Here is a 230,686-nt window from a genome sequence, read left to right as displayed (position 1 = left end):
TCCAAGGAAAGCCGCGGCCGCCGGAGGGGACGGTGGACCGGCCCATCGGCAAGGACCGTTCCCATCCGAACCGGCGGCGGGTGTCGCCGGGCGGGGATCCGGCACGGACGCGGTACCGGACGCTGGAGCCGGCCCCGGAGGCCACACTGGTAGAGCTGCAGCTGGAAACGGGACGAACCCACCAGATCCGGGTTCATATGAGCGATATGGGCTGTCCCCTGGTGGGAGACGCCTTGTATGGCGGCTCGACCCGGCTGCTGGGCCGCCAAGCCCTGCACGGGGCCAGCCTGGAATTCCCCCATCCCTGGACCGGGGAGAGGATTCGGGTGGAGGCTGAGCCGCCCGCGGATTTTCGCGATTGCTGGAAACGGCTTCTGTCGGGTTCGCGCCCCTAAGCAAAAAAATGGCATGTGAGCCCCCAACCTCCCATATATTGAGTAGAGAGACGGCCTGTATGGAACAAGCATGCTCTTATTCAAGAAGGGAGGAACAAGTGTGGCAGAACGGCAAACCGGACTTCGGTTCGATATCTATGAGCGCGTACACTTGGCGGACAATACGGTGGGGGTCCAAGAATTGGACGAGATCGAGCTCGTTCCGCACATTGCGGTGTATACGGAAGGCGAGCAGGCTTATTTGAAGGGGAATCTGTATCTGACAGGCTCCTACGTCGGAGACTCCGGCGGGGAGCAGAGAACGCTGGAGCATCTGATCCCGGTGGAGATCACCCTGCCTCTGAACCGGATTCAGGACGTGAACCAGGTATCGGTGGACATCGACAATTTCGATGTGGATCTGCTGTCTCCCCGGAGCTTGAACGTGACGGGCGTGCTGACCCTGCACGGCATCGAGATGCTGCCGGTACCCGACGAGAGCTGGAGGGAGGAAGAGGAAACGGTCATCGTGGCCAAAGCCTCCCAATTCGGCGACATCTCCACGTTCGGACGGGGAAGTGTGGAGCAGGAGCCCGAATCCGCTCCTTCCGCTGCCGAGCCCGCTCAGCCCGAGGCTCTTCTCGAGCTGCGTTCCGCCGAAGAGGAAGCGGAGCCGGAACCGGCAGCCCAAGAGGAGCCGATTGCTGCGGCCGTGGCAGAGCAGCCGGTCCGATCGGAAGCCGCCGAGGAGCCGGTAGGCGAGACGGAGGTCTACTTCCAGCCCGATGATATGGATGAGATCAATGAAGAGCCCGAAGCGAAGCTTCCGGAGGCCCAAGCCGACGAGGTCCACGAGGTGCTGCCGGAGCCTCACGCGGCGGAGGAAGAGAAGAAGGAGCTGAAGATCGCCTTCAGCAGCAAGCCGTCCAACGATCCGTCCTATCATCTCAAGTCGCTGATACATAACGGCGAATCCCGTTCGACGGCCGCTCCCGCTGCCGCGGAGCAGGACTTGGCCCCGACGCCCCGGACGGATGCGCTGGAGTGGAAGCGGCTCTTCGTCAGAGCGGAGGCGGAGGATCAGAAGTTCAGCCGCGTCCGGGTCTACATCGTGCAGAAGGAAGACACGGCGGAGTCCATTGCCGGACGCTACAACCTGAACCCGAGGGAGATTCTCCTGTACAATCGGGTGACGGAGCAGGAGCTGGCAGAGGGTAAAGCGCTGTTTATTCCGAGATAAAGAAAGCCGCACTGAACGGAAAAGAACGTTCCGATTCCCGCTGGGGGACGGAACGTTCTTTTTTTTTAGTACATATCCAACAGGAAACCCAGGTAGAACAAGAACAGCACGAACAGGATGAATACGTCCACCGGATTGGGGAACAGCAAGGTTCGGACGAACTGGATGCAGATCAGCGGGAACAGCACCCCGCGTATCGTGATCCTGGTCCGCCACCACCAGCGTTCGATTTTCCACCACCATCTTTGCATCGGTCCACGTCCTCTCCTTCGCCGCTTACGGTGACTGTCCCGGCAGCGGCAACCCCTATAGTTCCAGCTTATGAAACAAGCTTGGATTGTTGAACCGGGGGATGGGGATTTTTCTCGGTTATATCCCCGGAGCGCCGCATCCGGAGAATCGGGCGTATGCGAGAATTTTGTTCATAGACGGGGGGAGGTTTATTGACTAGGGTAGAGGGGAAAGTCACAACAGAAGGAGTGGCGCAGATGGTCCGGAATCTGTACAGGGCCCATTGCGGGAACCCGGCTGAAGCGCTCCGGTTCCTGAAGGACCGCGAGCCCTCGATCCGAACCCGGATGACGGAAGCCGGGGTGCCCATCTTATCCTTGCACCAGTGGGAGGAGCAGCTGTTCCTCTATTATGAAGCGGCCGGGAAGCCGGTGGCTCCGGCGGAGCTGCTGGAGGGGCTGGAGACGAGTCTATTGGTCTGGCCTGGAACCCAGGAGGAGCGACGTTGGGTGCCTCTGATCGATATCTTCCACTACCAGCGTCCGGTAGAGGCTGCGGATTGGTCCCGTATGGGGCCCAAGGAGCCTTACGCCAGAGTGGCGAGGCTTAAGCCGGAGCAGGCGGCCAGCTATATTTTCTACCATTATCAGCTCCAGGAGGAGAGGCCGGGCATCGGCAACAAGTACGGGATGATCGGCATGCATGAGAACCTGCTGTTCTTCTACTCGGAGCGTCCTGAAGTAGTCGAGAAGCCCGCTTACGAAGGCATACTTCGGACGGCGAATACACCGGGAGACTGGCCGTCGCTCATGGAGCCGCATTTTATCCTGTGGGAGGAGGCTCCCGGGGAACGGAAGATCTGGCTGGATATTCCCTGCCTGCTGGCGATTCAAGCGGAGGGGGCGGGGATGGCGGAGAGGGAGAGAACGAGATGAGACAAAGATTGGACTTGAACGGCGAATGGGATTTTATGCCCTTGTACGGGGAGCCGCAGCGCCGGGAGCTTCCGGCGGAGCTGCGATATGAGGATGTAAAGGTCCGGGTGCCTTCCAGCTGGAGAAGCAGCTATACGCCGGCCAGCGGCATTCCCTTCGGTGAGGTGCCGGCCCATGGCTTCCGCCCGTTCGATCTGTACGGCTATCCGAAGGAATGGGACCGGGCGGAGGCAGGGGTGCTGCACACCCGGTTCCGGGTTCCGGAGGAGATGGCCGGCCGGCGCATCTATCTTCGAATGGACGGCGTGATGCAAAAAGCCGCGGTATACGTAGACCGAACCCGGGTCGCCCTCTGGGAGGACGGCTATCTGCCGCTCCGGGTGGACATTACGGGGCTGGCGGCGCCGGGGGACCATGAGCTTCATGTGGTCTGCGGCAGCTTCGATACGGTCACCCTCCCTTCGGGGCAGCAAAAGGTCACCGGGCTTGTGGGCTCGTGGTTCGGGGCCATTGCCCGGGGAATATGGCAGGATGTGGCGCTGGAGTGTGAGCCTATGGACGCTATCGCCGATGTGACCGTCCGCACCTCGGTCCGCCGACGGCGGTTGGAGGTGGAAGCGGAGCTGCTTCTGCAGCCTGGCGTTCCGGAGTCCTCCCGTCAGATGAGTCTGATCCTTCGCGTGTGCGATCCGTCTGGAGGAGTGGTGCTGACGGCCCGGAAGGACCGTCTCCGGGAGCTGGAGCAGGCCGGTCCCGTCTCCGAAAGCGGACTGCACCCGGTCCGGTTCGAGCTGGATTGGGCCGATCCGGTGCTGTGGTCCCCGGATCATCCGCACCTGTACAGCTTGGTCCTGGAGCTGCAGCAGGGGGACGCCACTACAGATATTCTTCGGACCCGCTTCGGGTTCCGCGAGATCTGGACCGAGGGGCCCCGCTTTGTCCTGAACGGCATTCCCGTTCATCTTCGCGGGGATTCCTGGCATTTTCAAGGGGCGATCCAACAGACGGAGGAGTACGTCCGCAGCTGGTACCGCCTGTGCCGGGAATCCGGCGTGAACTGCATCCGTCTCCATGCGGAGCCCCACCCCTCGTACTATCTGGATATCGCCGACGAGGAAGGGATGCTGCTGGTGGACGAGACGGCCATCTACGGCTCCACCAAGTCCATGCAGGCGGACCATCCGCATTTTGTGGAGGCGTGTATGGAGCATGCCAAGCGGCTGGTCCGTCGGGACCGGAACCATCCGTCGGTCATTCTCTGGAGCCTGCAGAACGAGATGCGGTGGGTGGACGGCCGGGACGGCTACAAGCAGCATATTCCCGCTATGATGGAGGCCATGCGGCAGCTGGACCCGACCCGGCCCATTATCGTCGAGGGGGACAACCGGCTTCTGGGCAAGGAAGGGACCGAGGTGGAGAGCCGGCATTACAACATCGACGGCACCATCGACCAATGGGACCGGAGCGTGCCGCTGCTGTTCGGCGAGCATGGCGGCTGGTGGTACGTCTGTCCGCAGAACAGCAGCATGTACATGGGCTTGAAGGCGTACGCCAATCCGGAGGAATGCGTGAAGGGCATCGCCTGGAAAGAGCGGCTCTTCGTGGAGTATGCCCGCCGTTGCGATGTGCCCGGGATCGCCACCTTCAACTTCGCCCACTACTTCATGCGCAGCATGCCGGAGCGGGATATCCCGCTGGTCTGGACGGAGCTGGGCGGGCCGGGGACCAAGCCCAAGGTGATCCCGAAGTATTCGCTGACGCTCCACAACGGCCTGCTGCCCGAGTGCTATCCCGCTTATTCGCCGAATCCGTCCTATGAGATCATGGCGCCGGCCTTTAAGCCCGTGACCGTCATCCAGGCGGAATATAACGACAGCTTCTACGATGACGCGCCGGTGACCCGAAGCTTCGATGTTTATAACGACACGCTGGACAGCCATGAGGTCCAGGCCGAGGTGTACGTCCGCCAAGGGGCACAGAAGCTGCTGGAGCGCCGCTTTACGTGGCGGCAGGAGCCTGCGGAGCGGAAGCGGCTGGAGGTGGAATGGCAGCCGGCCGGGGTCCCCTTCGGAGACACGGAGACAGCCGTGCTGACCGTCGTGCTTCGCCATGAAGATCGGGTGGTGCATACCCTGGAGCAGGAATACCGGATTCGTTCGGCTGGACTCAAGAGAAGCCCGGTTCCGCTTCGCTGCAGAATGGGATCCTATGGCGTGGACAGCGGGCGCGCCGATTGGGCCGGCCTGCTGGAGGGCTGTATCCCCGTAACCTTGGAAGAGATCCGCACGGCAAAGGTGGAGGCGCTGGTCGTCGGCAGCTATGCGGAGGATGCGGACGGCAGCCTGGAAGCGGCCCTCCGGGCGTTCGTTCTCCATGGCGGCCGGGTGCTGCTCTTGGAGCAGTTCGATTGGTCCGTCGGCACGCTGGAGCTGACGAAGCAGGAATTTATCCGGGCCCATGCGGGCCACTACAGCCATCCCGTCCTGAAGGGGCTGAACGACAGGGACTTCATGTATTGGAGCGGCCGGGTTCTGGAGGAGGGGCCGGAGCCCATCATCCGGCAGAGCTTCGTCAAGCCGGTGGAGGGGGATTTCCGCCTGCTGCTGGAATGCAGCAGGGGGGACTTCGGCGATGGCGGGGATCTGTGGTCGCCGCTTCTCGAATACCGCCACGGCACCGGGCTCCTGGTGGCCTGCCAGCTGGAGCTGACGGCCAACTTCGGGCGGGTGCCGCAGGCAGCCGTGCTGCTGCGGAACCTGCTGGAGTACGTTGGCGGGGCTGCACCCGCACCTGCGGTACGGACCGCCGTCTGGGCGGAGGACGCGGAACGCAGGTTCCTGGACCAGCTCGGACTGGAGCATACCGCGGTGGGCTCAGCCGAAGAGCTGGAGGGCTTCCCGCTGCTGGCGGCATCCCCAGCGGTGCTCCGGCAGGCCGAGGCTTGCGCAGCGGTGAAGGCATTCGTGGAGCGGGGAGGACGGCTCGTTCTGCTGCCGGCGGCTCCATCCGATGCGGAGGCTCTGTCCCGGCTGTTGGACCAGCCGGTGGAGGTCTGCGCACACGAATCGTTCCATCTGGAAGCGGATGGAGCGCATCCAACGGTTGCAGGCTTCAGTCCGGTGGACCTGTTCGGCTTCGATAAGGTTCACTTGTCCCCGAGGGACGTCACCAACCGGCCGTTGGCTCACCACGGACTGGACTTGGCCGGGGCGGAGGTGCTGTGCCGAACCGTGGAGGGCACGCCGTGGAAAGATTACTTCGTGGACCGGCAGACGGCGGAATACAGCCGGCGGGCTCTGGTGGAGCTGGCGCGGGAGATGGCCCAGCCGTCCGCAGCCATGCTGGCGGAGGTGCCGCTGGGACGAGGCCGTGTGGTGCTGAGCCAGCTGGCGGCTGTGGAATCGGACGAGAAGAGCGTCCGATTGTACACTCGGCTCCTGGCGAATCTGGGCGCGGCCTTCCGGGACGTGCTTCTCCGCTCGGAGAAGGCGGCGGGCCACTACGCGGTGGAGGCCATGATGGCGCTGCCCTGTCCGCCCTACATCGACTACGAAGGGATGAAGGCTTATTACGCCGATCCGGAGTTCTCGCTGAACAATCTCGGCGAGGGGCTCTACGGCTGGATGAAGAAGAAGGAGAAGCATCCGCGCGACGGTTACATCCGCCTGGCGGACAGCCGGGGCGGAGTCTTTTTCCTGACGTGCTTCGTCCATGTGCTGGGGCATCCCGGGAGCGGCGTGGCGCCGGGCGTGTCCAGAGGATATTTGTCCGCCGAGACCAACGGGTCCTGCGAGTATTATCTGAACGGCGCGGCACTTACGGAGGCCGACGGCCTGGCCCTCCGGCTCCGGGGCGGGATCAACCGCCTCTTGGTTATCGCCCGCGGCGATGAAGAAGATCTTCGGCTGCGGCTGATCTTCCGGAATCCGGACGGCACGCCGATGACCCACCTGCAATTCCGCCTGACGGTGGATGAAGTGGAGCCGAAATAGACGAGAGAAGGAGATTGAATATGTTGAATACCACAGGGACTCCGGAGCTGCGCGCCGGATTGGAGCGGCAGATCGAACGGGTGGTCGAACAGATGATGGATATGAAGGGCTCCTTGAAGGAATCCGCCCCCATCGGCATCATCTCTATGGAGAACTGGGAATGGCCTCAGGGGGTAGGCTTGTTCGCCATCTATCTCTACTTCCAGGAGAAGCGGGACCCCGCCATGCTCCAGTACTTGACGGACTGGTTCGACCGCAAGCTGGCCGAAGGACCGCCGCTGAAGAACGTCAACACCATGTGTCCCATGCTGACGCTGTCTTATCTGGCAGAGGAAACCGGCAAGACCGCCTATCTGGACGCCTGCAAGGAATGGCTGCACTATGTGATGCACGACATGCCCCGCACGCCGGAGGGTGGCATCCAGCATGAAGTGACGGGGCAGCTGAACCCGGGCCAGCTGTGGGACGATACGCTCTATATGACGGTCCTGTTCGTGGCTCGGATGGGCATTCTGCTGAAGGATGACCGTCTGATCCAGGAGAGCATCCGCCAGTTTCTCGTGCATCTGAAATATTTGACCGACCCGGTGACGGGCCTGTTCTTCCACGGGTGGACCTTCGAGGGACACCATCATTTCGCCAAGGCGCTGTGGGCCCGGGGCAACTCTTGGTATACCGCCGGGCTGGTGGATTATCTCGAGATGTTGGAGCTGCCCTGGGGCGTGCAGGAATTTCTCGTTACGTCGCTGGAGCGGCAGGCGGCCAAGCTCCGGGAGCTGCAGGATGCCTCCGGCGGATGGCACACGCTGCTGGATGACCCGTCGTCTTACTTGGAGACCTCGGCCACGGCGGCCTTCGCCTACGGCATGCTGAAGGCGGTCCGCAAGGGGATCCTGGATGCAAGCTATGCGGAGTGCGCCTGGAGAGCCTTCGGTTATGTCGTAAGCCAGATCGACGCAGACGGCGTGGTTCAGGGCGTGTCCTATGGAACGGGCATGGGCCGGACCCTGCAGGATTACCGGGATATCCCGATATGCCCCATGCCGTATGGGCAGTCGATGACGCTGCTCCTGCTGGTGGAGGCGCTGAAGCACGGCTGATCCGGCGGCATTAACAAGAAAGGTGTATATGGCCTTCCCCCCGCTTTTACGATAAGATGGACGAAAACGACAGCGTATGTCCATGAACAGCGGGGAGAGAGCAGCATGCACAAGAAGTGGTTGTACCGTCTGATTCTGTCCTATCTTCCGATCTTCATCGCCGTAGTCTTCTGTCTGATCCTGGTGTTCTTCCTGGCCATGAACGAAACGACCAAGAAGCAGACGGTCAAGGCCAACCGGGTGTATGCGGGCCAGGTCATGCAGATCATGGACGCCACCCTGCAGAACATCGATACCATGGCCAGCAAAAGCCTGCTGCTGAACGATAAGGTCCGCGCCTACTTTCAAACCTCCTCCGGCATGGTGTCCTACGACTATTACGAGGTCACCAACACCATACTGGACTTCATGACGCCGCTGCCGATGATCGAGTCGGTCTATCTGTTCCGCCAGGCGGACGGCAAGGTCCTGATGCAGTCCTTCTCTTCGGAGCTGGACGAATTCGGGGACCGGGAATTCATCAAGGAGGCCATGAAGGAGCAGAAGCCCTATCTATGGAGCGGCGCACGGAACCAGGTTCTATTCACCGGCGGGGAACCCCGTCAGGTGGTGTCCCTGGTGAAGCGGGTGCCTTATTATTCCGGGGAGCAGGGGCTCATTGTGGTCAATATCCGCTTGTCCTCCCTTCAGGCGCTGGTCCGGGAGATGGAAATCGACGGCGGCGCCCAAGTCTGTCTGTCGGACGGCAGGGGTCTTAGCTTCGCCGGCAACGGTGCAGGATGCGCCCGGGATGGAGAGAAGGACACCATCCGCCAGGTGTCCCCCTACACCGGCTATCAAGTGCTGCTGGGCTTCCGGCAGGGAAGCTGGTATTCACTGATCTCGGATTTCATGACGGTATGGTATGTCCTGGGACTGATCGTCGTCCTGGGGGGCATCGCGGCCATGACCTATATCAGCCACCGGCATTACCGTCCCCTGGAGCAGCTGCTGGAGCGGGTCCAGACCTTCGGACAGCGGCACAGCAGCCTCCTGACCCGGACGGCGGAGGATGATGATTTCGCGTTCATCGACCATGCTCTCGTGAGCTTGATCGAGCAGACCAACGACTATGAGAAGCAGCAGGCCGAGGGCATCCTGTACCGGCGCGTGCATCTGTTCAAGGAGCTATTGGACGGGACGCGGGTGTTGACTCGGGAGAACCTAAGCTTGGAGACGCAGAAGCTGGGGCTGGCGTTCCCGCTGGGAACCGCCGTCTTCGGCATGGTCGAGATCGATTATTACGAGGCGTTCACGTCGCAATATTCCTTAAGGGACCAGTCGCTGTTCAAATTTACGGTCCGCAGCGCCATTCAGGAGATCGCCGAGGAGGAGGGCGTCATGCTCTGGACGGAGTGGATCGCTCCCAATCGGCTGGGGCTCCTTTATCCCGAGCCCCAAGGGGAGGCGAAAGGGAGCCCTGCCGGGGAACCGGCGCTGCGGGAGCTGACCCGGACCATGGCTGACCGGGCCCGCCAGTGGGTGGAGCAGTACCTGGCGTTCACCGTCACCTTTGGCTTCGGACCGCCTGTCCAGGACGCCTCCGAGCTGCCGGCTGCTTACCAGCATGCGGTAGCGGCGGCGGAACGGAAGCTGGTCTCCGGTCCCAACCGGGTCTACGTCTACGACGGGCGCAGTGCAGAGGGTGGGATCCGGATGGATGCCCTGCTGCAGGAGCTGAAGGAGGCCGCACAGCTGTTCCGGCTGGGCAATCCGGATTGGGAAGAACGCTTTAACCGGTCCTTCGCCTCCTTGACCTCCGGAGAGTACGGCAAGGAGGAGATTACCCGGATCGTGCAGACCTTCAAGGCCCAAGTGATCCGGGATATGGAGGAAGCGCCTCACGACCTGTTGGAGGCTTGGCGGAAGGGCCATCTGGAGGCATTCCAGTCGGTGCCGGAGCACTACGAGTGGATCGAGGAAGCGCGGCAGGCCCTCTTGGCGCCGCTTGCGGCTGCGGGGGCCGGGCTTCAGGCGCTGCGCGCAGGCCGGGAGCAGTATACACAGGCCGCGCAGATCCGCGCCTACATCGGAGAGCATTATACAGACCCGAATCTGTCCCTGGCCCAGATCAGCGAAGCCTTCGGCATGAACCTGAAGACGTTGAGCCGGATCTTCAAGGAGGAGTTCGGCGAGAAGTTCGTGGATTACCTGACGAAGCTCCGAATCGAGCGGGCCAAGCGGCTGTTGGAGGAGACCGGAGACTCCGTTCAGAGCATCGCGGAGCAGGTCGGGTACCTGTACCCCATGTCGTTCATCCGCGTATTCAAGAAGAGCGAGGGCATCACCCCCGGCGACTACCGCAAGGAGCGGGACAGCCGGAGGAGCCCATAAGAAGGATCGCCGCTAGCCATGCGTCTGCTGGAGGCTATCTAAACATGAAATAGCCCCGAAAGGGGCTATTTCTGTTAGCGGAAGCCTCGAGTGGTTCAAAATAGCCCTTTCTGGTACAGCAGCGGATGAGTCCGAGGCTTATGCGGACATAACCATCTTTCTCGATTATCGGAGACACCGGCATCACCGTCCTCTTACCACGCCTGCACCCTGCCTGCATCGTTCCCCGCCCTTCCGCCTCTGTAACGTCTCCCTCTCCCATCGAGCCTCAGTTCCCGAGCCCGCCACATCCGCCCCCCCATATCCCGTCGCTGAAGTCACCGCCCAAGCCGCCGCGAATATACGAGAATTCCGCTCCGGAGGGAGCGGGTTCCTATGCCGTATACAAGAATTTCGGATATTGTTGCTGCCCGTACCGTCGGGTATGTTGGACCTGTGCAGGACGGATCCCCCGGCCTGAAGGTATGGAAAAATCGATAGTCATATGAAGAAGAGGAGGTGTCAGCATGAAGGCCCAAACGTACAACAGCACGCACAGCGTACCGGAGGCAGCGGCGCAAGAGAGCCGGCCAACCAAGCGCCCCGTGTGGAAAACCCAGAGATTCCGCAACAACGTCCCCCTCTGGATCATGTTTCTTCCCATCGTCGCCTTTTATATCGTGTTCAAATATACGCCGATGCTGGGGCTTATCATCGCGTTCAAAAACTACAACTTCTACGACGGCATCTGGGGCAGCCCCTGGGTCGGGGTGGATAACTTCAACCATCTGTTCACCCAGTCCCAATCGGCTCAGATCATCCGCAACACGCTGTTCCTGAGCGTCCTGTCCGTATTCGTCAGCTTCCCGTTCCCGATCATGCTTGCCATCATGTTGAACGAGGTCCGTAAGATGTGGTTCAAAAAGGCGGTGCAGACTCTGGTCTACCTGCCGCACTTTTTCTCCTGGGTCATTGTCGGCGGCATCGTCATCACCCTGTTCTCCCAGAGCGGCGTCATCAACGGTCTACTGACCAAGCTGACGGGCGGCGAGCCCTTCGCCTTCCTGTTCCACGAATGGTCCTGGGTGTCCATCTTCCTGGGCTCCGGAGTCTGGAAGGACGCCGGCTTCAACGCCATCATCTATCTCGCCGCACTGACCACCATCGACCCGAGCTTGTACGAGGCGGCCAGCATCGACGGAGGCGGCAAGTGGAAGCAGATGTGGCACGTGACGCTGCCGGGCTTAAGCCCTACCATCGTCATCATGCTGATCCTGGCCATGGGCCGGGTGATGGAGGTCGGCTTCGACCAGGTGTACACTCTGCAGAACTCCATCGTCAGCAACATCTCTCAGGTCATCAGCACCTACATTTATGAAATCGGCCTGCAGGGCGGACAATTCAGCCTGACGGCAGCCCTCGGCTTGTTCGAATCGCTGGTCGCCTTCACCCTCGTCATCATCACTAACGCCATCGCCAAGCGCTTCAACAAGGCGTTGTGGTAGAAGGAGGATCCCATCCATGCGCATGTCAACCGGCGAAAAAGCGTTCTACACCATCAATTACATCATCCTGTCATTAGCAGGCCTTATCTGTCTTCTCCCGTTGTTGAATCTGGCATCCATCTCGCTGAGCGGCAAGGAAGCCGTCATGTCGGGCTTCGTCACCTTTTGGCCCAAGGACTTCACGACGGAATCCTACAACATCCTGTTCGAGGGCACTCCGATCATGCGGGCCTTCGGCAACAACGTGACCATCACCTTAATCGGGGTGGTGCTGAGCATGGTGTTCACCGTGTTCGCGGCGTACCCGCTGTCCCGCAGCTGGTTCTACGGCCGGCGCTACCTGACCTTAGGCATCGTCTTCACCATGCTGTTCCAAGGGGGCCTGATTCCCACCTACCTGGTCATCAAGCAGCTGGGCCTGGTGAATTCCTACGGCGCCCTGTGGCTGCCCGCGCTGGTCAGCACCTTCAACATGCTCATCATGCGCTCCTTCTTCGAGAGCATTCCCGAGGAGCTGGTGGAGGCGTCCCGGATCGACGGAGCCGGCGAATGGCGCGTCCTGTTCCAGGTCATGCTGCCGCTGTCCCTGCCCATGGTGGCCACCATCGCCCTGTTCTACGGCGTCTACTTCTGGAATGCCTTCTTCAACGTGCTGATCTATATGAACAGTCCCGAGAAGTACAACCTGACGGTCTTGATCCAGCAGATGATCAAGAGCCAGTCGGTTCTGCAGGACATCAACACCATGAGCCCGGATGAGGTCAACAACATTACGCCCGAGGGTATCAAGGCGGCGGGGATCATGATCATGGTCCTGCCGATGCTGATCGTGTACCCGCTGCTCCAAAAATATTTCGTCAAAGGGGTGATGATCGGCGCCATCAAGGGTTGACCGGACCCGAAGCAGGATGAAACGGCTGAAAACGTGCGATTGCAATTCCTGTGCAGTACAATCAAAGCTGGGATAAATCAGGGAGGTCAGTGAACCATGGCAAATCAGAAGTGGGTCAAAAGATCGGTTCTCGCAGCATCCGTCACCGCATTAGCCCTTACTGCCGCAGCCTGCGGCAGCGACAAAGAGGATGCCTCCAAGTCGTCCCCCTCGGCCTCGGCCGGCGGCAGCGTGGCATCCGCAGCCCCCGCCAAGCGGGGCAGCATCACCGTGTCCCTGTATGACCGCGGCACCGTTCCGGCGGAGGAAGGCACGATGGACAACAACCGTTGGACCAAGTGGGTCAACGAGAACGGACCGAACGAGGTCAAATACATCACGGTCCCGCGTTTTGAGTCCCTTCAGAAATTCAATGTGCTGTTCGCCTCCGGCTCTGCGCCGGATTTGATCTTCGAATATGACACCGCTTACCAGGGCCAGCTCTACAACCAGAAGCAGCTGATGCCCCTGGACGATCTGATCGCCAAGAACAGCAAGGAATACAAGGCCATGCTGGAGAAGTACCCGACGCTCAAGAAGGCCGGAACCATGGATGACGGCAAAATGTATCTGGTCGGCCGCGCCCTCGACGTGAACCCCCAGCACTACCTGTTCATCCGCAACGACTGGCTGAAGAAGCTGAATCTGAAGGCTCCGACCACGCCGGAAGAGCTGATGGCCGTCGCCAAGGCCTTCACCGAGCAGGATCCGGACGGCAACGGCAAGGCGGACACCCAAGGCGTGGGCTTGAGCTTCGTGGCCGGCATTGTCCTGAACCATATGTACGGCACCGGGTTCACTCTGTTCGGCACCGACCAGGTCCCGTGGATTCTGGAGAACGACAAGGTCACCCATAACTGGGACCGCATCAAGGCGGCCATCCAGTTCCAGAAGGATCTGTATGATGCCGGCGTCGCCGACAAGGACTTCGTCACCGATAAGAACGGCGAGAAGCAGAAGCAGGCTTGGATCACCGGCAAGCTGGGCATCTACGGCGGCAACGGTGCCGACCTGGCCACCTATGAAGCGCTGAAGAAAAATGTGCCGGATGCGGAGGCGGTGCCGATTGCGCTGCCCAAGACCCCATTCGGGCAGTTCAGCCCGCTGCTGTCCAACCCGATTCAGATGACCGGCATGGTCAACCGCGGCGCGAAGGATCCGGAAGCGGTCATGCGACAGATCGACTTCATGTCCAGTGAGAAATTCACCAAGACCATCGAGTTCGGCATCGAGGGCCAGCACTACAAGCCGACGGCCAACGGCTGCGCCGAAGCCATCGATCCGGCCAAGAACAAGAAGGAGCGGGACTACAACCGCGACATGAACATGCTCCAGCCGATCGTGGGCAAGTGCTACGGCTTGGACAACAAGGTCAGCCCGACTCCGACGGAGAAGTCGATGGGCGACATCGTGAAGATGGCCAAATCCATCTACATGAACCCGAGCACGCCAATGGTCGGCATCACCCAGAAGGCATATCTGCCGAACCTGCCGCAGGATCTGGCCACCATCAATACCAATGCCAACAAGACCATTCTCGACGCGGCCAACAAAGCAATCGTCAGCGGCAAGTCCTACACAGTCGACCAATTCATCACCGACTCCAAGTCGGTGTGGGAGAAGGCGGGCGGCACCAAGGTGGACGATTTCTACGCCCAATGGTACGACAAGAACAAAGGCACCGCGATCCTGATGGCGGACATCTACAAAATGGCGGCAGCCCAGCAGAAATAACAGCATGAAGGAGCAGCGGGAGGCGGACCTGACAAGGGACGCCTTCCCTTCTATCCGGACAGACGGAGGGACTTGAATTGAATGCGAATCACGCAGTGATAGAGGCCATGGAACGCAGCTTCAACGCGGCCGCCGCGGAGGCGGTGCTGGAGATGGGCTTGGTCCGGTACGACAGGCCGGGCCATACCCGGCAGATGGCCCATATGGCATACTGCCATGAAGGGCGCTACTCCGCCGGGTATTATGCCTTCGGCACGCTGCTGGGGAAGCTGGACCATGCGGAAGGTTTGAAGATCCTGGAGGCGCTGGAGGCGCTTCAGATCGCCGACCCGGACCACCCCCAGTACGGAGGCTTCCTCTGGTACCGGGAGGAGCGGGAGATCCAGGACTCCAACGCGGCCTTCTTCATCCTGATGCCGCTGGTGACGGTCCGGCTCTGCCGGCCGGACGCCTTCCCCTCAGAGCATCTGGAGCGGATCGACCGGATGCTCTCCCGCGCCGTCGTATGGTTCAGCCATGAGTGCAGGGAGCCGCAGATCTATTATCCGAACAAAATCCTGAGCGACGGCGCCATGCTGCTGGCTGTGGCCGTCTTCTCGAAGGATGAGAAGTACATCCGGGAGGCCGTCAGCTTCTTCGAGCGCTGGGAAGATTATACGGAACGGCGGGGCTGGGGCTGGGGCGAGAACATCAGCCTGGTGTACCAGAGCGTCATGATGAACGCCCTGCGGATCGCCGTCCGGGCTCTCGAGGGACGGTTCCCGGAGCTGGCCGGCAAGCTGTGCGCCCGGATGGAGGAGCTGAAGCGCCTGCTCCGGTTCCACAACGGGGAGGAGTTCGTCCCCACTATCCGGAGCTATAACTTCCAGGGCGAGACCGTACGCAAGAGCACGCTCTGGGCTATAGCGGGAGTCAGCAGCTTCGAGGAATACCGGGAGCATGTGTTCAACCTGAACGATCTGGTGGGCCTTCTGCTTTTCGAGGAGGAGCTGGAGAGGGCCATGACGCCAATGGAGGCGCCGCAGGTCCCCCGAACCTTGGTGGAGAAGGTCTTCGACCAATCCTGGTCTACCAGCTGGATCGGAGAAAGTCTGCGGGTGGGCAGCATCAACCGCTTCCCGATCCTTCCCGGCTGCTACCAGTGGCCGACCTGGGGCTTGGGCTGGCAATCCTTCCCCGTCAGCTTCAGCGTCAGGGAGCATCAGGTCTCCCACCTGCGCTGGTTCGTGGACAACGGGGAAGGGGTTCGGACCCACCCGATGGAGAATTACCATGTCGGGTATCTGAAGCCCGCTCTATTCCTGGAGCCTATCTACCCGGACGTGCGGACGAGAAGCAGCCAGTCCGGAGCGCTTCTGCTGGTGGTCCGCAGCATGGACCGGCTGAACAACCGGGTGGCGGAGCTGGCGGATGAGTGGGTGGTTCCCCGATTCGGGGGCGAAGTGCTGACCCTGACGACGGAAGCGGGGACCAGGACGTGGACGGTGCTCCGGTACCCTCATGCGGCGGTGGCCATCACGGCCTTGTCCGGGATTGCGGCCGGCGGGGAGGAACGGACGGCCGTACCGCTGGAGGTGGTGAAGGAGGCCGACCGCATCCGGATCCGGCAGGTGCTCTACCGGGGCAGCGATGGACATCTGCAGTGCCGGAGGGTGGAGGCCGCTTGGGCGGTGGCCGGCGTAGACCGGGGAATGTCCCTGGAAGAGCTGCAGGCTTATCTGGATACCTTGACCATCGATGACCGGACCGTCGTGGACCGGGAGGTCCCCCGGACACCGGACGCCATGCCGAGGCGCTGCTCCATACTCGTCCACGGTGTGGAGGAAGCGGTGCTGGTTGCGGATCCTTACGACACCCTCGCCTAAGCGGGGGTTGTCGCAAGGCGATTCCACATTCGAATCCATAAGATGAGGTGAATTGAAGTTGAGAAACGCGTTATGGATCAAGAAAATTGTATGCGCTTTCTTATGCATGGCCATCGTGCTGGGGGGATTCGCCCCTCTGTCCGTCTGGAAGGCTCCTTCCGCGTCGGCAGCCGGCGACGTGCTGGCGGACACCTTCGACAATACGGCCTTGGGAGCCAAGCCCGCCGGCTGGAGTATCGCTCCTCCGGCCGGAGTCTCGGTGGCCGTAGCGGAGGCGGACGGTCATCCGGGCCGGGTTCTGTCCTATGTGCAGAGCGCCAAGACCGCTTCGAGCTATTCCATCAAGCGAACCTTCACGAATACCTCCGCCAAAGCGGTCCTGACGTATCAGGTCCGTGCGGAGCAGAACAACCAGGTTATCTATCTGCCTAATCTTCAGTCCGGTACCGTCTCGATGGTACAGCTGGCATTGTACAACGGCAAGTTCGCTTACAAGAAGAAGGGCTCCAGCAGCTGGACCGAGCTGGATGCTTATTCGGCGGGAGCTTGGTATGACGTGAGAGTGGCGTTGGACTCCGACGCCCAAGTCTACGATCTGTACATCAATAACGTTCAGAAGCTGAGCCAAGAGCCTTACTTGGCCCAGGCCGGTCCCGTGACTGCTTTTAGCTTCGGGTTCTTTAAGGACAACGTCGGGGCCGCGTACTTCGATGAGTTCCACGTGTCCTCCTACAAGGCGGTGGAGGGGATTGCGTTTGCCAACCCGGAGTATGAGATGGCGGCCGGAACCACCCAGAACATTCCGCTTGTCTTCACTCCGACCAATGCCACCAATCAGAACGCCTCTTGGAGCTCCAGTAATCCGGCGGTCATGACGGTGAACGACAAAGGCGTGGTTACGGCGGTGTCGCCGGGTACGGCCACCTTAACCGCCACCTCCGCCGAAGGAGCGAAGACGGCAAGCACCACGGTACGCGTGTTCGAGGTCCCCATCACGGGAATCGCCCTGGATCCGGTGGCCTCTCCCTTGCCGGAGGGCTCCCGCTTGCTGCTCCAGGCGCACGTGAGTCCGGATCATACCACCGACCCCGCCGTTACCTGGAGCACGGACAATCCGGCGGTGGCTACCGTGGACCGGTATGGAGAGGTGACGGCAGTCGCTCCCGGACCGGTGAAGGTCACCGCTGCCAACAAGGACGGCACCATCAAGGGAGAAACGACGGTTACCGTAACCACACGCTCCGTGCAGCACCGCCTCTATGTGTCGCTGAGCGGCTCGGATACCAATCCGGGCACCGAGCAGGCACCCTTCCGCACCATGGCCAAGGCGCAGGAGGCTGTCCGAGCCTTGAATGCCGGCATGACCGGAGATATCGAGGTGTTTCTGCGGGGAGGAACCTACACTCTGCAGGGGCCGTTGGAATTCACACAGGCGGACTCCGGCATGAACGGATATTTCGTCACCTACAAAAGCTACCCGGGCGAGGAGGCCGTGTTGAGCGGCGGGAAGAAGATCACCGGGTGGACGTTGTATGATGCGGCCAAAGGCATCTACAAAGCGGACGTCGGCACGTCCCTGGCAACCCGGCAGCTCTTCGTGGACGGCATCCGTGCCGTTCGCGCGTCCAGCACCGGAGGATTGACCAATCCGGATAAGACGGCTTCCGGCTATGTCTCGGATGACACGGCCCTTGCCGGCTATGCCCATCCGGAGGAGCTGGAGCTGGTGTATAACGACCTGTGGACCAACTCCAGGGTCGGGGTGCAATCCGCGTCCGTGGCCGGCGGCCGGCTGCAGCTGACTCTAGACCAGCCCGCTTGGGATGCCGTCAAATCGCGCGGCCTGACCAGCGCCACCGTACCGGTGACGTATGAGAACGCTTACGAGCTCTTGGACCAGCAGGGCGAGTGGTACCTGGACCGCAGTGCGGGCGTGCTCTATTACAAGCCCCGCGCTTGGGAGAATATGAGCACGGCCGAGGTCATCGCCCCCGTCCTGGAGCGGCTGATGAATATCAACGGCGCTTCCGCCGACCAGCCGGTGCGCAACCTACAATTCGAAGGCCTCCATTTTACGCATACCACGTGGATGTTCCCCAGCACCGAATGGGGCTTGTCCGACGCCCAGAACAACCATCTGCGCTATCCGGGCTCGCCGGACCATCTGCCGGATGCGGCGGTTATGATCAGCTACGCGAATACGGTGAATTTTGAGCGGAACGATTTTTCGAAGCTGGGCATCACGGGAATCCGGATGGACGCGGGCACGCAGAACAGCCTGATCCGGGGGAACCGGTTCTATGACATCTCCGGCGGGGCCGTGAATGTGGGCCAGCCCATGACGAACGATCCGGAGAACTACAACCCGTCGGATCACCGGAGAATCATGAAGAATAACGACGTAGTGAACAACCTGATCCACGACATCGGGGTCGACTACAAGTCGGCAGCAGCCATCTCCGGCGGCTTCCCCGAATATATGGACATCAGCCACAACGAGATCTACAGCATTCCTTACAGCGGAACTCACCTGGGGTACGGGTGGACCAAGGTGTTCGACAACGTGCTGCGCAACGTGAAGATCGAGAATAACCTGATCTACGATCTGATGGGCATGGGTATCCGGGACGGTGGAGCCATCTACAGCCTCGGTATGACCGGAGGATCCGCGGGCAACAAAAACCTGGTGCGGGGCAACTACATCCGCAACCAGATGGATGACAGCGCCGTGCTCTACACGGACGAGGGCTCCACGGATTGGAGATTCGAGAAGAATGTCATCGACCTGAAGGGAACGCCTCCTTGGCACGGTACCATGAAGTGGGCTCAGGCGTGGGCGGCCACGATCCACAACAACGAATTCGTCAACAACTATACGACGACGGAACGCTATGTCGACAACGGCTACAACAACACCTGGGCCAATAACGTAACGTTCCCGGACGCGAGTTGGCCTGCGGAAGCTCAAGCCATCATCGCGCAATCGGGCATCGAGAGCGGCTATGCGGATATCGGCAGCACGGATGTGCGGCGGTGGAAGGCGGATGCCCTCGATCTGGCCGTCGGAGGCGCCGGACGGGTTCCGCTTCACGCAGCAGACGGCAAGGACGGCACTCAGAGCCTGGCCGCCGGCAGGATCTATTACGAATCGGCCGACCCCTCCATTGCAACCGTAGCGGCGGACGGTACCGTAACGGGTCTTGCGACGGGCAGCACGAAGATTAAGGCGAGCATCATCAACAACGGAATCCTGCGCACGGTGGAGGCTCCCGTGACCATCGGCGATACGCTTGCGGAGCTCAGCATCGTCGGAACCGTCGGCAAGAATGCCGCTTACCGGGAGGGGACCTCCGCCACGCTGCAGATTACCGGCAAGACGGTATTCGGCAGCAGCGTGCCGGTCGATCACGTGACGTTCCTCTCCTCCGATCCCGATGTGGCAAGCGTGACGCCGGATGGTGTCCTGACCGCCCATCATAGCGGGGATGCGGTTCTGACCCTGATGAGCGAGAAGCTCGGAGTCCCCGTAGAATCCCGTTACAAGATCCGGGTCTGGGCGTACGGAGAGGTCGAGGACTATACGCTCCGGGACGAAATCCGCGATATGTCGAACTGGTATGTATACCCCTCCTCGCAGACTCTGCAGGGAGATGCCTCCTCCATCACGATCCCGACTCCCAACAGCGGGCATGCCATCTATCAGGGACGGCAGTTCCAGAATGAAATGGTTGAGTTCGACATGACCATCAACGGAACCACCAGCTGGTATGCCGTCATGTTCGGCAAGCAAAGTCCCACCGCCGGCTACACCGCCGATAACAACTATGTGCTGGTCGTAAGCTCCGGCGGCATCGAGCTGCACCGCTTCAATTACGGTCCCCGGACGGTCATCTACGGCAACCTCCAAGGGTACACAAGCCTGGCAGGGGGGGCAATTCCGAATACCATGCTGCCCTTCAACCAGAAGAAGCGGGTACAGCTGGGCACCTTCGAGGAAGCGGCAGGCGTCCGGATCATCGTGAAGGTGGAAGGACAAGAGATCATGAACTTCCTGGACACGACGGACGGGAAGCTTCGCGGTCCCGGCTATCTGGGAGTCATCGCCAGAACGGGCAGTGTGACCTTGTCGGAGCCGGTGCCGCAGAAGAGCATGAAGCTGACCGGTCCCGCCAGCATCAACGGAGGCGAGGAGCTTGTCCTGACCTATGGCTTCCAAAATGTGACGGGCAGCGTGTATGCCCAATCCGCCATCGTGAACTATAATCCCGGCCACCTGGAGTATATCGGCGCTGAATCTCTGGTAAACCATGCGACGGTCGTAGGCTCTACCTACGGCTACGGTCAAATGAAGCTCACGGAGGTCGGTCTTGGAGCGGCCATGACCGGTTCGGATGATCTGGTGCGGCTGCGTTTCAGAGCGTTACCGGTAAATCAGACCGTTGCGTCCTCCGTTTACTTGTCGGATGCCCAGGTGGCGGACGGGAATGGCGTCGTTACCCCGATCGGGGCGGGAGCCGACTATTCCATAACGATTCGCAGCTTCGATAAGACCACGCTGATCCAGAAGATTGCCGAGGCTCAATCTGCTCTGGATAGCGCACAGATCATCGACACCTTGTGGGGCCACTACCGGCAGGACCCGGTGACCGCCCTGCGCAGCGCCGTCTCTGCAGCCCAAGCCAGCCTGAGCGGGATCGGCAGCCAGGCGGAGCTGAATCAGGCGGTGGATACCTTGAACCAGAGCTTGGCCGTCTTCCGGGCTTCCGTGAATACGACCCGGACCCTCGGTGACTTGGCCGTCATGGGCCGCAGCTACCGGGCAACGGCCGCATCCCCGGGATGGGACGCGGTGTACGTCTATGATCTGAACGGGGACGGCGTGCTGGATATCGCCGATATCACCGCCTTCGCCTGGGAAATGAACTAAAAAGGAGAATACCGGATGAACCGAAAACTTCGAATCCTAGGTCTGCTATGGATTCTATGCATCTCCCTTCTGCCCGTCCAAGTCTATGCCGCCTCCGCCCCCGTTCTTTCCCTCCGGTCGGAGGGAGGATCGGTCAAGGTGGACGATACCGTAACCGTGACGGTAGCGGCCCGGAACCTGACGGGATTGTATGGCAATGAAGTTCAGGTCGCATACGATGCGAACCTGCTGCAAGTTGTGAGCGTGAAGCATGAGATTCCCGGCGGCAACCCCATCACCCTACAGGCGGTGGGCCTCGTGACGATGGCCAACTTCTTCGTGGGCAAATCTGCAGGACTGTCCGGCGACCAGACCCTGTATACCCTAACCTTCCGCGCCAAGGCCCAAGGGGAAGCGGCCGTTGTCATCTCTTCCATGAAGCTGATCGGTACCGGCGCAGTGGCGATGCAGGGAACGGTCGGCAGCGGCAGCTCCGTTAAGATAACCGCGAAGGATACATCCGCCAACCCCAACCCAGGCTCCTCTTCGGGGACGTCCTCCTCCGCTCCGCCCAGCTCATCTCCCGGGCTTTCCGCCTCGTCGGCGCTGGTTGCGGACGCCGTAACGGGGAGCGACGGCGTGGCTGTGGCCCGGGTCGAGCCCGCCCAGCTTGCCGGCTATCTGGAAACGGCCTCCGCCCGGACACCGGTCATCGAAGTGAAGGCCGCTTCGGCCCAAGAGCTGAAGATCGTCCTTCCGGCCGGGCCGCTCCAGGCGGTCCAGGAAGGCAAGCGAATCACGGTAAGAACGGGAATCGCCTCGTTTACGCTGGCTCCCTCGCTGGTGAAAGCCTCCCAATCCGGCGATGAGCTGGTGCTGGAGATCGCCAGGGAGAATGCGGGAAATCTGCCGGAGGTGCTCCGCCGGCGCCTCGGCTCCGATGCTCCGGTTTACGACTTCAGCTTGAGCTTGAACGGCCGGACTATCTCCGTATTCCGGGGAGAGGAGGTAACGGTGGAGATCCCGTATACGCTTCGTGCCGGCGAGAATCCCCATCAAGTCGTCCTCTGGCATATCTCCGATGAGGGAGGGCTGGAGTCCGTCAAAACCGGCAAGTATGATCCTGCGACGGGCATGGCGGTATTCAAGCCGAAGCATTTCAGCCGGTACGCCGTTTCCTACCGCGATGTCGGCTTCCAGGACCTGAAGGACCATGCATGGGCGCAGGACGCCATTCTGCGGCTGGCGGCACTGGACGTGCTGCATGGCACCGGAAGCGGACGCTTTACCCCAGAAGGTCAAGTGACGAGGGCGGAATTCGTCACCATGCTGGTTCAGGCCTTCGGGCTTCAGGATCCCTCCGCACGGACGGACCTGCAGGATGTGAAGGAGGGGGCATGGTATTATCCGGCGGTGGCCAGCGCAGAGAAGATGGGAATCGTGAAGGGAATCGGCACCGACCGCTTCGGGGTTGACGAGCCGGTCAACCGGCAGGATATGGCAGTGCTCATCCATCGTACCGTGCTGTCCCAAGGCGGAGTCTTCGAGGCAGTGAAGGCGCCTGCCGCCTTCGCAGATCGTTCCAGGATCGCAGAATATGCCCTCCCATCCGTAGAAGCCATGCAGCGGGCGGGGATCCTCGAAGGAAAGGACCAAGGGGTATTCGCCCCCGCAGAGTACGCAACCCGAGCGGAAGCGGCCGTGCTGATCGGGCGGCTGCTTCGCTAAGCGAACCTGCTTTTCGTTCTGGTTTGTCCCGCAGGTATAAAAAGCCTTCTTCCCGGCCATCCTGTCAGGAAGAGGCTTGTCCCGCAAAAAGATTGACTCACCTGCGGTGCTCGTATATCATATAGTATATAAATTTTTGCCAGAAGCTTGGATGGGGAGTAGTAGCCGAAGTGCCCTTGCCAGAGAGCGGAGCCGCAGTGGCTGGAAGGTTCCGCAGGGATTGCACGCCGGTCGAAGTCGCCCCGGAGCTGCGGATTGGAGAGGGAGCCGTACCGGTTCATGAGGAACAGGGCCGCTCCGCGTACAATCAGCCGGCAGGCGGCCGTTATCCGCTTGGAGCGCCGACGTCTTTGCCGCCGATATGCGGCAGGGCCCGGAATGAAGGTGGTACCACGGAAGCAGAGCCTTTCGTCCTTTGGGATGAAGGGCTTTTTTTGTTGGTCAAGAAGAGAGAAACGACAATTGGAGGGAAATACGATGACGGACCAGCTCGACACAAAACCGGCGAACGGCATGCCGACGACTTACGATCCGAAGGATACCGAAGCCAAGTGGTATGCGTATTGGAAGGAGCAAGGCTATTTCCAGGCCGGCAAACGCACGGACAAGGACACTTATACCATCGTCATTCCGCCGCCGAACGTAACGGGGATGCTGCACATCGGCCACGCCCTGGACTTCACGCTGCAGGACATCCTGATCCGGATGAAGCGGATGCAGGGCTTCGACGCATTGTGGCTGCCGGGCTCCGACCATGCGGGCATCGCCACGCAGACCAAGGTGGAGCAGAAGCTGCGCGAGGAGGGCGTCACCCGGTATGATCTGGGGCGCGAGAAATTCCTTGGCAAGGTGTGGGAGTGGAAGGAGCACTACAACGGCATCATCCGCGACCAATGGGCCAAGATGGGCTTGTCCCTGGACTATTCCCGGGAACGGTTTACCTTGGACGAAGGGCTGTCCAAAGCGGTTCGAGAGGTGTTCGTCAAGCTGTACGAGAAGGGCCTGATCTACCGGGGCAAGCGGATCATCAACTGGGACCCGGCGGCCCGGACGGCGCTGTCCGATATCGAGGTTGAATATAAGGAAGTGCAGGGCGCGCTCTATCACCTGCGGTATCCGTTGAAGGACGGAAGCGGCAGCATCACCGTCGCCACCACCCGTCCGGAGACCATGCTGGGCGATACGGCCGTTGCGGTACATCCGAAGGATGAACGCTACAAGAATATGATCGGCAAGATGCTGGTGCTGCCGATCATCGGGCGGGAGATTCCGGTCATCGCCGATGAGTATGTCGATAAGGAGTTCGGCAGCGGCGCCGTGAAGATCACCCCGGCCCATGACCCGAACGACTTCGAGGTCGGCACCCGCCATGACCTGCCGCAGATCCTCGTGATGAACGAGTCCGGCGTCATGAACGAGAATGCCGGCAAGTACCAGGGCATGGACCGGTTCGAGTGCCGCAAGGCCATCGTGGCGGACATGAAGGAGTCGGGCGTGCTGCTCAAGATTGAGGAGCACGTGCACCAGGTCGGCCACAGCGAGCGCAGCGGCGCCGTCGTCGAGCCGTACCTGTCCACCCAATGGTTCGTCGCCATGAAGCCGTTGGCCGAGAAGGCCATTGATTCGCAGAAGTCCGGGACGGGCGTAACCTTCGTACCGGACCGGTTCGAGAAGATCTATCTCAACTGGATCGAGAATGTCCGCGACTGGTGCATCTCCCGCCAGCTGTGGTGGGGACACCGGATTCCCGCCTACTACTGCGAAGCCTGCGGCGAGCTGCACGTATCCCGTGACGCCGTTTCGGCCTGCGCCAAGTGCGGAAGCGGCAGCATCCGCCAGGATGAGGACGTGCTGGACACCTGGTTCAGCTCCGCCCTCTGGCCGTTCTCCACGCTGGGCTGGCCGGAGAAGACCGCCGATCTGGAGCGCTACTACCCGACGAACGTACTGGTAACCGGCTACGATATCATCTACTTCTGGGTGGCTCGGATGATCTTCACCGCCCTGGAGTTTACGGGACAGATTCCGTTCAAGGACGTGCTGATCCACGGTCTGGTCCGCGATGCGGAAGGCCGCAAGATGTCCAAGTCTCTGGGCAACGGCGTCGATCCGCTGGACGTTATCGAGCAGTACGGCGCCGACGCCATGCGCTTCATGATCTCCACGGGCAGCACGCCCGGACAGGATCTGCGCTTCCGCTTCGAGAAGGTGGAGCAGGCCCGCAACTTCGCCAACAAGATCTGGAACGCTTCCCGCTTTGCACTCATGAACCTGGAGGGCGTTACGGCCTCCGACGTGCATCTGGACCGCAAGCTCGGAACGGCGGACCGCTGGATTCTGCACCGCCTGAACGAGACCGTCCGCGACGTGACCCGCCTTATGGACTCGTACGAGTTCGGGGAGACCGGCCGACTCTTGTACAATTTCATCTGGGACGATCTGTGCGACTGGTACATCGAGTTCGCCAAGCTCTCCTTGTACGGCACCGACACGGAGCAAAAAAACAGCACCCAGGCCGTTCTCGGCTATGTGCTGGACCGGACGCAACGGCTCATCCACCCGTTCATGCCTTTCATCAGCGAAGAGATCTGGCAGCATCTGCCGCATGAAGGGGAGACCATCACGCTGGCCGAATGGCCGGTCTATGACGCCAAGCTGGAAGCGCCGGACGCCGTAGGCGAGATGAGCCTCCTGATGGACATCATCCGGACCGTGCGCAATATCCGCGCCGAAGTGAACGTGCCGATGAGCAAGAAGGTCGAGCTGCTCGTGAAGCCGGCGGACGAAGCGGCAAACGCCGTACTCTCCCGCAACGAGGAGTACTTGAAGCGGTTCTGCGGCACCTCGCTGCTGGAGATCAACCCGGCGCTTGCCGCCCCGAACAAAGCGATGACCGGCGTGGTTACCGGCGCCGAGCTGTATTTGCCGCTGGCGGGCCTGATCGATATCGCCCAGGAAATCGCCCGTCTAGAGAAGGAAGTCCAGTCCCTGAACGGCGAAGTGGAGCGGATCGAGAAGAAGCTGGGCAATGAGGGCTTCGTCGCGAAGGCCCCGGCGCGGGTCATCGACGAAGAGAAGGCGAAGCTGGCCGACTATGCGTCCAAGCGGGAGGTCGTGCTGGGCCGCCTGCAGGAGCTGAAAGAGGGATGAGTTCCATGAGCGAGGACCAAGTGCAGACGGCGGATCACGGGCTTGCGGACTACGCCGCCGCCGTGGAATGGATCACCGGGCTGGTGGCTTTTGGGATCCGTCCGGGCCTGAAGCGGATGGAGCTGATGATGGAGCGCCTCGGTCATCCGGAGCGCCGGCTGAAGTTCATCCACGTGGCGGGCACCAACGGCAAGGGCTCCACCTGCGCGTATTTGACCCGGGTGCTGGTGCAGAACGGCTATGATACGGGTACGTTCACCTCGCCTTACATTGAGAAGTATACGAACCGCATCCAATACAACGGCCGCGACATTCCGGAGGAGGACCTCCTCCGGCTGTCCCGCCGGCTGAAGCCGCTGGTGGAGGAGATCGCCGCAACCGAGCTGGGCTCGCCCACCATGTTCGAGGTGTCGACGGTATTGGCGCTCCTGTATTTTGCCACGGTGTCGTATCCGGATTATGTGGTCTGGGAGACCGGCCTCGGCGGACGACTCGATTCCACCAATGTCGTGACACCGGTCTTGTCCATCATCACCAATGTGGGCCACGACCATATGGAGATCCTGGGGGACACGCTGGGGCAGGTAGCGGCGGAGAAGGCCGGCATCATCAAGGCCGGCGTCCCTGTGATCACGGCGGTGGAGCAGCCTGAGGTGCTGGCGGTCATCGAGCAGGCCGCCAAGGCGAAGAACGCCTCCTTGTACGCCATGGGACGGCAGTTCCGGTTCGAGCCGGTATCCGAGTCGGTGGGCCGTCAGGCGTTCCGATGGGAGGGGCCGTTCCGGAGCTACGAGGACATGGCGGTGGGCCTGAACGGGTACCATCAATTGAAGAATGCCTCCGTGGCCCTGATGGCGCTGGAGGTGCTCCGGCAGTATAATGCGCTGGTGCTGGAGGACGAGGACGTCCAGGCCGGCTTCGTATCGGCCAAATGGCCGGGGCGGCTGGAGCTGGTCAGCGAAGCGCCCCGGGTGCTGCTGGACGGCGCCCATAATCCGGAGGGAGCGGAGACGCTGGCACAGGCCCTCCGGGGCGATACATTCCGGCGGAACAAGCTCCACTTTATGATGGGGATGCTCTCGACCAAGAATCATACAGGCTATCTCAGGCATATACTGCCATTAGTGGATACGCTTATCCTGACGGAGCCCGATGTTCCGAAGAAGCAGGATGCCGGCTCCCTGGCGGAGCTGGTCCGTTCCCTGCTGCCCGAAGCGGGGGTCTCCCCGGAGATCGTCGTGGAGCGGGACTGGAAGAAGGCGCTCAGCTTGCTGATCGACAAGACGGGGCCGGAGGATTTGGCCGTGGTCTCCGGAACGCTGTATCTGATATCCGACGTACGGACATGGATGATCTACAAAACCGATTCAGAAAAAGGTTGGTGAGCTGGCGTGAACACTTCGGAACACGTTCATTTTATAGGTATCGGCGGTTATGGAATGAGCGCCATAGCCAAGGTCATGCTGGAGATGGGATTCCGTGTATCGGGGTCGGATCTGGCGGCGCAGGAGCTGACGGAGAAGCTGGCGGCCAAGGGCGCCAACGTCTTCATCGGGCATGAAGCGGAGCATGTGAAGGGAGCCGATCTGGTCGTCTATTCGACGGCCCTCTCCAAGGACAATGTGGAGATGAAGCGGGCGGAGGAGCTCAACATTCCGATTATCCACCGCTCCCAGATGCTGGCGCGTCTCTTGAATACCAAGAAGGGCATTGCAGTGGCCGGCGCCCACGGCAAAACGACTACCTCGTCCATGATCTCGCTCGTGATGGAGAAGAGCGGGGTGGACCCCACCTACATCATCGGCGGGGAGATCATCAACCTGGGCAGCAACGCCAAGGCGGGCAAGAGCGACTACGTCGTGGCCGAGGCTGACGAAAGCGACGGCACCTTCCTGCAGTATTACCCGTATCTGGGGGTCGTCACCAATATCGAGGCGGATCACCTGGAGCATTACGACGGGGACTTCGGCAAGCTGAAGCAAGCCTATGTCCAGTTCCTGAGCCAGGTGAAGCCGGAGGGCAAAGCGATCCTGTGTGCGGATGACGAGCACCTGGCAGGCATGCTGCCGGAGCTGAAGTGCGAGGCCGTTACGTATGGCTTGGGCGATACGGCGGAGTATAAGGCGGTGGAGCTGGAGCTGGGCGACCGGAAGGTGCAGTTCACCGTCGAGCGACGCGGCCAGACATTGGGCACCATCAAGCTGTCCGTACCGGGCAAGCATAATGTGTACAATGCGTTGGCCACGCTGATCGTCTGTCTGGAATCAGGGCTCACCTTCGATCAGGTGGCGGAGGCCATCACCGAGTTCCGGGGCGCCAAGCGGCGGTTCCAGGTTCTGGGTGAGGTCAACGACATCCTCGTCATCGATGACTATGCCCACCACCCGACGGAGATCGAAGCGACCGTCAGCGCGGCGAAGGCGACAGGCAAACGGATCGTGGCCGTCTTCCAGCCTCAGCGGTATACCCGGACGTTCTTCCTGTTGGACCAGTTCAGCCGGGCCTTCCCGGAGGCGGACGAGGTCATCCTGACGGACATCTACAGTCCGGCCGGGGAGAAGCAGATCGAAGGCATCAGCTCCGCCCGCTTGTCCGAGCTGATCCGGGCGAACAGCAATCCGAATGTCCGGCATATGCCGACGAAGGATGAGGTGTTCGACTATCTGCAAGCGACGGTGAAGAGCGGCGATCTGGTCATCACCATGGGCGCCGGCGACATCTGGAAAGTGGCGGACCGTTTGGCCAAGGAGCTGCGGAGCCGTTACGGCGAAGAATAGAATAGACCCGCAGTAGACAGCCTTCCGTCAGGAAGCGTCCGGAGCTTGCACCGGCGCGCCTGCGGGAGGCTTTTTTGGCGGCGTAGGCTGGTCCGGGTGAAATTCCATGTTGTCCAAATTTCTATCATAATCGTGTCCGCCTTCTCATAGGATGGAGTATAGATGAGTGGACAAGGAGCGATTGGGCATGAATAAAGCCAGGATCACCTATCGGTTCGACCCCGACCGGGAACGGGAGAGAGAGTGGGAGCGGGAGCGTGGAGAAGGGCAGGGTCGAAGCGGCCGCGAAGAGAACGGCAGGGTCATTCCGCTCTATCAGGAGGAATACCGGGTGATGGAGGAGCAGGGGAACGAGCGCCAGGAGCTGCATCAGGCTTCCCCCGAGCCGCCGCACCGGTCCGACCGTGAAAGCGGCAGCCCTATTCGGGACTATCAGAGCTTGAATCAATATACGACGGATTATGGGGCATGGAGCAGCCCCTTCGACGCCGAGACCCAACGGATCGAGAGCCTGATCCGGGAGTCCAACGAGCGGGAGGGCCGCCGGCCGGCTGGTGAGCCCCCGGCGTCCTACGGGGAGCATTCCGGCCGCTTGGCCCCGGAATACGGGGAGCGTCTGCCGGATCATGAGCCCCGAGGCCGGGGCCGCGAGCCGGAGCCCCGCTATAGCGGCTCCACCGGCTACTACCCGATGCCGGAGCAGGGCTACGGCGAGTACCGGGACGAGCGCTACGACGGCCCCATCGTGACGGGACCAAGGTACGTGCGCCACACTCGTCCGCCGTGGCTGAAGATCTCCGCAGCCGTTGCGGGAGCGGCCGTTACCGGCGTGCTGCTGGGCTTCTTCGCCCTGTCGCTCTTCAGCGGCGCGGATTCGTCCGACAAGGTGTCGGATCCCACTCCGGCGGCAGCCGACAGCCAGACCGTGGTGCCGGTGTCGGGCAGCGTGCAGGGGACGGCGGACGCCACCAAGAACGCCGCCAGCGGAGGCACCGCCGTCTCCGCCGCTTCAGGCAAGGAGGTGGCCATGGCCTACGCGGGCCGGACATACTCCGTCCTGCAGCACGGGACCTTCGGGGCGCAGCAGGGAGCGGACCAGGTGAAGAATGACCTGGTGAAGAAGGGGCTGGCCGCCGCCACCGAGCAGGCGGATAAATTCTACGTCTTCGCCGGCATGGCCACGGACAAAGAAAGCGCTACGGCTCTCTCCCAGCGGTTGAAGGATTCCGGCAAGCTGACGGATATCTACGTGAAGGCTTATACGGTCCCAGCCGTCAGCAAGGTGCACTGGAACGGCAGCGCAGCCACGCTGAAGTCCTATCTGGAGCAGTCCGACAAGCTGCTGCAGACCATCAGCCTGCTGACGGTTCTGAACCTGGACAGCGCCCAGCCGGGTCCCATCGAGGCTTCCACCCTGCAGTCCTTGAGCACGGCCCACACGGCCTGGTCCCCGTTGTCCAACACCGTGGCGCAGGAGGCGGGCGATGCGAACAAAGCGTTGGTCCAGCGGATGAACAATGCCATGAACTCGGCCAAGACCTCCCTCGACGAGTATAAGAAGAACCCCTCCGCCGCCATGCTCTGGCAGGCTCAGACTTACACCATGCAGTTCGTCATTGCGGAGAAGGAGCTGCTTACGCGGATACAATAAACGACAAAGGACCGTTGCGCCCCCTAGAGGGCCAACGGTCCTTTGTCGCATCATTCGCTTAGTGCAGCATGCGGCTCAGCAGCATGCTCATCTCGGCGCGGGTGATGGGCCGCTCCGGAGCGAAGGTATCAGCGGTGTCGCCGCTGATGATCCCCTTCGACTTCAGCCGGTTGATCGCAGCCGCCGACCACAAGCCGGAGGGGACGTCCCGGAACACGGGCGTGCCCGCTTTTTGGCTGCTGCCCGGATAGATGATCCGGTCGATGACGGCAGCGGCTTCTCCCCGGGTCAGAGTCCCCTCGGGCCGGACGGTGCCGTCCGGATAGCCCTCCAGCACCTTGCGGTTCAACGCTCCCGTCATGATGGAGGAAGCCCAATAGGACGAAGGCAGATCGGACGGCCGGACGGCTGAAGCCGGCGTACATACGGACGTGCCGCCGCCATACGTGCTGCCGGTAACGGAGCTTCCGCCGGACGCCGAGCCGTTGCAAGCCGCCCCGCCGCTCAGATCCAGCCTGAACATCCGGTCCAGCATGACGACGAACTCGGCACGCTTCAGCGGCCGGTCCGGATAGAACCGCCCGTTCTCGCCCTTGACGATGCCCTTGTCCTTCAGCTCTTGAATGGCGGGATTGGCCCAGTGGCGGAGGGGCACGTCCGGATAGGCTCCGGGCTCGGTCCGCTCGGCGGGGAGATATTCGCTGATCCCTTCCGCCAGCCCTAAGGCCACGCTGCTCCGGAAGCCGTCATCCGCAAGCAGGGCCGCATCCGACGGGTTGGAGAGAAAGGCAGTCTCCACCAATGCGCTGGGTACCGAGCCCATCCGGGCCACATAGACGGCGGAGGGGACGAGCCCCTTGTCCACGGTGCCCGCTCGGTTCACCATGTTGTCCTGCAACGCCTGCGCCAGCTTCTTGCTCTCCGGCGTCAGCGCGGTCATGGCATCGCTGGCGGGATAATCCGACTGGGGATAATCCTTGTCGTAGTAGAGCACCATGCTGCCGCGGGTTCTGGAGTCCTTGTACGAATTGGCATGAACGGATACGAACAGGCTCGGCATGATCCGGTCCGTAAATTCCACGCGCTGAGCCAAGGTCAGCCCGGCATCCGTCTCGCGGGTCATGATGACCTCATACCCCCGCTTGACCAGCTCCTCCCGAAGCTTCAAAGCTATGTCCAGATTCACATCCTTCTCTTGAAGGCCGTTGACTCCGATGGCGCCGGGGTCCGATCCCCCATGTCCGGGATCCAAGACCACCTTAGTCGCGGCATAGGCGCCTGCGGGCTCCGCAGCCAGCAAGATGGCTGCAAGCAGTCCGCTAAGTATGTTTTTCGCTGTCGATCGCATCCGGTAACCCTCCCTATTCTATTGTACAAGGTTAGGACCCGGGAGTAAGCAGGAAAAGAGGACCATTTCTAGCTCCGTTCCATAGACTTGCTGCCATTTTTTATATAGAATAGAAAGATCATGACCGGACTGACGGATTCTAACGATGGAGTGGTCGATCTCTACCTATGAAGAAAAATACGTTCACGCTGATTGTCTTCATCCTCTTGGGCCTACTGGCAGGGAGCATCGTCTCACAGCTGCTCTCATCCGTCGAGGAGGTCTCCTTTCTGACCAAATCCACTGCCATTGAATGGCATCCGAAGGCAGATTTACAAATTTTGAAGTATGATTTGTATTTTCAGGTTAAACTAAATCTCATCAGTCTGATAGGGTTGGTTTGCGCCATCTGGATTTACCGCAAACTTTAATAATGGAAGGAAGATACGAGAGCATGACTGCACCATCTGGGGTAACTCTGGTATTGGCCTCGTCCTCGCCCCGCAGGCAGGAGCTGATACGCTCCCTCATGCTGCCCGCCGTCATTCGAGCCAGCGATGCGGATGAATCCGTCGAGGAAGGGATGGCGCCGGCCGCCATCGTGGAGGAGCTCTCCGTCCGGAAGGCCCGCGCAGTGGCGGACCGGCTGGCGGAAGAAGGGCAAGACCCCGGCCGCCGCATCGTGATCGGCTCCGACACCATCGTCGTGCTCGACGGGGAAGTATTGGGCAAGCCCGCGGACAAGGAAGACGCCGAAGGGATGCTTCGCCGTCTCCAGGGACGGGAGCATCAGGTATACAGCGGGGTGGCCTGCCTGGACCCGGCGAACGGCCAGCTGCTGGTCCGCCACCGGATGACCCGAGTGCATATGAAGCCGCTCCGGCCGGAACAGATCACCCGGTATGTGGAGACCGGGGAGCCTATGGACAAGGCCGGCTCCTACGCCATTCAGGGACTGGGCGCCACCATCGTGGACGAGATCGAAGGCGATTATTTCAATGTGGTCGGACTTCCCTTATCCCTGCTTGCCGCCATGCTGTCGGACATGGGTATCGAAGTTCTGTAGCGAGGTGGACTTCCCGGTGGGAGGTCCCCATATACTTGGTAGAGGGAATCAGGGGGAATCACATGGAATCGCCTTCTTATATGCTGCGCGATATCCCGGAGGAGGAGCGGCCGCGGGAGCGGATGGCCCGTCAAGGCGCCGGCGCCTTAAGCAGCGCCGAGCTCTTGGCCATCCTGCTGCGGACCGGGACGGTGGCCGAATCGGCGGTCCGGCTGGCGGAGCGGATTCTACGGGAATCCGGCAGCCTGCGGAGCTTGACCGATATGCGCCTGGAGCAGTTGACCGCCATCAAGGGCGTTGGTCCCGCGAAGGCGCTGCAGATCCAGGCCGGCATCGAGCTGGGCCGCAGGCTGGCCCGGAGCTCAGCCGAGGAACGTCCCGTCATCCGTTCGCCGCACGACGCGGCGGACCTCCTGATGGAGGAGCTTCGCTACTTGAACAAGGAGCACTTCGTCTGCCTGTTCCTGAATACGAAGAACCATGTGATCGGAAGGGAGACCATTTCCGTTGGCAGCTTAAGCGCAACCGTGGTGCATCCCCGTGAGGTTTTCCGTTCCGCCATCCAACGGAGCAGCGCCTCCATCATCTGCGCGCACAACCATCCGAGCGGGGATCCGACGCCGAGCCCCGAGGATGTGGAGCTGACCGCCAGGCTGGCGGAGGCCGGCGAGATCATCGGCATCGAGGTGCTGGACCATCTGATCATCGGCGACCGGAAATTTGTAAGTTTGAAGGAAAAAGGCCTCATGTAATATAATAAGAGTTGCGTCAAATTCCGGGTGTTCCAGACAAAGAACAAGACGAAACTTCAGGATGGTTGAGAAGGGAGAGCATACCATGTTTGGCGGTTTTACAAAAGATTTGGGTATTGATTTGGGTACGGCGAATACCCTTGTGTATGTCAAGGGCAAGGGGATCGTCGTCCGGGAACCATCCGTTGTCGCACAGCGAACCGATACGAGCAACAAGGCCATTGTAGCCGTCGGCGACTCCGCCAAGAAGATGATCGGCCGTACGCCGGGCAACATCCGCGCCGTACGCCCCATGAAGGACGGAGTTATTGCGGATTTCGAAACGACGGCTACCATGATTAAATATTTCATCCGCCAGGCGCAGAAGCAGCGCATGCTGTTCCCGCGCCATCCGAACGTGATGGTGTGCGTGCCGTCGGGCATTACGGCCGTGGAGAAGCGCGCGGTGGAGGACGCCACCAAGCAGGCGGGGGCCCGTGAGGCGTATACCATCGAGGAGCCGTTCGCGGCGGCCATCGGTGCCGATCTCCCCGTTTGGGAGCCTACCGGCAGCATGGTGGTGGATATCGGAGGCGGCACTACGGAGGTAGCCGTCATCTCTCTGGGCGGCATCGTGACGTGCCGGTCCATCCGGATCGCCGGCGATGAGATGGATGAAGCCATCACCCAGTACATCAAGCGCATGTACAATCTGGCCATCGGCGAGCGGACGGCCGAACAGATGAAGATGGAGATCGGCTCCGCCCTGAACGGCGACAAGCCCGAGCTCATGGAGATCCGCGGACGCGACTTGGTCAGCGGGCTGCCCAAGACGATCGCGGTCTCCTCCACCGAGGTGACGGATGCCTTGGCGGACACGGTGAACAGCATTGTGGACGCGGTGAAGGTCACGCTGGAGAAGTGCCCGCCGGAGCTGGCGGCCGACATTATGGACCGGGGCATCGTGCTGACGGGCGGAGGCGGACTGCTCCGCAATCTTGACAAGCTTCTGTCCCGCGAGACCGGCATGCCGGTTCTGGTGGCGGAGAACCCGCTGGACTGTGTCGCTATCGGTACGGGCCGCGCCTTGGAGAATATCCATCTGTTCAAAACCCGTTCGGGGCCGGCCCAGCGCTCCAGACGCTAGGCGGCGTATTGCGGGCTGCCGGTTCATTCGTCCGCAGGCAGAGCCTTTGACCGGGCTCGCCTGCGGGAACCCGGCAAATCCCCTTTGGGAGAAGGGGGAAACGAGGGGGAGCGAAGGTTTTGTTTCGACTATTCGGGAATAAGAAGCTGCTGATGCTCATGCTGGCCCTGATGGTGTTCATCGCCCTGATGGGATTGACGCTCGGCAGACGGACCGGGCTGACCTGGCCCGAGCGGTTTGTGAAGGATACGGTGTCTTGGACGCAAGGTTGGTTCTACAAGCCCGCTCGTTATGTAGCGGGTTTCTTTGAGGATGTGCACCATCTGCGTCAGACCTACGAGGAGAACAAGATTCTGCGGATGACCCTGTCCCAATACGCGAAGGATACGATGCGCCTGAACCTGCTGGAAGCCCAGAACAAGCAGCTGAAGGAGGTCTTGGGCTTCACGGAACGGCAGAAAGGGGCCGACAACTATAAGTACCTGGTGGCCGAGGTCATCTCGGTCAGTCCGGATCCTTACAGCAACACGGTGAACATCAATCTGGGCTCCATGGACGGCATCAAGGAGAATATGGCAGTCATGTCCATCGAGGGCTTGATCGGCCGGGTGTCCAAGGTGTCCAACTTCACCTCCAGCGTCCAACTGCTGGTGGATATGAACGGAGGGGCGGGAGGCTCGGCGGAACGCCAGCTGGAGAAGGGTATCGCCGCCACCGTCAAAGGCAAGGAAGACAAGGTGTTCGGCACCATCGAATACTACAGCAACGAGAAGCAAGGGCTGGTGATGACGCGCATCAGCCAGAACAGCGAGTCCGAGCTGGACATCGGCGACACGGTCGTGACCTCCGCTCTGGGACAGGTATTCCCCAAGGGCCTGGAGATCGGCAAGGTCACGGACAAAAAAATCGGCGACTTCGGCATCACCTACGTCGCTACGGTCCAGCCGAAGGCGACGGACTTCCGCCATCTGCGGGAAGTGCTGGTCGTCAAGGTTCCTGAGGTGGAATAGATGCGACATTGGATGCTTACCTTCCTGCTCTTGATCCTGTTCGTTCTGGAGGGCACCGTGCTGAAGTGGATCATTCCCTCCGTCTGGCAGGGCAATGTGGCGGTGTCCACTCATTTTACACTGATCGTCGTCCTGTTCTTCGGCTTGTTCGTCAACCGGCATCAGGCCTTGGCCTACGGCTTGGGCTTCGGCATGCTCCATGATGTCGTGTACTACGGGCCGACCATGATCGGCACCTATTCCTTCGCCATGGGCGTAGTCGGCTACCTGTCGGGGCTGATCTCCCTCCGGACCCGGTCCGGCATGCTGTACAGCATGTTCGTCATCACGCTCGGCAATTTTATGTTCGAGGCTATCATTTACGGATTGTACCGGTTATTCCAGATTACCAGGGATACGCCCCAATGGATGTTCTTCCATATCATGCTCCCCAGCGTGCTGATCAATCTGCTGTTCGCCCTCCTGGTATACGTTCCTCTTCGGAAATGGCTGGAGCTGATGGCTTCCCAGACGGTCAAAGAGGATTAATTTGGGGCGCGGGCAGGAATATCGGACCGGCAGACAGAAATGGTATAGTTCGGGGAGGGGGAACCAATGGCGGCTGTCAAACATCGGGTTACCATCAAAGGGGTCAAGGACGGCTTGGTGTTCCTGTTCGACGATACCTGCACCTTCGGGGAGCTGGTGGAAGACCTTAAGCATAAGCTGGAGAAAACCCATCAAAATATTTTGACCGGACCCCTGATCCACGTCTTCGTCAAATTGGGCAACCGTTATGCGACGGATGAGGAAAAGGAAGAGCTGCGGAGCATCATCGCCGCCCGGGGCAATCTTCTGGTTCAGTCCATCGATTCGGAGCCGGACAAGCTGAAGGCGCTGGAGGAAGGGCGGATCCAAGTCATCAAGAGCATCGTCCGGTCGGGCCAGGTGCTCCATGTGGAAGGCAACGTCATGCTGATGGGAGATGTGAACCCGGGCGGAATCATTACGGCCACGGGAGACATCTATGTCATGGGCTCCCTGCGTGGAATGGCCCATGCCGGCTTTTCGGGCAACGAGACCTCCATCATCGCCGCTTCCCATATGAGACCGACCCAGCTGCGCATCTCGCAGGTGATCAGCCGGCCCCCGGATGAATGGGGCGTCGGCGATACGTATATGGAATTCGCCTACATCAACAACGGAGTTATGGAAATCGACAAGATCCAACATCTTCACCGGATTCGTCCGGATGCTTGACGGGTGGTTACCCGATAGAGGAGTGAGCATATGGGAGAGGCAATCGTCATCACCTCAGGGAAGGGCGGTGTCGGCAAGACAACCACATCCGCCAATATCGGAACGGCGCTGGCGCTGCAGGGCAAGAAGGTCTGCATGGTCGATACGGACATCGGCCTCCGGAATCTAGACGTCGTGATGGGATTGGAGAACCGGATCATCTATGATCTGGTCGATGTGGCGGACGGCCGCTGCAGGCTGCCGCAAGCCCTGATCAAGGACAAGCGCTTCGAGGAGCTGTACCTGCTGCCTGCGGCCCAGACCAAGGACAAGCACTCCGTGTCCCCGGAAGCGGTGCGGAACATCGTGCTGGAGTTGAAGAAGGACTTCGACTTCGTCATCATCGATTGTCCGGCGGGGATTGAGCAGGGGTACAAAAATGCGGTGGCCGGCGCGGATAAAGCCATCGTCGTCACCACTCCGGAGAATGCGGCCGTCCGCGATGCGGATCGGATCATCGGCCTCCTGGAGAATGACGGCGTGCGCAATCCGAAGCTCGTGATCAACCGGATCCGCCCCAATATGATGAAGAAGGGCGAGATGCTGGACATCGACGAGGTGTGCCAGGTGCTCTCCATCGACCTGCTGGGGATCGTTCCCGATGATGAATATGTGATCAAAGCAGCCAACACCGGAGAGCCTACGGTGATGAATCCGACCTCCAAGGCCGCCATCGCTTACCGGAACATTGCCCGGCGCATTCTGGGGGACACGGTGCCTCTCATGCAGCTGGACGACCGCACCGGGTTCTGGATCAAGATGAAGAAGCTTTTCGGAATGGGTTGACGGGACATGTTGGAGAAATGGAAGAAAATCGATTGGTCCATCGTGCTGATTCTCGTACTGATGACGATCATCAGCTGCATGCTGGTCTTCAGCGCGACGGTGGACAATCCGAAGTATGGCCATGACTTTTATAAGAAGATCTACGTCAATGCCGCTGTGGGCTTCGTCGCCTTCTTCGGCGTGACGTTCATGGATTTCCGCTTGATTATCAAAACATCGCTGTTCAGCTACGTCTTCGGCATTCTGCTCCTGGTTGCCCTGTTCTTCTGGGGCATCGAGCGGGAGGGAGCCAAGGGTTGGTTCGAAACCCCTATGGGCGATTTCCAGCCGGCGGAGCTGATGAAGGTGATCCTGATTATCGCCGTTGCAGCTTACATGGGCCGACGGCAGGGAGAGCGTCTGGAGCTGCTGCGGGACGTGGTGCCCATCGGCCTCATCGTGCTGCTGCCCTTTACGCTCGTGCTCATCCAGCCGGATATGGGGAATGCCATGATTTTCCTCGTCATCCTGCTCGGTTTGTACTGGATCGGCAACATCAAGTATACGCACGTGCTGATCGGAACCACCATCGTGGTCGTCTTCATCGCAGGCTTCTTCTATGTCTTCAAGACCTATCATGACGATATTCAGGTCTATGCCAAGAGCCACGGCTTCGGCCACATGGTCGGAAGGATCGATACGTTCATCAATCCGGAAGCGGTGGACCCCAACAAGAGCTATCAGTATATCCGCTCCAAGATCGCCATCGGCTCCGGCATGCTCCGTGGCGACGGCTACCTGAAGGGCAACTCGGTCCACAACAACTTCGTGCCCGTAGCTTATACGGACGGCATCTTCGTGGTGGTGGCCGAGGAATTCGGCTTCATCGGATCATCGGCCCTGCTGCTGCTCTATTTCATCCTGATCTATCGAATGATTCTGATCTCGATCCAATCCCACGATCTGGCCGGCTCCTATATGATCGTCGGGATCGTGTCCATGTACGTGTTCCAGATCTTTCAGAATATCGGGATGTTCATCGGCCTGATGCCGCTGACAGGCATCACGCTGCCCTTCGTCAGCTACGGCGGAACGTCGCTGCTCATCAACATGCTGTCCATGGGCCTCGTCATGAGCGTCCGGCTCCATCAGGAGAAGGAATCGATGTTCGGCATGGACCGGTAGGCATAAGTAGAGGGAACCCAACAGACAAGACAAAGAAGGCTGGACTTCGGATACCTATCCGATTCCAGCCTTCTTTTTTGTTGGTTGCCGCTCTCATAGAGCAGACGGCGTGTTAATAAGGGAGCCGTGATGTAGCGTGCGGCTATCGTGCGGATACTAGGGCTGCGCAGTATAGCGGCAGGCGAGCAGGAGGCCGAGGGCTGCTGCTAGCGATCGAGCACCTGAAGTGCGAAGGCGTGCTGGCCCGAGAGGCTAACGGATGCCAGAGTGGTTATTTGCCCGATTGGAGGCGGCTGGGGATTCTAACGGATGCTACAGCGCTTATTTGCTGGATTATGGACGGCAGGAGCCTCCGGATAAGCAAATAAGAGCTGTCAGAACCGTTAGCAATCCCAACAGGCCGCAATCGGCAAAATAACGATGCACACAACCGTTAGCGCGCGTTGGCACGCAAGCTCGGCCGAGGGTCGCAGCTAGCGATCGGGCACCCGATTCGTGCGTTGGCACGCAAGCCGGCGCGAGGGTTGCAGCTAGCGACCGAGCCCTCGAAGCGCACAAGTGCCCGAGGGCCCTCGCATGATGCGCATCAGGCCGTTACTGCAGCGAGCCGACGGCGGCGCTGACCAGCTCTAGGACCTCTTGGGCGGTCCCGCATTCCAGCGCCTCGGAGGCCAGCTTGCGGGCATCCTCCAAGCGGAGCTTCGCGATCAGCGAGCGGGCCGGCAGGATGGAGGAGGCGCTCATGCTGAACTCATCCAGCCCCAAGCCGACGAGGATCGGAATGGCATTGCGGTCGCCGGCCATCTCGCCGCACATGCCGACCCAGCGGCCTTCCTTGTGCGCCGCGTCGATAACCATCTTAACCAGGCGCAGGATCGAAGGGTTATACGGCTGGTACAGGTACGAGACCCGCTCGTTCATCCGGTCCGCCGCCATCGTATATTGGATGAGATCGTTAGTGCCGATGCTGAAGAAGTCCACTTCCTTGGCGAATTGGTCCGCCAAGACCGCGGTAGACGGAATCTCCACCATGATGCCCAGTTGGATGCTCTCCGCGACCTCGATGCCTTCCGCCTGCAGCTTGGCCCGTTCCTCCAGCAGCAAGGCTTTGGACTGCCGGAACTCATCCAGAGTGGCGATCATAGGGAACATGATCCGCAGCTCGCCGTAGACGCTGGCCCGAAGCAGTGCCCGGAGCTGGGTGCGGAAGATGTCCTGTCGGTCCAGGCACAGACGCACGGCCCGGTAGCCCAGAAACGGATTCATCTCCTTAGGCAGCTCCAGATACGGCAGCTCCTTGTCGCCGCCGATATCCAGCGTGCGGACGACGACGGGCTTGCCCTCCATCTTCTCCAGAACCGCCTTGTAGGCTTGGAACTGCTCCTTCTCGGACGGCATCTTGTCCCGGCCCATGTAGAGGAATTCGGTGCGGTAGAGACCCACTGCCTCGCCCCCGTTGTCCAGGACGCCGGCGACGTCGGCCGGTGTGCCGATATTGGCTGCCAGCTCCACATGATGGCCGTCTGCGGTGGCGGTCGGCTCGTGTTTCAGCTTGGCCCACTCGGCCCGTTGGGCTTCATATTCCTGCCCCTTCCGGCGGTACAGCTCCAGGGTCTCTTCGTCCGGATCCCGGATGACGACGCCGCCGATGCCGTCCAGAATCAGCAGGTCTCCGTCCTGAACCTGCTCCATGACGGACTTGGTGCCCACGACGGCCGGAATCTCCAACGAAGGGGCCATAATGGCGGAGTGGGAGGTGCGTCCCCCGATGTTGGTGGTGAAGCCCTTCACATAAGTGCGGTTCAGCTGGGCCGTATCGGAAGGCGTGAGATCCTCTGCGACCAGGATCACCTCTTCGTCAATAGCGGCCAGGTCCGTGATCCGGACTCCCAGCAGATGTGCCAGCACCCGACGGGTCACGTCGCGCATATCCGCGGCTCGCTCCCGCAGGTATGGGCTCTTCATGTTCTCGAACATGGTGATGAATTCGGAGGCCACCTCCTGCAGCGCATACTCCGCATTGACCTGCTCGGTGCGGATCTTCTCCTCCACCGGTCCGATGAGCTCCGGGTCATTCAGCACCAGGAGGTGGGCTTCGAAGATCTCCGCCTTCTCCGCCCCAAGCCGCTCCAACGTCTTCTCCTTCAGGGTGTTCACTTCGCCGCGGGCTCGGTCCAACGCCTGTGCCAGCCGGGCGAGCTCGCCCTCGGCTTCCAATCCGTTCTTCTTCTCCACGGTCAGCGCCGCTTGCTGCATGATGAAGGCACGGGCGATGGCGATGCCCGCCGCCGCCCCGATGCCGGGAATATTAACCATGGACAACGCCCAGCCCTTCTTTGGTGAAGATTTCCTCGAAGGCGGCAAGCACTTGCGGCGCATCTTCTCCTTCCGCGATGAAGGTGATAGTGTCGTCGGTCTCGAGTCCAAAGGACAGTACGCCCAGGATGCTCTTCATGGTGACGCGCTTGCCCTTGGCTTCGGCGAATACATCGGATTTGAACTTGTTGGCGGTATTGACGAGTGCGGTGGCAGGACGGGCATGGATGCCGTCTTCGTTGGTGACTTTGAAGGTTTGTTGCATGAGAGTCATCTCCCTTTCAGGTTATAGTAGATTCTTATAGGATTAGCTCTGAACGGCTTCCAATACGCGGAGCTTGATGATGTTTTGCTCGCCCCGCTCCACGTGACCGGTCTTGCTTAATTCTACGCGGGCGCCCTCCGGCAGGTTGGTGAAAATAACCGGAGTCATGATGGACGGCGCAAGCTCCTTGACGGTCTCAAGATCAACGCGAAGGATCGGCTGGCCCGCTTCCACGCGGTCCCCTTCCTTCACGAGCACGTCGAAGCCCTTGCCCTTCAGCTTCACGGTATTGACGCCGAAGTGCACCAGCAGCTCCTTGCCCGTATCGGATTGGATGCCGATGGCATGCTTGCTGGGGAATACGTTGTAGATCGTGCCGTTCACCGGGGAGGAAACCGTCCCTTCGGAAGGCAGGATGGCGAAACCGTCGCCCGTCAGGCGCTGGGAGAACAGCTCGTCAGGCACATGGGAAATATCCATCAACTCGCCGGTCAGCGGAGCGACGATTAATTCCTCCGCCATCAGATCACCCGCACCGGCGGCCGGAGCCTCCGGCGCTGCCTTAGGAGCCGGGGCTGCCGTTGGCGTACGCCCCGACATGATGTCGTGGATCTGGGTCTTGATGATGTCCGAATGGGTGCCGAAGATGGCTTGGATGTTGTTGCCGACCTCCAGAACACCTGCGGCGCCCAGCTGCTTCAGACGGTCCTTGTTCACCTGGTCCTTGCTCTTCACCTGCACGCGCAGGCGGGTGATGCAGGCGTCCAGGTTGTCGATATTTTCCTTGCCGCCCAGTGCAGCCAAGATGTTGTTCGGCAGTTCTTCGGCGGAACCTGCAGCAGCTGCTGCACCATCGGCTGTCTCCGCATCCTCGCGTCCCGGAGTCTTCAGGTTGAACTTGCGGATCGCGAACCGGAAACCGAAGTAGTAGATGACCGAGAAGGCCAAGCCCACCGGCACGACCAGCCACCAGTCGGTCCGGTTCTGAATGACGCCGAACAGCAGGTAGTCGATGACGCCGCCGGAGAAGGTCATGCCGATCTTCACGTTCAAGATCTGCATGATCATAAACGACAGGCCTGCAAAAATCGTATGGATCCCGAACAGCACCGGGGCCACGAACAGGAACGAGAACTCGATCGGCTCGGTGATCCCTGTCAGGAAGGAGGTCAGCGCCGCGGAGCCCATGATGCCGGCGACGATCTTTTTCTGCTCGGGACGGGCTTCATGGTAGATGGCCAAGGCCGCGGCGGGCAGGCCGAACATCATGAACGGGAACTTGCCGACCATAAAGGTGCCGGCGGTGAGCTCCACGCCGTCCTTCAGCTGGGCGAAGAAGATTTTCTGATCACCGTGGATCAGATTGCCCGCCTTATCTACATACTCGCCGAACTCGAACCAGAACGGGGAGTAGAAAATGTGATGCAGGCCGAACGGGATCAAGGCCCGCTCGATCACACCGAATATGAAGGCCGACAGAGTCGGGTTGGCATTCAGCATGTTATGAGAGAAGTGGTTCAGCCCGCCCTGAATCGGGGGCCAGACGAACACCATCACGATGCCGAGCACCAGGGCGGATGCGGCCGTCGCGATGGGAACGAAGCGCTTGCCTGCGAAGAAGCCCAGATAGGAGGGCAGCTGGATCTTGAAGTACTTGTTGTACATGACCGCGGCCAAAATGCCGACGATGATGCCGCCGAAGACGCCGGTCTGCAGGGTGTTGATGCCGAGCACGTTGGCGTAGGACATGTCGGTCTTGACCATCTCCGGCGTGACGCTCTTGAAGACGCCCATGGTGACGTTCATGATCAGGTAGCCGATGATGGCCGCGATCCCCGCGACTCCTTCACCGCCGGCCAGGCCGACGGCAACGCCTACGGCGAACAGGAGGGACAGGTTGCTGAATACGATGTTGCCGGATTGCTCCATGACGTTGGCCAGCATCTGAATCCAATGGGCATCCAGGAATGCGGCCCGGGACAGCAGCTCGGGATTGTGCAGGACATTCCCGAGAGCAAGCAGAATGCCGGCGGCGGGAAGAATGGCTACGGGCAGCATGAGGGCTTTGCCGACCTTCTGCAGGACGCCGAATAGTTTCTTGAACATGGGAGGGACTCCTTTCGTGGGTTGCAGGATGTATGGGAAATGCCGAAGGTCTTAAACCAAAAAAGGCATGAGCAACGAAGCGCAGGTCCTTGCTGAGATCCCCCTCTAGAAAGAGGATTCAACAAGCCTTTCGCTTCTATGCTCATGCCTGATCGAATCAGTAACACGACATATTCGGTTGTAGACGCTTCGGTTTCGTTCTAGGGCGATTATAGCACGGAGTATTCGGCCCTGCAATCCGTTCGCATTTTATTCACAAACCCCGGGGAGTCGGTGGATAAAATGCTTAATCCGGCCTTTTTTCGGCCAGCCGCTGGAGATGAAGGGTCAAGTAAACGGCCTCCGCATCATAAACCGGCTTGTGAAGACGCTGCTGAATGACCTTCATCAAGGTCCACGCAAGCGAATACATTTCGGGGTATTCGTTCTTGATGACCTCGCTGATCTTGCCCGGCTCCTCCAGATTCTCCCCCCGCCGGATCCGCTCCAGCGCCACCATCAGATGACGGAGCAGCCGGGAATAATTCAGGCTGTCCTTCTGAACCTTGATCCCGAGCCGGGACTCGATAAGCTCGATGAGCTCGGCCACCAGCCGGGAATGCTCCTTGACCTCCGTCACATGCCGGTTCGTCAAGGCGCTGTAGATGTGCAGGGCGACGAAGCCCACCTCGTCCTCGGGCAGCTCGATGGACAATCGGCGGTTGATCTCCGCCACCACATGCTCCGCCATGGCGTATTCCCGGGGATAGAATTCCCGGGTTTCGTACAAGAACGGATTGATGATGGGGATCCGCTGCTTCAAGCGTTTCACCGCGAAGGCGATATGGTCCGTCAAGGCGATGTGGATGTGCTCGTTCAGGGGAGCGCCCGCATGCTGCTGGATGTAGAAGATCACGTCGTTCATCACCTCGATGAGCGACTCCTCCACCTGATGGATTAGAGACTTGTACTGTTCCATCTCCTTTTCCTTGGTCAGGATGAACATCTTCTCGATGGAGCCGAGGGGAATGTGGTCCTTGGGCTTCCGGTCGAAGCCGATGCCCTTGCCGATTACCACGGTTTCCCCGTGGGTCGGATGAATGGCTATGATGACGTTATTGTTCAGCACCTTCTTCACCTGAAGGCTATCCATACCCGGCCCCTCCCTCGCTCCTTGCTGCGATTAGATTACCAGAACGTCCCACCGGATTCAAGAGAAGTGGACAACTTGGCGGCCCCGAGGCGGTCCCCCAAGCTCATAAACGCCCCCGGACAGGCATAGGATGGAGTAACAGATGAACAAGCCTTAAGCGGGGGAGGCGGACGGTGTGGAAGTGAAAGCCAATGTCCAGAAGAGAAGACAAGACCGGATTCGGGAGCTGCAGGCCCGGAAGTCGGCGCATATAGAGGGCGTGCCGCCTTCGTCAGTCCGAAGGGAAGGGCCCGGTGACGGCAAAAGTACGTATGGCCGGCCGGAAGATGGCCTCGGGCCGCTCTGGCTTAAGGGGCCGCTTCCGCCGGAGCCGGACCACGGAGGTGATCCCGAGGTGGCCTGGAAGAACCGGGAGAAGGAGCTCCTGCGCTGGTACGCCGACGGGGATGCTCCACCTGGCGGAGCCTCCCCCGGCGAGGCTCCCGATCCCGGAGCCCCCGGCTCCGGCAGGTGGACGGGGCCGGACGAAACCCGGACCGGTGGAGGCAGGGCAGGAGGGAGAGGTCCCGCCGGCAGAATGTTCATGCTGAAGACCGGGGTGGCGGCCGTGTTGTTCCTCGGAGCCTTGGCCGTTACGCACTTGGACACGCCGTGGTCCGCCAAGGTGAAGGGCTACCTGGTATCCGCGCTTAGTGAGGATATGGATTTCGGTGCCGTTGCGGATTGGTATGCCCGAACCTTCGATGGGGCTCCTTCCTTTCTCCCGGCCTTCGGAGACAAGTCCAATGCGACCAAGGTCCACGCGCCCGTAACGGCTAAGCGGTTCAACACCCCCCCTGTGAAGGGGAAGGTCAAGGAAGGCTACACCGAAGCCAAGCAGGGCATATGGCTGTCAACACGAAAGGACGCCCACGTGGCGGCGGTGGATGACGGCCGGATCGAATTCTCGGGGGAGACGCCGGAGACCGGCCCGACCCTAGTCATCCAGCATGCGGACGGCTACCGGGTGACCTACGGCGGGCTCCAGCCCACCAAGTGGGAGGCCGGCGATTGGGTCAAGGCCGGCGACGTCATCGGAACGGCGCGGGAGCAGGAAGGGCAGGGAGCCGTCTACCTGGCGGTGATGAAGGACCAGCGCTACGTCGATCCGGCGGATGTGGTGACCTTTGATTAGATGGGGAGGGACAGCCTATCGGCTTCATCCGCTGTTTGTCCTCCTGATGCTGGCGTCGGTGCTCACGGGCTACTTCGCGGAGATGATGACCCTCTTCGGGGTGGTGACCATCCACGAGCTGGGTCATGTGGCGGCGGCGAAGAGCTTCGGCTGGCGGGTCCGGCAGGTACAGCTGCTTCCCTTCGGCGGAGTGGCGGAGGTGGACGAGTCCGCCAACGTGCCGGCCCGCGAGGAATTCGTCGTCGCCCTGTGCGGACCGCTGCAGAACGCCTGGATGGCCGCCTTTGCCTGGGGAATGAAGCTGGCCGGCTGGGGGGATCCCGCTTATTGGGACTACTTCCTCCAAGCCAACGTCATGATCGGCCTGTTCAATCTGCTTCCCGCCCTCCCGCTTGACGGGGGGAAGCTGCTGCAGAGCCTGCTGAGCTACATGATGCCCTATCACCGCACCTTATCGTTTATGACGGTCTTGAGCATCCTGATCGCGCTGATGCTGGGTACCGCCTCGCTCCTGCGCTATCCGTCAGGTGGCATTCAGCTGAATCTGCTGGTAATCGCCGTGTTCCTGTTCTATACGAATTGGTACGGGCACAAAAACCTGCACTTCCAGTTCCTGCGCTTCCTGGTCAACCGGGAGAAGCGGGCCGGAGCCCTCCTGGAGGCGGGCCGGATGCCGCTGCCCCTCCTGGTCCGTCCGGATACCCCTCCGATGGAGGTTTTCCGGCGCTTCATGAGGGAATCGCCCCATCTCTTGTATATCGTGGGCCAGGGCGGCCGAGTCCTTCGGGTGCTGCCCGAAGCCCATCTGCTGCAGGCTTATCTCAATCGGCTGGGTCCTCCCGTGGACCGCCGTGCAGGACCTGATTCCTTCCGTCCGCCGCGACCGCCAAAAATCGGTTAGTGCCCTGTGAAGGGCGGGTGTGCTACAATGTTAAAACAGACTTTTTCGCGGCGATGGGGTGAGGCAAGGCATGAAGCGGATAGTCGTTCGATATGAACCGGGGGCAAGCACTGTAGCCCTGATGGAAGACGGACAATTAGCGGAATTTTTCGTGGAGCAGCCGGAGGATCGCGAACGTGCCGGCAATATCTACAAGGGCAGAGTGGTCAACGTATTGCCCGGCATGCAGGCGGCCTTCGTGGATATCGGGCTTAAGAAGAATGCTTTCTTGTATATTGACGATCTGCTGCCGGTGCATCTGGAGAAGAAGCCGAAGGTGAAGCCCTCCATTACGGAGCTGGTAAAGGAAGGCCAGGAGCTCTTGGTCCAGGTCAAAAAAGAACCCTTGGGCACCAAGGGCGCCCGGGTGACGACCCATTTCACCATCCCGGGACGCTGGGTGGTGCTCCTGCCCGACGCCGATTATGTGGCGGTGTCCCGCAAGATCGAATCCGAGCAGGAGCGGCTGCGCCTGAAGAATGCCGGCAACCAGATCCGGCAGCCGGGCGACGGGCTGATCATTCGTACTGTGGCCGAGGGGGAATCCGAGGAATCGCTGGAGAAGGATCTGGCGATTCTGAACGGAATCTGGGCTGGACTCCTGCGGCGGGCGGAGGAATCTGTACCGCCGGCTCTCCTGTACCGGGATCTGGGCATGATTCACCGCTTGATTCGGGACTTGTTCTCCGACTCCGTGGATGAGCTCGTCATTGATGACGGTCGCTCCGCCCAGGAGATTGGGGCGCTCCTGTCCAGCTTCGCGCCCGAGCTGAAGGGGCGGGTCCGTCTTTTTCAGGAGGGCGGGTCCGTCTTGAAGCACTACGGGATCGAGGAGCAGCTGGAGCGGGCCTTCCGCCGGAAGGTATGGCTGGCCAACGGCGGCTATCTGGTGGTGGACATCACCGAGGCGCTGACGGTAATCGACGTGAACACCGGGAAGTATACCGGCACGGTGGATCTGGAGCAGACGGTGTTCGAGACCAACCTGGAGGCGGCGGAGGAGATCGCCCGGCTCTTAAGGCTGCGGGACATCGGCGGCATGATCATTGCGGACTTCATCGACATGGATGAGGAGCGGCACCGGAGGCTGGTGACGGAACGGCTGGAATCCTGCATGCGCAAGGACCGCACCAAGGTGCAGGTCGTCGGCTGGACCAAGCTGGGGCTGGTGGAGATCACCCGGAAGAAGGTTCGCCCGAACCTGGACGAGCTCCTGACCGAGCCCTGTCCGCAATGCGGCGGAGTGGGCCGGCTTCCCTCGAAGCAGCTTCCGTCCTTATCCCAGCAGAGGGATACCTAGCCGGGAGCCGCAGGAAATCTTTATGACTCCTATGGGTTGCGCAATCCGACGGATTGTGGTATTCTACTTTGGTATGTTGCAAAACATGCTGCAACCGCACGGGTCGGGTACCCAAGTGCCGCAAGGCCACCTTGACTCACGGCGAGTCTCTTCATGAGGAGGTGCAACGCAAATGTACGCAGTTATCGAAACTGGTGGTAAGCAATACAAAGTTCAACAAGGCGACGTATTGTACATCGAGAAGCTGAATGCTAACGAAGGCGACGTGGTGAAATTCGACCGTGTTCTGCTCGTAAGCAAAGAAGACGGCTTGGTGGTAGGATCTCCGCTCGTAGCCGGCGCTTCTGTATCCGCGAAAGTGGAGAAGCATGGCAAAGACAAGAAGATCATCGTTTTCAAATATAAGCCGAAGAAGAACTACCGCAAGAAGCAAGGCCATCGTCAGCCTTACACCAAGATCACCATCGAAGCCATCCAAGCTTAATTGGAGGCCCGGCGATGATTCAGGTGAAGATTGACCGAAGGAAGGACGGAACCATCCGTTCCTTCACCGTTAAAGGCCATGCCTTCTATTCGGATCCCGGCAAGGATATCGTCTGCGCCGGCGTATCAGCGGTTGCGGTAGGCACCGTCAACTCCATCGAGGCCTTGGCCGGCGTTGAGCTGGTCAGCCGCATGAAGGACGGATATCTTCAGGCCTCTGTTCCGGACCTACCGGATGGGGACACGCCTGGTCGAGTCCAGCTTCTGCTGGAATCGATGATTGTCATGCTGCGAGCCATAGAAGAGTCATACGGCGACTTCGTCGTCGTTCGGGATGCAAGATCATAAAGCAAGAAGGAGGTAGACATCCATGTTGAAGTTGAATTTGCAATTGTTCGCTTCCAAGAAGGGTGTAGGTTCCACAAAGAACGGTCGTGACAGCATCTCCAAGCGCCTTGGCGTGAAGCGTGCTGACGGTCAAGCCGTTACTGCTGGAAGCATCCTCGTGCGTCAACGCGGCACGAAGATTCACCCGGGCAACAATGTAGGACTCGGTAAGGACGACACGCTGTTCGCGCTGGTCGAAGGCGTCGTCAAGTTCGAGCGTTGGGGCCGCGACCGTAAGAAGGTCAGCGTCTACCCGGTCGAAGTGGCACCGGTTGCTGCAGCTGTTGAGGGTTAAGGAACGATAGAAGAACTCCGGCGGGATTTCACTGCCGGAGTTTTTTTATTACGAGCAGCCTATGCAGGTGGTTTTACCATTACTTGCCATGGGAGGTAGTGAAGTTTAAGGACAATCATGCTATACTTTGGAAATGGATATTTCCGAAGGAACGGAGAAGATGGGATGAGGCGTAAGTGGGGGTTGCGCAAGACGGCGGAATAAGCCGGTATAGCGGCGTTGGCCGGACTGGCGCTCTTTTCTTTTCCGCTCGTTGTCCGGCTCTTGCTGGCGTTTGCGGCAGCAGCCTGCACTTGGTTTTCGCGCAGAGCGGACAAGCAGGATCGGGAAGCGGAGCTGGCAGAACGGGATTCGCAATGGCGGGACCGGATGATCCGTCTGCTGGGGCACCATCGGCATGATTGGATGAATGAGATGCAGGTGCTGTACGGGTATGCCAGGCTGAAGCGCTATGATAATTTGCCGGATTATATGGACAAGATAAGAACAACGGGGCTGCATGAGAGCTATCTGAGCAAGCTGGGAATTCCCGAGCTGATCGTCTACCTTCTGGAGAAACGGATTGAGAACGGCAGCTGCACCGTAGAAGTGGAGCTGGAGCAGGAGATTGACCTTCGCAGGCTGAAGATGGGCGGGGAAGAGGTGTACCGTCTCATCCGGGGCGTCGTGGAGATCATCCAGCCTTGCGCCGCCCAGGAGGCGGGGGAAGCAGGACTGCTGAGCATCGGGTTCGACGAAGACGGGGACGAGCTTCTGGTGGATTTCGTCTACCAGGGGGACGGGGCTTGGAGCCGGATGGAGCAAGGAATCCGGGCGTTCCTGGCGGAGCGTGGCACTGGCTTGCAGATCAGAGAAGAGCAATTCGGGGAAGAGCAGGCTGTTGTGGCGTTAGCGCTTCCATTCCGTACATAGAAGAGGTGGCAGGATGTTTGTAGATGTAGCGAAGGTATTTGTCAAAGGCGGCGACGGTGGGGATGGAATCGTCTCTTACCGGCGCGAGTTATATGTGCCGAACGGCGGTCCGGCAGGCGGCGACGGCGGCCGGGGCGGAGATGTGATCTTCCGTGTGGACGAAGGACTCCGGACATTGATGGATTTCCGGTATCAGAGGCACTACAAGGCGCCCAAAGGGGAACGCGGCATGACGAAGAACCGCCACGGCGCCGGTGCGGAGGATATGGTCGTGCGGGTTCCGCCCGGGACGATCCTCGTGGATGACGACACCAAAGAGGTGATCGCCGACATGACCCGCCACGGTCAAGAGGTAGTGGTGGCCAAGGGCGGCCGTGGAGGCCGGGGCAACACTCGGTTCGCCTCCATCAGCAACCCGGCTCCGGAGATTGCGGAGAAAGGCGAGGAAGGCCAGGAGCGTTGGGTCGTGCTGGAGCTGAAGGTCATGGCGGACGTGGGATTGGTAGGCTTCCCCAGCGTGGGCAAGTCCACGCTCTTGTCCATGGTGTCTGCCGCGCAGCCGAAGATCGGGGCGTACCATTTTACCACGCTGACTCCGAACCTGGGGGTTGTGGATGTAGAGGAAGGACGCAGCTTCGTCATGGCGGACCTGCCCGGATTGATCGAGGGCGCCCATGAGGGGGTCGGTCTCGGACATGAGTTCCTCCGGCATATCGAGCGGACCCGGGTCATCGTCCACATCGTGGATATGTCGGGCTCCGAGGGCCGTGATCCTTACGAGGACTGGCTGAAGATCAACGAGGAGTTGAAGCTGTACAACGTGAAGCTGGAGCAGCGTCCGCAGCTCGTCGTCGCCAATAAGATGGATATTCCGGAGGCGGAGCTGTTCCTCGAGGAATTCAAGAAGAAGCTGGAGGAGAACCATGGGATCACCGAGGTGCTGCCCATCTCCGCCGCATCGCGCCAAGGGGTGCGGGAGCTCGTATTCAAGATTGCGGGTCTGCTCGAGTCCCTTCCGGAGACCGTGGAGGAGGAGCCCGAAGAGGTAGAGGAGCGGGTGGTCTACACCTTCGCCAATCGCCAGGCTGATCCCAATGACTTCACCATTCGCCGGGAGAACGATGTGTTCATCGTGGAGAGCGAAAGTATCGAGAAGATGCTCAAACGTTTCAACTTCGCATCGTACGATGCGGCTGTCCGTTTCGGCCGTACGCTGCGGAAGATGGGCGTCGACCAGGCACTGCGCGACCGTGGGATTGAAGAAGGGCAGACGGTGCGCATCGGGGAGTTTGAATTCGAATTTAACGATCAAGGATAAGCTGATGAAGGCGAGACCTTCCTTACGTCATGTTGATGTAAGGAAGGTCTTTTTTTGTTGTTTCCGTGACCAAACCGAACAATACATAAAATTAGCACATGTAATGTTCGTTAATGGAAAATAGACCTACGAAAATCAAGCATGTTCAATAACTTTCTTCACAAAAAGGTGAACTTTTTGCGGAAAAAGCATTGAACTTTTTGTGAACGCAATGTATATTTGAAGTGTGAGGAATACTAACATATAATAAGATATTAAGGAGGATGGAGAGGGATGGAAGTAAAGTCCTTTCGAAAAGCAGGTCATTTTCCGAGTTTGGTGTCAGCTTTTCTCTACTTTGATGTGAGTTTCATGATTTGGGTCATGTGCGGCGCTCTGTCTCTCTACATCACCAAGGATTTCGGGCTGACCGCCTCGCAGAAAGCGCTGATGGTCGCCATTCCCACCTTGGGCGGCGCCTTCTTCCGGATCCCGATGGGGATCCTGGCGGACCGGATCGGCTCCAAGAAGGCCGGCATGATCGGCATGGTGTTGACTTACATTCCGCTCCTGTGGGGGTGGCTTGGCGGCACTACGCTGAATCAGATTCACATGCTGGGCTTCCTGCTCGGCATTGCAGGCGCCAGCTTCGCGGTTTCCCTCTCGCTGGCCAGCAGATGGTATCCCCCGCAATACCAGGGCCTGGCCATGGGAATTGCAGGAGCGGGAAATAGCGGCACCGCACTCGCCACCTTCTTCGGTCCCCAGCTGGCGGCAGCCTACGGATGGCATAATGTGTTCGGCATGGCGCTCCTTCCGCTCACCATCGTGATGGTCACCTACCTGATCATGGCGAAGGACAGCCCAAACCAGCCCGAACCGAAGAAATTCTCCGATTATCTGCAGATGTTGAAATACGGCGACACCTGGTGGTTCTGCTTCTTCTACTCCATTACCTTCGGCGGTTTTGTAGGCTTCGCCAGCTATCTGAGCATCTTCTTGTTCGACCAATACGGCGAGACGGCGGTTCCGGGCGGCATTACCAAGGTTCAGGTCGGCTATCTGGTTACCTTGACGGTGATCGCAGGCAGCTTCGTACGTCCCATCGGCGGATACATCGCCGACAAGATTGGAGGGATGAGATTCTTATTGGTCCTCTTCGGTTTCATTTCCGTGCTTCTTTATTTCCTGTCTTCTCTTCCGTCCCTGGGGCTGGCAACGGCGCTCTTCGTGCTGACCATGATATGCCTCGGTATGGGCAACGGCTCCATCTTCCAGATCGTCCCCCAGCGCTTCCCGAAGGAAATCGGCGTCGTGACCGGCATCGTCGGAGCGGCCGGCGGACTCGGCGGCTTCGCGCTCCCGTTCCTGCTGGGCTATATTCGTGAAATGACGGGGACCTTCTCCACCGGGTTTATTGTCATCGGCTCTATCGTGGCGGTAGCCACATTCCTGTTCTACAGCAGATCAATCAGCTGGAGGCGTTCCTGGGCAACGGCGGAGACCGGTGTCAACTATTAAGGGATGACCCGTTCAAGCTCCCGCGGGCGACTTCCGGCTGAAAGGAGGGATAAAAGGATGAAACAGTGGATCAAAGCGGCGGGTACCGGCAAGCTGGGCTCCCGGAATCTGTCCTATGACGAGGCGGTTGCGGCGGCGCATGCGATTGCGAGGGGAGAAGCGACGGAGGCCCAGACGGCGGCCTTCCTGATGGCAGTGCGGATGAAGGGGGAATCGGATGACGAGATCATGGCGTTCATCGACGTGTTCCGCAGGTATTCCCTGCCTTACGCCTCTTACTCCGACTCGCTGAACAACGCCGGACCGTATGACGGCAGGCATCTGTTTCCGGTTACCATACCGGTTAGCCTCATGCTGGCCTCGGTGGGGTTCCCACAGGTGCTGCACGGCAGCGATTCTCTGCCGCCGAAGCTGGGAACGTCCATCCGGTACCTGCTCGAAGGCCTCGGCGTCCGTACGGAGCTGTCCGCGAAGGATTGGGAGACGGTATTCGGCTCTGTGAAGATCGGCTTCATCTGGACGGACCGGATGTGCCCGGCTCTGGCCCAGATCCGCAAGGTGCGGGAGGAGATGGGACTGCGCACGTTCATGAATACGGTGGAGAAGGTGCTGAATCCGGTGCAGTCCCATCAGATGATCATCGGCGTCAACCACCGGACGGCCATGCAGCACCTGGTGCAGATTCTGCCGAAGGCGGGACTGCAGAAGGCGATGATCGTCCAGGGCATGGAAGGCTCGGAGGATGTGCCAATCACCAAAACCAGCGCGATCCGCATCGTCACGCCATATGGCGACGAAACCACCGTCCTGGATCCCTCCACCTTCGGCTTCGGGGGATCGCCGCTTGGGCCCATCGATTCGGAAACTCAGCTGACCCTGCTTCACCGGGTCATCCAGGGGGATGAATCGCCGGAGCTCAGGAGCGAGAGGGATCACGTGATCTTCAATGCCGGCCTCCGGCTGTACTGGTACGAAAAGGTGGCCACCTACGAGGAGGGCTTCCAGCTTGCACGCCAGCTGTATGCCCGCAAGGAAGCCTGGAAGGTGCTGAAGAAGTGGAAGGATCTGACCAAGCTCTACGATCGGGATCCGAAGAGGCAGGCGAATTAGCCGGCTACATCCTTCCCGGATCCCGGACCGGCACCCACCGGATAACGGGACGGGGCTCCTCCGGATGTCCGGAGCCGGCATCCTCCAGCGTGGCCGTTCCCATCCATACGGCATCGGAGGGCTCCTCCGAAAGCCAATGGGCCAGGAGCGAACGGAACACGAAGGGAAGGTCCCGGTTCAGGATCTCCTCCTTCGGAATCCAGTGGAGCTCTCCTTCCTCGGTCGTCGCCACGTCACGGCGGTCGGTCCGCCCGGTGTAGACGAACTGCTGCCGGAGATCGGTGCCGTTCAACCGGAGCAGAATGTACTTCAGCTCCAGGTCCCGGATCTCCTCGGGGCGCAGCCCGGTCTCCTCCTCCACCTCGCGGAGGCAGGCGGCCCGGGGGTCGCCGAGCTCGGAGGGCTCCAGATGCCCGCCGACGCCGGCCCACATGCCGGGAGAGAGCGTACGGTTCGGAGAGCGTTTCATCATCAGCATATCGCCGCCGTTGAACAGCATGGCGACGGCCATCAATCGCAAGGTATACACGATCAGCACCTCGTTCAAGGGAATGGGAGAGCATAAATGCCATAAGTATAGCGGGTTCCCTCTGCAGCCGCAAGGCAGGCAGAAGGGGGAAACGCACGGAGAGGAGGGGGAAGGAGGATGTCCCGATCCCACTGCTGCTTCTGCAGCATGCAATGCGGGTTAGTGCTGGAGCAGGAGCCGGCGGGCGCTCTCTCGGGTTATAAGGTGAAGCCGGCCCAGGATTTCCCCGTGGCAACGGGCAGGCTGTGCCAGAAGGGGCTCCATGTTCTTCAGCATGTCAAGCACCAGGAGCGGATTCTGGAGCCTCACTACAAGGGCGGCCCGGGGCTGTCCAAGTGGCGTCCGACGGATTGGGAGACGGCGCTGGACCGGATCGCGGTAACGATCCGGGACTTGCAGAGCCGATACGGCGCCGATGCCGTAGGCGTATACGGCGGGGGCTCGCTTACCAATGAAGTCTCCTATCTGCTGGGCAAATTCACAAGGGTGGCGCTCCGCTCCAAATATATCGATTACAACGGCCGGTACTGCATGTCCTCGGCGGCGGCAGCCTCCAATCGGGCCTTCGGCATGGACCGTGGCATGACCATGCCGCTGTCGGAGATTCCGAAGGCTAAGTACATCATACTGGCGGGAACCAACGTGGCTGAGTGCCAGCCCACTTTCATGCCCTACCTCATGGAGGCCAAGAAGAACGGCGCCACCATCGTTACCATCGACCCCCGGAACACGCTGACCTCCAAGGTGGCGGACATTCACGTGCGCCTGCAGCCCGGGTTCGATTCGGTATTCGTCAGCGGCCTCCTGCATGTAATTCTGGCCGAAGGGCTGGAGGACCAGGCTTTCATTAAGGCCAGGGTCTCCTCCGGTCTGGAGGAGGTCCGTGCAGCCGTCAAGCCCTTCACTCCCGAGAAGGTGGAGCTGTATACGGGAGTGCTGGCCGCCGTGGTCCGCACCATCGCCCGTGGCTTCGCCAAGGCGGAGACCGGCGTGGTGCTGACGGCACGGGGGCTGGAGCAGCAGGTGAACGGTGTGGAGAATACGCTGCAGTACATCAACCTGGCTCTCGTTACCGGCAAAATGGGGCGCCCCGGCTGCGGCTACGGCGCGGTGACCGGGCAGGCTAACGGCCAAGGGGGCCGGGAGCACGGCCAAAAGGCCGACCAGCTGCCCGGCTACCGCCTGATCGAGGACCCGGCGGCCCGGGAGCATGTGGCGGGAGTGTGGGGAATCGATCCCGCCGAGCTGCCCGGCAAGGGTGTCTCCGCCTACGAGCTCCTGGAGAAGGTGGGCAGCGGCGAGATCAAAGCCCTGATCGTGCTGGGCTCCAATCCCGTCGTCTCCAGCCCCAACAGCACCAAGGTGGAGGAGATGCTGAAGAAGCTGGAGCTCCTGGTCGTCGTCGATATGTTCGAGACCGAGACGGCGAAGCTGGCCCATTGGCTGCTGCCAGGCCCCTCCTTCCTGGAAGCGGAAGGGACGATGACCAATCTGGAGGGCCGGGTGTTCCACCGCTCCAAGCTGCTGGAGCTGCCCGGACGCTGCAAGCAGGACTGGGTGCTCCTCTGCGAGCTGGCGGAGCGCCTGGGCCGGGGGGCATACTTCCGGTACGGCTCTATGGAGGACATCTTCGATGAGCTCTGCAGAGCCAGCGCCGGAGGAGCGGCGGACTACAGCGGGCTGAGCTACGGCAGGCTCCGGGGCAAGGAGGGCGTCTTCTGGCCTTGTCCCGCGCCGGATCATCCGGGTACGCCCATGCCCTTCGCCGAACGCTTCGCCCATCCGGACGGCAAGGCCCGGATGTTCGGCGTGACGCCGAAGCTTCCGGCGGAGCCCGTGGACGAGGAATACCCGTACGTCCTGACCACGGGGCGGCTCTCCAACCACTATCTGAGCGGCGCCCAGACCCGCCGCTCCGAGGGCTTGAATAAAAAAGCACCCGTGCCCGTAGCGGAGATCCACCCGTGGCTGGCGGAACGGATCGGCATGACCCACGGCAGCCGGATCAAGCTGGAGAGCCGGCGGGGCTCCGCCGTCTTCGACGTCAAGGTCACGGAGGCCATTCATCCGCGGACCATCTTCGTTCCCTTCCATTGGGGAGGGGAGCAGTCCATCAACCGCCTGACTCTGGACCGGCTGGATCCGGTGAGCCGGATGCCCGAGTTCAAGCTCTGCGCCGTCAAGGCGGAGCGGGTGGAGAATGCGGCCGCCGCTGCAGGCAAGCGGGCTTAGGCTACTTTCTCCACCGACAAAACCTCCAACCCGTGTTCGATACATGGGTTGGGGGCTTTTTGCCGTACGCCGGGTCATGGGGGGGGCCGGGTCGTATGCATCCGGGGGAAGCTATGGACGATCACCGCCGATGTGGTAAAATCAGTGTATTGCTTGTTCGGGATCCTCTGCATTCATAGCAGGAGCAGACAAGCCGGGCGAAAAATTCGCTCCGGCCTATTGCCGGATCCGTTAGATTCCGCTATAATGTCCACTATAGGTAAACAAAAGTCTTTTTGGAGAGGACGAATACGGTTATGCCGGAGACAAAACCTACAGATCGGTATTACCTGGTCCGGGAGGACATCCTGCCGGAGGCGCTGGTGAAGACCATGCAGGTTAAGGAGATGCTGGCCCAGGGGCATGCCAAGACCATCCACGAAGCCGTGGACCGGGCAGGACTAAGCCGAAGCGCCTTCTACAAATATAAAGACGGTATCTTTCCTTTGAGCAAGCTGGAGCGGGAGCGCATCGTGACCATTTCGATGGATCTGGAGCACCGCTCGGGCATCCTTTCGAAGGTATTGGCCCTGATCGCCAGCCTCGAGGGCAACGTGCTGACGATCCACCAGACCATCCCGCTGCAGGGGATGGCCAACGTGGTGATCTCCGTCGACACCTCGCTTATGGGCGAGCAGTTCGTTACCTTGCTCGATACCCTGCGCCTGCACGACGGTGTCAAACGGGTATCTATCGTGGGTCAGGGCTGAGAGCCCCGTGCCCTACCCGGAAGTCAACTAATGGGGGGAAGGATGACCGGCATTCGGGCCGGGGCATCCTTTTATCCCAACAGGAGGAATCATCATGACCATCAAAGTCGGCCTCTTAGGCCTAGGCACCGTCGGCACCGGCGTCGTCCGGATCGTGGAGGGACATCAGGAGGACTTGAAGCGTCAGACCGGCACCGGCCTCGTCATCGAGAAGGTATTGGTCCAGGATCTGACCAAGAACCGGTCCATCGCCTTGGACCGGGGGAAGCTCACCAACAGGCCGGAGGACATCATCTCGAATCCCGAGATCGACGTCGTCATCGAGGTGATGGGCGGCATCGAGCCGACCAAGGGTTTTATCCTGCAGGCCATCGAGAACGGCAAGCATATCGTGACCGCCAATAAGGACCTGATGGCGATGCACGGGCCCGAGATCATGGCACGCGCCGCCGAGAAGGGCTGCGACGTGTTCTATGAGGCCAGCGTCGCCGGCGGCATCCCGATCATCCGTACGCTGATCGAAGGCTTCTCTTCGGACCGGATCACCAAGATCATGGGCATCGTCAACGGCACGACCAACTACATCCTGACCAAGATGAGCAAGGAAGGCGCCGATTACGGAGAGGTGCTGCGGGAAGCTCAGCAGCTGGGCTATGCCGAAGCGGACCCGACCTCCGATGTGGAAGGGCTGGACGCCGCCCGGAAGATGACCATTCTGGCCACCCTCGGCTTCCGGACCGATGTTACCTTGTCGGATGTGTCCGTCAAGGGGATCAGCCGGGTCAGCAAGGAGGACATTGCCTACGGCAAGCGTCTCGGCTATGAGGTGAAGCTGCTCGGCATCGCCGAACGGGTGGACGATCAGATCAGCGTCAGCGTACAGCCGACGATGATAAAGAAGTCCCATCCGCTGGCTTCCGTCAACGGCGTATACAACGCGGTTTATGTGTACGGCGAGGCTGTCGGCGAAACCATGTTCTACGGTCCGGGCGCCGGGGAGATGCCGACGGCGACCTCCATCGTGGCGGACCTGGTAGCCGTGGTCAAGAATCACCGCCTAGGTGTGAACGGCCGTACCGTCAACATCGCGTATAATGAGAAGAAGCTGCAGACCGACGAGCAGATTACTTCGAAGTACTATATCCTGCTGCATGTGGCGGATAAGGCTGGCGTCTTGGCGAAGATCACCCAGGTGTTCGCGGACAACGAGGTCAGCCTGGAGTCGGTGAACCAGCAGCCGAACCCGGTCAACCCGATGGCCGAGATCATCATCATCACCCACCAGGCCAATCAGGCCTCCATGAAACGGGTGCTGAAGGTGTTCGATGAGCTTGAAGTCGTGCAGGAGATCAAGAGCGTGTACCGCGTGGAGGGCTAACCGGCCCGTTACGGGATCGACAGTTGAAGGAGCGTTCATCATGGGAAAGATCAATCCGGGAGTCCGGGTCCGGGTGCCGGCCAGCACGGCCAATCTGGGCCCCGGCTTCGATTCCCTCGGGCTTGCGCTGGACCTGTATACTTGGGTCGAGATGAGCAGGAGCGAGGGAAAAACGACGTTTCAATTATACGGGGAAGAGCTGGAGGGCAAGGGGATTCCCCTGGACAAATCGAACCTGATCTACCAGGTGGCCCAGCAGGTCTTCGCCCGAGCGGGTGTGGAGGTGCCCGAGCTGTCCGTCTCTATGTACAGCGACATTCCGCTGGCCCGTGGGCTCGGCAGCAGCGCCTCCGCCATCGTGGCGGCCCTGACCGCCGCCAATGCCTTGATCGGCTCGCCGCTGTCGGATGACGAGCTGTTCCAACTGGCCAGCTCCATCGAGAAGCACCCGGACAACGTGGGGGCTTCCCTCTTCGGCGGGCTGGTGGTGGCGTACTGGGACGGCATCCGGGCGGAGCATATCAAGGTGGCGCCAGATGAGAGGCTGGAGGTGCTGGTCGCCGTGCCGGACTTCCAGCTGTCCACGGAGAAGGCGCGCCATGCCCTCCCGAAGGAGGTCGCCATGAGCGACGCCGTGTTCAACGTCGGCCACTCCAATCTCCTGGTGGCGGCGTTGTGCACCGGCAGGCTGGAGATGATCCGGCTCGCTATGACGGACAAGCTCCACCAGCCTTACCGCAGCGCGCTGGTGCCCGGCATGGCGGAGATTCTTGAAGGAGCAGCCGATCATGGCGCCCTTGGCATTGCCTTATCGGGGGCGGGCCCAACGATGCTGGCCTTGTCCGACCGGGACGGCGGGCGCAAGGAGGAGCTGGAGCGGTTCCTGCGCGAGATGTTCGGCCGCCACGGCATCGGCGTGGAGACCCGCTGGCTGAAGCCGGACACCGAGGGCCCCCGTGTAGAGGTCTTGACAGAGACTGCCGGTTCGGGTACATTTATGCAAAACCTTAAAGGGGAGATCCGCACGTGAAGCGCATCGGTTTTTTGGGCCCCGTGGGCACGGTTTCCCATGAGGCGACGGTGTACTTTTTTCAGGGAGAGGACCATGAGTTCATCCCCTTCAAGCTGGTGGCGGATATCTTCGCGGCGGCTTCCGAAGGCAGGATCGATCTGGGCGTCATCCCCATCGAGAACACCATCGAAGGGTCCGTGCGGCTTCATGTCGATTCCCTGGTCCACGAGGAGAGTCAGCCCATCCAGGCGGAATGGACCTATCCGTCCGTCCAGAATCTGATCGGACACGGCTCCGAGCTGATGGGTCCGGACGGGAGCGGTCCGGCTTACGGCCAGATCCGGAAGATTCTCTCTATTGATGTGGCCATTGCCCAATGCCGCCAATTTCTGGGAGAGAAGCTGCCGCAGGTGGAATTCGAATACGTCAGCAGCACGGCCGAAGGAGTCCGATTGGTCCGGGACCATCCCGGAGAGGGCCTGGCAGCCATCGGGACGAGCATGGCGGCGTCCATGTATGGTCTGGAGCGCTTGGCCCACAATATAACGGACCATCACAACAACTATACCCGGTTCGTCCTGGTGGGCAAGGAAGCCCCGTCACTCCGGGCGGCAGATGCATACAAGACCACCATTCTGGTCACGCTTCCCGAGGATTTCCCCGGCGCGCTTCATCAGGTGCTCTCCGCCTTCGCATGGCGGCGGATCAATCTGTCGAAGATCGAATCCCGTCCGACCAAGCTGCGGCTCGGTAGCTATTATTTCTACATCGATATCGAAGGCTCGCTGGAATCGGTCTTATTGCCTGCGGCTCTGGAGGAGATTGAGGCTCTGGGCTGCCAGGTTCGCATATTGGGGTCCTACCCCTGCTATCCCTATTCCGCTACCCATTCTTAAGGAGGTTCATTCGTATCATGGCACAGCAGTGGATTTATCTTAACGGCCAATTCGTTACCAAAGAGGACGCGAAGATCTCGGTCTACGATCATGGCTTCCTGTACGGGGATGGCATCTTCGAAGGCATCCGCATCTACAACGGCACCATCTTCAAGTGCAAGGAGCACCTGGACCGGCTCTATGATTCCGCCAAGTCCATCATGCTGAACATCCCCCTCTCCTACGAGGAGATGGAATCCGCGCTGGTGGAGACGATCCGCAAGAACGGCCTGCGCGACGGCTACATCCGCCTCGTCGTGTCCCGTGGTCCCGGAGACCTGGGCCTGGATCCCCGCCGTTCTCCGAAGGCATGGGTCATCATCATCGTGGAGCAGCTTGCCATCTATCCGGAGGAAGCTTATGTGAACGGCCTGAAGACCATCTCGGTCTCCCCGCGCCGCAACATTCCGGACGCCCTGAACCCGAAGATCAAGTCCCTGAACTATCTGAACAACATCCTGGTCAAAATCCAGGCCAATCTTCACGACGTTGGCGAAGCGATCATGCTGAACTCCCAAGGCTACGTTGCCGAGGGCTCCTCCGATAACATCTTCATCGTCAAGCGGGGCGTGGTGTACACCCCTCCGACATACTGTGGCGCATTGGAGGGAATCACGCGTCTCGCCATCATCGAGCTGTGTGAGAAGCTGGGCATCAAGCTGAAGGAAGAGCCGTTCACCATGCACGACGTCTACGTGGCCGACGAGGTCTTCTTCACCGGCACCGCGGCGGAGGTTATTGCCGTGCGCGAGGTGGACGGACGGACCATCGGCTCCGGCAAGGCGGGTCCCGTCACCACGCGACTGCTTCATGAGTTCCGCAGCATCGTCGACAAGGACGGCCTGAAGGTGTACGAATAACCGGAACGGGAAGTCCATATTTCCCGTTATAAGACAATCCCTCATCACCATATGGTGTAATGAGGGATTTTTTTTGTGCGAAACGGGAAGGACATTTGCCCAGCCGCCGCATAGGATGGAAGGAACTTCTAGATATGGGTCCGGACGATTGGTGCGGTCTTGTATGGCGGGCCGGCTCGGCTACGCCCCATTACATTATTAGGAGGTCATCGGGTTGAAAATCCATCTGGTCAAAAAAGGCGATACCCTCTTCGAGATTGCGAAGAAGCACGGTGTAACGCTGGAGCAATTACTCGCGGCGAATCCGCATATTGCGGACCCGGACCGCATCGAGGTCGGCATGAAGGTGAAGATTCCCATGGTGCCCAAGCCGGTGCCGCAGCCCCCGGTAGAGTATAAGCACAAGGTGACGGTGTCCCAGGGAGACACCATGTGGAAGATCTCCAAGGCCTGGGAGGTTCCGCTGAAGGCGCTCATCGACGCCAACCCCCACCTGAAAAACCCCAGTGTCCTCCTGACCGGGGACACCATCTACATTCCCAAGCTGAAGCAGGACGGCACCCTGATGCACATTCACTCGACGCCGAAGGCGGAGCTGACCGCCCCTATGGGCAAGGCGGACACCGCGCCCATGGGCAAGGCCAATACAGCGCCTATCGGCAAGGCGAACACGGCGCCGATCGAGAACGCCGCTCCGGTGGAGGAAGCCCCGGTTGTGGAGGCTCCTGTAGTCGAGGCCCCTGCCGAGAAGCCGGCGGAGCCGGTGGCGGAGAAGCCTGTCGCGCCTGAAGCCGAAAAACCGGTGGAAGCCGCCAACGAGAAGCCGGCGGCTCCGATGAATGAGATGCCGAACGCTCCGGTGAATGAAAAACCGAATGCCCCGGTGAACGAGAAGCCCATGCTTCCAGTCAATGAAAAGCCGTTGCTGCCGGTGAACGAGAAGCCGCTTGCCCCCATCGCGGAGAAGCCGGAAGCTCCGGCCATGGAGCTGCCGAAGATGCCGGCGGCCAAACCCGAGCATCACCCCTTGCCCGTTCTGGAGGGAATGATGGAGATGCAGAAGGCCCCGTACCCTCCGGTGGCCGCTCCGCTTACGACCGGAGCCAATCCGGCGCCGTTGGCGGAAGCCGCCAAGGAGCTGCCGAAGCCGATCTGCCCGCCGCTGCCTCCGTTTCAGGACCCATACGCCACGTATCCGCAGATTCCTGTGTTCCCGCATGTAACGGCTGGAGAGGGATGGCCCCAAGCCCAGCACCCGTTCGGCCAGATTCCTGTGCCTGCCGTGGAGGCGATGGCTTATGCGAATCCCGGCTGGGCTCCCGTGGAAGAGGACTGTTATCCGTATATTCAACCGGCCTGGCCCATTGCACAGATGCCTTATGCCCCAACATACCCGGTCATGCAGCCGCAAGCGGTGCAGCCCTCCATGTGGGGCGAGCAGGATTGCGGCTGCGGCGGAGGCTCCCTGAATCTGCCGTACGCTTGGGTTCCCGCTGGGAATGAGCAGCCGTATATGGGAGGGATCGATGTTCCGAACGGTATGCCTGCCGTGGAAGCAGCGGAATTCCCTGAGGCGATGCCGAATGTCATGCCGAATGCGATGCCCGCCCCGGGTTACGGATGGCCCGAGACGACGGCTTATCCGTACCCGATGTATGCTCCGTATGCGGGCATCCCGCAGGCTTCACCGTACCAAGGAATGGAGTATCCGGGCAATCCGGCTGCTGAAGACGTATGGGCGAGCGTAAGCCCGATGTCAAGCTCCCCGGCCGAAGCCGAGCCGCTCCAAACCTATGCGACTCCATATGCAAACCCTTATGCATTCCCATCCTTCGAGCCGCACCAAGCTCCCCATGCAGGTGGGGGGGAAGCGGAATCGGCCGGCAATATGGAGCCTGTCCTGCAGGCGGCTTCCCCGGCAAAAGAGGCCAAGAAGGATACCGGTATGCGGAGCAGCCCTAGAGCGAGGGCCGTGCAGTCGCCTCTCCAGGAATTTTTGAACCGTCACCGGAATTCGCGGCCGGCCTATGAGCCGAGGCGGAACAGCCGCCCTTGGATCAACCTGTAACTGTCGTATAATCCTCTTCTTGCCTGGGAAAGCTAGAGAAAAACCCGGAAGAAGGGGAAGTAAAGTGACATTCTCAAACCTGTTCAAACAGTTGAAACGGCGGTTAAGGATGAGAAAACGGTGGTTGACTCTCGGTGCCTACCTGCTGCTGGCAGGGGGGATGGCCGCAGCCTTCATGACGGACGGGGATCGGTCGGATTCGGAGGCCCGAACCGCTGCGGTATGGAAGCAGGCGGAGGCGGCACCGGAGCTGCCGTCGCAGGAAGCAACGGCCAAGGCCATGGAAGCCATCAAGGGAATCACCGGCACCCGGGAGGTGTATCTGCATACGGAATACGTATGCGGAGAGGAAATCCGCCAGATGGGAGCCATGCCGGCTGCCGAAATCGTCAGCCTGAGCAAGGAGCATCCGGAGGCCCGGGTGAATGTGGACGAATCGGGCCGCATCCACCTGACGGAGAGGGTGGAGGATCTGGGGCCGCGATGCAGGGAGAATGCTTATTTCGGTATGGATAAGAACGGCAACCTGACTTTATTCGAGGGGGTGCCGGAGCAGGAGCGGGTCATCCGCACCTTCTTCCAGCTGGATGTCCAGCACATGAAGAGCAGCCTCCCGTCGGACGCTCTGAACCAGCTGTACAGCGGCATTCGGATCAGCGATCTGGCGGATTACAACTCCGTGCTGTCCACCTTCAGCGAATATGCCTCGGAGCATGCCGAGCCCGTGTCGGGCAGCCATGCGCAGTAGCAGCGCACAACAACAAAACGGCCGAAAGGCCGTTTTGTTGTTGTGTGGACAGCGGGCGATTTTGTGAAAAGGGTACCCCAATCTTACTGAATATGGTAATTTAAGTGAGTGATATGGGAAAGGGGAGCACAGCCGTGAGAAAACGATGGATGGGGGCCGTTGGCTTAGCCGTCTTGCTGGCAGGAGTGTGGTTGGGGAGCCGGATAGGCAGAGACTCCGCACAACCGCCGGACAGCGCAGCTCCATCTCCGTGGCCGGGCATAACCATACAGGGTACGTTGCCGGAAGAGGCTGCTGGCCCCCAACCGCTTCCGAGTCCAACGCCTGTCCCGGAGCCGGTCACGTATAGGACGACCTTGGGGGCGATCGGCGATATTTTGCTGCATAATACGGTCTATCAGGATGCCGCTACGGCAGACGGAGGCTACGACTTCCACCCGATGCTGGAGCCGTCGGCGGAGCTTCTCCGCAAGCCCGGGATTCTTCTGGCCAATCAGGAGAGTCTTATGGGAGGCGCTGGCTTGGGATTGTCCTCCTACCCCATGTTCAACAGCCCCTTCGAGATCGGGGACGCGCTGAAGGACGCCGGGGTGGATCTGGTGACCATGGCCAACAATCATACGATGGACCGGGGGGAAAAAGGAATCCGTTCCGCCGCCGGACGTCTCGATGCCATAGGTATGCCCCGTGCGGGCGCCTATACGGATGAAGAAGACAGGGGACGGATCCGGACTCTGGTATCCGATGGGATCCGATTTGCCTTCCTGGCGTATGCGGAGAGCACCAACGGAATTCCGGTGCCGGAGGGCAAGCCATACCTGGTTGCCAAGCCCGACATGGAACGGATGCCGGAGGAGATCCGGAAGGCCCGGGAGCAGGCGGATTTCGTCGTGGTATCCATGCATTGGGGAGTGGAAAACGAGAAGCTGCCCGCCGCGGGTCAGCGGGAATGGGCTCGGAGGCTGGCGGAGTGGGGGGCGGACATCATCGTCGGCACCCATCCCCATGTGATCCAGCCCATGGAATGGCTGCCGAAACCCAACGGAGGAAGAGCCCTCGTCATGTATTCCTTGGGCAACTTCCTGTCCGCCCAGGATCGGCTGCCCCAGCTGATCGGCGGAATGGCCACCGTGGAGGCCGTCAAGACGGTGAGAGGAGACGCTCCGCCGAGCCTGCGGCTGGAGGCGCCTGCTTTTCAACCTACCTATAACCGATACCGCAATTGGAGCTGCTACCGGGTTATTCCCTTCAGCCGTCTGGAGCAGGAGGATTGGGAGCGGGTAGCCGACGAGTGGGAGTCCATCCGCAAGCGGATGCTCGAGTGGATGCCGGAGCTCTCCGTCCCGCAATGAACAGTTCACATTTGGTGAAGGATCAAATGCGTCGCGCGTCGGTACTCAACCCCCGGGTTTTCTGCTATAATGGCAAAGAAGGAATACATATGTTCGCGTGTCGGACGGATGGGAGAGTCACCAGTGCGCATTTTGGGGATCGACCCGGGGATAGCCATCGTCGGGTTCGGCTTTATCGACAAGCAAGGCAGCAAGCTGACTCCGGTCCAGTACGGCTGCATTCAGACCGAAGCGGGGACCGACCCGGGACTTCGGCTGAAGCAGGTGTATGAGGCGGCGGTGCAGCTGATAGACAAATACAAGCCGGATGCGGTTGCGGTGGAGCAGCTGTTCTTCAACCGGAACGTTACGACGGCCTTTACGGTGGGCCAGGCGCGGGGGGTGCTGATTCTGGCCGCTGTCCAACAGGGACTGCCGGTGGCGGAGTATACGCCGATGCAGGTCAAGCAGGCCATTGTCGGCTACGGCAAGGCAGAGAAGAAGCAGGTGCAGGAGATGGTGCGCATGTACCTGAAGCTGCAGGCGGCGCCCAAGCCGGACGATGTGGCGGACGCGCTGGCGGTGGCCATCTGCCACGCCCATTCCTCCACCTTACTAAACAAGATAAATGGGGTAACGGGATCATGATCGATTTTCTGCGGGGGAAGCTCGCATTCACGGATACGGATTATGCGGTGCTGGATGTTCACGGGGTAGGCTACCGGGTATTCTGCGCCAATCCTTACGCCTTGGCGGCGAAGGAGAAGGAAGAGCTGACCTTGTATATCCATCACCATGTCCGGGAGGACGCCATCCTTCTCTTCGGGTTCGAGACCCGGGAGGAGCAGTCCCTGTTCCGGAGGCTGCTGGAGGTTAGCGGGATCGGGCCCAAGGTGGCCATCGGCATCCTTTCGGCTGGACGGCCGGAAGAGGTGGTGGGCGCCATCTACCAGGAGAACGTAACCTTCCTGATGAAGCTGCCCGGCATCGGCAAGAAGACGGCCCAGCGGATCATTCTGGACCTGAAGGATAAGCTGGCCGACCTGCCGATGGCGGTGACGGCGGCCGCTGCCTTCGGCGGCTCAACGGCCGCCTCGAAGCCGGAGCTCCGGATGCCGGGCGGCGGTACGGCCGCATGGCGCGAGGCGAAGGAAGCGCTGATGGCCCTGGGCTACAGCGAGGCCGAGACGGACCGCGTCTGGCCCAAGGTGCAAGAGAAGGCCAAGGACGGCGACCCGGTGGACGTGCTGGTGAAGCTGGGGCTTCAGGCGCTGTTCCACGGTTAAGGAAGTCCGCTGATCGGAGGGCCGCCCGAGCCCGCATGAAGGAAGCGCAACAACGAAGGGGGTATCACGCATGGAGGATCGGATCATCTCCGCGAATTTTATGATGGAAGACCAAGCGGTGGAGCTCAGCCTCCGCCCCCGGTACTTATCCGAATATATCGGCCAGCAGCAGGTGAAGGAGAACCTGAAGGTGTACATCGAGGCGGCGAAGCAGCGGCGGGAGCCGCTGGACCACGTGCTGCTCTACGGCCCTCCGGGCCTGGGCAAGACCACGCTGTCCACCATTATCGCCAACGAGATGGGCGTCAATATCCGGACCACCTCCGGACCGGCCATCGAGCGTCCCGGAGACCTGGCCGCCATCCTGACCAACCTGCAGGAGGGCGACGTTCTCTTCGTGGATGAGATCCACCGGCTGCACCGGACGGTGGAGGAGGTGCTGTATCCGGCCATGGAGGACTTCGCCCTGGACATCATTATAGGCAAGGGACCCAGTGCCCGCTCAGTGAGGCTGGACCTGCCGAAGTTCACCCTGATCGGGGCCACCACCCGGGCCGGCCTGCTGTCCGCGCCCCTCCGGGACCGGTTCGGCGTCGTCAGCCGGCTGGAATATTACACGGAGGATGAGCTGACCTATATCGTCAGCCGTACCTCCGATATTCTGGGCGCCGAGATCATCGGCGAAGCCGCCCGCGAGGTCGGCAAGCGCTCCAGGGGAACGCCCCGGATCGCCAACCGGCTCCTGAAGCGGGTCCGTGATTACGCTCAGGTGAAGGGCGACGGCATCATCACGCTGGAGCTGGCCCGCAAGGCGCTCCACCAGATCCAGGTGGATGACAAGGGTCTGGACCACATCGACCATAAGATGCTGGAGTCTATCATCCGCATGTTCCAAGGCGGCCCCGTCGGGCTCGATACCATCGCGGCCACCATCGGCGAGGAAAGCCAGACCATCGAGGACGTGTATGAGCCGTACCTGCTCCAGCTGGGCTTCATCCAGCGGACGCCCCGGGGACGCACCGTAACCCCGTTGGCCTACCGCCATCTGGGGCTGACGCCTCCGGAGCCCAAGGGATGACCATGACCAAGCGGGCGTCCCAGCAGCCTGAGTCGCTGCTCCTGTTATATGACGGAGAATGCAACCTTTGTCTGGCTACGGTGGAGAAGCTCCGCCGCATCCGGACCACAGCCCAGCTCCACATGCAGCCGCTGCAGACGGCGGATCCCGCCCAGCTGCCTCCAGGGACGTCCCCGGAGGAGCTTCTTGCCGAGCTGCACCTGATTGACGGGCAAGGCCGGGTTTACCGGGGAGCCGCTTCGGTGGTCCGGATCCTCCAGACTGTGCCCGCCTTGGCGTGGCTGGCTCCGCTGTACCGGGTGCCGGGATTGCGGAGTCTGACAGACGCCGTATACCGGCTCATCGCCCGGCACCGCTACCGGCTCTTCGGGAAGAGTGAAGCCGGCTGCAGCACCGGCGCCTGCCGGCTTCCGGCCCGGCCGGGACAGCAGGCCCGCTCGGAGCCGCAAGACGAATCAACAACCAAAGGAGAATCGTCCTGATGTCGAACCCGATCCGCCGTACTGCGGCGGTAGCCCTGATCCTGACCCTCCTTGCCACCCCGGCGGCGTTCAGCCCTGCACCGGCGGAAGCGGCCGTGCCGAAGCTGGACACCATCCGGGTGGGACTGATCCTGGAAGCGAACAAGCTGAAGTCCACCGTCTCCGCCGTCACCGTCAGCTCTCCTAAGGGGCTGTCGCTGACCTTGAAGACGGCTGCCGCGTCACTGCCGATTCCCGGCGAGCTGGCACCGTCGGGCAAGCTCCGGGCGGCGGGCGATGGTTACCAGGTCCGCTTGCTGGAAACCGGCGAATACGCCAAGGCCAAGACCCTGGCGGATCAGCTGAAGACCGCCTCCGCCGCCATCACTGTCACGGCCTCCCAGCGCTCCGGCAAGACACTCTACACCGTGTCCGCCGCAGGCTATCCGACCAAGGATGCGGCGGCTCAAGCCCTGGTAGGCTTCAGCCAGCTGCCGGCAGTGGCCGCCTTGGCGGAGAAGCCGGTGCTGGGCGGTCCCTTCCGCCTCCAGGCAGGCGCCTACGCCGCTCTGGCGGAGGCGGAGAAGCAGCGGACCGCTCTGGCCCAGGCGGGCTTGGACAGCTCGCTGGCTCTGATCGATGGCGGCGGCGTCCTCCAATACGCCGTCTGGACCGGAGCCGAGGCGGATGCCGAGTCGCTGGCGGCTTACAAGCTGAAGGCGCTGAAGCTGATGCCCGCCCTGTCTCCCGCAGCCGCTGATACCTCCAATTACGCCAATGTGCTGAGCGATGTGACCGGTACGGCCGACGGAAGCTCGTCTGTGCCTCTCCTTCTTGTCCCGGTCCAAGGAGCCAAGCTCTGGATCGCTCCGAAGGAAGGGGAGCTGACCGTGGCGGAGAAGCTGAACCGGACCTACCGGGGCGCCATGGAGGTGTCCGTCCATAACGGCAAGCTGGCCGTCATCAACGAGCTTCCCTTCGAGCAGTATCTGTACTCCGTCGTCAGCGGAGAGATGGGGAAGGGCTGGCCGGCGGAAGCGCTGAAGGCCCAGGCCGTTGCGGCCCGGACCTATGCGCTGAAGTCCGGCACGAAGTACCAGATCGCCCACGTCTCCGACAGCACCCTGGACCAGGTCTATGACGGCAACGAGGACGCCGACTCCATTCAGGCCGTGGACGCCACGGCGGGAGAGGTGCTCGTCGACAAGGACGGGCTCATCACCGCCTTCTTCTCCGCCAACTCCGGAGGCATGTCCAGCTCGGGAGCCGACGTCTGGGGAACGGCGCTGCCGTACTTGAAGACGGTGCCCAGCCCGGACGAAGGGGCTGCGAAGAACAAGGCGATCTGGAAGCGCGGGGTGCTTCCGGACGGGCAGGTGGCGTATGTCCACTCCTCCTATCTGAAGGACAGCGGGCGGAAGACCGCCTTGGGACTTGCCATCTATCAAGTGACCGAAGCAGGCGTCAACGCCCGTTCCGCCCCTTATGTGGACAATACCGGCAATCCGCCGGTGGCCAAGCTGAACGCCGGCGATTCCGTCATCGTATTCGGGGAAGCCCAAGAGTCCAACTCCTACAGCTGGACGCGAGGCCCATATACGCCGGATGAGCTGCTTCGGCTCATGAACGACAAGCTGCCCGGCCTGGGTCTGGCTCCGGTTCAAGGGCCGTTATCGAGCCTGGAGGTGAAGACCCGGGGGGATTCCGGGCGGGTAACCGAGCTCAACGCCAACGGGAAATCCTTGAAGCTGTCGGCGCCCGATAACTTCCGGACCCTTCTCGGCGGACTGCCCAGCACCCGGTTTGAAATTGACCGGTCCGGAGGGTATACTATATTGGGAGCAAACGGAAGGACCTCCGTTGCTTCCGGAGGCACCCTGTATGCCGTATCCGCCGGCGGCCAAACAGCCGCTCTGCCGGACAGCGGGTACTTCGTGCTGAACGGCAGCGGGCAGATGGAATACGGCACTGCCTCGCCGGAATATACGATTACCGGAACCGGCAACGGGCACGGAGCCGGCCTGTCCCAATGGGGGGCGAGGGGCTTCGCGGAGCTGGGATACGACTACAAGAAGATCCTGTCCACCTATTACCAAGGGGTTACCTTAACGAAGGACTGAACAATCGGATGAATGTGGATTTGTTTGATTTTGAACTGCCGGAGGCCCTGATCGCGCAGACTCCCTTGCGGGAGCGGACGGGATCCAGGCTTCTGGCCTTGAATAAGCGTACGGGAGAAATCGGCCACTGCCGCTTTGAGGAGTTGGCTGATTTTTTGCGCCCGGGGGACCTGCTGGTGGTCAATGACACCCGGGTCATTCCGGCCCGGCTCTTCGGAACGAAGCCGGATACGGGAGCCAAGGCGGAGCTGCTTCTGCTGAAGTCACTGGGCGAGGATCGCTGGGAGACCTTGGCCAAGCCGGCCAAGCGGCTGAAGACGGGGACGGAGGTGCACTTCGGCGGGGCACCCGGCCAGCCTCTTCTCCGAGCGGTTGTGGAGGAGGAGGGGGAGATGGGCGCCCGGACCGTCCGCTTCCTGTACGAGGGCATCTTCAATGAACTGCTTGACCGGCTGGGCGAGATGCCGCTGCCCCCCTACATCAAGGAGCAGCTGGAGGACCGGGAGCGGTACCAGACCGTGTACGCCAAGCATGAGGGTTCCGCCGCCGCTCCGACGGCGGGGCTGCATTTTACCCGCGAATATCTGGACAAGCTCCAAGAGATGGGCGTGCGTCTGGCATCCGTCACCCTCCATGTGGGGCTGGGCACCTTCCGTCCCGTATCGGCGGATACCATCGAAGGACACGAGATGCATGCGGAGTTCTACCAGGTGCCGGAAGACACGGCGGCGCTCATCAATGAGACCCGGGCAGCCGGCGGCCGCATCGTAGCGGTAGGAACCACCTCCGCCAGAACCTTGGAGACGGCGGCGCGCATAAGCCGACAAGATCCGGAGCTTCCCGAAGGGAAGATCAAGGCCAGCAGCGGATGGACCGACATCTTCATCTACCCGGGAGTGCCCATGCTCCTGGTGGATGCGCTGCTGACGAACTTCCATCTGCCCAAGTCCACCTTGGTCATGCTGGTCAGTGCCCTGGCGGGCCGGGAGAACATCCTGCGGGCTTACAAAGAAGCCGTAGAGCGGGAATACCGGTTCTTCAGCTTCGGCGACGCCATGTTTATCTACTAACGAAAGGCAGGGTCATCCAATCATGGCCGTAACCTACGAACCGATTAAGACCTGCAAGCAATCCGGCGCCCGGCTCGGAAGAGTCCATACGCCCCATGGTGTCATCGAGACTCCGGCCTTCATGCCGGTAGGGACTCTGGCCACGGTCAAGACCATGGCGCCCGAAGAGCTGAAGCAGATGGACGCTCATATCATCCTGAGCAACACCTACCACCTGTTCCTGCGGCCGGGTCACGAGATCGTCCGCCAGGCAGGGGGACTTCACAAGTTCATGAACTGGGACCGGCCCATTCTGACGGACAGCGGCGGCTTCCAGGTGTTCTCGCTGAGCGATATGCGGAAGATCACCGAGGAGGGCGTGGCGTTCAAGTCCCACTTGAACGGAGACAAGCTGTTCCTCTCCCCGGAGAAAGCGACGGAGATCCAGAATGCTCTCGGCTCGGATATCATGATGGCCTTCGACGAGTGTCCGCCGTTCCCGGCCACCCATGAATATGCGAAGCAATCGCTGGAGCGGACCACCCGCTGGGCGGAACGCTGCCTGAAGGCGCACGCCCGTCCGAAGGACCAAGCCCTCTTCGCCATCGTGCAGGGCGGCATGTATGAGGATTTACGGAAGCAGAGTGCCGCCGAGTTGACTTCCCTGGATTTCCCGGGGTATGCTATTGGGGGACTCAGCGTCGGCGAGCCCAAGCATCTGATGTATGAGGTGCTGGATTACACGACCCCGCTCCTGCCGGCCCATAAGCCGCGCTATCTGATGGGAGTAGGATCGCCGGACGCTCTGATCGAGGGCTCCATCCGGGGCATCGATATGTTCGACTGCGTCCTGCCTACCCGGATTGCCCGGAACGGAACCTGCATGACCAGCGAAGGACGTCTCGTTGTCCGGAACGCCAAGTTCCAAGAGGACTTCGGCCCCCTGGATCCCAAGTGCAGCTGCTACACCTGCCGGAACTATTCGCGCGCCTACATCCGCCATCTGATCAAGTGCGACGAGACCTTCGGCATCCGCTTGACCACCTACCACAACCTGCATTTCCTGCTGGAGCTGATGCGCGGTGTGCGCCAGGCCATCCGGGAGGACAGGCTGCTGGATTTCCGCGATGAGTTCTTCGAGATGTACGGCATGAACGAGAACGACAAAGGGTTTTAAAAGACAACATTCCTATACCGAGCCCACTTAAGGAGGAATTCCCATGTTTTATCTGGCCGCAGACGGCGCCGGGACCACCGGTAATGCCCTGGTTACATTCTTGCCCTTCATCGCCATGTTCGCCCTCTTGTACTTCCTGTTGATCCGTCCGCAGCAGAAGCGCACCAAGGCTCGCAATATGCTGCTGGCTAACCTGAAGAAGGGCGACAAGGTTACCACCATCGGTGGCCTGCATGGCACGATTCTGGAGATCACCGACGACACCGTGGTTCTGCGCGTGAACGATGCAACCAAGCTGACCTTCGAGCGCTCCGCCATCAATGCCGTCACCACCGCGGCGCAATCTGCCGCTGAGTAAGCGCATCGCAGGACGGACCTCTCCCCATGGGAGCGGGTCCTTTTTTTATTTCATGAAGTTGTCATCGAATCATGAAAAACGTAGGAAATGGGGAGATAACCGTCGAGCGGCTGACCCTCGCTTTTTTGGAAACGTACCCATCAGGCCCATCAAGAGCATGAACGCCAAAAAGCGGAAATACCAGACTTTACCGGCCGAATCCCGCGGCAGTATGATAACATACGTTAATTGAATATGCCGCTTAATTTCCCATCCGGGGAAAACGGGGGACCCAACATCTGGGGTGAATCGGTCGATGAGACCGTAGGGTGAGTTCTCGCATCCGAATCCGGCAGCTAACCTCGTCAGCGTAAGAGAGAAGGTGATTTGTGTCATGAGCACAAGGCGGGCCTTGTGTTTTTTTGTTGCCCAAAATGCGTCATCCCGTTCCGGATTATGTTTTGAGCCGAGTTGGAGAACTTATGGTCAAAGACAAGTTGAAGATGGGAGAGCGATCATCACAGACAAAAGGGGATATGCGCCATGGTAAGCAAGCTCAAACGGGTTCTGATCGGACGGCCGATGAAGAACGCCGAGATCGAAGGGGAGAAGCTCAGTAAGCTCAAGGCTCTCGCTGTTCTCTCCTCGGACGCCCTCTCATCAGTGGCTTACGGCACCGAACAGATTCTGATCGTCTTAATGGCGGCGGGCTTCACCGCGGTCTGGTATTCGCTGCCGATCTCGCTGGCAGTACTGGGCCTGCTCTTCATACTCATCCTGTCCTACCGTCAAACCATCTTCGCCTATCCGGGCGGGGGCGGCGCCTATATCGTCGCCATGGACAATCTGGGCACCTCGACCGGACTGCTGGCCGGAGGCTCTCTGCTGGTGGACTATATCCTGACCGTTGCGGTCAGCTCATCGGCGGGTACGGATGCCATCACCTCGGCGTTCCCGTCCCTGCATGAGCACCGGGTGGCCATCGCCCTCATCATGATTACCGTGTTGACCATCATGAACCTGAGAGGCGTGACCGAATCCGCCTCTGTACTGGCCATACCGGTCTATCTGTTCGTCATTGCCATCGTCATCCTGATCCTCTCCGGGATCGTGAAGGCTCTTACAGGCGGCATCGATGCCGCGGCGCCAGCAATCGGGACCTCCGTATCCAATGTCAGTCTTTTCCTTCTGCTCAAAGCCTTCAGCTCCGGCTGCTCGGCCCTGACGGGGGTGGAGGCCGTGTCCAATGCCATCCCGAACTTCCGGAAGCCGGCGGAACGAAATGCGGCCGCAACCTTGATGATGATGGGCGGCATTCTGGGCTTCATGTTCATCGGCATCAGTCTGCTGGCCTATTGGTACGGCATTGCTCCCGATCCGAAGGTAACCGTCGTATCTCAGATCGCAGAGAGCACCTTCGGCCGCGGTGTGCTGTACTATTCGATTCAAGGCATCACAGCCCTTATTCTTTTCCTGGCGGCGAACACGGCGTATTCCGCCTTCCCGCTCCTCGCCTTCATGCTGGCGAAGGATAAATATATGCCTCATGCCTTCATGGTCCGCGGTGACCGGCTGGGCTTCTCCAACGGCATCATTTTTCTCGGCGTATTCTCCGCCATTCTGGTCGCATCATTCAAGGGCAACACCGAGAACCTGATCCCGCTCTATGCGGTGGGCGTATTCATTCCCTTCACCATCTCCCAATTGGGGATGATGCTGCGCTGGCTCCGGCTGAAGCCTCAGGGCTACGCCGTCAAGTTCGTGATCAATATGATCGGCATGCTGACCACGCTGAGCATCACTCTGATTTTTATCATAACGAAGTTTTCTCAAGTGTGGACCGTCTTTCTTTTCCTTCCCGCCGTCATGTACATTTTCCACTCCATCAACAGCCATTATATGAATATCGCCGATCAGCTTCGCATTGATATCAAGACGGAGAAACCGTGCATCAAAGGGAATACGATCGTCGTACCCGTTGCAGGCGTGACCCGGGTCGTGAAGCAATCGCTCAGCTATGCCAAGTCCATGACCGACAATGTGATTGCGGTCTATGTCGGCTTCGACGACGAGTCCATCGAGCGGATGGAGGCCAAGTGGGAGGAATGGAGCCCGGGCGTGCGTCTCGTCACCTTAAGATCCAGCTACCGGAGCATCATCCGTCCCGTCCTGAAGTTCATCGATACCGTGGAATGGAAGACCGCCGAGACGGATCACGTGACCGTGCTGATCCCTCAATTCATCACCCGGCATTGGTGGCACAACTTCCTGCACAACCAGTCGAGCCTGCTGCTGAGAGCTTATCTGTATAACCGGAAGGACGTGGTCATAGCCACAGTGCCTTACCATCTCCAACGCTAAAAAACAAAGGAGCTGTTCACGGACAGCTCCTTTGCCCTAGGGAGGTAGTGCCTTGAGTACGAAATATGCGGCAGGGCTGTCCCTTGCCTTCATGGGTCTCGGCTTTGTCATCACGCTGTTCCTGCCGGACAGCACCTGGATTCTGCTTCTCCGCGGAGGCTTCGAGGCGGGGCTGGTCGGCGGCGCCGCGGACTGGTTCGCGGTTACGGCCCTGTTCCGCCATCCCTTCGGCCTGCCGATCCCACACACTTCGCTCATCATCCGCAATCGGGGGAAGATGGTGCAGACGCTCGTGTCCGCCATGGAGAACGAGCTGTTGAACAAACGGAGCATCGAGGAGATGCTCCGGCAGCACCAAGTGCTGGGCGCGGCGGCGGTGGAGCTGACGCGCTTGATCCAGAAGCGGTCGGTGCGGACCGCTGTGGTGGATTTTCTGCTGCGCCTGCTGGATCACATCCCGGAGGAAAAAGCCGTCAGGCTCCTTCAGGAGAAGCTGTCCGGCCTCGTCCGGCATAACGGTCTGGGCGGCATGAGCAGCGCCTTGCGAGATCACCTGTCGGCTGCGGATTACGAGAGGAAGGTGCTGGATCTGGGATTGAAGGAAGCGCTGGTGTGGGTGAAGCGCCCCGAAACCCGGTACCTCCTCGGCAAACTGGCCAATGAGAAGATGTCGGGCATTAAGGTAGGCGGGTTCATGGGCTTCGCGGTCCAAGCGTTCGCCGGATTCATGGACGAGGACAAGCTGGGGCAGATCATACAGGAGATGCTGATGAATTCCCTCCGGCAGCTGCAGCTTCCCGAGGATCCGTACCGGGAGCGCATTCTTCTCCAGATCCGGACCCAGCTTCTTGGGGTTCTGGAGGACAAGGAGCGTTCCTCCCGGATGGCGGAAGCCGTATCCGCCTGGATCGGCGGTCCCCAGGCGTATCCTCTGCTAGAGGCAGGGTACCGCAGCATGCTGGAGCATCTGTCGGATTGGCTGCTTCAGGAGCGTATGAACGGGGGGCGAGCTGTCTTTCAAGCGTACCGCTTTCTGTACCGGAGCATCATCAGCTCACCGGAATTGGTCCGCCTACTGGAGAGCCGCACGACCGAATATATTCTGGATTTCGTGGAAGCGAACCATTACCGGATCGGCAATCTGGTGAAGCTGAATCTGGAGCGGATGGACGATGCCACCCTGGTCCGGCTGATCGAGGAGAAGGTGGGAAGCGACCTCCAGTGGATCCGGGTGAACGGCGCCATCTGCGGCTTTTTGGTCGGCCTGCTGCTGTCGGTCGTCCAGCTCTGGCACGGAGGGGGATAAGCCCGGCCGCGTCCCCTCCCGTCGGTCAACGCCGGGTATTCACTCCCATGATGCCGCCCAGGGCTCCGGCCAGGAACGCCCCTGCAGCGAAGAAGAGCAGGGTCCAGTCCGCTCCGCGGTCGAAGCTCAGGAAGCCGACGATGAGCACGATGATGCTGTATACCAGGCCGAGGAGACCGCCATAGTACCATCCCTTGCTGCCGGATCTTCTCCCGGTGACGAAGCTTCCGATCAGCACGGACAAGCCGTGGATGGCATAGGCATAGGCGGGCAGCACCTCTTCGCCTTGATCGCCCGAGATCAGGATCAGGGAAGCGGCCAGCGCGGCCACCGCCATGGTGATGAAGCCGTAGGCCAGCCCTGCGAGCATGGGGGAGCCCAGGCGGACCTGGCCGGCTTGCTTGATAGGGTTCATTCGAAAGACCTCCGTTCGTTATCGAAAGTACTTGTCTACCACATTCTATGGGGCCGCCTGTACAAATAGTACGGGCCGCCCCTTTTTCCATGCCGGATTCCCAACAATTGATGGCCCGCGGCGCCGTATGAGTACCGAAGGGGAGAGTCAGAATACCGGATGTACGGATATCCTAAGAAAGGAGGACGTTTCATGGTGATACTGCCTCTTTTTTTACGGACGGTGCTGGTTTATATCGTCGTCTTTCTGGTGATGCGGATCATGGGCAAGCGGGAGATCGGCAAGCTGTCAGTCTTCGATCTGGTCATCTCCATCATGATCGCGGAGATCGGGGTGTTCGTGCTGGATGACATCGGAAGGCCCTTGACCCACGGTCTCGTTCCCATCGCTACGCTGGTTCTGATCCAAGTGCTGACCGCCCACATCTCCCTCCGCAGCCGCAAGCTCCGTATGATCATCGACGGCGAGCCCAGCTATCTGATCAAGCACGGCAAGCTGGACCGGGAAGAGATGAAGAAGATGAGGTACAATCTGGACGATCTCATGGCGCAGCTTCGCCAGAACCGAATTATGAACGTGGCCGATGTGGAATTCGCCATACTGGAGAATTCGGGAAGGCTGACGGTGGTGGAGAAGCCCGAGCAGAAGCAGCGCGACGAGGAGCCGCCCGTCGATATGTTCGATACTATCCGGTACGAGGGGCTGCCGCTTCCGCTTATTATGGACGGGAAGGTCCAGGACGAGAATCTGGAGAAGCTGGGCCAGACCCGGTTTTGGCTCAAGAGCCAGATTCAGCAAAAGGGGGTCCGGGAGTTCAAGGAGGTTTTCTTCTGCTCGGTGGACCACCGGGGGAAGCTGTTTCTCGATAAGAAGCGAAAATAAAAGGGCGCCCGGAACCGGGCGCCTTGGCTAAAGCAAGAAGGGAATCAGGTCTTGCGGAATCCGGGAATTCTCCGGAGGTCGCTGCCGTCGATGAGCTTGAGCCATACGGTGGCCGCCAGATAGAGGGCGATGCCCGCCGCCATGGAAGCCAGGAAGCGGATCAGCGGAGAGGGCGTCCACTCCATACTCATGCCTAAGTAGCAGACCGCCCCCATCATCGCCATGGCCAGTCCCGTCTTGTAGAAATCCGCCGCTTTCATGGCGAATCGGAGCATCCGTGAAACGCTGGCATAATGAAGAATCGTTACCAGCATCGTGTTGATGTTGATGGCCATGACGGCCCCGAGAATGCCCATTCTGGGGTTGGAGGCCAGTACATAGATCAGGACCAGCTTCACGATGGCTCCGACCGTGGTGTTGATCAGGGCGGTGCCGGGTTTGTCCAGCGCCTGAAGGGTCGCTTGAAGAGGAGCCTGGAAGTAGATGAAGAGCGCGATAGGCGCCATCATCTTCAGCATCACGCTGATCTCCTGGTGGCCGTAGAGGTAGTAGCAGAGCGGCTCGGCCAGGACGTACATGATGACGGCGAAGGGAGCGCCGGTCACCAGCGCCAGCCGAAGCGATTGGTGCAGCCTCTTGTGAATGGTGCGGTTGTCCCCCCGGGCGGCGGCTTCGGACAGGGAGGGCACCAGGGAGACGGACAGGGAGAAGGTCAGGGCGCTCGGCAGGAGCAGGACCGGGATGACCATCCCCTGCAGCGCGCCGTATTGGGCCGTGGCAACGGCGGTGGCCACACCGGCCAGGGCCAGGCTCTGGGCGATCATGATGGATTCGAACAAGTAGGAGAAGGAACCGACCAGCTTGCTGATGGTGACGGGAACGGAGATCTTGATGATCCGCTTCAGAGCGGACATGCCGCCCATGTGATGGGGATCCTTGCCGATCTTGGCCTTCTCGTACATCAGGTAATCCTTGCGCGTCCAGGCGTACATGATGAGCATGACCGCCATGCCGCCGAACTCTCCGGTCAGCACGCCGAACATGGCGCCGGCGGCAGCATATTCCAAGCCGTACGGAAGCATGAGCCAGGAGAATACCAGTACGGCAGCAATTCGGATCACCGTCTCTGTTATCTGGGAAAGGGCGGTGGGGATCATGTTCTGGCGGCCCTGAAAATAGCCTCGGTACACGGCGGACACCGAGACCAGCAGAATGATGGGGCTCATGACCAGGAAGGTGGTATGGACCCTGTCGTCCGTTAAGAGGTGCGAGGTAATCCAGGAGGCGGCCAGGTAGCAGAGCGCGGTGAACAGAATGCCAAGGCTGACGGACAGGAGAAGGGAGACCTTCAGCACCTTCCGCACGCGTGCCTCATTGCCTTCCGTTTCCGCCTCCGCCACCAGCTTGGCCACCGCCAAGGGAATGCCGCCGGTGATGACTGTCAGAACGACGATCAGGAACGGATAGCCGAGCTGATACAGCCCCACTCCCTCCGCACCGATGATCCGTGGGAGCAGAATCCGGGGGACGAAGCCCAGGATCCGGTTGATGATTCCTGCCGCGACCAGGATGAGGGCTCCGCCTATGAAGGTTTGTTTCGTTTTTCGGTTGGTTGGTTTTCTGGTGGTCACGCATGAATCCCTCTTCCCGCATGGCTTGGTTTCCTTACATGGATATGCGGAGGGTAGCCAAGCTCATGCACAAATTGTGAATTTCTAAGGACGAGCAGGAATCGGCAGGGTTTCTAGCGAATGAGTCCTAGTAGCAGGATCGAATCCCCGGAGGGAGGGGCGGCTTATGGAGGAACGGCAGATTGAAGGACCCGATGAACGGGAGTTGAATGCACTGATTGAGAGCTTGTGCAATAGCAAGGCCGACGAATTCCGCATGCTGGGTTACGAGCATGTGACGGGCCCTGAGATATGGGACTGCGTCAACGACAAGTACCACAAGACCGGGATACCGGCGCTGCACCAGGTCGTTAATGACATCTTGTCTCTGAAGGCGACCCAATTCATGAACTGGATGACCTTGCGCGTATACCGGGGCGATCCGTTGCTTTGACGGCGCTTTTTTTTTGTCCAATTATAGGGGCAAGGAGGAAAAGTTCGGGGAAATGTGAGGATTATTTCCCAAAATTGACTCGTTTTTCGGCGGTAGGTATAATAGGAATATTGAGTTTGGAAGGGAGATCACAAGCCTATGAATGGCAAAAGAATGCTCGCATTTATCCTGCTCGTCGTCCTCTCCTTGGGCGCGGTCGGGGCAACGAGCCCAATGCTGGCGAATAACCTCCGGCTGGGACTGGATCTTAAGGGCGGATTCGAGATTTTGTATGAAGCTTCCCCGATCGACGGCGGCGAGAAGGTGGACAAGAGTTCCTTGCTCGAGACCGCCCGCAGCCTGGAGAAGCGGGTCAATGCCCAAGGGATTGCCGAGCCGGAGATTACGACGGAGGGTACGAACCGGATCCGCGTCCGGATCGCAGGCGTAACCGACGAAGACAAGGTTCGCGAGATGCTGAAGAAGCCGGCGGATCTGACATTCCGCGGTCCGGATGGCAAGGTCGAGATGCGGGGAGACGATTTCGTTCCCGGCGGTGCTTCGATTCAGTACGACCAGACCAACCGCCCCATGGTGCAAATCAAGCTGAAGAGCGCCGAGAAGTTCGGGGAGATCACCGGCCGTCTGGTCGGGCAGACCTTGAGCATCTATCTGGATGAGCGCCTCCTGTCCTCCCCTCGGGTCAATACGGTGATCAATTCCGACACCGCCGTCATCGAGGGCAGCTATACGTACCCGGAAGTGAAGGAGCTGGCGGACACCATCAACCTGGGTGCCCTTCCGCTGAAGCTTCAGGAGAAATATACCCAGAGCGTCGGCGCCTCCTTGGGCCAGAAGTCTCTGGAAGAAACCGTATACGCCGGAGCATTGGCTTCCGCTATCATTCTGCTCTTCATGCTGGTCATGTACCGGATGCCGGGCCTCGTCGCCAGCATTGCGATCATCGTCTACATCTGGCTCCTGCTCGTCGTCTTCTGGCTCATGAACGCCACCCTGACCTTGCCGGGTATCGCAGCTTTCGTTCTCGGTATCGGCATGGCGGTGGACGCCAATATCATTACTTATGAGCGGATCAAGGAAGAGCTCCGCAACGGCAAGAGCATTTTGTCCGCCGTGCGCAGCGGCTCCAAGAGCTCTTTCCGCACCGTTATGGACGCCAACCTGACCACGATCATCGCAGCCGCTGTGCTTTACTTCCTGGGTACTGGCGCGATCCAAGGGTTCGCCTTGACGCTGATCTTCAGCATCCTGGTCTCCCTGTTCACGAATATCTTCTTCTCGCGGATTCTGCTGCAGCAGCTCGTGCGCTCGAACGTGATCAAGAAGGCTTCGTATTTCGGCGTGAAGGAGGCAGATATCCGTGCTCTATAAATGGCTGAACGCAATTGACTATGTCAAGAACCGGAAAAAGTTCTTTGCTTTTTCCATAACCATAACCATCCTGGGCATACTAACACTGGCCATATTCGGATTGAACCGGGGCGTGGACTTTAAGGCCGGCACCACCTTGGACGTAAACGGCGACAAGCCGCTGGACAAGGCGCGGGTGGAAGCGCTGATCAAGGAGGCCGGATTCGAGGCCAAGACCTTGACCATTGCAGGCAGCAACAACAACCATGCGACAGCGCGTTTTGACACGGTGCTGGCGCAGGCTGACGTCACGAAGGTGATGGATAAGCTGTCCGGGGAATACGGCACCATGACGAAGGAAGAGAATACGGTGGATACGGAGCTGGCCAACGAGCTGGCCCTCAAAGCGCTCTATGCGGTGCTGATTGCCAGCCTCGGCATCATCGTGTACGTCTCCATCCGCTTCGAATGGCGCTTCGCTGTAGCGGGCATCGTCGCTCTCCTGCACGACGCCTTCATCGTCATCAGCTTGTTCTCCATCTTCCGCTGGGAGGTCAACCTGCCGTTCGTCGCAGCGATCCTGACCATTATCGGTTATTCGATCAACGATACCATCGTTATTTTCGACCGGGTTCGGGAGAACATGCGGTTCGCCAAGCTCCGCAGCTTCAATGACCTGGCTGATTTGGTCAACGCCAGCATCCGTCAGACCATGACCCGTTCCATCAATACGGTGTTCACGGTGTTCATCGGCGCGCTTCTGCTGTTCATCTTCGGCAGCGAGTCCATCAAGTACTTCTCGCTGGCTATGATTCTGGGCCTTGTAAGCGGAGCGTACTCCTCCATCTTTATTGCAAGCCCGGTATGGATTCTCTTGAAGAATGCTTCCTTGAAACGCCCCGCGGCGCCTGCCGCCGCGAAGGAATAGCTTAATCGCCGCGGTTGCCCGTAGTGGGGTACCCGCGGTTTTTGCTCCAATATGGAGAAGCTAAACAGCTTGTAGACGATACGATAGGGAGTGGCACTATGTCGGATTCTCGGTTTGGGAAAGCGGAAAAAGCCGCTTGGCTCGGCATCGTCGGCAATCTGGCGCTGGCCGGCGTCAAGGGCGCCATCGGATTTGTGTCGGGCAGTAAGGCGCTGATGGCCGATGCCGTCGCGTCCGCCTCCGACGTGGCCGGCTCCTTCGCCGTGCTGGTAGGCATCAAGGCCGCCAAACGTCCGGCGGATGAGGATCATCCTTACGGACACGGCAAGGCGGAGACCATTGCAGCCATCGTCGTCTCCGTGCTGATGATCATCATCGGCTTCGAGATCGGCCGGTCGGCTTTCGACACGCTTCGCAGCGGCGTGGCGGAGCCGCCCAATTGGATTGCCTTGATCGCTCTGGGTATTTCCATCGCCGTGAAGGAAGTGCTGTTCCGGTATAATTATCAATTGGGGAAGAAGCTGTCCAGTCCGGCATTGATCGCTAACGCATGGGATCACCGGACCGACGTGCTTTCCTCCATCGCGGCCTCCATTGGCGTAGGAGGCGCTCTGCTGGGCAAGTCTCTGGACCAGCCGAAGCTGTATCTCTTGGACCCGGCTGCCGGTCTCATCGTCTCGGTGCTGGTGCTGCGGATGGGGTATAAGATGATCATGGAATCCGTCCATAACACGATGGACCATGTGCTTCATGAAGAGGATGCGGCGGAGCTGGTTCAGGCCGCCCAGCGTACCAAGGGCGTCATTACGGTGGACGGCCTGCGAGCCAGGGAGCACGGGCATTACGTGATTGTGGATGTGAAGATCAGCGTCAATCCCAGAATCAGCGTGTCCGAAGGACACGAGATCGCCAAGTCGGTCAAGCAGCATCTCATGAAGCGGTTTATCCATGTGGCGGATGTTCTGGTGCACGTCAATCCTTACGATCCGGGTTATCCGTATAAGAACAATGTGGATCCCGATCAGGACGAAATGCCGACAGTGCTGCATTAAAGGTTGGGGTGGAGCAATGCTGGAAGCCAAAGCGAGATGGAAGATATCCCAAGCGGGCGACGAAGCGGCGGAGCGGCTGGAGCAAGCATTGAAGCTGCATCCGCTGGTTGCCCGCCTTCTTGTGATTCGCGGAATTACCGAGGTGGAGGCGGCCGACCGCTTCTTGAACGGCGGTGCGGAGAGCTTCCATGATCCGATGCTGCTGAAGGGGATGCCGGAGGCGGTGGCCCGCATCCGGCTGGCGCTGGAGCGGGGCGAGCGGATCCGGATCTACGGAGACTATGACGCAGACGGGATCAGCAGCACGACGCTGATGATCCGGCTGATGGAGCGTCTCGGTGCGGATTACGACACGTATATCCCACACCGGGTCCTAGAGGGGTACGGCCTGAACCGACCTGCGCTGGAGCAGGCGAAGGCCAGCGGCGTTTCCTTGGTCGTCACTGTGGATACCGGGATCAGCGCCCGGGACGAGATCGAATATGCGAGGCAGCTCGGACTCGATGTGGTGGTAACGGATCACCACGAGCCGCCCGAGCTTCTGCCGGATGCCGCGGCCGTCGTGAACCCGAAGCAGCCGGGCTGCCCCTATCCCTTCAAGGAATTGGCCGGCGTTGGGGTAGCCTTCAAGCTCGCCCAAGCCCTCTTGGGGGAGCCTCCGCTGGAATGGCTGGAGATCGCAGCAATCGGTACCGTGGCGGATCTGATGCCCTTGACGGACGAGAACCGTGTCATCGTCAAGCTGGGGCTTTCGCGGATGAGGAACACCGCCAGCCTGGGGCTGAAGGCACTGTTCGGCGTCGCCGGGATCGAATGTACGGAGGTCAATGAGACCCACATCGGCTTTGCGCTGGCGCCCCGGATCAATGCCAGCGGCCGCCTGCAGCACGCCAATCTGGCCGTGAAGCTCTTGACTACGGACAACCAGCAGGAAGCCGAGCATCTGGCCTTCGACCTGGACAACCTGAACAAGGAGCGCCAGAAGCTGGTGGACGATATGACGAAGGAAGCCCACGCCGCCATCTTGGAGAGGGGGCTGAACCGGCCGGATAAGCGGGTGCTGGTGGTAGCCGGCTCCGGCTGGAACGTGGGGGTAGTAGGCATTGTGGCCTCCCGCCTGCTGGATAAGCACTACCGCCCGTCCATCGTCCTCTCCATCGATCCGGATACCGGAATGGCCAAAGGCTCTGCACGGTCCATCGCCGGCTACGACATCCACCACGCGCTGACGGCCGCGAGCGACCTGCTGGACCACTTCGGCGGCCATCAGGCGGCGGCGGGGCTCTCGCTGCAAGCGGACAAGATCGGGGAGCTGGAGGAACGCCTGGAGCGAATGGCCCAAGAATGGCTGACGGAGGAGGATCTGGTTCCGATTATGGCGGCGGATACGGCCTGCTCTTTGGCGGATGCCAATCTGGCCTGTCTGGAGCAGATCACGAAGCTGTCCCCATTCGGCAATGGAAACCCGTCTCCCCGCTTCTTGTTCGAGGGCCTGCGCATCTCCGAGAAGCGGACGATGGGCAAGGAGCAGCAGCACCTGAAGCTGGTTCTGGCGGCAGCAGAAGAAGAGACGGCCGCCAGCATCGAGGCCGTGGGCTTCGGCTGCGGGGCTGCAGCGGAGCGGATCTCTCCCAGCTCCCGGGTGGATGTGCTGGGAGAGCTGTCGGTGAACGAATGGAACGGAACGAAGCGACCCCAGATTATGATCCATGACTTCCGCATTCCCCGGCCCCAGGTATTCGACTGGAGAGGAACGCGCGTGACAGGCGGCGGGAAGGCACCCGCTCTTCCCGAGAACGCAGGTATCCTGATCTTCGCTGAAGGGGAGGAGCATCTCCTGCCCGCTCTCTGGAAGGATGCTCCTGTATGGCAGTGCAACGGGTCGGGGCTGCTTCCGGTGAATCCCCGGGCGGAGAGGGAAGCTTATCACGAGCTGAAGGATCTGGTGATCTTCACCCTGCCGCCCTATGAGGAATGTATGGAGACGGGGCTGGCACTTCTTCGCCGGGTCGAACGGATCTACGCCGTGTTCGCGGAGGAGCCGGGCGGTTCGCCCGGAACGCTTCCGGACCGGGATGCCTTTAAGAACCTGTATGCCTTGATCAGCCGGCAGGAGGAACTCCCTTCGGACGATGAGAGGATCTGGGCGGCGCTCTCCAAGCGGACAGGACTGTCAGGGCAATCGGTTCGGTTTATGATGAAAGTATTCGAGGAGCTTCACTTCGTCCGCCGTGAGGGCCGCCTGCTGAAGGTCGTCCGTCCGCCGGCCAAGCGGGAGCTGGGAGAATCCGCAGCATACCGCAAGCAGATGAACCGGGGTGTCATCGAGCAATCTTATATTTATTCGACATCATTGGAATTGACCGGGGCGCTCTTGTGTAAGATAGCTTCGGATGGTTAAAGGAACAGGCCAAGCTTACATTTCCAATAAACGGAGGCTACCGACCCATGAATTACAAAGATTATATCCGCGTCATCCCGGATTTCCCGCAGCCCGGCATCAGCTTTAAGGATATTACCACCCTGCTGCAGAACGGGGAGGTCTACCGCTCCGCCATCGACGCTTTGAAGGAGATGGTCAAGGAGAAGCAGATCGATCTGATCGCCGGACCGGAGGCCCGGGGCTTCGTGGTGGGTGCGCCTCTTGCCTATGCACTTGGAGTAGGGTTCGTGCCGATCCGCAAGAGCGGCAAGCTGCCCGGCAGCACCATCGAAGAGGGCTATGCCCTGGAATACGGCAAGGATAAGCTGGCCATGCACGACGATGCCATCAAGCCGGGACAGAAGGTGCTGATCGCCGACGATTTGCTGGCAACGGGGGGAACCATCTCCACCTCGGTGAATCTGGTCCGCCGCCTGGGCGGGGATGTGGTGGGAGCCGCATTCCTGATCGAGCTGGAGGATTTGAACGGCCGTGACAAGCTTAGCGGAATCGATGTCTTTACATTAATGAGCTACTAATGGAGAAAGCCCCGAAGGTCTTCCGATTGTGGAAGTCCTCCGGGGCTTTTTTTGGGGGTTGAAGCGATCTATTCGTTCAGAAGCTTGAATTTCTCCAGGATCTTGAAGAAGAGGCTCAGGATGATGGCGATGATAGTGGCAAGGGCCATCCCTTTGACGGAGAAGTTGCCCCAGGTGAAGGTGGCGCCGCTGATGCCGATAACCAAGACGATGGAGGTGAGAATCAGGTTGATCGGCTTCGAATAATCCACCTTCGATTCCACCAGCATCCGGATACCGGAGGTGGCGATGATGCCGAACAAGAGGATGGATACGCCGCCCATGACCGGATTGGGCACGGAAGAAATGACGGCAGCCAGCTTGCCGCAGAAGGACAGCAGGACCGCGAAGACGGCTGCACCGCCGACGACCCAGACGGAGTAAACCTTCGTTATGGCCATAACGCCGATGTTCTCGCCGTAGGTCGTGTTCGGCGTGGAACCGACGAAGCCGGAGATTACGGTGGAGATGCCGTTGCCGAGCAGGGAGCGGTCCAGGTTCTTGTTCAGATCCCGGCCGACGATGTTGCTGGTCACGATCAGGTGACCGATATGCTCGGCCACGACGACAAGCGCGGCCGGAGCGATAATGGCGATGCTGGTCCAGCTCCACTTAGGCGTATAGAAATCGGGGATGGCCAGCCATGCCGCATCATGGACTTTGTCGAAGTTGATCATGTCGAAGCCCAGCCAAGCCACCAGATAACCGACGACGAAGCCGATCAGAATCGGAATGATCTTCATGAAGCCGCGGAAGACCACCGAGCCGATCACCGTAACCAGAAGCGTGATGATGGCGACCGTGATGCTGTTGTAGTCATAGCCCTTATCTCCGGGCAGGAAGCCTGCCTGACCGGCTGCAACCGGCACCAGCTCCAGGCCGATAACCGCTACGATGGCGCCCATGGCGGCGGGAGGGAAGACCACGTCGATCCAGGAGGTGCCCACGTAACGGATCAGAACGGCAACGAGGCAGAAGATCAAACCGACGACGATAAAGCCTCCGAGCGCGTAGGCGTAACCGTCACCGCCGGCGTACTTGCCCATAACCTGCCCAACAGGGGAGAGAAAGGCGAAGCTGGAGCCGAGATAAGCCGGAATTTTGCCCTTACAGATGAGAATGTAGAGCAGGGTTCCAATACCGTTCATCAGCAGGATCGTAGCTGGGTTCACTTCAAAGAGAAACGGCACCAGCACGGTGGCTCCGAACATGGCGAAGAGATGCTGGAGCGAGAGTGGAATGCTTTCGGCGAGCGACGGACGCTCGTCGACCTGAATAACACGCTGCACGTTAATTAACCCCCTAGTTTGTGGTAGAATGTAAAGTTCGACAGGATGTCTGAATTTTCTCCATCGATCATCTTATCAGAAAATGTAACCGATGGATATCCATATTATTACGGAATCTTTACAATTTCACCGTAGCGAAGCGCCGCGATTCTTGACGTGCAGCCTGTTTCAAGGGCATAATGGATAGAAAAAGCTCTATCGATGTATATTCTGTGGGCGGTTAGACCGAACCAGGTAGATATAGAGAAGCAAATCAGGATGTACGGCACAGGTCCGAGAGCGGAAAATCGACCTAGAAAGGATTTCTCGCGATGAGTATCGAGCAGCTTCTGGAGAAAGCGTCCGCGTACCTGAAAGAGAACGATCTCAAGCGGATCAAAGAGGCCTACGATTTCGCCGAGCAAGCTCATCTCGGGCAGCTCCGCAAATCGGGAGAGCCTTACATTCTGCATCCCCTTGCAGTCGCCGATATCTTGGTCAATATGAACATGGACACCACCTCCATCATCGCCGCGCTGCTGCATGATGTGGTGGAGGATACCACCGTGTCCCTGGAAGCCGTGGAGCAGCAGTTCGGGCATACGTGCGCCATGCTGGTCGACGGTCTGACGAAGCTGGAGCGGATCAAGTTCAAGACCAAGGAAGAGCAGCAGAACGAGAATTACCGCAAGATGTTCGTGGCCATGGCCCAGGATATCCGCGTCATTCTCATAAAACTGGCGGACCGCCTGCACAACATGCGGACCTTGAAGTACCAGTCGGAGGAGAGCCAGCGCCGGATCGCCGACGAGACGCTGGAGATCTTCTGCCCCATCGCCCACCGCCTCGGGATCTCGGCCATTAAGTGGGAGATGGAGGATATCGCCCTCCGTTATCTGAACCCTCAGCAGTACTACCGCATCGTGAATCTCATGCAGAAGAAGCGGGCGGAGCGGGAGCAGTACATCGCCGACGTGATCCGGAGGATCAAGGAGAAGATCGGCGAGATGGGCATCGAGGGGGACATCTCCGGAAGACCGAAGCACATCTACAGCATCTATAATAAGATGGCTACGAAGAACAAGCAGTTCAGCGAGATCTACGATCTCTTGGCGCTGCGGGTCATCGTGGACAACATCAAGGATTGCTACGCCGTACTTGGCATCATCCATACGCTCTACAAGCCGATGCCCGGCCGCTTCAAGGACTATATCGCCATGCCGAAGGCCAACATGTATCAGTCGCTCCATACGACGGTCATCGGCCCCAACGGGGAGCCCTTGGAGGTCCAGATCCGCACCTGGGATATGCACCGCACGGCGGAGTTCGGTATCGCCGCCCACTGGGCTTATAAGGACGGCAACACCCAGCCCGTACACGCCAACTTCGGCGGAACGGGGAAGGTCAATCTGTTCTCGGATATTCTGGAGCTTCAGAAGGAAGCGCGGGATGCATCGGAGTTCATGGAGTCGCTGAAGGTGGACTTCTTCTCCGACCTGGTGTTCGTCTTCACCCCGAAGGGGGAGGTCATCGAGCTGCCCGCCGGGTCCGTGCCCCTGGACTTCGCCTACCGGATCCATACGGAGGTAGGGAACCGGACCATCGGCTCCAAGGTCAACGGCCGGATCGTGCCTCTGGACCACCGCTTGAAGACCGGGGACATCGTGGAGATTCTGACCTCGAAGCATTCCTACGGGCCGAGCCAGGACTGGCTGAAGATCGCCCAATCCTCCCATACGAAGGCTAAGATCAAGCAGTTCTTCAAGAAGGAGAAGCGGGAGGAAAATGTGGAGAAGGGCCGGGAGGCCGTGGAGCGGGAGATCCGCCGCATCGGCTTCGAGCCGTCCCAGGTCATGCTGGATGACAAGCTGTTGGAGGTTGCGGGCAAGTTCAACTTCCATGACATTGACGACATGATGTCCGCCGTCGGCTTCGGCGGAATCACGGCCGCCCAGATCTGCACCCGCCTGACGGAGAAGCTCCGCAAGGAGAAGGAGCAGGAGGAGACCCAGCGCCAGCTGGAGGAAGCGGCCAAGGAAGTGAAGACGGTTCCCGAGAAGAAGAGCCGTCCGACTCACGGAGTCCGCGTCATCGGCGTGGATAACGTGCTGGTCCGGTTCGCCCGCTGCTGCAATCCGGTACCGGGTGACAGCATCATCGGCTATATTACCCGGGGACGCGGGGTGTCGGTGCACCGGTCCGACTGTGCCAATATTCCAGGCGGAGAAGGCGATGAAGGGAACCGGGTTATCGAGGTCGAATGGGTGGATTCCGTGGAGGCCAACTACAGCGTGGATATCGAGATCCATGGCCACGACCGCCGAGGCCTCTTGAATGAGGTGCTCCAGGTCGTCTCGGAGAGCAAGACGATCATCTCGGCCGTTTCGGGCCGTTCGGATAAGAACAAGATGGCGCTGATCCAGATGACCATCCTGATCCGCAATATCGACCACCTGCAATCGGTGGTGGATAAGATCAAGCGGCTGAAGGACGTCTATTCCGTCCAGCGCATCATGCAAAGCTAGAGATTCCCGAATCCAATCTACTCTTGATGGAAGTGACATCCGTGAGAATCGTCGTACAGCGCTGCAAGGAAGCGTCCGTCACTGTAGACGGACAAGTGGTCGGGGCCATCGGCCCCGGCTTGATGCTGTTGGTCGGTCTGACCCATGAGGATACCGAGCAGGATGTGAAGTTCGCCGCGGAGAAGGTGGCGGGGCTGCGGATTTTCGAGGACGGCCAGGGCAAGATGAATCTGTCGGTCCTGGAGACGGGAGGCGCGGTTCTATCGGTCTCCCAGTTCACCCTGTATGGCGACTGCCGGAAGGGAAGGCGCCCCAACTTCATGGCGGCCGCCCGGCCCGAACAGGCGGAGCCGCTGTATGACCGCTTCAATGACCACCTTCGGGAGCAAGGACTGCGAGTGGAGACCGGTGTCTTCGGTGCCATGATGGACGTGGCCCTGGTGAATGACGGACCGGTAACCTTGATTGTAGAGACCTAAGCTTTGAAGAAGACCTGATCCGGATCCGGAGCATCAGGTCTTTTTTCGTCCCAGGGAACGGTATGTTTTCTCCTATTCGGGCAAAACTGATAACGGCGGCATTCCTGCCGAACCGATCCGTTACGATAGGGGATAAGAGCCATCATGAGACAATCGCCGAAGGAATCGGCCCAGCTTCACATGCAGACCGAACCGACCTGCGGACTTCGAGAATCGCTCTTCCTGCATGCGGCCGACGCCCAGCCCGGAGGAACCGGAGCTTGGACGGCTATGGAGCGGGCGGTGCCGAATCCCTGGGTTTGGAAGCCGGGACGGTAGGATTGCGCAGCAGATCTCATAGATTAGGTGAGCGTATAGGGCCGATGAGGCCCTTTTGTCGTTGGGGGATTATCTGTGGCGGCGTTTTCTTCCGCTAAGGCCTGTGATACACTTAGAGAGATTGCCTGAATAGCTAGAATGCCCAGACCATGGCCAAGGAGGTGCCGTCCTGTTGAAAATCGCGCTGATGCGTGCCGGATTCCACGATTTCGAGAATGAAATATTCCATATATGCAAGCTCTTCTTCGAAGAGGTCGAATGGGCGGACCGTCCGGACGGAGAGTCCGGGGACGCCGCCGCGGCGGAGCTGTTGATCCGGGCGGAGCTGACCGAGCACGGAAGCCCGCCGCAGGTTACCGCTCAGGTTAGACTAAGCCTGGCGAATGGGGAGGCGGCTGCCCATAAGCAGGAGACGCGCCCCTTGCCCGGCGGCTCGGAAGAGGAGCGGCGAAGACAGCGCAAGAGAACGCTGGGCGCCGCGCTTCTGCAAGCGCTCCAGGAGTGGACTGGCATGGAGCAGCCCTGGGGAATCCTGACCGGCGTCCGTCCCATGAAGCTGCTGCACAATATGATGATGCAGGAGCCGATGGACGTCTGCCGTCAGATGCTCCGGGACGAGTATCTGCTGTCCGAGGAGAAGGTCCGGCTCTTGTCCGATATCGGCGAGCTCCAACTGAAGGTAATTCCCGATCTGTTCCGCCTGGACCGGGAGGTCAGCCTGTATATCGGGATCCCGTTCTGCCCGACGAAGTGTGCCTACTGCACATTCCCGGCTTATGACATCCGGGGGAACAACGGCTCCGTGGAAGCCTTCCTGGAAGGGCTTCATCATGAAATCCGCCGGACCGGCGAATGGCTGAAGGAATCGGGCTTGGGCCTGACCACCGTCTACTGGGGCGGCGGCACCCCGACCAGCATCGAAGCCGGGCAGATGGATGCCCTGTTCGAGACCCTGCACGCCTCCATCCCCGGAATGGACCGGGTTCGGGAGCTTACGGTGGAAGCGGGGCGTCCAGACACGATTACCGTGGACAAGATCCAGGTGATGAAGCGCTGGAAGGTGGACCGGATCAGCATCAATCCCCAGAGCTTCACTCAAGCGACGCTCGACACCATCGGCCGCCATCACACGGTGAAGGAAACAGTGGAGAAGTTCCTCCTGTGCCGGGAGCTCGGCATGAACAACATCAACATGGACCTGATCCTGGGCCTTCCGAACGAAGGGATCCGGGAGCTGGAGCTCTCCCTCCGGGAGACCGAGAGGCTCATGCCCGAATCCTTGACCGTGCATACGCTGTCGTTCAAGCGGGCCTCCCGCATGACGCAGAACCGGGACCGCTACGAGGTGGCGGAGCGGGATGAGATCCAGGACATGATGCGCATGACGACCGAATGGACGGCGTCTCACGGCTACAACCCCTACTATATGTACCGGCAGAAGAACATTCTAGGCAACCAGGAGAACGTAGGCTATGCGCTGCCGGGCTTCGAGAGTCTGTACAACATCGTCATGATGGAGGAACGCCAGACCATCATCGGGCTGGGCTGCGGCGCCGTGAGCAAGATCATCGGCCCGGATGGGGCCATCGAGAGGTTCCCCAATCCGAAGGAGCCTTCGGTCTACAACAACGCTTATAAGGAATACACGGAGAAGAAGCTTCAGCTTCTGGATCGAATAACTTAAATCAGGACGGTGCTTAACTTCATGCTGCGGAACAAATGGACGATATTGGCTCTAACCTTCATCCTGCTTGGCGGGATCGGCGGTCCCTTCATGTACTGGAAGGAAAAATACGGCGGAGGCCTGAACAACGAGACGATGGAAGCACAGGAGCTGCTGAAGGTGGACTCGGTCAAGGCGCCGAAGGAGGCCTACGACGTCATCGTGGTGGGCACGGACCCCGAAGGTGTGGCCGGTGCGGTATCCGCCGCACGGAACGGGCTCAAGACGCTTCTGGTGGACGGCCGGAACCGGGACATTCTGGGGGGATTGATGAGCCTGGGGTGGCTCAACTCCCTGGACAACAATTACGACGTGGAAACCTACGACTGGCTGGCGCCGAAGCCCAATGTGCTGAACAAGGGGATCTTCCAGGAGTTCTATGACAAGGTCGAAGGGACTTCCTTCGATGTGGTCACGGCAGCCAATGTGTTCCGGAACCTGGTGGCCAAGGAGAAGAACATCGAGGTTCTGCTCAAGACGCAAGCCATCGAGCCGGTTACCGCAGAGGCGAAGGACGGCAACAAGAGGATCGAAGCCCTGACCATTACCCTGGAGAACGGGGAGAAGCGGCTGGTCAAGGCCAAGGCCGTGCTGGACGCCACCCAGGATGCAGACATTGCTGCCGCTGCGGGCGCGCCCTTCAGCAGAGGGCGGGAGGATCTGGGGGATCCTAAGTCCCTTATGGCCGTCACCGCCGTCTTCCGCCTGAAGAATGCGGATGATGCCTTTTGGAAGGAAGTCCGCAAGAAGATGGAGAACGACAATGACCCGGACACAGGGGCGGATGTCTATTCGGCATGGGGCTACAAGGACATCAAGGACTATAAGCCCCAGGATCCGGCGAAGGCCAGAATGCGCGGGCTGAACATCGGACGGCAAAATAACGGGACGATTCTCATCAACGCCCTGCAGCTGTTCGGAGTGGATCCGACCAATCCGGAGTCGGTGAAGCAAGCGTACGAGACGGCCAACAAAGAGCTGCCGCACATTCTCGCCTTCATCAAGAGCAAGCATCCGGAATTCGACAAGCTGGAGCTGGACGGAACCGCTCCTGAGCTCTATGTCCGGGAAACCCGGCACATCTACGGGGAATACCGCCTGACGATTCTGGACCTGCTGGAGAGCAGAGACCAGTGGGACCGGGTCGGCTTCGGATCCTATGCCGTGGACATCCAGTCCACCGGTCCGGCAGATTTCGGTGCGGTGGCCATGGTACCGGACAAGTATGCCGTGCCGTTCCGCAGCCTGGTGCCTCTGAAGGTGGACGGCCTGCTCGTAACGAGCCGCTCCGCCAGCTATGACACGCTGCCCCACGGCAGCGCGCGGGTCATCCCGCTTGGCATGGCGGTGGCCCAATCCGCCGGCGCTGCAGCCAAGGTGGCCATCGACAACAACGTCAGCTTCCGGGAGCTCTCGAAGTCAAAGGACTTGGTGGCCAAGATGCAGGACCTGGTCAACGGCCAGGGGATGGACTTGAAGCCCTATACGCCCAAAGTCCATTCCTACATGAACCACAAGGCGTATCCGGGCCTGAAGGCCGCCGTTTATATGGGATTGGTCAACGGCTCTTACGGCAATCTGTATTTTAAGGATGAAGAGCTGAACAAGCCAAGCAACCCGCAGCGCTTCGTCAATCATCTGAGAGGGGCCAAGCGGATGTATGCCCAGTCCTTCAAGGGGGATGCGACCAATGCCATCGCCGGCATGACGGAGGAACAGGCCAAGACTTCGCCGTTGACCCTTCAGCAGGCCGCCTACTCCATGGCCCGTGCCAGCGGGTTAACGGTGAAGCCGGAGCAGGCGGAGCAGGAGCTGACCGCCAAGCGGCTCTTGAAACCGGAGACCGTCAAGCTGATCGCCAACAAGCAGTCTTTGACGAACGGGGAAGCGTACCTCTTGATCAAGGACTTGACGGAAGGGCTGGTCAACGTCCGCTTCTAGGCATTGCCCTGAAGCACTTCTGACCTCCTGCCACCCGCCGGGGCGTCGGATGCAATCCAAAAAGCCATTCTTATGGGGATCTGGACTCCCCGTAAGGATGGCTTTTGTGTGTTATAGGCTATATGGTGAAAGAGGGGTGGTTCCGCATGAGGAATCCAGGATGCCGGAGATGGCGTCAGGCAGGTGTGGGGCTTAAGCGGTTCCCGTCGTCCTTATGCTTCTTCGGAGCTGCCGGCTTCCTCGCCGTCATCCTCTTCGACCGGCTCTTCCGCCTCATCCGGGTCGGCTTCCTCGTCCGGATCGAGATCGATATCCGATTCGTCCTCCTCAACCGGCTCTTCTTCAAGCTCCTCTTCCTCTTCAGCGGGGAGATCCTCTTCGGGCTCCTCGTCCTCATCCGTTGCATCGGAGTCATCCTCTTCAGCCGGCTCTTCGGCTTCCTCTTCATCGTCGGGGTACTCGACGCCTTCCTCGAGCTCGTCCGGCTCGGCGGCTTCCTCCGCTACGGGCGCTGCCTCCGATTCTTCGATTTCCTCCGCCGAAGTCTCCGCCTCATCCACCAAACCCACAACTTCCTCCTGAACTTGATCCAGAGCTTCCGTAACACGGGTTTCCTCTGTCATATTCCATTCCCTCCGCCGCTCGATTAGCAAGGTCATCTCAGCCTTGCGATACCATATATATGCTTGGCCGATCAGAATAGACTAGCTTTCTTGAGAAGAATAAAGCGTTTTATATTTTGTAATGGAACTGTAACGTTGTTTTTATCTTCTTTTAACATTGATTTCCTATAATAAATCTCGACCCCCTTTTTAAAATATATTTTCTCTTAAAACCTGCGCTTCCGGCGTGGGTTTCTTTCTTTTTTGCGGGCGCTGCCGATGACCACTTGACTTTATCCGACACGTTGATTAAAATTTAGTATAAATTAGGTTCTATATTTCTGTGATTCGTTGAAGGGATAAAGTACTCGTCACACTTAACTTCAGAGAGGGAAGCCCAGGCTGGAAGCTTCCTGTTAAGCGACGAAGGAAAGACCTCCCTGAGAACAACCCGTGAACCCGAGGGACCGCATCTGCGGTTCGGGCGAGCAGTAACGGCGTTGCGTATGGCGGGCGTTAACCGTATGAAGAGCGGATTCTTCCCCTCCGTCGGCGCGGCTGTAACCGTCCGGACGGGTAGATTCCGAATTGCGGGTGGTACCGCGGGAAATTGGTGATCCAATCTCTCGTCCCTGGCACATGTGGCCAGAGGCGGGAGATTTTTTTATTTCGACCGAAGGAAAGGATGACGAGCGTGAGTATTCAGAAGCCCAAGGGCACCCAGGATTTCCTGCCGGGTACGGTTGAGACTTGGCAGTATATCGAGAAGACCGCCAGGGATGTATGCCGCAGGTTCCACTATAAGGAGATCCGGACCCCCATCTTCGAGCATACGGAGCTGTTCCAACGCGGGGTAGGCGAGACGACCGACATCGTGGAGAAGGAGATGTATACCTTCCTGGACAAGGGCAAACGCAGCATTTCCCTGCGTCCGGAGGGAACCGCCGGAGTGGTCCGCGCTTACGTGGAGAACAAGCTGTATGCCGAGCCGGAGGTCTGCAAGCTCTATTACACCGGTCCGATGTTCCGCTATGAGCAGCCGCAGGCGGGGCGTTACCGGCAGTTCCACCAGTTCGGTGTGGAAGCCTTCGGGGCGACGGACCCGGCCATCGACGCCGAGGTCATCGCGCTGGGCTACACCATCTACACGGAGCTGGGGATTCAGGGCGTACGGGTGGAGATCAATTCCGTAGGCAACCCGGCCAGCCGGGCAGCTTACCGGGAGTCGCTGTTGGCCTTCCTCGAGCCCAAGCGGGACGTGCTGTGCAAGGACTGCCAATCGCGGATGGAGCGCAACCCCTTGCGGGTTCTGGATTGCAAGGTGGACCAGCATCATTTTGCCGGTGCTCCGGAGCTGCTGGAGTTCCTGGACGAGGAATGCAGCAGCCACTTCGCCGCCGTCCAGAGCCATCTGACCGGCATGGGCATTCCGTTCAGCATCAATCCGAGATTGGTGCGGGGCCTGGATTATTACACCCACACCGCCTTCGAGTACAAGGCGGAGGGCATCGGAGCCATCGACACCATCGGCGGCGGCGGCCGTTATAACGGCCTGGTCGGCCAGATCGGGGGCAACGACCAGCCGGGCATCGGCTTCGGCATCGGTCTCGAGCGGACCGTACTGGTGCTGGAGGCCCAAGGGGTGGCGATCCCGCAGGAAGCGGAGCTTGCCGCTTATCTGGTCGGCATGGGCGAAGCGGCGGAGCGGGAAGTGACGAAGCTTCTGTATCAGCTGCGTCTGGCCGGCATCGTAGCCGAGAAGGATTACTTGGGCCGGAAGATGAAGGCCCAGATGAAATCCGCCGACCGCTTCAACGCCAAGTACGTCGCCATCCTCGGCGATGACGAGCTGGCAGCCGGAGAGATCTCTGTGAAGCGGATGTCCACCGGCGAGCAGACCAAGGTTCCGTTAAGTGAATTCACCAGTTGGTTAACCACTCATTAATCATATCGAAATCGGAGGAATCCATTCCCATGTCCATGCTCAAAACCCATCAATGCGGCCAGCTCAGCAAGGCCGACGTCGGCACGACCGTTACTCTGAACGGCTGGGTGCAGCGCCGCCGCGACCTTGGCGGCGTCCTCTTCATCGATCTGCGTGACCGCAGCGGTATCGTCCAGGTCGTATTCAACCCAGACTTCTCCGGAGAAGCTCTTGCCATAGCCGACCGGGCCCGGAGCGAGTACGTGCTTGCGGTTCGCGGCAAAGTGGTGGAGCGCAGCGAGGATACCAAGAACCCGAACCTGGTCACGGGCGACATCGAGATCCGGGTGACGGAGATCGAGATCATGAACGCGGCCAAGACGCCTCCGTTCTTCATTGAAGACGGTGTGGAGGTGGATGAATCCGTCCGCTTGAAGTACCGCTATCTGGACCTTCGCCGTCCGGAGATGCAGCGCTCTCTGATGCTCCGCTCCAAGACGGCCAAGATTTTCCGTGATTATCTGGACGAGAACGGCTTCGTGGAGGTTGAAACCCCGATCCTGACCAAGAGCTCGCCGGAAGGCGCGCGCGACTATCTGGTGCCGAGCCGGGTGCATCCGGGTGAATTCTTCGCCCTGCCGCAATCGCCGCAGATCTACAAGCAGCTCCTGATGGTGAGCGGCCTGGAGCGCTACTTCCAGATCGCCCGCTGCTTCCGGGATGAGGACCTGCGTGCGGACCGCCAGCCGGAGTTCACCCAGGTGGACATCGAGACCTCCTTCCTGGACCGCGACCAGCTGCTCGACATGCTGGAGGAGCTGATGGTGAAGCTGTTCCGCGAGACGACCGGCACGGAGCTTGCGCGTCCGTTCCAGCGTCTGACCTATGCCGATGCCATGGGCAAGTATGGCTCCGACAAGCCGGACCTGCGCTTCGGCCTGGAGCTTAAGGACGTTTCCGACATCGTGGCCAACAGCGGTGTGAAGGTGTTCGCTTCCGTCGTGGCCGGCGGCGGCATCGTCAAGGCTCTGAACGCCAAGGGCTGCGCCAGCTGGAGCCGCAAGGAGCTGGACGATCTGACTCCGTTCGCCTCCCGCTATGGCGGCAAGGGATTGGCCTGGATTCAGATCAAGGACGGCGAGTGGAAAGGCCCCATCGTCAAGTTCTTCAACGAGCAGGAGATTGCCGCCCTGACCGAGCGCCTGGACGCTCAAGAGGGAGACGTGCTCATCTTCTCCGCCGACAAGGCCAAGGTGGTTCACGATGTTCTGGGCAACCTGCGACTGAAGATCGGCAAGGACCTGGGTCTCATCAATGAGAGCGAGTTCAAGTTCCTGTGGGTCGTGGACTTCCCGCTCTTGAGCTACGACGAGGATGCGAAGCGCTACGTGGCGGAGCATCATCCGTTCACCCGTCCGAAGGATGAGGACCTGGCCTATTTCGACACCGATCCGGGCCAAATCCGGGCACAGGCCTATGACCTGGTGCTGAACGGCTACGAAGTCGGCGGCGGCTCGATGCGTATCTACAAGCGCGACGTGCAGGAGAAGATGTTCGCGGCCCTGGGCTTCAGCCCGGAGCTGGCACGAGAGAAGTTCGGCTACCTAATGGACGCCTTCGAATACGGCACTCCTCCCCACGGCGGCTTCGCCTTCGGCTTCGACCGTCTGGTGATGCTGATCGCCGCACGCAACAACCTCCGGGAGATCATCGCCTTCCCGAAGACGGCCAGCGCAACGGATCTCCTGATGGACGCTCCGAGTCCCGTAGACGATCATCAGCTGGACGATTTGTCCATCCGGGTGGCTTTGAAGCAGCCTGCCGGGAAACAATAAGAAATAACAAGGATAAGGGAGCCCTGGGCTCCCTTTCCATCCTTCCAATACTTTTTCGAGGGATTACAGGAGGTATTGCAGCGGTATGTTGAACCAATTTTCGAGAACGGAACTGGCACTGGGCCCGGAGGGGCTACAGGTGATGAAGAACAGTACGGTGGCGGTGCTGGGGATAGGCGGCGTCGGCTCCATCGCGGCGGAAGCCTTGGCCCGGTCCGGTGTGGGACGAATCATCATGATCGACAAGGACGTCGTCGACATCACGAATATTAACCGGCAGATACACGCGCTCTTGTCCACTGTGGGCCAGCCCAAGGCGGAGCTTATGAAGCAGCGGATCGCCGACATCAATCCGGAATGCGACGCGGTAGCGCTCAGGATGTTCTATACGGAGGAGACCTACGAGGAGCTCTTCAAGTACCCGCTCGACTACGTGCTGGACGCATCGGATACCATCGAGTACAAGATCCACCTGATCAAGCAGTGCCTGTCCCGCAAGATCCCCGTCATCTCCAGCATGGGCGCCGCTAACAAAATGGATCCGTCCCGCTTCCAGGTGGCCGACATCTCCAAGACCAGCATGGACCCCATTGCCCGGGTGGTCCGGCAGCGGCTGCGCAAGGACGGCATTACGAAGGGAGTCAAGGTGGTCTTCTCCACGGAGGAGCCGATGCGGCCGCGGGAGGACGTGACCCAGAAGATCGTGCCGGAGAATGCGCCGGAGATCCGCAAGGCCCAGAATCCGCCGGCGAGCAACGCGTTTGTGCCGCCAGTGGCGGGGCTGATCATGGTCAGTGTGGTTGTTCGGGATCTGCTGGCCAAGCAGGGGCTGTAAGGGATGGATCTGTTCACCTACCAGATGAACCAGGATTCGGGGGCCAAGCTGCTGGCAGACCGTATGCGGCCCCGGACCTTGGAGGAATACATCGGCCAGGAGCATATCGTCGGTCCGGGCCGTCTCCTGCGGCGCGCCATCGAAGCGGACCGGGTCTCGTCGATCCTGCTGTACGGCCCTCCGGGCACCGGCAAGACGACGTTGGCCCATATCATCTCGCAGCGGACCCAGGGCGTCTTCGTCAAGCTGAACGCCGTGGAAGCCTCCGTGAAGGACGTACGAGAGGTCATCGAGCAAGCGGAGGCCAACAAGGCCATGTACGGGCGCAAGACCATCCTGTTCCTGGACGAGGTCCATCGCTTCAACAGCGCCCGTCAGGACGCCTTGCTGCCTGCGGTGGAGCAGGGCGTCATCATCTTCATCGGTGCCACGACGGAGAATCCGTATCACCATGTGAATGGCGCACTTCTGTCCCGGTCCACGCTGTTTCAATTGGAAGCGCTGAACCGGGACCATTCCCTTATCGCCATGCACCGGGCGCTGGCCGATTCGGACCGCGGATTGGGCTTCCTGCCGCTGGACGTGGAGGAGGCGGCGATCCAGCACATCGCGAACATGGCCAACGGCGATATTCGCCGGGCCTTGAACGCGCTGGAGCTGGCCGCCCTGACCACGTCCCCTTCGGCGGACGGACGCATCCGCGTCACACTGGACGTGGCGGAGGAATCGATCCGCAAGCCCCGGCTCCAGGCGGACGAGTCTACGCAGTATGACGTGCTGTCCGCCTTCCACAAGAGCCTGCGGGGCTCCTCCGACGCGGCATTGGTCTGGTACGTCTATGCCGTAGACAAGCTGGGCATGGACCCGATGACCTTCCTGCGGCGCCTAATCGTCTGCTGCAGCGAGGACATCGGCTTGGCCAATCCGCAGGCGATGGTGCAGGCGGTGACGGCCATGGATGCGTATCAGAAGATCGGGCTGCCCGAGGCCCAGTACAATATCGCCCAAGCCATCCTGTTCGCCGTGGAGAGCCCCAAGTCGAATGCCGTAGCCGTTGCTCTCGGCAATGTGCAATCGGCCCTCTCCCAGACGGGTAAAGCTACCGTGCCGATGCATCTGCGAGACGCCCACTACAAGGGCGCAGCCACCCTCGGACATAAGGGCTACCAATATCCCCATGACTATCCGGGGCACTACGTGGATCAGGCCTATATGCCCGAGGAGATGGAAGGCCGGCATGTCTATCATGCGACAGAACAAGGCATGGAAGACAAAATCAGGCAAAACCAAGAACGCCGCCGGCGGAGGAAATAAGCCGAAAGCCTCTGTTATGACATATTTCGATGATATTCAGTTCAAATAAACTATTGCCCCTAACGGGAAGTAGGCGTTATACTAAAATCGGTATAATTCTACTTGAGGGGGACCTAGTATGCGTCGTTTGGTAGGATTTGTTGTAGTAGCATGCATGGTTATGGCTTCTGTAATCTACTATCCGTGGTATTAATAAACCGAAGGGAGGAACTAGTGATGCTAGTTCCTCTTCGTTTAATGAAAGGTGTATAAAATGCATTACTTCTTTGCAATTGCAATAATAATTGCTTTTATTTCAGGGCGTAATCCTTTAAAGTGCTTGGATGAAGTGAAGTTTCGGTATACATTAGTTATCATAGGATCACTCCTGTCGCAAGTGATTCTATTCGTTTTTTTTCGGTTGAATCCGGTTCACTATGCCTACTTATTCGAGGCTACATTGATATCTCTTATAGTAAGTCTATGGTTTAATAGAAATACATTCGGTATAAAGTGGATATTTTCAGGAGCTACGTTGAATTTGATGTCTCTTCTATTAAATGGCGGCCGAATGCCTGTGTTGAGGGGGGCATTGGATATTGCTCAGATCTCATATGCCTCTGATGATGCTCGCCATCAATTAATTCAGGATTCAAAATATTGGTTCCTAGGAGACTGGATTCCTCTTTATAAGCTGGTACTGAGTATAGGAGATATCTGTGTAGGAATAGGGATTGTTGTGTTTGTTCTAAACAACTCACCCCCAAGGAGAACGCATGAAACAAGTTAACATTTACACTTCGACCTTATTTACGATCGGCGTGGTATCACTATCGTCAGTATTATTTACGGAAACTAATCAAATGGATTGGCGAGTATTAATTACAATATCTGCTATTGCGATTCTCTTTGAGTTCATACCAGTCAAACTACCAAACGGTATGGATTATTCTTTGAGTGCAATAGGCAATATTTATGTATTGTATAATTATGGTTTAGCCCCTTCATTTTTTCCATTAATACTGTGCACTCTAGCAAATTTCGTAGCAAAATCAAGATTTCAAATTAATTGGTTCCGTTTTTTTGTTTCACTTGGAATGTATGCCTGCAATACGGTTGTTGCATTTACAGTTTTACGTATCTTAGATTCAAGCAATATTTTTGTTAATATTTTTGTTATCACGCTTGCTGCAGATGCGGTGAACTTGTTGCTAAGAAACGGAATTATGAGATCGGTATTTAATCAACCAATACTCAGTAAACCTTCATTCTATTCGGTCCTTAATTTTCTGATACCTGTATTGGTATGTGCATTAGTTGTCATCCAATTAACATTGATAGAAATTTTTTCGAAGTGGCTCTGGAGCCTTGGTATTATAGGTTTCTTCGTTTTACTTTTATCTTATATGACATCTGCTTATCATAAGCAGCTCTTAGCGGTTGAGGAAAAAAGTAAACGATTAAATTCCCTCTATGATAACAACCCAGATCTGATAATTACCTTAGATTCTGTGGGAACCATATTAGCCGCTAATCCTGTATTGTCCGAGGTGCTGGACTATGACCCTTCCGTACTGATCGGTCAACCAGTATTTCAGTTGCTTGACCCAAGAGAACGGGATCTTGCTTCATCAGAATTCCCCAAGCTCCTGAACGGCTCTGCTTATACCAAACAATTCCACGTCCTCCATGCCAACGGAAGTGTTCGGGAATTCTCGGTCATCTGTGTCCCGACCCAAGTCAACAAGCAGGTGGTAGGGGCTTACATTATCGGCAAAGACGTCACAATAGAAAAAGAAGCATCCCGGATGATCCAGACCATGGCCTACTATGACTCCATAACGGGTCTTCCCAACCGGGTCCTGATGATGGATCAAATGCATAACGAGCTCCGCTTGGCGGAGAAGAATAACTCTACCATTGGTGTGTTGTTTATCGATTTCGACCACTTCAAAGCGGTGAACGATACCTTCGGTCATTCCATGGGGGACATGCTCCTGATCAAGGTAGCACAGAAGCTCCGGGAAAAAGCACCGCCCCCTGCCGTGGTTGCACGATTGGGTGGGGACGAATTCCTAATTCTGCTACCGGGCGGCAGCGAAAGCGATTGTGTCGCTCTCTCCAAAAAACTGCTGCAAGCATTCGAGGACTCGATTCTGTTAGGCGAACAGCCCGTATTCATCACGCCAAGCATCGGGATAAGCCTCTACCCGGAACACGGGATATCCGGCGAGCAATTAGTCAGCCGTGCAGATGCCGCTATGTACCGGGTGAAGAGCGCAGGAGGCTCCCACTACTTGATGTTCTCTTCCGATATGCAGAAGGAGCATGAGGATAACAAGCTGATTTCGATGCTGCTCCGCAATTGTATTGAAAATCAAGAGATATGGCTGCAATATCAGCCACAGGTGGATATTAAGACAGGCTCGGTGATCGGTGCGGAAGCTCTGGCGAGATGGACGAACCCCATTCTTGGACATGTATCTCCTGCACGCTTTATCCCCATAGCCGAACAAAATAATCTGATTCTATCGATAGGGAATTGGATTCTAAAAACCGCATGCAAACAGAACAGACAATGGCAGCTAGACGGGCATCCGCCTATTAAGATGGCCGTTAATATCTCATCCATTCAACTTCAGCAGGAGAATTTTGTCGGCCTCGTCGAACGGATTCTGGAGGAGACCGGCTTGGAACCCCAATGGCTGGAGCTTGAGCTGACAGAGAGCGTTTTGATCCGAAATACGGCCCGCAATCTGCAGATCTTAGAGGATCTTCGGCAGTTAGGTGTCAGTATTGCGGTGGATGACTTCGGCGTTGGTTACTCGTCTCTCAGCTACCTGAACCGCTTCTCCTTGGATTATCTGAAGATTGACCGATCCTTTGTTCAAAATATCGGAAGCAATCCCAGCGATGAAGCGATTATCCGCATGATCATCGGGTTGGCGAAGGATCTGAAGCTTCAGGTCGTTGCAGAAGGCATAGAGACAGAGGAGCAGTACCAGTTCGTCAAAGCGGAGCAATGTGACTGTATCCAAGGCTATTACTTCAGCAAGCCGCTTCGGGTGGATGAATGGGTAGAGTTTACCTGGAGCCCCCGCAGTCACGGGCAGGAAGTTTAATTCCCCCAAAAAAAGCAGTGATCCGAAGGGATCCTGCTTTTTTTCTAGAGCTTCTAGTTTACTCAGTAGATCAGATACGATTTGACTTGTCGCTCCGTAGGGATTCCGGAAGCCTCAACTTTGCTCAAGCCGGAAAACCATTCGCTTAAGCGGTGCATTTCCATATCGGCGATCTTCTCGGGTAGAGCGGGCGTAAGCGGCCTGCGCCCCTGGCATATGATATACTTCTTCTCCGGCATTCCATTCTCTCCGTTTCATATCAAGGAAACTGTTGTGCGAGTTGGATGGAAAACGATGGGATGGTACACCGCTATTATACTAGTCCTTTAGTCGGATGTCAGGGTGATAAATTATCACCCCTGAAAGATACTAAGAACTGGAATTAATAATTCATTTGGAGTGGTTTCCATGATTCGGATTGGAATCATCGAGGATGATCTGCTCTTCCTTCATGCATTAATGGGCTATATCGGACAGCAACCGGGAATGATTACGGTAGGTTCAGCCTCAGATATTCCTAGTGGGATTCGGTTCGGATTACGTGAAGAGAACTTGGATGTGCTTCTGGTGGATTGTTGTTTGGAACAGTCTGTATATGACGGAATCCAGGTCATACAGGAGATACGAGAGAAGAGGAAGGGACCGCCTCTAAAATACATTTTCTTAACCTCCGTGGAAGATCAGGATGTGATCCTGAAGGCTTATACCGCAGGGGCCTCCCGATATTTGCTCAAAAGCGATTATCAGGACCTGGTGTCCGTGATCCATAATGTAATGAAGGACGGACCGAATCCGATCAATACTCTCCTGGAGGAATATCGCAGATTGGTGGAAGAGCAAACCCTTTCCGCATTAACCGCTGCTGAAAGGGACGTATTTGCCCAACTGAAGCAAGGCAAGAATCGGATGGAGATTGTGGAGACTTTGGGAAAGACAGAGGATACTATCAAGACCCAAATTAAATCGATTCTTAGGAAGCTTCATGTTTCTTCAACCAAAGAAGCCATCGATAAAGTAAAACGGGGCGGCCTGTAATGGCCGTCCCGTTGCTTATCTTATATGGGTAGAGGGATACACAAGTACCTTCTGAGGTGGGAAGCTTAGAACAACCGTGGTGCCCTTGCCTTGACTGCTGTTTATCTTTATTGAACCTTGACTGGCTCGCATGACATTGTAACAGTAGGATAATCCCAGCCCGAAATTACTTTTTCCCGCTTTCGTCGTGAAGTAAGGTTCGAATACCCGGTGCAGACTCCCGTTGGGAATTCCCGGACCGTTATCCTCGATGCAGATGGTGAGCCACGACCCCGGTAAGGGAGGGGGTAAATAAACTTGTATGGTTCCCGTCATGTTCTTAAGGGCTTCGATGCTGTTGCGGATCACGTTCAAGAAGACCTCTTTGAGATGCGTTGCGTCGCAAACGATCACAGCTGACTGGTTATCACGAATATGAAATTGAACATTCTCGGGTAGTGAAGTTTTTATTTCATTATGTAACATGTTGAGAAGTATGTCCAGTTTGACGGCTTCTTCATGAAGTGTGATTTCTTTGGTGCGGTCCCGTAGGCGATTTACCATGTGTTTTAGGTGATCAATGGAGTGTTCGATAAGATCCATTTCCTCTTGGATAAGGTGTGGATCTGGGAGTTTGGATTTCATAGTTCCAAGGGCCATCTCCATGGTTAACAGCTTATTTTTGAAGGAATGATTCAGAATCTGGACTCCGGAGTGGGCTATTCGAATAGATGGGCTGATGTCCGGTGTATAGACCTGCCCAAAAATAGCATCAGGTTTTAACTTATGTAGTCTCAGACTATTCCATATGAGAGCTTCGGCGGCGACTATCCACTCAAAGATTTGTGGCAATGATAACCCTGATGAATCCAAGAAAACCCATATAACGGGAAGACCTAGCATAATTCGCAAAACGTGTAGCTGCATTTCTTTGTTCGAATCTTGAGAATGATTCTTCAAACGTCGGATCTGTTGGCTGACAGAAAAGATTATCGCCGCTATTCCTAGTATCAGAGTTGGCCAACCGGTCCATGAAGTTCCTATCAAGTTACGGATACCAAATAATAAAAGTACAAGGAAGAGTACCGTAATCTGTTTTTGGATACGATTGGGTTCCTGGATTCCTAAGATAACGTAGAAGTATGTTGTAGTTCCTGATATAAGGGTGCATATAAAATTTCCAATAGGGGCTTGTCTAATTCCATAATTGATTAGAGCGCCATTATCATAAAGTAGTGCATATCCGCCCAATAATACAAAAATAATTGCAGTAATTCTGTCTAGGTTGTTATGTGGATATAGTTTATTGATTAACAAACCACAGGATACGAAGAGTAGTGCCAGCAACATGTTCTTAGCCTCCGGGTGTGGTGTTCAGACAACTTTCATTCGGACATATGGATAAATCCCACAAACGGCCGACTAGAAAAATCCCAGCTACTTGCTTATTTCGGAAATGTGGAACGAATGAGACTTGTACCGGTATAAGTTGATTTTCAGAGTTTTGTAGTGTGAGATTGATTTCTCCTGAAATCCCAGCAATGGCTTGGTCAAAGCATTGCATGATGTTGTGGGAGTTACCTACGACGTAGTTCCATATGGATTGGTTTGACATGCTGCTATTTGACAGACCAATAGTTTGTTCTGCAATAGTGTTCGAAGAAAGTATCTTCCCATGTAAGTCCAGATGGATAAATATCTGACGGGTAGAAGTATAGCTATTTTTCAGGGATTCTAAAAGTTCATCTGATTGACTTTTTTGATCAACTGCTATTTTAGCAACTATAGATAAGATATAGATTGTTAATGAGCATATGCTGACTTCAAGAAGAGTTTCTGAGAACGAATCAGATAAATATAATCGGTACAGGAAGGTGGATGATAGAATACAAAAAACAGTTGGAAACAAACTAGGTATAAAAGAATTGTACGAAAGAACGGACCAACCCAAAATACTAACTTGGATAGATTTATTCAAAAGGTTTGAGATCAGATCGATAATAATCGTAAGTAGAGTAACTAGAATAATCGTATTTTGTACAAAATGAGAAAAAGAATAATAAATAACTCCTGTCACATAGATTGAAAAAGTAAAGCTACCTATGGTTACAAGAAATCGATAAAGTATGAGTTTTATATCTCGATGTTCAGAAAAATATCCTTTGAGAGCTAATGATAGCATGCAGATCATTGACGGGATAATAGCTAGCTTCCAATCATAAACAATGACTATATATAGTGCTGATATATGATCGAATGTATACCAGAATCGATTTGGTAGCCTGATGGGAAACAAGCCAAGAAGTGAAATGGCTAGCGCGGTAAGTAAGTAATCCCAAGGTCTATCAATAAAAAAAAGTGCAGATGTCGTTACTATAATCGAAGTGCATCCGATGGCAGCAAGGAAGTACGTATAAGCATTTCTCTCTTTCATAAGATCACCTTCCCTATGAGATCTGATGCGTCAGGATGGACGACCCGCCCGATGAGGAAAATCCCGGCAACTTGTTTGTTGCGATAGTGCGGAATGTAAGCATACTGATTACCGATGGCAGGATGGCGATTTTCCAATCGTATTCCACTAGTAAAAATAGAGAGGGGACATGGAAGAACGCATACCAGAATCGATTGGGCAGCTGAATAGGAAACAATCCCACTAGTGAAGTACCTAGCGTGACAAGCAGAAGCACCCAAGGCTGTTCGCTTAATATAATGGTGCCCACTGCCAGGAGAATCGAGGCGCCACCAATTCCTGCCAGAAAGTATGTATAGGCATTTCGTTCCTTCATCGCGAACTCCTTCCTTGTCGAACTGTAGGTTCATCAAATTCTTTTATGCTCCCAACCAGATAGATTCCGGCCATACGATTATTGCGGAAATAGGGGGAAAGTATCGCAGTTAGGCGGATGGTGTTGTGCTGGTCTGGTGGACATAAGTGCAGTTCCACCTCCGCAGTCGTCCATGCGGACGAAGGGGGAAAGAACCGTTTCAGTTCTTCGGATTCAACTGATAAGTCCCAAATGTACGTTCCGGGACGAATATTAATTCCCAATAATATCTCCGAGTAAGTATTGGAGGATTGGATGCGGCCCTGCAGATCCAATGTCCAGAAAATACGCTCAGTCGAAGAGAATAATCTCTGCATATCCTCTCTCAATTCGCCGGAAAGGGTTTGCTGTTGAAGGGCTATTCGGGATAAGAGCGTAAGGATAAATAAGGTCAGACAACTGAACACAATTTCTTGAATCAAGTCCAGATAGGACTCCGTATGGATCAACCGGAAGATCAGAAGGCATGAAAATAGATTAAACGAGATATGGTACATGTTTGGGATCCAGGTCAGAGTATTCAGCATATTTGTGCCCAAAACACTGGCTTGAATACCTTTATTAAGAGCCAGATTCATGAGTTCTATCGTGATGACCATCGCTATAACATGAATGAACGAATGAGACGGCTGAGGCATAGGTTCGATGTAACTGGCAGCGAAAAAGGCTATCGAATACATGCCTAGAGTCACAAACAACCGGAACGGACGGAACTTAGCCCTATAACGGATACTAATTGCGATGAGTCCGACGATGGGTGGTATGATGGCGAGTTTCCAATCCGATGCCATAATCAAGTAACCAGCGGGAATATGGTCAAAAGTGTAGAAGAAACCGTTAGGGAGTTTTACAGGAAAAAGAGTAATGAAGGATAATCCCAGGCATACGAGAAGAATTATCCAAGGACTCTCGCTTGTGAACAAGGTCGCCAGAGCGATAAGAAGAGAAGTTAGCCCCGCTGCTGCGAGTAGCCAAGTAAACCTGTTCCGTTCTCTCATACTCTCACTCTCCGCTGCGCTGTCGTCATATGCTGCTTGGATTGTTAATTGATGCCATTATATCAGAGAAAGTCTAATCCTGACATACGGTGGAAGTAGCTTGGGCGGCATTTTGTTGAAACTTTTACGGTGTCGCCGCCGTCAAAGGAATAGCAACGGAATGGAGGAGGAGCGAACATGAAAAAATGGATGATCAGCTTGATCTTGTTGGCTCTGCCAGCCGCGGGCTGCTCCGGAACGGAGAATGGGGAGGGGGCAGCACGTACACCGATCCCGTCGGTTATCGCGTCTTCGACGCCTACAACTGCCGCTACGGGATCGCCCGTTAGCACGAAGCCCTCGGCGTCACCGTCTCCGGCCGCTTCAGCCAAGCCGGCCGTGAGTCCGCATAAAACGCAGGCTTCCGCTCCCTCTTCTCCAGCCCCCAGCTCAAGCAGTCTCACTTCCGCGGCTGCGAAGGCGGCGATTGAGGAGAGGGCCAAGGAGACCATGTCAGCGATCAAGAGCAAGGATTGGACCGGACTGGAGAAGCTGGTCCATCCGGACCAAGGGCTTCGTCTGTCCCCTTACTGCTATGTCGACGTGAAGAAGGATATCGTCTTCCCGAAGGGGCAGGTTGCGAAGCTTGCAGCTGATCCAAGTACCCGGGAATGGGGCAGTTACGACGGGTCCGGAGAACCGATCAAGCTGACATTCGCCCAATTCTACGACAAGTTCCTGTACAATCACGATTATGCCAAGCCGGAGAAGACCGGCTATAACGAAACCTTCGGGAAGAGCAATACCAAGAACAACATTCGGGAGGTTTATCCGGGGGCGATTGTGGTGGAGTATTATTTCAACGGCTTCGACACCAAGCTGGCGGGGCAGGACTGGGCCAGTCTCAGCCTGGTCTTCGAGAAGAAGGGAGATACGTGGTACTTATCCGCTATGGTCCATAACCAATGGACGATCTGACGAGCGGGAGGATCCCCCAAAAAAGAGGCCTGCAGGCATTTGCCAGCGGCCTCTTCGAATGGGAGGAGTCCCCGATTAATACTGGTTGGAGTATTGGCTGTTGGAATATTGGTTCGGGTTGCTCATGTAGGACTGGGAGTTAGCGATGGAGTTGAAGGTGGTGGATACCACTTGCTCCAGCTGGCTGCAGATGTTCAGACATTGGTTCATCTTCTGCAAAGCGGCTTGATGGCCTTGCAGGGCGATCTGAAGATTCTGCACGGCTTGGCGCTCACGTTGAGCCAGCTGCTCCAGGGTTTGGGCATTTTGCTGCTCTTGCTGCAGCATTTGCTGGTACATGCGGTTGGATTGGTCGGTTTGCTGCATGAGCTGCTGGATCAAGGAGGTGCACTGGTTCACTTGCTGAACGGTGTTCTGAATAGAGTTGTACATTCGGATTCGGGTCTCCTTTATGGTTGAGAGTAGCGGGTCCTCTTCGGCCCTCGGTTATTATGTCTTAACCCCCATAAAGTAAACCCGGCTCCGCCTTATTTTCTCGCGATACGGTCGATGGTGGCGCCGCCAAGGCAAAGCTCGCCATCGTAGAAGACAACGGCTTGTCCCGGAGTGACCGCCCGCTGTGGAACGTCGAACAGCACCTCGCATGTCCGGTCGGTCGGATGGAACCGAACGGTTACACCTTGGTCGGGCTGGCGGTAGCGGAACTTGGCGGTACAGCGCACTTCGGCTGGAGGAGTTCCGCCCGGCATCCAATTCACGTCCGTTGCGGTCAGGGATACCGAATACAGATGCGAGTCATCACCCTGGGCTACATACAGGATGTTATGCTCCAGATCCTTGTCTACGACGAACCATGGCTCGCCGGTACCCGAACCGCCAATGCCGAGACCCTGCCGCTGACCCAGCGTGTAGTACATGAGGCCTTCATGGCGGCCCTTCAGTACGCCGTCCAAGGTCCGCATCTCACCGGGACGGGCAGGCAAATATTGGCTCAGGAACTCCTTGAAATTGCGTTCCCCGATGAAGCATACGCCGGTGCTGTCCTTCTTCTTGGCGGTGGCCAAGCCCGCTTCTTCGGCGATGGCCCGGACCTGCGGCTTCGGTAGATGACCAATGGGGAACATGGCTTTGCTCAGCTGGTACTGGTTCAGTGCGTTCAGGAAGTAGGTCTGGTCCTTGCCGGGATCCATGCCGCGCAGGAGGCGATAGACGCCGTTCACCTGTTCGACGCGTGCATAGTGTCCGGTGGCGATATAATCGGCACCCAGGTCCAGAGCCTTCTGGAGAAACTCGCCGAATTTGATCTCCCGGTTGCACATGACGTCCGGATTAGGCGTCCGACCCCGGCGGTATTCCTCCAGAAAATATTCGAACACCTTGTCGAAATACTCGCGTTCGAAGTTTACCGTATAGTAAGGGATGCCGATCTGCTCCGCAACGCGGCGCACGTCTTCGGCGTCGTCCTCTGCAGTGCAGTGGCCGAATTCGTCGGTATCGTCCCAATTTTTCATGAATACCCCGATGACGTCGTAGCCCTGCTGCTTTAATAGAAGCGCGGCAACGGAAGAGTCCACGCCTCCCGACATGCCCAGCACGACGCGGGTGTCCTGTGGTGATTTCATCTTGCTCCAATCCTTTCTTGTCGAAACGCATTTCCTACTATTGTATCATTCTGATACGCGGGAAGCATTTTTTTCATGAAGTTGACATAGTTAGGTTCCCAAGAGGATTGCAATTATGATAACATATTAATGATGTGGGTAAAAATTCTTTTATCGGATTCTTGAATATACCGCTTGACTCAAGATAAAAGTCGGTTCGAACGGTTTAGAATGTCTCTCCGGATGGCACAATGGTAGGGACCGGAAACCGCCGTTATGAATCTTTCCTATATATCCAACACTGTGATTTGGGGTGTCTCTACTTGAAAATATCGACCAAAGGCCGTTACGGCCTGACCATAATGATGGAGCTGGCCGCCAAGAACGGGGAAGGGCCAACATCGCTTAAGAGCATCGCCGAGAAGCACCAGCTCTCTGAGCACTATCTGGAGCAGCTGATCGCACCGCTTCGCAACGCCGGTCTGGTGAAGAGCATACGGGGAGCGTACGGCGGCTACATTCTGTCGAAGACACCGGAAAGTATCACCTCCGGGGATATCATCCGGGTACTGGAAGGACCTATTAGCCCGGTGGATTTCACCGATGAGGATGATCCGGCCAAGCGGGATCTCTGGATCCGCATCCGTGACGCCATCGCCGACGTGCTGGATACGACAACTCTGGCCTATCTGGTGGAGTTCAAGGACGACGGACATCTCGATAACTACATGTTCTATATTTAATACACGTGTACCGGGTGAAGGATATGAATCCGATCTATTTAGACCATGCGGCTGCAACGCCGCTGTTGCCTGAAGTGCTGGACGCGATGCTGCCGCTCCTCCGGGAGCAATACGGCAATCCGTCCAGCCTTCACCGTTTCGGGAGAGAGGCGCGGAGCACCGTTACCGTCTCCCGGGATGCCATTGCCCGATTCTTGGGCTGCTCCAGCAAGGAACTGATCTTCACCGGCGGCGGTACCGAGAGCGACAATCTGGCCTTGTTCGGCACGGCTGTTGTCCCTGCATCGAAGAAAAACCACATCATTACCACCGCCGTGGAGCATCACGCCGTCCTGCATACATGCAGCCGCCTGGAGAAGCTGGGCTACACCGTTACTTACTTGCCAGTAGATACGACTGGTCTTATCTCCTTGGACAAGCTCCGCTCGTCTATCCGTCCAGAGACGCTGCTCATCAGCATGATGTACGGCAATAACGAGGTCGGAGCTATTCAGCCGATTGCCGAAGCCGGTTCTCTGGCTCGAGAGCATGGTGTTCTATTCCATGTGGATGCCGTTCAGGCTCTGGGGATGGAGCCCATCGATCTCTCCTCCGTCCATGTGGATCTGATGAGCTTCTCGGCTCATAAGATCGGCGGTCCGCGTGGCGTAGGGGCCTTGTACTGCAGCTCCAGGACCAAGCTGGAGCCCCAGCTGCTGGGAGGCTCCCAGGAACGCAAGAAGCGGGCGGGCACCGAGAATCCGGCAGGTATAGCCGGTTTCGCCGAAGCGGTGAAGCTGGCGCACGATGGTCTGGAGGACAAGCGCCAGCGGATGGAAGCTCTTCGGAGCCGGATGATAGATGGTCTGGTTCGTGAACTGGGAGCCGACGGCTTCGTCGTGAACGGTCCCGAGGACCCAGCCCAGAGGCTTCCCCATATTCTGAACGTCAGCTTCCCCGGATGTTCCACCGAGACGCTGCTTATGAATCTGGATCTTCAAGGAGTAGCCGCTGCAAGCGGTTCCGCATGCACCTCCGGTTCCTTGGAGCTATCCCATGTGCTGGTGGCCATGGGTCTCCCGCCGGAGGTAGCGGGCTCTGCGGTTCGATTCAGCTTCGGAAGCACCACAAATGCTGAAGAAATAGACCGCGCATGCCAAATTGTTGGAACCATTGTCAATCGGCTGCGTAAATAAGGGCAGGACCCTTCGCAATCTGTGACGGTTCGGCGGATATTTTGGGCTCTACGGTAAAAAATGAGTAGAGCAAGCCGAAGGTTATCGTTGAAGGGGTGACACCATTTGCGGGGTGCACGGGGTTTGATCGGACTTCCCGTGTTGGATTATGTCAGCGGGAGACGGCTTGGTACCGTTCGAGACGTGCTGGTGGACCGGGCATGGGACATGCGCGGGATCGTGCTGGACTATGCGTCATGGTTTACGTCCGCCCGGGTGGTGGAATGGAAGGACGTCCGGACCATCGGACACGACGCCGTCATGGTGGACGGCAAGCAATCGGTGCGGAAGTATAAGCAGGTGCCCGGCGTGTACTTTTTGTGCTATGGGAAGAGCCGGCTGAAGGGATTGCCTTTGATCTCCGCCGAAGGAGTTCAAATGGGCCACCTGGAGGACGTTTATTTTTCGCAAAAAATGGAAGACTCGATAATAGGGTTTGAACTCTCGGACGGTTTGTTGACCGATCTGCAGGAAGGCCGCAGATCCATTCCGGTTCCCGAGGGAGCGGAACGGGGAGAGGATATGATTCTCGTACCGGTTCCCCCATCTGGAGAAATCGAATGGAAATTTAATTAAAGAACAGGGTGATACGTTTTGTCGATGCGGTGTCCGAACTGCAATTCGAAGGATATTGGCAAGATCGGCTCCCACCAGTTTTACTGCTGGGGCTGCTTTATCGAACTGACGGTAAACGGCGAGAAGATGTCGGTGTACCAAGTAGAGGAAGACGGGACGCTCAGCTCGCTGGACGATCTGTTCTTCGAAGAGGAATTGCCTCAAGTCCATGCCAATTGACGGGATGCTTAAGACCCTCCGGCCTGCACGCGGATTTTCCGCGCTGCATGCAGGAGGGTCTTTTTATTCATAAAGAGCCAAGCCTTCACTTTGTGGGGTATTTTCGCTGGCTCGTACATATACTGTATGGGTAAACGGCGGGACGTGCCTGCCGCTTGGACGAAGGTGGTGCCGGGAATGGAAGAGTTCTACCGGAACAAAGGGTTCCGCTATATGATCTACCTTCTGCTTGGTCTCATGATCCTGTACATGCTGTGGCTCATCCGGCCGATTCTGGGCGGGATCTATGCATTCCTGCGGGCGGTGCTGGCTCCGTTCATCATCGCCATGATCATCTCGTACGTGCTGAATCCCATCGTCGTGCTGTTGAATCGGCGCAAGGTGCCGCGGACGGTGGCGGTGCTGCTCATCTATGCCGTGTTCCTGGCCTCGCTGACGGTCATCATGATGAACATGATCCCCATGTTCATGACACAGCTGACCCAGCTAAACGAGAACATGCCGGATTTTACGATCAAGGCCCAGGGAATGATCGACCGCTTCAACGAAAGCGAGATGCTGCCTGACAGCGTGCGATCCGGGATCAACAACTCCTTGTACAAGTTGGAGACGGGCATCAGCGACTGGGTGTCCAATTACATCAACAATATCGGGGATAAGATCGATCTTCTGTTCTTTGCGCAGATCATTCCGTTCGTGGCGTTCTATATTCTGAAGGACTTCCAGCTCATCGAGAAAACAGTGCTGGCCGTTGTCCCGAAGAGGAACCGGCGCCACGTAACGCGGCTTCTGTTCGAGATCGATGAGGCTCTCGGCAACTACATTCGGGGACAATTCCTCGTATGCATCATCATCGGCTTCATGGCGTATGTGGGCTATTGGCTCATCGACATGCCGTTTCCCCTGCTGCTGGCGTCCGTGGTAGCGGTGTTCAACATCATCCCGTACTTAGGTCCTTATCTGGGAGCGGCCCCGGCCGCCTTGATGGCGGCTTCGATCTCTTGGAAGATGGTTCTGTACGTGCTGCTCGTCAACTGGCTGTGTCAGCTGCTGGAGGGCAACGTCATCTCGCCTCAGGTGGTGGGCCGTACGCTGCATATGCATCCGCTCACCATTATCTTCGCCCTTCTGGTAGGAGGAAGGGTTGCGGGAGTACCCGGTTTGATTCTGGCCGTGCCCTTGTTCGCGGTGATGAAGGTCATCTTCTCCCACGTCTCCCACTACTTTATCCAGCGAAAAACGACCTAGACCGCAGGCTTCCCGGCCAAAAGTTGACAAGCGACCGCCTGTTCGCTATAATTTGGAACGAATGCATCTTCGGATAGCATCACAAAGCGTTGACGGAAAAGAAGTACGCCGTAGACCGCCAGGCAGAGAGAAGGTTCCGGAGGATTGGCCCCAGTGGCCTTCCGTACCGGCTGTAAGAACCTTTGTGGCGAAGGATGGCCGAAGCCGTTTCCGGAGTGCGGATGAACTCCGCCGGGGGCGAACCGTTACATTCCGAACGAAGGAGATTGCGCAGGGCTTGATCGGCCCCGCAATAACCAGGGTGGTACCGCGATCATCATCGTCCCTGTCAACAGGGGCGATTTTTGTTTTTTCTACACTTAATCGGGAGGGGCATTGTCACATGAAAGCTAGTGAGATCAGAAGCAAATGGCTGGAATTCTTCGCCTCGAAGGGACACAAAATCGAACCGAGCGCCTCGCTCGTACCCCACAATGATCCGTCACTCCTGTGGATCAACGCGGGCATGGCACCGCTCAAGCCCTACTTCGACGGCCGCGTGAAGCCGGAGAACCCCCGGATCGCCAACGCACAGAAGTGCATCCGGACCAACGACATCGAGAACGTCGGCAAGACCCGCCGGCATCACACCTTCTTCGAGATGCTGGGGAACTTCTCCATCGGCGACTATTTCAAGGAAGAGGTCATTACGTGGGCGTGGGAATTCCTGACCTCTCCGCAATGGATCGGCTTCGATCCGAACCGCCTGTCAGTTACCGTTTATCCGGAGGATACGGAAGCCTTCGAATTCTGGAACAAGAAGATCGGACTTCCGGAGGAACGCATCTACAAGCTGCAGGACAACTTCTGGGACATCGGCGAGGGCCCCTGCGGTCCGTGCACCGAGATCTTCTACGACCGCGGCGACAAGTACGGCGACCTGAATGATCCCGAATGCTGGCCGGGCGGGGAAAATGAACGGTTCCTCGAGGTCTGGAATCTGGTCTTCTCCCAATTTAACCACAACAAGGACGGCAGCTATACGCCGCTTCCGAATAAGAACATTGATACGGGCGCCGGTCTGGAGCGCTTCGCTTCCATTCTGCAGGACGTGGACTCCAACTTCGATACGGACCTGTTCATGCCGATCATCGGGGAAACCTGCAAGATCGCAGGCGTCGAGTACAAGAAGGACAATGACACCGATGTGGCGCTGAAGGTCGTGGCCGACCACATCCGTACCGTAGCCTTCTCCGTCGGCGACGGGGTGCTGCCTTCCAACGAGGGCCGAGGCTACGTCATCCGCCGGCTGCTCCGCCGGGCTGTCCGTTACGGCAAGGTCGTGCTGGGCATGGATAAGCCGTTCCTGTACCGTCTGACCCCGGTGGTCGGCGAGATCATGGGCGTGTATTATCCCGAGGTGGTGGAGAAGCGGGAGTTCATCGAGAAGGTGATCCGCACCGAGGAGGAGCGCTTCCACGAGACGCTGTCCGACGGCCTGGCGATCCTGAGCGGATTGGCCGAGAAGGCCAAGGCAAGCGGCAGCACCGTCATCAGCGGGGCAGACGCCTTCAAGCTGTATGATACCTACGGCTTCCCCTTCGACCTGACCGAGGATTTCGCAGCTGAGCAAGGGCTGACCGTTGACCGCGATGGCTTCGACCAGGCGATGGAGAAGCAGCGGGAGCTGGGACGCAGCGGACGTCAAGTCACCGAGAGCATGAAGGTCCAGGGCGGACCGTTGGCGGATTTTACGGATAAAAGCGAATTTGTTGGTTATACTGATCTGATAGTTGATGCTGCGGTCATCGCCGTCATTGTAGACAATGAGCTGGTCGACGAGGCTCCCGCGGGCTCTGTAGCCCAAGTGATCCTGGACCGCACTCCGTTCTACGCCGAATCCGGCGGCCAGGTCAGCGATGCTGGCATGATCGCAGGCGACAGCCTGGCGGCCGAGGTCAGCGAGGTGTCCAAAGCCCCACATGGACAGCATGTCATGACCGTGAAGGTCGAGAAGGGCGCGATCCGTTCCGGAATGACCGTGAGTGCCCAAGTGGACCGCACCAACCGCAGCCACATCGTGAAGAACCATACCGCCACACACCTGCTGCACAAGGCGCTGAAGGAAGTGCTGGGCCAACACGTCAACCAGGCCGGCTCCCTGGTATCCGCCGAGCGACTCCGCTTCGACTTCTCCCACTTCGGCAGCATCAGCGCCGAGGAGCTCCAGGATATCGAAGAACGGGTGAACCGCCAGATCTGGGAAAGCACCGACGTCGATATCCGCAGTATGCCGATCGATGACGCCAAGGCGCTGGGGGCCATGGCACTGTTCGGCGAGAAGTACGGCGACGTCGTTCGCGTGGTACGCGTCGGAGAGTACAGCATCGAGCTGTGCGGCGGCTGCCACGTGACTTCTACGGCCCAGATCGGCCTCTTCAAGATCGTAAGCGAGAGCGGCATCGGCTCCGGTGTCCGCCGGATCGAGGCCGTAACCGGGAAGATGGCTTACGAGTACCTGGATCAGCAGCTCGACTTGCTGAAGCAGTCGGCAGCCCTTCTGAAGACCAACGTCAACGACCTGCCGAAGCGGGTGGATGCCGTCTTGGCCCAAGTGAAGGAGCTGTCCCGCGAGAACGAATCCCTGCGCGCCAAGATGAGCCAAGCCGAGGCCGGCAGCCTGACCGATAAGCTGCAGAGCGTAGGCGGTGTCCAGCTATTGGCGGCCCAAGTGGGAGCCGGCGATATGGACTCGCTGCGGAACATGGTGGACTCGTTGAAGGTGAAGCTGGGGTCTGCCGTCATCGTCCTGGGCTCCGTCCAGGAGGACAAGGTGAACCTGGTGGCAGCCGTAACGCCGGACCTGGTGCAGAAGGGCTTCCACGCCGGCAAGCTGGTGAAGGAAGCGGCCACAGTATGCGGCGGAGGCGGCGGCGGCCGGCCGGATATGGCACAGGCCGGAGGCAAGGATCCCTCCAAGCTGGCCGAAGCATTGGGTCTGGTGCAGGAGCTTGTAGCCAAACAAGGGGCATCGGTTTAAGCACCTCGTTTTTTCCGCCAAATAAAGGAATTTATAAGGCGGTTGGAGAATATATCCCAGTATCAAGTGAATTGTGCTCCATCCAAACTGCGATTTTGCACGGGAGGTGCCGGTCATGAGTTCCATGGACAAAACGATGAAGTTCGATGTCGTAGGCGAAGGGGTCGAGACGTCCCCGAAGGAAGTGCTGCTTGCGGTATATGATGCGCTGCAGGAGAAGGGGTACAACCCGATCAATCAGATCGTGGGTTATTTGCTCTCCGGCGACCCTGCTTACATTCCAAGGCACAATAACGCCAGGAGCTTGATCCGCAAGAGAGAGCGGGACGAACTGATTGAAGAGTTGGTGCGGTCATATCTCTCCCAGAACAAAAAATAAGGGAGATCACCCTGATGCGTCTGATGGGACTGGATTACGGCGACCGCCGAATCGGTGTGGCTTTTAGCGATGAGATGGGCTGGACCGCCCAGGGCCATTCCGTGTTGGAACGCCGTAAGCCGGAGGAAGATATGGAGAAGATCCGCCAGCTCGCCGCGGCCGAGCAGGTTACGGAGGTTGTGGTGGGTCTTCCTAAGAATATGAACGGGACCATTGGTCCCCGCGGGGAAATTTGCATCGCATTTGCCAATACCCTTCGAGACATACTACAAGTGCCTGTTCATCTGTGGGATGAAAGACTGACAACCGTGGCTGCGGAGCGAACGCTTCTGGAGGCGGATGTCAGCCGTAAAAAGCGAAAGCAGGTCATCGACAAGATGGCCGCCGCTATCATACTGCAAGGATATTTGGATTCCAAATCGAAAGGTTGAGGTGCGATGTCGAACAAACCGCTGCAGGATGAAGAACCGGAAATCATTTATATCCCTGACGAGGAAGGGAACGAGGAAGAGTTCGAGGTCGTCATGCGCTTCGAGGTGGATGGCAGCGATAAGAAGTACATGATGCTGGTCCCGGTCGTTGCCGAAGACGAAGAGGAAAGTGACGAGGTCTATGCCTTCCGCTACGAAGAGGACGGAGACGATCTTCAGCTGTTCACCATCGACGATGAAGAGGAATGGAACATTGTGGAAGAAACCTTCAACACGTTGATGGATGAGATGGAAGAAGAGGAGTCTAAATGAAGACGTATCAGGTATCCGACGTGAAGCCCGTCACTCTCTTGAAGGAAGCCTTCGGTGAAGAGGTGACCTTGGACGACGGAGCAGATTCCGAGCCTTACCGCGTCTTGAAGGAATTCGAGCTGGATGGCCGTTTATATGCGGTTCTCCAATCGGATGCCATGAAGCGGGAGGAGGAGCTGGCCTTGTTCCGAATCATCTCCGATGAGCAGGGGGAGCTTCAGCTGGAAACCGTCGAGGACGACGAGGAATGGGAAACGGTGTTGGAGCTGTACGATGAAATGACAGTGTCCTTCGAATAAGCTGGGGTCCGCTTCAATGGAATCCGGGAACAAAATATGGTACGATGAACAAGGGCGACCCATCAGTCGCTCTTTTCTTTTGGGTAACGAGGGGGACCGGAGTTTGGAAAAGGACGTCTACGAAGAAGCTCCGCCGAAACGGCGGATATGGAAGCGGGTGCTTGGAATCCTCGGGATTCTCCTCTTTCTTGCTGCAGCGGCGGCAGGTGCAGGAGTTTATTACCTGAACCGGGAGATGCAGCCGACAGCGCCCGGCGAGACGGTTCGCGTCACGATCCCACAGGGAACAGGCTCCGCCGGAATAGCCAGCCTGCTTCATCACGAGGGTATCATCCGTCAAGAATGGGCATTCATGCTATATCTGAAATATAAGAATGAGGGCACCCGGTTCCAAGCGGGCGTGTACGAGCTAACCCCAGGCATGACCCAAGGCGAGATCGTCGCCAAGCTGAACCGCGGGGATGTGGTGAAAGAAGAGATGCTCCGCTTTACGATTCCCGAAGGTTATACGGTGTCCCAGATTGCGGACAAACTAAGCCAAGAAGGAATCGCAGCCAAGGATCGCTTCCTGACCCTTGCTGACTCCCCGCCGGCCGGAACCGCCCCCCGGACGGAGGGGATTCCGGCGAACGGGAGCTACAAGCACCGGCTGGAGGGCTATCTGTTTCCAGAGACCTACGAGATGAAGAAGGGCAGCACTGAAGAAGAGATCTTGAACCGGATGCTGGGAGAATGGGACAAGAAGCTGAAGCTGCTTCCGGAGGGCTGGGAAGCTCAACTGGAGAAGCGCGGACTGACCTTCCATCAGCTGTTGACGGTTGCCTCCCTCATCGAGCGGGAGGTTGCCGCGGATGAGGAGCGGGCGCTGGTGGCCGGTGTCATCTATAACCGCATCCAGCAAAAGATGCCGCTGCAGATCGATGCCACGATTCAATATTTGTTCGATAAGCCAAAGGAAAGAATCTTCGAGAAGGACCTGCAGATCGAAAGCCCGTACAATACGTATCTGCATCCGGGCCTGCCCCCGGGACCTATCGCAAGCCCCGGTCTTCCATCGGTGAAGGCGGCGCTGTGGCCAGAGACCACCCCTTATCTGTTCTATGTGACGAAGAAGGATGGATCGGGCAAGCACTTGTTCGCCGAGACCTTCGAAGAGCATAAGAAGAACATTGCGAACAGCAGCAAGAACCCATAAACGATAACAGTGCTTGCCGGACGGACAACCGTTTGGCCGCTGTCGGAGGTGCAAGCGTTGATGAAGGCGGAGTTAGTTACTGCGGCCGGGTCTCTTATGGAGCTAGCCGATTATGTAGAAGCGGGTGCCGATGCGGTGCAGGTAGGAGACGATCGGTACGGCATGAGGCTCCCGGGTAACATGGGGCCGGAGGATTGGAAGGAAGCAGCGGCTCTGGCCCACAGCCGCGGCGCCAAGCTGTACGTGGTCGCCAACCGGATCCTGGAGAATGACATGCTGCCGGGGTTGCCAACCTATCTTAGGAAGGCTGCCGAGGCAGGAGCGGATGCCGTGGTGTTCGGTGATCCCGCCGTACTGGCGGCTGCCCGGGAAGCCGATCTGTCGGGCTTGGCGTTTCACTGGAATCCCGAAATGACGGCGACCAACTATGTCACCGCCAATTATTGGGGCTCCAAGGGAGCCACCAGAGCCATCCTGGCCAGGGAGCTGAATCTGGAGCAGGTGCTGGAATTCAAGCGGCATAGCCGGGTGGAGGTTCAGGTCCAAGTACATGGGGCCACGAATATTTTTCACTCGAAGCGGCGTATGGTGACCAACTACTTGGAGCACCAGGGCAAGCAGGTGTCGCCGGAAGAGGATTGTTCCCAGGAGCGGAAGCTCTATCTCGTGGAGGAGGAGCGTCAGGACGAACGTTACCCCGTGTACGAGGATGCCGGCGGGACCCATATTATGTCCGGGGATGACCTGTGCATGCTGGAGAATCTTCATGAGCTCCTGGAGGGCGGCTTGGACAGTCTAAAGGTGGAGAGCCTCCTGAAGAGCCGGGAATACAATATAACGGTACTTCGTTCCTACCGGAAAGCTATTGACGCGTATGCGGCGGACCCGGACCGGTATGAGTTCCGCCAGGAATGGCTGGATGCGATCGAAGCCGTACAGCCGGAGGGCAGACCGCTGTCCTTCGGATTCTACTATAAAGAGCAGGTTTATTAAGAAAGGGGTGTTGCTAGAATGGAAACGCAAGGGACCTTGGTCAAGCAGCAGCATACCCGCAAGCTGAAGAAGCCGGAGCTTCTGGCGCCGGCGGGCAGCCTGGAAAAGCTGAAATTTGCGGTCCATTACGGGGCCGACGCCGTCTATATCGGAGGGCAAAAGTACGGTCTGCGTTCCAGTGCGGACAACTTTTCCTTCGAGGAAATGAGAGAGGGCGTCGAATTCGCCGCCCGTTACGGGGCAAAGGTCTTCGTGGCCGCGAATATCTACGCCCACAATGAGGATATCGCCGGCTTGGACGAATACCTCCGGAACCTCCAGGATGCAGGGGTGGCCGCCATAATCGTGGCGGATCCGGCCATCATCGAGACGTGCAAAAGAGCGGCTCCCAAGCTGGAGCTTCACCTGAGCACCCAGCAATCCACCATGAACTGGCGGACCGTTCAATTCTGGAAGGATGAGGGCGTGGACCGGGTGGTGCTTGCCCGGGAGGCGAATCTGGAGGAGATCCTCGAGATCAAGCGCAACGTGGACATTGAGATCGAGGCCTTCATCCACGGGGCCATGTGCAGTTCTTGGTCCGGCCGCTGCGTCCTGTCCAACCATTTCACGGACCGGGATTCCAACCGCGGCGGCTGCTGCCAGTCCTGCCGGTGGAAGTACGATCTGTTCACCGAGGGTGCCGGAGAGGAGCATGCGGCCCTGTTCACCGAATCCGACGATCCCTTCACCATGGGAGCCAAGGACCTGGCCATGATCGGGCACATTCCGGAGCTGGTGGAATCGGGAGTCGACAGCTTCAAGATCGAGGGCCGGATGAAGAGCATTCATTACGTAGCCACCGTCGTCAATGCGTACCGTCAGGCCATCGATGCTTATATGTCGGATCCGGAGGGCTATTCCCTGAAGCAGGAATGGGTGGACGAGATCCACAAAGCCGCCAACCGGCCGCTGAATACCGGCTTCTTCTTCGACGAGCCGGGCCACGAAGATCATATCTTCGGTCCGGAAGAGAAGATGATCGACTACGATTTTGCCGGACTGGTTGTGGACTACGATGAGGCAGCCGGGATCGCCACGGTGCAGCAGCGGAACCACTTCAAGCCGGGACAAGAGGTGGAATTTTTTGGTCCGGGCGGCACCTTCTTCAAGATGAAGGTGGATACCATCCGCGACGAAGAAGGGCATGTGCTGGACGCCGCACGCCATCCGATGCAGCGGGTCCGGCTGGCTACGGCGCAGCCGGTCGCACCTTTTGACATGATGAGGAAGCGGAAAGGATAAAATTAGGGATAAATGTGTCAATTGTCAAAACCTCCAATATTATTTATTGGAGGTTTTTCTATATCTGTATCGAAAAAAGGAGGAATATGCCCATGCTTGTCGAAACAGATTAGTGAACATTAGAAGATGTAACAGATTTTATACATAGGACGGTGTTTCCATTGAAATTCAAACTCCCGAATTTGCAGAAGGTAACAGACAGCTTAGCCGGATTGTGGAAACCGCTCTCAAAATCCAATGGACCTGCACCCGAGGGAGAACCGGAGAGCAGATTCCGCGTCCAATCGCTGGGCTTTAAGCTGTTTTTGCTCTTCTTTGGATGCATTGTCGTTTTGGTGGGAGCGCTGGGCATCATCTCTTACAACATCTCGAAGCCGATTATCCAGAATAAGGTGGCGGACGCTTCCAAGCAGACGATCCTGCTGGCGGCCGACAAGCTGGAGCAGAACTTGAAGGTGTACGAGGATGTCACCATGCAGATGCTCACGGACAACGATTTCATGAAGAGCGTCCGCAGCCTCTCGGACAGCTCCATAGGAGCCTATGAGCAGCTCCAAGCGCAGCAGTCCGTATCCACCAAGCTGGGTTCCTTCTTCTCCGGTAAGACGGAGATCTCCAATGTTTCCTTGATCAATACGAAGACGGCCAAGAATATCAGCACCTCCGGATCGGCCGTATCGAGCGAGGATACGCTGAAGGCCGCCTGGTTTAAGAAGATTACGGAAAAGGAAGGCGGCGCAGTATGGCTGCCGACCCAGCCTAAGGGCTATTATTCTGCCTCTGAGCCCAGCTTCGCCTTGGGCCGCCTCTTCCGCGACCCGTCCACCGGTGCCAAGGATTTCCTGCTGCTGATCGAGATCAAGAGCAGGGTCCTGAATGAGACCTTGGACAAGCTGAGCCTCGCCGGTAAATTCCCTGTCGTTATCATCGATGAGGAGAGCAAGCTGGTCCGCGCCGGCAAGGCGGAAGACAACGGCAAAGCGTTCGAAGTCACTCTCGCGAAAGAAAAGCAGGAAGCCAGCGGTACGGAAGCGCATAGCGATTCTCTGAAGGGCAGGCTGGTTATCTACAAGAACATGAAGGTATCCGGCTGGACCGTGGCCTCCGCCGTGACCATCTCGGAGCTTGTCGAAGAGACGGGTAAGATCGCCAATGCTACGATCTTAATGGTTATCTTCGCGATTCTGGTGGCCATCGGAGCAGGCATGTTCATGGCACGGATGATCAACCGGCCGCTGACCAACCTGCGCAACCTGATGCAGGAAGGCGAACGGGGCAACCTGACGGTCCGCACCAAGGTCACCTCCAAGGATGAGATCGGCCAGGTAGGCGTCAGCTTCAACCAGATGATGGACCAGATCACGAAGCTCGTACAGCAGACGAACCACTCGGCAGCAGAGGTTCTGAACACGTCCAATGTGCTGCTCAACGTATCCAAGCAGACGGCCACCTCCGCCCGTGAGATTGCCGTCGCCACCGAGGAAATCGCCAACGGTGCAAGCAGTCTGGCGGTGGAAGCGGAGAAGGGCAACACCATCACTCATGAGATCGGTATGAAGATGAAGGAAGTCGTCCGCGCGAACCAGGATATGGGCCGTGCCGCCACCGAGGTGGAGCAGGTCAGTCAACGCGGTACGGTTTACATGACCGACCTGATCGGCAAGACCAACATGACGGAACAGATGACCCGAAGCATGGTGGAGAAGGTAGACCGCCTGAAGGACAGCACCTCCTCGATCCGTAAGATTCTGGATGTTCTTAACAACATGACGAAGCAGACCAATATCCTCTCTCTGAATGCGACGATCGAAGCGGCACGTGCGGGCGCAGCCGGCAAGGGCTTCATGGTGGTGGCCGACGAGATCCGCAAGCTGGCTGAGCAGTCGAAGCAGTCCATCGAGGTGGTCGGTCAGATCACCGAGACCATCCAGCGGGAAATCGACGAGACCGTCTCCGTCTTGTCCGACGCATACCCCGTGTTTAAGGAGCAGATCAACGCCGTGAAGGAAGCGGAGCTCATCTTCAAGCAGGTTCGCGGCCAGATGGGCAGCCTGACCGAGGGCTTGAGCGAGGTTACTCAATCGGTGGAGGCGCTGGAGAGCTCCCAGCACACGCTGACCGAAGCCATGAGCAACGTCAGTGCCGTATCCGAGGAGTCCTCGGCTACATCCGAAGAGGTGGCATCGCTCAGCAGCGAGCAGCTCAATGTGAGCCAAGGGCTGGTCAAGCTGTCGGAGAATTTGGAGGCCTTGTCCGTCTCCCTGCAAGAGCAGCTGTCCAAGTTCAAAGTATAAGGATCATTCGAACCGGTGCCTGAAGCAGGCACCGGTTTTTTTTGTGTTTGGGGACCGATCCGGATGTCGATAATGAAAAGGGATTGCAGCGCTCGGACGGGGAGGAACGATCGGCATGGAGAAGCGTCGAATCTTTGGAATGCTGCTGGTGATGATGGCCGGTCTCGGCATTGTGTCCGCCCGCCTGTTCTGGCTGCAGACCCGAGCATCCGTGGCGGATGTGGATCTGACCCGCCAGTCGGTGCTGCAGCGGGAGCAGCGTCTCCTGCTGGATTCGGGACGGGGTGATTTTCTGGACCGGCTGGGCCGGCCTCTAACGGGAGAAAGCTACCGGGCTCTGCTGGTATTCCCGGCTCCCAAGGGAGAGGAGGGCAGCGCGAGGGAGATCGAGCGTCTTTGCGCTCTCTTGGGGACACGGCCGGAGGAGTGGAGAAGGTTCCGTGCGGAGCTGCAGACGCCGCGGTTCTGGCCGGGCGTTAGCGGCCAGCTGCCCGCCCGGCTCTCGGAGGAGGCCATCCGGGCCATCGAGGGCATCCAGCTGGACGGCTTGGCGGTAGTGCCCTTCGAGCGCCGTTACACGCCTCCGTATCCGGCTAGTCAGTTAATTGGCTTTATCGGGCAGGACCCCGGCCGGGTACGGACGGAGTTCGCCCCGATGCTGCAGGAAGGAAGGCTGACTCCGGATAGCCGGATCGGCGCTTCCGGACTGGAGAAGACCTTCGAGCCCCTGATTGCAGGATTGGGGGGCGTGTCCATCTCGCTCTATACGGATCCGTTTCACCGCCCGATCGCGGGTATCGGCTACCGGCTCCATGCTCCGAATAATCCCTACTACCCTCTTCAGACGGTCACCACCCTGGATCTGGAGCTGCAGAAGCAGCTGGAGCAAGAAGCGGATCAGGCCGGGCTGAAGGAGGGAGCCATCGTTTTGCTGGATGCGAGGAACGCCGATCTGTTGGGGATGGTCAGCCGCCCAACCTTCGATCCGGACCATGTGGATTTGTCGACGGCTGGCTGGAGCAACCGGGCGCTGAAGGAAGCGGTGCCGGGCTCCGTATTCAAAATGGTGGTGGCCGCCGCGGCGCTGGAGAGCGGAGCCGTACGTCCGGAGGACACGTTCGAATGCCATGGCGCGCTGGGCAAATACCATTTCACCTGCTGGAAGAAGGAAGGACACGGGAAGCTGACCTTCCGGGAGGGCTTCGCCCAATCCTGCAATATCGTATTCGGCGAGGTGATGAAGCGGCTTAAGCCCGGGCAGCTGGAGGAGACTGCAAGACGGATGGGGCTCGGTTTGCCGGCCGGTTGGGAAGGGAAAGTGCTGCGGTTCCCCAGCTTCCGGCAATTGGACGGCGAGGAGACGGGGCGGATCTGGGCCGGAGGGATCCCGCAGGAGGACGAAGGCGTGAAGCTGCAGACCTCCATCGGACAGCGGGATGTCCGGCTTACACCGCTCCAAGCCGCTAATATGGTGGTTACCATCTTAAACGGCGGACAAGCCCGGGAGGTACGGGCCGTGAAGGAGCTGCGCTATGGAACAGGCCAGCTGTTGGCCCGGTTTCCGGAGAAGAAGCTTCCGGCGGAGGGGAAGCTCTCGAAGCGGACCACGGAGATTCTCCGGGGGTGGATGACGGATGTGGTGGAGGAGGGCACAGGGAGTGCTCTTCAATCCGCCAGATGGAAGCTGGCAGGCAAATCGGGAACGGCCCAAGCGCCGGAGGGCGCGAAGGAGTGGTTCAACCAGTGGTTCGTCGGCTATGGCCCTGCGGAGGCTCCCCGTTATGCAGTCGCCGTCGTTTCCTTGAGGCAGGAGCGAAGCGGCCCTGAGGCGGTACGCCTGTTCGGACGGGTCATGGACCTGCTGGCCGCATGGGAGTCCCGGAACACCAAGGAAGGATGACGCTGGACGGGAAGCGCGTTATACTGGGGGAAAGCGGCAATTGTTGCCATCTGAAAGGATGTGCCCGGTTTGCGACCCACGTATCCCGTATTGAAGCTGTTCACCATCCTGTTTCCCCCTCTGCTGGTGGGGACGGCTGAAGTGGTCCGTCATGAATGGTGGGCCGGCAGTCTATCCATGGAGGCGGGGAATGTGATCATAACCGTCATCGTATTCGTCATGTCCTGGTGGTATGCCGTCTGGATGTTCCGTAGAATCGAAGCCTCCAACAACCGGCTGGCAGAGGAAGAAGCGAGAAGAGCCGTATACGAGGAACGGGAGCGGCTGGCGGATGAGCTCCATGATCATATCGCGCAGGGCTTGTTCTTCCTGAACGTGAAGCTCCAAAAAGGACGCACGGACGAGGCCAAATCCGCCGTTGCCGATATTCATAATCACCTCCGCCAAGCGATATTCAACTTGCGGACCGATCCTCTGGAGCAGGGAGATTATGCCGGCCGGCTGGGACGATGGCTGGAGGAATGGAGCGCGCTCTCCGGCATTCCTTGCCGCACGGACATCCGCTGTACAGGCCCAGGGCTGCCCACCGCAGATGAGGTGAGGTTATCGGGATTGATCCAGGAGGCATTCATTAATATCCGCAAGCATTCGAGGGCGGAGCGGGCGTCCTTTCTCTTCGAGGAGAGTACGGAGGGCTGGAAGGCCGTCATCTCGGACGACGGAATCGGCATGGATGCGGATACGTGGGCCAGAGGCCTCCTGGGAGGCGAGGGGCACTACGGCTTGTCCATGATGGCCCGCCGTGCGGAGGAGCTGGGGGCGGATATGCGCCTGACCGGAGCTGGTCCCGACGGCGGCACGCAGATTACGGTTACGTTCAACAGGAAGGAGCCGGGAATATGAAGCGGTGGCGCGTACTGATCGCCGACGATCATCCCCTGGCCCGCCGGGCTGTGCGGGAGATGCTGGAGGATGAGCCGGAATTCGTGATTGCAGGAGAAGCCGCCAACGGCGAGGAGGCGGTCCGCCTGTGCGGGGAGCTGGAGCCGGATCTGGTGCTCATGGATATCCGGATGCCCGGTCTGGGCGGGCTGGAGGCGACCCGGGTGATGAAGCAGCGCCGGCCTGGCGTGAAGGTGGTGGTCCTAAGCGTCTCCGATTCGGTGCAGGATCTGTTCACCGCAATCCAGTACGGAGCCCAGGGTTATCTGCTCAAAAGCATGGACCCGGCCGATTGGCTTGATTACCTCCACGCGCTGCTGGAGGAGGAGCCGGACGGCTCCCGGAGATTGGCGGATAAGCTGTTCCTCCGTTTTAAGCCTGCTGCCGGCGGAGAGACGGGCGGAATCGGACGGAGGCCGGAGGTGGAGGCTCTGGAAGCATACGAGCCGCTTCTGACCGCCCGGGAGCGGCAGATCGCCGGATGGGTAGCGGCCGGGGCGACCAATCGTCAGATCGCGGAAGAGCTGGTTATCTCCGAGCATACGGTGAAGAACCACATGAAGAATATTCTCGAGAAGCTGGGGATGGAGAACCGGGTTCAACTGGCCGCATTCGCCATCCAGATGGGTTGGAAGAATAGGATGGAAGATTCGGAATAATAGAATCATTATCGTTCACAAATTGTTCGAAATTAAGAGGCGTTATAATAGCCCTGTCGAGTCATATGGGCTGCCGGCCTTTGTGCTATAATGATGCACGTGATTGGAGGTCCGACGTGTGTTTACATATGGATGGAAGTGGAAGACAGAAGCCGCACGGCGGCCGGCGGCCCTTCTGTTGGGGCTGGTTCTGTTGGGGGCTGCAGGTACGATAAGCCCCGGATCGGCAGCCGCATCGGGAGAGACGGGAAGCGCTGCCCAAGCCGGATTGCTGCAGCCTCTGCTGGACGGAGCCCCGGCCGGCTCCTCGCTGGTGATCCCGGCCGGCACCTACCAGGGACCAGCCGTACTGAAGAAGCCGCTCCGGATCACGACGGTCGGCAGCGTGGAGCTGCTCGACGGAGGAACCGGCCCGGTGTTCTCCATCGAAACGGACGGAGCTTCTGTCTCCGGATTACAAGTGACGGACCGGCGGGATGATCCCGATACGGTGGCGGTTCAGGTAACGGGCAGCGATAATGAGCTGTCCGGCCTGAGCATCCGCTCCATGGGGTACGGCATCCGGATGAAGGGAGCGCACCGGAACCGGGTGACGGACATATCCGTGGAGGGGCTCACGGCTTCATCGGGGGGACGCTCCCAGGAGACGGAGCCTTCGGAGCGGGGCAACGGGATTGATCTGCTGGAGTCCAACGGGAATAAGATGACGGGCAACCGGATCACGAACATGTTCGACGGCATCTATGTCGAGAAGGGAGACGGGAACCGGATGGAGGGCAACACGGTCACCCATTCCCGGTACGGCTACCACTTGATGTTCAGCACGCATTCCGTTATTGAAGGCAACACAGGCAGCCGGAACGTGACCGGTGCCATGATCATGTCGGACGCCGGCTCTCGGGTAACGGGGAACGACTTCGCCAAGCAAAGTGAAAATGCGACCGCCCAAGGCATTCTGCTGTTCGACGTGAAGGAGGCCACCGTGGAGAACAACCGGGTGGAGGGCAACCGCCTGGGCCTGTACGCCCAGGGGATTACGGGAACCACCATCCGGCACAACCGCTTCCTCCGGAACTTCGTCGGCATCCAGATGATGGGGGCGGAGGGAATCCGGATCGAAGGCAACGAGTTTGTGGCCAATGTGGTCCAGGCTCAAGCCCAAGCCGGTAAAAACAACCGGATCGCGTTGAACTACTGGGACGATCATGCGGGTCTGGATCTTCAAGGGGACGGCGTAAGCGATCTGGCGTACCGTTCCCAGCCGTTTTTCCTGGCATTGACGGAGGAGAAGCCGGCGTACCAGATTTTTTTCGGCTCGCCGGGTCTGGGGCTCTTGGAGCAATTGTTCGGTGCGGGGGAGGAACCGTTCACCGACGCCGCCCCATGGATGGAGCCGGAGCTTGAACAAGATCGGCGGGAGACCGGCGGAACGGCTGCGGGTGGTGCAGGAGCTGCCGGTGCCGTGATGCTGGCGGTTGGAGCGGGACTATTCTACATAGGGGGAAGAAGAAGATGAGAAACGGGAAGCTTATGCTGGCATTTATGGTCGTTGTGTTGGGCCTGGCATTGACGGCTTGCGGCGGCAAGGACTACAAGCCGGTGGCCATCAAGGAAGGCGTGGACAAATGCGAAGTATGCCAAATGCTGATTAAGGATGACCAGTACGCGACGGAGATCATCCTGAAGGACCAGAAGCCCCTGAAATTCGATGATATCGGCGACTTGTTCGTCTGGCTCAAGAAGAACGGGCGGGACAACGTCGGGGCCATCTATGTCCGGGATTACAAGACCAAGGAGTGGCTGGAGCTGGACAAAGCCACCTATGTCTATGACGCCTCCGCCAAGACTCCCATGTCGTTCGGAGTCCTCTCGTTCAAGTCGGAGGCCGATGCGGACGCCTACATCAAGGAGAAGGGCACAGGGAAGAAGATGATGGCCAAAGACCTGGATTCCCACAGCTGGGAGCATGCGGGCGGAGGCATGCATAAGCAAGAGATGGGCGGGCAGGGCAGCACCAAATAGAGAAGGAAGTGCGCGCGTTGAACTTCATGATCATTGCGGCCAGAGAGCTGAAGCTGGGATTCCGGAATCCGTGGGCCTATTCCTTTCTGGCGCTATTCACCTTTTTCTCCGCGGCCGTGCTGCTGATTCAGTCACAGACCCGGATCGAAGGCTATACGCATACGACGGGCAGCCTCTTGAACCTGATTTTGTATCTGCTGCCCTTGATGACTATCCTGCTCGGATCCTTCGCCGTGACGTCGGAGAAGGAGGAGGGAGGCTGGCAGCTGCTGGCCACCTATTCCTTGACGAGCTTTCAATTATTGCTTGGGAAATATGTCGGATTGGCAGCTGTGCTGTTCGCCATCGTCGGAGTCAGCTTCGGCGTCTCCGGGCTGCTGGGGAGCCTGCTGGGACACAGCCTGTCCGTGTATACGCTGGCGTTCTTCTATTTCTCCTCCCTGCTGCTGGTCTTCGTCTTCCTGGGCGTATCCGTATGGATCGGTGCATGGGCGAAGAATCGTTGGCAGGCCTTGACCATCGGGGTCGGACTGTGGTTCGTCCTGATCCTGGCATGGCCTACGCTCCTGATCGCGCTCTTGGGCTTCCTTCCGTATCCGGTCATCAAGCCGGCGCTTCAGATCTTGACCGCGATGAACCCGGCGGAGCTGATCCGCGTGTTCATGGTTACGAGAATCGGCGGAGGGACCAGCTTCGGACCGGAATATTACGAGTGGATCCGCTGGCTGAACGGAGCCTCGGGGCTGGCGGCCTTCGTGGCCATCGGCCTTCTCTGGATCGCTGTATCCCTGGGCTTGGCCACATGGCTGTGGGAGAGGGGGAGAAGACGTGACGGATAACGCATCGAATCCGGGAGAGGGGAGCCTGCTGGAGCTGGTGCAGGTGTCCAAAACCATCCGGGGCAAGACGATCGTGCACCCGTTCGACTTCGGGCTGCCGAAGGGAAGCGTACTGGCTCTATGCGGCGGCAACGGAGCGGGTAAAAGCACGATCCTGCGGATGGTCGCCGGCATCACCCAGCCTACAACGGGAACCATCCGGCTCGGAGGACGGACTTGGAGCCAAGATCGGAGAGGCTATGCTTCCTCCCTGGGCTATATGCCCGACGATTTTCAGTTCGGCCACAGCCTGACGGCGGGGGAGACTTTGGACTTCTACGCGGCGCTCCGCGGCCCGGAGGCAATCCGGCGTGTGGATGCGGTGCTGGAGGAGGTCGGACTGTTCTCGGTCAAGCGGGCGAAGGTCTCCTCCTTCTCCAAGGGCATGCGCCAAAGGCTGCTCTTCGGTCAGGCTCTCTTGGGCGAGCCGGAGCTGTTGGTGCTGGATGAGCCGACCAACGGTCTGGACCCCTATTGGCTCCAGGCTTTCGTGGAGCTGATCCGCGCAAGGAAGGCGAAGGGGCAATCCGTCATCTTCTCCACCCACCATCTGGAGGCGGCGGAGCTGGCGGCGGATTACGCCATCCTGCTGCATGAAGGACGCATCCGCCAGGCGGGTGCGATGGAGGAGTTCCGGGCAGACTTCGGGGAAGGCGGTTTGCAGCGGGCTTTTACCTACTATCTGAGCCAGCCGGCCGGAAGCGGCCGTCAAGATCATACGGACCGGGAGGGATTGGGATGAGACGCTTACACCGTACGCTGCTGTCTGCGGTTGCGGTCATGCTCCTTGCATGCTGGAGTGCCGGCTGCGGAACGACCTCCGAGCCCCTGCCGGGACTGGAGCTGAACCCGTATACCGTTACGTTCGCAACGGAGCCCTCCGAGCCTGCCGCCGGCAAGCCGGTCGTGCTGAAGGTCGGGGTCAGCGGGAAGGATCCGCTGTCCAAGCGCTCCGAGATTTCCTTCGAGATCAAGCGGATCGGCACGGAGGACCGGAAGGAGCTTACGGCCGAGAAGAAGGACGAAGGACAGTATGAAGCTGGCTATACCTTCAAGGAGACGGGAAAGTATTCCGTCACGATCCATGTGATTACCCGGTCGGTACACCAGGTTGTGAACAAGGAAGTGGACGTGAAGTAATAGCGGGGACGGCCCTGCCGGCCATCTAAGGATGGGGCGGGGCCGTCCCTATCGCATCTGTAGAGGGTATTGGCCTTCCACCCCGCCACACAACCTCCGTTGGTGCCGCGATGGAAAAAGTGGTATAGTACAAAGAGTGCGATTTTTTAGACGCTTTCATCATGAGAGTGGAGATGAGGAGGAGCAAGTGTAATGGAGGATAACAACAAGAAGGAAGAATCCCTTCAGGACTCCCGCAAGGCCGAGCTTGAAGACGAATTTGGACCGGAAGCATTCGAGGACGAGCCGGAGGAGGAGCTGGATCTGGCGGAACAGGATATGGCTGCCGCGGCTGCACCGGCCAAGTCCAGCAAGCTGCCCTGGTTCTTGTTCGCCGCATCCGTCGTGGCCATCGGAGTCCTGCTCGTAACCGGACCCCAGTGGAACGGGGGAGGCATGAAGGGCGACGCCGCTACGGTTAACGGCCAGAAGATCACGAAGGACGAGCTGTATCAAGTGATGGTGAAGCAAGCCGGCGAGGCCGCTCTCGACAATCTGATCACAGAGAAGCTGATCAATCAAGAGGCGGACAAGAAGAAGGTCCAGATCACCGATCAGGACATCGAAGGCGAGCTGAAGGACATCAAGGCCCAGTTTCCGGACGACGCGGCATTCAACGATGCTTTGACCCAGAACAAGCTGACGCTGGACTCCCTGAAGGAGCAGATTCGGACCCAGGTGAAGGTCAACAAGATCTTCGAGGGGCAGATGGACTTGTCCGATGCGAAGCAGAAGGAATACTTCGATAAGAACAAGGACCGTTACGGACAGCCGGAGCAGATCGAGGTCTCCCACATTCTCGTAGCGAAAAAAGAGGACGCGGACAAGCTTCTGGCCGATCTGAAGGGCGGAGCCGACTTCGCCAAGGCCGCGAAGGAAAAGTCCACCGATCCGGGCTCCAAGGACAACGGAGGCAGCCTCGGATTCGTCGCCAAGAACCAAGGCTTGGATCCTGCTTTTGAAGAGGCAGCCTTCAAGCTGGGCAAGGGAGAAATGAGCGGCGTGGTCCAATCCTCCTTCGGCTATCATATCATCAAAGTGACGGATAAGAAGGCTGCGGTCGTCGCGAATTACGACGAGAAGAAGGGCCAGGTCAAGAAGGATATGGTCTCCGAAGAAGTGAACACCAAAGCCGGTGAATGGCTGCAGAAGCTGAAGACCGACGCGAAGATTGTGAAGCTGTAATCCGCGCCGATCGACCATCGGACAACCCGTTTGTGCGGCATGAAGCCGCCGGGCGGGTTGTTTGTTTTTCCGCTGGAGACCATATATGATGGAAGAGAACACCATTCTCCGCATTCGGACCTATGGAGGTGTCCTTTGTCAGATCTGAAGCGTCATTCCGTCATCTATCTGGTGTCGGATTCCGTAGGGGAGACGGCTGAGGCCGTAGCCAGGGCCACCATACGGCAGTTCGATGCTCACGAGACGAAGATCAAGCGGTACGGGCATGTCCGCACCGGCGCAGAGCTTCGTTCCATCGTGGAGGAAGTCTCCAAGCAGGGAGGCTTCATTACGTATACGCTGGTACAGCCGGAGCTCAGGGAGATCATGAAGGAAGAGTCGAAGCGGCTTAATATCCGTGCCGTCGATATTATGGGCCCGATGATGGAAGCCTTCGTCGATTCCTTCGACGGGGCGCCTAACCGGATGCCCGGCATGCTGCACCGGCTGGACGAGGATTACTTCCGGCGCGTCGAGGCCATTGAATTCACCGTTAGCTGCGACGACGGCCGGGATCCCCGTTCGCTGCTGGAAGCGGATATCATCCTGGTCGGGGTGTCCCGGACCTCGAAGACGCCGCTTTCCATCTTCCTGGCTCACAAGGGCTACAAGGTGGCAAACCTGCCGCTGATTCCGGAGGTGAAGCCTCCCCAGGAGCTGTACCGGATCACCAAGGGTCTGATCGCAGGCTTGACCATGGTGCCGGAGCAGATGCTCAAGATCCGACATGAGCGTCTCAGGGCCTTGGGCCTGTCGCCGGGTGCCAAGTATGCCGAGGTGGAGCGGATCCGGGAAGAGCTGGAGTACGCCCACTCCATCATGGACAGGCTCCGGTGTGTGAAGATTGATGTAACCGATAAGGCTATCGAAGAGACGGCCGGCATGATTTTGGATCATATGTAGAGGAAGGGGAAGGTCATTCATGGATCAGATCCGTTCGGATCGGTGGTATACCCGGGAGCATGAGTGGGTTCAGATGATGCCGTCGGGCCGGGTACGGGTGGGCATTACGGATTTTGCCCAACAGGCGCTGGGGGATATCGTATTTCTGGAGCTGCCGGGAATCGGTCAGGAGCTTCGGGCGGAGGACAGTATGGGCAGTGCGGAATCGGTGAAATCCGTGTCGGATGTCTATGCTCCGGTGAACGGCATCGTAACGGCGGTCAATCCGAAGGTCGAGGAGACCCCTAGCCTGCTGAATACCGACCCGTACGGAGAAGGCTGGATTGTGGAGCTGGAGCCGGCGGATGGGGCGCTGGACGGCCTCTTGACCGAGGCGGAATACCGTGCCTATACGTCGGAAGAGGCGGAGAGTGATTCCGGCTCATGATCTTCTTACGAAGGGAGACCTTCCGGGAGTATATCCGGTTCTACCCGGTCACCAGCATCATGCTGGCGGTCATGGGGGTGCTCTTCCTGGCCATGGAGTGGACGGGAAGCTCCACGCTGAATAGGACCTTGGTGAATTATGGGGCGATCTACAGCTGGGAAGGGGAAACGCATGAATGGTGGAGATACTTCTCCGCCATCTTCCTGCACATCGGGGTGTCTCATCTCCTGTTCAACGCCTTCGCTTTGTATGTATTCGCTCCTCCGCTGGAGCGTGTCCTGGGAACCTGGAGGTATGCGGGTTTCATCCTGTTCTCAGGATTTGCAGGAAATGCCGTGAGCATGCTGTGGTCTCAACCGCCCTTCATATCGGCGGGAGCCTCCGGCGCCATCTACGGAATCTACGCCGCGTATCTCTACCTGGCCCTGTTCCACAAGCATGTGCTGGACGAAGGCACCCGGCAGACGGTGACAACCGTTGTGATCGTCGGCTTCCTCTATTCCTTCGTCGTCCCTAACGTGAATCTCTATGCGCATGCAGGCGGCTTCGCCGGGGGCTTCCTCTACTTCGCGCTATGGGTCAGCCGATTCCGGAGGCGATAACGCCCGGTGCAGGACACAGCAGAAAAAAGCCTTATCCGTAAAGAGCGGCATCCGCTCCCGGGGATAAGGCTTTATGGCTTGCATCTCCATTCGTTCAGCCAGCATGCTCCAATCGGCGGTACAGGCTGACATTGGTGCCATACTTGCTCTGCAGGCGGTCCATCAGGTCCACCATAATCCAATACAATTCCTGCGGTCTCTGGTTGGCGGGTCTTACCGTTTCCACGCGCGTTCCGTCGACCACCACGTCAAGAACGATCATCTTCCCACGACCTTCCTTGTGTCGGATATCCATTGGCGGCATAGCGGCATACCGGCTGTTATCCGTAGAATACCAGCCTAGTGTTAAATGAATATTATCACATCGCGGAGATCTTGTAAAAAATAATGGGACCAGCACTTATTCCCAGAACGGAATTCGGAATGACGCCAAGAGAAACCCAATGACGAAGAGGGAGAGAACCAGAGCCCGGCCGACCGATCTATGATGGAGACCGATCATATAGAACATCACGAAATAGAAGGCGATGGACCATGCCAGGTTCCAGCCTCTATCATAGCTGATATGGCCAAGCAGGTACCAGATCCCTTCCAGGATGCTGAAGCCCGAGGCCCATATCGTCAGATAGCCTGCTTTCTTCCGAGATGGTGCTTCCCCAGGGTAGTGGAAGAGATAGAGGAACGTCATGGAAGGCAGCAGAACAAAAGAATTCACCAGATCCGACAGTTTATGGCTGTTCAGGAGATCCGGATGGAAGATCCAGGTCAAGTGCTCTTTGCACAGAAAGTTGTATAGGAAATTACAGTAGGACACATATAAGGCGGTCGGATAATAGCTTCGCCACCGTTTGAATGCGCCGGTCAGGAAGAAGGCTAGGAGGAAGACGAGATTGGTCAGGAGTAACATGTGAATGCCCCATTTGTCGGGATGAAGGTTAATCCCCTGTGTATGAATGTAAATGTTCCCCTAATCCCCTTGAAATAACCTGAAGCCGATTGGGATCTCAAGCCGATGAATAAGAGGCTGTCCCAAAAGGGTAAGTGTTGTTGGGGTTAAGTCGAGCGGGCCCGGCTTTCCGGGCTCGTATCTGGTTCCGGTTGCTGTTGAGATTGGATGTCCGGAATGGAATGGTTTGAAGTAGACATCCAATCTCAAAGGCAAACGCTCACGCTCCTCCACCAGATACGAATCCCTCTGCTCGGGCTTCTCGACAGGTTGAAACAACACTTCCTGTGCAGAGCAGCCTCGTTTCGTAAAAAATAAAACGAAAGAAGCCTTTCCTTGGTAAAATGGAAGTGACGAGCAACCATTCCTAAGGAGGGCTTCTTTTGTACATCCAATATACCATGGACCAGTTGTGTCTGCCAATGGATCTCGAATACGACATTCCCCCCAATCACCTCGTTCGCATCGTGAATGCCGCTGTCAACCGGCTGGACAACGCCATCTTTGACGTGGCTTATCCAGGGGGCGGACGGGATAGCTACCACCCCAAGATGCTCACCAAAGTCATCATCTACGCCTACACGCAGCGCATTTACTCCTCTCGCCAGATTGCTAAAGCCGTCCGCGAAAACATCATGTTTATGTGGCTCTCAGGCAGACAAACGCCGGACTTCCGCACCATCAATCGGTTTCGTTCGGAGCGAATGAAAGCGGTGCTGGAGACCGTCTTCACGGCTGTGTTGCAGTTTTTGGCCGAAGAAGGCTACGTCCAACTGGAGCATTACTTCGTGGACGGCACCAAGATTGAAGCCAACGCCAATCGGTATACGTTTGTCTGGGGGAAGGCGGTCGTCAAGCAGAAGGCCAAGCTCCAGGAGAAGGTTCAGCCCTTTTCGCCGCGATTGAGGAAACGGAAAAACAAGAGGAGCATACACACGGGGGCAGGGATCTCCCTGAGCGGGGCGAGTCGGCTGCCATCACCAGTGAAAAACTGGAGGAAGTCGTTAAGCAGTTGGAAGAGCGCCTGCAGGAGAAGCCCAAGGATAAACCGCTGAAAAAAGCGGTACGCGTATTGCGCAAGGACTTGCTTCCTCGTCTTCAGAAGTACGAGTCGCAGGAAGCGATTTTGGGCAAGCGAAACAGCTTTAGTAAGACCGATCATGACGCTACGTTCATGCGAATGAAAGAGGACCACATGCGAAACGGTCAACTCAAGCCGGGCTACAATGTGCAGATCGGCACCGAAAACCAATTCATTCTGGGTTACAGCGTCCACCAGCATCCGACGGACACCCGCTGTCTCATCCCTCATCTTGAAAAGCTCAAGTCGCAGTTAGGGAAACTCCCTGGCACTGTCATCGCAGATGCGGGGTACGGCGGGGAAGAGAATTACGACTATCTGGAGCAAAATGACGTGGAAGCGATCGTCAAATACAGTACCTATCACCGAGAAAAGAGCAAGGCCTGGCAGAAGGACATCAGCAAAATCGACAATTGGACCTATAACAACGAGCAGCATACATGGACATGCATGGCCGGGCAAACGCTCCATTTTCGTCGAGTGAGCACGGAGAAAACAGAAAGTGGCTACGAAATCGAATATCGGCATTATCGAAGTGCCGGATGTGAGAATTGCCCGTTGAAGCCACAGTGTACGAGAGCCGAGGGGAACCGCGAGGTTAAAGTCAGCATGAAGTATTTGCAGCTGAAGAACCAAGCCAGGCAAAAGCTCCGCAGCGAGGAAGGATATGCGATGGCTGTGAGGCGTATGATCGAGCCGGAGCCTGTGTTTGGTGATATGAAGAACAATAGAGGGTTCAAACGATTCCTGCTTCGAGGCTTACCAAAAGTAAGTCTAGAGGTCGGGTGGCTTTCCCTTGCCCATAACCTGCTTAAGAAAGCCGCTGTGGACGCTAAAAACGAAAGAGCTAAGCGAAACCAGGCCGCTTAGCTCTTTCGTTTTTCCGTATATCAACTTATTTTGGTGCTCGTGCTGTTCCAAAATTCACTTTTGGGACAGCCTCTTAGGACGGTTCAGATGGACTCGCTTAACGATTGATGGATGGCGGCAGCGGCTTTTTTGCCTGCTCCCATGGCCAGGATGACGGTGGCGGCGCCGGTGACGACGTCGCCTCCGGCGTAGACGCCGGATTTGCTGGTCCGCATGGTGGCTTCCTCGACGACGATTCCGCCCCAACGATGGGTCTCCAGACCTGGCGTAGTCTGGCGGATCAGAGGATTGGGGCCCTGACCGATGGCGATGATGACGGTATCCAGCGAGAGCTCGAACAAGCTGTCCGGCTTCTCGACGGGACTGCGGCGGCCCGAGGCGTCCGGCTCACCCAATTCCATCTCGATGCACTCCATGCCGGTGACCCAGCCGTTCTCGCCCTTGATCCGAAGCGGGTTGGAGAGGAGCCGGAAGCGGATCCCTTCCTCCTGAGCGTGATGAATCTCCTCGCGGCGGGCTGGAAGCTCGTCGAGTCCCCTCCGGTATACGATGGTGACCTCCTCGGCGCCGAGCCGAAGTGCGGTGCGGGCGGCATCCATAGCCACGTTGCCCCCGCCGACGACGGCGACGCGTTTGCCAACCCGGACGGGGGTCGGACTCTTGGGGAATTCATAGGCGCGCATCAGATTCACGCGGGTCAGGAACTCGTTGGCGGAGTAGACGCCGTTATAGTTCTCTCCCTCGATCTTCATGAAGCGGGGCAGGCCGGCTCCGCTGCCGACGAAGACGGCCCCGTAGCCTTCTTCGAACAGCTCCTCGACGGTAATCGAGCGGCCGACCACCACGTTGCGTTCGATGGTCACGCCCAGCTTCACGACCTTGTCGATCTCTTCCTCGACCAGCCCCTTGGGAAGCCGGAACTCCGGAATACCGTACATGAGGACGCCGCCCAGAGCGTGAAGGGCCTCGAACAAGGTCACCTCATAGCCCAGCTTGGCCAGATCTCCCGCACAGGTCAGACCTGCGGGTCCGCCGCCAACGACGGCCACCTTCTTGCCGTTCGCAGGAAGCGGCTCGGCTTCCGGAAGCCCTTGGGCCATACCGTAATCCGCGGCGAAGCGTTCCAACCGCCCGATACCGACGGATTCCCCCTTCTTGGCCCGGATGCATCGGCCTTCGCATTGATTCTCCTGGGGGCATACCCGGCCGCAGATCGCCGGTAGATTGTTCTCTTGCTTGATGAGCCGGTAGGCTTCCTCAAAGCGGCCGGCGGCCAGCTCGGCAATAAACGACGGAATCGGCACATTCACCGGGCATCCGTCCACGCAGGGCTGGTTCTTGCATTGGAGGCATCGGGTGGCCTCCTCCATGGCTTGCTCCGGGGTATAGCCCGTGGCGACCTCCAGAAAGTTGCGGCCGCGAATAAGCGGAGGCTGCTCCGGCATGGCAACCTTCACCGGACTCATGTTTGCTTTGGCCATTCCTCTCACGCTCCTGTCCCGATCTGGCAAATGTGGGCTTCCATATCCTTGTACATGCCTTGGCGGCGGATGCACTCGTCGAAATCGACCAGCAGGCCGTCAAAATCCGGCCCGTCCACGCAGGCGAAGCGGATCTCGCCTCCCACCGTTACGCGGCAGCCGCCGCACATGCCGGTGCCGTCGATCATGATGGGGTTCAGCGAAACGCCGGTCGGAATGCCCAAAGGCTTGGTGATGCCGACGACGGCCTTCATCATGGGCAGGGGGCCGATGGCGATGACTTCATCATATGAGTTTCCTTCAGCCAACAAGCGATTCAGCACATCGGTGACGAAGCCCTGCACGCCGGCGCTTCCGTCGTTGGTGGCTACGTACACCTGGCTGCAGAAGGTGCGGAAATCGTTCTCCAGAATGACGAACTCCCGGCCGCGCCCTCCCAGAATCACGTCAACCTCTGCGCCGGTTTCCTGCCATTTCCGGAGCTGGGGATAAAGCGGTGCGGCACCTACGCCGCCGCCGATCCCCAAGATCCGCTTCTTGCCCGGATGAATATCCGCAGGGCGTCCCAGCGGTCCGGCCAGATCGGAGACCGTGTCGCCTGCGGCTTTGGCCGCGAGCTTGCGGGTCGTATATCCGACCACCTGATAAATGATGGAGACCGTCTGGTTGACTCGGTCGTAATCGGCAATGGTCAGGGGAATTCGTTCCCCGCCTTCTTCCACGCGAAGCATGACGAATTGGCCCGGCTCACACTTGCGGGCGATAAATGGTGCATGAACCACCATGAGCTCCACGGTGTCGTTCAGTGTTTTCTTCTCGATAATGCGGTACATACGGATAGCCCCTTTGTGGACGTTCTAATGCTTACTATTATATAGGGTGCTAGGAAGGCTTTGGCCGGAAGACTTTGTATTTTTGTTGAAAACTCCGGGGAATCCTAAAGGTTGTTCATGAGGAAAGGAGGTCAGCTATGAGCCGGTTAAATGAAATTATCGACAATCACGACAACCTGGATCAATTGTTCTCCATCATCAAGCATTATGGTGTGAACGCCCAGTTCGTCGCGGATTCCCTCTGCAAGGAATTCCAGAGCCGATGCGAGTCGGAGGATGCCAAGGAGAGCGGCGATTCGGAGGCGGATCAGGCTTTTGCCCAAGATATTGTGGAGGATCTGAAGCAGTTCACGGCCAGATTCTAGGACAAAAAAGCCCAATGGGCCGGACTCGGGAACCCGCAGTCTGGCCTATTGGGCTTTTTCGGAGAAAGCAAATTGATTTTTGGCAGCTCCAAGCGGTCAATCATCGGTAATCACCACTTTGGTCCGGAGCGGGATATGCCGGAATAAGTACTCGATGTCCTTGTTTCTCATCCGGATGCAGCCGGAGCTGGCGGATTGCCCGATCTGCCAAGGGCGGTTCGTGCCGTGGATGCCGTACTTGTATCCGTTGCCGACACTAAGTCCCATCCAACGGGTTCCGAGCGGGTTGTCGGGATGGCCGCCCGCGATTTTTTTGCGCAGATAAAAGGGCTTGTAAACCTTCGTTACGATACGGAACTCGCCTTCCGGCGTCAGATCTCCGCGTCCGGTTGCCACGGGAAAGGAATAGACTGGAACGTCGTTCATCACCACCGTCAACTGGTGGCGCTTCTTATGAATGGCCACGTAGAGCTCCTCCTCCTCCGCCCGGACGGAGCCCGGCTGGGACAGAAGCAGCAGAAGTCCGGCTAGGACCAGGACCGCTGTACGCATGAACGGCGCGATTAAGCGATAGCTGCCCAACGGCAATCACCTCGCTCCTTATCCTTTGCCAGTTCCGCCCCATCCATTCCGTCCGGAGAATCCGATTATTCGCTCGTATTCCGTGGCCCGGAAGGCGGCGACGAAGGCCGAACCGGATCCTGAGCCAGCCAAGGAGATAATTGGTCGAGGAAATAGGTCCCCTCGAGGATCTGATGCTCCAGGAACCGAAGGAGGAAGGAGAGGCTCGGCTTGGCGCCGGATAGGGTCTTAACCGCATCCCAGAGGGACTGGATGAAGCGTTCCACGCAATCTGCGGCGGCTTGGGCCGCCTCAAGCTGGAGGGGGAATCCTGGCGGGGAGAAGCGGAGGTACCCGTAGATGTACCGGTTGCGGAGGAGATGCGCCGACAGGGCCTCTTGGGCAGCGGCCGCTTCCTGAGCCAAGCCCGGCTCCTCTTCGCCGGCAAGCTCCCGGACCAGTCCGGCATGCCCCAGCTGGTCCTCCAGCCACAGCTCCATCAGATCCCACAGGGGGAGGGCAGGCGCATCGGCCCCTTGCACGTAATACTTCAGCAGCCGAAGGTACTCCTGGTTCTCATTCATGGTTCCGTTCAAAAAGACAGGGGGCAGTCGAAGTCCGACCCCGCCCGCCAGCAGGCTGGACTGCAGGTGACCCTCCAGCTGGTAATACCCGGCAGCCCATGGATGGGCCTCTTTGGCGAAGCCGATCCAGGCGGCAGAGCCTGCCGCAGGGGGAGCGGGCAGTCCGTCCAGCTGGGAGAGAAGAGCTGCGAACCCTCCGGCATAACGGGCGGCCCGGCTGCGCCAATTGCACTCGTCGGGAGCAAGGCGCTCCAAGAGAAACTGCGCGTGATCCTCCAGGAGCTTCAGCCAAAACCGGTGTTCCTCCAACACGTTCCGGGAAGCATGCGGATTCAACGATGAAGACACCTCCAGTCAATGGTAACGCTGTAGTATATGACCGGGTCCTCGACTCTTAATACACTTGTCTTCCACAAACAAAAACCCCCTCCAGCCGGTGGCTGAAGGGGAGTGAATTTAGGGCTGGGACAGCCACTGGATGGCCTTCAAGGCATTGTCGGGCTTGGCCGCATTGATCCGGATGACGGCGATGCGGTCTCCCGCGGGAAGATTCAGACTCTTGAGTGCCGGGCTGTTCGACACCTCGATGCCGACCCATTGGGTGCCTTCCTTCTCGATGTCCAGCGTGCGGCGCTTCTCCTTGGCAGTGGCGGACAGCGCGGGCTGGTTCTCGAGATTCAAGAAGGCGCCTTGTTTCCCGTACTTCTCGAAATTGCCCTGATCCATGATATACAAATCAGCTTTGTCCGCCGCCATGGAGATCATGGCCTTCTGAAGCATCGCCATACCATATTCGTCCTTGGGATCCATAGGAGCAAACTGCTCGACCAGGTGAATGTCCTTCCACTCCTTGATCCCTTCCAGCATCTTCACCTCGAAGGGCTGCGGGTTCTGGATCTGGTAGTCCATGAAGAGAGTCACCTTCAGGTCCGCCCGGGCGATCCGCTTCTCTTCATTCCGGCTGTCAATGACGCTCGATGCGGTATAGATAATCAGGACCAAGGCAAGGATGGAGCCGATGATGTGCCAGCGGTAATATTCGTAGATATAGCCGATCCGGGCCGCAGTCTTGCTCTTGGGCTCCTTCTGCTTGATCTCCTCTTCGATGGCCGCCCCTTTGATGAAGTTATAGGCCTCGGTAATCTCGGACATCGTCGGCTCCCCCGCAGCACGATCCTCCTCGTCCGTGCGGTTCCTCTTCTTCCGAAGCAGCAGGGCGTACCGGTTCTCGACGTCCTCTTCGGTTGCATTCTCGTCCAGTCCCAACGTAGAATAAGCTTTTTTCATGTCCAGCATGGTGGTGTGCTTCCTCCTAATTTATACGGACTTCTCTATCTCCATCCTATTATGAAACGGGCAGTAAGGAAAGAGGGTTATTGCTCCGGGAGCGCGGCCAGGAAATCGGCGGCTTCCTTCAAGGTTCCCACGGGCACCAGCTTCATGGAGGTAGAGTAGGAACGCAGGAATTGCTCCGCGTCCTTCTGGTTGGAATCCGTCTCCCCCATGTCCTTCGGCACCAGAAAATACTCGGCGCCTTCCCGGCTGGCCGCCACCAGCTTGAAGCGGATGCCTCCGATCTGCCCGACGTTGCCGTCGGCATCGATGGTGCCTGTACCGGCGATCTTGCGGCCCCGGGTGTAATCCTTCTGCTCCAGCTTGGAGACGATGTCGAGGGAGAGCATCAGGCCGGCGGAGGGCCCTCCGATATCATCCAGGCGGAAGCGGATGGGGAGATCCGGAACGGCCTTCTGCACTTGGGCGTGATAAAAGCCGATGCCCAGCCGAGGCGTGCCGTTCTCGGAATCCAGCTCGATGACCGGAACGTTGGCTTCCACGGTCTTGCTCCCGCGCTTGATCTGGAGGAGCACGGTATCGCCCTTCTTCTTGCCCTTCAACTGGCCGGCCAGATCTTGGACGGTCTTCACGGGCTTGCCGTCGGCCGCGATGATGATATCGCCCTCGTGCAGCGATTTGGCTGCAGGAGCATTGGGGAGGAAGGATCGGATGATGACGCCGGTCTGCTCCACTTGGATGGGCTTGCCCAAATAATGATAGGCGGCCAGAACGGAGCTGGCCTCGGAATCCACCCGCATCCACTCCGTCAGCTGTTGGTAGGCGTCCACGTCGGAGACATTGCCGATGGCCTGCTCGACAGGGACGGTTTCGGTATAATCCTCGGTCAGCCGGACGAAGGCATACTCGAGAATGCCCGGCTTCACGTGCTGGAATACGGTGGTGAAGAGGAAGTCACCCTTTTCCGTCCAGCGGGAGTCCGCTACGGTGACCCGGGTTTTCACCTGCTCGGCGGAGCCCGGCGTCTTCAAGAAGTAGGGAAGCGGATAGAAGGTAAGCACTCCCAAGACGGCCAAGGAGGCGCCTGCCGCGATGAGCCGTCTTCTGCTGCGGCGGCTGTGCAGGATCGAGGAGATAGGCATGGGATCAGGACCTCGCTGCTTTTTCTTCCATCATACCGGGTTTGGGGAGGCGTTTGCAATCTCATAACGTTCACAATTGATGTGACATAATTCGACAGATTATGCAAAGGGGGCTCATTAATATGGAGTGGTATGGAATGGTAAAAAACCTAGTTCTAGTTATCGCAAAGGGAAGTGAAATGGATGGCATCTAAGAAGGCGGTATTATGGATCATTACGATCATGCTGTTGGCCGGAGGAACACCCGCCGCGGCGGCGGGGACGAAGAAGGCCAGCATGGACGCCAAATGGATTGACGGCGAGCTGTTCGTGAAGGCCAGCGCCGTTGTTTCCGCTTTGGGGGCGGATGGTGAGTACGACGCAGAATCCGGGACCTTCACTCTGACGCAGCCCAACCGGGTGGCGGAGGTCGTTAAGACTGCTTCTCCGGCCATCGTGGCAATTATCGGCAAGCCGGAGGGCGAAGGACGCAGCGCATCGCTGGACGACCGGTATAATCTGGCTCACGGCACGGGATTCGTAGTGGAAGAGGACGGCTGGATCATCACGAACGCCCATGTAGTCAAAGGGATGAAGAAGCTGGTGGTAGTCACTTCCGAAGGCAAACAGTACGAGGCGAAAGCACCATATGTGGATGAAGACAGCGATTTGGCCATGGTGAAGATTGAGGCAAAGGGGCTGACCGTTATTCCTCTGGCGAATACGGCGGACGTGGAGGTTGGAGATTCTGTTGTGGCCATTGGAACTCCCATTTCCTTTGCCCTTCGGAATTCAGCCTCTGCCGGCATCATCAGCGGGGTGAACCGGGCGGTTCATTCCACCTATAAGCTGCTTCAGACCGATGCGGCGATCAATCCCGGAAACAGCGGCGGGCCTCTCATGAATATGAAGGGGGAGGTCATCGGCGTGAACTCCCTGAAATTCGCCGCGGTTGGGGTGGAGAGTCTGGGCTTTTCGATTCCTGTGGATACGGTCCGCTATGTGATGGACCAATTCCACCGGTTTGGCCGGGTTAAGCGTCCGGTTCTAGGCTTCGAGGTGGAGGAGAGCTGGGCGGCGGTCGTGGGACTTCCTACGGATGAACCGATGACCGTTAAGAGAGTGGAGCGAGGTAGTGCTGCAGATAAGCTGGGCATCCAAGCGGGCGACATCCTATACTCCGTCGATGGTGTCAATGTGAAGTCTGAAATTGATCTCAATGAATTCCTGAAGGCTTATTTGCCGGGCGATAAAGTGAAGCTGACCCTCCTGTCCCAAGGGGACCTGGTCAACCGCACCATCACGCTGGCTGAAGCGGTAACAGACCATTAACCTTAAGAGGAGAAGTGCCCGATGAGACTCATCAGTCAGATGAAGAAGGTATTCTTAACTTTAGCTTTAGCCGTCTTTTGCCTCTTCTCGGCAAGCGCTGTTCATGCTGCGGATGCGGATCAGCTCGATATCGAGCTGCAGCTCGACCGTGAGACAGTGATGATCAATGGAATGGAGTCCAAGGGGGCTGCTCCCTACTTATCCAACGACACCACACTGGTGCCGATGCGGGTTATCACGACCGCATTCGGTGCCGTACTGCAATGGGATGGAGATACCGAAACCATTACGCTCAAATACGGCGGTCAGACCGTTAAGCTGGTCATTGGCAGTCTGAAGGCAGAGGTCAACGGAACGGAGAAGCTGCTATCAGCTGCTCCTGAATTGAAGAATGACACGACCATGGTTCCGATCCGGTTCATTTCCGAAACCTTCGGTGCTAAGGTAAGCTTCGATGATGCCACTGGCACCATTAAAATTACCGGAGCCAAATCCGGCGGCACGTCCGGCAGCACAGGGATGGACATTGATGCAGGGAAAACCAAGATCGGCAACAGCTATTACGGCTGGAGCATGAAGTACCCGACGGATCTTCGGAAGGATCAGATTTCTTTCCGCGAGGATGCCGTGAAGTTCAACCAAGCGGATGGCGAGTACCAGCTGATTGTATGGATTGAGGAGGATCATAGTCCGGTCAGTTCGGAAGCTCTGTTAAAGAGGCTGTCCGAAGAAGTGGAGGGCAATGAAACGGTCCTCGACAAGAAGACGGTCAAAGACGGCGACATGACTTACGCCAAGATCGTGGCCAAGGACAAAGAGGGCTATTACGAGCACCGGGCTTACCAGTCGGACGAACGCCTCTATTTCCTCCACCTGATCGTCAAGAAGGAAGAGAATTTCAAGAATGCGGAGAAAACCAAATCCTACAGCGATCTGCTGAATAGCTTCCGCCCGTCCTATAACAAAGAGGATGGGAGCATCAAAGATCTGTCTACGGTGAAGGACGGCAGCCGTCCTTACAACAACGAAGACCTCGGATTAAAGGTACAGATCCCGGCCGAATGGAGAATGTCTAAGAACTCCCAATGGCAAAACTTCTACAGCGAGGACAGCACCGAAGCATTAACCGTTCGCATGACCTCCATTGCCGATCAGGATACCCTGGAGAAGTGGGTTCAACGCGAAATGGATGACATGAAGGCGGATCTGGTATCGGATGCCTTGAAGATGGAGCAACCGATACCGATTGAAATCAACGGAGCCAAAGCCATTAAGCTGAAGTACTCCACCAAGCTGAGTGATCAGTGGTCCACCATCTACGGCTATTACATGTTCAAAGGAAATTATAAATACGAATTTGATGTCGTATTCACGAAGGGGAAGGATAACTCGGTACTGGCGGATACGCTGCTGAAGTCCATTGAGCTGACGGGCAAAATCAACACCTCCTACGGCTTTATCGAGGACGACCGGGATTTCGTGGATCGGACCAAGGTTGAAGAGCATAAATTCAAAACCGAGAAATTCTCGGTTTCCGTTCCGCATTACTGGACCCAGGAGAAAAATGACAAGGGTTCCGTCATTTTCTCGGCTAGTGCTGGCGTTGTCTCCGTCACTGTAGTGGATGGCAGCCTGGAGCAGTACAAGCGGGCGGTGGATTATGCCATGGAACAATCCGGCAACGCCTCCTCTGATTTCAAGGTGACTTCCAAAGGCCCGACTCAGCTTGCCGGGCAATCAGGCTACAAATGGGAATACACGACCAAGAGTACCAACGGTGCCGCATTCAAGAAGACGACTTATGCAGCCGCCAAAAACGGGAAATTGTATCTGATCGACGTTGTCATGAATCAAGCGCACGGAACAGGGGCCAATACAGCCATGTTCAACGCCATCGTGGATTCGTTCCGGATATTGGATTAACAAGTCCCAAAGAAGAAGGGTACCTCGCAAGCGGAGGTACCCTTCTTCGTGTTCGGATGCTAGGGGTTCGCTGCGTATCGGTCCAAGAAGGTAAAGACCTCCCGCTCGGGAAGCGGCTTGCTGATCAGATACCCTTGGATGGTGTCGCAGGAATTGAGCCGCAGGTATTCCATCTGCTCCTGCATCTCCACCCCCTCGGCCACGACCTCGAGGCCGATCTGATGACCGATGGTGATGATGGCCTCGGTCAAGGTCTTCTCCCCATTGCGGCCGGGAACCTGATCGATGAAGGATTTGTCGATTTTCAGGGTCGTAATGGGCAGCTGCATGAGGTAGCTCAGGGAGGAATAACCGGTGCCGAAGTCGTCCAGCGCGATCCGGACCCCCTTGCCATGAAGAATCCGGAGCTTGCCGATGGCGTTCTCGTAGGACTCCATGAAGATGGATTCCGTAATCTCGAGCTCCAGGCATTGGGGAGGCAAGCCGGTCTCCTCCAGCACGGCTAGCACGGACTGCACGAAATCCTCCTGGATGAGCTGGATCACGGACAGGTTCACGGAGATGACCGCATCCGGGTAGCCCCGGCGTTGTATCTCTCGAATGAAGGTGCAGGCCTCCCGCAGGACCCAATCGCCGATGGGACCGATGAGCCGGCAGTCCTCCGCCACCTGGATGAAGGACAGGGGAGAGACAAAGCCCAGCGCCGGGTTGTGCCAGCGGATCAGCGCCTCGAAGCCGGTGACGGCTCCGGTCCGGAGCTCGACCTTGGGCTGGTAATAGACCATGAACTCCTGACGCTTCAACGCAAAGCGCAGATGGGTCTCGATGACCATCCGGTTGTTGAAGGTATCGGTCATGGAGGGGTGGTACTCGACCACCCGGCCACGTCCGGCCGACTTGGCGTTGTACATGGCCATGTCCGCTTTTTTCAGAAGCTCCTCGGCAGTCCTGCCGTCTTCGGGATAACGGGCCACACCGATGCTGACGGAGATGTACAGATCGATGTCGTTCACGCGCACCGGCTCCCGGAAGAACTCCATCAAGCCCGCGGCGATTCCGCTCTCCGAATCGTGGCCTCGCTTCAGGAAGAGGATGAACTCATCCCCGCTCAGCCGGTACACCGTGTCGCTGTCCTTCGTCCAGGAGGTAAGCCGGTCCGCCGCGTACCGGATCAGCTGATCGCCTGCGGTATGTCCCAAGGTATCGTTGATATACTTGAAATGATCGATGTCCACATACAGGATCGTGGCGGACCGGTCCGGCTCCTTGTCCATAAACCGGTCCAGCTCGGCCAATAGGGAGACCCGGTTCGGCATGCCGCTCAAGGCGTCATAGTAAGCCAGTTGATGAAGCTCCGCTTGGCTGTGGACCAGCGTGTTGTAGTTGTCCTGGAGCTCCTCTTGGGTGGCCGTCAGCTCCTCGTAGGTGGTTTCCAGCTCCTGATAGCTGTTGTACAGCTTGATCTCGTATTCCTTGCGCTCCGTAATGTCGATCAAGGACCCCGCCAGCCGGATGTAGCGGCCCTCCGGCCCGCTCAAGCCCTTGCCTTTGCCCTCGAACCACTTGTAATCGCCGTTCTTGCAGCGGAAGCGGTATTCACACTGGAAGTAGGGGGTCCTTCCGCTGAGATGCCCGGACATTTCCTGCTCCAGCCTATGGGAGTCCTCCGGATGAAGAATGCTGCGCCAGCCGCCAGCTACTTCGTTCAGCTCGCCGTGTTCATACCCCAAGAGCTCGTACCAGCTCTCCGAGAAGAAATAGCGGCCGCACTCCAGATCAAGATCCCAGATGACGGCTTGGGAGCCGTTCGCCGCCAGACGGAACCGTTCCTCGCTCCGGGCCAGACTGATCCTCATCCTCCGGATCCGGGTGATGTAGAAGATAAGAACGGTGATGAAGCCGATCAACACGGTGAAGGCACCGAGCGTGCTCCAAACCAGAGATTTATAGGTGCTGTAAAACGTTACGGGACGGTTGATGATCTCACTGTCCGATGGAAGACGGGTGACGGGAATATCGAACCGCTTCAGCTGCTCGTAGTCGAACACCTTGCGGATCGTACGCGCAGGCATATAGCTATGGCTGCCGACCGGTGCTCCCTTCAGGAGCTGGATGCCCAGTTGGGCGGCGGCTTCGCCTTGAAGTCTGCCGCTGGTCATGCTGCCGCCGAAGGCGCCATTGCGTAAGGCGAAGTCGTAGAGATGGTAGACGGGGACGGTGCTTTCCAGGCTGATGGCCTGGGCGGCTTCCGAGAATTCCACGACTTGCCCCAGACCGTCGCTGAAATAGGTGGTCATCAGCACAATGTCCTGCTTCCCCAAGGTCCGGACGTGGTCCAATACCTGACGGTAAGAAAGATTGTTCAGGGGGTGAAGCTTAAGGTAGGGGAACTGGCTCTCCAGCCTTTCCATCACCAAATGGCCGGTGGAAGAGCCGCTCTCCGAATTGTCGAAAAGGAGGTGGACGTCGGAGACAGACGGATTGATCGTCAAAGCGGCTTGAACGGTGCCCACGGGATCGACCTCTTCGATGATGCCGGCAACGTTCTTGGTATCGCTTAGGAGGGAGGGGAGACTCATACTGTTGACGCCGCTGAAAACCAAGGGGGCATCGTGCAGCAGATCCTTCCGGTGCTCCATGGCAAACTCCAGTGCGGTATCGTCCGTCACCATGACCAGGTCAAGTGTGGTATGAGCGTATTTATACCGGATGGTTTCGGTGAACCGCTCCAAGTTCACACCGGTAGGAAAATGCTTCCAATCCAAATATTCCACGGATGCGGTGAAGGGAATCCCGGAGCGGCGCAGCTCCTCCAGGAAGCCGTCCGACTGATCGTCCGTCCACTGAAGTCCGCTGTCGTAGGAATGAAGGATCAGGATCCGTTTGTTCGCGGCTTCCGAATGGATAAGCGGCGGATTCAGCCCGGAGGCCAATAGGGCGGTCAAGATCAGTAGGGGAACGGTGAATCTTACCCGGAAACGTTGTTTCAGACCGCTCATAATACCAGCCTCTCCATACAATGATCTCTATTTCTCTACAATATATTGTTCTGCGAGGAATTTCGACACTTTATTTATCTTTTTTACAACTTGTTGGAGATTAGACACAATCTAATTAAGCTTTTTGATGATTAGATGGGGAGAACGCAGTTACTAGAACGAACGCGGTGCCCCATATATCGCTAGATTCGGCAAGTTGGGCGGAACCCCGCATACACTGGTAGCATCATGGTTATAGCGGGAGGTTCGACATGGGATATGAGGTGACCGTAGAGCCTGGGGTTAAGCTGTATGTGGAGGATGTGAACCCTGGAGGCAAGAAGACCATTGTGTTTCTTCATGGCTGGCCGCTCTGCCATAAGCAGTTCGAATACCAATTCAATGTCCTGCCGGCTATGGGATACCGCTGCATCGGCATAGACTGGAGGGGCTTCGGGCAATCCGATAAGCCCTATCATGGATATACCTTCGACCGGTTGGCGGACGACATTCATGCGGTGATCGCTGCGCTTCAGCTGGAGAGCTTCACCCTCGTCGGACATTCCACGGGAGGAGCCATCGCCCTCCGGTATGTGTCCCGGCATAACGGATACGGGGTAGCCCGGCTGGTGCTGGTCGATGCGGCGGCTCCCACCGGCTTCACGCAGGATACCGCCCATCAGCTGCTGCAGGAAGCCTTGAACGATAGGCCGAAGATGATGCGGGGGGTGGCGGAGACCTTCTTCTTCCAATTCGTCACCGTCCCGTTCTCGGAATGGTTCATCGGACTGGGTATGCAAGCGGCCAGCTGGTCCACGGCAGCGGTAATCCGGCTTCTGCGGGATGAGCCGATGGCCTCGGATCTGCCTCGAATCCACGTCCCGACCCTGATCATTCACGGGATTCACGACAAAATCATTCCTTACCCGCAAGCCCTGGCGATGCATCAGTTGATCCCCCATTCCCAGCTGGTCCCGTTCCACTACAGCGGTCACGGGGCATTCTGGGAGGAGCGCGACCGGTTCAACCAGGTTCTGTGCCAATATATTGGATAGAGAACCGTCGTGCAGCCTGGGGATACCGCTTGCCCCAATAGCCCCGAAAGGGGTTATTTGCCGTTCGGAGCGGCTCCAACGGGTGCAACGTTCTTGTGCCCGGCATGCGCAGCCGCGTTCATACGCGGCCCAGCAGCTCCGCATACGGCCGTATCCGCTCCATCCAGCAGGCCGGGACGAAGGCTTCCGCATCGGCATAAACGGCGCGCAAATGCCGGGATACATGGCTCACCCGTTCCTCGATCAGCACCTCGTGGATTTCGGAGGATTTAACCGGGACTAATGCATCGGTAACGGTCCGAAACCGGGGAAGCGGCAAGAACATATCCGGGGTTTTCCTGTACCTGCAGGTATGGGGAAACCGCGGTGCGCTTCCCGAATCATACTTGGACAGCTTGGCGCGGGCAACGTGTTCGCTTAGCAGGGAAACCGCGTCGAATTCCAAGACGGCGAAGGGCTCCGCCGGTTCTCTTCGGGCATAGGTCTCCATCATCTTCAGGCAATCTCTCCGCGTCGGCCAGAAGAACACATGGCGGTCCAGGCATGCGCGGAATTGCTCCTGCGTCACACCGGAATAGAGCATCTGGTCGGGAATCCGAAGGTGAGGATTGATCGTAACGCGCTGATTCCCGAGCAGGAGCTCCATCGGAACGGTACGGCGGGCTCCGGTTGAACCGGGATTCAGGATGCCGCTGGACAGCAGGGCATCATAAGCGGCGATCACCTGCAGATTCCGAGCGCGTGTGAAGTGGAACAGGGATTTTCGCCCGCTGCTTCTCGTTATCTCAGCGATGATGTCCTCCACCATGGAATCCGCTCCTCCGGAGTGAAGTGTGTATGGATAAATTGCCCGTATCTTCAGGGTTCATTCCATAAATGCCGATAGAATCTCCCCGTGCCGCAGTGCGAACCTCTGTTTTGGCCGATGACAAACAGACGCGAACCGAATATAGTGAATGTAAACGCATACTATCCGGACAAGACAGGGGGAAGACCGGTAAGATGAAGAGAGTGGCGGCTATCTATTTGGTCTTGGTGTTGATCTTCGGCTTGTACGTCATCCAGTATCTGTACAAGGATACCCGGGGGCCGGTCATTCAAGAAGGAATCAAGGGCAGCATCGACGAGAAATATGTCATGGTCACCTTCCAGGCCGGAATTGAATACTGGAAGAGCTGCTTGAAGGGCTTCGAAGACGCGGCGGAGGCGCTGAACGTATCCGTGGAATACCGGGGGGCTACCCAATACGATCTAAAGGAGCAGATTACGGTGCTGGAGCATATCATTGCCCGGAAGCCGGCCGGAATCGCGCTGTCGGCCATCAATCCACAAGAGCTGTCGTCCACCATCGACAAAGCGGTGGAGGCGGGAATCCCCGTTGTGCTCTTCGATTCCGGAGCGGTCACCAGCAAGGCTTACTCGTTCTTGGCTACGGATAACGTACAGGCGGGAGTGGCGGCTGCCCGCAAGATGGCGGACATCTTGAGCGGGAGCGGGAAGGTAGCGGTAATCACTCAGCCGAATCAGTTGAACCATCAAGAGAGGACGCAGGGCTTCATGGAGACGATCCGCAAGGAGTTCCCTCGGATCGAGATCGCGGCCGTGGAGGATGGGAAGGGCGATTCACTCTCCTCCAAGATGACCATGCTGGAGGTGCTGCGAAATCATCCGGATCTGTCGGGGGTGTTCGTCACCTATGCCAACGGAGGGGTCGGTGTCGCCGAGGCGCTCAGTGTCCGACAGGACGCAGGACGGGTTAAGATCGTCAGCTTCGATACGGACAAGCAGACGCTGGACCTGGTTAAGCAGGGGACAATCTCCGCCACCATGGCGCAGGGCACCTGGAATATGGGCTACTGGTCTCTGCAGTTCCTCTTCCATGTGAAGCACGGACTGGCGAAGCCGGGCAGCTCCGCCAACCAAGGCGTCTCGACGCTTCCACCTTACGTGGACACCGGCATAACGGTAGTGACCGGCGAGAATGTGGATCGGTTCTATGCCAAGTAACGGTGAAGGCACCCGGAAGGGAGAGGTGTAGATGTGGAAATGGCTCCGGTTCGAGCTGAATGATATGCCCATCCGTTATAAGCTGATTGCCCACTTCCTTCTGATCAGCATTCTGCCCTCCATCGGAATGGGCTTCCTGGTCGGCCTCGTCTCCGACCGGGTCATCGAGCGGCAGGTCAATGACAATACGCTGCAGTTGATCAGCAAAGCGAATAAAACGCTGGAATTCTATACGACCAGTCTGCAAAATATGACGTATCTGATTTCATTCAATCCGACCGTGGCCCAGTTCCTGCAGAATCCCCGCCTGCAGGAGGACAAGGAGTACGAGCTTCGCCAATTCCTGCAGGGCTTCACCACGCTGCACACAGAGGTGTCCGGCATCCTGGTGGCGGATGCCAAAGGGGGCTACATCAGCAACGAGCTGTACGGCACCGGAGACGGAAGCTTGCGGGAGGAGGCCTGGTTCACGGAGGCGGTCCGGAACGAAGGCCTGTTCAAGGTGCTGGGTCACCCCAACGGCAGGAGGATTGCCAGCCATGCCAATTACCGCGAGGACGAGGTCATCTCCGTCGTACGGGCGATTCTGGATCCGCAGACGCAAGCGCTCCGGGGCGTGGTCCTGATTGATTTGAAGCTGCGGGTCATTGCCGAAACGGTCAAGGATGTCCGATTGGGGAAGACGGGCTATCTGATGGTGATCGACGGAACCGGGGAAAGCATCTATTCCCCCAGGAATCCGCTGGTCGAGCAGATTCCTGCAGGCTGGCTAGGCGACTCGGTCAGCGGAACCTTCTCCAAGACCATCGAAGGGGAACGCCTGCAGTTCATCTACCAGAAGTCTCCCTTCACCGGATGGACGACGGTGGGGGTATTCTCTTCCAGGGAAACCGTGCAGGAGTCGCGGCAGATTCAGTTTTTTGTCGTCAGCTTCGTCTTCGTCATCTGTCTCTTGGGGGTTGCCGCATCCCTCTATCTCTCCCACTCGATCTCCCGGCCCATCGTGCATCTGAACATGCTGATGCACCGGGCGGAGGGGGGCGATTGGAACAGCCGGTACCAAGGAAACCGGAAGGACGAGGTGGGACAGTTGGGACGCAGCTTCAACGCTATGATCTCGCAGATCGCGAAGCTGCTGCAACTGACGGAGCAGCAGGCGAAGCAGAAGCGGGAAGCGGAATTCCGGAGTCTGCAGGCCCAGATCAAGCCTCACTTCCTCTATAATACCTTGGATACGATCCAGTGGATGGCCCGGAAGGAGGGAGTGGAGGAGGTGGCCACCGTCGTCGGCTCCTTGGCGAAGCTGTTCCGGATCGGACTGAGCAAGGGCAACGACGTGATCCGCCTGACGGAAGAGATCGAGCATATCCAGAGCTATCTGGTGATCCAGAAGACCCGGTATTTGGACAAGCTGAATTATACCGTCGAGATGGACCCTGTTCTGGAACGGCTCTGGGTGCTGAAGCTGCTGCTGCAGCCGCTGGTGGAGAACGCGATCTACCACGGTATTAAGGAGCGGCGGGGTCCGGGCCACATCTCCATCGAAGCGAAGCGGGAGAGCGGCTTGCTGGTGCTGCGGGTGACGGATGACGGCAAGGGAATGACGGAGGAGGTTCTGGCGGACCTCCGGCGCAGCCTGAATGCGGTCTCGGCGGACGAGCCGGAAGGGGCCGAGGAGAAGGAACGAAGCGGCTACGGGCTCCTGAACGTTCAGGCCCGGATCCGGTTGACGTTCGGCGATGCATACGGGCTGACTGTCGAGAGCGAGTTGGGAAAGGGAACGTCGGTAACCATCCGGCATCCTTATCTGGACGATTATACGAAAGGCGAGGGGGATTGGCATGTGGAAGGTACTGATCGCAGATGACGAGCCGTGGATCCGGTCGGGCATCCGAAGCTCCGTCGATTGGCGGGTTTACGGGATGGAGGTGGCCGCCGAGGCGGAGGACGGAGAGGAAGCGCTGGAGCTGGCGGTCCGGCATGAGGTTCGGGTCATCCTAGTGGACTTGAACATGCCGATCATGAATGGACTGACCCTGATCAAGCATATCCGGGAGCAGCTTCCGGGTACCCGGATCATCATCATTACGGGGCACAATGAGTTCGGCTATGCCCAGGAGGCCCTCCGTATGCAGGTGGACGATTACATCCTGAAGCCGGTGGATCCCGCCCAGCTGAGAACGGTGCTAAGCCGTGTGGCGGGGGAGCTTGACGCAAGCGAGAAGCGGGAGGAGCAGCTGGAGCTGGCATCCAAGCAGATCGCGAAGAATCTCCCTCTATTGCGGGAGCGGTTCTGTACGGATTGGATCCAGGGGATGCTGACGGAATCCGAAATTCTGGAGCAGCTGGGCTTCCTCAAGCTGCCCGAGCGTCCCCCGGTTCAGATGGGGGTGATCCGTTGGCCTGAGATCCGTGGGGATCAGCGGATTATGAAGGAGAACGACCGGCAGCTGTTTCTGTTTGCCGTCGAGAACATGGCGGAGGAGCTGCTGCGGGAGTACCCCAAGGTCCTCTTCCGGGACCGCGCGGACTTGATCGTCGCCTGTCTGTGGGAGGAGGCGCCGGATTCGGTCTTCCACGACCTGGAGCAGGCGGTTCAGACCTACCTGAAGATTCCCGTCCAGGTCTATGCCGAGCGGGTGGACCACCCGCTTGCCGAGATCGGGGATGCCTACAGACAGTGCAAGGCCAATGTATTCAAGGAAACGGCGGTGTCCCCCTTGGTCCGGAAGGCCAGGCAGACCATCCGGGAGCAGTTCCACGACCCCGATCTGACGCTGGAATCGTGCGCGAGGCTGCTTGCGGTATCACCCGTCTATCTGAGCCGGGTGGTGAAGCAGGAGCTCGGGACCACCTTCGTGGGCTTGGTGACTGGGACCCGTATCAAAAAGGCGATCCAGCTCCTGACCTCCACCGATCTGAGCATTCTGGAGATTGCGGAGCGGGTAGGATACGAGAGCCAGCATTATTTCAGCACCGCGTTCAAGAAGGTGATGGGCATGTCCCCCAACCAATACCGCAAGGGCTCGGCTCCGGGGTCCGGCGAATAGGAAGTTGAATTTTTATAAAAAATGTAAACTTCTTCAAAAGACGCTTCGGCGTCTTTTTTGTATGCTTAAACCAGATTCACAAATGCTTCAACCCACAAAACAGGGAAACGGGAGGTCGTAATCACATGAAGAAAGTATGGGCGCTTCTTCTCTCTATGGCTTTGGTGCTGGCCCTTGCAGCATGCGGCAGCAGCAAGGAGGATTCGAAAGGCGGAACGGCGGCTCCGGCGGCTACGGGCTCAGGAACGGCTTCAAGCCCGGCGGCTGGAGCAGGCGGCAAAGGCAGCTTCGTCGGAATCGCGATGCCGACCAAATCCTCCGAGCGTTGGGTCAAGGACGGCTCCAACATGGTGAAGGAGTTCGAGAAGCTGGGCTACAAGACCGACCTTCAATATGCGGAAGATGTGGTGGAGAATCAGCTCTCCCAGATCGAGAACATGATTACCAAGGGCGTTAATGTGCTGGTCATCGCTTCCATTGACGGAGAATCGCTGTCCAAGGTTCTGGAGAAGGCCAAAGCGGCCAAGATCCCGGTCATCGCCTATGACCGCCTGATTAAGAAGTCCGATAACGTCAGCTATTACGCCACCTTCGACAACTTCAAGGTCGGCGTGCAGCAGGCCTCCTACATCGAGCAGAAGCTGGGCTTGAAGGAAGGCAAGGGCCCCTTCAACATCGAGCTGTTCGCCGGTTCCCCGGACGATAACAATGCCTACTTCTTCTTCGACGGCGCCATGAGCGTGTTGAAGCCCTACATCGATTCCGGCAAGCTGGTTGTGAAGAGCGGCCAGATGAAGATGGAGCAAGTGGCCACCCTTCGCTGGGATGGCGCCACCGCTCAATCCCGGATGGATAACCTGCTCTCCTCCAAGTATGCGACCGATAAAGTAGACGCCGTCTTGTCCCCGTATGACGGCATCTCCATCGGCATCCTGTCCTCCCTGAAGGGCGTCGGCTACGGCTCCGCCAATAAGCCGCTGCCGATCATCACCGGCCAAGATGCCGAGCTGGCCTCCGTGAAGTCCATCCTCGCCGGCGGCCAGACCCAAACCGTGTTCAAGGATACCCGTGAGCTGGCCAAGAAAGCGGTGGAGATGGCCGATGCTGTGGTTAAGGGCAAGGAGGTCAGCGTCAACGACACCAAGACCTACAACAACGGAGTCAAGGTGGTGCCGTCCTACCTGCTGGAGCCGGTATCCGTCGACAAGAGCAACTATGAGAAGGTGTTGGTGGAGAGCGGATATTACACGAAGGAGCAGCTGTCCAAGTAAGCGGTTCCAATCCAGAACGGTGCAGCGGCCGGTAGCGGCCGCTGCATGATTTCAATGCGGGAGTGTGGGGGGAGCCATGAGCGATATCATCTTGGAAATGAGACAGATTACCAAAGCATTTCCGGGGGTTAAGGCGCTGGAGGATGTCAACCTGAAGGTCCGGGAAGGCGAAATCCATGCGTTGATGGGAGAGAATGGTGCCGGCAAGTCGACGCTGATGAAGGTGCTGAGCGGGGTCTATCCGCATGGGAGCTACAGCGGCGAGATCTTTTATAAGGGACAGGAATGCCATTTCAAGGATATTAAGGACAGCGAGAAGCGGGGCATTGCAATTATTCATCAAGAGCTCGCCCTTATTCCGCAATTATCGATTTCGGAAAACATCTTTTTGGGGAACGAGGTGGCCAAGAGGGGCCTGATCAACTGGAATGAAACCGTGGTGAAAACCCGCACACTCCTGCAAAAGGTCGGTTTGGCGGAATCGCCAAGCACCTTGATCAGCTCCATCGGCGTCGGCAAGCAGCAATTGGTGGAGATTGCCAAGGCCTTCTCCAAGGATGTCAAGCTGCTCATCCTGGACGAGCCGACGGCCGCCCTGAACGAAGAGGACAGCGAAAACTTGCTGAATCTGCTCTTGGAATTCAAGAAGCACGGATTGACCGCCATCATCATCAGCCATAAGCTGAATGAAATTGTCAAGGTGGCGGATTCCATCACGATTCTCAGGGACGGGAAAACGATCGAAACGCTGGATGTCCGCAAGGACAGCATCACGGAGGACCGGATCATCAAAGGAATGGTTGGGCGGGATCTGACCAACCGGTACCCCGTTCGGGAGCCCCGGATCGGTGAAACCATCTTCGAGGTGAAGAACTGGAACGTATACCACCCCGAGATGCAGGACCGCAAGGTGATCGATGATGTCAGCTTTCATATACGAGCGGGTGAGATCGTGGGCATCGCCGGCTTGATGGGCGCCGGAAGGACGGAGCTTGCCATGAGCATCTTCGGCAGAGCTTACGGCTCCAGGATCAGCGGCTCCCTGTTCAAGAAGGGCAAGCCGATCCAGGCCCCCTCCATCGACAAGGCCATTAAGAACGGTATCGCTTATGTGACGGAGGACCGGAAGCATTATGGCTTGATCCTGATTGACGATATCCGGCGGAATGTGACGCTCTCGCGCTTGGGGAAGATCTCCAGACACACGGTGGTCGATGAGAACGAGGAGGTTCTGGTGGCGGAACGGTTCCGCAAGGCCATGAACATCAAGACGCCGAGCATTCTCCAATTGACGGGCAATCTGAGCGGAGGCAACCAGCAAAAGGTGGTTCTCTCCAAGTGGATCTTCTCCGAGCCGGATATTCTGATCCTGGACGAACCAACGCGCGGCATCGACGTAGGGGCGAAGTACGAGATCTATACGATCATTCAGGACTTGGCGAAGCAGGGCAAGGGCGTATTGGTCATCTCCTCCGAGCTTCCGGAGATTCTGGGCATCTGTGACCGCATCTATGTGATGTGCGAAGGGCGCTTGACTGGCGAGCTGCCCAGGCAGGAGGCCGACCAGGAGAAGCTGATGAAATATATGACCATGAGCAGGGGGTAAACACACATGGAAGCATGGCTCAAATCCTTCCGGACGAACATCCGCGAATACGGCATGTTCATCGCGCTGATCTTGATCATGGTGCTGTTCCAGTTTCTGACGGACGGCATCCTGCTGAAGCCGCTGAATATTACGAACATCATTCTTCAGAACAGCTACATTCTGGTCCTGGCGATCGGGATGCTGCTGGTCATCATCACGGGACATATCGACTTGTCCGTCGGCTCGGTGGCCGCCTTCGTCGGCGCCGTGTCCGCCATTATGATGGTTCAGCACCATATGCCCTTTGGTCTGGCCTTTGTTCTCTCGCTGGCCATCGGAGCGGCGGTCGGTGCCTGGCAGGGCTTCTGGGTGGCCTATGTGCGGATTCCCGCCTTCATCGTCACACTGGCCGGAATGCTCCTATTTAGGGGACTGACGATGATCGTGCTGAAGGGTCAATCCCTGGCCCCCTTCCCGGAGACCTTCCAGAAGATCAGCTCCGGCTTCATCCCGGATTGGTTCAACGGTGACGGGCTCCATCTCACCACCGTCGTCATCGGCGTTCTCTTGTCGATCGTCTACATCTGGCAGGAGCTTCGTTCCCGGGCAACCAAGGTCAAGTACGGCTTCGAGATTCTGGGCATGCCGCTCCTGGTCCTGAAGCTTGCTGCGATGGTTCTGGTCATCAACGCCTTCACCTATGTGCTGGCCAGCTATGCCGGCCTGCCCAATATTCTCATCATCCTCTTCATCCTGATCGTGGTGTATTCCTTCGTGATGAACCGGACCGTCATGGGCCGGCACATCTATGCGCTGGGCGGAAACGAGAAGGCCGCCAAGCTGTCGGGCGTCAAGACCAAGCAGGTTACCTTCTGGGTGTTCGTCAATATGGGGGTTCTCGCCGCGCTGTCGGGCTTGATCTTCGCCGCTCGCCTTAATGCGGCGACGCCGAAGGCCGGCACCAACTTCGAGCTGGATGCCATCGCAGCCTGCTTCATCGGCGGCGCTTCCGTATCCGGCGGCGTCGGCAAGGTCGTCGGCGCTATGGTCGGCGGACTGGTCATGGGGGTCATGAACAACGGGATGTCCATCAAGGGACTTGGCGTGGATTGGCAGCAGGTCATCAAGGGGATGGTCCTCTTGCTGGCGGTGGCCTTCGACATCTATAACAAGCGCAAGTCCTCCTGAGCGCTTGCGTCATTCTGAGACTGCCGGCGATGCCGGCAGTTTTTGGCGTGCCCATAGCGAGCGACACTTCGAGGATCCATATTCACAAGCCCAGGTACTCTCCGCCGTTCACATGGATCGTCTGACCGATGACGAAGCTGGAATCGTCTGAGGCCAAGTATAAATAGATGGAAGCGATCTCGTATGGCTGTGCCGTTCGTTTGATCGGTCCCGGATTATCTATGGACCCATAGAACATGTAGAATTCGGGGGGAAGCGATGAAGGAATAAGAGGGGTCCACGTCCGGCCGGGGGCTACGGCATTGACCCGGATGCCCCGATCGGCCAGTGAAACCGCCAGGGACCGGGTTAGCGAACTGACAGCTCCCTTGGTGGCGGAGTAACCCGACATGGCCGGGTAGCCTCTGTCCGCCGCGACGGAGCTCGTATTGATGATGGTGCTGCCCGGCTTGAAGTGGGGAAGCACGGCTTTTACAAAGTAAAAACAGGAGAATACATTCGTCTTGAACATTCTCTCCAGACTCTCGGCTGACAGGTTGGCGATGTCCGGTTGATACGTCAGCTCTCCCGCGTTGTTGATCAATATATCAATCCGTCCGAACCTGGACAAGGTCAACTCTACGGCCTGCCTGCAAAATTGCTCATCACCGATATCCCCGGCGATCGTCAAGCAGCTGCGGCCCCATTGCCTGATTCTCTCCTGTGTTTCCAGGGCATCGGCATGCTCATTCAGGTAGACGACTGCGATATCCGCCCCTTCCCGGGCGAATAAATAGGCAATGGCCCGGCCGATTCCGCTGTCTCCTCCTGTAATGATCGCCACCTTATTCTTGAGTCTGCCGGACTCTCTTCGACCCGGGGGCTCCGAAACCGGTCTTGGCTGCATCAAATATTCCAGGCCAGGCTGACCGGGCTGATACTGGGGCGGAAACTCGACCGGAACATCTTCGCACTTCTTCACTCGTGGATCTTGGGGATACAAGGGAGTTCCTCCATTTCGGCGTAAACTGCTATCAGCTTATTCCGGAGTCCGAAATGGGTGATGGACCAGATGGTTCGTTAGGAACCGATATGTGCGGATCAATAGCAAGGCCGCCATCGGATAAGTGGGGATGGACCAATACAATTTCCACCCGCTGCTGTAATCAAGGAATCGAAATTTCAAGCAGATCCACTCAAACAGGATCGCAACGCCGGTCAAGAGCGTCAGGTAGAGAAGCAGGGACAGCTTCCTTCGGCTGATGGACCATTTGTCATAAAAGTAAAGGAAAATAAACGAATAGGGGGTATACATGAACAGATGGGCATAGGTTGCCATGGGTTCGTACGTTTCATTATCCAGACAGTCATAGATGTGAAACGGCGTGGCGGCAAGTGCATAGTCTATCGTCGCAACAAAAGCAAGATTATAGATCCAGAGTAGGACCATCAGCATAGGGGGGAAATGCTTCCGGATGATCCATACGCAGGTGAGCAGTACGATAGAACAAACCACGACGAACCATTCGTTCCCGTCAAAGCGAAAATTCATGGGCTATGGGGCACCTCCAGCCGGAAGCCTGCTGCGAAATAGTCTCATTACTCCGACCAAGATCAGGTTATGGACCAGCCAGAAGGCTGCCGACCACCACACCTTCAGCGTGACGTGAACAAAGACCCCCAATACGCTGGACAAATATTCCGCCGAGGTAATCAGCAAGGAAAAGCACGCTACAGCGAGCAGTTTCATTCCTGTCCCCTTGGAAGCGTTGTACCCATGAAGGAAAAGAAGGGCCAGAACGGGATACAGAACGGTTCGGTTGAGGAAATGCGCAAGTTCCGGGCTGAGTTGGTCGGGAACCCAGGAGCTCTTGAAATTCATGGTCTGAAGGGCGGAATAGTTCTGAACGAGAATGGTGCTGATACACCAGTAAAGGAAGATCTCCAGAGGTCCAAGCCGCTTATGACGAATATGGAAGAATCCATATACGAACCCCGCATTCATAACCGCATAAAACATGAAAATCAAGCTCTCATCCCCTGGTTTTCGTACTGATATCCCCTTGAATGGTTGGTTCTATTATCCGCAGCCGGTTGATTATTATCCCTCCACTTCCATTTTTGACCATGATTTTTATGTAAAAGCCACAAAATGTAGTGCGTGATACAAAATGTATCTTTCAGTTGTGGTATCTTGTTTTTGGGAATAAGCGGCTTACAGGTGCCCTGCTTATTCACAACATGGAAAGGAGCTGTGAAATGAAAGCTGTTTGGTGGAGTACCCGCAGTGCGAAGAGGCTCAAGGCATCGGTGATGTACCTGATGGTTATGTTGATGCTGCTTCCCAGCGGGGTCGTGCAGGCGATGGGAGAGGAGGACTCCTCGGATGCGTCGCTGGTGACGCCTTTTCAGTCCCAGGTGACGGTCAGCCCCGAACGTGTCAACCCGGGCCAGAAGGTCGCGTTCCAAGCGGAGGTCCAGTCTCTCGTTACGCGCAGGGTTGGGATTCATCTGGAGGTGCTGAATGAGAAGGGGGACCCGGTGTATCAGAGTCCTGTCATCGAGCGCAGGCTGAAGACCATGTCCCTCGAATCCTTCGGGCAGGAATGGACGGTTCCCGCCAATCTGGCGGCAGGGTCGTACCCCGTTCAGCTCATCATCGAAAAAGACGGCGGCGGAACCGTGCTCCACCGCAATGCCGAAGCTGCCTTGCTCCAGGTTGGAGCCGGCGGAGTAACGGTGGAGGCGAGCGTCCGGCCGAAATCCGTGAAGGGCAAGGAAACCGCCTCCATTCACGTGACGGCGGCAAGCACCGTCGCCCGTACGTCTCTGGTGGAGGTGCAGGTACGGTCCCCGCTGGGCATGCTGGTCGCGGAGAAGCAGTTCCCGGATACCGTGCTTGCGGCGGGAACGCCAACCGGCCTGGATATGTCCTGGACCGTTCCGGATTCCATCCCGGGAGGCAGCTATACGGTGGATGTCACCGTCTATAGCGCCGACCGTAAGGACATGCTGGCGAGGAAGAACCGCGCCGCAACCGTAACCGTCCGCGAAGGGCTAGGATGGGGCGGTCCTGTGGACTGGAGAACCCGCTATACAACCTCCGCCGTGACGGTTCCGGCCAAGGCGGAGCGGGGCCAGACTGTCCGGGTAGATGCCAAGGTCAAGAGCACGGGGAATGTGACGGCTCTCATCCAGATCGGCGTCTATGACCCCTCCGGCGACAAGGTAGCCGAGAAGGTGCTGGATTATCAGATGCTGAAGGCTGGCGTGGAGTCCGTGTACCCCGTCTATTGGTCGGCTCCGGAGAATGCGGAGCTTGGGACTTATACCGTACGGATGGGTCTCTACCGGGCCGGTTGGCTGAAGCTCCTGTACCACCTGGACTGGAATGCGGGCACCTTCACGGTGGTCAAGGCCTCCGACCCGCCGCCGCCGGACGAAACCCCGCCTGCCGTTCCAGGCGGATTGAAGGCCGTTCCTGGCGACGGCCAGGTTGAGCTAGCTTGGAATCCCGTGAAGGACGCGGATCTGAACGGGTACAAGGTGTACGTCACCGAGAACGGCGGCGCTACCTGGGCGTCCCCGGTTGATGCCGGCAATGGGACGTCCTACCTGGTAACGGGGCTCACAAACGGTACGTTGTATGGGTTCACCGTAACCGCCTACGACAAGACGGGCAATGAGTCCGCACGATCAGCTGTGGCGGAAGCCAAACCCCAGGCATCCTCTTCGGACCATACCCCTCCCGCCGTACCGGTGAACGTCCAGATATACCCGGACATGCAGCCGGAGAATGTGGTGGTCGTATGGACGGCTGGGACGGACCCGGACTTGGCCGGACACAAGATCTATACTTCAACGGATGGAGGAGCCACATGGAATGCTCCCCTGGTATCGGTAGGTCCGGCTCCGTTCTATAAGCTGGCCGGATTGAATCCCCAGGTGGTCACTACCATCGCCGTAACCGCCTATGACCAGAGCGGCAATGAATCGGCGAAATCGGCCACCGTCACCTACGGCAGTCCGCCGGATACCGTGCCGCCCGCCGTTCCGGCGGGGCTGAAGGCCGTACCGGGCGACGGCCAGGTTTCTCTGTCCTGGACGCCGGTTTCTGACGGCGATCTGATGACCTACACGGTCTATATCTCAGAGGACCAAGGGTCGAGCTGGGTGAAGGCTTATCCGGGCGCGACGGCCTCATATATTCATTCCGGGGCGGTCAACGGCCGCACCTACCGGTATGCCGTGACGGCAACGGACCGGAGCCAGAATGAATCCGCCAAGTCGGAGACGGTTGAGGGAACGCCCCAAGCGGATCTGCCGCCCGCAGCCCCTACGGGTGTGACGGCCATTCCGGGTAACGGCTACGTGAAGGTATCCTGGCCGGCCAACCCTGAAACCGACATCATGGGTTATAACGTCTATGTCTCCTCGGACGGAGGCAATTACTGGGGGGATATCTTCGATGTCGGACCGGAGAGGGAATACACGGTATCGAATCTAACGAACGGCCAGCCCTATACCTTCGCCGTCAGCGCATACGATACGGCCGGCCATCACTCCGGATTATCGGAGCGGGTGAACGCGACGCCGGTGGAGGTGGATACCGAGCCGCCCACGGCTCCGGCCGGACTAAAGGCATTGGCGGGAGACAATCGCGTGAAGCTGCGCTGGACGGTCACAGCCGAGCCGGATGTGACGGGCTACCGGGTCTACACCAGCACCGACGGCGGCGGGAATTGGGATGCGGGGGTAGCGGCTGGCAGCAAGCCGGCTTATACCGCCATCAACCTGGATAACGGAGCTTCCTATACCTTCGCCGTAACGGCTGTGGACTCCAGCGGCAACGAATCCGGGCGCTCCGGTGCGGTAACGGCCGTGCCGAAGGAACCGGTTGTACCGGAGGACCCAGCGGTAAGCGCACCGGCTCTGCCGGCGACGGGAGCCGTATCCTTCGCGGATGCGCAGTCGTTCCTGTATACCGGGAGCCAGCCCGTTCAGACGGGTGTGGAGCCCGGGACCTTGGAGCCGGTAAGGCTGGCCGTCCTGCAGGGCTACGTCTCGGATGATGCAGGCGCGCCTCTGGCCGGAGTCACGGTATCCATACTGAACCGGGACGAATACGGCTATACGATGACCCGCGCGGACGGCAGGTTCGATCTTGCGGTCAACGGCGGCGAGTCACTCTCCGTGGTGTACGAGAAGGACGGCTACATCCCGGTTCAGCGCAAGGTGGAGGCACCGTGGTCGGATTTCACCCAAGTCCCGGATGTGCTGCTGAAGCCGTTCGATACGAAGGTAACGGAGATCGGACTGTCCGGAGCAACCGAAGTGCAGGCGGCGCAGGGCTCCCCGGTCTCGGACCTGGATGGCCAACGTCAGGCCGCAGTGCTCTTCGAGCCGGGCACATCGGCGTCCTTGAAGCTCCCGAGCGGAGAGTTGGTCCCGATTGAGACCCTGCATGTCCGGGCCACCGAATTCACCGTCGGGGAGAAGGGCCGGGAGGCCATGCCGGGAGACCTGCCGCAGAATGTGGGCTACACCTATGCGCTGGAGCTGTCCGTGGATGAAGCGGTAGCCGCCGGTGCGGCTTCGGTGGAATTCAGCCAGCCGGTCTCCTTCTATGTGGAGAACTTCCTGGAGATGCCCGTCGGCGAGATCGTCCCCATGGGGTATTTTGACCGGCAGGCCGGACAGTGGGTTGGCTCCCGGAACGGCAAGGTCATCGGTCTTCTGAGTGAAGCCGGCGGTCTGGCAGAGATCGACGGCGATGGCGACGGCGCAGCGGACACCGCGGAGCAGCTTGCTTCGCTTGGTGTAACCGAGCAGGAGCGGCGGAAGCTCGCGGAGCTGTACGAACCGGGCCAGAGCCTGTGGCGGGTGGAGGTTACGCACTTCACGCCGTATGACTGCAACTGGCCTTATGTTCCGCCGGATGACGCCATCGACCCGCCGAACCAAAAGCCGAAGGGCAGTTTTTTCCAGGATCCGTGTGAAATGATGGGCTCCATCATCGGCTGCCAGGAGCAGACACTGGGCCAGGCCATTCCCATTGCGGGAACAGGCATGAATCTTTACTACAACAGCAAGCGGGAGATCGGGTACACGAACAAGCCGACCATCACGATCCCGGTTACGGGTCCCGATGCGCTGCCCGCCTCCATCCAGGGCGTGACGGCAACCGTCCGGGTAGCGGGCAAGAGCTACACCCAATCCTTCCCGGCGGTACCGAACCGGGTATGGAAATTCGTCTGGGACGGCAAGGATGCCTATGGCCGTCAGATGACCGGTTCCCTACCGTATACCGTCGTGATCTCTTACCAGTACAAGCTGCAGCTATTGTCCGCTTCAACCGGGGGCGGGGGCGACTTCGACAGCTCCTGGGGCCGAGTGGGCCGTACCGGAGGCGGCGGAATGGCATTCGTCATCGCTGAGCGCAATAATATGAATATGAGCACCAACCGGATCTGGAACGGGATGGTGGAGAGTGCGGCGAATCCGTTCCGGGAGATGGGCATCGCCGGCTGGAGCCTGGAAGATCACCATTATTATGACGGCTCTTCCGATACGCTCTATCTGGGCACCGGAGGAGTGGACCGGCGCAATACGCTGAATGCGCGGAAGGTTCACTACCGCGGAGATGCAGCCGTACCGGGGAGCGAGGTGCTTCCGGATCATACCAGTGTGATATTCGACTACGACTACCGGGCGGCATACGGCCCCGACGGCTCCATCTATTACGGCGCATACGTGAGCCAGAAGCAGGGGGCGGAAATCTACCGTCTGGATAAGGAGGGCGTGTTGACCAAGTTCGCCGACGCGCCGATGGGGACGTCAGCCCATCCACTCGGTTTGACCGTTGGTTCTGACGGGACGGTATACGGCTTCTTCCACCACAGCACGAGCGCGGGCGTGGGGATCTATAATCTCTTCAAGAAGTCCCCCTCGGATCCGGATTGGATCAAGATCGCCGGGTCGGAGCGCCAGCGCAGCCGCTGGGAGGTAATCCCGGACGGGACGCCGGCCTTGGAAGCGGACTTCTATCATCCGATGTCCACGGTTCTGGCGCCGGACGGCAGCATCTACTTCGTGGATGAGTGGCGGATGTACCGGCTGCAGCCTGACGGGAATATCGTGACCATGGGCAGCAAAGTAACCAAGGTCGAAGGAAATGTGGGAGCGGATAGCGGCATAGCATACGCGGATACGCTGGGCTTCGTCGAGGACATCGCCATCGGCTCCGACGGCACGATCTATGTGCTGGATTCCGGCGGGAGCCACTGCTATTCGAATCATTGCCCGGAATCCCGTATCCGCAAGATCGCTCCGGACGGCACCATGACGAAGGTTGCGGGAGGACCGTTCTCAGCCCAGAATCAGCCGGCGCCGCCCAAGCTGGTGCATGGGATGATCGCCACAGAAGGCACCTTCCGCGCCAAGGAAATCACGTTGGATTATGCCGGAAATTTGTACGTATTCGATCTGGATCGCTACTCCCTGCTCAAGATCGTGCCCAACGGGTATGTCGAGCAGATTGCCAGCGAACAAATCAATAAGATCCTAACGTCCATCAAGGCGGAGGGCGGGGATTACCAGGGCACCATCTTCTCCGATCTTATCGCAGGCAGCTCCAACGGGGACCTGCTGCTTCGATTCAGTAATTATAAACGGAAGCCGGACAGCTATGATCTCTATGCCTTCAAGGCCGGAGGACGCTCTCTTGTGGCGGATGACAACGGCCGGACCGTATACCGGTTCGATCCCGTAAGCGGACGCCAGCTGCAAACTCTTAATGGCTACAACGGTCATGTGATGGCCGAGTACGGGTATGATCCGGACGGACGGCTCTTAACCATCAAGGACACCTATGGGAATACCGTTCAGGTGGAGCGGGATGCTTCGGGGACCCCGACCGCTATCATAGCACCGGGCGGCCAGCGGACAGTGCTTACGGTGGAGGGCGGCCAATTGAAGGCTGTGTCCAATTCCGCAGGGGAAACCTACCGCATCTCTTATAAGCCGACCGGATTGCTGGAAACCTTCACGGATCCGATGGATCAGACCAGCCAATATGGGTATGATGACGCGGGCTTCCTGGTGAAGGCGGTCAATCCGGAGCTGGGGGAGAAAACACTGGTCCGCACGGAGCACTTGAACGGGTATGATGTAGTCTACACCGATCCGGACGGAAGAGCGACCAAGTATGAGGTTACCGTGGATGAGATGTCCCTCACCCGGAAGAGCATTGCTCCGGGAGGGGCGGTGACCACGGCGAAGTACGATACCAGCGGCGGCTCTGAGCTGTTGTACCCGGATGGTACCCGGGTAACACGCAAGCTGAAGCCGGATCCCCGTTGGGGCTGGGACGCCCCGATGATTGACCAGCTTACGTATGTCACGCCGGACGGCAGAACCGTCACCGCCTCGGAGAAACGGACCGCGGTGCTGGCGAATGAACGCGATCCGTTCAGCCTGCAGTCCCTGACCATCGAGAACCAAGCGAACGGCGCGGTGATGACTTCTCATTATGATGTAGCAGCAGGCACCATCACCAGCACCAGCGCCGAATCGGTGACCAGCACCGTCTATCTGAACGGACAGGGCAAGGTGGCACAGGCGATCGAACCGGGCATCGCCCCCGTCGTGTATCAGTACGACGAGAAGGGCCGGTTGCAAAAAACGGAGCAGGGCGACCAATTTGTAGTCTATGCCTACGACGACCGGAACCGGCTGGAGAGCAAGACGGATTCCACCGGGGTTCAAAAGCGGTACACCTACGATGGCGCGGACCGGGTGAAGACCATCACCTCCCCGGGAACCAAGGTGTATGAGAAGAGCTACGACAAGAACGGCAACACCACCGGCGTCAAGCTGCCGGATGGCAGCGAGTATGTGCAGGGCTACAACAAGCTGGGCCAATTCGACTCCTTCTCGAAGGCCGGTTCGGCAGAGCTTGTGGCGCTGGAGCACACGACCGGCGGAATGCTCGATGCTACCCATCTGGCAGGCGGGCGTGTGATCGATTACGGCTACGAGGTGGACGGAGCACACCGGATCAATGCCATGAACGATGCGGATTTCCTGCGCTCCTACGAGTATCTGGACCAGACCGACCGGGTCCGGAAGATCACCAGCACCCGGCAGGATGAGCCGGAGCTGAATCAGACCATTGAGTACCAGTATGACGGCATGGATGTCCGGTCCATGACCTTCACGGGCCGGGCAGCCGGCACCTTCGGGTATCAATATGACCCCTTCTCCAACCTGACGAACATCACCACCCGGATTACGGCGGCCTCCCCGGCGACTGTGTCCGGCTCCGTGTATGGCGCGAGCACCGTCACGGGCGCGGTGTACAGCACCACCCGGGAGACGGCGCTGGTGTGGGATAAGGATCAGCACCTGACGAAGTTCGGCCCGTTCGATCTGATCCGCAACGGTCCGAATAAGCGGATCGGTACGATTCAGGACGGTACGATGAACGTCGGCGTCGGCTACGATTCCATGGGACGTGTCGAGAGCTTGACGTATACGGTTGGAGATAAGGAAATCTACCGGGTGCATAACCTCTATGACAAGCGGGGGCTGGTGTCCGACCAGACCATTGTTTCGCCGGAAGGAACGGAGTCCGTTCATTATGTGTACGACGATGACGGGCAGCTGAAGAACGTCATGCGCTCCGGAGTGCCCGGTTCGGAATACACGGAAGGCTATGACTATGATGCGAATAAGAACCGGAAGTGGAGGGAAGTGTCCGGACACGTGGCGGAGGCGGCCGAATATGACGCCAACGGCTTGCTGAAGAAGGTTGGGAATGTGGAGTACCGGTTCGATGCGGACGGATTCCTGACCCATAAGGGCAGCCAGACTTTCCAATATGGCGCCAAGGGCGAGCTTCTGGAAGCTACCACGGTGACCGGTTCGACCTACCGTTATACGTATGACGGCATCAACCGCCGGACCGCCCGCGACAGCGGTACCGGAACGGTCCAATACCTGTACGGCAATCCCATGGACGTGTGGATGCTGACGGACGCCGTAGATGAGCAGGGTGTCGTCACCCAGTATCATTACAACGAGAACGGCTTGCTGCTGGCGCTGGAGCGGGAGGGCGTACGCTACTATGTCATCACGGACAGCGTGGGCACCCCCCTCCGGGTTGTGGATGCAGAAGGCCGTGTCGTGAAGCAGCTTCGCTATGACAGCTACGGCGCGCTCCTCCACGACAGCAATCCCGGGTTCCGGCTGGATATCGGATTTGCGGGCGGCTTGGCGGATGACGCCAGCGGACTGGTCCGCTTCGGCTTCCGCGACTACGATCCGGTCTCCGGACGTTGGACGGCTCGGGATCCGATCCTGTTCGACAGCCAGCAGGGCAATCTGTACGCCTACGTCAACAATAACCCCACCACCTGGAGAGACCCTTGCGGACTGCTCTGCGTGGGAGGCTCCGCATATGAGGGGATCGGGTTCGGAGCGAAGGTCTGTATCACTCCAGAAGGCGTATCCGGCTGCCTTGAAGCGGGAGTTGGTGTCGGCGGCGGAATCGATGTCTCTCCCTTCGAGGATTTGGCTGACGATTCCGTTGAGTTCGAGCTGAGCGTGAAGGCGGGCATTGGTCCCCTCTCGATTAGCAGCGGCGGCAAGGTCAAGATCACCGGAGACGGCGATTGCAAGTCGGAGTGGACCTTGAAGGGCGACGCAGGCCCAGCGCGGCTGGATCTCATGGATCTGTCCAAGTCACAGATCAAGGGCAAGCCGGAGGATCTGATGAAGGATTGGGATCATGCCTCCAAGAAGGATATCAACCTGAAGGGCTTCAAGGCGGAAGCCGTAGCCAAAGTGAAGGGCTGCAAGCAGTACAAGTGGTAACAAGCATTTAGGCAAAAGGGGAAGACCGGCACAAGCTGCCGGTCTTCCTTGTTTGTCGTACGACTATGTAATCAAGCCATTACCATGCATATGCTTCAGGTGCCGCTCCGCCAGGTCCGGGGAATATCCGGTCAAGCTCCTGAAGAACAGCCGCATCCAGTACAAGCTCAACAGCCCGCAGCGTATCCTGAAGCTGCTCCACCGTCCTAGGACCGATAATGGGGGCGCTAATGGCAGGGTTCGCCAGCATCCAAGCCAGGGCTACGTTGGATGGTTTCTCCTCCAGCTCTTGGCATAGCGAGGCGAAGGCTTCAAGCTTCGGACGATAGCGCTCGATTTGGGCGGCCATCTTGCCCGTTCTTGCTCCTTTGTCGGCATGCAGGGCACGTCCGCCAAGCAGTCCGCCAGCCAATGGACTCCAGACTACAACGCCTAAGCCCAGGTCCTGAGCCGCCGGAAGCACCTCCAGCTCAGCATTCCGATTCACCAAATTGTAGATGTGCTGCTCACTCACCAGTCCGAGGAAATGACGCTCCTTAGCAGCGGCTTGAGCCTTCACCAGATGCCATCCGGCAAAATTGCTGGACCCGATATAATCCGCCTTCCCTTGATGTACGACCGATTCGAAGGCTCCCCACAGTTCCTCCCAAGAGGTGCGGCGGTCGATATGATGCATCTGATACAATTCGATATGATCGGTTTGCAGCCGGCGTAGGGAGTTCTCCAAGTGACGGCGGATCTTATAGAGAGACAACCCCGGATCATCATTCGGTCCATCCATCGGGTTGTGCAGCTTCTCATATACCTTCGTCGCCAGTACAACACGCTCCCGGCGATTGCCGCCCTGTGCGAACCAGTTGCCAATAATCGTTTCGGTTGCGCCAGAGTTCTGGCCCCATCCATAGATGTCCGCCGTATCAAAAAAGGTGATTCCCGCGTCCAAGGCCGCATCCATAATCTTGAATGCTTCCTCTTGATTCGTATCCACGCCAAAATTCATCGTACCCAGGCACAGCCTGCTTACCTTAAGCCCGGATCTTCCAAGAAACGTATACTTCATATCGGGTCCCACCTTCTAGGATAATAGTCTTCCTGCGGCGTTTCTACGATCACCCCAGGCTCTACAATCAAATAAACGGCCTGCGATCCAATACCTTCCGCAGCTGTCTATCCGATTCGATCTGCTCCGGCAGAACGGACTGCACAATCGCCAGCGCACATACGGCACCGCACAAGGTATGCAGATCCTCGTAGACCTCCTCATCGGGTCCTTCTGCCATTCGTACAATGAATCGAAGGAACCGCTCGCCGATCTCCTTGACCATGGCCTTACTTTCCTTCGCCCGATGCTCCGTTTGGTTCATTACACTTACGAAGCTGTACAGCCAATCCAACTCATAGAAGGAGAAGCTCTCCGTCGAGAACGGAAGCTGACCCTCTCCATACAGGCTCAGACAGGTATCCACCAGCTTCTCCGGATAACGGATCCTTCTCTTCCGGTAATCCTGATTGAATAGATAATGGAACGATCCCGCCAAGTGGTGAAAAAGCGGCGCTCCCTTCATGCCGGCGGCGTCTTCCTTAATCGCACCCTTTCTCCAAAGACCGGTTTCAGGGTCTGCTTGCTCCCACAGCCATTGGAAGTACCAGTCCTCCCATTCCGCATTCACTGAGCCACTAAGGACAAGGGCTGCATAGATCCCCGCGCCCTTCTGAGATTCACTCCACGGCTGTTCCTTCCAATCAAGCTCATCCATGAAGCCGAACAGCTCATCACGCTGCTTCAAATGAAGAAGCTCCTTGATCGGGTATAGCGGCCTGGCATCCAACAGCTCCAACGCCGATACGACAAAGGCCGTGCCATGAATCGCATGATGTCCTGCTCCCGGGAACAAGCCGGAGGCTTCCTCTTGAAAGCTCTGCAGCGATTCCACCCAATCCGTGCGAGCCTGTCCGGCTTCCGGCAGCTCGCCTAAGGTGTATAAGATATTCACGGCATCAGCCGTACCGTACAAATCTTGCACCATCGGATCGCTTAGTCTCCGCCGATAACGTCCTTCTTGTCCGGTCTGGTGAGCTTCTAGCGACAGCTTTACCTTGCGGATAAACGGATTTATATTCACCATTCGACCATCCCCATCCTATACATAAAGTCCATTTTACTTCTTGATTATAACGTTGCAATCGCCTGTCTTACATAGCTGGATAACAGCAGTTCATGGTATAATGTCACTTTATAAGAACCATGCCGTATTCGGGGACAGGAGACATGCCATGACCATTCAACACTATGAATTTCAGACATTCCCCCATAGTACGAATATGGATGTCAAGCTGCATTATTGCGGTACGGAACAATGTGCTCCTGGACATACGGTGGGTCCCATGATTCGTGAATATTACAAGATTCACTATATTCACAGCGGCCAAGGGATATTGCGCACAGGGGGCAATACCTATTGTCTAAGCGGCGGCCAGGGCTTCTTGATAAAACCCGATATCCTTACCTATTACCGGGCGGATGAGGAGGATCCCTGGACCTATTCCTGGGTGGCCTTCAATGGCCTGCAGGTGGAGTATTACCTCAAGCGCTCCCATCTGTCTATGGAGCAGCCTGTTTTTGAGACGGATCAGAACGAGTTCATTGAGAACTGCTTCATGGAAATGTTCAAGGCAACCGAGCATGGACTGAACAATGAGCTTAGACTGCTGGGTGCGTTCTATTCTTTCTTATCCGTCATCCTGCAAGCAGATCCCGCACTCCACGCGACAGGGAATATTCGAGGACATTATGTGGAGCAGGCGATGGAAATCATCGGGCAGCAGTACGCGAATAACCTGCCAATGGAACAGCTGGCCCGCAAGCTGAAGCTTAACCGCAAGTACTTGTCCAAGATCTTCAAGGAGACCGTTGGTGTCACGCCACAGCAGTATACCTTGCAGTATCGCATGAATAGAGCCTGTGAGCTGCTCTGTAATCCGCTGCTGTCCATAAGCGAGATATCCTCAAGCGTCGGCTACAAGGATCCGCTCTTGTTCTCCCGCATGTTTAAGCGAATCCTAGGCCTCTCACCCACCCAATACCGGAAGAAGCTGAAGGAAGCAGCATCGGAAACTTGATGCCGGTAATAGTGGGCTTTACAAGATTAGTTTATCGTGTGGGGAATATAGGATCATCTTTTCGACTTGCTGCATCGATAGAAGATAGGTTGTTGCAGTCAACAATAAACACTCACGTTATAGGCGTGGGTGTTTTCATTTTATCCGATGTATGTTTCCAATGATGGGTCAATCTGGGAACCGTTATTCTAGTGTTTTCCTTTTGTAAAAAATTGTCATGATTCATGAAGGCTCATTAGCGCTGAATGTGCAAACTCTGATTAACGAACAGCTTCTACACTACTCAATGTTCTTCCCTATCTACTATGTTCAACTTGGTGCGGATAATATGTTATTAGGCTATGCGTTATTCCTTGCATCGATTTGTGAAATCCCTTTTCTCTTATTCGCGGACAAAATACTGGACCGGATTGGGACGACCAATGCTCTTACAGGAGCAGCAGTGATAACTGCTGTACGATGGTTTTCATTCTATTTTGTCAATGATCTGTATATCAATTTAGCTCTTCAGATCCTACATGGCGCAATATTTATAGTATTTTCCTATTCCCTGACAAAGTATCTGGAGCAGGAATCGCCTCAAGAACTGAAGTCCGTTGGACAATCGATGATTACGTTGTCCGTTACCGGAATAGCCCCGGTATTCAGTGGGATTGTCGGGGGGTATTTGAGTGATCTCCTTGGAATCCGGCTGGTTTTCCTAATCCTTTCTATTATAACGATTGCAGCTACGTTAGTTTTTGTTTTACTAATTCACTCCAATTTTATGGCAAAATTCATGAGTAAACGGATTAACTAAAAGATCGGTTGATATTCCCCTGTACAGGCACTTCTGGGCTGCGGCCTACATACACTGTAACGAACCCTTGAAGTAGGGCGGTAAACATCCTTGCTTCGAAAACTTCGTGGAGGTGACAGAAGTGCCTGGATTCTTTGCGGCGATTGCACTGTTCATTAAAGAATTGTCTCTTCTGGTCTCATATATAAAGAACAACGCATTTCCCCAACCACTTGCGAAAGTGGAAGAAGCCAAGCATCTGAAGCTTATGGCAGCAGGGGACATGAATTCGCGCAATCTCCTGATTGAGCATAATCTCCGGCTCGTCGCGCATATTGTCAACACGTTGTGAACACGGAGCGATGTCAGGAAACGGCGCGGTTTGTGTGCAGCGGGCGGTTTGTAAGGTGAGGGTGGACGAGCCATATGGGGGGATAAGCCGGTCCGGTAGGGCCGGCTTTTCTGCTTCTGGGTTCGGGGTGGTGTATGTTATACTGGTGATTAAAGAGCGGAAAAGCTTATGACAAGGGGTGACATCGAATGGAAAAGGTCAATTCACCGGAAGAGTTGATGGAGAACATATCGAATATGAGCCGCGACAACTCTGTGTACCAATTTCAAATTCCAGGAAAAGGTAAGTTCACTCTCGTCTTGCAAGAGGAGGAGCAGCGGTCCATTCAAGCTGATGTTGAGGCTAATCCGGAATTGAAGGCTATGATTGAACAAAGCAGAAAGGAATTCAAGTTTGGCAAGGCTATGAGCACATCGGACTTACTGAAATCTTTATCTCCAGAGGACTTTCGATCATGAACCGCGTAGTTTTATGGCCTCCGGCAGTAAGATATAAGCTTTCCCAGTTTCGTAGCGAACGATTTTCCCCCGAGGAAACGTATGATTTTCTATCCCAATTCATTCTTGAAGCAGAGGCTGTACTCGCCAATCCCATGATAGCTCAATCTTATACAGAGGAAAGCGGGACTTATGTTGGATTGTCGCGTATCGTTGTGAAGAGATTTAGGATTTACTTTGAACAGCAGGAGAATGAAGTGTGGATTGTCGCTGTTTTGTTTCCCGGAGAGAAATGAACATGATGGCTCGGATTATATAATGGGAGGAGAACAGTTGGCTATGCCCCTGCCGAATAAGCCGAATCAACAAATTTCAGAGGACGATTGCAGTATTGACGATATCCTTGAATCGGCTATTTTAACTCCGGAACAAGCGGCGCATTTGACTGATGAAATCAAAAGGATGCGTGATGAAGAATGGGAATGAATCTCTCAATAGCCAACCCATTGTAATTCCCCCGCGGGATACAATGGGTTTGTTTATATACTCGGAATACTCAAAAGGAGAACAGAAGATCATGATTTATAGATGCAGAATCGAACTGAATGAGATTGCCCCAAAGATTTGGAGGGAGTTTCAATTTCATCCGGACGTGACGTTTCATCAGCTTCATAAGATTGTTCAAGAGGTCATGGGGTGGGAAAATCGTCATTTGTACGAATTTCATGTGAATGGACAAGTGATCGGGCTGCCTGATCCGACATTCGAGCATATGGAAGACCGCGAGGTGTTGAACGCACGGAGGGAAACCGTTAAGAAGCATGTTCAAGAAGAACATACTGTTTTAACGTATGTCTATGATTTTGGCGACGATTGGCGGCACACGGTTACGTTGATCAAAATCGACTCATCAACGTTAGATCCGGCTCCCCTGTGTCTGGATGGAGCACGCAGCTGCCCGCAAGAAGATGTGGGAGGTGTCTGGGGGCATCAGCATCTCATGGAGGTCTTGCTTACACCCAATCATCCGGAGCGGGATCATTCTTTAGGCTGGGTTCGTGAAGAGTATAATCCCGAATATTTCTCCTGCGAAGAATTGAATCAGGAGCTTCAGCGGCAGAAGGACAAGCTGATCCCCAAGGCACTGATTAAGCGTCCTGATGGAAGAAAGCCCGTGAAGCTTACGAAATCCGTTCTGAATAAGCATCTGAAGCAGTTAAGCCATGACCAGCTTATCGATTTGGTCAAGGCTTGTTATGGCGTCAGCAAAGATATGGAGAGATTTCTTGCCGTAAGAATTCTAGGGGATGAAGCGGTAGAATCCATGTTTCAAGAGTATCGCAAGAAGGTGGAGCAAGAGTTTTTCCCTGAACGGGGCCATGGGAAGCTAAGACTTCAAGAGGCGAAAAAAGCCATATCTGAATTTGAGCGATTAACCGAAAGTGTCCGTTACAGTCTGGAACTGAAACTGATCTACGTCGAGAATGGAGTTGACTTCACCCTTAGTTACGGGGATATCGATGAACGCTTTTACTACAGGTTGGCGTCCATGTATGCCGATATTATCGATCAAGTGAATGATGATGAAACTACCGAGATGTTTGATGAATTTGAGGAGCGCCTCGAAGCCGTCGTTTCGAAAACAGAAGGGATCGGCTGGGGGTTTCATGACAATTTGGCCGAACTGCATGCCCAAATACGTTGGATTTAGGTGATGGGTTTTGTGCGCGGCAGGAAGAAAAAGAAGCGAACCGATCGTAAATCGGAGTACGCGGAGATGTTGGAGCAAGACGAGAATTTCTATTATATCGTCGGATATACGGATGGCGGCTTCCCGTATGGAATCACGTGGGAGGAATATGAGGCGCAGGAACGTGACGAAGCGAGAAAAGTGACAGCAGTTGGAGGCAAAGCTATGAAAGAATTGAAATTGACCAAGCAGCAGCTTCAGGAGATCGTGGATGTCTACGACATGTACGTTGAAGGAATAGAGTCCTTCTTGAATATTGAAACCGGCGAAGTTGTTACGTTGCGAACGTTTGATAGGGATGAAGAAGACGAGGAGTTAAGCGAGATTATTTAGGAAGGCTTTCATAAAATTTACTTTCGGATCCCTGAGCGGGTGTCGGATGTAGGATACGCGGATATGATGGATTTTGCTGCAACGATAGAAGATAAGACATTGCAAACCCAATTAGTATCCATTTTGAGCGGTGGCAAGAGGATATTCCGAAGATTCAAGGATGCGTTATCTTCCAATAGCGAGCAATTAGAACGGTATTACGGGTTTGTTGAAGAGCAGAATCGTAAACGAGTTTCCGAATGGTTGGAATCCGTTGAAGTGAAGTTGCTTCTCGAGTAGCAAAGAAGAATTTTGGCAGGGGTTACCAGTGAAACGTTCTTCAAGACACAAGATGATTAAGCTGTATGCGATTTTGTAACTGGCCTCGGGAACAGTAGGTGTCAGGCAAAGCACCTTAGCTAGAGCATTTTGGCAAGGTTGGCGGCCGAATCGAAGCGAATATAGAGGATTGTTTTTGGGCGTACAGGCACAGATGGGTAAATGCCCACATAAACTGTTACTAATCTCTTCTAAGGGGTGACAGACTGTGCCTGGATTCTTTGCGGCTATTGCTTTGTTCATTAAAGAATTGATGCTGTTGGTTTCGTATGTAAAGAACAACGCCTTCCCACAGCCTCTGGCGGAAGAGGATGAATCGAAGCATCTGAAGCTAATGGCAGCAGGGGACATGAATTCGCGCAATCTCCTGATCGAGCATAACCTCCGGCTCGTCGCGCATATCGTCAAGAAATTCGATAACACCGGCGAGGACCTGGAGGATCTGATTAGTATCGGGACCATCGGCCTCATTAAGGCAATCGAGTCCTATTCCCCCGACAAGGGCACCAAGCTGGCGACCTTCGCGGCGCGGTGTATTGAAAACGAAATCTTGATGCACCTGCGGTCGCTCAAGAAGACCAAGAAGGACGTCTCGCTGCACGACCCCATCGGAACGGACAAAGAGGGGAATGAGATCACGCTTATCGATATCCTGGGCACGGAGGCGGACGATGTCGCCGAGACAGTGCAGATGAAGATAGAGAAATCGAAGATCTATGCGCACCTGGATATCCTGGATGAGCGAGAGCAGGAGGTCATCCGCGGTCGGTTCGGCCTCGACACCGGCGGAGATGAGAGGACGCAGCGGGAGATTGCGAAGGAGTTGGGCATCAGCCGGAGCTACGTGTCGCGGATCGAAAAGAGGGCGCTGATGAAGCTGTATCATGAGTTTTATAAGGTGAAGAAGTGAGTATCGGAGGAGCGTTGTGGAGCCAATTGTCGCAGAAATTGAACAACGTATTGACCTTTTGAGCAGGGCTTTCTGAGGTTGGTTCAGAAGAGTTTTTCTGACACGAATATGCTGTAGGTGTTAGAATAATGGGGGAAGGAATGCTGACATCTTAGTCAAGGAGAATAGACTATGAATCATCTCATTCACCCTCAAGTTATATACTTCGTCAAGAAGGAATGTGATCCAAACTGGAGGATCGATAACCATATAATTCATTATTACGACCTTGTTTTTGTCTTGGAGGGAAGTGCAGACTATATCATCGATGGGATCCCCCTTCAATTACAGCAAGGAGACATTCTGTGTCTAAAGCCCCAAAGCACTCGCAGTGCCAGAACCTCGGGCATGGCTTGTGTTGCCATAGATTTTGTGCTTCCGGAAAATGAAACGATTGATCTGCCTGTTGTGACTCCTTGCCATGAGCTGGCTGACTTTCAGTGGATCTTCAAGGAAATGAATTACGAGTGGCTTCAGAAAAATGAAGGCCACCATATGAAATGTCAAGCCTTACTAATCCTAGCCCTACACAAGCTTCTGTATGAGAGAGCGAAGCACGAAACCAATGTGCACGTGGGGGTGATAAAGCGGTATATCGTTGAGCATTACGAAGAGGAGCTGACCGTCAAGTCTCTAGCAAGGGTGGCCAATATCAATCCCGTCTATTGCGGAGCTTTGTTCAAAAGGGTGGAAAAACGAACCATCTCCTATTTCATTAACCAAGTGCGCATTAACAAGGCAGCTTCCCTGCTGGAGTCGGGGGAGTATAATGTGGGGGAGGTAGCGGCGAAAACAGGCTTCAAGGACATCTATTACTTCAGCAGCACCTTTAAACGTCTGATGGGAATTAGTCCTAAGTCATATCTGAATAAGGGTGATGTGTAAAAACAGTGGGCGAGTCCATAATATGGGCAACGCCCACTGTTATTTGTTTGTCAAACGAAGGTGCCGCCCAGACTAATGTCCTGATCATTGCCCAGGTTGACGACGGAATTTGTTTTTTCGTAGAAATGAGGGGCGTTTTCCATGATTCCTTGTACGGTGTAATATGGATCTTCATGAGCTATGGGCAGATCCACGGTTTTCTGTTGGAAGCCCGCCTTGTAAATTGCCGTGATCAGCTCGATCGTCATACGTCCGCTTTGACCGGTTATGAGAGGGGCCGTGGCGGTTTCAATGGCCGTCATTACGTCATCGAGCTGTCCCTGGTGACCGGTATGGCTCATCTTGGGCAGTTGGCTGTAGTAGTGGTTAAGCTCGGCTTCCAATTCTTCATTGCGTTGCGGGAATCCATTCGCTAGAGAGGTGGAAGCATGCACCTTCCACGGGGCGGAAATACGCGCCTTCTCCCCTTGGAAGATCAGCTGCTGCTCCTCGCCATGGTGGAGCACGGAGCTGGTCACTTGGGCAACCGAGCCCCTGTCATATTGCAGGGCAGCTATGGAGATATCCTCCACCTCCGCATTATCATGGGCGGCGTTGCTCAATATAGCTGTAACCTTGGTGGGCAAACCCATCATCCAGCCGAGCATGTCGATATGATGGACAGCATGGTTCAGGGTGCAGCCGCCACCTTCCTTGGACCATAATCCCCGCCACCAGAGGTCGTAGTAGCAATGTCCCCTCCACCAGTAGGAATCGACCTGAGCATGGAGCACCCTGCCAATCCTGCCGCTGTCTAAGACACGCTTCAGGTTCATAATCGGATCGAGGAACCGGTTCTGAGCAATAACGGATAATACCTTACCGCTTCTTTCGGCGGCAGTGATCATGCGATCGCATTCTTCCAGCGACGAGGCCATGGGCTTCTCGACAATGACATGCTTGCCGTCATTCAGGAAATCCTCGGTAATATCGGCATGGCTGAACGGTGGGGTACAGACGCTGACCAGATCGATATCAGGTGAACCCAGCAGTAGCTTGTGCGAATCGAATACTTCTGCTTCTAGTTCATACTGCTCCGCTTTGGCTCTCGCCTTCTCGGGATAGATATCGACCAGAGCTACGATTCTACACCGTTCCGGAAAAGCAAGATAAGAAGTGATATGAGCCGCAGAAATGTTCCCGGTTCCAATGATGGCAACACGTATCATTTGGTGCCTCCCCCAAGTATCGTTAGTAATAATAGCCCTATTATAGCGAAGCGGGGAGATGGACAAAATGTGTACAATACATTTTATTTGTGCTAATTAAAGGTTTTATTCAATATGGGCTTATACTCCTCGTTCTCGCAATATAGTTATATTCTGGCGCAATGCCCCGTCACTTTTATCCATGTAGCCTGTGATAGGATTAGATAAAGCATAACATTGGCTTAAAACCTGATGAAATGAGGAGATAAGATCATGCGAACACCGGTGTTTCCTAAAAAAATCAGACAGAAATAGAACTGTAAGGCAACATATGTAAGCGTGTTCAATTATTAATGTATCAATAAATTATAACAGTAAAAAATAGCATAGTCATTGATTCCGATTCCATTAAAACAAATATTTCCATTTTTTTCGGTATTGGTGCGGCGAAACACCAAATTTCTTTTTGAAAATCTTACAGAAGTAGGAACAGTTTTCTAGTCCAATTGTTTCGCCGATCTGAGCGACCGTGTGATTGGTCGTAGTCAAGAGTTTAACCGCTTCCTGCAAACGACGCTCATTCAAATAGTCAGATAAGGTCATTCCTACCCACTCCTTAAACCGATGGGAGATGTGGTAAGGGGAGAGATGTAATTCGGTAGCTATTTTATTTAAACTCAATGGTTCAGTATATCGAGCTTCCAACCATTCGAGAATGCGTTCGACTTGACTGGGAGTCCGGATGGCACTTATCTCAACTTGATGTTGATAGCGCTCCCACACCGACTTAAGTTGATAGAAAAAAGAGACAAGAAACAACGAAAACTCATCTACACTCGTCTGTTTTCGATTCTCCCAGATTTGAAATACGGAATGGAATTGATCTGCTTCATCAAGATTGTATAGGCAAGGAGTCGGGAGATTACTAGTCAAAAGTCCTTTATAGAATGCAAACAAACTCGGCCATTTCTCGAAATATGCATTATACAGCAACGGTTCAAATTGAATGATTGAGCGGACGAAAGGGGTCTTTTCAGTCATCTCCATCTGAATATGATGCAATTGATAGGGTTGAAAAACGCAAAGCATGCCAGGAGTCACATCGTAGGTTTTTTGATTGACGATGAACTTTCCTTTGCCTTCATGGATGATGAGGATTTCTAATCCTTGATGCGCATGGAAGGTTCCTTTGTACCAATCTGTCCCGGTGCTTTTGCGACGATACGCATAATGAAGGAATAAGTGGTAAGGGTATGTCGTAATGAGATTGGAAGACACCGGATTCACATCCTTTTTATTTCTAAGTGTACAGCAAGTTATCATTACCGGCAATAAATCGACTCGTATGGTCGGATACGTCCGTAGGTCATTTTCAATGGAGGCTGCAGAGGTGAAAAAAGGGTTCTCTTACTACATAAAACGTGATTATCTTCTTTATTTGATGTTGGTTATTCCTGTTGCTTATATTTTGACTTTTAAATATGCCCCCATGTATGGCATACAGATCGCTTTTAAGAATTACAACATTTTTGAGGGGATCAACAGTAGTCCTTGGAATCAATATGAAACCTTCAAGCAAATTTTTTCTTCGAAACAGTTCTTTCAGGTGGTAAGAAACACGATGGTCCTGAACGGCTTGGATCTGATCGTGGGATTTCCGGCGCCGATCATTTTGGCTATTTTGCTCAATGAACTGATATGGACAAGGTTTAAAAGGGCGAGCCAGACGATCTTATATCTACCGCATTTCCTGTCTTGGGTCATTATCGGCGGAATTGTTGCACAATTGTTTTCTCCCACAGGTATGCTAAACTCCTTGATTGTCGATATGGGAGGTCAAACCTATCCATTCCTTACAGATAAATATGTTTGGGTTGTTACTTATGTATTTGTCGGTGTTTGGCAGAATGCCGGGTGGGGAACCATACTTTATCTGGCAGCGATGACGGGGATCGACCATCAATTATATGAAGCAGCAGAAGCGGATGGTGCAGGAAGGCTAAGGAAAATATGGCATATAACGTTGCCGGGTATACGATCAACCATTGTTATTCTATTGATTCTTCAGCTTGGTAATATCATGGCGATTAACTTTGATCGTCCCTTCAACATCCAAAATAACCTAGTTATGGACTTCGGTGATGTAATCAGCACTTATGTTTATCGAGTAGGCATTCAATCCGCGGACTTTTCGCTGGGTACGGCTGTCGGCTTGTTCCAGTCTGTCATTTGTATGATATTCCTGTTAAGCTCCAATTTCATTAGTCGCAAGCTAGGCGAAGACGGAATTTGGTAAGGAGACGGTGATTATGCTGCTAAAGCGAAAATTTAGAATTGCTGACTATATCATTGCATTCGTTATTTTAATTGCAGTTTTTCTATGCCTGGTACCGTTTCTCTATATTTTATCACAGTCTCTAAGTTCCAACAGGGCAATTATCTCCCAATCCGTTACTATATATCCCATAGATTTCAATATTGAAGCTTATAAAGTAGTTTTTACAGATGCCGGTATGTTGTACTCCTTATTCTACTCCGTCATTCTGACGGTTGGGTTTGTGCTCCTTGCACTGTTCACTACCATCTTGGCCGCCTATCCCCTGACGAAGAAGAGACTACGGGGCAGAGACTTTTTTCTCCTTATGATGCTTTTTACCATGTATTTTAGTGGTGGCTTGATTCCGGACTATCTGAACGTAAAGAATTTGGACTTATTAAACACACCATGGGCACTGGTTCTTCCCGGGCTGATGAGCGTGTATTACATGATTATTATGAAATCGTTCTTTCAGAGTTTGCCTGATAGTCTGGAAGAAGCTGCCCATCTGGACGGATGCAACGACCTCCAGATTCTGCTTAAGATTGTCTTGCCTCTTTCCAAGCCGGCACTTGCCACAATGAGTTTGCTGTACGCCGTCTTCCGATGGAATTATTTTCAGGATGCGCTGTTCTATATCACAAACGAGAGGTATTATCCGATTCAGCTTAAGCTATATAACGTGATCAATATTTCACAGGATTTCGTTGGGGAGAACGCCGTTGTCAATTTGCCGTCGGAAGCGTTGAAGGCGGCAGCCATTATTTTTGGCACGATCCCGATTCTGCTGGTGTATCCGTGGCTCCAGAAGTACTTTGTATCAGGCATTATGATAGGTGCTGTTAAGGGCTAATATAGATGGCGTGGAATGAATGGTCCCATTTATTTCACACATGTATATATAATAAATATCTAAAAGGAGAGGTCTACATGAAGGTGAAGGGTACAAAGTTTATCTCGATTGCTCTAGGAACGCTTATGGTTGTTTCGACATTGGCCGCCTGTTCATCAAGCGACGCACAAACGTCGAATAGCCCGAAGAGCACGGAAAGCGTCAGTACTCCCAAAGAACATCGAACGTTGACTGTCGAAGTTTTTGACAGAGGCAAGCCCGGACAGCCCGATTTGAACAATAATTATTGGACAAGATATATCAACGATAATTTCGGTAAGCAATATAATGCCACCGTAAAGTTCGTTACCGTCCCCCGTTCCCAGGAAGTGGAGAAGCTGAACGTATTGATGGCATCCGGCGAGGCACCTGACGTTGCATTCACGTACGACTCAGCAACCGTTTATAAATATGTTAGCCAGGGTGGTTTGACGGATCTTGGTTCCGTTCTCGAAAAACATGGTTCGTCTCTCAAAAGCTATCTTGGCGGTGATATCTTAAAATACGGTCAATTTAATGGAAAACAGTATGCAATACCGGGAAAAAGGACGTTCCTTGCAGGTTTTAATACCTTTATACGGAAAGACTGGCTCGATAAACTGGGGCTGCCAGTCCCCACGACAGCACAACAGTTCTACGACACCATGGTAGCATTTAAGGAGAAGAATCCTGGAAAGGTATCCGGAGTTATTCCTTATGGATATAGCTTGAGTTCTTCTACTCCGGGCGTGGGCTTTATAATGGAAGCCTTTAAACCTTCCAACCTTACAGAAAAACAATTTGCTACGCTTCAAGCTCAAAGCGTGACTTTGCCGCCTTGGAATTTGCCAGGGTATGATAAAGCTGTCCAATATATGAACAAAATGTTTAATGAGGGGTTAATTAGCCCGAATTTCGCGACTGACAAGGATGGCAAACAGTTGGACGCCGATATTTCAAACGGCAAAGTCGGAGCATTTTACACGAACTGGGATGGTCCGTACAGAACTGCTCCCGGCACTTATACCAACCTCAAAGCAAACGTCCCAGGCGCAGAACTCATACCGATTGATCCATGGCAGAATGATGCGGGCAAACATCCTAAGCAGGGGTACAGCCCGAATGGCATGTTTGTCTTGGTGCCCAAATTCAGCAAGAACGCTGACCTTGCAATTCAATATCTTAACTGGATGGTCGACCCCAAAAATACTCTCTTCCTCCAGAATGGTAAGGAAGGCGAGGATTACAACATGGTGAATGGTGTTCCGGTTCAGACAGGAACGACGACATCAGGTGATAAGATGATGACAGTGGCAAATAATCTTGACTACGATATTCTCTCGAATGGTATCGAGCTAGGGAGTCCAGAGAAAAATGTGGCAGCCGTTTCTGCTGGATATCCGGGATTTGAGAAAGATGTGGAGAAAGCTTTAAAAGTATCGATGACGGACTACTATGCACCTTACTACTACTCTATGCCGAATGAAGCTGATTCGAAATACCGCACACAACTCACGAGTCTGTCGGCACAAATGCTGGCCAAGTTGATGTTTGCCAAGCCGGCCGAATTCGACAGTCTATACAAATCCTCGGTTCAACAGTTCATGGATCAGGGAGGAAAAGCCATCCTGGACGGATATATCCAAAATTACGATGCACAGAATGGTCGATGATTCGTTGTTCTATGATGCAAAACAGCCGGAGGGCCATCCCCCGGCTGTTCGTCGTTCAATTCACCTTCACCAGCTGCCATTGCTGATTCGATCCACCATTATCTGCCCACTGAATGACATCCCCGCCATCGGACACAGACCTGCCGCTGACGTCTAACACCTTACCGCTGTTGCGGTTGATCAGCTTATAGTAGCTCCCTGAACTGACGGGCTGCCACTGCTGATTTATACCTCCGTTATCCGTCCACTGGATTGCGTTCCCGCCATCCGACGTGGTACCGCCGCTTATATCCAGCACTTTACCGCTCTTGCGGTTGGTCAGCTTGTAGTAGCCATTGCCGGTGCTGGTAAACTTCCACTGTTGGTTTGTTCCGCTGTTGTCCGTCCATTGGATAGCGTCGCCACCGTCAGCAGTTGAACCGTTGCTAATATCAAGAAGCTTACCGCTATTGCGATTCACGACTTTGTAGTAGGCTGTCGTGTCAATAGTTCCCGAATCGCTCGTTCCGCTTACGTTCTCAATAACGTAAGATGAGATCGATTTGGAAGGCTGCGTCACCGTAAATTTCTTATTTGTTAGACTCAGGTTGGATATGGACGCCATGTTTTCGGCACCCGTGTACCCGGTACGATAACCGGTTACGGGTCCCACATTTGTGTAGGCAGACAGATCGTAAGTAATCGTATTCGAGCTCGTTGAATCGTTCTTCGTAACGATAATCAGCTTTTGTCCGACACTGTCGTAAGCCGCTACGGAATTGTCATCCCCGATATCAATGATGCGATAGCCGGGACGGATGAACTTGCTCCACTGCATCATAACGTGATACTTCTTCACGACGTTGAAGGAACGGTTACCCCCTTCATTGAGATCCGTCTCCAGCATACCCCAGCCTGAATTGTGGCCTTCAACCGCTTGCCAGTACACCCAGGCCTGATTCTTCAGATACTTGATATCCCAAAGAATGTTCTTCGTCAACGTTTCCCCGGTCACATCGCCGTCTCCATGCTCGGAATTCCAGATCCGTTTGCCGCCTGCTGCCGTATTCAGCCCGACCCGGTCGCTGCCAGAATATGAATGGGTATTGAATTGGTCGAGTTTCGATTTTGTTGTTGCGGAGTAGCTGTTAATCGTTGCCTTAGCCAGGTCGATGCTGGTTTCTTCGGGGGCGCTTACTCGCGTGGGAAGCCCTTTGGCCGCAAGCGAGTCATAGAGGTAACCGATCATTTTCTCTTGATTGGCAGGATACATCCGGTTTCCTTCCTGCCGGTTGCCGAAGTACCAATACGCAGAGCTCGGTTCATTGAAGGCTGACAACGTCCGGAACGTAATGCCCCAGTTATCACGTGCATACTTGGTGACCGTCGTCAGGTAGTCCGCGAAGTCGTCATACATGTCGTCCTTCAGATTCTCGTCAGCATCTTGATTACCCGTAACGCTCCCGCTCTTCGTCATCCACCAAGGCGGAGAATTGGCGAAGCCCTCGACAATAAACTCGTTGGATGCAATTCGATCTTTCGCAGCGGTCAGGAACCAGCGCTGGTTCGCGTCCTTATTCCAATCATAGGCTGCATTGGCCGAAGCTTTATAGCCCGGAACGCGGGCCCTGTACTCCATGTGGTTGGGATAGGCCGGATTCTCTCCGCCCCCGATATTGTAGCGGACGATATTGAAGCCAAGACCACTGTTCAAGCTGAACAACTTGTCTGCATACTGGTTTTTAAGTGCAGGATCAGCCCCGCCTACGACATTGGCCCACCAGGCGAGCGTCGTTCCCCACCCTTCCCACGTCTGATGCTGGATGTTTGGATTCACAGTAGCCGTATATGTAGCTGCACTTGCCATAGGAACCTCCTCGGAAGCGAATGTCGATAACACCATGGATGACATGATTAGCAGACTCATGGTGATTCTCCCAGCTTTAATTTTTTTCATACCCCGTGCTCCTTTCGTACGATATTAAGCCCGTATACGTATGTACCATTCCCCCCTTTTAATAATGATATCGCTTACATCAAAGCATTCTCATTATAGTCGACCCCCTTAAAGGTTACATGAAATAAAACAATGAAATGTAGCAATATTCATGGAAGCATCGCTTCAACTTCAACGAGCGGATCGTCCTTGAATATGCTACTACCGCAATAGCGACTTCCTGAAGTCCGACACCGTCATGCCGGTAATTTCCTTAAACACCTTGCAAAAATAAGAGGTGTCCTTAAAGCCCACCTTTTCCGCCACCTCGTACACTTTAAGCGGACTGTCGTTCAGGAGCTTCTTGGCCGCTTCAACTCGCCGCTCCTGCACATATTCGATCAGCCGTTTACCGGTTTGCTGCCGGAACAGGTTGGACAGATAGTTCGGACTAAGCTTCAGCACGGCGGCGATGTCCACGACGGTAAATTCCTCGCGCAGATGGGCTTCGATGTAATCCATCGCCCGGTGGATCTCCTTCCGGTCTGCGGCCGGAGTCTCCCTGGCTCCCAACACCTGCAAGCATCGGCTGACAAAGAGGCGGTGCAGCACCTCCACGGGCTCCAGCCGGGTCAAGGATTCGTGAACGGTCCGATGCCAGTACTCCATGTCCTCGATGGCCATCTGCTTCTCGGTGGCGGTTGCGACAAGAAAAGCGAATTGATCCATCCACAGACGCTTCAGCACCGCTTCCTCCGGCTGCTGCTTCTTCAGCCCGCCAAGCCATCGGTCGGCATGGTGGAGCACGGCTTCCACGGAAGTGGAGCGCATGGCCACGCAAATGTCATGCAGCATATCAGAGAGCGGCGCTTCCGGAGGTTTCGTGGGACATAAGCTGTGGGCGTATACAGCCGGTCGCGGCTCCTCCTTGTATATGCTGCGGAAAAGGGCGGCTTCGGCCTCCGAATATAGTGTCGGCAGCTCCTTCATTCCCCAGACGATGCGGCTAAGCCCGACCGACCAGGGCAGCTGCAGCTTGCGCAGCTCCGCGGCGAACAAGGAGGCGGCTTGATGGGCCATAGCAGCTAAGCGGGTTTCGCTGCGCTCCTTGCCGAAGCTGACCACTGCTGCAAAGCGCCCCGGAGCAGGAGCCACAATCGTATGCTCCAGTCCAAGGCTGCTCCCCACGGCTTCCATCCTGTCCAGGAAGTCATCCGAAGTCTGACGGGACACAGACCTCATGGCGATCACTGCCAGTGGTGCACGTCCGAAGCCATGGTGCAGCTCCTCGGCACGCGCCTCCAAGTCCGAAAGCTCCATTCTGCCTAGGAGCGCCTGAACAAGCAGCCGGTTCAGAAGATCCCGACCGGTGACGGCGGACAAGCCGGTGGCCTGCCGCTCCCGCAAGATCCGTTCACGGGCTAGGGCAAGCGCCTTCAGAAGCGTTTCTTCCTCCAGGTCGTGCTTCAATAAGTAATCCATGGCGCCCAGCTTCAAAGCCTCTCTGACGAATTGGAAGTCGTCATAGGAGCTGAGTACGATCACCTGGGTGTGAGGGGAGAGCTGCTTCACCGACTGGATGAGCTCGATGCCATTCATTTCGGGCATGCTGATGTCGGTGATCAACAGGTCAACGGCTTGCTCCTCCAATCGTTCCATCGCTTGCTTGCCATTGACAGCCTCCCCCGCCAGTATGAATCCTTGCTGCTCCCAGTCGATGATCGTTCGGATCGCATAGCGGAAGATGGCATTATCCTCCACAATTAAAGTCCGGTACATTTCAGATCCCCTCCTCAGCAGTCGTTGTGGCAGGAAGACGAAGGATGGCTTTGGTTCCCGTTCCAGGGATGCTCTCGTAGGAAAGTCCGTAATCCGGTCCGTAATACAGCCGGAAGCGTTCATTCACACTTCGGACTCCAATGCTGTGGAGGCCGGGATAGGACAGCCGGCGATCGCCGGTCTCGAGAATCGTGCGGATCCGTTCTCCGTCCATCCCCACGCCGTTGTCCTCCACTTCAAGTGTCAGCGTGTCCCCCGACTGGTAGGCGCGGATCACGATGCTGCCTCCTCCTTTGGACATCTCCAGGCCATGGAGGATCGAATTCTCTACCAGCGGTTGAAGGGTCATATGAAGCACCGAGCAGGACAAGAGGGAGTCGTCTATCTCATAATGAACCTGGAACGCATCCCCGTACCCAATCTTCTGTATTTCAATATAGCTTCGAATGTAAGCTAATTCCTCGGCCAGAGAATGGAACTCGCCCTTCTTCCGCACGGACGCCTTCAGCAGATGAAGGAGGGAGGCCACCATATGTTCGATATCCGGGGCCATCTTCATCTTGGCATACCAGCGGATCGTGCCGAGCGTATTGTACAAGAAATGCGGGTTGATCTGAGCGAGCAGCACCGAGTACTGCGCCTGCTGCTTGGCGAGACGCTCGTTGTATACCGTATCGATGAGCTCCTGGAGCCGGTCCAGCATGGTGTTGAACCGGTGGCCCAGGATGCCGATCTCATCCGAGCCCAGCGGGGTAATCCGCACTTCAAAATCCCCGTCCTCCACCTTCCGCATGGTGCGTTCCAGTCTCTTGATGTTACGGGTCGTGGACACAGATAAGTAAAAGGCGAGCACGGCAGAGATGAAGATGGCTCCGACAGCGATCATGACGATGATCCACTCCAGCAAGCGGTAGTGGCTCAGAAGCTTCGACATGGGAATCATGCTGATAACCTTCCAACCGGAGGGGTTGGTTTCCTGTGCCACCAGATACCGGTTCCCATCCACGGCGGATACGACGGTATCCGAGGCAGGGGCCGAGTCGACCACCTTGCGGAGAAGGGTCTTCCTGCCGCCGATGAGAAACTCGTTGCGCTCGTCCAGAATGGCCACGCTGTCATTCTGGATGAGGGAGTCCTTCTTCCGCAAATCCAGGAAATAGGCAGGATCCAGCTGGAAGATCAGAATGCCGAACCGGCGGTTAATCTGACTGACATCGATGTAATAACGGGCGATTGTGATCTCGTCCGTATCCCGGAGAGAGGAGCGCCACAGGGTATCCTGCTTCTCTGACTCGAGAAGCTGCTTGGCCCGGTCGGCAATGGCGGCCGGACTGCCCTCCGCCAGCATATTGCCGGGCCCATCTCTCTCCCAGCTGAAGACGAAGTCCCGCTTGGTCCTAACGATAATGGCTTTGATATGGCGATTGTTGGTACCGAATTGGGCCAGGAGGGTATTCATCCGGTGGCGGTAAGCCGGGATGTTGTCCGAGGTCAATTCCGTCTCCTGGGTAATCAGCATGTTGCGGAGCAGGGGATCGTTCAACAGATAGACGGTGGAATTGCTGAATTCGTGCCTGCGGTAATCGATGGTGTCCGCAATCTGGTGGACGACCTGCAGCGACAAGTCCTTCGCGTGCATCTCGGTATATCGGTTCGTCGCAATCAGGACCAAGGAGCCGATGGCAGCCGCCATAATCACGATCAGGATCATATTAGATAGAAATAGCTTGGTTCGGAAGCTAAACGCCTTCACCCTGCGGATCATGCCTTGCCATATCCTGATCATGGCTTGCCTCCTTGCCCGGGAGTAACGCGAGGCCGGTACCGGTCAAAGGTATCGTCCATCTTCCGGAGCGCTTGATCCACGTCGTGGCGGGGATCAAGCAGAAACTCCGTGATCCCGGAGATGAAGACGTTCCCGAGCTCCGGACTCTTGAAGCCGACATTAAGACTGGACCAATCGAAGATCTTGCCGGGCTTCCGGTATTGGCGGTTCAATTCGGCGAAGGCCGGATCCAAGTCTGCATTCAGGTTCTTAAGAACCGAGAGGCTTTTCTTATGCTGTTGAAGCGCGGCACCCATCTCCCTTTCGGCGAACAGCTTCAACACCTTCAGAGCGTCTTCCTTATGGGAGGACCGAGGGTTCAGGACGATGCCGCCCGTGGATTTCAGGGCAAACCGGTTATTTTCCGGCACCTCTGAATACGGATAAGCAAACAATCCGATCTCGGCTTCCGGATACTTGGACCGAACCCCGTCTACACTCCAGGTACCGTTGACGATCATGCCGGCTTTGCCGCTTCCCAAGAGCGACAAGGCTTCGTTCCAATTCGTCTCGAACACCCTCTTGTTCATATAGGGATAGCGCTGAGCCAACCGAAGGAGCACATCCCGGAAGCCGGAGGAAGGATCGGAGAAGGTGGAGGTACCGTTCTCCACCTGCCGGATGAAGTCAGGTTTGGACTGCATCACGGTGGGGATGAGGTCGCTGTTCACATCCCAGGAAAGCGTCCAGGTTTCCTGAAAGCCGGCTGCTATCGGTATGAAACCTGCGTCAGCCAGTTTCCGGCATACCTCCATGAACCCGCTCCAGGTCGTGGGCGGCTCCTTGATGCCTGCTTGGGCAAAGACCGTCTTATTATAGGTGATGCCTACGCCATCAACATCAATGGGCAATGCCCAGATCCGGCCATCCGAGGTCTTGACCCCCTCCAGGTAAGCGTTCTCAACATGGTCCAAAAAAGGCTGTCCGCTTAAGTCCGTTGCGTACCCCGCTTCGATCAGATCGATGTTGGCTTCAACATTATCGATCATATACAGATCGGGGAGCTCTCCCGTAACGGCCTTATTGCGCAGGAAGGCGCCATAGTCTCCGCCGTCGATCGGCAGCATCTTAAAGGTTACGTTGGGGTGCATTTCGCTGAAGCGCCGGGTGCCGGTCTCCAGCCACTTGCGGCTGCCTTCCTCCCCGAAGTGGTGGGACCATACCAGCTCGATGTTAAGCTGCTGCGGAGCCTCCGCCTCTGCCTCCGGCATCTGATAACGAAGCCAGAAGGCCAGGGAGGCGGCCAGAAGGAGGAGGGTGCCAGCCAGAATGCCGGCATACAATCTGCTTCGGAAGGGGAGCATACCATGTCCTGCCTCTCTTATCCCAAGGGGGTTTTCTCCATTTATCATAACACATGCTCAGCATGGAAGGTCATGGGGAGGATCGTAGTTTTTTTATATAAATGGATGTTTTGTCGGATGAAATACGGCTGGGTGTTATGCCATAATAGCCGGCTCCATCCCTTGGGGATGGAGGGGGCTGGAGTCCGGAAAAAAGGGTTGAAATTTACAAGGAATCGGAGAAATCTCGGATGAACTGCAAACGCTTTCCGGATAGACTGTACACAGGTTATGAAAGCGCTGCAATCAGCTGCCGCAGAGGGGTTGATTCATAGGAATGATCATAATCAACTAAGGGGGGGACTCATCTATGAAAACCAATGCCATCGCTTATTCGGCCGAAGCGGTACCTATCCGCAAACGGTCTTGGCTTCAACGGTTGAAGAATAACCGGATGCTGCTGTTCATGTGCCTGCCGGCCGTCGTCTTCTTCCTGATCTTCGCATACCTGCCTATGCCGGGAGTCTACTTGGCGTTCATCAAGTACAACTATTCCCAGGGCATCTTCCGAAGCCCGTTCGTCGGCTTCGACAATTTCAGATTTCTTGTCCTGAACGGGGACCTATGGAGGCTGACCTTCAACACGGTAGCTTACAATTTGGCCTTCATTCTCTTGGGGAATGTGCTGCAGATCACGGTGGCCATATTCCTGAACGAGCTGCGGAAGAAGTGGTTCAAGAAGGTCGCCCAGACGCTGATGTTTTTGCCGTATTTTATCTCCGCGGTCCTGATCGGGCTCATCGCTTACAACATCTTGAGCTACGACTATGGACTCTTGAACCAGGTGCTCCGGGACTTCGGCTTGGAACCGGTCAAGACCTACTCCAATGGCGCGATCTGGCCCTTCATCATCGTGCTGACCTACCTGTGGCAGACTACGGGCTACGGCTCCATCGTCTACTTCGCCGCCATCATGGGGTTGGATCATGAGATTGTTGAGGCATCGGAGATCGACGGGGCGAACGCATTTCAACGAATTATCTACATCGTACTGCCTTGGTTGAAGCCCACCTTCATCATTCTGCTGCTATTCTCGCTGGGCGGGATTCTGAGGGGGAATTTCGGACTCTTCTATAACCTGGTCGGCGCCAATAACACGGCGTTGTACGCAACGACCGACATTATCGAGACGTACGTGTTCCGCTCTCTCATGACCAACTTCAACTTCTCCATGGGCAGTGCCGTCAGCTTATACCAGTCCGTGTTCGGCTTCTTCGTGGTGATGACCGCGAACTGGCTGGTGAAGAAGGTATCGCCCGATAACTCACTCTTCTAGGAGGTGCCCCCGTGGAAGCTATTCGAGAGAATTCAACCCGAAGCATCCGGACGGATCGTTCCGGGATCTGGATCCGTTTCATCGGTTATTTGTTCATCGGCCTGTTTGCCCTCGCTTGCCTGATGCCGTTCCTGCTCGTCGTCGGCACTTCCCTGACCTCGGAGATGTCGATCAAGAGGAATGGCTTTAACTTCTGGCCGGCGGAATTCAGTACCTTCGCTTATAAGATCGTGTTCGAGAACCCGGACCAGATTATCGGGGCCTATGCGGTTACGATCGGCATCACGGCGGTAGGCACGGTCATCGGCTTGTTTCTGGTAGCTATGACGGGCTATGCGCTGCAACGCCCGGACTTCGAATACCGGAACGGCATTTCGTTCCTGATCTATTTTACCACGTTGTTCTCCGGCGGCTTGGTCCCCTTCTATCTCTTGATCACGCAGTACCTCGACTTGAAGGACAACTATATGGCGGTGCTTCTGCCGGGGCTCTTGAGTCCGTTCCTGATCATTATGATGAAGAGCTTCGTCCGCTCCATCCCGCACGCCATTACCGAGTCCGCCAAGATTGACGGAGCCGGAGATTTCACCATCTTCCTGAAGCTGATTCTGCCGATGACGACGCCGGCACTGGCCACCATCGGATTGTTCATCGGGCTCGGGTATTGGAATGAATGGTACAACTCCATGCTGTTCCTCTCACCCGACGTGGAGTACCGGCCGCTCCAGCTATTCTTGTACAACGTGGTGACCAGCGCCGAATTCATCAAGAACTCCGCTGCCGCCTCCAACGTGCCGCTGCGCGACATGCCGCTGGAGTCCATGAAGATGGCGACCGCTGTTGTGGCCACAGGGCCGGTCATTTTGCTCTATCCGTTCGTGCAGCGATACTTCATCCAAGGCATAACGGTCGGTGCAGTCAAAGGGTAAGGGTAAGAGGGTTGTGTAATGTTGTGTACGGGGCCGTATTGGTCCCCCACATAGATTGAAATACCAGATAAGGGGAGGAATTCAATCATGGTAAAAGTGAAAAAGGTGCCCGTCATCCTGACGGCCTCCATGCTGGCGCTTGGTCTTGCCGGATGCAGCGACAAAGACGGGGGAGCGGCGGGAAGCTCCGCCGCACCGGGAGCGACACAAGCGGCCACAGGGGAGAAGCCTGCGGCAGATACCTCGAAGTTCGTCAAGATCAGCTATGTGGTGCTGGGGGATAAGCCGAAGAACGGTCAGTTCGATACGGTGTTGGCTAAGGTCAATGAAAAGATGAAGGCCAAGATTAACGCCGAGCTGGAGTGGAAGTGGGTCGAGTGGGCGGACTGGCAAACCAAATACAACCTGCTGCTGGCCTCCGGGGAGGCGGTGGACCTGATCACCATTGGGACGGACTGGCTCGATACCTGGGGCAACGCCCAGCGGGGGGCCTTCAAGAACCTGGATGACTTGCTCCCGAAGTATGCGCCTCTGACCTGGAAATCCATTCCGAAGGAGGATTGGGAAGAGAGCAAGTACAACGGCAAGATCGTCCTAATTCCGGAGAATGACTATACACAATGGGTGAATCACGGCTTCTTTTATCGTGGGGATTGGGCGAAGGCGGCGGGCATCAATGAGCCGATTAAGGACTGGGAGACCATCGGCAAGTACCTTCAGTACATCAAGGACAATAAGAAGGACGTGATCCCGTTCGACGTCGCTTCCGGCGCCAGCTTCTGGGGCGGGTATGTGAACTCTTATACGGATAATTTGGAGCTCCCCATCTCCACGGGGTACTTGCCGGTTCTGTTCACCAAGTCTTACAACGATAGATATACGGTTGACAGCCCCATCTTCAGCGACACGATGGTGAATTTCGCCAAGCTAATGAAGGAGTGGGCCAGCAAGGGATATTGGCGGGAGGACGTGCTGAACAATAAGAACGACAACCGTGCTGCACTGAAGGCCGGTCTGTCCGGCTTGGATCAGCACCATACCCAGACCTTCTCGTCCCTGCGCGTCGACATGGATAAGGCCCAGCCGGGCTCCGAGCTGCAGATGTTCCCCTTCTCCCGAACCCGGAACAACCTGCTGGAGCTGTCCATCACCCACGGTGGCACGTCTCTTGGAGCGCACAGCAAAAATCCGGAGCGTGCGCTTATGGCCTACGACCTGATCCGCAACGACAAGGAGATTTACCAGCTGATCAATTACGGTATCGAAGGCGTACAATATGAGCTGAAGAACGGCAAGCGCGTCCGTCCATCCGGCTATGATGACGCCAAGCACGGCTTCTACGCCGACTTCTGGGGCGGCCGCGTCGACAAGCTGGAGCTTCCGAGCGATACGACCTGGGATAAGATCGATACGCTGTATACCGAGTATGATAAGATCAAGAAGCCTTACCCGTACGGCCAATTCGTCTTCGACAAGAGCGCCATTGAAGCGGAGCTGACGGCGATCTCCCAGGTTGCCGGAGAGATGGGGCCAGCCATAACCTTCGGTAAAGTGGGAGACCCGGTCAAGGCCGTGGAGGAATTCCGCAGCAAGTTGAAAAAAGCCGGCTACGATAAAGTCGTCGCCGAACTCCAGAAGCAGCTGGATGCCTATAAGAAGCTCGTTGGCAAATAAGCAAGGGGCCAGTGGCACCCGAGCTATACAACAACGGCCGGTCCCCTTATGGAGGGGGCCGGTTTTTCTGGATGAAGCGAATAACTTAATTCCATTAGTGTAATAATATAACAAAAAAACGTTGGGGCTAAATTCAGATGAAGCAGACGATGTTATGGGCCTTGCTGGTAGTGCCTTGGGCATCCTTGTTCTTATTAAGAATGGACACCGTACGCAGATATATGCCTGTCGCTTTGTGTATGACCATTATCCATACCTTGGCTTATCAGGCAGCTTATCATTACGGATGGTGGGATGAGACATCATCCAGTCTGTTCGGGTGGGATAAGATTGTTCCGATTCCTTGGGTATATGGAGCCTATCTGGCGATTGTCATCTGGGTGTTTCACTTTACGTTCGGGAAATTATGGTTATACCTGATGGTCAATATCCTGTTGGATGGAGTATTTATGTACCTCGTGTATCCGATATGGCAGCGAATGGGGCTTGTTTCGAGCGAATCGACCCTGCCTACGATCGCAGTAGTGGCGATGATGGTCGGTTTTTCGATACTCATCTATTTGTATCAAATGTGGCAGCAGGTGGTTTTCAAGGAGCAGAAAGAGACATTCACAAATGACACAAAGTGGAATGGACGTTCCCTGCACTGGAAAAGAAAAGCAAAATAATACAGCGGTTGTATTGCCACAACGGCGAGAGTGAAAGGGGTTATATCGATGTAGAGAACCAATGGATCTCAGGGTTCGTTCTTTTTGGCGCGGTAAGCGGTAGCCGACATGTTGAACTCTTTTTTGAATGCTTGGCAAAACTGTTCGAGCGTGGAATAACCGACCTTTTTGGCAATTTGATTGACGGGGAGGGCTGTCGTCGATAGAAGATGCACAGCGGCATTTAATCGCGCTTCGGTTCGTTTTTGTGTAAAAGTGGAGCCGTAATCCTGTTTCAACGTTCTTTCGGTTTGTCTTATACTTAAACCTAGCATTTGGGCAAGCTTGGGCAAAGTGATGGAAGGATAATCAGACAAGAAGCTTTGGTCGATCAGCGCCAATCGTTGATCATCTAACGTTTTGGAAGGAATTGTACATTGAGAAGAGCGGTTGTGCGTGTAGTTTCTAACCAGCTTGATCATGATTTGTTCCATGAGTTGCTTGACGATGATGGAATAGCCGATAAACCGGTTGCTTGTTTCTTCGGCTAATTGCAGGAAGGCAGACAGCATATTCTGTGTGTCTTGCCCTATCCAAAAGCTCGTTTCCGTCAACAGTCTGGAAATGGCGGCTTGTTCACTATCCATACCGGCAGGAGGTGTCCGTGCCCCTACCGGAATCGTTTCAAAGCAGATGCAGTATTCAAACATGGGATTATCCTGCGACGTCCGTTGTTCATGTGCGATATCCGGTCCGGTCATATATACGGAGCCTGGTAATAAGGGGTATTCACGGCCATTGGCAATCAGCGTGCCGGATCCGCTCGGGATCACATGCAGCTCGTAGCTCCTATTGCTGTGACTATGTCTGTGAATGGCATTGAAAAAATAGCCATGATGCACATAAAGCACGTGGAATGCATACTCACCTATGTGAACGGTGATGTTCCAATCTCCGAAATGTAATGCAGGGTATCCCACCGTTGCAGCCCCTCTCTGCGAGATGATAGTTCTATTATAACGGAATAGATAACGACATTTTCAATATTTTCTGTATGATTGCGACATGAAGATCTGTGATAATGCGACGTGTGTGCCATACAAGGTGTCGCTTTGAATGATTCATGAAGGCTACCTCTCCCGATATAATATGGATATATCCGGTTAAAGGGAGTGTAAGAGAAGGATGAAAGATAAGGATAAGGCCCATCTGTACCAAAAAGGGAATTACGCCGGCACCTATACTGAAGTCCCAACCTCCAATCCGGGACGGGCATGGCGGGACGGCATGGTTAGCGGAAACGGCGAAATCGGGTATGTCACATCAGGTTCGCCATATACGGATACTTATATTTTCCAAAATATGTGGTTCAACTGTCCTTCCCCGGACCCCAGAGTGATTCCTGAAGAACTAACGGGGCAGCTTGCCGAAGCGAGATGGAATGTTTTTCAGCTACATGACCAATGGAAAATCACGTTTCCGGACGGAACAACGAGAAAACGAACCTTTTATTATGCCTTCCATCCGGGACACCAGCTTAGACTAAACGTCACGAATAAGGGAACGGTATCGGATTATGCGAGATGGACGAATTATGAAACGGCGGAAACCGGGGTTCGATACTCCGATGAGAATGGGGTGTGGATACGCACTTCATTTACTTCCAGGGAAGACCATGTAGCGATTACGAAGATCGTACAGTCGTCTGTAGGCGCAAAGATCAATATGATCATCTCCATAGATGACATTACGAGCATGTGCGGAGCCCATGAGCTATCGGAGCTCCAATACAAAAAGCTGGTAGATCCAAATGCCGAATATATTGCACAAGTTGCCCATTACCCGTCCTATCCGGGGAGCGAGCTGATCTATGGGGGATACGCCGGCCTGACACAGGTTATCGTTGTAAACGGTACCAAGAAAAGAGTGCTTCTGGCTGACTCGGATGAGACGATAAACGTTGGGGCAGAACGGAATCCGGCCATTCAAGTATGTGACGCCGATGCCGTATATTTCATTACGCAACTGAACAGAACCTTTGAAATGGGCCGAATCGAAGATTTTGCAGGAATGACGCAATACGCTATCGTTGACCATCTATTTAATAACACGAATGCCGTCGCAGTGAAATATATAGATGCATCCGGCGGTTTCGATTATGACGCAGCGTTAGAACCACATAGGGACATTCATTCGGCAGAATTTAATGCCGTGCGTTTTACTCTTGCAGGCGATGAGGATCTGAAGAATGCAGACAATCTGGAACTGATCAAGGTTCAGAAGGAATCCAAAACGAAAATCAATCCTGCATTTATGCAGCAGGTGTATAACCAGGGACGGTATGCCTTGATATGCTGCAGCGGTTCTAGCGCTCCGCGCTTGTATGGGATGTGGACCGGAGAATGGAATCCTGGCTGGCGAAGCATCTATACGCTGGACGCTAATGTGAATTTGCAGGTTTCTCCCATGAATTCAGGCCATTTCACACAAGCGCAGCTTGGGTACATCACCTTCTTCTTGAGGAACACGCCCGACTTCGAATACAACGCAAGATTGTCTTATAGCATGCATGATGCGCTGCAGGTGTCGGTAAACTCGGACATCGACCGCGCCATGCATGTGGAATACGACAATGACTATCCGTTTCAATATTGGAATGCCGGAGCAAGCTGGTGTCTGCTTCCGATCTTCGAGTATTGGCAGTGTTACGGCAATCAACATATTTCGATCAACGACTGCATGAGGATCCATGAGTTGAAACCGATTCTTCACGTGAGGGATGGGGGACTGACAGATGAAGAATTCGGACAATTGATCGGCAAGGGATATCTGGATTTGGAAAAGGATATTTTGCTTCCGCTGCTTACGAAGCAAGCTAATTTCTGGGAACAAATCTGTACGCCGGAATACTATACGGATGTAAGCGGCCGAGCCTGCTATGAGGAAGGCAGAGCAGCGCTGCAGCCGGGAGAGAAATATATGATCATTCCCTCCTATTCGCCGGAAAACCACCCGCTGGGCTACAACAGCACGATTACGGCCAATGCTACGATGGATATCTCCGCTGCGCGGGATGGTCTCTATATGGTTATGGCAATGGAAAACGCGGTGAAGCGCGACGGTTATGAAGCTGCAATTGCCAAATGGGAGGCTTTGCTGGAGCTGCTGCCGGATTACACGTTTGACCGGGACGGGGCTCTACGCGAATGGGCGATGAAGGAATATACCGAAAACAACAACCACCGCCATCTGAGTCATTTATACCCGGCATGGCCCGCTTATGAAACGCAAAACAACCCGGAGCTGGCGAAAGCTGCAAGGAAAGCGGTTGCGAACCGAGAGCTATACAATACAGAGGACGCGACAGCCGGGCACGGCTGGATGCACAAGGCGCTGGTATACGCCCGGTTAAAAAAGGGGGACGGGGTCGTTGCTTCCCTTCTGCCGATGATGACGGACGCCGGTTATTACACCTCCTTAATGACCGACCATGATACGAACAGAAGATGTACTTCCTACTGCACGGATACATTGTTCGGCAATATGGGTGCGGTGAATGAAGCATTGCTCTATTCGAATACCGGTGAAATCGAAGTTCTTCCGGCACTGCCCACCGATTGGACTTCAGGCTCCATTCATGGACTCATGGCACGAACCCGTGTAGAGGTGAAGGAGTTGTCGTGGGATCTATTGTCCGGCATGGTTTGTGTAATCTTGCAGTCGAGTGCGGAGCGTCAGGTGGTCAGCCTTAAGTCGGGTATTCCTTGGACACATGCAGTGGTAAACGGCCAACCAGCGAATGTATATGACGATGGATTAGGCAAACATATTCTGGTAACCCTGAAGAGAGGGCTTGACGTTGCTGTCGTATTCAATCAGATGCCTTAAGCATATTATTATGAGTCCATCACCCAAGCCTCGATTTCGAGGCTTTTTTTTGTTCGTTAAGATCAGAACCGCCCAGAGTACCCGTATCATGGCCGATTATTAAATCAAGAACTATACAGAACCAATCGTTGGAACCTATGATGGGAGCATGGAGGGGAGAGAGCATCATGGGATTGTTGAGAGATGTTGCACGAAATCGAAGTTTATATGTGATGGCATTACCGGGTATCCTGTTTCTTATCTTATTCGCCTACCTGCCGATGGCCGGTCACATCATAGCCTTCAAGCAGTTCAGGATTACAGAAGGAATCTGGGGGAGCCCATGGAATGGGATCGAGAACTTCAGGTTTCTCTTCGGGGGAACGGATTGGATCCGGATTACGACCAACACGCTGGGTCTTAATGCGCTATTCATCTTCTTCGGGTTAGGGACAGCCGTGATCATCTCGATTCTGTTAAATGAGATCCGGTCACGCATCTATAAGAAGCTGGCCCAGACGTTCATCTTCCTGCCTTACTTTGTATCCTGGCTCGTGGTCAGCCTGATGGTGTTCGGTCTGCTCAATTCTACCAACGGCCTGATCAATCTGCAGTTGGAGAAATGGGAGATGAGCGGCGTCGATTGGTACAGCTCGCCTTCCTATTGGCCGGCCATCTTAACCGTTGTGAATGTATGGAAGTTTGCTGGATACAATTCGGTTATTTTCTTGGCAGCGATCTCCGGGATATCGGATGAATTGTACGAGAGCGCGACAATTGACGGAGCAAGTCGGCTTAAGCAGATTCTTCATATTACGCTTCCGATGCTGCGCCCGACGATCATCATCCTGACCTTGCTTGCCATCGGAAGAATCTTCTATGGCGACTTCGGGATGATATACGGAATTGTCGGAGAGAACAGCCTGCTGTTCCCGACGACAGACGTGATCGATACGTATTCCTACAGGGCCTTGCGCGGACTGGGCGATTTTGGAATGGCTTCCTCTGTATCGCTCTACCAATCCGTGATGGGCTTGATCACGATCCTCTTGTTTAATGGGATCATTAAGTTATACGACCCTGATTCCAGACTGTTCTAGGAGGTGATCGGACTTGAATAGAAAGGTTTACGGATTGAACGATCGCATCCTTAATATCTCATCGTATCTGATCACAACGGTCTTTATGTTGTTTTGCTTCATTCCTTTTTGGATGGTTCTGATCGGATCCTTTACTGATGAGAATGCGCTTCGTGTCCATGGTTTTCAGGTGATTCCCAAGAAGCTGAGTCTATACGCGTATCAGTTTCTGCTTCAAGGAGGGCAGGTGTACCGCAGCTACGGAGTTACAGTTACGGTTACGGTCCTGGGAACGCTGATCGCGGTCCTCATCACATCGATGTATGCTTATGTCCTGGCACACCGTAAGGTTCGGTTCCGCAATACATTGGCCTTTCTCACCTATTTCACGATGCTATTCGGCTCCGGCTTAGTAGGGTTTTACCTGATGATCGTGAACTGGTATCATCTGAAGGACACCGTCTGGGCCCTTATCCTGCCCTATGTGCTCAATCCATTCAATACCTTCGTTATGGTGTCCTTCTTCCGGACCACGCCTTACGAGTTGAATGAGGCGGCTACGGTAGACGGGGCCGGGGAATACCGGACGTTCTTCCGGATTATTCTTCCCATCTCCACGCCGGTACTGGCAACCGTTACCCTCTTGTATGCTCTGCAATACTGGAATGACTGGTGGCTGGCCTTGCTATTTATCGACAATGAGAGCCTGCATCCGTTACAAATTATGATCCGCCAGCTGATCTCCAATATCAATGCGGCGTCTTACATTCAAGGTTCAGGAACAAGCTATACGCAAGCCATCCCGTCCTATGGTGTACAGCTGGCGACGGTATGCTTGACTATCGGCCCCATCATTCTGCTGTATCCCTTCCTTCAGCGTTACTTCGTCAAGGGATTGACGGTTGGTTCGGTCAAAGGTTAAACAGGCTTAACCGAATTCGGTTGAGGCATAGATGTGGTCCAAAAAAAGGGAGGAATAAGCCATGAGTTTCTTGAAGGGGAAAGAAAAGAACGGGCTGCTTCTGCTCGTTGTCCTGATGTTCGTGATGTCGAGCATCCTAGCCGCTTGCAGCGGAAAAGACAGCGAAGAGAAGGCAGCGCCAAGCAGCGGAAAAGCCGGTGATTCCGCTGCAAAAGGGAACGGCAGCACGACCAAAGCGCCGGACCCTGTTACGCTCAAAATATATATTCCCGGCGACCGTCCGAAGAAGATGAACGCTGTCATCGCAGAAGCGGAGAAACGAATGGCTTCAACGATTAACGCCAAGCTGGATATTACGTTCATTCCTTGGTCCGACTTGGACAGCAAGACCTCGGTCGCACTGGCTTCCGGCGAGAGCATCGACCTGATCTTCGACGCCCCATGGCTTCACATGAACCGAATGGTGTCTTCCGGTGCGTATGAGCCGTTGGATGAATTGTTGAAGCAGCACGGACCGAACATCATCAGCACCCGCCCCCAAGATATGTGGGATGCCAACAAGTTTGAAGGCAAGGTGTACGGTATTCCCCTTGGAATCTCTCACTACCAAATCCGCGGCATCTACATCCGCAAGGATCTGCGCGAGAAATACGGGTTGGGTAAGATCCAAACCTTCGAGGACTTCAATACTTACTTGTATAAAGTAAAAGAGAATGAGAAGGGGATGAGTCCTCTAACTACGATGGTCGATACGGACCGGATTACCAATGCGTACAAGTTCAACTACGATCCGGCTTATGACTACAAGCAAGAAGTCGCGCAAATGTTCCCGTTCCTCTACAAGAAAAATAACGACGGTAAAATCTACAACATGCTCGAAGAGAAGGACGCCGGTATAGGGGCCGGTATCCAGAATATGCGCAAGTGGTACGAAGACGGTATCATCAACAAGGATAATCTGGCTGTTAAGAACGAGCAGGACCTGTTCATGAATGGTAAAACGGCAGCCATCACCATCGCGGATGTAGGCGTAAAGCAGAACATCCAAGACGCGGTGAAGAAGCTCGGCGGCGAAGTAGAGTGGCTGACACTGCTGGATCCTACTAAGAAATACGTATCTGACTTCAAACAATGGAACTTCATCAGTATACCGAAGACAAGCAAGAACAAAGAACGGGCCATTATGTTCCTGGACTGGGCGAATCAGAAGGATAATTACGATCTCTTGAGCTATGGCATCCAAGGGCAGGATTGGGAAGCGGTAGGGCAGGATGGCTTCAAGCCCCTTAGTGCGGATTACCCGCTCTTCGGCTATGACTGGATCTGGAATCCGACCTTGGAACGGTATAACGCCACTCTAACGGAAGAGGACCTGAAGTGGTGGAAATGGACGAAGGACTCGAAGAATTTCATCAAGTCGGTAGACGCAGGCTTCACCTTCAATCCTGAACCGGTAGCCCAGGAGGTGGCAACCCTGAAAGCCAATTCCTTCGTCTATCCGATCCTGCTCGGTTCGCTTGAACCCAACAAAGGGATGGAGGATTTCAAAGCCAAACTGGGCGCCACGCTTAAAAAAGTTCAAAACGAATATCAAAAACAATTGAACGCTTATATGTCCGGTCGTTAAATGAAAGGAAGGCTGCAACCGCGCCAGAAGCTGGAACCGCTTCGGCGCGGTGGACCATCCGGATAAACGTTGAAGGAGAACAAGATGAGAATAGGCCGAATGGAACAGAATCCGATTATTACGACTGACCATGTGAAGCCCAGCAGACCTGACTTCAAGGTTGTCGGCGTGTTCAATGCCGGGGTAGCTGCCATCCATGATGAGATCATATTGCTGCTACGGGTTGCAGAGATGCCCGTCGAAACGCCGGGAAACAACATAGCCGTACCCGTATTGAACGGGCAGGATGGCACGGTGGTGATCCGATATCTGAGCAAGGACGATCCTAGATACAATTATGAAGATTCGCGGGTGGTGAAGGAACAAGAACGGTATGCCTATCTAACCTCGATGTCGCATCTGCGGGTTGCGCGCAGCAAGGATGGAATCCGGTTCGAGATTGACGAGCAGCCGTCGATGTTTCCGATGGATGGAGAAGAGGCTTGGGGCATCGAAGATCCGCGTATCACCCAACTGGGCAATCAATATTACATCACCTATAGTGCCGTATCCTCCAAGGGTGTTGCGGTACGATTGGCGGTAACGGAAGATTTCCGCCGCTTCGAGAGATTGGGGTTGATTCTGCCTCCGGAGAATAAGGACGTGGCCATCTTCCCCGCCACAATAGGGGGCAAGTACTTCATGCTGCATCGTCCTGTCCCCAAATCCATCGGTTCGCCGGAGATGTGGATTGCGGAATCGCCGGACTTGATACATTGGGGAAACCATCGATTCCTCATCGGCTTGCGTGATGAGAGCTGGGATAACGGCAGAATCGGCGGCGGCGCTGTACCCTTCTTAACTGATGACGGGTGGCTCGAGCTCTACCATGGGGCCGACATGAACGATCGATATTGTATGGGGGCGGTCCTGCTGGACAGGGAGGACCCGGGCAAGGTGCTTGCCAGGTCCCGTGTGCCCGTCCTCCTGCCGGAAGCGGATTATGAGAGGAACGGCTTCTTCGGTGGTGTTGTGTTCTCCTGCGGAGTATTGCCCATGGGGCAAACCGTACGCATGTATTATGGCGCAGCGGATGAAGTAATGGCTTGCGCTGATCTTTCTCTCGAGGAGATATACCGGACGTTCTGAAGCCTGTGATTGTCAAAATCAGAACTACCGAAAACCGGTCTTGCTGGGTATAATGGATTCTAATCCAACAGGCGAGAGGAACTCTTATGCGCAGTATAAAAAGACTGAAATGGTCCCTTCGTAAAACCTATCTCCGGGTGTTTGCCACATTTGCGATCCTCTTTACGATCATTGTCACAGTCTTTTCTTTGTACCTGGTCCAAATATTCTCCATGTCTGCGCGAGAAGAAATCGATCAGGTTGCCCAGACCCAGCTCGGCCAAATCGTGGAGAACACCAAGTTCACCCTCTATAAGCTGCGCCTCTATGGGATGCGGATGTATGAGGATGAGACGGTGCAAGGATGGTTTACGGATTATGCCGATCCTCAGCTGCTTGTCCGGTTGAACGATAGTATTAAGAAATATGTCTCTTCGGAGCCCTTTATCTATAACATCGATTTGATCAGCACCTTCGGAAATCGGGTATGGACCTCACGGGAAGCGATGTTCGATTTCACCGAATTTTACGACCAACCCTTGCTTAAGGATACTCTTGAAGCTTCCGACCCGTATCTTCGGTTCAGCAGACACGATTACCAATCGGAATCCTACATTAATTTGGCTGTCCGCACGATTGGACTGAAGAAGCCTGAGGGCTTCCTGATCATGCTGCTGGACCAGAAGCTGCTGGAACGTTATGTCCTTCAATCGAACGATCAAAGCCTGGTACAAATTATCATCACCGATCCTTACGGCCATCCGATTATCGGTGAAGTGCCGCAGAGCTTGGCGCAAGCGGTTCCCAATCCATCGCAAGCCGAGAAGGGGACGTTCGAGTGGAAGAACGGGGACCAAAGATGGACCGTAAGGTACAGCAAGATCGATCCGGAGGGCTGGACGGTCTACCAATTCATGCCTTGGGAGATCTGGAAGAGCAAAGTATCCCATCTGCGGAACGTGATTCTGCTATCTGCAGGCGGAATGTTTGTACTGACACTGTTTTTTGTTTTCTGGATCTCGAGAAGCAATTACTTGCCCTTCAGTGATCTGGTCGGGTTGCTTCATAAGAATGAAGGCGGACCTGACGATGCGATTCGCGATAAGGCCGAATACGAATTGATTCGAAGCGGCATTCGCAAGCTGGTTGTTCAAGTCGAACAGATGGATCAGTCCATCAAGTCCAGTCAACACATCATTCGGGAGGATCTGCTTAGGCAATGGGTCCAAAATGGGAAGTTGCCGGAAATGACGCTTGGTTCTCTCCGGCAATTGACCCCGATCGCCGGCGCGCAGAGGGTAGGGCTTGCGGTCATAAGGATCGAATCGTACCCCTCCTTCGAGGAGGAGTATACGTACTATTCCCGCAGGCTGCTCAAATACGCCATGGGCAATATTGTGGAAGAGACGATGCGGAATCACCGGATGACAGCCGCTTCGATAGACTTCGCTGACGACCATCTCGTCGTTCTTATGTCAGATCCGGCGGATGATGGAGTGACCCGCTACGTATTGTCGGAGGCCAAAGAGAATGTAAGCCTCTATCTCAAGATCCATTGCGTATGTGCGTTCTCAACAACTAGTACGGATTCCTTCGACCTAAACGCACTGTACCGTGAAGTTCTCGAGATGTCCTACATCAAGTTCTTAACCGGAGAAGATAAGATCTATGAACGTTCGGACCGTCCTTCCCTGTTGGGTCAATCCTTCGAGGATATGCCGAACGACTTCATCCGAACCCTGATCCAGACCGTCAATAACGGCGATGAAGCTGAAACGGCGAAGGTGCTGGAGGATATATTCCAATGGCTTCGGCAATTGTCATTCGAGGAATGCAAGTTCCATCTAGCCCGTCTCATGTATGAAGTCGCCAAGTCGTTCCTCCAAGCGGATACGCTTCAGAATTGGCAAGGGATTAACCATAAGCTTGAACAGTACGGCAGCTTGAATGAAGTGAATGAGTGGCTGCGGGAAGAGATCCAATCGGTCCTCTCGAAGGTGAAGAAGCCCGGACGGGAGAAACGGAAAGAGGATGTTGCCGCCTCTGTCGTCCAATATGTCAACCAAAACCTGCATAATCCTGTCCTCTCGATTGAGGACATCGGTTCGCATATCGGGCTCTCGCCTAATTATGTGCGGACCATATTCAAGGATGTATTGCAGGTGAGCTTGTCGGACTTCATCCTGGTTCAGCGGATCGAAAAGGCGAAGCAGCTGCTGCACTCCACGGAATGGCCGGTATCCCATATCGTCGAGGCTGCGGGATTCCAAGCCAAAAGCCATTTCTTCACCGCGTTCAAGAAAGCAACGGGCATGACGCCCAAGCAATTCCGCGAAACAACGGAAGAATTGAACTAGAGCTTTTGCAGGAGATGGCGCGAATACGGCCCCGCTGGAAACGGCTTCAGGCGGGAGCCTTATTCCGTGCCTGGTCTTACACGATGTTGGAAGCGATTACAATCTTCAATGAAGGAGTGACTCGGTATGAATAACCCGCTGCACAGGTTCAAGAAGTGGATCTGTCTTGTTATGGCCGGTTTGATGATATCCTCCATACTCTTATACACTCCCGCATCGGCGAGCACTTCCGAAGCGACGAATCCATCTCAGGCGGTAACCGATATGAAGCTCATGAAGAAGCGTATGGTCGATTATTACATCTCCAGAGACATCATTAACGATGGGACGAACGGCCGGGTTGAATGGACCTTCAAGTCACAGGCCGGTACGTATTTAACCATTCAAAATCCTAACGGCAGCTGGCCGGATGTGGATTACGCGAGCACGACCAACAGTGCCAACGGGAGAGCTTGGTCCCCTTATCTTGCTTTAGACCGCATGCAATCGATGGCGCAAGCTTTTGCCGACCCGAATGATCCGAACTATCGGAGCGAAGCGCTATTAAGCGGGATTAAGAAAGCGCTGGACTATTGGTTCACGGTTAAGCCGACTTCAACCAACTGGTGGGAAACCGGTATCGGTAAACAGTTAAGGCTGGGGAAGATCGCCATATTGTGTGAAGGGTACTTAACGGCTGCTCAGCTTACCAATATCATAGACACTCTGGACAGCAACCCCCATACTGTCGATGGAGCCAACTCTTCCTGGTTCAATCAAAATTATATGGTTCGCGGCTTATTGCTGGAGGACAGCCAGATCGTAAGGAATGCCGTGGATGCATTCAACGTGCTGTCGAAAGTGACCACGACGGTAACGGGAATCCAGTCGGACATGTCCTTCTTCATGCATGGTAAGACGAACTATACGACGGGATACGGAAGAAGCTTCGCCAGAGACATGTCCTTCTGGGCTTACATCACCTCGGGGACCCTGTTCTCGTTCAGCCAACCGGCTATCGATTCGTTATCGTCCTACCTGTTGGACGGCACCCGCTATAATGTGAAGGGCGATGTGGCCGACCTGGGGATGGGGATGAATGGACCTTATTGGCCGGGATATTCGAGCTGGGCTGTCACCTTCTATGAAGATCCGTTGGTATGGATGCAGGCGGCGAATCCGGCAAGGGCTCCGGCGATTGCGCAGTTCCTGGAGAATATTCGCAGCATCGGCACGGGCACGAGCAACGGACTGGATTCCAGCAATATAACCCAATGGCAGACCTTGGTCTCCTCCCATATGCGGGAGGACTATGGAATTACAGTCAAGATGTCCTCCAGCACGGTGAAGGGCGGCGAGTGGAGAACGATTAACCCCAACGGGTATAATCTGCTGTACTGGACGCCGCAAGGAGCCACGGCGATTCAGAGAACCGGTGATGAATACCGTACCATCTATCCGTTGATGGATTGGGCCCATGTTCCCGGTACGACCGCTCCTTATGTCCTGACGAAGGATGGGAACTTCAACAATCCCAAGACGTTCGTAGGTGGGGTGACGAATGAGCGCTATGGAGCCACGGCATTCGACTTTTCCAAGCTGAGTACAAGCGGGAAGAAGGGCTACTTCTTCTTTGACGAGGAAATGGTAGCGTTGGGCACGGGGATTACTTCAACGAATAATGCCCCAATCCACACGACAATGAACCAAAGCCAAGCGGCAGGCGAGGTTCTTGTCGATGGCCAACCGATTGCAGAGGGAACGGTTCAAACGAACGGAAGCTGGGCCTATAACGATAACATCGGCTATGTATTCCCGAATAAGACGGATTTCCAAGTGAAACGGGAGACGAAGACCGAAAGCTGGAGCGACGTGGTCTCCAACAGCTCAACGGAGACGATGACAAGATCTATCTTCTCCATGTGGCTGGATCATGGTGTGAAACCTACTAACGCTTCCTACCAATACATTGTACTACCCAATAAATCATCGGATGAAGTAAGCCGCTATGCGGGCAGCAACCCGATCAGCATTCTCTCGAATACAGCTTCGGTCCAGGCTGTCCGGCACCAAACTCTTGGAATCGCAGAATTGCTGTTCTATCAACCCGACACCGTGACGGTGAGAGAAGGCTTGACGGTCTCCGTAGATAAGCCGGCCATGGTAATCCTAGATGAATCGGCAGCACCTGTCCGAATCTCTGTTACCAATCCCGTAACTCCAGGGATTTCCGTGAACGTAACACTGAACCGGAACGGAGAAGCAACGAAGACAAGCTTCAAGCTCGGCAAGGATACGTTCACAGGCCGAAGCGTGACATTGAACGAAGGAGCCTCGATTGACGATAGCGGCTTCGATCTCGCCTACAATAAAGGAACGGTAGCTTCAAGCAGCAAGGTGAACCACTCTGCCTCGAATGCTACAGACATTTACAGAACCTCGTATTGGAATTCACACCCGTCGGATAACGAGTGGATCCAGGTGGATCTGGAAGACCAATATGTGATTCACAAAGTGAGGCTGAAATGGGCGAACGCATTCGGCAAAAAATATAGAATACAAGTATCGAATGATGCCGTCACTTGGACGGATGTTTACGCAACGGCGGCAGGAGACGGAGGAACCGATGACCTTACATTCCGCAAGGTCAGTGCCAGGTATGTTCGGATGCAGGGAGCTCAGCAGGGGAACGGGGATGGCTACTCCCTGTATGAATTCTCCGTGTACGAAGCCGTAGCACCCAATCTCGCGGAAGGGATGCCGACCGCAGCAAGCTCGTCCAGAGCCGCGGACGTGATGCACGGTAATGCTGTCGATGGCTCCTTAACGACCCGATGGGGTTCCAACTATTCCGATTCGCAGTGGATCTATGTCGATCTGGGCACCAGCCAATCCATCCAGAAGGTCAGTCTGAATTGGGAGGCCGCATTCGGTAAGGAATACCAGATTCGGGTTTCCGACAATGCGTCGGATTGGACGACCGTCTACAGCACCACAACCGGTGACGGTGGGGTCGATGACATCTCTATCGAACCGGTGAATGCACGATATGTTCAGATGTATGGAATAAAAAGAGGAAGCACATACGGCTACTCTCTCTGGGAATTCAAAGTATTCGGCACAGAGCCTGTTGATCAGGTTCCCGTGCGGATGGAGCTTGAAGCGGCACCGGTGTCCGTCAGTGCAGGAGGCGAAGTGACCGTTACAGGAGCCGTCTACGACAGCAAGGATCTGCCGGTCTCCGGAGTAGTGGTAGAATGGGGGGGGTCGTCGGACGGCTTCAATACCGATCGGTCCACAACGGATGGGAATGGCCGATTCAGCTCTGTCTTGACCGCACCGCCCGTTGCCGGCGAGGTGACGATAACTGCCACGTTACCCGCGAGTCCCGGCGTTACGGCCATCGCTAGGTACACCGTCAGCAGAACTCCGGATATCCCCGGGGTACCGCAGGTCATCACCGTGGAGGAAGGCAACGGGAGGGTCAGTCTTGGGTGGAATCCGGTAGCCGGCGCTTCGGCATATAAAGTCTATCAAAGCGTAACCTCCAGTACTTACGGTACCGAGGCCGCCACCGTAACCGGCTCGGTATACGGGGCTAATGTAGCCGGATTGACCAACGGTACGACCTACTACTTCGTCGTTACAGCGATGAACGAGGACGGCGAGAGCCCGGCTTCCAACCAGGTCAGCGCAACTCCGGCCACTGTCCCAGAGGCGCCGACGAATGTCGTCGCGACGACCGGCAACGGACAGGCGACTGTTACATTTGACCCTCCTGCAGGGACTGGCGGAAGCGCTGTAACCGGCTACCAAGTGATCGCTTCTCCCGGCGGCAGGATGGTGACGGGTACTGCCAATTCGGTTACGATGACGGGGTTGTCGAACGGAACAACGTATACGTTTACGGTGAAGGCCATGAACAGAGCGGGAAGCAGTCAAGCCTCGGCTGCATCCAACGCCGTCACGCCAAGTGCGCCGACGACGAATACGATGGAACCAACCAGCCCGGAGGAGAGCCGGAACCAAGGATTGGAGATTCTGGTGAATGGCAAGGCGGAGAATATCGGGATTGTAACAACTGCGACGAGAGGGGAGCAGACCGTTACGACCGTTGCGGTTGACGAGAAGAAGATGGAGGCGAAGCTAGCGGCGGAAGATCAGGGTGTGGTCATCACAATTCCGGTGAACAGCTCATCCGACGCCATCGTGGGAGAATGGAACGGACTGCTCGTCCGAGCTCTAGAACAGAAGCAAGCGGTCGTCGTAATCAAGACGAAGAAGGCAACCTATACGTTGCCGGCCCAGCAGATGAAGATCAATGCGATCACCGATGCATTCGGTCAGGACGTTATTCTGCAGGATATCAAGGTGCAGATCGCAATCGGCCAGCCTGATGCTATGAGGATGAAGGTCGTAAAGGCCTCTGAGTCCGATAAGCTCACGTTCGTCGTTCCCCCGTTGGATTTTACGGTTAAGGCCGTCCATGGAAATGCGACGGTTGAGCTTCAGAAGTATAGCGAATATGTGGAGAGAACCCTTGCTATACCGGATGGAATAGCTCCTCATAAGATCACCACCGGGGTTGTAATCGAACCGGATGGAACGCTGCGGCATGTGCCGACGAAGATCATCAATCTGGATGGCCAATTTATTGCCCAAATCAACAGCATGACGAACAGTACGTATTCTGTGGTATGGCACCCGACAGAATTCAAGGACGTAGCCCAGCATTGGGCGAAGGAAGCCGTTAACAACCTGGGCTCCCGAATGATCATTAACGGGGTCACGGAGGATCTCTTCCATCCAGACCAAGATATTACCCGCGCAGAATTTACAGCGATTATGGTGCGGGGGTTGGGACTGAAGCTCGACGGCTGCCATGCTCCCTATACCGATGTGTTGCCTTCCGATTGGTTCAGCGGTGCGGTATTGACCGCCCACTCGTACAACCTGATTCAAGGATTCGAAGACGGCACGTTCCGCCCATCGGAGAAGATTACGAGAGAACAGGCCATGACCATCGTGGCGAAGGCGATGGCTATAACGAAGCTTGCGAAGAAGCTTCCGAACCGGTCGGCAGATGACATGCTGATGCCATATGATGACTCGCAGCTGGTATCGGCATGGGCCAAGGAAGGTCTCGTCGCCGGCTTGAAGGCGGGACTTGTTACCGGACGAACCGAAAGCTTGCTGGCTCCGAAAGCTGCTATTTCGAGAGCGGAGGCAGCTGTTCTGATCCAGCGTTTACTTCAAAAATCGGATTTGATCTGATCGTACAAGCGGCAGCCGGACATATGGTCCGGCTGCTTATTGTATGTACGATCATGATGAAAGTGGATGATGGAGAAACAAAAAACGCACAGAAAGACCTAAAGATTCTTAAGGCCCGGAATGTGCGTAATGCGGTACATTTGAAGCAACACCATCAACATTAACGATCAGCAAGAAAGAAGGGAGAACCATGAAAAAAACATCTGCTGCCGTAGGAACCAATAGAGGACCGGCAGCCAAAGAAGCTTTTTACCAGACCAAGCGATTTCGGCAGAATATTCCGCTTTTCGTCATGCTTATACCGGGAGTGCTTTATTATCTGATCTTTCGTTATTTACCTATGGGCGGTCTCGTGATCGCCTTCAAGAACTACAATTTTCACGACGGCATATGGTCAAGTCCATGGGTAGGATGGGACTATTTCGAGCTTCTATTCCATTCCCACGTCACGCTGCAGATTATCTGGAATACGCTTACCTTGAGTATTTTGAACCTCATCTTCGGGTTTCCTGCACCGATTATTATCGCCATTGCCTTGAATGAAGTACGGAGAAGCTGGCTGAAGCGCTGGATTCAAACCATTATTTATTTGCCGCATTTTTTGTCCTGGGTAATCGTCGCCGGCATTATCCTAACCCTATTTTCTATCGACGGCGGCACCATCAACAAGCTCATGGGCCAATGGGGGATGGAACCAATCCCATTCCTATACCGTGCGAACTCTTGGATCACCATCTTTATCGGCTCCGGCATGTGGAAGGAGATGGGCTTCGGAGCAATTATCTACTTGGCCGCTCTCTCTAACATTGACCCCAGCCTTTATGAGTCGGCGGGGATGGATGGGGCAGGAAAACTAAGGCAGATCTGGCATATCACTCTGCCGGGCCTCCGATCCACCATTATTCTGCTGCTGATTCTAGGGATGGGCCGTCTGATGGAGGTAGGATTCGACCAAGTGTACAATTTGCAGAATCCCACCGTACTGCAAAAAGCGGAGGTGATCAGCACCTACGTGTACAAGGTGGGGCTGCAGCAGGCACAGTATGGACTTACGACAGCTATGGGCTTGTTTGAATCCGTAGTGGGCCTGGTGCTGGTGCTCTCCGCCAATGCACTGGCCCGTAAATTCGACCAAGGACTATTCTAAAGAAAGGGGAAATTCTCTTGAGGGAATCAACTGGCGGTAAAATATTTGTCCTCTTCATTCACGTGGTATTGATCGTCATTTCGCTTACCTGTATCCTGCCTTTCCTCCATCTGATTGCACTGTCCATCAGTTCGGGACATGCGGTTGATCTGGGTCAGGTCTGGTTTTGGCCGGTAGGGTTTGACGTTACCGTTTACAGATACTTTTTTGAGAATACACCGGCTCTGCGCGCCTTTACCAACAGTGTGGTCATTACCCTGTGCGGAACGGCCCTGAGTATGCTGGCCACGGTGCTGACAGCCTATCCCTTATCCCGCCGTTACCTCTACGCCCGCAAACCGATTACAACGGCCGCATTATTCACCATGCTCTTCGGAGGAGGAATGATTCCAACGTATCTGGTCATGAATAACCTTCATTTGACCAATACTTACTGGTCCCTTTGGTTCGGCGGACTGATCAGTACCTACAATATGCTGATTATGAAAAGCTACTTCGAGAGCATCCCGGGAGAAGTGGCGGATTCCGCCCAGATCGACGGCTGTGGAGAAGTTCAGCTGCTCCTACGCGTCGTCCTGCCCTTGTCTCTTCCCATGTTGGCTACACTGACTCTGTTCTATGGAGTAGGGTACTGGAACATGTTTATGAGCGTCATTCTTTATATCAGCAAGACGAATCTGCAGAATCTCACCGTAATCGTTCAGGGCATGCTGCAAATTCAGGGGAATTTCAATATGTCAGCCATGGATATGATGCAGCAGCAGGAGATGGTATCCGAAAAGTTGAAGGCAGTTGGGGTTATGGTTATGGTTGTTCCCATGCTGGTGGTATATCCGTTCCTCCAGAAGTATTTTGTCAAAGGCATTATGCTTGGTTCTATTAAGGGTTAGCGGCATCAACGAAATCAATCATAGATGGAGGGGTATTCCATATGGAAGGACAATCAACCACAGGAAGAAGGAAGGTCATCTTAGCTCTGGGACTGTCGGCGGTTATGGCGGCAGGGGCAGCCGGTTGCAGCGGGAAGGAGGGAGAAACAGAGGGAAACACCAAAGAAAAAGCTATCATTACGGTTTCCAACTATGACAGGGGGAATATTCCCGCAGCGGAGGGAACGGTAGAGGAGAACCGATGGACGAAGTGGATCAATGAGCATTCTCCCGTTACGGCCAAGTATGTGCCGGTTGCACGGGCTGAGGCGGTTAAGAAGCTGAACGTGTTGTTCGCTTCGGGCAGCGCTCCCGATATTGTCAATGATTATGATTCGGGATTCCGGAACTCCTTGTATCAGCAGAAGCAATTGATGCCACTGGACGATTACTTGAAGTATGCGCCTGAGTACCAGAAGCTTCTGGAGAAATATCCGCAACTTCGTAAGATAGGCACCAAGCCGGATGGCAAGCTGTACGAAATCGGGAAAATCAATGAGCCCCATCTGCAGAGCGTAGCCTTCATTCGGATGGATTGGCTGAAGAAGCTCAAGCTGGAGGTTCCAAAGACTACGGAAGAACTACTTGTTGTTCTGAAAGCCTTCGTTGAGCAGGATCCGGATGGCAATGGGAAGAAGGATACTTATGGAACCAATATGAGCTACACCTCGGACGGCATGGTGGATTCCATGTTTGGCTCGTACGGCTGGAAAATATCCAAGGATGATAAAATTGTAAGAACCTGGGATAATACGCTGGAGTCTCTGAAGTTCAAGAAGAGGTTATTTGAGGAAGGGCTTATCGATAAGGATTACTTGGCCGATAAGAACGGGGCCAAAGCCAAGCAGGACTATTTGAACGGAAAAATAGGCGTTTATCTTCCCCCTGCGATAACCAACTGGTTTGAAACCACGGTTACGGACATTAAGACGCTCCGGAGAGTTGTTCCCGATGCGGAGATTGCACCGATGGCGCAGCCCAAGTCTCCCATGGGGCAATTTATCCATCACGTCGTCAATCCGGTTCAGATGACCACGGTGATCAATGCTGCAGCCAAAAACCCCAAGGCCGCTATGGAATATATTAATTTCATCATCAAGCCGGAGACGGGCCTGATTCTGAAAAAGGGAATAGAAGGAGAGCATTGGAAGAAGGGGGCTGACGGTTTCCCGAAGGTCATTGATCCTGCGAAGAATGCCAAAGAGCTGGATTGGGCTATGGACTACTCCATGTTCTACTCGATCCCCGAGAATCCGATGCTAATTTCCACCACAGCGTTCGACGTGAGTGATCCTGACCAAAAGGCCGGGTTGGGTATGCTGAAGAAAGCCGATGAGTTCCTTCTTAATACCGAGGCCCAGTATCCCGCACTGAGTCACTATGAGCATATGCCGGCCCTGCCCAGCGATTTGGTCGTAGTCAATACCAATGTCGACAAGGAAATGAAGGACATCTTCGCCAAAGGGATTATCGGTGGAGCCAAATATACTCCTGAGCAGGCCGTAGCCGATGCCAAGGCAGCCTGGGAGAGAGGCGGCGGCAAACAGATCGAGGAGTTCATGAATACCTGGTATAAGGAAAACAAAGACAGAGCCTTCCTAGGCAAGGATATCCTGGAGCTGGTCCGCTCCCAACATAAATAGGAGGAGTAATGGAAATATGACAAATGAAAGGCTGCTTGAAAAAATCGGTCTGGTCGTAGATAAGCTTGTGAATCTCGGCGGCAGTGACTATGAGAAGGATAAAACTGTGGTCCAGGCAGATACAAGAAAAGGGATTGTCCAGCGGGACTTCGGGATTGAAGAATGGGATTGGCCTCAGGGCGTTGGTCTTTACGGTCTGTACAAACTGCAGAAGTATTACGGGGACCGGCGCTATACAAAGTTCTTCCAAAACTGGTATACCCGCAATATAGAGGTGGGCCTGCCGTCGAAAAATATAAATACCACCGCCCCCTTTCTGGCTCTAACTCTGATGCTGGATCAGCTTGAGCCTACCGGCCGGTTGGAACAGTTATGCCGCGACCATGCGGACTGGCTCATTCATGAACTGCCCAAAACCAAAGAAGGCGGCTTCCAGCATACGGTCACGGCCATTGGCAACCGGGATGGAATTCACTTGCATGATGGGCAGTTATGGATCGATACCCTCTTTATGGCGGTCTTGTTTCTGAACCAGGCCGGGCGGAAGTTCAACCGGCCGGACTGGGAACAAGAAGCAGTGCACCAGATTCTGCTCCATATCAAGTATTTGTTCGACAAGCATACCGGACTGTTCTTCCACGGCTGGAGCTTTGAGCGCATGGATAACTTCGGCAGCATCTTCTGGTGCCGCGGCAATTCCTGGTTCACCTACGGCATCATCGATTACCTGGATACTTGTCGGGATACGATGAATCCGGGCGTCCGGCAATTCCTGGTTGACACGTATAAGGCACAGGTTCATGCATTGGTTCCGCTCCAGGCCGAATCCGGCCTATGGCACACCGTCCTGCAGGATCCAACCAGTTACGAGGAGGTGTCCGGATCGGCTGCCATTGCAGCAGGGATCCTTAAGGCGATCAAAGTAGGTATTCTGGATTCTTCCTATCAGACCGTTGCAGACAAAACCATCCAAGCGGTTTGCCAGAATATCAGCGAGGACGGAACCGTTCTGAATGTATCAGCCGGAACCGGGATGGGAATGGATCCAGAGCATTATAAGAACATCACCATTATGCCGATGGCATACGGACAGTCCCTTGCTCTTATTGCCTTGTACGAAGCATTGAAGTAATACGGTTTATACCGTCCGGAGCGTTTTATACTACCATTGGATCATCATGGAGGGGGGAGCCGATTGCATCCGACAAGCTGGCCGGGGCATATAGCCGGGAGAATAAAGGGCAGCTTCAAGATCAAGCTGATCGTGCTGCTCTCCTGTATGGTAACTCTGGCCTTTTCCATAGCAGGCTGGATGGTTTACCGGTCCAATATCCAATTGATGGAGGATGAGATCAGCAAGCAGTTCTCCATCGCCAATGAACAGGCATTGGCCAGATTGGAGATGTCCTTCCAGGAAATCAACCGGGTCTCCCAATCCATTATTCTGAATCCGTATATCGAACAGTTCCTCCGGGAGAACATCGTTCCCGTAAGTGATTCCTACACTGAATATAAGAACCGCAAGTATGTGGAAGAGCAGTTGAACATGCTATTGGTGGATGCGCCATCCATCCGTTCCGTTTTTCTGTACAATGAAAACGGCGAAATGACTGTTCTTTCCAAAACCGGTGCGTCGGGAGAGCCGGGACCGGATGACTTGGCCAGGTTGCTGGAAAAGCTGAAGCCCCATCGGGGGAATATGGTTTGGGGACGGGCGGGGGCTGCCAGTACCATTGATCCGGACGGCCGCCGAACGGTTCTGGTTGCTGCAAGAAGAATGCTCAATGAGAAGCTGATTCCGTACGGCACCATGGTGATAGTGATGGAGGAGAGCTTGGTATCCAAGGTGCTTCGGGATCTTACAGAGACCGGCGGCAAGGTGCTGTTGCTGGAGCCTATGGGAGGTATGCTATACTCGAATACCGATCCGAACGAGACCGAGCAGCTCCTGCAGCTGACAGATGCGAATTACCCCCGTTATGTCAGAATGAACGGCATCACCTATCTATTCGTTCGCCACGAACTGATTCCGGCCGGCTTCTCGCTGTATGGCGGGGCTTCCTTGCAGGAAATACAGAGGAAAAATAATGATATTATCCGGGTATTGGCCTTTGCCGGAATCGGCGTGATTCTGCTCAGTGCACTGCTTATTACGATTTCCACCAGGTCGCTCCTGACTCCGCTGGCCAATCTCATGCAGGGGCTGCGGAAGCTGCGCTCCGGTGATTTCTCGGTCCGGGTCAACGTGGATTCTCGCGATGAACTGGGCTATATCGGAGACAGCTTCAATAGCATGGCGGAACAAGTGAGTGAGCTGATCAATAAAGTATATTTGGCCCAGATCAGCCAGAGAGAATCCGAACTGAAGGCTATTCAGGCACAGCTGAATCCCCATTATCTGCATAACCTGTTCAATGAGCTGTATTGGAAGCTGTACAGCAATGATCAGGAAGAGGCGGCGCTGCTGATCAACGCCATCTCGGAGATGTTGAAGTATTCCCTTAAATCGGTTCAGACGGATACAACTCTTGGCGAAGAACTGCATCAGATTCGCAATTATATCAAGATTCAGACCGAGCTGTTCACCGGCGAGATTGAAACCATCATTCAAGCAGAGGAGCCGTTGCTGAATCTTAGGATGATGCGTTCCCTCCTGCTGCCGGTGGTGGAAAATGTTTTTGTGCACGCCTTCCGCAATATGGAGAAGGACCGGGTGCTGCGGATCAAAGCGTTCGTGCTTCATGAGGCGCTGCATATAGAGGTGGCTGACAACGGATGTGGCATGGATCAGGGAACGCTGAGAGCCTTGACAGAGGCGGAAACGGGTCTGCCTGACGGCAATAAGACGGGAATCGGCTACAAAAGTGTGTTGCGGCGCATTCAATTGGTATACGGGCCCGCATATGGAGTGGAGATTACCAGCTGTAAAGGGAAAGGCACGAAGGTTCATATGTCGCTCCCCATTATATCCGGGACCATGGAGAGTCATGAGGAGGGGGATGGATGAAGGCCAAGCTGTTTATTGCTGAGGATCAGCCCAACTTCCGCAAGGGGCTGCTGAAGCTGGCGGGGAAGCGGTCTGCCGAGTGGGTAGTGACCGGGGAAGCCGCCAATGGCCGGGACGCCTTGCTCATGATGGAGAAGGGTGTCCCGGATCTCTTACTGACCGATATCCGAATGCCCCATGTGGATGGTCTGCAGCTGGCAGAAGAAGTCAGAAGCCGCGGTTGGCTGACCAAGATCGTGATTGTAACCGGGTTTAAGGATTTTTCGTATGCACAGTCCGCTGTCAAGTTCGGGGTACTGGATTTTATCACGAAGCCATGTGTAGAAACGGATATATTAAGCGTACTCGACCGGATCTATGTGCAGCTGATTGAAGAAAGCCAGTCCCAGCTCTTGGTGGAGGGGTGGAGGCGGCAGCATGAAGACAGTGAGCTGCGTTCGGCTATTATGGGCATGCCCTGCAGCGGCGAAGAGGTGGAGGCTTTACTGAAGCGGATGAAGCCATGCGAGCTGCATTTTCTGCGTATACCTAATTATTTACCCATGGAAAAGCACTATTCCGCCCAGGATGTGCCGCTTCTGCAATTCGCTTTTTCCAATATTGCCGGGGAGCACTTGAACAAATGGTTTCCCGGATGTTATCGCCTGTTTCCCCTTAACGCATCGGAGTGGGCTTTATTAGTAAACCAGAGTGCTTCCCAGCCGCCGGATACATCCTCCACATGTCTGCAGGCGCTCACTGATTCAGTCCATCATTATCTTAAGCTTACTCTTGAATACAGCGGACAAGGGCCATGCACCAGCATGGAGAAATTGCGCCAGGGCTACGAACGGTATTGTCGGGAAGGGGAGAGGGACTATGGATCTGACAATGAATCCCTGCTCAATCAAACGGCTCTTTACGAGAAGGAGAAGGAGATTGTAACCTGGCTCATGTCGGAGGATAACAGCCGGCTTTGCCGGGAGCTGCACGAGCAAGCCGTCCGGATCAGCCGTTTGCCCATGCAACCCGCCAAGATCGAAGCGCTGCTGCTGGCTGCTGCCATTCTCCGGCTTGTGCAGGTCCAATTCCCCGAATGGCAAATGGCCGTAAGCCCCATCGAGTGGGATTCCGTTTATAAATTTGAGACGCCGGAGGATATTACGTCGTGGCTGCAGGGATACATCCACGAATTCCTGCAGTCCCACAATAACTGGCTTGCCAGTAAAAAAGATCATCCGGTCAAGCAAGCCATCCGGTTTATTGAGGAAACATACATGGGGGAATGCGGCTTGGCCGAGGTGGCGGCCCATGTCCATCTCAACCCCAGTTACTTCAGTAATCTGTTTAAGAAGGAAACGGGGGAAAGTGTAACCGGATATATCCAGAACCTGCGCGTACAGAAAGCGAAGCTTCTGTTGAAAAGCACAGATATGAAGATATTCGAGATCTCTGAAGCCACCGGCTTCAACGACTCCAATTATTTTACGCATATGTTCAACAAGGTAGCGGGAGTCTCCCCAAAAGAATACCGTAAGATGATGGCCGGCCAATGACCGCCGAAAACACAGCCTCTCTATGTTTGAGAGGACTGTGTTTTTTTGCATGGGGCCGGCGTTCGATGCAACATCCGCGCTAATACACATGCACTATTTACGAAATCACTCCGGTCCCGGATAATAGTTTTGTTTCATAGCCAACTACTCTTAACAATTTTAGTAGGCTTATGGGTTTAGAGAGGGGATCACTTTTTGAAGACGTTGGGCACTTACTTATTGATTTTCGGAATTGGAACCTTTGTTCTACACATGTTCGGATTGCAATTTAAAGTGATGCGAATATTCGGCGGATCACAGACCACCGCCGCTATCATCTTTGCAGCCGTCGGCGCCATCCTGTGGTTTGTTGGTCGCAGACAAGAAGCGTGACGGATTAGGGAAAGAGGGGCCGTCTATCAGAAGGCTCCTTTTTCGCTTGTTTATACGCATTATTTCTAAAAAATGGAGATTCAATGGGGAGGACATCTTTTTGAAAAAGTGGTTGGCTATAGTCATCATCCTGTTCATGGTTGGAGGAAATCGGGTAGAAGCCGCAAATAACACGGCAGATGTGAACTGGGTGGAGGGGCCGCAAAAGGTTAAGATGGGGAATAACCTCAGTACCTTGGATTTGGGCGACAACTTCTTGTTCTTGAACGACAAGGATACGAAGATCTTCCAGAAGGAATTGGGGAATCCCCCGACCCACACGGAGATCGGAAGTATCTACCCCAAGGAAGAGGACTGGTTTGTCGTATTCGAATATTACGAATCGGGTCATATCAAGGATAACGAGAAGAACAAGATCGACGCCAAAGCACTGTTGAAGAGTTATAAGGATGGCGAAGAGAGCTCCAACAAGGACCGTCCCGCCGGAGAGAAGCTGTTTGTGGTCGGTTGGGATGAGGCGCCTGTGTATGACCAGTCCATAAATTCTCTTACTTGGGCTTTACGGTTGGAGGATGAGAAGAAAGAGCAGACCGTCAACTATAATATCAAGCTGCTGACCCGGTTAGGCTATGTTTCCGTTGTTTTGGTTACCGATCCGGCAAAGCTACAGGAAGATAAGAAGAAGGTCCAGGAGCTCGTCTTGAAACAGTTCAAGCTTAATGACGGCCAGCGTTACTCCGATTATGACCCTTCCAAGGATAAAACCTCGAATCTGGGGTTGACCGGACTGATTCTTGGAGGTGCAGGCTTAGTCGTTGCCAAGAAGACCGGGCTGATAGCCCTGGGCATCATATTTTTTAAGAAGGGTTGGATCTTGATTGTGGCGGCGGGAAGTTTCATCTGGCGTAAGATGTCCAAGTTAAAAGCAAACCGTCAGCGCAATCCCTATATGACCATGCAGGAATCGAGTGAGGAGCAGGAAAAGCCGCTACCCTAGCGGCTTACTGGCAGCACTCTGATAATGAACCCATATGAACAGCCGGGGCTTTTCCCCGGCTGTTTATGATTTCTTCGGTCCTCTTTCGGGTATCCATGCGTTTTGTAATTAATATAGAAGGAGAATAAATATCTAAATAGAACTTCTATATAAAATGAATGATCGTACCTTGCCCAACAAGAGGAGGCCCAAATGAACGAAACCGAACTGGAGCATGCGCTGGAACTACAGTTATTTGACAGCCTGAAGCCCGGTTTGACATCCTTCTGTTATAGAATGCTGGGATCTATCGAGGATGCAGACGATGCGGTTCAGGAAACCTTTATTCGGGTGTGGCAGAATGGAAGCTCCTTCCGGCAGGAGTCCTCTTACAAAACGTGGGTCTATCGGATTGCCTCCAATCTATGCCTGGATAAGCTGAGACAGACGAAACGCCGGACGCGGCCCGTTGACTTTACCGACCCCGCGGCATCCATCATCGCACCGAGCGAAACACTGCCTGACTCGTCCTGGGTCTGGCCTGCCCCCGCATTCTCCGATAATCCGGAAGAGATCCTCATCCGCAAAGATACCCTGCAGTTCTGCTTTGTGACTCTTCTGCAAATTTTGCCACCGCGACAACGCGCAGTCCTTCTCTTGAAGGACGTCGTGGAATGGTCGTCCAAGCAAATTGCCGAAACGTTGAACATGTCAACGGCAGCGGTGAACAGTGCTTTGCAGCGGGCCAGGGAAACGATGAGCAGGGCGAAGCAGCGCTCGGAGGAATACAGCTTGATGGCTGTCGAGCCGGATCAAGAGCTGGTTTCCCGGTATATGGATGCGTTCGAGCGATTTGATATCCAGGCACTGGTAGCCTTGTTCCATGAGGAAGGCCATATGTCCATGCCCCCATTCCCCATGTGGATCCGTGGCAAAGAGGATTTGCTCCAATTTTTCTCGCTTACTCGTTGGCATTGTGAGGGGTCCCGGTTTATTCCGACAACGGTGAATGGCGGGTATCCAGCAGTTGCGCAATTCATGCCCAGCAGTGAATCCAGCTGCCTGGTTCCATGGGGCATCCATGTCATAATCATGAAAGAGGGGAAGATCTTCCACCTTCAAAACTTCATCAACAGAAAATTATTTGCTCGATTTGGTCTTCCGGAACGATTGGACCGATGAATGGTGCCGGCGGATTTCGTCTATAGGGATGAGAGTCCAAAAATGAACCGAGTGAGGTGCCGCAAAATGAAAAAAAACGATCAACAAACCAAAGTAACCGTTCAAGCCATCATTCAAGCACCGGTGGAAAAAGTATGGAGATATTGGTCCGAACCCGCTCATATCACGAAGTGGAATCAAGCTTCCGAGACCTGGCACTCGCCAAGAGCGGAAAATGATTTGCGGATGGGCGGCAAGTTTCTGACAAGGATGGAAGCGAAGGACGGCAGCATGGGCTTTGATTTCGGAGGGGTGTACGATGAGGTCAAGCACCATGAGCAAATCTCTTATACCATGGGAGACGGCAGAAAAGTGGAGATCACCTTTATTGATCAAGGGGAGAATACGAAGGTGATGGAAAGCTTTGATGCCGAGAGCACACATTCCGTTGAGATGCAGCAGGCAGGCTGGCAAGCGATTATGGACAATTTCAAACGATATACGGAGGAAAACTGATACCTATGAGCAAAATAGAGGTAAGAACCAATCCCGCGGCGATCCATGCCGAATATTCTAAGGGACGAATCTGGACAGCACGGATTCTGTGGGGGATTGTGGTCCTGTTCATGCTGTTCGATGGAATCGGAAAGCTGGCGAAGCCCAAGCAGGTGGTAGAAGGCACGCTATCACTCGGGTTTCTGGAGAAGCACATAACCGTAATCGGCGTTCTAGGTCTGATCTGCACCGTGCTCTATGTGGTGCCGCGGACTCGATTCCTTGGTGCTCTTCTGCTTACGGGCTACCTCGGTGGTGCGGTGGCCGCACAGCTTCGGTTGGATGAACCCTTGTGGTCCAATACGCTGTTTTCGGTCTATGTTGCCATCTTAGCTTGGGGACCGATATGGCTTATGGATCGGAACGTACGTCGGCTGTTCTGGAACCGGGGCTAAGGAACAACACGTCTCCCCGCATAACAGTTTGGATGGGGCTACCCTCCGAATGATGTACTGGAAGAAGTAACCCACTTACCTGGCGTTCAACTAGGGTGGGTTACTTTCGTTTTAGATTCGGCAGGAACGTTAGTTCGCTCTGAATCTATCATTTTAACGCTTAACGGCTGAGGCCGTTAGGCGTTTTTTATTTTATTATTCGGCAGTTCAATCGTTGTGTAAAAGGTTGAGAATACTAAAATTTTGGTTGTATAAATCTGTTTTTTTTGTATAAAAATCATGTCACAATACAGATAAAGCGCTTTCTAATTTCATCTACAACACGTTGAACAGCTCATGCAAATTTTAAAGGGAGAGTGGGTCAATGAAAAAGGGGAAGAAGATTGGTGCAGGAATTCTCGCGGCTGCATGTATGCTCGGAGCCGTCGGTTGCGGGAACGACGAGAGCGACAAGACGAACACCGCATCAACGGGGGCGGATGCAACCAAAGCACCTGCAGCCCAAACGCCTCAATCGTCGTCCTCCAAGACGGAGAAGGTGAAGATTACTTATTCGATGTGGGGCAGCGAGGCGGAGGGAAGTCAAACACAAGCCGTTGCAGACAAGTTTAACGCTTCCCAAGACAAAATCGAGGTGAAAGTGCAAGCGATTCCATGGGAGAACTACATGACGAAATTGAATACGATGGCAACCGCAGGACAACTGCCCGACACGGGCATGCTGCGGGAGGATGGCGTCATTCAATATTCCTCCGAAGGGATGCTCAATGACGTAAGCTCCATGTACGAGGGCAACGACAGCAAGCCTTTGGATAGCTTGGCCTACAAATATAAAGGCAAGACGGTAGCCTATGCTTCTGCCAATGAAATCCTCATCCTCTATTACAACAAAGACATGTTCGACAAAGCCAAGGTTCCTTACCCTCCGTCCGCACTGGATAAGGCATGGACATGGGATGAATTTGTAAATACGGCTAAGAAACTGACGGTCGACAAGAAAGGCAAACATCCTGGCGAGGACGGCTTTGATCCGAAGAGCATCGTTCAATATGGGGCATCTGTTGAGAATCTGCCGTGGCAGATGGAGGCCTGGACCATCAGCAATGGCGGCGGTTTCTATTCCAAAGACGGAGCAGACGTAAGGATCGGGGAAGACGCCAGTATCGAAGCCATACAGAAGGTTGCCGATTTGTACTTGAAGGACCATGTTGCGCCGTTGTCCGTAGGGCAGACGGATGATGGGATTCAGCGCACCATAATCGCTGGAACGGTTGCCATGGCTACGAACGGTACGTGGAACGTAGGAACCAGCTTGAACACGGCCAAGGAAAAAGGTCTGCATTATGGCGTAGCCGTACTGCCTTACATGAAGGATAAGGTTACCCTCAATACGAGCGGCGCCAGCGTCGTATTCTCCCAGACCAAGCATCCTAAAGAAGCGATGGAATGGCTCAAATGGTACAACTCCGAAGAAAACAACTGGGGACTCATCAGTTCAGGAATCTGGATGCCGACGCTGGAAAAGTGGTATAAGAACGAAACGCTGACCCATAAATGGGTCGACAATCCGAACTTCCCTCCGTATGACCAATACAAGTCTGCGGTCGTGGATTATGCCCAATCCTCCGCAGCAAGACCCGCTTCCTGGTTCTATACGAACAATACGACGGACTTTAACACCTTGCTCGGGTCGGTGCTGGGGGACGTCTGGACGGGCAAGACGACGGCCAAGGATGCCATATCCAAGAATCTCGATGCTTTGAAAGCGGCACATAAAGGCAAAAAGTAAAAAAGGAAGAGGGGGATGACCGCCGATCTCGTCCAAGCGGAGGTCATCCTTTACCCATGAGGTGGGGAGCGAAATATGGAAACCGTTAACAAACCGCTGAAACGCCGTTCCCGTATTCATTCAAGCGAAGCGCGCGTGGCTTATATATGTTTGATTCCGGCCTTTATCGGACTGATCTTTCTGACGTATCTGCCGCTTATTGGGGTGCTGGGAATCAGCTTGACGAATTGGACAGGGTTGAAAAATCCCGAATTCATCGGCTTCGATAATTATATCAAGCTTTTTACGACCGACCCGTATCTGAAAGACTCCATTATCGCCACCATTTATTTCGCTGTCTTATCCGTGGCCGGAAGTATGCTTTATTCGTTTTTCATTGCGCTCCTGCTAAACCGTTCCATTCCGGCGAGGGGATTTTTCAGGGCCGTCTTCTATGTTCCATTTGTTTTGCCGGCCGCCGCTATATACGTAGGATGGTCTTGGCTATACGAAGCGAATTTTGGGTTCTTCAACTTTCTGCTCACCAAGATCGGGTTGAGTAAAGTTCTCTTCATCGCCGATTCCAGCTATGTCGTTCCTTCTCTATCCTTGATTTCCGTTTGGTTGGCGGGGAACCTGATTGTTATATTTTTGGCCGGGCTTCAAAACGTTCCGAGCATCTACCATGAAGCGGCCGAAATCGATGGTGCGAACGGATGGGAACGCTTCAGGCATGTTACGCTACCCTGTATGACGCCGATCATCTTCTATAACCTGCTGATGAGTCTGATTTCCAACCTCCAAGTCATTACGCCTGCTCTTTCTTTGACGAATGGCGGCCCGGGCAATTCTTCCCGGTTCATGACCTACTTGATGTATGACCAAGCATTTGTGAATTACAAATTGGGCTATGCTTGTGCGACTACCTTTATTATTTTTGCCATTCTCTCGGTCTTTACGGCTCTATTGTTCAAGACGTCCAACCTATGGATTCACAATGAAGGAGGCGACGACAAATGAGTGAAGCGGCCTACGGCAGACTTAGGAGCAGGAAACGCAAGGAATTATGGATCAACATCATCACGTTTGTCGTCGTCGTTTTTTTTGCCGTTCTCG

188 protein-coding genes, 2 pseudogenes, 1 riboswitch and 1 other annotated feature (2 of these 192 cut by a window edge) are annotated in these 230,686 nt (G+C 56.4%); of the genes and pseudogenes, 151 read left to right on the top strand and 39 right to left on the bottom strand.

Annotated features, from left to right (window positions below; translation table 11 throughout):
• Together ACSEXW_RS01685 and ACSEXW_RS01680 are read left to right on the top strand one after the other, a co-directional pair.
• A protein-coding gene (locus ACSEXW_RS01685; protein WP_438444346.1) for an RluA family pseudouridine synthase crosses the window boundary here: on the top strand, positions 1-395 show its 3' portion. Its footprint begins 517 nt before the window's first position; the window shows 395 of its 912 coding nt (coding positions 518-912); its start codon lies off the left edge, out of view; its stop codon occupies positions 393-395.
• A 100-nt stretch (positions 396-495) separates the two neighbouring features.
• Positions 496-1,614, top strand: a complete 1,119-nt coding sequence (locus ACSEXW_RS01680) for a LysM peptidoglycan-binding domain-containing protein (RefSeq protein ID WP_438444345.1) — start codon at positions 496-498, stop codon at positions 1,612-1,614.
• 65 nt (positions 1,615-1,679) lie between these two features.
• On the opposite strand, the gene ACSEXW_RS01675 is transcribed toward ACSEXW_RS01680, so the two are convergent.
• Positions 1,680-1,865 (bottom strand): YszA family small membrane protein, encoded by a 186-nt coding sequence (locus ACSEXW_RS01675; RefSeq protein ID WP_438444344.1) that lies wholly within the window; start codon positions 1,863-1,865, stop codon positions 1,680-1,682.
• 237 nt (positions 1,866-2,102) lie between these two features.
• Between ACSEXW_RS01675 and ACSEXW_RS01670 the strand changes: the two genes are divergently transcribed.
• From ACSEXW_RS01670 to ACSEXW_RS01605, 14 genes are all read left to right on the top strand, one after another.
• Positions 2,103-2,780 carry a hypothetical protein gene (locus tag ACSEXW_RS01670; protein ID WP_438444343.1) on the top strand — a complete coding sequence of 226 codons (678 nt, stop codon included), beginning with the start codon at positions 2,103-2,105 and terminating at the stop codon, positions 2,778-2,780.
• The gene (locus ACSEXW_RS01665) at positions 2,777-6,772 is read left to right on the top strand and encodes a glycoside hydrolase family 2 protein (RefSeq protein ID WP_438444342.1); all 3,996 of its coding nucleotides are present in this window, start codon (positions 2,777-2,779) and stop codon (positions 6,770-6,772) included. The genes ACSEXW_RS01670 and ACSEXW_RS01665 overlap by 4 nt, the downstream gene beginning before the upstream one ends.
• A 20-nt stretch (positions 6,773-6,792) precedes the next feature.
• The gene (gene bglB, locus ACSEXW_RS01660; protein WP_438444341.1) at positions 6,793-7,872 is read left to right on the top strand and encodes a beta-galactosidase BglB; all 1,080 of its coding nucleotides are present in this window, start codon (positions 6,793-6,795) and stop codon (positions 7,870-7,872) included.
• A 105-nt stretch (positions 7,873-7,977) separates the two neighbouring features.
• Positions 7,978-10,245, top strand: coding sequence for an AraC family transcriptional regulator (locus ACSEXW_RS01655; protein WP_438444340.1), 2,268 nt, complete (start codon positions 7,978-7,980; stop codon positions 10,243-10,245).
• A 629-nt stretch (positions 10,246-10,874) separates the two neighbouring features.
• The gene (locus tag ACSEXW_RS01650) at positions 10,875-11,729 is read left to right on the top strand and encodes an ABC transporter permease (RefSeq protein ID WP_438444419.1); all 855 of its coding nucleotides are present in this window, start codon (positions 10,875-10,877) and stop codon (positions 11,727-11,729) included.
• A 16-nt stretch (positions 11,730-11,745) separates the two neighbouring features.
• Entirely contained in the window at positions 11,746-12,621 is an 876-nt protein-coding gene (locus tag ACSEXW_RS01645; RefSeq protein WP_438444339.1) for a carbohydrate ABC transporter permease, read from the top strand.
• 96 nt (positions 12,622-12,717) lie between these two features.
• Complete coding sequence (locus ACSEXW_RS01640) at positions 12,718-14,394, top strand: extracellular solute-binding protein (protein WP_438444338.1); 1,677 nt, start codon at positions 12,718-12,720, stop codon at positions 14,392-14,394.
• A 77-nt stretch (positions 14,395-14,471) separates the two neighbouring features.
• Positions 14,472-16,259 carry a hypothetical protein gene (locus tag ACSEXW_RS01635; protein ID WP_438444337.1) on the top strand — a complete coding sequence of 596 codons (1,788 nt, stop codon included), beginning with the start codon at positions 14,472-14,474 and terminating at the stop codon, positions 16,257-16,259.
• Between the two features lie 58 nt (positions 16,260-16,317).
• Positions 16,318-21,186, top strand: a complete 4,869-nt coding sequence (locus tag ACSEXW_RS01630; protein WP_438444336.1) for an Ig-like domain-containing protein — start codon at positions 16,318-16,320, stop codon at positions 21,184-21,186.
• Between the two features lie 15 nt (positions 21,187-21,201).
• Positions 21,202-22,893, top strand: coding sequence for an S-layer homology domain-containing protein (locus tag ACSEXW_RS01625; protein ID WP_438444335.1), 1,692 nt, complete (start codon positions 21,202-21,204; stop codon positions 22,891-22,893).
• 477 nt (positions 22,894-23,370) lie between these two features.
• Entirely contained in the window at positions 23,371-26,043 is a 2,673-nt protein-coding gene (locus tag ACSEXW_RS01620; protein ID WP_438444334.1) for a valine--tRNA ligase, read from the top strand.
• On the top strand, positions 26,040-27,428 hold the full coding sequence (locus ACSEXW_RS01615; protein WP_438444333.1) for a bifunctional folylpolyglutamate synthase/dihydrofolate synthase: 1,389 nt from the start codon (positions 26,040-26,042) through the stop codon (positions 27,426-27,428). The genes ACSEXW_RS01620 and ACSEXW_RS01615 overlap by 4 nt, the downstream gene beginning before the upstream one ends.
• Before the next feature lie 6 nt (positions 27,429-27,434).
• Complete coding sequence (murC, locus tag ACSEXW_RS01610; protein ID WP_438444332.1) at positions 27,435-28,820, top strand: UDP-N-acetylmuramate--L-alanine ligase; 1,386 nt, start codon at positions 27,435-27,437, stop codon at positions 28,818-28,820.
• A gap of 187 nt (positions 28,821-29,007) precedes the next feature.
• On the top strand, positions 29,008-30,471 hold the full coding sequence (locus tag ACSEXW_RS01605) for an SPOR domain-containing protein (RefSeq protein ID WP_438444331.1): 1,464 nt from the start codon (positions 29,008-29,010) through the stop codon (positions 30,469-30,471).
• A gap of 58 nt (positions 30,472-30,529) precedes the next feature.
• On the opposite strand, the gene ACSEXW_RS01600 is transcribed toward ACSEXW_RS01605, so the two are convergent.
• Positions 30,530-31,819 (bottom strand): N-acetylmuramoyl-L-alanine amidase, encoded by a 1,290-nt coding sequence (locus ACSEXW_RS01600; RefSeq protein WP_438444330.1) that lies wholly within the window; start codon positions 31,817-31,819, stop codon positions 30,530-30,532.
• Positions 31,820-31,986: 167 nt separating this feature from the next.
• On the opposite strand from ACSEXW_RS01600, the gene ACSEXW_RS01595 reads away from it, so the two are divergent.
• The 9 genes from ACSEXW_RS01595 to ACSEXW_RS01555 all read left to right on the top strand — a co-directional run bounded on the left by ACSEXW_RS01595 (position 31,987) and on the right by ACSEXW_RS01555 (position 38,980).
• Complete coding sequence (locus ACSEXW_RS01595) at positions 31,987-32,229, top strand: DUF4321 domain-containing protein (RefSeq protein WP_438444329.1); 243 nt, start codon at positions 31,987-31,989, stop codon at positions 32,227-32,229.
• Positions 32,230-32,252: 23 nt separating this feature from the next.
• Complete coding sequence (locus ACSEXW_RS01590; protein ID WP_438444328.1) at positions 32,253-32,864, top strand: Maf family protein; 612 nt, start codon at positions 32,253-32,255, stop codon at positions 32,862-32,864.
• A gap of 62 nt (positions 32,865-32,926) precedes the next feature.
• Positions 32,927-33,616, top strand: a complete 690-nt coding sequence (gene radC / locus ACSEXW_RS01585) for a RadC family protein (RefSeq protein WP_438444327.1) — start codon at positions 32,927-32,929, stop codon at positions 33,614-33,616.
• Positions 33,617-33,701: 85 nt separating this feature from the next.
• Positions 33,702-34,742 carry a rod shape-determining protein gene (locus ACSEXW_RS01580; RefSeq protein WP_438444326.1) on the top strand — a complete coding sequence of 347 codons (1,041 nt, stop codon included), beginning with the start codon at positions 33,702-33,704 and terminating at the stop codon, positions 34,740-34,742.
• A gap of 119 nt (positions 34,743-34,861) precedes the next feature.
• Positions 34,862-35,752 (top strand): rod shape-determining protein MreC, encoded by an 891-nt coding sequence (gene mreC / locus ACSEXW_RS01575; protein ID WP_438444325.1) that lies wholly within the window; start codon positions 34,862-34,864, stop codon positions 35,750-35,752.
• On the top strand, positions 35,753-36,280 hold the full coding sequence (mreD, locus tag ACSEXW_RS01570) for a rod shape-determining protein MreD (protein WP_438444324.1): 528 nt from the start codon (positions 35,753-35,755) through the stop codon (positions 36,278-36,280).
• Between the two features lie 66 nt (positions 36,281-36,346).
• Positions 36,347-36,991: a septum site-determining protein MinC gene (gene minC / locus ACSEXW_RS01565; RefSeq protein WP_438444323.1), complete on the top strand. Its 645-nt coding sequence runs from the start codon at positions 36,347-36,349 to the stop codon at positions 36,989-36,991.
• Between the two features lie 30 nt (positions 36,992-37,021).
• Positions 37,022-37,816 (top strand): septum site-determining protein MinD, encoded by a 795-nt coding sequence (gene minD / locus ACSEXW_RS01560; protein ID WP_438444322.1) that lies wholly within the window; start codon positions 37,022-37,024, stop codon positions 37,814-37,816.
• Positions 37,817-37,822: 6 nt separating this feature from the next.
• Positions 37,823-38,980 (top strand): FtsW/RodA/SpoVE family cell cycle protein, encoded by a 1,158-nt coding sequence (locus tag ACSEXW_RS01555; protein WP_438444321.1) that lies wholly within the window; start codon positions 37,823-37,825, stop codon positions 38,978-38,980.
• A gap of 594 nt (positions 38,981-39,574) precedes the next feature.
• Here the strand turns inward: ACSEXW_RS01555 and ptsP are convergent.
• From ptsP to glcT, 4 genes are all read right to left on the bottom strand, one after another.
• The gene (ptsP, locus tag ACSEXW_RS01550) at positions 39,575-41,296 is read right to left on the bottom strand and encodes a phosphoenolpyruvate--protein phosphotransferase (protein WP_438444418.1); all 1,722 of its coding nucleotides are present in this window, start codon (positions 41,294-41,296) and stop codon (positions 39,575-39,577) included.
• Entirely contained in the window at positions 41,289-41,561 is a 273-nt protein-coding gene (locus ACSEXW_RS01545; protein ID WP_438444320.1) for an HPr family phosphocarrier protein, read from the bottom strand. Before ACSEXW_RS01545 ends, ptsP begins: the two co-directional genes overlap by 8 nt.
• 42 nt (positions 41,562-41,603) lie before the next feature.
• Positions 41,604-43,667, bottom strand: a complete 2,064-nt coding sequence (ptsG, locus tag ACSEXW_RS01540) for a glucose-specific PTS transporter subunit IIBC (protein ID WP_438444319.1) — start codon at positions 43,665-43,667, stop codon at positions 41,604-41,606.
• 286 nt (positions 43,668-43,953) lie between these two features.
• Positions 43,954-44,799 (bottom strand): glucose PTS transporter transcription antiterminator GlcT, encoded by an 846-nt coding sequence (gene glcT / locus ACSEXW_RS01535; RefSeq protein ID WP_438444318.1) that lies wholly within the window; start codon positions 44,797-44,799, stop codon positions 43,954-43,956.
• Between the two features lie 175 nt (positions 44,800-44,974).
• Here glcT and ACSEXW_RS01530 point away from each other — a divergent pair, with 175 nt between their 5' ends.
• From ACSEXW_RS01530 to ACSEXW_RS01485, 10 genes are all read left to right on the top strand, one after another.
• Entirely contained in the window at positions 44,975-45,973 is a 999-nt protein-coding gene (locus tag ACSEXW_RS01530) for a peptidoglycan DD-metalloendopeptidase family protein (RefSeq protein ID WP_438444317.1), read from the top strand.
• The gene (locus ACSEXW_RS01525; protein WP_438444316.1) at positions 45,966-46,874 is read left to right on the top strand and encodes a M50 family metallopeptidase; all 909 of its coding nucleotides are present in this window, start codon (positions 45,966-45,968) and stop codon (positions 46,872-46,874) included. Before ACSEXW_RS01530 ends, ACSEXW_RS01525 begins: the two co-directional genes overlap by 8 nt.
• Positions 46,875-46,944: 70 nt before the next feature.
• Entirely contained in the window at positions 46,945-48,213 is a 1,269-nt protein-coding gene (locus tag ACSEXW_RS01520; protein WP_438444315.1) for an Rne/Rng family ribonuclease, read from the top strand.
• Positions 48,214-48,295: 82 nt separating this feature from the next.
• Positions 48,296-48,372, top strand: a sequence feature (ribosomal protein L21 leader region).
• A gap of 13 nt (positions 48,373-48,385) precedes the next feature.
• Positions 48,386-48,697 (top strand): 50S ribosomal protein L21, encoded by a 312-nt coding sequence (gene rplU, locus ACSEXW_RS01515; RefSeq protein ID WP_438444314.1) that lies wholly within the window; start codon positions 48,386-48,388, stop codon positions 48,695-48,697.
• A 14-nt stretch (positions 48,698-48,711) separates the two neighbouring features.
• Positions 48,712-49,044: a ribosomal-processing cysteine protease Prp gene (locus ACSEXW_RS01510; RefSeq protein ID WP_438444313.1), complete on the top strand. Its 333-nt coding sequence runs from the start codon at positions 48,712-48,714 to the stop codon at positions 49,042-49,044.
• 22 nt (positions 49,045-49,066) lie between these two features.
• Entirely contained in the window at positions 49,067-49,378 is a 312-nt protein-coding gene (gene rpmA, locus ACSEXW_RS01505; RefSeq protein WP_438444312.1) for a 50S ribosomal protein L27, read from the top strand.
• A gap of 219 nt (positions 49,379-49,597) precedes the next feature.
• Positions 49,598-50,290: a Spo0B domain-containing protein gene (locus tag ACSEXW_RS01500; RefSeq protein ID WP_438444311.1), complete on the top strand. Its 693-nt coding sequence runs from the start codon at positions 49,598-49,600 to the stop codon at positions 50,288-50,290.
• 13 nt (positions 50,291-50,303) lie between these two features.
• Positions 50,304-51,608: a GTPase ObgE gene (gene obgE, locus ACSEXW_RS01495; protein ID WP_438444310.1), complete on the top strand. Its 1,305-nt coding sequence runs from the start codon at positions 50,304-50,306 to the stop codon at positions 51,606-51,608.
• Positions 51,609-51,881: 273 nt separating this feature from the next.
• Complete coding sequence (locus ACSEXW_RS01490) at positions 51,882-53,108, top strand: MFS transporter (protein ID WP_438444309.1); 1,227 nt, start codon at positions 51,882-51,884, stop codon at positions 53,106-53,108.
• 57 nt (positions 53,109-53,165) lie between these two features.
• A complete protein-coding gene (locus ACSEXW_RS01485) occupies positions 53,166-54,218 on the top strand; it encodes an anthranilate phosphoribosyltransferase (protein WP_438444308.1) in 1,053 nt (350 codons plus the stop codon).
• 4 nt (positions 54,219-54,222) lie between these two features.
• Here ACSEXW_RS01485 and ACSEXW_RS01480 read toward each other — a convergent pair whose 3' ends face one another.
• Entirely contained in the window at positions 54,223-54,747 is a 525-nt protein-coding gene (locus ACSEXW_RS01480; protein WP_438444307.1) for an NUDIX domain-containing protein, read from the bottom strand.
• Between the two features lie 117 nt (positions 54,748-54,864).
• On the opposite strand from ACSEXW_RS01480, the gene ACSEXW_RS01475 reads away from it, so the two are divergent.
• The 19 genes from ACSEXW_RS01475 to ACSEXW_RS01385 all read left to right on the top strand — a co-directional run bounded on the left by ACSEXW_RS01475 (position 54,865) and on the right by ACSEXW_RS01385 (position 77,235).
• Positions 54,865-56,979 (top strand): molybdopterin oxidoreductase family protein, encoded by a 2,115-nt coding sequence (locus tag ACSEXW_RS01475; protein WP_438444306.1) that lies wholly within the window; start codon positions 54,865-54,867, stop codon positions 56,977-56,979.
• 296 nt (positions 56,980-57,275) lie between these two features.
• Positions 57,276-57,728: a transcriptional regulator ThrR gene (gene thrR, locus ACSEXW_RS01470; RefSeq protein ID WP_438444305.1), complete on the top strand. Its 453-nt coding sequence runs from the start codon at positions 57,276-57,278 to the stop codon at positions 57,726-57,728.
• Positions 57,729-57,819: 91 nt separating this feature from the next.
• On the top strand, positions 57,820-59,106 hold the full coding sequence (locus ACSEXW_RS01465) for a homoserine dehydrogenase (protein ID WP_438444417.1): 1,287 nt from the start codon (positions 57,820-57,822) through the stop codon (positions 59,104-59,106).
• A 40-nt stretch (positions 59,107-59,146) separates the two neighbouring features.
• Entirely contained in the window at positions 59,147-60,136 is a 990-nt protein-coding gene (thrB, locus tag ACSEXW_RS01460; RefSeq protein ID WP_438444304.1) for a homoserine kinase, read from the top strand.
• Entirely contained in the window at positions 60,133-61,014 is an 882-nt protein-coding gene (gene pheA / locus ACSEXW_RS01455) for a prephenate dehydratase (protein WP_438444303.1), read from the top strand. Before thrB ends, pheA begins: the two co-directional genes overlap by 4 nt.
• Positions 61,015-61,031: 17 nt before the next feature.
• On the top strand, positions 61,032-61,913 hold the full coding sequence (ilvE, locus tag ACSEXW_RS01450; RefSeq protein ID WP_438444302.1) for a branched-chain-amino-acid transaminase: 882 nt from the start codon (positions 61,032-61,034) through the stop codon (positions 61,911-61,913).
• 214 nt (positions 61,914-62,127) lie between these two features.
• Positions 62,128-63,981, top strand: coding sequence for a LysM peptidoglycan-binding domain-containing protein (locus ACSEXW_RS01445; protein WP_438444301.1), 1,854 nt, complete (start codon positions 62,128-62,130; stop codon positions 63,979-63,981).
• Positions 63,982-64,090: 109 nt separating this feature from the next.
• Positions 64,091-64,729 carry a BofC C-terminal domain-containing protein gene (locus ACSEXW_RS01440; RefSeq protein WP_438444300.1) on the top strand — a complete coding sequence of 213 codons (639 nt, stop codon included), beginning with the start codon at positions 64,091-64,093 and terminating at the stop codon, positions 64,727-64,729.
• Positions 64,730-64,863: 134 nt separating this feature from the next.
• A complete protein-coding gene (locus ACSEXW_RS01435) occupies positions 64,864-66,081 on the top strand; it encodes a CapA family protein (RefSeq protein WP_438444299.1) in 1,218 nt (405 codons plus the stop codon).
• Between the two features lie 123 nt (positions 66,082-66,204).
• Positions 66,205-66,708 carry a crossover junction endodeoxyribonuclease RuvC gene (ruvC, locus tag ACSEXW_RS01430; protein ID WP_438444298.1) on the top strand — a complete coding sequence of 168 codons (504 nt, stop codon included), beginning with the start codon at positions 66,205-66,207 and terminating at the stop codon, positions 66,706-66,708.
• Positions 66,705-67,346 (top strand): Holliday junction branch migration protein RuvA, encoded by a 642-nt coding sequence (gene ruvA / locus ACSEXW_RS01425; RefSeq protein ID WP_438444297.1) that lies wholly within the window; start codon positions 66,705-66,707, stop codon positions 67,344-67,346. The genes ruvC and ruvA overlap by 4 nt, the downstream gene beginning before the upstream one ends.
• 70 nt (positions 67,347-67,416) lie before the next feature.
• Entirely contained in the window at positions 67,417-68,424 is a 1,008-nt protein-coding gene (ruvB, locus tag ACSEXW_RS01420; RefSeq protein ID WP_438444296.1) for a Holliday junction branch migration DNA helicase RuvB, read from the top strand.
• A complete protein-coding gene (locus ACSEXW_RS01415) occupies positions 68,421-68,906 on the top strand; it encodes a thiol-disulfide oxidoreductase DCC family protein (RefSeq protein ID WP_438444295.1) in 486 nt (161 codons plus the stop codon). The genes ruvB and ACSEXW_RS01415 overlap by 4 nt, the downstream gene beginning before the upstream one ends.
• Positions 68,906-71,005: a SpoIID/LytB domain-containing protein gene (locus ACSEXW_RS01410; RefSeq protein ID WP_438444294.1), complete on the top strand. Its 2,100-nt coding sequence runs from the start codon at positions 68,906-68,908 to the stop codon at positions 71,003-71,005. Before ACSEXW_RS01415 ends, ACSEXW_RS01410 begins: the two co-directional genes overlap by 1 nt.
• 8 nt (positions 71,006-71,013) lie before the next feature.
• Positions 71,014-72,075, top strand: a complete 1,062-nt coding sequence (gene queA, locus ACSEXW_RS01405) for a tRNA preQ1(34) S-adenosylmethionine ribosyltransferase-isomerase QueA (protein WP_438444293.1) — start codon at positions 71,014-71,016, stop codon at positions 72,073-72,075.
• 22 nt (positions 72,076-72,097) lie between these two features.
• Positions 72,098-73,231 carry a tRNA guanosine(34) transglycosylase Tgt gene (gene tgt, locus ACSEXW_RS01400; protein ID WP_438444292.1) on the top strand — a complete coding sequence of 378 codons (1,134 nt, stop codon included), beginning with the start codon at positions 72,098-72,100 and terminating at the stop codon, positions 73,229-73,231.
• 43 nt (positions 73,232-73,274) lie between these two features.
• Positions 73,275-73,589 (top strand): preprotein translocase subunit YajC, encoded by a 315-nt coding sequence (gene yajC, locus ACSEXW_RS01395; RefSeq protein ID WP_438444291.1) that lies wholly within the window; start codon positions 73,275-73,277, stop codon positions 73,587-73,589.
• 228 nt (positions 73,590-73,817) lie between these two features.
• Positions 73,818-73,954: riboswitch (cyclic di-AMP (ydaO/yuaA leader) on the top strand.
• 157 nt (positions 73,955-74,111) lie between these two features.
• Positions 74,112-75,929, top strand: coding sequence for a potassium transporter KimA (kimA, locus tag ACSEXW_RS01390; RefSeq protein ID WP_438444290.1), 1,818 nt, complete (start codon positions 74,112-74,114; stop codon positions 75,927-75,929).
• Between the two features lie 52 nt (positions 75,930-75,981).
• Positions 75,982-77,235 carry a DUF445 domain-containing protein gene (locus tag ACSEXW_RS01385; RefSeq protein WP_438444289.1) on the top strand — a complete coding sequence of 418 codons (1,254 nt, stop codon included), beginning with the start codon at positions 75,982-75,984 and terminating at the stop codon, positions 77,233-77,235.
• Positions 77,236-77,260: 25 nt separating this feature from the next.
• Here the strand turns inward: ACSEXW_RS01385 and ACSEXW_RS01380 are convergent, their stop codons facing one another.
• Entirely contained in the window at positions 77,261-77,650 is a 390-nt protein-coding gene (locus ACSEXW_RS01380; protein ID WP_438444288.1) for a TIGR04086 family membrane protein, read from the bottom strand.
• Positions 77,651-77,842: 192 nt separating this feature from the next.
• On the opposite strand from ACSEXW_RS01380, the gene ACSEXW_RS01375 reads away from it, so the two are divergent.
• Positions 77,843-78,532, top strand: a complete 690-nt coding sequence (locus ACSEXW_RS01375; RefSeq protein ID WP_438444287.1) for a DUF421 domain-containing protein — start codon at positions 77,843-77,845, stop codon at positions 78,530-78,532.
• Positions 78,533-78,576: 44 nt separating this feature from the next.
• Here the strand turns inward: ACSEXW_RS01375 and spoVB are convergent, their stop codons facing one another.
• Entirely contained in the window at positions 78,577-80,163 is a 1,587-nt protein-coding gene (gene spoVB, locus ACSEXW_RS01370) for a stage V sporulation protein B (RefSeq protein ID WP_438444286.1), read from the bottom strand.
• Positions 80,164-80,329: 166 nt separating this feature from the next.
• Here spoVB and ACSEXW_RS01365 point away from each other — a divergent pair, with 166 nt between their 5' ends.
• The 6 genes from ACSEXW_RS01365 (at position 80,330) to ACSEXW_RS01340 (ending at position 86,887) form a co-directional block, all read left to right on the top strand.
• A complete protein-coding gene (locus ACSEXW_RS01365; RefSeq protein WP_438444285.1) occupies positions 80,330-80,596 on the top strand; it encodes a post-transcriptional regulator in 267 nt (88 codons plus the stop codon).
• A 138-nt stretch (positions 80,597-80,734) separates the two neighbouring features.
• Positions 80,735-81,967, top strand: a complete 1,233-nt coding sequence (gene secD / locus ACSEXW_RS01360) for a protein translocase subunit SecD (protein ID WP_438444284.1) — start codon at positions 80,735-80,737, stop codon at positions 81,965-81,967.
• Positions 81,957-82,874: a protein translocase subunit SecF gene (gene secF, locus ACSEXW_RS01355; protein ID WP_438444283.1), complete on the top strand. Its 918-nt coding sequence runs from the start codon at positions 81,957-81,959 to the stop codon at positions 82,872-82,874. The genes secD and secF overlap by 11 nt, the downstream gene beginning before the upstream one ends.
• Before the next feature lie 98 nt (positions 82,875-82,972).
• Positions 82,973-83,926 (top strand): cation diffusion facilitator family transporter, encoded by a 954-nt coding sequence (locus ACSEXW_RS01350; RefSeq protein WP_438444282.1) that lies wholly within the window; start codon positions 82,973-82,975, stop codon positions 83,924-83,926.
• Between the two features lie 16 nt (positions 83,927-83,942).
• Positions 83,943-86,327: a single-stranded-DNA-specific exonuclease RecJ gene (recJ, locus tag ACSEXW_RS01345; protein WP_438444281.1), complete on the top strand. Its 2,385-nt coding sequence runs from the start codon at positions 83,943-83,945 to the stop codon at positions 86,325-86,327.
• A gap of 47 nt (positions 86,328-86,374) precedes the next feature.
• A complete protein-coding gene (locus tag ACSEXW_RS01340) occupies positions 86,375-86,887 on the top strand; it encodes an adenine phosphoribosyltransferase (RefSeq protein ID WP_438444280.1) in 513 nt (170 codons plus the stop codon).
• Positions 86,888-86,955: 68 nt separating this feature from the next.
• Here ACSEXW_RS01340 and uraA read toward each other — a convergent pair whose 3' ends face one another.
• On the bottom strand, positions 86,956-88,215 hold the full coding sequence (gene uraA, locus ACSEXW_RS01335; RefSeq protein WP_438444279.1) for a uracil permease: 1,260 nt from the start codon (positions 88,213-88,215) through the stop codon (positions 86,956-86,958).
• 311 nt (positions 88,216-88,526) lie between these two features.
• Between uraA and ACSEXW_RS01330 the strand changes: the two genes are divergently transcribed.
• From ACSEXW_RS01330 to ACSEXW_RS01310, 5 genes are all read left to right on the top strand, one after another.
• Entirely contained in the window at positions 88,527-90,719 is a 2,193-nt protein-coding gene (locus ACSEXW_RS01330) for a RelA/SpoT family protein (protein ID WP_438444278.1), read from the top strand.
• A gap of 41 nt (positions 90,720-90,760) precedes the next feature.
• A complete protein-coding gene (gene dtd / locus ACSEXW_RS01325; protein ID WP_438444277.1) occupies positions 90,761-91,198 on the top strand; it encodes a D-aminoacyl-tRNA deacylase in 438 nt (145 codons plus the stop codon).
• A 144-nt stretch (positions 91,199-91,342) separates the two neighbouring features.
• Positions 91,343-91,516 carry a hypothetical protein gene (locus ACSEXW_RS01320; RefSeq protein WP_438444276.1) on the top strand — a complete coding sequence of 58 codons (174 nt, stop codon included), beginning with the start codon at positions 91,343-91,345 and terminating at the stop codon, positions 91,514-91,516.
• A gap of 187 nt (positions 91,517-91,703) precedes the next feature.
• Positions 91,704-93,200 (top strand): coproporphyrinogen III oxidase, encoded by a 1,497-nt coding sequence (locus tag ACSEXW_RS01315; RefSeq protein ID WP_438444416.1) that lies wholly within the window; start codon positions 91,704-91,706, stop codon positions 93,198-93,200.
• 21 nt (positions 93,201-93,221) lie between these two features.
• Positions 93,222-95,180 carry an FAD-dependent oxidoreductase gene (locus ACSEXW_RS01310; protein WP_438444275.1) on the top strand — a complete coding sequence of 653 codons (1,959 nt, stop codon included), beginning with the start codon at positions 93,222-93,224 and terminating at the stop codon, positions 95,178-95,180.
• 212 nt (positions 95,181-95,392) lie between these two features.
• Here the strand turns inward: ACSEXW_RS01310 and ACSEXW_RS01305 are convergent, their stop codons facing one another.
• Positions 95,393-95,803, bottom strand: coding sequence for a hypothetical protein (locus ACSEXW_RS01305; protein WP_438444274.1), 411 nt, complete (start codon positions 95,801-95,803; stop codon positions 95,393-95,395).
• A 673-nt stretch (positions 95,804-96,476) separates the two neighbouring features.
• On the opposite strand from ACSEXW_RS01305, the gene hisS reads away from it, so the two are divergent.
• From hisS to ACSEXW_RS01270, 7 genes are all read left to right on the top strand, one after another.
• A complete protein-coding gene (hisS, locus tag ACSEXW_RS01300) occupies positions 96,477-97,727 on the top strand; it encodes a histidine--tRNA ligase (protein WP_438444273.1) in 1,251 nt (416 codons plus the stop codon).
• A 35-nt stretch (positions 97,728-97,762) separates the two neighbouring features.
• A complete protein-coding gene (gene aspS, locus ACSEXW_RS01295) occupies positions 97,763-99,541 on the top strand; it encodes an aspartate--tRNA ligase (RefSeq protein ID WP_438444415.1) in 1,779 nt (592 codons plus the stop codon).
• Between the two features lie 85 nt (positions 99,542-99,626).
• Complete coding sequence (locus ACSEXW_RS01290) at positions 99,627-100,376, top strand: tRNA threonylcarbamoyladenosine dehydratase (protein ID WP_438444272.1); 750 nt, start codon at positions 99,627-99,629, stop codon at positions 100,374-100,376.
• A 3-nt stretch (positions 100,377-100,379) separates the two neighbouring features.
• On the top strand, positions 100,380-101,690 hold the full coding sequence (locus tag ACSEXW_RS01285) for a replication-associated recombination protein A (protein WP_438444271.1): 1,311 nt from the start codon (positions 100,380-100,382) through the stop codon (positions 101,688-101,690).
• Positions 101,691-101,943: 253 nt separating this feature from the next.
• Positions 101,944-102,459: a DUF5317 domain-containing protein gene (locus tag ACSEXW_RS01280; protein WP_438444270.1), complete on the top strand. Its 516-nt coding sequence runs from the start codon at positions 101,944-101,946 to the stop codon at positions 102,457-102,459.
• Entirely contained in the window at positions 102,446-104,791 is a 2,346-nt protein-coding gene (locus ACSEXW_RS01275) for a putative bifunctional diguanylate cyclase/phosphodiesterase (RefSeq protein ID WP_438444269.1), read from the top strand. The genes ACSEXW_RS01280 and ACSEXW_RS01275 overlap by 14 nt, the downstream gene beginning before the upstream one ends.
• A gap of 408 nt (positions 104,792-105,199) precedes the next feature.
• The gene (locus ACSEXW_RS01270) at positions 105,200-105,826 is read left to right on the top strand and encodes a response regulator transcription factor (protein ID WP_438444268.1); all 627 of its coding nucleotides are present in this window, start codon (positions 105,200-105,202) and stop codon (positions 105,824-105,826) included.
• Positions 105,827-105,841: 15 nt separating this feature from the next.
• Here ACSEXW_RS01270 and ACSEXW_RS01265 read toward each other — a convergent pair whose 3' ends face one another.
• From ACSEXW_RS01265 to ACSEXW_RS01250, 4 genes are read right to left on the bottom strand one after another with little or no spacing between them, the layout of a single operon-like run.
• Positions 105,842-107,155, bottom strand: coding sequence for a sensor histidine kinase (locus ACSEXW_RS01265; protein ID WP_438444267.1), 1,314 nt, complete (start codon positions 107,153-107,155; stop codon positions 105,842-105,844).
• A 4-nt stretch (positions 107,156-107,159) separates the two neighbouring features.
• On the bottom strand, positions 107,160-108,239 hold the full coding sequence (locus ACSEXW_RS01260) for a nitrogen regulation protein NR(II) (protein WP_438444266.1): 1,080 nt from the start codon (positions 108,237-108,239) through the stop codon (positions 107,160-107,162).
• Between the two features lie 13 nt (positions 108,240-108,252).
• Positions 108,253-108,594, bottom strand: coding sequence for a hypothetical protein (locus ACSEXW_RS01255; protein WP_438444265.1), 342 nt, complete (start codon positions 108,592-108,594; stop codon positions 108,253-108,255).
• Positions 108,591-109,631, bottom strand: coding sequence for a hypothetical protein (locus ACSEXW_RS01250; protein WP_438444264.1), 1,041 nt, complete (start codon positions 109,629-109,631; stop codon positions 108,591-108,593). The genes ACSEXW_RS01255 and ACSEXW_RS01250 overlap by 4 nt, the downstream gene beginning before the upstream one ends.
• 177 nt (positions 109,632-109,808) lie before the next feature.
• On the opposite strand from ACSEXW_RS01250, the gene ACSEXW_RS01245 reads away from it, so the two are divergent.
• Positions 109,809-110,588: a hypothetical protein gene (locus ACSEXW_RS01245; protein ID WP_438444263.1), complete on the top strand. Its 780-nt coding sequence runs from the start codon at positions 109,809-109,811 to the stop codon at positions 110,586-110,588.
• Between the two features lie 75 nt (positions 110,589-110,663).
• Here the strand turns inward: ACSEXW_RS01245 and ACSEXW_RS01240 are convergent, their stop codons facing one another.
• Both ACSEXW_RS01240 and mnmA read right to left on the bottom strand, forming a co-directional pair.
• Positions 110,664-111,020 carry a hypothetical protein gene (locus ACSEXW_RS01240; RefSeq protein ID WP_438444262.1) on the bottom strand — a complete coding sequence of 119 codons (357 nt, stop codon included), beginning with the start codon at positions 111,018-111,020 and terminating at the stop codon, positions 110,664-110,666.
• A 95-nt stretch (positions 111,021-111,115) separates the two neighbouring features.
• Positions 111,116-112,210: a tRNA 2-thiouridine(34) synthase MnmA gene (gene mnmA, locus ACSEXW_RS01235; protein WP_438444261.1), complete on the bottom strand. Its 1,095-nt coding sequence runs from the start codon at positions 112,208-112,210 to the stop codon at positions 111,116-111,118.
• Between the two features lie 302 nt (positions 112,211-112,512).
• Between mnmA and cymR the strand changes: the two genes are divergently transcribed.
• The 26 genes from cymR (at position 112,513) to ACSEXW_RS01105 (ending at position 137,131) form a co-directional block, all read left to right on the top strand.
• Positions 112,513-112,932, top strand: a complete 420-nt coding sequence (gene cymR / locus ACSEXW_RS01230; RefSeq protein ID WP_438444260.1) for a cysteine metabolism transcriptional regulator CymR — start codon at positions 112,513-112,515, stop codon at positions 112,930-112,932.
• 23 nt (positions 112,933-112,955) lie between these two features.
• Positions 112,956-114,107, top strand: coding sequence for a cysteine desulfurase family protein (locus ACSEXW_RS01225; RefSeq protein ID WP_438444259.1), 1,152 nt, complete (start codon positions 112,956-112,958; stop codon positions 114,105-114,107).
• Between the two features lie 123 nt (positions 114,108-114,230).
• The gene (locus ACSEXW_RS01220) at positions 114,231-114,722 is read left to right on the top strand and encodes a PRC-barrel domain-containing protein (RefSeq protein WP_438444258.1); all 492 of its coding nucleotides are present in this window, start codon (positions 114,231-114,233) and stop codon (positions 114,720-114,722) included.
• A 24-nt stretch (positions 114,723-114,746) separates the two neighbouring features.
• Positions 114,747-114,941 (top strand): YrzR-like zinc ribbon domain, encoded by a 195-nt coding sequence (locus tag ACSEXW_RS01215; RefSeq protein WP_438444414.1) that lies wholly within the window; start codon positions 114,747-114,749, stop codon positions 114,939-114,941.
• A 177-nt stretch (positions 114,942-115,118) separates the two neighbouring features.
• Positions 115,119-116,189 carry an AI-2E family transporter gene (locus tag ACSEXW_RS01210; RefSeq protein ID WP_438444257.1) on the top strand — a complete coding sequence of 357 codons (1,071 nt, stop codon included), beginning with the start codon at positions 115,119-115,121 and terminating at the stop codon, positions 116,187-116,189.
• Positions 116,190-116,571: 382 nt separating this feature from the next.
• The gene (alaS, locus tag ACSEXW_RS01205) at positions 116,572-119,208 is read left to right on the top strand and encodes an alanine--tRNA ligase (protein WP_438444256.1); all 2,637 of its coding nucleotides are present in this window, start codon (positions 116,572-116,574) and stop codon (positions 119,206-119,208) included.
• 115 nt (positions 119,209-119,323) lie between these two features.
• Positions 119,324-119,587, top strand: a complete 264-nt coding sequence (locus ACSEXW_RS01200) for an IreB family regulatory phosphoprotein (RefSeq protein WP_438444255.1) — start codon at positions 119,324-119,326, stop codon at positions 119,585-119,587.
• A gap of 14 nt (positions 119,588-119,601) precedes the next feature.
• On the top strand, positions 119,602-120,018 hold the full coding sequence (ruvX, locus tag ACSEXW_RS01195) for a Holliday junction resolvase RuvX (protein WP_438444254.1): 417 nt from the start codon (positions 119,602-119,604) through the stop codon (positions 120,016-120,018).
• Positions 120,019-120,024: 6 nt separating this feature from the next.
• Complete coding sequence (locus ACSEXW_RS01190; RefSeq protein WP_438444253.1) at positions 120,025-120,330, top strand: DUF1292 domain-containing protein; 306 nt, start codon at positions 120,025-120,027, stop codon at positions 120,328-120,330.
• The gene (locus tag ACSEXW_RS01185; protein ID WP_438444252.1) at positions 120,327-120,629 is read left to right on the top strand and encodes a DUF1292 domain-containing protein; all 303 of its coding nucleotides are present in this window, start codon (positions 120,327-120,329) and stop codon (positions 120,627-120,629) included. The genes ACSEXW_RS01190 and ACSEXW_RS01185 overlap by 4 nt, the downstream gene beginning before the upstream one ends.
• A gap of 103 nt (positions 120,630-120,732) precedes the next feature.
• On the top strand, positions 120,733-121,824 hold the full coding sequence (gene mltG, locus ACSEXW_RS01180) for an endolytic transglycosylase MltG (protein ID WP_438444251.1): 1,092 nt from the start codon (positions 120,733-120,735) through the stop codon (positions 121,822-121,824).
• A 60-nt stretch (positions 121,825-121,884) separates the two neighbouring features.
• Positions 121,885-122,817, top strand: a complete 933-nt coding sequence (locus ACSEXW_RS01175; protein WP_438444250.1) for a peptidase U32 family protein — start codon at positions 121,885-121,887, stop codon at positions 122,815-122,817.
• Positions 122,818-122,835: 18 nt separating this feature from the next.
• Positions 122,836-124,101 carry a peptidase U32 family protein gene (locus ACSEXW_RS01170; protein ID WP_438444249.1) on the top strand — a complete coding sequence of 422 codons (1,266 nt, stop codon included), beginning with the start codon at positions 122,836-122,838 and terminating at the stop codon, positions 124,099-124,101.
• 335 nt (positions 124,102-124,436) lie between these two features.
• A complete protein-coding gene (locus ACSEXW_RS01165) occupies positions 124,437-126,395 on the top strand; it encodes a methyl-accepting chemotaxis protein (protein ID WP_438444413.1) in 1,959 nt (652 codons plus the stop codon).
• Positions 126,396-126,510: 115 nt separating this feature from the next.
• Positions 126,511-128,295, top strand: a complete 1,785-nt coding sequence (locus tag ACSEXW_RS01160) for a peptidoglycan D,D-transpeptidase FtsI family protein (protein ID WP_438444248.1) — start codon at positions 126,511-126,513, stop codon at positions 128,293-128,295.
• 69 nt (positions 128,296-128,364) lie between these two features.
• Positions 128,365-129,198 carry a sensor histidine kinase gene (locus tag ACSEXW_RS01155; RefSeq protein WP_438444247.1) on the top strand — a complete coding sequence of 278 codons (834 nt, stop codon included), beginning with the start codon at positions 128,365-128,367 and terminating at the stop codon, positions 129,196-129,198.
• Positions 129,195-129,896, top strand: coding sequence for a response regulator (locus ACSEXW_RS01150; RefSeq protein WP_438444246.1), 702 nt, complete (start codon positions 129,195-129,197; stop codon positions 129,894-129,896). The genes ACSEXW_RS01155 and ACSEXW_RS01150 overlap by 4 nt, the downstream gene beginning before the upstream one ends.
• 118 nt (positions 129,897-130,014) lie before the next feature.
• Positions 130,015-131,412, top strand: a complete 1,398-nt coding sequence (locus ACSEXW_RS01145; protein WP_438444245.1) for a right-handed parallel beta-helix repeat-containing protein — start codon at positions 130,015-130,017, stop codon at positions 131,410-131,412.
• Positions 131,409-131,918, top strand: coding sequence for a nitrous oxide reductase accessory protein NosL (locus tag ACSEXW_RS01140; RefSeq protein WP_438444244.1), 510 nt, complete (start codon positions 131,409-131,411; stop codon positions 131,916-131,918). The genes ACSEXW_RS01145 and ACSEXW_RS01140 overlap by 4 nt, the downstream gene beginning before the upstream one ends.
• Before the next feature lie 17 nt (positions 131,919-131,935).
• Positions 131,936-132,757 (top strand): ABC transporter permease, encoded by an 822-nt coding sequence (locus ACSEXW_RS01135; protein ID WP_438444243.1) that lies wholly within the window; start codon positions 131,936-131,938, stop codon positions 132,755-132,757.
• Complete coding sequence (locus tag ACSEXW_RS01130) at positions 132,747-133,538, top strand: ABC transporter ATP-binding protein (RefSeq protein WP_438444242.1); 792 nt, start codon at positions 132,747-132,749, stop codon at positions 133,536-133,538. The genes ACSEXW_RS01135 and ACSEXW_RS01130 overlap by 11 nt, the downstream gene beginning before the upstream one ends.
• A complete protein-coding gene (locus tag ACSEXW_RS01125) occupies positions 133,535-133,936 on the top strand; it encodes a FixH family protein (protein ID WP_438444241.1) in 402 nt (133 codons plus the stop codon). The genes ACSEXW_RS01130 and ACSEXW_RS01125 overlap by 4 nt, the downstream gene beginning before the upstream one ends.
• Positions 133,937-134,128: 192 nt before the next feature.
• Complete coding sequence (locus tag ACSEXW_RS01120) at positions 134,129-135,160, top strand: peptidyl-prolyl cis-trans isomerase (RefSeq protein ID WP_438444240.1); 1,032 nt, start codon at positions 134,129-134,131, stop codon at positions 135,158-135,160.
• Positions 135,161-135,295: 135 nt separating this feature from the next.
• Positions 135,296-136,102: a pyruvate, water dikinase regulatory protein gene (locus ACSEXW_RS01115; protein ID WP_438444239.1), complete on the top strand. Its 807-nt coding sequence runs from the start codon at positions 135,296-135,298 to the stop codon at positions 136,100-136,102.
• Positions 136,103-136,121: 19 nt separating this feature from the next.
• Entirely contained in the window at positions 136,122-136,529 is a 408-nt protein-coding gene (gene gcvH, locus ACSEXW_RS01110; RefSeq protein ID WP_438444238.1) for a glycine cleavage system protein GcvH, read from the top strand.
• Positions 136,526-137,131, top strand: coding sequence for a rhomboid family intramembrane serine protease (locus tag ACSEXW_RS01105; RefSeq protein WP_438444237.1), 606 nt, complete (start codon positions 136,526-136,528; stop codon positions 137,129-137,131). Before gcvH ends, ACSEXW_RS01105 begins: the two co-directional genes overlap by 4 nt.
• A gap of 94 nt (positions 137,132-137,225) precedes the next feature.
• Here ACSEXW_RS01105 and ACSEXW_RS01100 read toward each other — a convergent pair whose 3' ends face one another.
• Entirely contained in the window at positions 137,226-137,393 is a 168-nt protein-coding gene (locus tag ACSEXW_RS01100; RefSeq protein WP_438444236.1) for a mechanosensitive ion channel protein MscL, read from the bottom strand.
• A 138-nt stretch (positions 137,394-137,531) separates the two neighbouring features.
• On the bottom strand, positions 137,532-138,038 hold the full coding sequence (locus ACSEXW_RS01095; protein WP_438444235.1) for a CBO0543 family protein: 507 nt from the start codon (positions 138,036-138,038) through the stop codon (positions 137,532-137,534).
• 422 nt (positions 138,039-138,460) lie between these two features.
• Here ACSEXW_RS01095 and ACSEXW_RS01090 point away from each other — a divergent pair.
• Positions 138,461-140,028, top strand: a pseudogene (locus ACSEXW_RS01090) (IS1182 family transposase).
• Positions 140,029-140,111: 83 nt separating this feature from the next.
• On the opposite strand, the gene gltA reads toward ACSEXW_RS01090, so the two are convergent.
• Entirely contained in the window at positions 140,112-141,509 is a 1,398-nt protein-coding gene (gltA, locus tag ACSEXW_RS01085; RefSeq protein WP_438444234.1) for an NADPH-dependent glutamate synthase, read from the bottom strand.
• Between the two features lie 5 nt (positions 141,510-141,514).
• Positions 141,515-142,342, bottom strand: coding sequence for a sulfide/dihydroorotate dehydrogenase-like FAD/NAD-binding protein (locus ACSEXW_RS01080; protein WP_438444233.1), 828 nt, complete (start codon positions 142,340-142,342; stop codon positions 141,515-141,517).
• Between the two features lie 137 nt (positions 142,343-142,479).
• On the opposite strand from ACSEXW_RS01080, the gene ACSEXW_RS01075 reads away from it, so the two are divergent.
• Positions 142,480-142,707, top strand: coding sequence for a hypothetical protein (locus ACSEXW_RS01075; protein ID WP_438444232.1), 228 nt, complete (start codon positions 142,480-142,482; stop codon positions 142,705-142,707).
• A gap of 96 nt (positions 142,708-142,803) precedes the next feature.
• On the opposite strand, the gene ACSEXW_RS01070 is transcribed toward ACSEXW_RS01075, so the two are convergent.
• The 4 genes from ACSEXW_RS01070 to ACSEXW_RS01055 all read right to left on the bottom strand — a co-directional run bounded on the left by ACSEXW_RS01070 (position 142,804) and on the right by ACSEXW_RS01055 (position 146,287).
• The gene (locus ACSEXW_RS01070) at positions 142,804-143,289 is read right to left on the bottom strand and encodes a L,D-transpeptidase (RefSeq protein ID WP_438444231.1); all 486 of its coding nucleotides are present in this window, start codon (positions 143,287-143,289) and stop codon (positions 142,804-142,806) included.
• 65 nt (positions 143,290-143,354) lie between these two features.
• Complete coding sequence (locus tag ACSEXW_RS01065; RefSeq protein ID WP_438444230.1) at positions 143,355-144,188, bottom strand: DUF2935 domain-containing protein; 834 nt, start codon at positions 144,186-144,188, stop codon at positions 143,355-143,357.
• Positions 144,189-144,308: 120 nt separating this feature from the next.
• Entirely contained in the window at positions 144,309-145,148 is an 840-nt protein-coding gene (locus tag ACSEXW_RS01060) for a hypothetical protein (RefSeq protein ID WP_438444229.1), read from the bottom strand.
• Between the two features lie 77 nt (positions 145,149-145,225).
• A complete protein-coding gene (locus ACSEXW_RS01055) occupies positions 145,226-146,287 on the bottom strand; it encodes a YlbL family protein (protein WP_438444228.1) in 1,062 nt (353 codons plus the stop codon).
• 183 nt (positions 146,288-146,470) lie between these two features.
• On the opposite strand from ACSEXW_RS01055, the gene ACSEXW_RS01050 reads away from it, so the two are divergent.
• Both ACSEXW_RS01050 and ACSEXW_RS01045 read left to right on the top strand, forming a co-directional pair.
• Positions 146,471-147,598: a S1C family serine protease gene (locus ACSEXW_RS01050; RefSeq protein ID WP_438444227.1), complete on the top strand. Its 1,128-nt coding sequence runs from the start codon at positions 146,471-146,473 to the stop codon at positions 147,596-147,598.
• 21 nt (positions 147,599-147,619) lie between these two features.
• Positions 147,620-149,521 (top strand): copper amine oxidase N-terminal domain-containing protein, encoded by a 1,902-nt coding sequence (locus ACSEXW_RS01045; protein WP_438444226.1) that lies wholly within the window; start codon positions 147,620-147,622, stop codon positions 149,519-149,521.
• 59 nt (positions 149,522-149,580) lie between these two features.
• On the opposite strand, the gene ACSEXW_RS01040 is transcribed toward ACSEXW_RS01045, so the two are convergent.
• Positions 149,581-152,520 carry an EAL domain-containing protein gene (locus ACSEXW_RS01040; RefSeq protein ID WP_438444225.1) on the bottom strand — a complete coding sequence of 980 codons (2,940 nt, stop codon included), beginning with the start codon at positions 152,518-152,520 and terminating at the stop codon, positions 149,581-149,583.
• 251 nt (positions 152,521-152,771) lie between these two features.
• Here ACSEXW_RS01040 and ACSEXW_RS01035 point away from each other — a divergent pair, with 251 nt between their 5' ends.
• Positions 152,772-153,554, top strand: coding sequence for an alpha/beta fold hydrolase (locus ACSEXW_RS01035; protein WP_438444224.1), 783 nt, complete (start codon positions 152,772-152,774; stop codon positions 153,552-153,554).
• Between the two features lie 118 nt (positions 153,555-153,672).
• Here the strand turns inward: ACSEXW_RS01035 and ACSEXW_RS01030 are convergent, their stop codons facing one another.
• A complete protein-coding gene (locus tag ACSEXW_RS01030) occupies positions 153,673-154,362 on the bottom strand; it encodes a DUF7002 family protein (RefSeq protein ID WP_438444223.1) in 690 nt (229 codons plus the stop codon).
• 194 nt (positions 154,363-154,556) lie between these two features.
• On the opposite strand from ACSEXW_RS01030, the gene ACSEXW_RS01025 reads away from it, so the two are divergent.
• The 6 genes from ACSEXW_RS01025 to mmsB all read left to right on the top strand — a co-directional run bounded on the left by ACSEXW_RS01025 (position 154,557) and on the right by mmsB (position 162,658).
• Positions 154,557-155,561, top strand: a complete 1,005-nt coding sequence (locus tag ACSEXW_RS01025) for a substrate-binding domain-containing protein (protein WP_438444222.1) — start codon at positions 154,557-154,559, stop codon at positions 155,559-155,561.
• Positions 155,562-155,592: 31 nt separating this feature from the next.
• Entirely contained in the window at positions 155,593-157,428 is a 1,836-nt protein-coding gene (locus ACSEXW_RS01020) for a cache domain-containing sensor histidine kinase (protein WP_438444221.1), read from the top strand.
• A complete protein-coding gene (locus tag ACSEXW_RS01015) occupies positions 157,403-158,611 on the top strand; it encodes a response regulator (protein WP_438444220.1) in 1,209 nt (402 codons plus the stop codon). Before ACSEXW_RS01020 ends, ACSEXW_RS01015 begins: the two co-directional genes overlap by 26 nt.
• A gap of 125 nt (positions 158,612-158,736) precedes the next feature.
• Positions 158,737-159,882, top strand: coding sequence for a multiple monosaccharide ABC transporter substrate-binding protein (chvE, locus tag ACSEXW_RS01010; RefSeq protein WP_438444219.1), 1,146 nt, complete (start codon positions 158,737-158,739; stop codon positions 159,880-159,882).
• A gap of 76 nt (positions 159,883-159,958) precedes the next feature.
• Complete coding sequence (gene mmsA / locus ACSEXW_RS01005) at positions 159,959-161,488, top strand: multiple monosaccharide ABC transporter ATP-binding protein (protein WP_438444218.1); 1,530 nt, start codon at positions 159,959-159,961, stop codon at positions 161,486-161,488.
• Between the two features lie 6 nt (positions 161,489-161,494).
• Positions 161,495-162,658, top strand: a complete 1,164-nt coding sequence (mmsB, locus tag ACSEXW_RS01000; RefSeq protein WP_438444217.1) for a multiple monosaccharide ABC transporter permease — start codon at positions 161,495-161,497, stop codon at positions 162,656-162,658.
• Positions 162,659-162,740: 82 nt separating this feature from the next.
• Here mmsB and ACSEXW_RS00995 read toward each other — a convergent pair whose 3' ends face one another.
• The 3 genes from ACSEXW_RS00995 to ACSEXW_RS00985 are packed head-to-tail and all read right to left on the bottom strand — an operon-like array spanning position 162,741 to position 164,387.
• A complete protein-coding gene (locus ACSEXW_RS00995) occupies positions 162,741-163,619 on the bottom strand; it encodes an SDR family oxidoreductase (protein WP_438444412.1) in 879 nt (292 codons plus the stop codon).
• 57 nt (positions 163,620-163,676) lie between these two features.
• Positions 163,677-164,189, bottom strand: coding sequence for a hypothetical protein (locus ACSEXW_RS00990; RefSeq protein ID WP_438444216.1), 513 nt, complete (start codon positions 164,187-164,189; stop codon positions 163,677-163,679).
• Between the two features lie 3 nt (positions 164,190-164,192).
• Complete coding sequence (locus tag ACSEXW_RS00985) at positions 164,193-164,387, bottom strand: hypothetical protein (protein ID WP_438444215.1); 195 nt, start codon at positions 164,385-164,387, stop codon at positions 164,193-164,195.
• A 27-nt stretch (positions 164,388-164,414) separates the two neighbouring features.
• Between ACSEXW_RS00985 and ACSEXW_RS00980 the strand changes: the two genes are divergently transcribed.
• Positions 164,415-164,693: a hypothetical protein gene (locus tag ACSEXW_RS00980; RefSeq protein ID WP_438444214.1), complete on the top strand. Its 279-nt coding sequence runs from the start codon at positions 164,415-164,417 to the stop codon at positions 164,691-164,693.
• A 203-nt stretch (positions 164,694-164,896) separates the two neighbouring features.
• Positions 164,897-173,512, top strand: a complete 8,616-nt coding sequence (locus ACSEXW_RS00975) for a fibronectin type III domain-containing protein (protein WP_438444213.1) — start codon at positions 164,897-164,899, stop codon at positions 173,510-173,512.
• Positions 173,513-173,591: 79 nt separating this feature from the next.
• Here the strand turns inward: ACSEXW_RS00975 and ACSEXW_RS00970 are convergent, their stop codons facing one another.
• Together ACSEXW_RS00970 and ACSEXW_RS00965 are read right to left on the bottom strand one after the other, a co-directional pair.
• Positions 173,592-174,572 carry an aldo/keto reductase gene (locus ACSEXW_RS00970; protein ID WP_438444212.1) on the bottom strand — a complete coding sequence of 327 codons (981 nt, stop codon included), beginning with the start codon at positions 174,570-174,572 and terminating at the stop codon, positions 173,592-173,594.
• A gap of 67 nt (positions 174,573-174,639) precedes the next feature.
• A complete protein-coding gene (locus tag ACSEXW_RS00965; RefSeq protein WP_438444211.1) occupies positions 174,640-175,638 on the bottom strand; it encodes a hypothetical protein in 999 nt (332 codons plus the stop codon).
• A gap of 148 nt (positions 175,639-175,786) precedes the next feature.
• Here ACSEXW_RS00965 and ACSEXW_RS00960 point away from each other — a divergent pair, with 148 nt between their 5' ends.
• From ACSEXW_RS00960 to ACSEXW_RS00910, 11 genes and pseudogenes are all read left to right on the top strand, one after another.
• Positions 175,787-176,632, top strand: a complete 846-nt coding sequence (locus tag ACSEXW_RS00960) for an AraC family transcriptional regulator (protein ID WP_438444210.1) — start codon at positions 175,787-175,789, stop codon at positions 176,630-176,632.
• Between the two features lie 217 nt (positions 176,633-176,849).
• Positions 176,850-177,431 carry an MFS transporter gene (locus ACSEXW_RS00955; RefSeq protein WP_438444209.1) on the top strand — a complete coding sequence of 194 codons (582 nt, stop codon included), beginning with the start codon at positions 176,850-176,852 and terminating at the stop codon, positions 177,429-177,431.
• Between the two features lie 121 nt (positions 177,432-177,552).
• Positions 177,553-177,750 (top strand): annotated as a pseudogene (locus ACSEXW_RS00950) (RNA polymerase subunit sigma-70); the annotation flags it as partial.
• A 200-nt stretch (positions 177,751-177,950) separates the two neighbouring features.
• A complete protein-coding gene (locus tag ACSEXW_RS00945; protein WP_438444208.1) occupies positions 177,951-178,220 on the top strand; it encodes a hypothetical protein in 270 nt (89 codons plus the stop codon).
• Positions 178,217-178,495 carry a hypothetical protein gene (locus ACSEXW_RS00940; RefSeq protein ID WP_438444207.1) on the top strand — a complete coding sequence of 93 codons (279 nt, stop codon included), beginning with the start codon at positions 178,217-178,219 and terminating at the stop codon, positions 178,493-178,495. Before ACSEXW_RS00945 ends, ACSEXW_RS00940 begins: the two co-directional genes overlap by 4 nt.
• A gap of 37 nt (positions 178,496-178,532) precedes the next feature.
• Positions 178,533-178,685, top strand: a complete 153-nt coding sequence (locus ACSEXW_RS00935; RefSeq protein WP_438444206.1) for a hypothetical protein — start codon at positions 178,533-178,535, stop codon at positions 178,683-178,685.
• Between the two features lie 91 nt (positions 178,686-178,776).
• Complete coding sequence (locus ACSEXW_RS00930; RefSeq protein ID WP_438444205.1) at positions 178,777-179,910, top strand: plasmid pRiA4b ORF-3 family protein; 1,134 nt, start codon at positions 178,777-178,779, stop codon at positions 179,908-179,910.
• Between the two features lie 12 nt (positions 179,911-179,922).
• Positions 179,923-180,282: a hypothetical protein gene (locus ACSEXW_RS00925; RefSeq protein ID WP_438444204.1), complete on the top strand. Its 360-nt coding sequence runs from the start codon at positions 179,923-179,925 to the stop codon at positions 180,280-180,282.
• A gap of 63 nt (positions 180,283-180,345) precedes the next feature.
• Positions 180,346-180,561, top strand: a complete 216-nt coding sequence (locus ACSEXW_RS00920) for a UPF0158 family protein (protein WP_438444203.1) — start codon at positions 180,346-180,348, stop codon at positions 180,559-180,561.
• A 247-nt stretch (positions 180,562-180,808) separates the two neighbouring features.
• The gene (gene sigK, locus ACSEXW_RS00915; protein ID WP_438444202.1) at positions 180,809-181,510 is read left to right on the top strand and encodes an RNA polymerase sporulation sigma factor SigK; all 702 of its coding nucleotides are present in this window, start codon (positions 180,809-180,811) and stop codon (positions 181,508-181,510) included.
• A gap of 171 nt (positions 181,511-181,681) precedes the next feature.
• Complete coding sequence (locus tag ACSEXW_RS00910; protein ID WP_438444201.1) at positions 181,682-182,434, top strand: helix-turn-helix domain-containing protein; 753 nt, start codon at positions 181,682-181,684, stop codon at positions 182,432-182,434.
• 50 nt (positions 182,435-182,484) lie between these two features.
• Here ACSEXW_RS00910 and ACSEXW_RS00905 read toward each other — a convergent pair whose 3' ends face one another.
• On the bottom strand, positions 182,485-183,642 hold the full coding sequence (locus ACSEXW_RS00905) for a Gfo/Idh/MocA family protein (RefSeq protein ID WP_438444200.1): 1,158 nt from the start codon (positions 183,640-183,642) through the stop codon (positions 182,485-182,487).
• 387 nt (positions 183,643-184,029) lie between these two features.
• On the bottom strand, positions 184,030-184,899 hold the full coding sequence (locus tag ACSEXW_RS00900) for an AraC family transcriptional regulator (protein ID WP_438444199.1): 870 nt from the start codon (positions 184,897-184,899) through the stop codon (positions 184,030-184,032).
• On the opposite strand from ACSEXW_RS00900, the gene ACSEXW_RS00895 reads away from it, so the two are divergent.
• From ACSEXW_RS00895 to ACSEXW_RS00885, 3 genes are all read left to right on the top strand, one after another.
• The gene (locus ACSEXW_RS00895; protein WP_438444198.1) at positions 184,883-185,917 is read left to right on the top strand and encodes an ABC transporter permease; all 1,035 of its coding nucleotides are present in this window, start codon (positions 184,883-184,885) and stop codon (positions 185,915-185,917) included. The two genes, ACSEXW_RS00900 and ACSEXW_RS00895, sit on opposite strands and share 17 nt — an antisense overlap.
• Positions 185,918-185,930: 13 nt before the next feature.
• Positions 185,931-186,791 (top strand): carbohydrate ABC transporter permease, encoded by an 861-nt coding sequence (locus ACSEXW_RS00890; RefSeq protein WP_438444197.1) that lies wholly within the window; start codon positions 185,931-185,933, stop codon positions 186,789-186,791.
• Positions 186,792-186,868: 77 nt separating this feature from the next.
• Positions 186,869-188,482, top strand: a complete 1,614-nt coding sequence (locus tag ACSEXW_RS00885; protein ID WP_438444196.1) for an extracellular solute-binding protein — start codon at positions 186,869-186,871, stop codon at positions 188,480-188,482.
• A gap of 55 nt (positions 188,483-188,537) precedes the next feature.
• On the opposite strand, the gene ACSEXW_RS00880 is transcribed toward ACSEXW_RS00885, so the two are convergent.
• The 4 genes from ACSEXW_RS00880 to ACSEXW_RS00865 all read right to left on the bottom strand — a co-directional run bounded on the left by ACSEXW_RS00880 (position 188,538) and on the right by ACSEXW_RS00865 (position 195,305).
• Positions 188,538-190,418, bottom strand: coding sequence for an RICIN domain-containing protein (locus tag ACSEXW_RS00880; protein WP_438444195.1), 1,881 nt, complete (start codon positions 190,416-190,418; stop codon positions 188,538-188,540).
• Between the two features lie 201 nt (positions 190,419-190,619).
• Entirely contained in the window at positions 190,620-192,176 is a 1,557-nt protein-coding gene (locus tag ACSEXW_RS00875; RefSeq protein WP_438444194.1) for a response regulator, read from the bottom strand.
• 1 nt (position 192,177) lies between these two features.
• On the bottom strand, positions 192,178-193,962 hold the full coding sequence (locus ACSEXW_RS00870) for a sensor histidine kinase (RefSeq protein WP_438444193.1): 1,785 nt from the start codon (positions 193,960-193,962) through the stop codon (positions 192,178-192,180).
• Positions 193,959-195,305, bottom strand: a complete 1,347-nt coding sequence (locus ACSEXW_RS00865) for an ABC transporter substrate-binding protein (protein WP_438444192.1) — start codon at positions 195,303-195,305, stop codon at positions 193,959-193,961. The genes ACSEXW_RS00870 and ACSEXW_RS00865 overlap by 4 nt, the downstream gene beginning before the upstream one ends.
• A 349-nt stretch (positions 195,306-195,654) precedes the next feature.
• Between ACSEXW_RS00865 and ACSEXW_RS00860 the strand changes: the two genes are divergently transcribed.
• The 4 genes from ACSEXW_RS00860 to ACSEXW_RS00845 all read left to right on the top strand — a co-directional run bounded on the left by ACSEXW_RS00860 (position 195,655) and on the right by ACSEXW_RS00845 (position 199,891).
• Positions 195,655-196,620 carry an ABC transporter permease gene (locus ACSEXW_RS00860; RefSeq protein WP_438444191.1) on the top strand — a complete coding sequence of 322 codons (966 nt, stop codon included), beginning with the start codon at positions 195,655-195,657 and terminating at the stop codon, positions 196,618-196,620.
• A gap of 20 nt (positions 196,621-196,640) precedes the next feature.
• Positions 196,641-197,549 carry a carbohydrate ABC transporter permease gene (locus ACSEXW_RS00855; protein ID WP_438444411.1) on the top strand — a complete coding sequence of 303 codons (909 nt, stop codon included), beginning with the start codon at positions 196,641-196,643 and terminating at the stop codon, positions 197,547-197,549.
• 87 nt (positions 197,550-197,636) lie between these two features.
• Positions 197,637-199,223, top strand: a complete 1,587-nt coding sequence (locus ACSEXW_RS00850) for an ABC transporter substrate-binding protein (protein WP_438444190.1) — start codon at positions 197,637-197,639, stop codon at positions 199,221-199,223.
• A gap of 137 nt (positions 199,224-199,360) precedes the next feature.
• Positions 199,361-199,891, top strand: a complete 531-nt coding sequence (locus ACSEXW_RS00845; RefSeq protein ID WP_438444189.1) for a hypothetical protein — start codon at positions 199,361-199,363, stop codon at positions 199,889-199,891.
• A gap of 68 nt (positions 199,892-199,959) precedes the next feature.
• Here the strand turns inward: ACSEXW_RS00845 and ACSEXW_RS00840 are convergent, their stop codons facing one another.
• Positions 199,960-200,850: an AraC family transcriptional regulator gene (locus ACSEXW_RS00840; RefSeq protein ID WP_438444188.1), complete on the bottom strand. Its 891-nt coding sequence runs from the start codon at positions 200,848-200,850 to the stop codon at positions 199,960-199,962.
• Between the two features lie 205 nt (positions 200,851-201,055).
• On the opposite strand from ACSEXW_RS00840, the gene ACSEXW_RS00835 reads away from it, so the two are divergent.
• The 20 genes from ACSEXW_RS00835 to ACSEXW_RS00740 all read left to right on the top strand — a co-directional run.
• Positions 201,056-203,758, top strand: coding sequence for a glycosyl hydrolase family 95 catalytic domain-containing protein (locus tag ACSEXW_RS00835; RefSeq protein ID WP_438444187.1), 2,703 nt, complete (start codon positions 201,056-201,058; stop codon positions 203,756-203,758).
• Positions 203,759-203,925: 167 nt separating this feature from the next.
• The gene (locus ACSEXW_RS00830) at positions 203,926-204,837 is read left to right on the top strand and encodes an ABC transporter permease (protein WP_438444186.1); all 912 of its coding nucleotides are present in this window, start codon (positions 203,926-203,928) and stop codon (positions 204,835-204,837) included.
• Between the two features lie 85 nt (positions 204,838-204,922).
• Positions 204,923-205,738, top strand: a complete 816-nt coding sequence (locus ACSEXW_RS00825; RefSeq protein WP_438444410.1) for a carbohydrate ABC transporter permease — start codon at positions 204,923-204,925, stop codon at positions 205,736-205,738.
• Between the two features lie 61 nt (positions 205,739-205,799).
• Positions 205,800-207,365 (top strand): extracellular solute-binding protein, encoded by a 1,566-nt coding sequence (locus ACSEXW_RS00820; RefSeq protein ID WP_438444185.1) that lies wholly within the window; start codon positions 205,800-205,802, stop codon positions 207,363-207,365.
• Between the two features lie 84 nt (positions 207,366-207,449).
• A complete protein-coding gene (locus ACSEXW_RS00815) occupies positions 207,450-208,493 on the top strand; it encodes a glycoside hydrolase family 130 protein (RefSeq protein ID WP_438444184.1) in 1,044 nt (347 codons plus the stop codon).
• A 212-nt stretch (positions 208,494-208,705) separates the two neighbouring features.
• A complete protein-coding gene (locus tag ACSEXW_RS00810; RefSeq protein ID WP_438444183.1) occupies positions 208,706-210,829 on the top strand; it encodes an AraC family transcriptional regulator in 2,124 nt (707 codons plus the stop codon).
• A 126-nt stretch (positions 210,830-210,955) separates the two neighbouring features.
• Positions 210,956-216,082: a polysaccharide lyase family 8 super-sandwich domain-containing protein gene (locus ACSEXW_RS00805; RefSeq protein WP_438444182.1), complete on the top strand. Its 5,127-nt coding sequence runs from the start codon at positions 210,956-210,958 to the stop codon at positions 216,080-216,082.
• A gap of 190 nt (positions 216,083-216,272) precedes the next feature.
• Positions 216,273-217,229 (top strand): ABC transporter permease, encoded by a 957-nt coding sequence (locus ACSEXW_RS00800; RefSeq protein WP_438444181.1) that lies wholly within the window; start codon positions 216,273-216,275, stop codon positions 217,227-217,229.
• A gap of 17 nt (positions 217,230-217,246) precedes the next feature.
• Positions 217,247-218,119 (top strand): carbohydrate ABC transporter permease, encoded by an 873-nt coding sequence (locus ACSEXW_RS00795; RefSeq protein ID WP_438444180.1) that lies wholly within the window; start codon positions 217,247-217,249, stop codon positions 218,117-218,119.
• Positions 218,120-218,160: 41 nt separating this feature from the next.
• Entirely contained in the window at positions 218,161-219,801 is a 1,641-nt protein-coding gene (locus tag ACSEXW_RS00790; protein WP_438444179.1) for an extracellular solute-binding protein, read from the top strand.
• A gap of 16 nt (positions 219,802-219,817) precedes the next feature.
• Positions 219,818-220,933, top strand: a complete 1,116-nt coding sequence (locus ACSEXW_RS00785; protein WP_438444178.1) for a glycoside hydrolase family 88/105 protein — start codon at positions 219,818-219,820, stop codon at positions 220,931-220,933.
• Between the two features lie 63 nt (positions 220,934-220,996).
• The gene (locus ACSEXW_RS00780) at positions 220,997-222,808 is read left to right on the top strand and encodes a cache domain-containing sensor histidine kinase (protein ID WP_438444177.1); all 1,812 of its coding nucleotides are present in this window, start codon (positions 220,997-220,999) and stop codon (positions 222,806-222,808) included.
• Entirely contained in the window at positions 222,805-224,343 is a 1,539-nt protein-coding gene (locus ACSEXW_RS00775) for a response regulator transcription factor (protein WP_438444176.1), read from the top strand. Before ACSEXW_RS00780 ends, ACSEXW_RS00775 begins: the two co-directional genes overlap by 4 nt.
• Positions 224,344-224,689: 346 nt before the next feature.
• Positions 224,690-225,712 carry a DUF2167 domain-containing protein gene (locus ACSEXW_RS00770; protein WP_438444175.1) on the top strand — a complete coding sequence of 341 codons (1,023 nt, stop codon included), beginning with the start codon at positions 224,690-224,692 and terminating at the stop codon, positions 225,710-225,712.
• Between the two features lie 192 nt (positions 225,713-225,904).
• A complete protein-coding gene (locus ACSEXW_RS00765; protein WP_438444174.1) occupies positions 225,905-226,873 on the top strand; it encodes a sigma-70 family RNA polymerase sigma factor in 969 nt (322 codons plus the stop codon).
• A 66-nt stretch (positions 226,874-226,939) separates the two neighbouring features.
• Complete coding sequence (locus ACSEXW_RS00760) at positions 226,940-227,368, top strand: SRPBCC family protein (protein WP_438444409.1); 429 nt, start codon at positions 226,940-226,942, stop codon at positions 227,366-227,368.
• A 5-nt stretch (positions 227,369-227,373) separates the two neighbouring features.
• Positions 227,374-227,802: a DoxX family protein gene (locus ACSEXW_RS00755; RefSeq protein ID WP_438444173.1), complete on the top strand. Its 429-nt coding sequence runs from the start codon at positions 227,374-227,376 to the stop codon at positions 227,800-227,802.
• A gap of 364 nt (positions 227,803-228,166) precedes the next feature.
• Positions 228,167-229,591, top strand: a complete 1,425-nt coding sequence (locus ACSEXW_RS00750; protein WP_438444172.1) for an ABC transporter substrate-binding protein — start codon at positions 228,167-228,169, stop codon at positions 229,589-229,591.
• A 75-nt stretch (positions 229,592-229,666) separates the two neighbouring features.
• Entirely contained in the window at positions 229,667-230,590 is a 924-nt protein-coding gene (locus tag ACSEXW_RS00745; protein WP_438444171.1) for a carbohydrate ABC transporter permease, read from the top strand.
• Positions 230,587-230,686, top strand: the 5' portion of a protein-coding gene (locus ACSEXW_RS00740; RefSeq protein WP_438444170.1) for a carbohydrate ABC transporter permease. It continues 770 nt past the right edge of the window; the window shows 100 of its 870 coding nt (coding positions 1-100); its start codon is at positions 230,587-230,589; its stop codon lies beyond the right edge, outside the window. The genes ACSEXW_RS00745 and ACSEXW_RS00740 overlap by 4 nt, the downstream gene beginning before the upstream one ends.

It is taken from the genome of Oryzibacillus soli (genome assembly GCF_051594765.1).
GTDB lineage: Bacteria > Bacillota > Bacilli > Paenibacillales > NBRC-103111 > Paenibacillus_AR.
The sequence above is the reverse complement of the archived record's forward strand: the minus strand, read 5'-3'. Positions and strand labels throughout refer to the sequence as shown.

Excerpts from the sequence above, each read along its gene's own strand:
- ACSEXW_RS01125 (WP_438444241.1), top strand. The coding sequence starts at position 133,535 with ATGAGACGCTTACACCGTACGCTGCTGTCTGCGGTTGCGGTCATGCTC.
- ACSEXW_RS00765 (WP_438444174.1), top strand. The coding sequence starts at position 225,905 with ATGAACGAAACCGAACTGGAGCATGCGCTGGAACTACAGTTATTTGAC.
- ACSEXW_RS01340 (WP_438444280.1), top strand. The coding sequence starts at position 86,375 with ATGAATTACAAAGATTATATCCGCGTCATCCCGGATTTCCCGCAGCCC.
- mnmA (WP_438444261.1), bottom strand. The coding sequence starts at position 112,210 with ATGAAATCACCACAGGACACCCGCGTCGTGCTGGGCATGTCGGGAGGC.
- ACSEXW_RS01305 (WP_438444274.1), bottom strand. The coding sequence starts at position 95,803 with ATGACAGAGGAAACCCGTGTTACGGAAGCTCTGGATCAAGTTCAGGAG.
- ACSEXW_RS01075 (WP_438444232.1), top strand. The coding sequence starts at position 142,480 with ATGAGCCGGTTAAATGAAATTATCGACAATCACGACAACCTGGATCAA.
- ACSEXW_RS01200 (WP_438444255.1), top strand. The coding sequence starts at position 119,324 with ATGAGTTCCATGGACAAAACGATGAAGTTCGATGTCGTAGGCGAAGGG.
- ACSEXW_RS01475 (WP_438444306.1), top strand. The coding sequence starts at position 54,865 with ATGTCCCGATCCCACTGCTGCTTCTGCAGCATGCAATGCGGGTTAGTG.
- ACSEXW_RS01240 (WP_438444262.1), bottom strand. The coding sequence starts at position 111,020 with ATGTACAACTCTATTCAGAACACCGTTCAGCAAGTGAACCAGTGCACC.
- ACSEXW_RS01030 (WP_438444223.1), bottom strand. The coding sequence starts at position 154,362 with ATGGTGGAGGACATCATCGCTGAGATAACGAGAAGCAGCGGGCGAAAA.
- recJ (WP_438444281.1), top strand. The coding sequence starts at position 83,943 with ATGCTGGAAGCCAAAGCGAGATGGAAGATATCCCAAGCGGGCGACGAA.
- ACSEXW_RS01050 (WP_438444227.1), top strand. The coding sequence starts at position 146,471 with ATGGCATCTAAGAAGGCGGTATTATGGATCATTACGATCATGCTGTTG.
- ACSEXW_RS01275 (WP_438444269.1), top strand. The coding sequence starts at position 102,446 with ATGAAACAAGTTAACATTTACACTTCGACCTTATTTACGATCGGCGTG.
- ACSEXW_RS01520 (WP_438444315.1), top strand. The coding sequence starts at position 46,945 with ATGAAGCGGATAGTCGTTCGATATGAACCGGGGGCAAGCACTGTAGCC.
- ACSEXW_RS00930 (WP_438444205.1), top strand. The coding sequence starts at position 178,777 with ATGATTTATAGATGCAGAATCGAACTGAATGAGATTGCCCCAAAGATT.
- ACSEXW_RS00785 (WP_438444178.1), top strand. The coding sequence starts at position 219,818 with ATGACAAATGAAAGGCTGCTTGAAAAAATCGGTCTGGTCGTAGATAAG.
- ACSEXW_RS01080 (WP_438444233.1), bottom strand. The coding sequence starts at position 142,342 with ATGTACCGCATTATCGAGAAGAAAACACTGAACGACACCGTGGAGCTC.
- ACSEXW_RS01225 (WP_438444259.1), top strand. The coding sequence starts at position 112,956 with ATGAATCCGATCTATTTAGACCATGCGGCTGCAACGCCGCTGTTGCCT.
- ACSEXW_RS01215 (WP_438444414.1), top strand. The coding sequence starts at position 114,747 with ATGCGGTGTCCGAACTGCAATTCGAAGGATATTGGCAAGATCGGCTCC.
- ACSEXW_RS01120 (WP_438444240.1), top strand. The coding sequence starts at position 134,129 with ATGGAGGATAACAACAAGAAGGAAGAATCCCTTCAGGACTCCCGCAAG.
- ACSEXW_RS01640 (WP_438444338.1), top strand. The coding sequence starts at position 12,718 with ATGGCAAATCAGAAGTGGGTCAAAAGATCGGTTCTCGCAGCATCCGTC.
- minC (WP_438444323.1), top strand. The coding sequence starts at position 36,347 with ATGGCGGCTGTCAAACATCGGGTTACCATCAAAGGGGTCAAGGACGGC.
- ilvE (WP_438444302.1), top strand. The coding sequence starts at position 61,032 with ATGGCACAGCAGTGGATTTATCTTAACGGCCAATTCGTTACCAAAGAG.
- ACSEXW_RS01020 (WP_438444221.1), top strand. The coding sequence starts at position 155,593 with ATGTGGAAATGGCTCCGGTTCGAGCTGAATGATATGCCCATCCGTTAT.
- ACSEXW_RS00875 (WP_438444194.1), bottom strand. The coding sequence starts at position 192,176 with ATGTACCGGACTTTAATTGTGGAGGATAATGCCATCTTCCGCTATGCG.
- ACSEXW_RS01285 (WP_438444271.1), top strand. The coding sequence starts at position 100,380 with ATGGATCTGTTCACCTACCAGATGAACCAGGATTCGGGGGCCAAGCTG.
- ACSEXW_RS00755 (WP_438444173.1), top strand. The coding sequence starts at position 227,374 with ATGAGCAAAATAGAGGTAAGAACCAATCCCGCGGCGATCCATGCCGAA.
- ruvA (WP_438444297.1), top strand. The coding sequence starts at position 66,705 with ATGATCGATTTTCTGCGGGGGAAGCTCGCATTCACGGATACGGATTAT.
- ACSEXW_RS01250 (WP_438444264.1), bottom strand. The coding sequence starts at position 109,631 with ATGAGAGAACGGAACAGGTTTACTTGGCTACTCGCAGCAGCGGGGCTA.
- ACSEXW_RS01670 (WP_438444343.1), top strand. The coding sequence starts at position 2,103 with ATGGTCCGGAATCTGTACAGGGCCCATTGCGGGAACCCGGCTGAAGCG.
- mmsB (WP_438444217.1), top strand. The coding sequence starts at position 161,495 with ATGGAAGCATGGCTCAAATCCTTCCGGACGAACATCCGCGAATACGGC.
- ACSEXW_RS01190 (WP_438444253.1), top strand. The coding sequence starts at position 120,025 with ATGTCGAACAAACCGCTGCAGGATGAAGAACCGGAAATCATTTATATC.
- ACSEXW_RS00830 (WP_438444186.1), top strand. The coding sequence starts at position 203,926 with ATGGGATTGTTGAGAGATGTTGCACGAAATCGAAGTTTATATGTGATG.
- ACSEXW_RS00860 (WP_438444191.1), top strand. The coding sequence starts at position 195,655 with ATGAAAACCAATGCCATCGCTTATTCGGCCGAAGCGGTACCTATCCGC.
- ACSEXW_RS01625 (WP_438444335.1), top strand. The coding sequence starts at position 21,202 with ATGAACCGAAAACTTCGAATCCTAGGTCTGCTATGGATTCTATGCATC.
- ACSEXW_RS01185 (WP_438444252.1), top strand. The coding sequence starts at position 120,327 with ATGAAGACGTATCAGGTATCCGACGTGAAGCCCGTCACTCTCTTGAAG.
- chvE (WP_438444219.1), top strand. The coding sequence starts at position 158,737 with ATGAAGAAAGTATGGGCGCTTCTTCTCTCTATGGCTTTGGTGCTGGCC.
- ACSEXW_RS01545 (WP_438444320.1), bottom strand. The coding sequence starts at position 41,561 with ATGCAACAAACCTTCAAAGTCACCAACGAAGACGGCATCCATGCCCGT.
- ACSEXW_RS01665 (WP_438444342.1), top strand. The coding sequence starts at position 2,777 with ATGAGACAAAGATTGGACTTGAACGGCGAATGGGATTTTATGCCCTTG.
- rpmA (WP_438444312.1), top strand. The coding sequence starts at position 49,067 with ATGTTGAAGTTGAATTTGCAATTGTTCGCTTCCAAGAAGGGTGTAGGT.
- gltA (WP_438444234.1), bottom strand. The coding sequence starts at position 141,509 with ATGGCCAAAGCAAACATGAGTCCGGTGAAGGTTGCCATGCCGGAGCAG.
- ACSEXW_RS00905 (WP_438444200.1), bottom strand. The coding sequence starts at position 183,642 with ATGATACGTGTTGCCATCATTGGAACCGGGAACATTTCTGCGGCTCAT.
- ACSEXW_RS01595 (WP_438444329.1), top strand. The coding sequence starts at position 31,987 with ATGAAGAAAAATACGTTCACGCTGATTGTCTTCATCCTCTTGGGCCTA.
- ACSEXW_RS00790 (WP_438444179.1), top strand. The coding sequence starts at position 218,161 with ATGGAAGGACAATCAACCACAGGAAGAAGGAAGGTCATCTTAGCTCTG.
- ACSEXW_RS01555 (WP_438444321.1), top strand. The coding sequence starts at position 37,823 with ATGTTGGAGAAATGGAAGAAAATCGATTGGTCCATCGTGCTGATTCTC.
- ACSEXW_RS01605 (WP_438444331.1), top strand. The coding sequence starts at position 29,008 with ATGAATAAAGCCAGGATCACCTATCGGTTCGACCCCGACCGGGAACGG.
- ACSEXW_RS00980 (WP_438444214.1), top strand. The coding sequence starts at position 164,415 with ATGAAGGAAAAGAAGGGCCAGAACGGGATACAGAACGGTTCGGTTGAG.
- secD (WP_438444284.1), top strand. The coding sequence starts at position 80,735 with ATGAATGGCAAAAGAATGCTCGCATTTATCCTGCTCGTCGTCCTCTCC.
- ACSEXW_RS01375 (WP_438444287.1), top strand. The coding sequence starts at position 77,843 with ATGGTGATACTGCCTCTTTTTTTACGGACGGTGCTGGTTTATATCGTC.
- ACSEXW_RS00870 (WP_438444193.1), bottom strand. The coding sequence starts at position 193,962 with ATGATCAGGATATGGCAAGGCATGATCCGCAGGGTGAAGGCGTTTAGC.
- ACSEXW_RS00810 (WP_438444183.1), top strand. The coding sequence starts at position 208,706 with ATGTCTGCGCGAGAAGAAATCGATCAGGTTGCCCAGACCCAGCTCGGC.
- glcT (WP_438444318.1), bottom strand. The coding sequence starts at position 44,799 with ATGGATAGCCTTCAGGTGAAGAAGGTGCTGAACAATAACGTCATCATA.
- kimA (WP_438444290.1), top strand. The coding sequence starts at position 74,112 with ATGGTAAGCAAGCTCAAACGGGTTCTGATCGGACGGCCGATGAAGAAC.
- ACSEXW_RS00750 (WP_438444172.1), top strand. The coding sequence starts at position 228,167 with ATGAAAAAGGGGAAGAAGATTGGTGCAGGAATTCTCGCGGCTGCATGT.
- ACSEXW_RS01040 (WP_438444225.1), bottom strand. The coding sequence starts at position 152,520 with ATGAGCGGTCTGAAACAACGTTTCCGGGTAAGATTCACCGTTCCCCTA.
- alaS (WP_438444256.1), top strand. The coding sequence starts at position 116,572 with ATGAAAGCTAGTGAGATCAGAAGCAAATGGCTGGAATTCTTCGCCTCG.
- ACSEXW_RS01260 (WP_438444266.1), bottom strand. The coding sequence starts at position 108,239 with ATGAAAGAGAGAAATGCTTATACGTACTTCCTTGCTGCCATCGGATGC.
- ACSEXW_RS01620 (WP_438444334.1), top strand. The coding sequence starts at position 23,371 with ATGACGGACCAGCTCGACACAAAACCGGCGAACGGCATGCCGACGACT.
- ACSEXW_RS01580 (WP_438444326.1), top strand. The coding sequence starts at position 33,702 with ATGTTTGGCGGTTTTACAAAAGATTTGGGTATTGATTTGGGTACGGCG.
- minD (WP_438444322.1), top strand. The coding sequence starts at position 37,022 with ATGGGAGAGGCAATCGTCATCACCTCAGGGAAGGGCGGTGTCGGCAAG.
- ACSEXW_RS01045 (WP_438444226.1), top strand. The coding sequence starts at position 147,620 with ATGAGACTCATCAGTCAGATGAAGAAGGTATTCTTAACTTTAGCTTTA.
- ACSEXW_RS01615 (WP_438444333.1), top strand. The coding sequence starts at position 26,040 with ATGAGTTCCATGAGCGAGGACCAAGTGCAGACGGCGGATCACGGGCTT.
- queA (WP_438444293.1), top strand. The coding sequence starts at position 71,014 with ATGAATGTGGATTTGTTTGATTTTGAACTGCCGGAGGCCCTGATCGCG.
- ACSEXW_RS00895 (WP_438444198.1), top strand. The coding sequence starts at position 184,883 with ATGAGATTGGAAGACACCGGATTCACATCCTTTTTATTTCTAAGTGTA.
- ACSEXW_RS01290 (WP_438444272.1), top strand. The coding sequence starts at position 99,627 with ATGTTGAACCAATTTTCGAGAACGGAACTGGCACTGGGCCCGGAGGGG.
- ACSEXW_RS00960 (WP_438444210.1), top strand. The coding sequence starts at position 175,787 with ATGACCATTCAACACTATGAATTTCAGACATTCCCCCATAGTACGAAT.
- ACSEXW_RS00835 (WP_438444187.1), top strand. The coding sequence starts at position 201,056 with ATGAAAGATAAGGATAAGGCCCATCTGTACCAAAAAGGGAATTACGCC.
- ruvB (WP_438444296.1), top strand. The coding sequence starts at position 67,417 with ATGGAGGATCGGATCATCTCCGCGAATTTTATGATGGAAGACCAAGCG.
- ACSEXW_RS00825 (WP_438444410.1), top strand. The coding sequence starts at position 204,923 with ATGTTGTTTTGCTTCATTCCTTTTTGGATGGTTCTGATCGGATCCTTT.
- aspS (WP_438444415.1), top strand. The coding sequence starts at position 97,763 with ATGCTCAAAACCCATCAATGCGGCCAGCTCAGCAAGGCCGACGTCGGC.
- ACSEXW_RS01210 (WP_438444257.1), top strand. The coding sequence starts at position 115,119 with ATGGAAGAGTTCTACCGGAACAAAGGGTTCCGCTATATGATCTACCTT.
- ptsP (WP_438444418.1), bottom strand. The coding sequence starts at position 41,296 with ATGGTTAATATTCCCGGCATCGGGGCGGCGGCGGGCATCGCCATCGCC.
- ACSEXW_RS01410 (WP_438444294.1), top strand. The coding sequence starts at position 68,906 with ATGTCGAACCCGATCCGCCGTACTGCGGCGGTAGCCCTGATCCTGACC.
- ACSEXW_RS01510 (WP_438444313.1), top strand. The coding sequence starts at position 48,712 with ATGATTCAGGTGAAGATTGACCGAAGGAAGGACGGAACCATCCGTTCC.
- bglB (WP_438444341.1), top strand. The coding sequence starts at position 6,793 with ATGTTGAATACCACAGGGACTCCGGAGCTGCGCGCCGGATTGGAGCGG.
- ACSEXW_RS00760 (WP_438444409.1), top strand. The coding sequence starts at position 226,940 with ATGAAAAAAAACGATCAACAAACCAAAGTAACCGTTCAAGCCATCATT.
- ACSEXW_RS00775 (WP_438444176.1), top strand. The coding sequence starts at position 222,805 with ATGAAGGCCAAGCTGTTTATTGCTGAGGATCAGCCCAACTTCCGCAAG.
- ACSEXW_RS01025 (WP_438444222.1), top strand. The coding sequence starts at position 154,557 with ATGAAGAGAGTGGCGGCTATCTATTTGGTCTTGGTGTTGATCTTCGGC.
- ACSEXW_RS01415 (WP_438444295.1), top strand. The coding sequence starts at position 68,421 with ATGACCATGACCAAGCGGGCGTCCCAGCAGCCTGAGTCGCTGCTCCTG.
- mreD (WP_438444324.1), top strand. The coding sequence starts at position 35,753 with ATGCGACATTGGATGCTTACCTTCCTGCTCTTGATCCTGTTCGTTCTG.
- ACSEXW_RS01035 (WP_438444224.1), top strand. The coding sequence starts at position 152,772 with ATGGGATATGAGGTGACCGTAGAGCCTGGGGTTAAGCTGTATGTGGAG.
- ACSEXW_RS00885 (WP_438444196.1), top strand. The coding sequence starts at position 186,869 with ATGAAGGTGAAGGGTACAAAGTTTATCTCGATTGCTCTAGGAACGCTT.
- ACSEXW_RS01015 (WP_438444220.1), top strand. The coding sequence starts at position 157,403 with ATGTGGAAGGTACTGATCGCAGATGACGAGCCGTGGATCCGGTCGGGC.
- gcvH (WP_438444238.1), top strand. The coding sequence starts at position 136,122 with ATGGATCAGATCCGTTCGGATCGGTGGTATACCCGGGAGCATGAGTGG.
- ACSEXW_RS01105 (WP_438444237.1), top strand. The coding sequence starts at position 136,526 with ATGATCTTCTTACGAAGGGAGACCTTCCGGGAGTATATCCGGTTCTAC.
- ACSEXW_RS01255 (WP_438444265.1), bottom strand. The coding sequence starts at position 108,594 with ATGAAGGAACGAAATGCCTATACATACTTTCTGGCAGGAATTGGTGGC.
- ACSEXW_RS00965 (WP_438444211.1), bottom strand. The coding sequence starts at position 175,638 with ATGGTGAATATAAATCCGTTTATCCGCAAGGTAAAGCTGTCGCTAGAA.
- ACSEXW_RS00955 (WP_438444209.1), top strand. The coding sequence starts at position 176,850 with ATGATTCATGAAGGCTCATTAGCGCTGAATGTGCAAACTCTGATTAAC.
- ACSEXW_RS01380 (WP_438444288.1), bottom strand. The coding sequence starts at position 77,650 with ATGAACCCTATCAAGCAAGCCGGCCAGGTCCGCCTGGGCTCCCCCATG.
- ACSEXW_RS00985 (WP_438444215.1), bottom strand. The coding sequence starts at position 164,387 with ATGAAACTGCTCGCTGTAGCGTGCTTTTCCTTGCTGATTACCTCGGCG.
- ACSEXW_RS01365 (WP_438444285.1), top strand. The coding sequence starts at position 80,330 with ATGGAGGAACGGCAGATTGAAGGACCCGATGAACGGGAGTTGAATGCA.
- ACSEXW_RS01160 (WP_438444248.1), top strand. The coding sequence starts at position 126,511 with ATGGAGAAGCGTCGAATCTTTGGAATGCTGCTGGTGATGATGGCCGGT.
- ACSEXW_RS01310 (WP_438444275.1), top strand. The coding sequence starts at position 93,222 with ATGCTGCGGAACAAATGGACGATATTGGCTCTAACCTTCATCCTGCTT.
- ACSEXW_RS01270 (WP_438444268.1), top strand. The coding sequence starts at position 105,200 with ATGATTCGGATTGGAATCATCGAGGATGATCTGCTCTTCCTTCATGCA.
- ACSEXW_RS01440 (WP_438444300.1), top strand. The coding sequence starts at position 64,091 with ATGAGAAAACGGTGGTTGACTCTCGGTGCCTACCTGCTGCTGGCAGGG.
- ACSEXW_RS00975 (WP_438444213.1), top strand. The coding sequence starts at position 164,897 with ATGAAAGCTGTTTGGTGGAGTACCCGCAGTGCGAAGAGGCTCAAGGCA.
- radC (WP_438444327.1), top strand. The coding sequence starts at position 32,927 with ATGGAATCGCCTTCTTATATGCTGCGCGATATCCCGGAGGAGGAGCGG.
- ACSEXW_RS00745 (WP_438444171.1), top strand. The coding sequence starts at position 229,667 with ATGGAAACCGTTAACAAACCGCTGAAACGCCGTTCCCGTATTCATTCA.
- ACSEXW_RS01490 (WP_438444309.1), top strand. The coding sequence starts at position 51,882 with ATGGAAGTAAAGTCCTTTCGAAAAGCAGGTCATTTTCCGAGTTTGGTG.
- ACSEXW_RS01150 (WP_438444246.1), top strand. The coding sequence starts at position 129,195 with ATGAAGCGGTGGCGCGTACTGATCGCCGACGATCATCCCCTGGCCCGC.
- ACSEXW_RS01315 (WP_438444416.1), top strand. The coding sequence starts at position 91,704 with ATGCGTGCCGGATTCCACGATTTCGAGAATGAAATATTCCATATATGC.
- ACSEXW_RS01140 (WP_438444244.1), top strand. The coding sequence starts at position 131,409 with ATGAGAAACGGGAAGCTTATGCTGGCATTTATGGTCGTTGTGTTGGGC.
- ACSEXW_RS00990 (WP_438444216.1), bottom strand. The coding sequence starts at position 164,189 with ATGAATTTTCGCTTTGACGGGAACGAATGGTTCGTCGTGGTTTGTTCT.
- ACSEXW_RS00845 (WP_438444189.1), top strand. The coding sequence starts at position 199,361 with ATGAAGCAGACGATGTTATGGGCCTTGCTGGTAGTGCCTTGGGCATCC.
- ACSEXW_RS00865 (WP_438444192.1), bottom strand. The coding sequence starts at position 195,305 with ATGCTCCCCTTCCGAAGCAGATTGTATGCCGGCATTCTGGCTGGCACC.
- ACSEXW_RS01600 (WP_438444330.1), bottom strand. The coding sequence starts at position 31,819 with ATGCGATCGACAGCGAAAAACATACTTAGCGGACTGCTTGCAGCCATC.
- ACSEXW_RS01645 (WP_438444339.1), top strand. The coding sequence starts at position 11,746 with ATGCGCATGTCAACCGGCGAAAAAGCGTTCTACACCATCAATTACATC.
- ACSEXW_RS01675 (WP_438444344.1), bottom strand. The coding sequence starts at position 1,865 with ATGCAAAGATGGTGGTGGAAAATCGAACGCTGGTGGTGGCGGACCAGG.
- ACSEXW_RS01280 (WP_438444270.1), top strand. The coding sequence starts at position 101,944 with ATGCATTACTTCTTTGCAATTGCAATAATAATTGCTTTTATTTCAGGG.
- ACSEXW_RS00970 (WP_438444212.1), bottom strand. The coding sequence starts at position 174,572 with ATGAAGTATACGTTTCTTGGAAGATCCGGGCTTAAGGTAAGCAGGCTG.
- ruvX (WP_438444254.1), top strand. The coding sequence starts at position 119,602 with ATGCGTCTGATGGGACTGGATTACGGCGACCGCCGAATCGGTGTGGCT.
- tgt (WP_438444292.1), top strand. The coding sequence starts at position 72,098 with ATGGCCGTAACCTACGAACCGATTAAGACCTGCAAGCAATCCGGCGCC.
- ACSEXW_RS01245 (WP_438444263.1), top strand. The coding sequence starts at position 109,809 with ATGAAAAAATGGATGATCAGCTTGATCTTGTTGGCTCTGCCAGCCGCG.
- ACSEXW_RS01060 (WP_438444229.1), bottom strand. The coding sequence starts at position 145,148 with ATGCTGGACATGAAAAAAGCTTATTCTACGTTGGGACTGGACGAGAAT.
- ACSEXW_RS00880 (WP_438444195.1), bottom strand. The coding sequence starts at position 190,418 with ATGAAAAAAATTAAAGCTGGGAGAATCACCATGAGTCTGCTAATCATG.
- ACSEXW_RS00805 (WP_438444182.1), top strand. The coding sequence starts at position 210,956 with ATGAATAACCCGCTGCACAGGTTCAAGAAGTGGATCTGTCTTGTTATG.
- ACSEXW_RS01320 (WP_438444276.1), top strand. The coding sequence starts at position 91,343 with ATGAGACAATCGCCGAAGGAATCGGCCCAGCTTCACATGCAGACCGAA.
- rplU (WP_438444314.1), top strand. The coding sequence starts at position 48,386 with ATGTACGCAGTTATCGAAACTGGTGGTAAGCAATACAAAGTTCAACAA.
- ACSEXW_RS00820 (WP_438444185.1), top strand. The coding sequence starts at position 205,800 with ATGAGTTTCTTGAAGGGGAAAGAAAAGAACGGGCTGCTTCTGCTCGTT.
- ACSEXW_RS01175 (WP_438444250.1), top strand. The coding sequence starts at position 121,885 with ATGAAGGCGGAGTTAGTTACTGCGGCCGGGTCTCTTATGGAGCTAGCC.
- ACSEXW_RS01590 (WP_438444328.1), top strand. The coding sequence starts at position 32,253 with ATGACTGCACCATCTGGGGTAACTCTGGTATTGGCCTCGTCCTCGCCC.
- ACSEXW_RS01350 (WP_438444282.1), top strand. The coding sequence starts at position 82,973 with ATGTCGGATTCTCGGTTTGGGAAAGCGGAAAAAGCCGCTTGGCTCGGC.
- ACSEXW_RS00850 (WP_438444190.1), top strand. The coding sequence starts at position 197,637 with ATGGTAAAAGTGAAAAAGGTGCCCGTCATCCTGACGGCCTCCATGCTG.
- thrB (WP_438444304.1), top strand. The coding sequence starts at position 59,147 with ATGGGAAAGATCAATCCGGGAGTCCGGGTCCGGGTGCCGGCCAGCACG.
- thrR (WP_438444305.1), top strand. The coding sequence starts at position 57,276 with ATGCCGGAGACAAAACCTACAGATCGGTATTACCTGGTCCGGGAGGAC.
- ACSEXW_RS01100 (WP_438444236.1), bottom strand. The coding sequence starts at position 137,393 with ATGATCGTTCTTGACGTGGTGGTCGACGGAACGCGCGTGGAAACGGTA.
- ACSEXW_RS00940 (WP_438444207.1), top strand. The coding sequence starts at position 178,217 with ATGAACCGCGTAGTTTTATGGCCTCCGGCAGTAAGATATAAGCTTTCC.
- ACSEXW_RS00815 (WP_438444184.1), top strand. The coding sequence starts at position 207,450 with ATGAGAATAGGCCGAATGGAACAGAATCCGATTATTACGACTGACCAT.
- ACSEXW_RS00890 (WP_438444197.1), top strand. The coding sequence starts at position 185,931 with ATGCTGCTAAAGCGAAAATTTAGAATTGCTGACTATATCATTGCATTC.
- ptsG (WP_438444319.1), bottom strand. The coding sequence starts at position 43,667 with ATGTTCAAGAAACTATTCGGCGTCCTGCAGAAGGTCGGCAAAGCCCTC.
- mmsA (WP_438444218.1), top strand. The coding sequence starts at position 159,959 with ATGAGCGATATCATCTTGGAAATGAGACAGATTACCAAAGCATTTCCG.
- ACSEXW_RS00920 (WP_438444203.1), top strand. The coding sequence starts at position 180,346 with ATGATGGATTTTGCTGCAACGATAGAAGATAAGACATTGCAAACCCAA.
- obgE (WP_438444310.1), top strand. The coding sequence starts at position 50,304 with ATGTTTGTAGATGTAGCGAAGGTATTTGTCAAAGGCGGCGACGGTGGG.
- ACSEXW_RS01655 (WP_438444340.1), top strand. The coding sequence starts at position 7,978 with ATGCACAAGAAGTGGTTGTACCGTCTGATTCTGTCCTATCTTCCGATC.
- ACSEXW_RS01055 (WP_438444228.1), bottom strand. The coding sequence starts at position 146,287 with ATGCCTATCTCCTCGATCCTGCACAGCCGCCGCAGCAGAAGACGGCTC.
- ACSEXW_RS01095 (WP_438444235.1), bottom strand. The coding sequence starts at position 138,038 with ATGTTACTCCTGACCAATCTCGTCTTCCTCCTAGCCTTCTTCCTGACC.
- ACSEXW_RS00910 (WP_438444201.1), top strand. The coding sequence starts at position 181,682 with ATGAATCATCTCATTCACCCTCAAGTTATATACTTCGTCAAGAAGGAA.
- ACSEXW_RS01485 (WP_438444308.1), top strand. The coding sequence starts at position 53,166 with ATGAAACAGTGGATCAAAGCGGCGGGTACCGGCAAGCTGGGCTCCCGG.
- yajC (WP_438444291.1), top strand. The coding sequence starts at position 73,275 with ATGTTTTATCTGGCCGCAGACGGCGCCGGGACCACCGGTAATGCCCTG.
- ACSEXW_RS01170 (WP_438444249.1), top strand. The coding sequence starts at position 122,836 with ATGGAAACGCAAGGGACCTTGGTCAAGCAGCAGCATACCCGCAAGCTG.
- ACSEXW_RS01265 (WP_438444267.1), bottom strand. The coding sequence starts at position 107,155 with ATGTTGCTGGCACTACTCTTCGTATCCTGTGGTTTGTTAATCAATAAA.
- ACSEXW_RS01330 (WP_438444278.1), top strand. The coding sequence starts at position 88,527 with ATGAGTATCGAGCAGCTTCTGGAGAAAGCGTCCGCGTACCTGAAAGAG.
- ACSEXW_RS00945 (WP_438444208.1), top strand. The coding sequence starts at position 177,951 with ATGGAAAAGGTCAATTCACCGGAAGAGTTGATGGAGAACATATCGAAT.
- ACSEXW_RS00800 (WP_438444181.1), top strand. The coding sequence starts at position 216,273 with ATGAAAAAAACATCTGCTGCCGTAGGAACCAATAGAGGACCGGCAGCC.
- ACSEXW_RS01650 (WP_438444419.1), top strand. The coding sequence starts at position 10,875 with ATGTTTCTTCCCATCGTCGCCTTTTATATCGTGTTCAAATATACGCCG.